Annotated in this window: 174 protein-coding genes, 35 tRNA genes, 8 rRNA genes, 5 pseudogenes, 1 riboswitch and 3 other annotated features (1 of these 226 running past the window's edge); of the genes and pseudogenes, 50 read left to right on the plus strand and 172 right to left on the minus strand. The window is 37.4% G+C overall.

Features of this window, described 5'->3' with window-relative positions; genetic code table 11:
* The 3 genes and pseudogenes from IGJ76_RS11755 to IGJ76_RS11765 form a co-directional block, all read right to left on the minus strand.
* Window positions 1-51: ribosomal RNA gene (locus tag IGJ76_RS11755) — 23S ribosomal RNA — on the minus strand (it extends 2,863 nt beyond the left edge of the window).
* A 229-nt stretch (window positions 52-280) separates the two neighbouring features.
* Window positions 281-1,841, minus strand: a 16S ribosomal RNA gene (locus IGJ76_RS11760).
* Together the 16S and 23S rRNA genes form the textbook arrangement of a ribosomal RNA operon.
* A gap of 512 nt (window positions 1,842-2,353) precedes the next feature.
* Window positions 2,354-3,768: pseudogene (locus IGJ76_RS11765) on the minus strand (MFS transporter).
* A gap of 245 nt (window positions 3,769-4,013) precedes the next feature.
* Here IGJ76_RS11765 and IGJ76_RS11770 point away from each other — a divergent pair.
* The 4 genes and pseudogenes from IGJ76_RS11770 (at window position 4,014) to IGJ76_RS11785 (ending at window position 5,133) form a co-directional block, all read left to right on the plus strand.
* Complete coding sequence (locus tag IGJ76_RS11770) at window positions 4,014-4,289, plus strand: helix-turn-helix domain-containing protein (protein WP_095803846.1); 276 nt, start codon at window positions 4,014-4,016, stop codon at window positions 4,287-4,289.
* Window positions 4,286-4,789 carry an IS3 family transposase gene (locus IGJ76_RS11775; RefSeq protein WP_157729248.1) on the plus strand — a complete coding sequence of 168 codons (504 nt, stop codon included), beginning with the start codon at window positions 4,286-4,288 and terminating at the stop codon, window positions 4,787-4,789. Before IGJ76_RS11770 ends, IGJ76_RS11775 begins: the two co-directional genes overlap by 4 nt.
* Window positions 4,690-4,923 (plus strand): annotated as a pseudogene (locus IGJ76_RS11780) (DDE-type integrase/transposase/recombinase); the annotation flags it as partial. The gene IGJ76_RS11775 and the pseudogene IGJ76_RS11780, both read left to right, overlap by 100 nt.
* Window positions 4,915-5,133 carry an IS3 family transposase gene (locus IGJ76_RS11785; RefSeq protein ID WP_370629932.1) on the plus strand — a complete coding sequence of 73 codons (219 nt, stop codon included), beginning with the start codon at window positions 4,915-4,917 and terminating at the stop codon, window positions 5,131-5,133. The pseudogene IGJ76_RS11780 and the gene IGJ76_RS11785, both read left to right, overlap by 9 nt.
* Before the next feature lie 73 nt (window positions 5,134-5,206).
* Here the strand turns inward: IGJ76_RS11785 and IGJ76_RS11790 are convergent, their stop codons facing one another.
* Together IGJ76_RS11790 and IGJ76_RS11795 are read right to left on the minus strand one after the other, a co-directional pair.
* Window positions 5,207-5,548 (minus strand): YlbF family regulator, encoded by a 342-nt coding sequence (locus tag IGJ76_RS11790; protein WP_067481657.1) that lies wholly within the window; start codon window positions 5,546-5,548, stop codon window positions 5,207-5,209.
* Window positions 5,549-5,613: 65 nt separating this feature from the next.
* Window positions 5,614-7,785, minus strand: coding sequence for a PBP1A family penicillin-binding protein (locus tag IGJ76_RS11795; RefSeq protein WP_430596638.1), 2,172 nt, complete (start codon window positions 7,783-7,785; stop codon window positions 5,614-5,616).
* A gap of 196 nt (window positions 7,786-7,981) precedes the next feature.
* Between IGJ76_RS11795 and IGJ76_RS11800 the strand changes: the two genes are divergently transcribed.
* Window positions 7,982-8,836: an RluA family pseudouridine synthase gene (locus IGJ76_RS11800; protein ID WP_270346782.1), complete on the plus strand. Its 855-nt coding sequence runs from the start codon at window positions 7,982-7,984 to the stop codon at window positions 8,834-8,836.
* 201 nt (window positions 8,837-9,037) lie between these two features.
* On the opposite strand, the gene IGJ76_RS11805 is transcribed toward IGJ76_RS11800, so the two are convergent.
* From IGJ76_RS11805 to IGJ76_RS11815, 3 genes are read right to left on the minus strand one after another with little or no spacing between them, the layout of a single operon-like run.
* Window positions 9,038-9,901: an ROK family protein gene (locus IGJ76_RS11805; protein WP_430596639.1), complete on the minus strand. Its 864-nt coding sequence runs from the start codon at window positions 9,899-9,901 to the stop codon at window positions 9,038-9,040.
* The gene (locus IGJ76_RS11810) at window positions 9,902-12,589 is read right to left on the minus strand and encodes an alpha-mannosidase (protein WP_430596640.1); all 2,688 of its coding nucleotides are present in this window, start codon (window positions 12,587-12,589) and stop codon (window positions 9,902-9,904) included.
* A 10-nt stretch (window positions 12,590-12,599) separates the two neighbouring features.
* Entirely contained in the window at window positions 12,600-13,889 is a 1,290-nt protein-coding gene (locus IGJ76_RS11815) for a glycoside hydrolase family 125 protein (protein ID WP_430596641.1), read from the minus strand.
* 151 nt (window positions 13,890-14,040) lie between these two features.
* On the opposite strand from IGJ76_RS11815, the gene IGJ76_RS11820 reads away from it, so the two are divergent.
* The gene (locus IGJ76_RS11820; protein WP_071869319.1) at window positions 14,041-15,108 is read left to right on the plus strand and encodes a GntR family transcriptional regulator; all 1,068 of its coding nucleotides are present in this window, start codon (window positions 14,041-14,043) and stop codon (window positions 15,106-15,108) included.
* The gene (locus tag IGJ76_RS11825) at window positions 15,089-17,230 is read left to right on the plus strand and encodes a GH92 family glycosyl hydrolase (protein WP_430596642.1); all 2,142 of its coding nucleotides are present in this window, start codon (window positions 15,089-15,091) and stop codon (window positions 17,228-17,230) included. Before IGJ76_RS11820 ends, IGJ76_RS11825 begins: the two co-directional genes overlap by 20 nt.
* Window positions 17,231-17,434: 204 nt before the next feature.
* Here the strand turns inward: IGJ76_RS11825 and IGJ76_RS11830 are convergent, their stop codons facing one another.
* From IGJ76_RS11830 to IGJ76_RS11865, 8 genes are all read right to left on the minus strand, one after another.
* Window positions 17,435-18,877: a response regulator transcription factor gene (locus IGJ76_RS11830; RefSeq protein WP_071869317.1), complete on the minus strand. Its 1,443-nt coding sequence runs from the start codon at window positions 18,875-18,877 to the stop codon at window positions 17,435-17,437.
* The gene (locus IGJ76_RS11835; protein WP_075491734.1) at window positions 18,870-20,612 is read right to left on the minus strand and encodes a sensor histidine kinase; all 1,743 of its coding nucleotides are present in this window, start codon (window positions 20,610-20,612) and stop codon (window positions 18,870-18,872) included. The genes IGJ76_RS11830 and IGJ76_RS11835 overlap by 8 nt, the downstream gene beginning before the upstream one ends.
* Window positions 20,605-21,219: a DUF624 domain-containing protein gene (locus IGJ76_RS11840; protein ID WP_067481672.1), complete on the minus strand. Its 615-nt coding sequence runs from the start codon at window positions 21,217-21,219 to the stop codon at window positions 20,605-20,607. The genes IGJ76_RS11835 and IGJ76_RS11840 overlap by 8 nt, the downstream gene beginning before the upstream one ends.
* An 85-nt stretch (window positions 21,220-21,304) precedes the next feature.
* A complete protein-coding gene (locus IGJ76_RS11845; RefSeq protein WP_067481673.1) occupies window positions 21,305-22,762 on the minus strand; it encodes an ABC transporter substrate-binding protein in 1,458 nt (485 codons plus the stop codon).
* Window positions 22,763-22,794: 32 nt separating this feature from the next.
* Window positions 22,795-23,715 (minus strand): carbohydrate ABC transporter permease, encoded by a 921-nt coding sequence (locus IGJ76_RS11850; RefSeq protein WP_067481675.1) that lies wholly within the window; start codon window positions 23,713-23,715, stop codon window positions 22,795-22,797.
* A 12-nt stretch (window positions 23,716-23,727) separates the two neighbouring features.
* Entirely contained in the window at window positions 23,728-24,675 is a 948-nt protein-coding gene (locus IGJ76_RS11855; RefSeq protein WP_067481676.1) for an ABC transporter permease, read from the minus strand.
* 254 nt (window positions 24,676-24,929) lie between these two features.
* A complete protein-coding gene (locus IGJ76_RS11860) occupies window positions 24,930-25,649 on the minus strand; it encodes a pseudouridine synthase (protein ID WP_067481678.1) in 720 nt (239 codons plus the stop codon).
* Window positions 25,650-25,729: 80 nt separating this feature from the next.
* Entirely contained in the window at window positions 25,730-27,376 is a 1,647-nt protein-coding gene (locus tag IGJ76_RS11865) for a putative polysaccharide biosynthesis protein (RefSeq protein ID WP_067481681.1), read from the minus strand.
* 289 nt (window positions 27,377-27,665) lie between these two features.
* Between IGJ76_RS11865 and IGJ76_RS11870 the strand changes: the two genes are divergently transcribed.
* Window positions 27,666-29,177: a UDP-N-acetylmuramoyl-L-alanyl-D-glutamate--L-lysine ligase gene (locus tag IGJ76_RS11870; protein ID WP_270346787.1), complete on the plus strand. Its 1,512-nt coding sequence runs from the start codon at window positions 27,666-27,668 to the stop codon at window positions 29,175-29,177.
* A 98-nt stretch (window positions 29,178-29,275) separates the two neighbouring features.
* Here the strand turns inward: IGJ76_RS11870 and IGJ76_RS11875 are convergent, their stop codons facing one another.
* The 3 genes from IGJ76_RS11875 to IGJ76_RS11885 form a co-directional block, all read right to left on the minus strand.
* Window positions 29,276-29,509, minus strand: coding sequence for a hypothetical protein (locus IGJ76_RS11875; RefSeq protein ID WP_218657980.1), 234 nt, complete (start codon window positions 29,507-29,509; stop codon window positions 29,276-29,278).
* A 175-nt stretch (window positions 29,510-29,684) separates the two neighbouring features.
* A complete protein-coding gene (leuS, locus tag IGJ76_RS11880; protein ID WP_071869313.1) occupies window positions 29,685-32,099 on the minus strand; it encodes a leucine--tRNA ligase in 2,415 nt (804 codons plus the stop codon).
* 106 nt (window positions 32,100-32,205) lie between these two features.
* Window positions 32,206-32,418: a binding site (T-box leader), on the minus strand.
* 69 nt (window positions 32,419-32,487) lie between these two features.
* Entirely contained in the window at window positions 32,488-34,521 is a 2,034-nt protein-coding gene (locus tag IGJ76_RS11885) for a LysM peptidoglycan-binding domain-containing protein (protein WP_071869312.1), read from the minus strand.
* A 344-nt stretch (window positions 34,522-34,865) separates the two neighbouring features.
* On the opposite strand from IGJ76_RS11885, the gene IGJ76_RS11890 reads away from it, so the two are divergent.
* From IGJ76_RS11890 to IGJ76_RS11900, 3 genes are read left to right on the plus strand one after another with little or no spacing between them, the layout of a single operon-like run.
* Window positions 34,866-35,498: a phosphatase PAP2 family protein gene (locus IGJ76_RS11890; RefSeq protein WP_376022359.1), complete on the plus strand. Its 633-nt coding sequence runs from the start codon at window positions 34,866-34,868 to the stop codon at window positions 35,496-35,498.
* A 26-nt stretch (window positions 35,499-35,524) separates the two neighbouring features.
* Entirely contained in the window at window positions 35,525-36,481 is a 957-nt protein-coding gene (locus tag IGJ76_RS11895; protein WP_086270653.1) for a TIGR01212 family radical SAM protein, read from the plus strand.
* Entirely contained in the window at window positions 36,482-37,066 is a 585-nt protein-coding gene (locus tag IGJ76_RS11900; RefSeq protein ID WP_270346789.1) for a class I SAM-dependent methyltransferase, read from the plus strand.
* 65 nt (window positions 37,067-37,131) lie between these two features.
* On the opposite strand, the gene IGJ76_RS11905 is transcribed toward IGJ76_RS11900, so the two are convergent.
* Together IGJ76_RS11905 and IGJ76_RS11910 are read right to left on the minus strand one after the other, a co-directional pair.
* A complete protein-coding gene (locus IGJ76_RS11905; protein ID WP_067481697.1) occupies window positions 37,132-38,901 on the minus strand; it encodes an ABC transporter ATP-binding protein in 1,770 nt (589 codons plus the stop codon).
* Between the two features lie 3 nt (window positions 38,902-38,904).
* The gene (locus IGJ76_RS11910) at window positions 38,905-40,617 is read right to left on the minus strand and encodes an ABC transporter ATP-binding protein (RefSeq protein WP_067481698.1); all 1,713 of its coding nucleotides are present in this window, start codon (window positions 40,615-40,617) and stop codon (window positions 38,905-38,907) included.
* 114 nt (window positions 40,618-40,731) lie between these two features.
* Here IGJ76_RS11910 and IGJ76_RS11915 point away from each other — a divergent pair, with 114 nt between their 5' ends.
* On the plus strand, window positions 40,732-41,388 hold the full coding sequence (locus tag IGJ76_RS11915; protein ID WP_095803855.1) for a TetR family transcriptional regulator: 657 nt from the start codon (window positions 40,732-40,734) through the stop codon (window positions 41,386-41,388).
* A gap of 50 nt (window positions 41,389-41,438) precedes the next feature.
* Here IGJ76_RS11915 and IGJ76_RS11920 read toward each other — a convergent pair whose 3' ends face one another.
* The 43 genes and pseudogenes from IGJ76_RS11920 to pth all read right to left on the minus strand — a co-directional run bounded on the left by IGJ76_RS11920 (window position 41,439) and on the right by pth (window position 68,292).
* A complete protein-coding gene (locus IGJ76_RS11920) occupies window positions 41,439-42,227 on the minus strand; it encodes an alpha/beta hydrolase (protein WP_067481702.1) in 789 nt (262 codons plus the stop codon).
* Between the two features lie 18 nt (window positions 42,228-42,245).
* Window positions 42,246-43,721, minus strand: coding sequence for an MDR family MFS transporter (locus tag IGJ76_RS11925; protein WP_067481704.1), 1,476 nt, complete (start codon window positions 43,719-43,721; stop codon window positions 42,246-42,248).
* A gap of 133 nt (window positions 43,722-43,854) precedes the next feature.
* Window positions 43,855-45,048: a methionine adenosyltransferase gene (gene metK / locus IGJ76_RS11930; RefSeq protein WP_075491740.1), complete on the minus strand. Its 1,194-nt coding sequence runs from the start codon at window positions 45,046-45,048 to the stop codon at window positions 43,855-43,857.
* Window positions 45,046-45,123: riboswitch (SMK box riboswitch) on the minus strand. Its footprint overlaps the gene before it by 3 nt.
* Before the next feature lie 218 nt (window positions 45,124-45,341).
* A tRNA-Glu gene (locus tag IGJ76_RS11935) sits at window positions 45,342-45,413 on the minus strand.
* Window positions 45,414-45,435: 22 nt separating this feature from the next.
* A tRNA-Ser gene (locus IGJ76_RS11940) sits at window positions 45,436-45,523 on the minus strand.
* Window positions 45,524-45,547: 24 nt separating this feature from the next.
* Window positions 45,548-45,621 (minus strand) — tRNA-Ile (locus tag IGJ76_RS11945).
* Between the two features lie 17 nt (window positions 45,622-45,638).
* Window positions 45,639-45,709: transfer RNA gene (locus IGJ76_RS11950), tRNA-Gly, on the minus strand.
* Between the two features lies 1 nt (window position 45,710).
* Window positions 45,711-45,786, minus strand: a tRNA-Asp gene (locus IGJ76_RS11955).
* A gap of 20 nt (window positions 45,787-45,806) precedes the next feature.
* A tRNA-Met gene (locus tag IGJ76_RS11960) sits at window positions 45,807-45,880 on the minus strand.
* Window positions 45,881-45,893: 13 nt separating this feature from the next.
* Window positions 45,894-45,983 (minus strand) — tRNA-Ser (locus IGJ76_RS11965).
* A 13-nt stretch (window positions 45,984-45,996) separates the two neighbouring features.
* Window positions 45,997-46,068: transfer RNA gene (locus IGJ76_RS11970), tRNA-Glu, on the minus strand.
* 12 nt (window positions 46,069-46,080) lie between these two features.
* A tRNA-Ile gene (locus tag IGJ76_RS11975) sits at window positions 46,081-46,154 on the minus strand.
* 17 nt (window positions 46,155-46,171) lie between these two features.
* Window positions 46,172-46,242 (minus strand) — tRNA-Gly (locus IGJ76_RS11980).
* A gap of 6 nt (window positions 46,243-46,248) precedes the next feature.
* Window positions 46,249-46,321 (minus strand) — tRNA-Phe (locus tag IGJ76_RS11985).
* A 3-nt stretch (window positions 46,322-46,324) separates the two neighbouring features.
* A tRNA-Asp gene (locus IGJ76_RS11990) sits at window positions 46,325-46,397 on the minus strand.
* 20 nt (window positions 46,398-46,417) lie between these two features.
* Window positions 46,418-46,491 (minus strand) — tRNA-Met (locus tag IGJ76_RS11995).
* Window positions 46,492-46,504: 13 nt separating this feature from the next.
* A tRNA-Ser gene (locus tag IGJ76_RS12000) sits at window positions 46,505-46,594 on the minus strand.
* Window positions 46,595-46,617: 23 nt separating this feature from the next.
* Window positions 46,618-46,691: transfer RNA gene (locus IGJ76_RS12005), tRNA-Ile, on the minus strand.
* Between the two features lie 14 nt (window positions 46,692-46,705).
* A tRNA-Met gene (locus tag IGJ76_RS12010) sits at window positions 46,706-46,779 on the minus strand.
* Between the two features lie 35 nt (window positions 46,780-46,814).
* A tRNA-Ala gene (locus tag IGJ76_RS12015) sits at window positions 46,815-46,887 on the minus strand.
* Between the two features lie 13 nt (window positions 46,888-46,900).
* Window positions 46,901-46,974: transfer RNA gene (locus IGJ76_RS12020), tRNA-Pro, on the minus strand.
* 5 nt (window positions 46,975-46,979) lie between these two features.
* A tRNA-Arg gene (locus tag IGJ76_RS12025) sits at window positions 46,980-47,053 on the minus strand.
* 11 nt (window positions 47,054-47,064) lie between these two features.
* A tRNA-Leu gene (locus IGJ76_RS12030) sits at window positions 47,065-47,150 on the minus strand.
* A gap of 16 nt (window positions 47,151-47,166) precedes the next feature.
* Window positions 47,167-47,238, minus strand: a tRNA-Gly gene (locus tag IGJ76_RS12035).
* 10 nt (window positions 47,239-47,248) lie between these two features.
* Window positions 47,249-47,321, minus strand: a tRNA-Thr gene (locus IGJ76_RS12040).
* Window positions 47,322-47,343: 22 nt separating this feature from the next.
* A tRNA-Leu gene (locus tag IGJ76_RS12045) sits at window positions 47,344-47,425 on the minus strand.
* A 7-nt stretch (window positions 47,426-47,432) separates the two neighbouring features.
* Window positions 47,433-47,505, minus strand: a tRNA-Lys gene (locus tag IGJ76_RS12050).
* Window positions 47,506-47,508: 3 nt separating this feature from the next.
* A tRNA-Val gene (locus tag IGJ76_RS12055) sits at window positions 47,509-47,581 on the minus strand.
* A gap of 13 nt (window positions 47,582-47,594) precedes the next feature.
* Window positions 47,595-47,710, minus strand: a 5S ribosomal RNA gene (rrf, locus tag IGJ76_RS12060).
* A 92-nt stretch (window positions 47,711-47,802) separates the two neighbouring features.
* Window positions 47,803-50,716: ribosomal RNA gene (locus IGJ76_RS12065) — 23S ribosomal RNA — on the minus strand.
* Between the two features lie 229 nt (window positions 50,717-50,945).
* Window positions 50,946-52,506, minus strand: a 16S ribosomal RNA gene (locus IGJ76_RS12070).
* A 687-nt stretch (window positions 52,507-53,193) separates the two neighbouring features.
* Complete coding sequence (gene lysS, locus IGJ76_RS12075; RefSeq protein WP_067484745.1) at window positions 53,194-54,690, minus strand: lysine--tRNA ligase; 1,497 nt, start codon at window positions 54,688-54,690, stop codon at window positions 53,194-53,196.
* A 116-nt stretch (window positions 54,691-54,806) separates the two neighbouring features.
* A complete protein-coding gene (gene dusB / locus IGJ76_RS12080) occupies window positions 54,807-55,805 on the minus strand; it encodes a tRNA dihydrouridine synthase DusB (protein WP_071869036.1) in 999 nt (332 codons plus the stop codon).
* Complete coding sequence (gene hslO / locus IGJ76_RS12085) at window positions 55,806-56,693, minus strand: Hsp33 family molecular chaperone HslO (RefSeq protein WP_071869035.1); 888 nt, start codon at window positions 56,691-56,693, stop codon at window positions 55,806-55,808.
* 234 nt (window positions 56,694-56,927) lie between these two features.
* Entirely contained in the window at window positions 56,928-59,093 is a 2,166-nt protein-coding gene (gene ftsH / locus IGJ76_RS12090; protein WP_270346719.1) for an ATP-dependent zinc metalloprotease FtsH, read from the minus strand.
* A gap of 87 nt (window positions 59,094-59,180) precedes the next feature.
* Window positions 59,181-59,726 (minus strand): hypoxanthine phosphoribosyltransferase, encoded by a 546-nt coding sequence (gene hpt / locus IGJ76_RS12095; protein WP_067484734.1) that lies wholly within the window; start codon window positions 59,724-59,726, stop codon window positions 59,181-59,183.
* Window positions 59,720-61,128: pseudogene (tilS, locus tag IGJ76_RS12100) on the minus strand (tRNA lysidine(34) synthetase TilS). The gene hpt and the pseudogene tilS overlap by 7 nt, the downstream one beginning before the upstream one ends.
* A gap of 153 nt (window positions 61,129-61,281) precedes the next feature.
* Window positions 61,282-61,764: a S1 domain-containing RNA-binding protein gene (locus tag IGJ76_RS12105; protein ID WP_067484728.1), complete on the minus strand. Its 483-nt coding sequence runs from the start codon at window positions 61,762-61,764 to the stop codon at window positions 61,282-61,284.
* Window positions 61,765-61,808: 44 nt separating this feature from the next.
* The gene (locus tag IGJ76_RS12110) at window positions 61,809-62,234 is read right to left on the minus strand and encodes an FtsB family cell division protein (RefSeq protein WP_067484725.1); all 426 of its coding nucleotides are present in this window, start codon (window positions 62,232-62,234) and stop codon (window positions 61,809-61,811) included.
* 71 nt (window positions 62,235-62,305) lie between these two features.
* Window positions 62,306-62,572, minus strand: a complete 267-nt coding sequence (locus tag IGJ76_RS12115; protein WP_067484722.1) for an RNA-binding S4 domain-containing protein — start codon at window positions 62,570-62,572, stop codon at window positions 62,306-62,308.
* A 9-nt stretch (window positions 62,573-62,581) separates the two neighbouring features.
* The gene (locus IGJ76_RS12120; protein ID WP_083571974.1) at window positions 62,582-64,180 is read right to left on the minus strand and encodes a putative polysaccharide biosynthesis protein; all 1,599 of its coding nucleotides are present in this window, start codon (window positions 64,178-64,180) and stop codon (window positions 62,582-62,584) included.
* 15 nt (window positions 64,181-64,195) lie between these two features.
* A complete protein-coding gene (mfd, locus tag IGJ76_RS12125; protein WP_430596643.1) occupies window positions 64,196-67,717 on the minus strand; it encodes a transcription-repair coupling factor in 3,522 nt (1,173 codons plus the stop codon).
* A gap of 14 nt (window positions 67,718-67,731) precedes the next feature.
* On the minus strand, window positions 67,732-68,292 hold the full coding sequence (gene pth, locus IGJ76_RS12130) for an aminoacyl-tRNA hydrolase (RefSeq protein WP_067484716.1): 561 nt from the start codon (window positions 68,290-68,292) through the stop codon (window positions 67,732-67,734).
* A 345-nt stretch (window positions 68,293-68,637) separates the two neighbouring features.
* Here pth and IGJ76_RS12135 point away from each other — a divergent pair, with 345 nt between their 5' ends.
* Together IGJ76_RS12135 and IGJ76_RS12140 are read left to right on the plus strand one after the other, a co-directional pair.
* Entirely contained in the window at window positions 68,638-69,609 is a 972-nt protein-coding gene (locus IGJ76_RS12135) for an L-lactate dehydrogenase (RefSeq protein WP_067484713.1), read from the plus strand.
* A gap of 200 nt (window positions 69,610-69,809) precedes the next feature.
* Window positions 69,810-71,210: a L,D-transpeptidase family protein gene (locus tag IGJ76_RS12140; protein ID WP_067484712.1), complete on the plus strand. Its 1,401-nt coding sequence runs from the start codon at window positions 69,810-69,812 to the stop codon at window positions 71,208-71,210.
* Window positions 71,211-71,260: 50 nt separating this feature from the next.
* Here the strand turns inward: IGJ76_RS12140 and IGJ76_RS12145 are convergent, their stop codons facing one another.
* The gene (locus IGJ76_RS12145; protein ID WP_430596644.1) at window positions 71,261-71,986 is read right to left on the minus strand and encodes a YebC/PmpR family DNA-binding transcriptional regulator; all 726 of its coding nucleotides are present in this window, start codon (window positions 71,984-71,986) and stop codon (window positions 71,261-71,263) included.
* A gap of 68 nt (window positions 71,987-72,054) precedes the next feature.
* Window positions 72,055-72,561, minus strand: a complete 507-nt coding sequence (locus IGJ76_RS12150) for a VanZ family protein (protein WP_071869029.1) — start codon at window positions 72,559-72,561, stop codon at window positions 72,055-72,057.
* Between the two features lie 119 nt (window positions 72,562-72,680).
* Between IGJ76_RS12150 and IGJ76_RS12155 the strand changes: the two genes are divergently transcribed.
* The gene (locus IGJ76_RS12155) at window positions 72,681-74,483 is read left to right on the plus strand and encodes a M3 family oligoendopeptidase (protein WP_430596645.1); all 1,803 of its coding nucleotides are present in this window, start codon (window positions 72,681-72,683) and stop codon (window positions 74,481-74,483) included.
* Window positions 74,484-74,607: 124 nt separating this feature from the next.
* On the opposite strand, the gene IGJ76_RS12160 is transcribed toward IGJ76_RS12155, so the two are convergent.
* The 18 genes from IGJ76_RS12160 to IGJ76_RS12245 all read right to left on the minus strand — a co-directional run bounded on the left by IGJ76_RS12160 (window position 74,608) and on the right by IGJ76_RS12245 (window position 92,694).
* Complete coding sequence (locus IGJ76_RS12160) at window positions 74,608-76,146, minus strand: NlpC/P60 family protein (RefSeq protein ID WP_270608426.1); 1,539 nt, start codon at window positions 76,144-76,146, stop codon at window positions 74,608-74,610.
* 184 nt (window positions 76,147-76,330) lie between these two features.
* Entirely contained in the window at window positions 76,331-76,840 is a 510-nt protein-coding gene (gene mreD, locus IGJ76_RS12165; RefSeq protein ID WP_067484702.1) for a rod shape-determining protein MreD, read from the minus strand.
* Window positions 76,841-76,843: 3 nt separating this feature from the next.
* Window positions 76,844-77,701 (minus strand): rod shape-determining protein MreC, encoded by an 858-nt coding sequence (gene mreC, locus IGJ76_RS12170; protein ID WP_067484700.1) that lies wholly within the window; start codon window positions 77,699-77,701, stop codon window positions 76,844-76,846.
* A gap of 167 nt (window positions 77,702-77,868) precedes the next feature.
* Window positions 77,869-78,507, minus strand: a complete 639-nt coding sequence (locus tag IGJ76_RS12175) for a thiamine diphosphokinase (RefSeq protein ID WP_218657987.1) — start codon at window positions 78,505-78,507, stop codon at window positions 77,869-77,871.
* 1 nt (window position 78,508) lies between these two features.
* A complete protein-coding gene (rpe, locus tag IGJ76_RS12180; protein ID WP_218657988.1) occupies window positions 78,509-79,159 on the minus strand; it encodes a ribulose-phosphate 3-epimerase in 651 nt (216 codons plus the stop codon).
* 11 nt (window positions 79,160-79,170) lie between these two features.
* Window positions 79,171-80,067, minus strand: a complete 897-nt coding sequence (rsgA, locus tag IGJ76_RS12185) for a ribosome small subunit-dependent GTPase A (RefSeq protein ID WP_067484694.1) — start codon at window positions 80,065-80,067, stop codon at window positions 79,171-79,173.
* A gap of 169 nt (window positions 80,068-80,236) precedes the next feature.
* The gene (gene pknB / locus IGJ76_RS12190) at window positions 80,237-82,273 is read right to left on the minus strand and encodes a Stk1 family PASTA domain-containing Ser/Thr kinase (protein WP_218657989.1); all 2,037 of its coding nucleotides are present in this window, start codon (window positions 82,271-82,273) and stop codon (window positions 80,237-80,239) included.
* Window positions 82,270-83,010, minus strand: coding sequence for a Stp1/IreP family PP2C-type Ser/Thr phosphatase (locus IGJ76_RS12195; RefSeq protein ID WP_086270507.1), 741 nt, complete (start codon window positions 83,008-83,010; stop codon window positions 82,270-82,272). Before IGJ76_RS12195 ends, pknB begins: the two co-directional genes overlap by 4 nt.
* A 12-nt stretch (window positions 83,011-83,022) precedes the next feature.
* On the minus strand, window positions 83,023-84,381 hold the full coding sequence (rsmB, locus tag IGJ76_RS12200) for a 16S rRNA (cytosine(967)-C(5))-methyltransferase RsmB (RefSeq protein WP_349702673.1): 1,359 nt from the start codon (window positions 84,379-84,381) through the stop codon (window positions 83,023-83,025).
* On the minus strand, window positions 84,381-85,322 hold the full coding sequence (gene fmt, locus IGJ76_RS12205; RefSeq protein ID WP_430596646.1) for a methionyl-tRNA formyltransferase: 942 nt from the start codon (window positions 85,320-85,322) through the stop codon (window positions 84,381-84,383). The genes rsmB and fmt overlap by 1 nt, the downstream gene beginning before the upstream one ends.
* Window positions 85,315-85,806, minus strand: coding sequence for a peptide deformylase (gene def / locus IGJ76_RS12210; RefSeq protein ID WP_067484760.1), 492 nt, complete (start codon window positions 85,804-85,806; stop codon window positions 85,315-85,317). Before def ends, fmt begins: the two co-directional genes overlap by 8 nt.
* Before the next feature lie 13 nt (window positions 85,807-85,819).
* Window positions 85,820-88,228, minus strand: a complete 2,409-nt coding sequence (gene priA, locus IGJ76_RS12215) for a primosomal protein N' (protein ID WP_285603252.1) — start codon at window positions 88,226-88,228, stop codon at window positions 85,820-85,822.
* 182 nt (window positions 88,229-88,410) lie between these two features.
* Window positions 88,411-88,716: a DNA-directed RNA polymerase subunit omega gene (rpoZ, locus tag IGJ76_RS12220; protein ID WP_067484679.1), complete on the minus strand. Its 306-nt coding sequence runs from the start codon at window positions 88,714-88,716 to the stop codon at window positions 88,411-88,413.
* Window positions 88,717-88,720: 4 nt separating this feature from the next.
* Window positions 88,721-89,335 carry a guanylate kinase gene (gmk, locus tag IGJ76_RS12225; RefSeq protein ID WP_067484676.1) on the minus strand — a complete coding sequence of 205 codons (615 nt, stop codon included), beginning with the start codon at window positions 89,333-89,335 and terminating at the stop codon, window positions 88,721-88,723.
* 234 nt (window positions 89,336-89,569) lie between these two features.
* Window positions 89,570-89,854 carry a hypothetical protein gene (locus tag IGJ76_RS12230; RefSeq protein WP_413124545.1) on the minus strand — a complete coding sequence of 95 codons (285 nt, stop codon included), beginning with the start codon at window positions 89,852-89,854 and terminating at the stop codon, window positions 89,570-89,572.
* 32 nt (window positions 89,855-89,886) lie between these two features.
* On the minus strand, window positions 89,887-90,777 hold the full coding sequence (locus tag IGJ76_RS12235; protein ID WP_430596647.1) for a YicC/YloC family endoribonuclease: 891 nt from the start codon (window positions 90,775-90,777) through the stop codon (window positions 89,887-89,889).
* Window positions 90,778-90,793: 16 nt separating this feature from the next.
* Window positions 90,794-91,012 (minus strand): YdbC family protein, encoded by a 219-nt coding sequence (locus tag IGJ76_RS12240; RefSeq protein WP_067484668.1) that lies wholly within the window; start codon window positions 91,010-91,012, stop codon window positions 90,794-90,796.
* A complete protein-coding gene (locus IGJ76_RS12245; RefSeq protein ID WP_071869019.1) occupies window positions 90,982-92,694 on the minus strand; it encodes a patatin-like phospholipase family protein in 1,713 nt (570 codons plus the stop codon). The genes IGJ76_RS12240 and IGJ76_RS12245 overlap by 31 nt, the downstream gene beginning before the upstream one ends.
* 265 nt (window positions 92,695-92,959) lie before the next feature.
* Here IGJ76_RS12245 and IGJ76_RS12250 point away from each other — a divergent pair, with 265 nt between their 5' ends.
* On the plus strand, window positions 92,960-93,736 hold the full coding sequence (locus tag IGJ76_RS12250; protein WP_095803862.1) for a hypothetical protein: 777 nt from the start codon (window positions 92,960-92,962) through the stop codon (window positions 93,734-93,736).
* Between the two features lie 111 nt (window positions 93,737-93,847).
* Here the strand turns inward: IGJ76_RS12250 and IGJ76_RS12255 are convergent, their stop codons facing one another.
* The 8 genes from IGJ76_RS12255 to mprF all read right to left on the minus strand — a co-directional run bounded on the left by IGJ76_RS12255 (window position 93,848) and on the right by mprF (window position 103,904).
* Window positions 93,848-94,816 (minus strand): ribose-phosphate diphosphokinase, encoded by a 969-nt coding sequence (locus tag IGJ76_RS12255; RefSeq protein WP_067484661.1) that lies wholly within the window; start codon window positions 94,814-94,816, stop codon window positions 93,848-93,850.
* Between the two features lie 92 nt (window positions 94,817-94,908).
* A complete protein-coding gene (glmU, locus tag IGJ76_RS12260) occupies window positions 94,909-96,282 on the minus strand; it encodes a bifunctional UDP-N-acetylglucosamine diphosphorylase/glucosamine-1-phosphate N-acetyltransferase GlmU (RefSeq protein ID WP_071869018.1) in 1,374 nt (457 codons plus the stop codon).
* A gap of 157 nt (window positions 96,283-96,439) precedes the next feature.
* Window positions 96,440-97,261, minus strand: a complete 822-nt coding sequence (gene purR, locus IGJ76_RS12265; protein WP_067484655.1) for a pur operon repressor — start codon at window positions 97,259-97,261, stop codon at window positions 96,440-96,442.
* A gap of 163 nt (window positions 97,262-97,424) precedes the next feature.
* Window positions 97,425-98,252, minus strand: a complete 828-nt coding sequence (locus IGJ76_RS12270; RefSeq protein WP_067484652.1) for a metal ABC transporter permease — start codon at window positions 98,250-98,252, stop codon at window positions 97,425-97,427.
* Entirely contained in the window at window positions 98,225-98,905 is a 681-nt protein-coding gene (locus IGJ76_RS12275) for a metal ABC transporter ATP-binding protein (protein WP_067484650.1), read from the minus strand. The genes IGJ76_RS12270 and IGJ76_RS12275 overlap by 28 nt, the downstream gene beginning before the upstream one ends.
* 32 nt (window positions 98,906-98,937) lie before the next feature.
* Window positions 98,938-99,894 (minus strand): metal ABC transporter substrate-binding protein, encoded by a 957-nt coding sequence (locus tag IGJ76_RS12280; protein WP_376016379.1) that lies wholly within the window; start codon window positions 99,892-99,894, stop codon window positions 98,938-98,940.
* A 403-nt stretch (window positions 99,895-100,297) separates the two neighbouring features.
* Window positions 100,298-101,149 carry a 4-(cytidine 5'-diphospho)-2-C-methyl-D-erythritol kinase gene (gene ispE, locus IGJ76_RS12285; RefSeq protein WP_071869017.1) on the minus strand — a complete coding sequence of 284 codons (852 nt, stop codon included), beginning with the start codon at window positions 101,147-101,149 and terminating at the stop codon, window positions 100,298-100,300.
* A 181-nt stretch (window positions 101,150-101,330) separates the two neighbouring features.
* Window positions 101,331-103,904: a bifunctional lysylphosphatidylglycerol flippase/synthetase MprF gene (mprF, locus tag IGJ76_RS12290; RefSeq protein ID WP_430596648.1), complete on the minus strand. Its 2,574-nt coding sequence runs from the start codon at window positions 103,902-103,904 to the stop codon at window positions 101,331-101,333.
* A 143-nt stretch (window positions 103,905-104,047) separates the two neighbouring features.
* Here mprF and proC point away from each other — a divergent pair, with 143 nt between their 5' ends.
* Window positions 104,048-104,863 carry a pyrroline-5-carboxylate reductase gene (proC, locus tag IGJ76_RS12295; protein WP_067484643.1) on the plus strand — a complete coding sequence of 272 codons (816 nt, stop codon included), beginning with the start codon at window positions 104,048-104,050 and terminating at the stop codon, window positions 104,861-104,863.
* 42 nt (window positions 104,864-104,905) lie between these two features.
* Here proC and rny read toward each other — a convergent pair whose 3' ends face one another.
* The 8 genes from rny to yfmF all read right to left on the minus strand — a co-directional run bounded on the left by rny (window position 104,906) and on the right by yfmF (window position 114,371).
* Window positions 104,906-106,462, minus strand: coding sequence for a ribonuclease Y (rny, locus tag IGJ76_RS12300; RefSeq protein WP_067484639.1), 1,557 nt, complete (start codon window positions 106,460-106,462; stop codon window positions 104,906-104,908).
* 495 nt (window positions 106,463-106,957) lie between these two features.
* On the minus strand, window positions 106,958-108,004 hold the full coding sequence (gene recA, locus IGJ76_RS12305) for a recombinase RecA (RefSeq protein ID WP_067484637.1): 1,047 nt from the start codon (window positions 108,002-108,004) through the stop codon (window positions 106,958-106,960).
* A 104-nt stretch (window positions 108,005-108,108) separates the two neighbouring features.
* On the minus strand, window positions 108,109-109,353 hold the full coding sequence (locus tag IGJ76_RS12310; RefSeq protein ID WP_075491445.1) for a competence/damage-inducible protein A: 1,245 nt from the start codon (window positions 109,351-109,353) through the stop codon (window positions 108,109-108,111).
* Window positions 109,354-109,450: 97 nt separating this feature from the next.
* Complete coding sequence (gene pgsA / locus IGJ76_RS12315; protein ID WP_067484631.1) at window positions 109,451-110,029, minus strand: CDP-diacylglycerol--glycerol-3-phosphate 3-phosphatidyltransferase; 579 nt, start codon at window positions 110,027-110,029, stop codon at window positions 109,451-109,453.
* Between the two features lie 154 nt (window positions 110,030-110,183).
* Window positions 110,184-111,068: a helix-turn-helix domain-containing protein gene (locus tag IGJ76_RS12320; RefSeq protein ID WP_071869015.1), complete on the minus strand. Its 885-nt coding sequence runs from the start codon at window positions 111,066-111,068 to the stop codon at window positions 110,184-110,186.
* A 22-nt stretch (window positions 111,069-111,090) separates the two neighbouring features.
* The gene (gene ymfI / locus IGJ76_RS12325) at window positions 111,091-111,816 is read right to left on the minus strand and encodes an elongation factor P 5-aminopentanone reductase (RefSeq protein ID WP_067484622.1); all 726 of its coding nucleotides are present in this window, start codon (window positions 111,814-111,816) and stop codon (window positions 111,091-111,093) included.
* 1 nt (window position 111,817) lies between these two features.
* Window positions 111,818-113,110, minus strand: coding sequence for an EF-P 5-aminopentanol modification-associated protein YfmH (yfmH, locus tag IGJ76_RS12330; RefSeq protein ID WP_067484618.1), 1,293 nt, complete (start codon window positions 113,108-113,110; stop codon window positions 111,818-111,820).
* Complete coding sequence (gene yfmF, locus IGJ76_RS12335) at window positions 113,103-114,371, minus strand: EF-P 5-aminopentanol modification-associated protein YfmF (RefSeq protein ID WP_067484616.1); 1,269 nt, start codon at window positions 114,369-114,371, stop codon at window positions 113,103-113,105. The genes yfmH and yfmF overlap by 8 nt, the downstream gene beginning before the upstream one ends.
* A gap of 151 nt (window positions 114,372-114,522) precedes the next feature.
* Here yfmF and mscL point away from each other — a divergent pair, with 151 nt between their 5' ends.
* Complete coding sequence (mscL, locus tag IGJ76_RS12340) at window positions 114,523-114,984, plus strand: large conductance mechanosensitive channel protein MscL (protein WP_430596649.1); 462 nt, start codon at window positions 114,523-114,525, stop codon at window positions 114,982-114,984.
* 39 nt (window positions 114,985-115,023) lie between these two features.
* On the opposite strand, the gene IGJ76_RS12345 is transcribed toward mscL, so the two are convergent.
* The 12 genes from IGJ76_RS12345 to IGJ76_RS12400 all read right to left on the minus strand — a co-directional run bounded on the left by IGJ76_RS12345 (window position 115,024) and on the right by IGJ76_RS12400 (window position 125,326).
* A complete protein-coding gene (locus IGJ76_RS12345; RefSeq protein WP_067484610.1) occupies window positions 115,024-115,455 on the minus strand; it encodes a GNAT family N-acetyltransferase in 432 nt (143 codons plus the stop codon).
* Between the two features lie 86 nt (window positions 115,456-115,541).
* On the minus strand, window positions 115,542-115,787 hold the full coding sequence (locus tag IGJ76_RS12350; protein ID WP_067484607.1) for a Veg family protein: 246 nt from the start codon (window positions 115,785-115,787) through the stop codon (window positions 115,542-115,544).
* A 107-nt stretch (window positions 115,788-115,894) separates the two neighbouring features.
* Entirely contained in the window at window positions 115,895-116,476 is a 582-nt protein-coding gene (locus tag IGJ76_RS12355) for a sigma-70 family RNA polymerase sigma factor (protein ID WP_067484603.1), read from the minus strand.
* Window positions 116,477-116,551: 75 nt separating this feature from the next.
* Window positions 116,552-117,082: an NYN domain-containing protein gene (locus IGJ76_RS12360; protein ID WP_067484601.1), complete on the minus strand. Its 531-nt coding sequence runs from the start codon at window positions 117,080-117,082 to the stop codon at window positions 116,552-116,554.
* A gap of 4 nt (window positions 117,083-117,086) precedes the next feature.
* Window positions 117,087-117,944 carry a 23S rRNA (guanosine(2251)-2'-O)-methyltransferase RlmB gene (rlmB, locus tag IGJ76_RS12365; protein ID WP_430596650.1) on the minus strand — a complete coding sequence of 286 codons (858 nt, stop codon included), beginning with the start codon at window positions 117,942-117,944 and terminating at the stop codon, window positions 117,087-117,089.
* Window positions 117,937-118,332 (minus strand): Mini-ribonuclease 3, encoded by a 396-nt coding sequence (locus IGJ76_RS12370; protein WP_067484597.1) that lies wholly within the window; start codon window positions 118,330-118,332, stop codon window positions 117,937-117,939. Before IGJ76_RS12370 ends, rlmB begins: the two co-directional genes overlap by 8 nt.
* Window positions 118,329-119,741: a cysteine--tRNA ligase gene (cysS, locus tag IGJ76_RS12375; RefSeq protein WP_430596651.1), complete on the minus strand. Its 1,413-nt coding sequence runs from the start codon at window positions 119,739-119,741 to the stop codon at window positions 118,329-118,331. Before cysS ends, IGJ76_RS12370 begins: the two co-directional genes overlap by 4 nt.
* Window positions 119,738-120,274 (minus strand): serine O-acetyltransferase EpsC, encoded by a 537-nt coding sequence (epsC, locus tag IGJ76_RS12380; RefSeq protein ID WP_067484593.1) that lies wholly within the window; start codon window positions 120,272-120,274, stop codon window positions 119,738-119,740. The genes cysS and epsC overlap by 4 nt, the downstream gene beginning before the upstream one ends.
* Before the next feature lie 79 nt (window positions 120,275-120,353).
* Window positions 120,354-120,565, minus strand: a binding site (T-box leader).
* Window positions 120,562-122,022, minus strand: a complete 1,461-nt coding sequence (gltX, locus tag IGJ76_RS12385; protein ID WP_067484591.1) for a glutamate--tRNA ligase — start codon at window positions 122,020-122,022, stop codon at window positions 120,562-120,564. (Overlaps the previous feature by 4 nt.)
* A gap of 175 nt (window positions 122,023-122,197) precedes the next feature.
* The gene (locus IGJ76_RS12390; protein WP_067484588.1) at window positions 122,198-123,349 is read right to left on the minus strand and encodes a PIN/TRAM domain-containing protein; all 1,152 of its coding nucleotides are present in this window, start codon (window positions 123,347-123,349) and stop codon (window positions 122,198-122,200) included.
* Window positions 123,350-123,378: 29 nt separating this feature from the next.
* Entirely contained in the window at window positions 123,379-124,752 is a 1,374-nt protein-coding gene (gene radA, locus IGJ76_RS12395; protein ID WP_067484585.1) for a DNA repair protein RadA, read from the minus strand.
* Window positions 124,753-124,792: 40 nt separating this feature from the next.
* Window positions 124,793-125,326, minus strand: a complete 534-nt coding sequence (locus IGJ76_RS12400) for a dUTP diphosphatase (protein ID WP_075491448.1) — start codon at window positions 125,324-125,326, stop codon at window positions 124,793-124,795.
* 239 nt (window positions 125,327-125,565) lie between these two features.
* Here IGJ76_RS12400 and proB point away from each other — a divergent pair, with 239 nt between their 5' ends.
* From proB to IGJ76_RS12415, 3 genes are all read left to right on the plus strand, one after another.
* Window positions 125,566-126,366 (plus strand): glutamate 5-kinase, encoded by an 801-nt coding sequence (gene proB, locus IGJ76_RS12405; protein WP_067484580.1) that lies wholly within the window; start codon window positions 125,566-125,568, stop codon window positions 126,364-126,366.
* Between the two features lie 57 nt (window positions 126,367-126,423).
* Window positions 126,424-127,671 carry a glutamate-5-semialdehyde dehydrogenase gene (locus IGJ76_RS12410; RefSeq protein ID WP_086270514.1) on the plus strand — a complete coding sequence of 416 codons (1,248 nt, stop codon included), beginning with the start codon at window positions 126,424-126,426 and terminating at the stop codon, window positions 127,669-127,671.
* A gap of 115 nt (window positions 127,672-127,786) precedes the next feature.
* Window positions 127,787-128,131, plus strand: coding sequence for a hypothetical protein (locus IGJ76_RS12415; RefSeq protein WP_067484577.1), 345 nt, complete (start codon window positions 127,787-127,789; stop codon window positions 128,129-128,131).
* A 290-nt stretch (window positions 128,132-128,421) separates the two neighbouring features.
* On the opposite strand, the gene IGJ76_RS12420 is transcribed toward IGJ76_RS12415, so the two are convergent.
* From IGJ76_RS12420 to IGJ76_RS12430, 3 genes are all read right to left on the minus strand, one after another.
* Complete coding sequence (locus tag IGJ76_RS12420) at window positions 128,422-128,703, minus strand: hypothetical protein (RefSeq protein WP_086270515.1); 282 nt, start codon at window positions 128,701-128,703, stop codon at window positions 128,422-128,424.
* A 63-nt stretch (window positions 128,704-128,766) separates the two neighbouring features.
* Complete coding sequence (locus IGJ76_RS12425) at window positions 128,767-128,895, minus strand: hypothetical protein (protein ID WP_256924719.1); 129 nt, start codon at window positions 128,893-128,895, stop codon at window positions 128,767-128,769.
* The gene (locus IGJ76_RS12430; protein WP_086270516.1) at window positions 128,892-129,341 is read right to left on the minus strand and encodes a hypothetical protein; all 450 of its coding nucleotides are present in this window, start codon (window positions 129,339-129,341) and stop codon (window positions 128,892-128,894) included. The genes IGJ76_RS12425 and IGJ76_RS12430 overlap by 4 nt, the downstream gene beginning before the upstream one ends.
* A 171-nt stretch (window positions 129,342-129,512) precedes the next feature.
* Between IGJ76_RS12430 and IGJ76_RS12435 the strand changes: the two genes are divergently transcribed.
* The 3 genes from IGJ76_RS12435 to IGJ76_RS12445 are packed head-to-tail and all read left to right on the plus strand — an operon-like array spanning window position 129,513 to window position 130,604.
* Window positions 129,513-129,821 (plus strand): hypothetical protein, encoded by a 309-nt coding sequence (locus IGJ76_RS12435; RefSeq protein ID WP_075491467.1) that lies wholly within the window; start codon window positions 129,513-129,515, stop codon window positions 129,819-129,821.
* Window positions 129,811-130,011 (plus strand): helix-turn-helix transcriptional regulator, encoded by a 201-nt coding sequence (locus IGJ76_RS12440; protein ID WP_075491466.1) that lies wholly within the window; start codon window positions 129,811-129,813, stop codon window positions 130,009-130,011. The genes IGJ76_RS12435 and IGJ76_RS12440 overlap by 11 nt, the downstream gene beginning before the upstream one ends.
* Before the next feature lie 2 nt (window positions 130,012-130,013).
* Entirely contained in the window at window positions 130,014-130,604 is a 591-nt protein-coding gene (locus IGJ76_RS12445) for a helix-turn-helix domain-containing protein (RefSeq protein WP_075491465.1), read from the plus strand.
* A 203-nt stretch (window positions 130,605-130,807) separates the two neighbouring features.
* On the opposite strand, the gene IGJ76_RS12450 is transcribed toward IGJ76_RS12445, so the two are convergent.
* A complete protein-coding gene (locus tag IGJ76_RS12450) occupies window positions 130,808-131,137 on the minus strand; it encodes a hypothetical protein (RefSeq protein ID WP_067484575.1) in 330 nt (109 codons plus the stop codon).
* Between the two features lie 490 nt (window positions 131,138-131,627).
* Entirely contained in the window at window positions 131,628-132,824 is a 1,197-nt protein-coding gene (locus IGJ76_RS12455; RefSeq protein WP_067484573.1) for an MFS transporter, read from the minus strand.
* A 112-nt stretch (window positions 132,825-132,936) separates the two neighbouring features.
* Here IGJ76_RS12455 and IGJ76_RS12460 point away from each other — a divergent pair, with 112 nt between their 5' ends.
* A complete protein-coding gene (locus IGJ76_RS12460) occupies window positions 132,937-133,452 on the plus strand; it encodes a PadR family transcriptional regulator (RefSeq protein WP_071869008.1) in 516 nt (171 codons plus the stop codon).
* A gap of 40 nt (window positions 133,453-133,492) precedes the next feature.
* On the opposite strand, the gene IGJ76_RS12465 is transcribed toward IGJ76_RS12460, so the two are convergent.
* From IGJ76_RS12465 to IGJ76_RS12485, 5 genes and pseudogenes are all read right to left on the minus strand, one after another.
* Entirely contained in the window at window positions 133,493-133,936 is a 444-nt protein-coding gene (locus IGJ76_RS12465; RefSeq protein WP_067484568.1) for a DUF2798 domain-containing protein, read from the minus strand.
* 124 nt (window positions 133,937-134,060) lie between these two features.
* The gene (locus IGJ76_RS12470) at window positions 134,061-134,690 is read right to left on the minus strand and encodes a nitroreductase family protein (protein WP_067484565.1); all 630 of its coding nucleotides are present in this window, start codon (window positions 134,688-134,690) and stop codon (window positions 134,061-134,063) included.
* A gap of 1 nt (window position 134,691) precedes the next feature.
* Window positions 134,692-135,132 carry a MarR family winged helix-turn-helix transcriptional regulator gene (locus tag IGJ76_RS12475; RefSeq protein WP_067484562.1) on the minus strand — a complete coding sequence of 147 codons (441 nt, stop codon included), beginning with the start codon at window positions 135,130-135,132 and terminating at the stop codon, window positions 134,692-134,694.
* A gap of 256 nt (window positions 135,133-135,388) precedes the next feature.
* Window positions 135,389-136,068 (minus strand): annotated as a pseudogene (locus IGJ76_RS12480) (type 1 glutamine amidotransferase domain-containing protein).
* Window position 136,069: 1 nt separating this feature from the next.
* Entirely contained in the window at window positions 136,070-136,399 is a 330-nt protein-coding gene (locus IGJ76_RS12485; protein ID WP_071869005.1) for an ArsR/SmtB family transcription factor, read from the minus strand.
* Between the two features lie 183 nt (window positions 136,400-136,582).
* Between IGJ76_RS12485 and IGJ76_RS12490 the strand changes: the two genes are divergently transcribed.
* Entirely contained in the window at window positions 136,583-139,135 is a 2,553-nt protein-coding gene (locus IGJ76_RS12490) for an HAD-IC family P-type ATPase (protein WP_067484552.1), read from the plus strand.
* Between the two features lie 12 nt (window positions 139,136-139,147).
* Here the strand turns inward: IGJ76_RS12490 and IGJ76_RS12495 are convergent, their stop codons facing one another.
* The gene (locus IGJ76_RS12495; RefSeq protein ID WP_067484550.1) at window positions 139,148-140,596 is read right to left on the minus strand and encodes a helix-turn-helix domain-containing protein; all 1,449 of its coding nucleotides are present in this window, start codon (window positions 140,594-140,596) and stop codon (window positions 139,148-139,150) included.
* A gap of 562 nt (window positions 140,597-141,158) precedes the next feature.
* On the opposite strand from IGJ76_RS12495, the gene IGJ76_RS12500 reads away from it, so the two are divergent.
* From IGJ76_RS12500 to IGJ76_RS12515, 4 genes are all read left to right on the plus strand, one after another.
* The gene (locus IGJ76_RS12500) at window positions 141,159-141,875 is read left to right on the plus strand and encodes a LytR/AlgR family response regulator transcription factor (RefSeq protein ID WP_218657998.1); all 717 of its coding nucleotides are present in this window, start codon (window positions 141,159-141,161) and stop codon (window positions 141,873-141,875) included.
* 93 nt (window positions 141,876-141,968) lie between these two features.
* Complete coding sequence (locus tag IGJ76_RS12505) at window positions 141,969-142,541, plus strand: accessory gene regulator B family protein (RefSeq protein ID WP_075491462.1); 573 nt, start codon at window positions 141,969-141,971, stop codon at window positions 142,539-142,541.
* Window positions 142,538-142,696 carry a hypothetical protein gene (locus IGJ76_RS12510; RefSeq protein WP_157495874.1) on the plus strand — a complete coding sequence of 53 codons (159 nt, stop codon included), beginning with the start codon at window positions 142,538-142,540 and terminating at the stop codon, window positions 142,694-142,696. Before IGJ76_RS12505 ends, IGJ76_RS12510 begins: the two co-directional genes overlap by 4 nt.
* Window positions 142,693-144,003, plus strand: a complete 1,311-nt coding sequence (locus IGJ76_RS12515) for a GHKL domain-containing protein (protein ID WP_231885453.1) — start codon at window positions 142,693-142,695, stop codon at window positions 144,001-144,003. Before IGJ76_RS12510 ends, IGJ76_RS12515 begins: the two co-directional genes overlap by 4 nt.
* Before the next feature lie 86 nt (window positions 144,004-144,089).
* Here the strand turns inward: IGJ76_RS12515 and IGJ76_RS12520 are convergent, their stop codons facing one another.
* The 9 genes from IGJ76_RS12520 to IGJ76_RS12560 form a co-directional block, all read right to left on the minus strand.
* Complete coding sequence (locus IGJ76_RS12520; RefSeq protein ID WP_067484544.1) at window positions 144,090-144,587, minus strand: hypothetical protein; 498 nt, start codon at window positions 144,585-144,587, stop codon at window positions 144,090-144,092.
* Complete coding sequence (locus IGJ76_RS12525) at window positions 144,584-145,174, minus strand: ATP-binding cassette domain-containing protein (protein ID WP_071869002.1); 591 nt, start codon at window positions 145,172-145,174, stop codon at window positions 144,584-144,586. The genes IGJ76_RS12520 and IGJ76_RS12525 overlap by 4 nt, the downstream gene beginning before the upstream one ends.
* Window positions 145,174-145,692, minus strand: coding sequence for a hypothetical protein (locus IGJ76_RS12530; protein ID WP_143353554.1), 519 nt, complete (start codon window positions 145,690-145,692; stop codon window positions 145,174-145,176). The genes IGJ76_RS12525 and IGJ76_RS12530 overlap by 1 nt, the downstream gene beginning before the upstream one ends.
* Before the next feature lies 1 nt (window position 145,693).
* Window positions 145,694-146,866 (minus strand): hypothetical protein, encoded by a 1,173-nt coding sequence (locus tag IGJ76_RS12535; RefSeq protein ID WP_176694881.1) that lies wholly within the window; start codon window positions 146,864-146,866, stop codon window positions 145,694-145,696.
* Window positions 146,850-147,113, minus strand: a complete 264-nt coding sequence (locus IGJ76_RS12540; protein WP_067484535.1) for an uberolysin/carnocyclin family circular bacteriocin — start codon at window positions 147,111-147,113, stop codon at window positions 146,850-146,852. Before IGJ76_RS12540 ends, IGJ76_RS12535 begins: the two co-directional genes overlap by 17 nt.
* Window positions 147,114-148,300: 1,187 nt before the next feature.
* Window positions 148,301-148,936: a hypothetical protein gene (locus IGJ76_RS12545; protein WP_071868165.1), complete on the minus strand. Its 636-nt coding sequence runs from the start codon at window positions 148,934-148,936 to the stop codon at window positions 148,301-148,303.
* A gap of 1,026 nt (window positions 148,937-149,962) precedes the next feature.
* Window positions 149,963-150,265 carry a hypothetical protein gene (locus IGJ76_RS12550; RefSeq protein WP_270344882.1) on the minus strand — a complete coding sequence of 101 codons (303 nt, stop codon included), beginning with the start codon at window positions 150,263-150,265 and terminating at the stop codon, window positions 149,963-149,965.
* A gap of 39 nt (window positions 150,266-150,304) precedes the next feature.
* On the minus strand, window positions 150,305-151,051 hold the full coding sequence (locus tag IGJ76_RS12555) for a hypothetical protein (RefSeq protein WP_270344883.1): 747 nt from the start codon (window positions 151,049-151,051) through the stop codon (window positions 150,305-150,307).
* A gap of 79 nt (window positions 151,052-151,130) precedes the next feature.
* Window positions 151,131-151,616 carry a hypothetical protein gene (locus IGJ76_RS12560; protein WP_270344884.1) on the minus strand — a complete coding sequence of 162 codons (486 nt, stop codon included), beginning with the start codon at window positions 151,614-151,616 and terminating at the stop codon, window positions 151,131-151,133.
* A gap of 124 nt (window positions 151,617-151,740) precedes the next feature.
* Here IGJ76_RS12560 and IGJ76_RS12565 point away from each other — a divergent pair, with 124 nt between their 5' ends.
* The 5 genes from IGJ76_RS12565 to IGJ76_RS12585 all read left to right on the plus strand — a co-directional run bounded on the left by IGJ76_RS12565 (window position 151,741) and on the right by IGJ76_RS12585 (window position 155,675).
* Window positions 151,741-152,205, plus strand: a complete 465-nt coding sequence (locus tag IGJ76_RS12565; protein WP_270344885.1) for a helix-turn-helix domain-containing protein — start codon at window positions 151,741-151,743, stop codon at window positions 152,203-152,205.
* Between the two features lie 393 nt (window positions 152,206-152,598).
* Window positions 152,599-152,949, plus strand: a complete 351-nt coding sequence (locus IGJ76_RS12570) for a hypothetical protein (protein ID WP_095803876.1) — start codon at window positions 152,599-152,601, stop codon at window positions 152,947-152,949.
* 204 nt (window positions 152,950-153,153) lie between these two features.
* Entirely contained in the window at window positions 153,154-153,999 is an 846-nt protein-coding gene (locus tag IGJ76_RS12575) for a rolling circle replication-associated protein (protein ID WP_095803877.1), read from the plus strand.
* A 39-nt stretch (window positions 154,000-154,038) separates the two neighbouring features.
* A complete protein-coding gene (locus IGJ76_RS12580) occupies window positions 154,039-154,314 on the plus strand; it encodes a helix-turn-helix transcriptional regulator (protein ID WP_002340127.1) in 276 nt (91 codons plus the stop codon).
* Window positions 154,315-154,379: 65 nt separating this feature from the next.
* The gene (locus IGJ76_RS12585) at window positions 154,380-155,675 is read left to right on the plus strand and encodes a site-specific integrase (protein WP_067395002.1); all 1,296 of its coding nucleotides are present in this window, start codon (window positions 154,380-154,382) and stop codon (window positions 155,673-155,675) included.
* A 22-nt stretch (window positions 155,676-155,697) separates the two neighbouring features.
* Here IGJ76_RS12585 and rpsI read toward each other — a convergent pair whose 3' ends face one another.
* Window positions 155,698-156,090 (minus strand): 30S ribosomal protein S9, encoded by a 393-nt coding sequence (gene rpsI, locus IGJ76_RS12590; RefSeq protein WP_067484493.1) that lies wholly within the window; start codon window positions 156,088-156,090, stop codon window positions 155,698-155,700.
* 15 nt (window positions 156,091-156,105) lie between these two features.
* Window positions 156,106-156,534 carry a 50S ribosomal protein L13 gene (rplM, locus tag IGJ76_RS12595; protein WP_306294856.1) on the minus strand — a complete coding sequence of 143 codons (429 nt, stop codon included), beginning with the start codon at window positions 156,532-156,534 and terminating at the stop codon, window positions 156,106-156,108.
* Between the two features lie 378 nt (window positions 156,535-156,912).
* On the opposite strand from rplM, the gene IGJ76_RS12600 reads away from it, so the two are divergent.
* The gene (locus IGJ76_RS12600; RefSeq protein WP_270344892.1) at window positions 156,913-158,127 is read left to right on the plus strand and encodes an argininosuccinate synthase; all 1,215 of its coding nucleotides are present in this window, start codon (window positions 156,913-156,915) and stop codon (window positions 158,125-158,127) included.
* Between the two features lie 86 nt (window positions 158,128-158,213).
* Window positions 158,214-159,608 (plus strand): argininosuccinate lyase, encoded by a 1,395-nt coding sequence (gene argH, locus IGJ76_RS12605; protein WP_067484484.1) that lies wholly within the window; start codon window positions 158,214-158,216, stop codon window positions 159,606-159,608.
* A gap of 116 nt (window positions 159,609-159,724) precedes the next feature.
* Here argH and IGJ76_RS12610 read toward each other — a convergent pair whose 3' ends face one another.
* The gene (locus IGJ76_RS12610; protein WP_067484481.1) at window positions 159,725-160,192 is read right to left on the minus strand and encodes a Dps family protein; all 468 of its coding nucleotides are present in this window, start codon (window positions 160,190-160,192) and stop codon (window positions 159,725-159,727) included.
* A gap of 234 nt (window positions 160,193-160,426) precedes the next feature.
* Here IGJ76_RS12610 and IGJ76_RS12615 point away from each other — a divergent pair.
* Window positions 160,427-160,675 (plus strand): annotated as a pseudogene (locus IGJ76_RS12615) (prepilin peptidase); the annotation flags it as partial.
* Between the two features lie 252 nt (window positions 160,676-160,927).
* Complete coding sequence (locus tag IGJ76_RS12620) at window positions 160,928-161,107, plus strand: hypothetical protein (protein WP_231885459.1); 180 nt, start codon at window positions 160,928-160,930, stop codon at window positions 161,105-161,107.
* A gap of 65 nt (window positions 161,108-161,172) precedes the next feature.
* On the opposite strand, the gene msrA is transcribed toward IGJ76_RS12620, so the two are convergent.
* The 3 genes from msrA to rpoB all read right to left on the minus strand — a co-directional run bounded on the left by msrA (window position 161,173) and on the right by rpoB (window position 169,388).
* Window positions 161,173-161,718: a peptide-methionine (S)-S-oxide reductase MsrA gene (gene msrA / locus IGJ76_RS12625; RefSeq protein ID WP_218658005.1), complete on the minus strand. Its 546-nt coding sequence runs from the start codon at window positions 161,716-161,718 to the stop codon at window positions 161,173-161,175.
* A 316-nt stretch (window positions 161,719-162,034) separates the two neighbouring features.
* Window positions 162,035-165,691: a DNA-directed RNA polymerase subunit beta' gene (gene rpoC, locus IGJ76_RS12630; RefSeq protein ID WP_067484475.1), complete on the minus strand. Its 3,657-nt coding sequence runs from the start codon at window positions 165,689-165,691 to the stop codon at window positions 162,035-162,037.
* 79 nt (window positions 165,692-165,770) lie between these two features.
* On the minus strand, window positions 165,771-169,388 hold the full coding sequence (rpoB, locus tag IGJ76_RS12635; protein WP_075491746.1) for a DNA-directed RNA polymerase subunit beta: 3,618 nt from the start codon (window positions 169,386-169,388) through the stop codon (window positions 165,771-165,773).
* Window positions 169,389-170,106: 718 nt separating this feature from the next.
* On the opposite strand from rpoB, the gene IGJ76_RS12640 reads away from it, so the two are divergent.
* The 4 genes from IGJ76_RS12640 to IGJ76_RS12655 all read left to right on the plus strand — a co-directional run bounded on the left by IGJ76_RS12640 (window position 170,107) and on the right by IGJ76_RS12655 (window position 173,873).
* Complete coding sequence (locus IGJ76_RS12640; RefSeq protein ID WP_430596652.1) at window positions 170,107-171,078, plus strand: ABC transporter substrate binding protein; 972 nt, start codon at window positions 170,107-170,109, stop codon at window positions 171,076-171,078.
* Window positions 171,079-171,100: 22 nt separating this feature from the next.
* Window positions 171,101-172,006, plus strand: a complete 906-nt coding sequence (locus tag IGJ76_RS12645) for an ABC transporter permease (RefSeq protein WP_067484466.1) — start codon at window positions 171,101-171,103, stop codon at window positions 172,004-172,006.
* A complete protein-coding gene (locus tag IGJ76_RS12650) occupies window positions 172,003-172,806 on the plus strand; it encodes an ABC transporter ATP-binding protein (RefSeq protein ID WP_430596653.1) in 804 nt (267 codons plus the stop codon). Before IGJ76_RS12645 ends, IGJ76_RS12650 begins: the two co-directional genes overlap by 4 nt.
* Before the next feature lie 98 nt (window positions 172,807-172,904).
* A complete protein-coding gene (locus IGJ76_RS12655; RefSeq protein WP_086270519.1) occupies window positions 172,905-173,873 on the plus strand; it encodes a biotin--[acetyl-CoA-carboxylase] ligase in 969 nt (322 codons plus the stop codon).
* 53 nt (window positions 173,874-173,926) lie between these two features.
* On the opposite strand, the gene menA is transcribed toward IGJ76_RS12655, so the two are convergent.
* From menA to pplA, 3 genes are all read right to left on the minus strand, one after another.
* Window positions 173,927-174,880, minus strand: coding sequence for a 1,4-dihydroxy-2-naphthoate polyprenyltransferase (menA, locus tag IGJ76_RS12660; RefSeq protein ID WP_086270520.1), 954 nt, complete (start codon window positions 174,878-174,880; stop codon window positions 173,927-173,929).
* Window positions 174,881-174,890: 10 nt separating this feature from the next.
* Window positions 174,891-175,988, minus strand: a complete 1,098-nt coding sequence (locus IGJ76_RS12665; protein ID WP_067484456.1) for an FAD:protein FMN transferase — start codon at window positions 175,986-175,988, stop codon at window positions 174,891-174,893.
* A gap of 126 nt (window positions 175,989-176,114) precedes the next feature.
* Window positions 176,115-177,047, minus strand: a complete 933-nt coding sequence (gene pplA, locus IGJ76_RS12670) for an extracellular electron transfer flavoprotein PplA (protein ID WP_067484454.1) — start codon at window positions 177,045-177,047, stop codon at window positions 176,115-176,117.
* 276 nt (window positions 177,048-177,323) lie between these two features.
* On the opposite strand from pplA, the gene IGJ76_RS12675 reads away from it, so the two are divergent.
* The 4 genes from IGJ76_RS12675 (at window position 177,324) to IGJ76_RS12690 (ending at window position 181,354) form a co-directional block, all read left to right on the plus strand.
* Window positions 177,324-179,258, plus strand: a complete 1,935-nt coding sequence (locus IGJ76_RS12675; RefSeq protein ID WP_067484452.1) for an NAD(P)/FAD-dependent oxidoreductase — start codon at window positions 177,324-177,326, stop codon at window positions 179,256-179,258.
* A gap of 99 nt (window positions 179,259-179,357) precedes the next feature.
* Window positions 179,358-179,768, plus strand: coding sequence for a NusG domain II-containing protein (locus IGJ76_RS12680; RefSeq protein ID WP_067484449.1), 411 nt, complete (start codon window positions 179,358-179,360; stop codon window positions 179,766-179,768).
* 11 nt (window positions 179,769-179,779) lie between these two features.
* Window positions 179,780-180,346 carry a Gx transporter family protein gene (locus IGJ76_RS12685; RefSeq protein WP_071869254.1) on the plus strand — a complete coding sequence of 189 codons (567 nt, stop codon included), beginning with the start codon at window positions 179,780-179,782 and terminating at the stop codon, window positions 180,344-180,346.
* A gap of 21 nt (window positions 180,347-180,367) precedes the next feature.
* Window positions 180,368-181,354, plus strand: coding sequence for a polyprenyl synthetase family protein (locus IGJ76_RS12690; RefSeq protein WP_218658008.1), 987 nt, complete (start codon window positions 180,368-180,370; stop codon window positions 181,352-181,354).
* Window positions 181,355-181,418: 64 nt separating this feature from the next.
* Here the strand turns inward: IGJ76_RS12690 and gor are convergent, their stop codons facing one another.
* From gor to IGJ76_RS12780, 18 genes are all read right to left on the minus strand, one after another.
* Window positions 181,419-182,765 (minus strand): glutathione-disulfide reductase, encoded by a 1,347-nt coding sequence (gene gor / locus IGJ76_RS12695; RefSeq protein ID WP_311817928.1) that lies wholly within the window; start codon window positions 182,763-182,765, stop codon window positions 181,419-181,421.
* Between the two features lie 36 nt (window positions 182,766-182,801).
* The gene (locus IGJ76_RS12700; protein ID WP_071869257.1) at window positions 182,802-184,046 is read right to left on the minus strand and encodes a peptidase U32 family protein; all 1,245 of its coding nucleotides are present in this window, start codon (window positions 184,044-184,046) and stop codon (window positions 182,802-182,804) included.
* Between the two features lie 19 nt (window positions 184,047-184,065).
* Entirely contained in the window at window positions 184,066-184,989 is a 924-nt protein-coding gene (locus IGJ76_RS12705) for a peptidase U32 family protein (RefSeq protein WP_067484434.1), read from the minus strand.
* A gap of 172 nt (window positions 184,990-185,161) precedes the next feature.
* Window positions 185,162-187,648, minus strand: coding sequence for an ATP-dependent Clp protease ATP-binding subunit (locus IGJ76_RS12710; protein ID WP_430596654.1), 2,487 nt, complete (start codon window positions 187,646-187,648; stop codon window positions 185,162-185,164).
* A gap of 6 nt (window positions 187,649-187,654) precedes the next feature.
* Window positions 187,655-188,122, minus strand: a complete 468-nt coding sequence (locus IGJ76_RS12715; RefSeq protein ID WP_067484428.1) for a CtsR family transcriptional regulator — start codon at window positions 188,120-188,122, stop codon at window positions 187,655-187,657.
* 146 nt (window positions 188,123-188,268) lie between these two features.
* Window positions 188,269-188,342 (minus strand) — tRNA-Arg (locus IGJ76_RS12720).
* A gap of 54 nt (window positions 188,343-188,396) precedes the next feature.
* Window positions 188,397-188,470: transfer RNA gene (locus tag IGJ76_RS12725), tRNA-Pro, on the minus strand.
* Between the two features lie 17 nt (window positions 188,471-188,487).
* Window positions 188,488-188,561: transfer RNA gene (locus IGJ76_RS12730), tRNA-Arg, on the minus strand.
* 11 nt (window positions 188,562-188,572) lie between these two features.
* Window positions 188,573-188,658, minus strand: a tRNA-Leu gene (locus tag IGJ76_RS12735).
* Window positions 188,659-188,674: 16 nt separating this feature from the next.
* Window positions 188,675-188,746, minus strand: a tRNA-Gly gene (locus IGJ76_RS12740).
* 10 nt (window positions 188,747-188,756) lie between these two features.
* Window positions 188,757-188,829 (minus strand) — tRNA-Thr (locus tag IGJ76_RS12745).
* Window positions 188,830-188,851: 22 nt separating this feature from the next.
* Window positions 188,852-188,933 (minus strand) — tRNA-Leu (locus tag IGJ76_RS12750).
* Between the two features lie 7 nt (window positions 188,934-188,940).
* Window positions 188,941-189,013: transfer RNA gene (locus tag IGJ76_RS12755), tRNA-Lys, on the minus strand.
* Between the two features lie 3 nt (window positions 189,014-189,016).
* Window positions 189,017-189,089, minus strand: a tRNA-Val gene (locus IGJ76_RS12760).
* Between the two features lie 13 nt (window positions 189,090-189,102).
* A 5S ribosomal RNA gene (gene rrf / locus IGJ76_RS12765) occupies window positions 189,103-189,218 on the minus strand.
* Window positions 189,219-189,310: 92 nt separating this feature from the next.
* A 23S ribosomal RNA gene (locus IGJ76_RS12770) occupies window positions 189,311-192,224 on the minus strand.
* A 173-nt stretch (window positions 192,225-192,397) separates the two neighbouring features.
* Window positions 192,398-192,470 (minus strand) — tRNA-Ala (locus tag IGJ76_RS12775).
* 83 nt (window positions 192,471-192,553) lie between these two features.
* A 16S ribosomal RNA gene (locus IGJ76_RS12780) occupies window positions 192,554-194,114 on the minus strand.
* Window positions 194,115-194,834: 720 nt separating this feature from the next.
* On the opposite strand from IGJ76_RS12780, the gene IGJ76_RS12785 reads away from it, so the two are divergent.
* The 3 genes from IGJ76_RS12785 (at window position 194,835) to serS (ending at window position 198,279) form a co-directional block, all read left to right on the plus strand.
* Window positions 194,835-195,524 carry a response regulator transcription factor gene (locus tag IGJ76_RS12785; protein WP_067483692.1) on the plus strand — a complete coding sequence of 230 codons (690 nt, stop codon included), beginning with the start codon at window positions 194,835-194,837 and terminating at the stop codon, window positions 195,522-195,524.
* Window positions 195,511-196,701 (plus strand): sensor histidine kinase, encoded by a 1,191-nt coding sequence (locus tag IGJ76_RS12790; protein WP_067483690.1) that lies wholly within the window; start codon window positions 195,511-195,513, stop codon window positions 196,699-196,701. Before IGJ76_RS12785 ends, IGJ76_RS12790 begins: the two co-directional genes overlap by 14 nt.
* 50 nt (window positions 196,702-196,751) lie before the next feature.
* Window positions 196,752-196,960: a binding site (T-box leader), on the plus strand.
* A 47-nt stretch (window positions 196,961-197,007) separates the two neighbouring features.
* Window positions 197,008-198,279 (plus strand): serine--tRNA ligase, encoded by a 1,272-nt coding sequence (serS, locus tag IGJ76_RS12795; RefSeq protein ID WP_067483688.1) that lies wholly within the window; start codon window positions 197,008-197,010, stop codon window positions 198,277-198,279.
* Window positions 198,280-198,347: 68 nt separating this feature from the next.
* On the opposite strand, the gene guaB is transcribed toward serS, so the two are convergent.
* From guaB to rpmH, 13 genes are all read right to left on the minus strand, one after another.
* The gene (gene guaB, locus IGJ76_RS12800; RefSeq protein ID WP_430596655.1) at window positions 198,348-199,832 is read right to left on the minus strand and encodes an IMP dehydrogenase; all 1,485 of its coding nucleotides are present in this window, start codon (window positions 199,830-199,832) and stop codon (window positions 198,348-198,350) included.
* 187 nt (window positions 199,833-200,019) lie between these two features.
* Window positions 200,020-200,715: a DUF1129 domain-containing protein gene (locus tag IGJ76_RS12805; RefSeq protein WP_218658012.1), complete on the minus strand. Its 696-nt coding sequence runs from the start codon at window positions 200,713-200,715 to the stop codon at window positions 200,020-200,022.
* 89 nt (window positions 200,716-200,804) lie between these two features.
* Entirely contained in the window at window positions 200,805-201,905 is a 1,101-nt protein-coding gene (ychF, locus tag IGJ76_RS12810; RefSeq protein WP_067483682.1) for a redox-regulated ATPase YchF, read from the minus strand.
* An 8-nt stretch (window positions 201,906-201,913) separates the two neighbouring features.
* Entirely contained in the window at window positions 201,914-202,105 is a 192-nt protein-coding gene (locus tag IGJ76_RS12815; protein ID WP_067483680.1) for a DUF951 domain-containing protein, read from the minus strand.
* A gap of 17 nt (window positions 202,106-202,122) precedes the next feature.
* Window positions 202,123-203,013, minus strand: coding sequence for a ParB/RepB/Spo0J family partition protein (locus tag IGJ76_RS12820; RefSeq protein WP_067483678.1), 891 nt, complete (start codon window positions 203,011-203,013; stop codon window positions 202,123-202,125).
* Entirely contained in the window at window positions 203,000-203,767 is a 768-nt protein-coding gene (locus IGJ76_RS12825; protein WP_067483676.1) for a ParA family protein, read from the minus strand. Before IGJ76_RS12825 ends, IGJ76_RS12820 begins: the two co-directional genes overlap by 14 nt.
* Window positions 203,768-203,778: 11 nt before the next feature.
* Window positions 203,779-204,492, minus strand: coding sequence for a 16S rRNA (guanine(527)-N(7))-methyltransferase RsmG (gene rsmG, locus IGJ76_RS12830; protein WP_075491813.1), 714 nt, complete (start codon window positions 204,490-204,492; stop codon window positions 203,779-203,781).
* Between the two features lie 187 nt (window positions 204,493-204,679).
* On the minus strand, window positions 204,680-206,584 hold the full coding sequence (mnmG, locus tag IGJ76_RS12835) for a tRNA uridine-5-carboxymethylaminomethyl(34) synthesis enzyme MnmG (RefSeq protein ID WP_430596656.1): 1,905 nt from the start codon (window positions 206,582-206,584) through the stop codon (window positions 204,680-204,682).
* Between the two features lie 14 nt (window positions 206,585-206,598).
* Complete coding sequence (gene mnmE / locus IGJ76_RS12840; RefSeq protein WP_067483672.1) at window positions 206,599-207,996, minus strand: tRNA uridine-5-carboxymethylaminomethyl(34) synthesis GTPase MnmE; 1,398 nt, start codon at window positions 207,994-207,996, stop codon at window positions 206,599-206,601.
* Between the two features lie 442 nt (window positions 207,997-208,438).
* Window positions 208,439-209,203, minus strand: a complete 765-nt coding sequence (gene jag / locus IGJ76_RS12845; protein WP_086270524.1) for an RNA-binding cell elongation regulator Jag/EloR — start codon at window positions 209,201-209,203, stop codon at window positions 208,439-208,441.
* A 14-nt stretch (window positions 209,204-209,217) separates the two neighbouring features.
* Window positions 209,218-210,039, minus strand: coding sequence for a YidC/Oxa1 family membrane protein insertase (locus tag IGJ76_RS12850; RefSeq protein ID WP_067483668.1), 822 nt, complete (start codon window positions 210,037-210,039; stop codon window positions 209,218-209,220).
* On the minus strand, window positions 210,036-210,392 hold the full coding sequence (gene rnpA / locus IGJ76_RS12855; protein ID WP_067483666.1) for a ribonuclease P protein component: 357 nt from the start codon (window positions 210,390-210,392) through the stop codon (window positions 210,036-210,038). The genes IGJ76_RS12850 and rnpA overlap by 4 nt, the downstream gene beginning before the upstream one ends.
* A gap of 117 nt (window positions 210,393-210,509) precedes the next feature.
* Complete coding sequence (gene rpmH, locus IGJ76_RS12860) at window positions 210,510-210,644, minus strand: 50S ribosomal protein L34 (RefSeq protein WP_002293121.1); 135 nt, start codon at window positions 210,642-210,644, stop codon at window positions 210,510-210,512.
* Window positions 210,645-211,162 lie beyond the last annotated feature (518 nt).

The raw sequence follows: 211,162 nt of genomic DNA on the forward strand, positions 1-211,162 counted from the left end.
CATCGGCTCCTAGTGCCAAGGCATCCACCGTGCGCCCTTATTCACTTAACCTTATCAACCTTACGGTTGGGTTTTGACATCATTTCTAGCGATAGAAACTAGTCAAGAAAAATAAGCAATTGAACTTATTAAAAAACTCATTCAACGCGGTGTTCTCGGTTTGTTTTGATCTTACTTCAAATATCCAGTTTTCAATGAACAAAGTGTTTTGAGAGTAAACCTCTCAAAACTGAACAAAGTAATGATGACAAACGTGTGTAGTCTCCGTAATATTCCTTAGAAAGGAGGTGATCCAGCCGCACCTTCCGATACGGCTACCTTGTTACGACTTCACCCCAATCATCTATCCCACCTTAGGCGGCTGGCTCCAAAAAGGTTACCTCACCGACTTCGGGTGTTACAAACTTTCGTGGTGTGACGGGCGGTGTGTACAAGGCCCGGGAACGTATTCACCGCGGCGTGCTGATCCGCGATTACTAGCGATTCCGGCTTCATGTAGGCGAGTTGCAGCCTACAATCCGAACTGAGAGAAGCTTTAAGAGATTAGCTTAGCCTCGCGACTTCGCGACTCGTTGTACTTCCCATTGTAGCACGTGTGTAGCCCAGGTCATAAGGGGCATGATGATTTGACGTCATCCCCACCTTCCTCCGGTTTGTCACCGGCAGTCTTGCTAGAGTGCCCAACTAAATGATGGCAACTAACAATAAGGGTTGCGCTCGTTGCGGGACTTAACCCAACATCTCACGACACGAGCTGACGACAACCATGCACCACCTGTCACTTTGCCCCCGAAGGGGAAGCTCTATCTCTAGAGTGGTCAAAGGATGTCAAGACCTGGTAAGGTTCTTCGCGTTGCTTCGAATTAAACCACATGCTCCACCGCTTGTGCGGGCCCCCGTCAATTCCTTTGAGTTTCAACCTTGCGGTCGTACTCCCCAGGCGGAGTGCTTAATGCGTTAGCTGCAGCACTGAAGGGCGGAAACCCTCCAACACTTAGCACTCATCGTTTACGGCGTGGACTACCAGGGTATCTAATCCTGTTTGCTCCCCACGCTTTCGAGCCTCAGCGTCAGTTACAGACCAGAGAGTCGCCTTCGCCACTGGTGTTCCTCCATATATCTACGCATTTCACCGCTACACATGGAATTCCACTCTCCTCTTCTGCACTCAAGTCTCCCAGTTTCCAATGACCCTCCCCGGTTGAGCCGGGGGCTTTCACATCAGACTTAAGAAACCGCCTGCGCTCGCTTTACGCCCAATAAATCCGGACAACGCTTGCCACCTACGTATTACCGCGGCTGCTGGCACGTAGTTAGCCGTGGCTTTCTGGTTAGATACCGTCAAGGGATGAACAGTTACTCTCATCCTTGTTCTTCTCTAACAACAGAGTTTTACGATCCGAAAACCTTCTTCACTCACGCGGCGTTGCTCGGTCAGACTTTCGTCCATTGCCGAAGATTCCCTACTGCTGCCTCCCGTAGGAGTTTGGGCCGTGTCTCAGTCCCAATGTGGCCGATCACCCTCTCAGGTCGGCTATGCATCGTGGCCTTGGTGAGCCGTTACCTCACCAACTAGCTAATGCACCGCGGGTCCATCCATCAGCGACACCCGAAAGCGCCTTTCAAATCAAAACCATGCGGTTTCGATTGTTATACGGTATTAGCACCTGTTTCCAAGTGTTATCCCCTTCTGATGGGCAGGTTACCCACGTGTTACTCACCCGTTCGCCACTCCTTTTCTTTCGGTGGAGCAAGCTCCGGTGAAAGAAAAAGCGTACGACTTGCATGTATTAGGCACGCCGCCAGCGTTCGTCCTGAGCCAGGATCAAACTCTCATAATAAAAGTTAGAACAATCTTGCGATTGTTAAGCTCAATTTGTTTGCTAGCATATTGCTTGCTGTTTAAAAATGTTTGTTGTCTTGAATTGAATCAAGACGCCCTACACATTTGGTTTGTCTTACTTTGTTCAGTTTTCAAAGGTCTACTTGAATTGCCGTAGCAACTTTTATATCATATCAGAGTGACGTTTGAATGTCAACTCTTTTTTTAAAAAGTTTTTTTGATTTCGTTTGAGAAATCTTTCAGCAACTCACTTATCATATCACATCGTTTGTTATTTGTCAAGAACTTTTTTGAAGTTTTTCTTGATGAAATCAAGCTTCATAAGCAGTCCTTTTCAAACGACTTAGTTATCTTATCATGTGATAATCCACATGTCAATAACTTTTTGAAATTATTTTTTACTTCTAGTTGTTTTTCAACAACTCATTTACTCTATCATTAAAAAAAAGAATGGTCAAGCAAAATTTTACATTTCGCTTGACCTAATTTTAAATTCTATCTCTTCACAACTTAATGATTGATTTGTTTTAATTTTTCACCCATTTTAATCGTTTCTTTCTTATTGAGTGGATAACCAACAAGTAAAATCACCGCAGATAATAGCAAACAAACTGCTGGCAATAAATTAGCAATCGTATAAATACGTTCTTGTACTAAAGCTGACTGAATTGTTCCGCCTACTGAAGACGATTGATAGCCAATCATCGTTAACATAAAACCACCAATTGCCCCTGCACATGCTTGTCCCAATTTTCTAGCAAAAGAATTGACACCGTAAACTGTTCCGTCTTCACGTAACCCCGTTGTATATTGATGATAATCAATTACATCTGTAATGAAAGCCCACACCATCAAATTGAATAATCCTGATCCCAATGTCGCAATAAATAGTAGGAACAAGTATACCCATGCATTTGTAATATGTAAAAAATACATCAATAAATACATAATAGAAGAAAACATTAGAGCGACAACGCTTGCTTCTTTCTTACCAAACCATCTTGTCAACGCCGTTGCAAAAGGAACCAATACAACGACCGTTCCATACGTGAATAATAAAGCAATCGACATTGCTTCTTTATTATGGAAGTAGTCATTAAATAAATAAGTCATATTTGTCCCAGCTAAAATTTGATTGATCACAATAAAAATGTCCACAACAACTAGTACTACTAGTGCACGATTCGAAATTAAGCCTTTAACCAGCCTGGTTGCTTGAATCTCTTCTTTTTTTCTACTCTTACTCTCTCCGTGGATAGCTTGCAAGTTAAGATATATGCTAGAAAAGCTATTGACGCACAGCTAATGGCAATCCAGAAAAATCGTTCACTTGAGACAATCTGTTGACCATTTTTGTTTTGCGTATACATTAATATTGGAATAAAGAAACCCGTAGTTGATCCACCGATTGCTGATCCAATACTTCTGAAAGTCGACAACGAAGACCGATCATCCGGATTTGAACTGATTGCTGCCGCCATTGCCCCATAAGGAATATTAATTGTTGAAAGAAAAATACCATACACAATGTATGAAACAAAAATATAAATCATCTTGGCCGACATTGGTAAATGCTGAATAATAGGCAAAAACATTAGAACTACTACGGTACAAAACGGATACTTCATTCGGCGAATCCACGGGATAAATCGTCCAACTTCTGTTAGCTTAGAAATATCACATAGCCGTCCAACGAAAACATCCGCAAATGCATCTAAAATTCTTGAAACTAGAAAAAGCGTACCTACTATTGCTCCAGAAACGCCAAGGACATTTGTGTAATAAATCATCAAAAAGCTATTAACCAATCCTAAAATAAAACAATTCCCTAAATCACCAAACATGTAACCAATTTTGTCCTTCAAACCAAACGCACTTGTTTTCTTATTGATTGTCTCCTCAGAAACTGCTTGTTGCGAAAGCATTCCAATCACTCCTTTTTCTTTTTAGTAATCGTTTTCAAAATTATACACTCCATTTTTTTATTTTTATATTCACAATATTGTTATTTTCTTGCATTATGTTGGTTGATAAAAAACTAGAGAAAGAATTTCACTTAGCTGGAAGCAAAAAAAGAGCAGGACTGCAATCGGGAACTGACACTATAATTAGATACAATTAAAAAAGAGCACCTCAAATTTAGTAAAATAAATTTGGAGGTGTTTTTCTAATGGCAAAGGATAACTATTATCCAGATACATTAAAAATTCAAATTGTTGAGCGTTTATTGGATGGAGAGTCACCTTCTTCTCTGCAAGAAGAATTCAATATCCTAGGAAAAGGAACAATATATACTTGGAAGAAGTGGTATTTGAATGGAGAAATTCATCGCTTAAAAGCTTCTTCAGGGCGTCCCATAGAACAAGAACTCTCTATCTCTAAAGTCCTAGAGGAAAAAAAAGAGTTAGAATTGGTAAAAAAATTCTTTTCGAAAGAAAGGTGGTGACAAAAGAAAATATTATTCATTTCATTGAAAAGCATAAAAAACAGTTGTCAATCTCTAAGTTGACACGGTTATTTGGATTATCAAGAAGTACTTTCTATAGAAACAGGAAGCTGAAACCTTTAAGTTTAACATCTGTCGAAGAACGAATTCATCAATTGGTTCAAGAAAATCATTTTTTATTTGGTTATCGAAAAATACATGCCCTTTTGAGTCGCGAACTCGTGATTGGTATTAACAAAGTAGCGCGTATTATGAAACACAGAGGCTGGAATTGTATAGCAAAAATCAAAAAATATCGTCATACAGGTCCTCAGCACAAAGCTTTTGACAATCTTATCCAAAAGAATTGGAATGCCAAACGCCCCTTACAAAAATTAACGACAGATATTACGTACCTTCCTTTCGGAGAAGTAGTATGCTTTATTCATCAACGATTATGGACATGTTTAACAGTGAAATCGTTGCGTACAAGATATCTTCACATCCTGATACCAATTTAGCGATTGATACATTTAATCAATTAGACGATCTACCAAAACAAGCTATTTTGCATAGTGATCAGGGATCTACGTATACAGCAAAAAAATTCTGTGATTTAGTCAAACAAAAAAACGTTATCCAAAGTATGTCCCGTAAGGGAACTCCTTCAGATAACGCACCAATAGAATCGTTTCATTCCTCACTAAAGTCTGAAACATTCTATATCACAAAAGAGCCAATAAGCTCTAATACTAGAGTAATCGATATCGTTGAAAAATACATCTATTTTTGGAATAATAATAGAATTTTAGCCAAATTGGGGTATCTTTCCCCCGTTGATTACCGATTATCAAGATCAAATTGAGTTGCTCTTTTTATTTTGTATCAAAAAGTAGTTGCACTTCCAATCAGCCCTGCTCTTTTTTGTTTACTATTAATTATTCGCTATATAGGTCACGTACTGGTGTCATGATGATTCGATTTAAATCATTGATAATTGTACTAAAACCTTGTTCTTTTTCCATTAAATCATTGATAACTGATTCTGATTGAATTTTCATAGCCATCTCTTGCGCTTTCATTGCATCTTCATCAGAGAATTCTTCGCCACGCATTTGTTTTTCCTGTAATTCAATTTGCATTGCTTGGAAGTTTTTAAATAGTTCATGTGCTTCTTTGTTTTCTTTTACTTTACCGTATGCTTCTTGTAAAGCTTTGAATTCAGGAAGTTCACGAATTTCGCGTTCGATTTGATTCGCGCTATCATAGATATTTGACATAATATTGCCTCTTTTCTTTCAGTAGTTGAGTTCATTGTAACATGCAGCTATCCGTTTTCAAAGAACTACTCACTTTGATATTTCCGCCACAAATCTTTGGCTGCATCGCCAATTCCTTGTACGCCGTCTTTTACAAAGTCACCAAAGTTCTTCAATCCTTCTTTTGCTTTCTCGCCATATTGATCTAAGTTTTCTTTCCATTTCCCAGCATTGTCCTCTGCTTCTGATGGATTGCCCACTTGATCTGCTGGGACGACCTCTCCGCCTGTTGCATACGCATCTGCGACACTAAAACTTGTATTTGAAGTATAAGGAAGGATTCCTTCTGCAGCAGACTTAAAGACTCGGCCCACAACATTCCCACTCGTCCCTTCTAAGTAGTGCAATTCGCTGGACTCTTCGTAACCCATCCAAGTTGAAATAACTACGTCTGGTGTATAGCCAACAATCCATTGATCATTTGCTTTAGTGGCATCAAAATTCGTTTCCGTAGTACCAGTCTTACCAGCAACCGTATAACCAGCTGGATTTGCAGCAACTGCTGTTCCATTAGAAAATGTGCCAAGCAGCATACTTGTCATTTGTTCTGCTGTTTCTTTTGAAATCACTTGTTTAGGTTTTTTGTCCGTATTATCTACAATAACTGCACCTGTAGAATCAACGATTTTCGTAATCAAATGTGGCGAATACATCTGCCCATCATTCGCAAAAGCACTATAGGCTCCGGCCATCGTTAACGGTGATACACCTTTTTCTAAGCCACCTAATGCTAAACCATAGTATTTATCGGATTTTGATAAGCTTAACCCGAATTCTTCTGCTTTATCATACCCTTTTTGAAGACCAATCTCATGGAGTAACCAAACAGCTGGCAAGTTCAAGCTTTGAGCTACTGCTTGATACATTGGTACTTCACCTTGATACGTACCATCATAATTTTGAGCAGCATAGTAACTTTGTGGTGCGTCTTGCAAAGTACTAGAAGGTAAGTAGCCAGACTCTAAAGCAGCTGAGTACACGCTCAATGGTTTAATTGTCGAACCTGGCGACCTTTTCATTTGTGTTGCAAAATTAAATCCACGGAAGACGTGTTCTCCACGCCGCCCCACCAAGGCTTGTACACCACCATTTTTCGGATTCAATGCAACAGACGCAGATTGAACCATTGCCCCGTCCGAAGCATCTGCCGGAAATAGCTGTCCATTTTGATAAGTCGCTTCTAGCTGCTTTTGATAATTTTGATCTAACGCAGTATATATTTTATACCCCTTGTTCATTACATCTGATTCATCCAGTCCATATGCTTCCACAGCCTCATCAATTACCGCATCAAAATAATAAGGATAGCGATAACCTGATTCCGAATCCGTATACGTGTCATTTAAATAATCCGTAATGTTCGTTTGGCTCTCCACACTGGCTTGTTCTGCTGTGATTTTTTCGTTTTCTTTCATCACACTCAACACAGTGTTTTTTCGATTATTAGCATTTTCTGGGTTATCAATTGGATTATAAATACCTGGTCCTTTAAGCATACCCGCAATTGTTGCCGCCTCTGACAATGTTACGTCACTCGCATTGACACCAAAATATCTCCTTGCAGCATCTTGAACACCCCAAACACCATTACCAAAATAAGCGTTATTCAAATACATAGTTAAAATTTCTTCTTTACTGTATTTCTTTTCTATTTCTATCGCTAGAAACAGCTCTTTTGCTTTTCTATCAAAGGTTTGATCGAGTGTTAAATACGCATTTTTTGCCAATTGTTGCGTAATCGTACTCCCTCCACCACCAGCGGTACTCCCTGAAGTAAGCATACGAACTGCTGCTCGAGCAATCCCCTTCACATCAAATCCATGATGATTATAAAAATTTCGATCTTCCGTAGAAATAACTGCATCCTGAATATACGGAGAAATTGCATCTAGTTCTACGTAAGTCCCTTTTTGAGCATAAAGTGTACCTGCTTCTTCATTATCTTTATCATAAATAACAGTAGATTGGCTTAATCCTGATTTTAAAGTCTCCACATTTGCTTGTTTTGCTAAAATAAACAAATAAACACTCGTTACCAAAATAAAAATCAGTCCCAACAAAAGAATAACTTTATTGATATGATATTTTTTCCAAATCCGCCTTCGCCATTTATGAAATCGGCTCAAATATGGCTTAATCCAGCGCCAAAAGCTAATCAAAGAAGCTTTTATTTTTTCCCAAACGCGTTGAAAATCCATTTGCATGTTCTCCTATCTTTTTATTCACACGGTCAGTTTACCACAACTAACTGCGCCTTTCTTCCTGCTTAAGATGTAAGTTTTGTAGTTAATGACGGTAGTTTAGCATAATAAGTAGTTGATTGATTTAATCTTTTTCTTAAATATATTTTAAAAATGGTAAAATAAAACTGACTTCGACGAAAGGAGCTCCTTTATGGAAATCACAATTACATTACCCGCTGATCACTCAGCAACAACTATCCAAGAATTATTAGAGCGAGAATGGCTAGTACCAAAAAAAGTTCGTCATTTTTTGCGTACCCGAAGAAATGTTTGGGTAAATGCGCAGCCCGCTCCTTTTCATTCAGAAATCCGCGGTGGCGACACAATTACTTTGCATTTTGAAGAAAGTGACTACAGTCATCAAGAAATCATCTTTGGTGATCCTCAAAAAATCCACACGCTCTATGAAGACGATCAATTAGTGATTGTAAATAAACCAGCTGGTCTAAAAACCCATCCCAATAACGCAAAAGAAACTGGAACCTTATTGAATGATTTAGCTGCTTATCTAGCTCCGAAAGATGAGAAACCATATGTTGTACATCGCTTAGATCAAGAAACCAGTGGTGCTATTTTATTCGCTAAAAACCCATTTATTCTGCCTATTTTAAGCCAATTAGTCGAACAAAAGAAGATTTATCGACGCTACCAAGCTATCGTTTGGGGAAAGTTAACCAAAGATATCACCATCACCAAGAAAATTGGACGCGATCGACACAACCGACGAAAACAAGTCATTGATGAACGTAACGGGAAAACAGCAACAACCCGCGTAACCGTTGCAAAAAATCTACCGACACAAACACAAATTTATTGTGTTTTATCTACTGGGAGGACACATCAAATTCGGGTTCATCTCGAAAGCCTAGGTCATCCAATTGTAGGCGATCCACTTTATCAGTCACGGCCAGCGCAACGAATGATGCTTCACGCAATTGAACTTCATTTGACACATCCATTCACACAAGAAACGATTATCGCTAGAGCAACTCCTGGACTATGGTAGGCCTTGAGAAAACAAAAAAGTGTCTGTGACATTAATCAAAATGATTATGCTCCAGACACTTTTTTACGAATAAATGGCTTTTCGAAAGCAAATCTCTCAAAAATGAGTAGAATAATCTCAAAAACAGATAAAGCTATTTCCAGATTATCCTTCTTATCTATCAGAGTTGACTGCTCTTATTTCAACCACTTTTTTGAAATTTTATTTTTGTCGATACTCTTTTTCGGCTAATAATAAACTACCAATAATCCCACTTTCATTCGGCAAGCCCCAGCGAACAATATATTCACTAGCTTCTGGAACTTCCATATATCCTGCCATTAATTCAACAAATTGTTGGCGAATTTTTTGTAGTAAATGATCTTGGTTCATTACGCCACCACCAAGGATAATTTTTTCTGGTGCTAAAGTTAATGTATAGTTGATTAAAGCTTGTGCAATATAGAATGCTTGGATATCCCACACAGGATGGTCTACCGGTAAATCTTGACCTTTGATTCCGGTTCTTGCTTCTAATGAAGGACCAGCCGCCAAACCTTCCAAACAGTCCCCATGATAAGGACAAGTACCAGCGTAAGTATCGTCTAGATGACGTTTCACCCAGATATGACCCATTTCCGGATGAGCAATCCCCGAAAAGATATCTTGATTCAAAACAACACCTGCACCAATCCCAGTACCAACGGTTAGATAGATACAGCTATTCTTTCCTTGTGCTGCACCTTTCTTCAATTCGCCATAGGCAGCAGCATTAACATCCGTTGTCCACGCAATTGGAATTTGATAACGTGCTTTAACACTCCCTAAAAAGTCAAAATCAGCCCAACCTTTTTTAGGTGTTGCTAAAACATATCCATAGTTATCTTTTGTTTGGTCAATGCCAATCGGGCCAAAAGACCCAATCCCCATAGCAGATAAGTCAAACTTGTCAAAAAAAGCAAACACTTGTTGCAACGTTTCTATTGGAGTCGTTGTAGGGATACTTACTTTCTCCATAATTTCATGTTGATCATTCGCCACTGCACAAACAAACTTTGTGCCACCTGCTTCTATTCCGCCGTACATTTACTTTTCCTCCTCGAATCCGATTGTCCGAATTTCATAAGGCATCAATGTCGGCTCAATCGTTTGCTTACTGTCTTTTTCTAAAAGATTCAACAATCTGCTAGTTGTCCCTGGTTTTTGAACAACCATTTCTTCTTCGTTTCCTGACAGATTGAATCCTCTCAGTACTACTTTATCATTAAACTTGCTTCGCTTCAAAGCAGTAATTGCAAACGTTTTAGCATCCACTTCTAAATAATTGTTTTTGCTGCTTAATTCACCTTGTTGATTAGCTAATTGTTGCGTCGTAAATGGAACTTGCGCAGCATACGCGTGTTGATAAGATGCAAATTTTTCATTTGGTTCATGAATTTCCATACTATACTGGAAATGGTGTTGTCCTAAACACTGTGCCTCGGGAGTTGGGAAATATCCCCAGTCCCCTAACTCACCAACACAACGCAATAAGGTCAATGCAATTTGACCTGCATCTACAATTTCGTATTCATTCAGGCCATAGTTTCCAATTGTGACACCATAATTTTCATCATGAAGATTAACAAATGCATGTTGATGTTGCGGATTCGTTGGATTTTCCCAGCTTGCGGAAACTTTATTTGGTCGCGTAACGACTTCAAATATACTATCTGCTTCATGGTGTTCCACATGTAACTTCGTTGGAAATAGCGCGCGTAATCGATGGTCTTTCATTTGATTGTCAATCGTCGTTTCAAAGTCGATTTTCCGACTATTTTTCCTTAAAGTAATTTTTGTTTCTATTAATAATGGTTTTAATTCTTTTGCTCGTTTCGCTTTACGATAACGGAATTCAACTACCATTTGTTGTTCCCTTTCTAGAAGTTCATCGGCAGAAACTGGAATCATCATGGTCTGAATGAGTTGGATTTGAGCAATCTCTGGTGTATCAACTAAAATTTCTACTTGAGAATCCCCTTGTTGGTTTGAAAGAATTGGGGCGGTGTCACTTGGTTGTTTATAGATATACTCATTTCCAACATCACCCGTATCTTCAAAAACAAGCATATCCTCAAATTGTCGATCCATTTTTTTGTCCAACACCGTTAATGAACCATTCTCTTCAATTTTGATTTTGAGCAATTCATTTTCGATTACTCGTCCTTGGTCACTGACCATCGAATCAGTAATAGCGATTGGGGCTTTTCCTTCAGCTAACGTAAATGTCTCCCATGAAAAAGCAGCCATTTCTTCTAGCGGAATAGTTACAGTCACTACTTTTTCCATATAAGGTATCCGGAACCGATCTTTCGGTAAGTCATAGTCAAAACGAACAGTTGCTTCAGATACAATTGCGGGAATGATTTCTCCTTGTGCATTCTCAACATGATAGCTCTTAACAGGCGCATCTTCCAATTCTTTAAACAATGTCTCTGGTAATCCTTCAGCAAACTTTTTACGTTCCAACTCGACTTCAATCACAGCTTCACCAGTTTTCGCTGTTCCAGCTGTATTGATTACAACAAAAGGATACGTATCCTCTGGGAATTCGCTTGTATCAATAACTTGCGACAACTGCCTCATTGCTTCTTCTGCCACAAATTTCCCAACTTCGTCTGCTTTTTCGAATCGTGTAATCATTTCTCGATGAACAGAATCCACTGAACAACCACAAATACTATCATGTGGGTGATTTTGCATTAATGTTTTCCAAGCATAATCTAATTGATCATGAGGATAGCTTCCCGAAACTTCATATGCCATTGTCGCTAACGGTTCAGCAATATTTTCTAATTGTCTTTGAACTTTCGTATTCCATTGTTTTAAATACACGCGCGCAGATGCAGTATTTGCCAAGGTATACCAGCCATCTGTTTCTTGACTCGTTAATTCGCCTTCTACGGTCCCCAAATCTTCAGGTAAATCATTTGTTACTGCTGCTAAATAGTCGGTAAAATTAGAATGAATAAATTCGTAATCTGGATATAAACGATTTGCTAATGCAATTGCCTTTGATATATCTTTTTGAACAGGTTGATGATCGACACCATTCATCATTAATAAATGTTCAGTTGAAGCATATTGTTCTGCATCAGCTAATTTTTGATCCCAAAATGCCTTGGCTTCTTGCTCTTCAGCTGGTATTTCATTTCCATTACTATACCAATTAGCAAATAATAAACCAAAAATTTCTGAGTTATCAGGCCCTTTCCATTTCATTTCAGAATATTGGGAGGAATAATTTTCTGCCTCAAGCACCTGATTATCAAAGCCAATCGGTTTTACTCCGCGGCCAAATGCTGCTGCTTCAATCCCAACTTGCTTCATCATTTGAGGTGTTTGCCCCATATTTCCAAATGTATCTGGGAAGTAGCCCAGCATTACTGGAACACCCCATTTTTGCGTTTCTTCCAACCCAATCAACATATTACGAACGTTGGATTCTGAGCTAATCAAAAAATCATCTTGCAAAATATAAAATGGTCCAATACGTAGCTTACCCGCATCAATCGCTTGTTGAACTAACGCTCTTTTCTCCGGTCTTACTTGTAAATAATCATCTAAAATAATTGTTTGTCCATCTAAGTGAAAACTATTGAATTCAGGGTCATTCTCAAAAAGTTCTAATAAATCATCCATTAATTCAACTAGACGCATATGGTGTTGTTCATAAGCCATGTACCATTCTCGATCCCAGTGACTGTGGGAAATAATATATACTTTCTTTTTCATCTAATCGCTCCTATTTTTCTACTCGAATATCAAAGTAATCCATTACTAATTCACAAAACATCATATTTGCCCAAGAAAACCATTCTCTTGTGTAATTGTTAGGGTTATCCACATCAAAACCTTCGTGCATCAAGTTTGTTCCAGCATCTGTAGCTACTAATAAATCTAAAATTCGCTCTTTTTCTTTTCGATCATCAGTGGTCATGCCTTCCATTGCTAAAGCAATTGGCCAAACATAATTTTCAGGCGTATGAGAAGAACCGATTCCTTTTGCGTACTTTCCTTCATAAAAATAAGGATTTTCTGGGCTAAGCAACGTTTTTCTTGTTTGTAAATACGTCTCGTCTTTCGAAGAACAATAGCCTACGTAAGGAGCAGCCATTAGGTTTGGTACATTGCTGTCATCCATGATTGAGGTATTTCCTTGACCATCCACTTCGTATGCGAAAATAATCTCTTGTGCTTGATTGTTAGTTTTACCATGCACTTCGATTCCTTGTTGAATCTCTTCTCGCAATGTGGTAGCTTTTGCTACGATTTGATTATTTGATAACACTGTTTGAAAAATTTCTTCAATATATCCTAAAACGACTACAGCAAACATGTTCGATGGGACTAAATACCCATATTGGCAAGTATCATCACTTGGTCGAAAACCTGACCAGGTCATTCCTGTAGGTACCACTTTTGCACCTTCCCCATCATTAACAAGCGTGTCTTCCAGACGAGTAGTATCACGTTCAAATCGATAAGGTGACTTAGTATGGTCTTGTTCTGTTTGAAAAACATTTAGAATTTTTTCGATTCCTGAAACAAATGAATCATCAAACTGATCTGTTTGCCCCGTATTTTTATATAAAAGATAGGCAAGTTGAACAGGATAACATAATGAGTCAATCTCATATTTTCTTTCCCAAATCCAATCATTCATTTCAGTATGGTCACTCTGATGTCCCGCCCCGTTCGCTTCTTCATTAAACGCATTCGCATACGGATCAATGTTGATATAAAAGAATTGTTTCTTTACCAACCCACTAATCATTGCTGCTAAGTCTTTATCTTCTTTGGCAATCACTAAGTAAGGGCGTACTTGTGCAGTGGAATCTCTTAACCACATAGCTGGTATATCACCGGTTAGCAAGAAAGTAGTTCCATCAGAATGTCGCTTTACTGTGGTTAACAATGTATTAGCAAACGCAGTAGAAAAATTTTTAGCCCAATCTGCATGCTCACTTCCACATTTCTGTTCAATTTTTCCCATGAATTCTTCAACTGATTTTGGTATATCTTTATATGGCATTTCTCAATATCCTCTTTTCTATTTGATATATCTTATTAGATTATACTTCTTGGTTTGTTTTTTGTCTACGCTTTCATAATATTTTTTATTGTTTACTTTTGCTTTATTTATGCTATCATTTATACATGATATATCATTAAGAGGTGTTATTATGGAGCAACCATTATATAAGAAAATATTTATCGATCTACACAACGCAATTCTTGATGGAACTTTAGCCATTGATAGCCAAGTTCCTACTGAAAAAGAACTTTCTCAAAAATATCAAGTAAGTCGAATCACATCCAAACGAGCATTAACAGAATTGGAACAACTTGGTTTGATTTATCGAATTCGTGGAAAAGGCAGCTTTGTCAAAGCAGACAATCCAGAGACCTCGGCTGTCCACATTCAAAAAACAAAGAGAATTCTCTTTTTATTTCCGTTCTTAACTGATTTATCCGTTGGTGATTTCACTGAAGGATTGAATCCAATTATGCAAGAAAATCAATTTGACGTATTGATGACCTCTCTTGATTTTCTCCAAACAAAAACGGCAAAAGAAGTGATGGATGAATTCGATGGATTGATTTACTACGCTATCGATACGGAGCAACACTTAGATTTATTGTTTGAACTTTCACTGAAAGATTTTCCAGTCATTATTTTGGATAAGAAAATTTATGAACTACCATTTCCAACCGTTCTTTCAGACAATTTCGCCGGCGGCTCGATAGCCACAAATCAATTGATTGCTGACGGTCATCAAAAAATTGGCTTCTTATTTGGCGAACCAACTCATCCACAATCAGTTCGTCAGCGCTATTTAGGCTATCTTGAAGCTCTTGATAAAGCTAATTTAGCTTTTCATACTGCGCTTGACGACCAAAAAGCAACGAATAAAGAGTTATTAAACTATATCAAAGAACATCAGCTTACTGCGTTTGTCTGTGAAAATGATCTTGTTGCCATTCAAACAATGAACCAATTGAAACAAGCTGGCTTTTCAGTTCCTGCTGATTTTTCAATTATCGGTTTTGATGATATTCAAGCTGCAGCTTTAGTTGATCCACCTTTGACAACTATCGCCCAAAATTTCAAAGAACTTGGAAAATCTGCTGGAGAAAAGTTGATTCATTGGCTTGAAACCAAAGAATCACCAGCAGATACCAAATACCCAGTTACATTAATAACAAGACACTCAACGAAGGAGCTTAACAATGAACATTCAACAAATTGATACTCGCCAAGGGACTGCCAACCAGTCCAATTATTCAAACGGAAATTGCCTGCCTTACACAGGCGTTCCGTTTGGAATGAATTATTTTGCCCCACAAACAACCGACCAAAAAGGAAGTTGGTGGTTCCACCCAGAAGACCGTATCTTTCAAGGTTATCGTTTAACACATCAACCTAGTCCTTGGATGGGTGATTTCAGTCATTTCCTAATGACACCAGTTAGTGGTACTCTACCTGAAAACAGTCTTTTTCATGCTCAGAGTTCTTATCGACCAGAAGAAAGCACGTTTTGCCCTACGCATCTGTCAATCAATCAACTGCGTTATGAAATTTCATCCACGTTGATTCCTAGTATGTATGGTGGTGTACTTACGATTGATTATCACAAAAATGATAGCGGTTTACTTTTGACTTTTCCTGAGCGATACCAGTTAAATGTTGTAGACTCGCATACAATTACTGGTTATCTCATCAACTTTTCTGGATGTGAGGATCCTGATTTTCGCTTTCACTTTATCCTTTCCTTTGAACAACCATTATTCGACACTGAGTTAGCAATTCCAGAGAATAGTTCTTCTATTTTGTTGTCGTTTGGCTCGATCGAACAGCAAACGATTCGCTTTGGTACTTCTTTTATTAGCGAAGAACAAGCACAGGTAAATTTATTGAGAGAGTCTGCACAGTCGCCTGATGAATACCTGGAAAAAAATCGCCAAATTTGGCAAGAATATTTCCATAAAATCAAAATCAGTCATCATGATAAAAAACAAGTAAGTACTTTTTATCATAACTTATATCGTGTATTTCTCTTTCCTCAAACATTCTATGAAGTAACTAAGGATGGCGAAAAAATTCACTATGATACATTCAGCAAAACTATTCGCTCTGGTGTTCTTTATACAAATAATGGATTTTGGGATACGTATAAAACGGTCTACCCACTCTATTCATTGATTGCCACTGAAAAATATGAGGAAATGCTTGAGGGCTTTCTTACAAGTTATCGAGAAACGGGCTTTTTGCCAAAATGGCTATCGCCTGATGAACGAGGTTTAATGCCCGGAACATTGATTGATGCGGTAATTGCTGACGCCGCAGTAAAAGGAATTCGTAGCGATTTGATGCCTGAATTTTTAATAGCAATGAAAAAAAGCGCTACTGTCCAAAGTGAGTTACCTAATTATGGTCGCCAAGGAACACTTGATTATTTAACATATGGCTATGTTCCTAGTACCTATCATGAATCAGTCAATCATACTTTAGATTATGCTTATAGCGATTTTTGTATCAGCCAAGTTGCTGCTATACTGGGGGATCATGCGACCAGTGCTTTTTATCAAAGACAGTCCTTAAACTATCGTAATATTTTTGACCCTACCGTTGGGTTCATGCGTGCAAAAGATACGAATCAACAATTTAGAGAAAACTTCTCAGCGACTCGCTGGGGTCAAGATTATGCAGAAGGAAGTGCATGGCAAAGTAGCTTTGCCGTCTACCAAGATTTTAATGGTTTGATTCGTGAACATGGTGGAGAAGCTGCTTTTCAAGAAAAATTAATCAAGCTTTGTAATCAATCTCCTTCCTTTGAAGTTGGTGGATACGGATTTGAAATCCATGAAATGAGTGAAATGGCCGCTATTGAATTTGGACAACTGGCTATCTCAAATCAACCTAGCTTCCACTACCCTTATCTATTCAGTTATCTTGGTAAACCAGAGATGGCTCAGCCGTTAATTAAACAATTGTTGACTCAAACCTTCAATGATTCACCGACAGGTTATCCCGGTGATGAAGATAATGGTAGCATGTCAGGTTGGTATATCTTTAGCAGTTTAGGTTTTTATCCAGTCACACCTGGTTCTGGAGAATATGTTATTGGTTTGCCACTGTTCGATCACGTTGAACTAAAACTTGCAAACGGTCAGACACTTACGATTGAAAGTTCACCAAATCAACCACAGCAACAGTTTGTTCATCAAGTTGACCGTAATGATCAAATGCATTCTAAGTTATTCTTTACACACGATGACTTACTCACAGGAGGAACAATTCGTTATCACTTAGGTACTGTTCCTCACCCCAAAAAATACGCGGCAGATGCTTTACCGTTTTCTTTAACCTAATAAGCCTTCACAATAAACTACGTGCAAAAATAAAATTTGATTTTTATTTTCATAAAAAAAGACTGAACCAAAACATATTTTCGTTTGGGCTCAGTCTTTTTGATTGTCTTTTTTACTCAGTCATTACCATTCCAAAATCAGCAATTCCAACCTATATAGAAGTTCCTACGTCTAAACACTGTACTCCCTACTTTTTTCTTTAAACTAAGTAAGGGGCTTTTCTCGGTACTCTTTTGGTGATTGTCCCACAATTTTCTTAAATAATTTAGAGAAATAAGTGGTGTTGTTGTAGCCAATCTCGTTTGAAATTTCATTGATATTTTGTTCACTGTGAAGTAGCAACCATTTTGCTTGCTCCATCCGTAAATGATTTAAGTAGGTAGAAAAGCTTTTTTTCGTTTCTTTTTTAAATAGTTGCCCGAGATACATCACATTTAGGTGCAAACTTTCGGATACTTCTTTTAATGTTAACGGCTCTCGGTAATTTTCGTGCAGTATTTGCAGCGCTTGCTTGATATTTTCACTATAGTTTTTTTGCTTTTGCTGCTTACGAACTAAGGAAAGTAACAATTCTTGAAGGTCATTCACATTTTTTGCCTGATTTATTTGATGAATACCTGTCAAGTACTCATCATCTTCTAGTGTAATCAGCTCTCGTTGAATATCCATAAATAATAAGAAAGTGAAGTGCCGAATGTCCTCGGGAGTCATGACTGCCGATTGGAATTGTTCAAAAAACTCACGAATCATTTGTTGAACTAAATCTAACTGATTACTTTGAAGCGCGCGACTAAAAGTAGAAAAATCAATTAACTGATCTTGATTTTCTGCAGGCAGGGACCTAATGATTTCACGTCTGGCTTCACCGTAAAACTGTTGAAGATGCAACTGGTCTTTTGCCCGACGAAAACTTTCAGGAATATCATCTATTTCCTTTATTTCGTCACCCACACTAATCAGCCAATCTTGTTGTGCATACTGCGTTTGAAAATAGTCACAAAAGTCCCCGACTTTCTGGGGACTAAGCAAAATGGTGAAGCAAGTCACATCCCCAAAACTTCGCTGATAATAAGTAGTTGCTTGTTGTTCTTTTAACCATTGAATAATAGCAGATTCATGTATTCTTTCTAGCTGAATCAATAAAATTTGTTGTGACTCTTGAGGTAATCCACTCAAAAACTCTTCTTCGCTGGTTTCATCTAACTCTTCATTTAACCATTGACTGAATAAAAGTTCCTGATAAATTTCTTGCTGATTTTTTTGCTCATTTTGCTGATCCAAACGTTCTTTTACTTTTTTTAAGCTTTCAATCAACTCTGTTTTATTCACCGGCTTCATCAAATAATTAACTGCCCCAAGTTGCATACCACCTTTAAGGTATTCAAATTCTTGGTAGCCAGAAAGAATCATAAACTCAAAGGTATATTGCTCTTTTTGAGCTGCTTCAATAAATTCTAGACCGTTCATCTCTGGCATTGTTACATCTGTAATAACTAAATCAATAACTTGTTTTTCTAAAACCAATAACCCTTGCATAGCATTTTCTGCCGTTGCTACGATTTCAAATCCAAAACTGGGCCAATCAACAATTTTTTTCAATCCATTCAAAATCATGTATTCATCATCAACCAGCAACACTTTATACATTTTCAGACTCCTTCTTCTTAAATGTAATTTTAATCGTTAAGCCACCTTCTTTATTCGCAAACAATCGCATCCGGTACGTGCTACCGAAATTTGCGCGTAAACGTTCATTTACGTTTTGCAAACCAATTGATTCATGTAACTCGACTTTTGGATGTACCAATCGATTTTCAATTGACACTAACTGCTCTGGAGTAACTCCTTTACCGTTATCTTTTACTTGAATTTGTACAAATGATCCTTGTTGAAAAACTTTTACGCTCAATGCGTTATCATAACGAGTAAAATCAATTCCATGTTTAAAATAGTTTTCAACTAGTGGTTGGATTACAAATTTCGGCACTTCAATTTGCTCTAGTGATTCCTCAATCGAAAAATGATAGGCTACACGATTAGGATAACGCATTTGATAGAGAAATACATACTTTTCGCAAAAATTCAGCTCTTCTTTAAGGCTAATTTTCGTTTCTTGATTCGTGTTATTTCTTAATAATGCAGAGAAAGCATAGACCACTTCTGCAAGTTCTTCGCTTCCCTCACTCAACGCATACATTCGAATGTACTCTAATGTGTTGTAAAGAAAATGAGGATTGATTTGTGCTTGTAATGCGCGCATATGTGCATCTTTTTGTTTGATTTCTAATTTATAGATATCTTCAACGTATTGGTTGATGCTATCCAACATAGTATTAATACCTTGCGCTAAATCTTTCAGCTCATACTCCGTTTGTTCCTGGGCAATTCGCGTGTCCAGATTACCATTTGCCGCTTCATTCATTGCACGCATCACTACGTCGATTTGCTGAGAATAACGTTTAAATGTTTTATATAAGAATACGAGTAGAATACTGTCTAAAAGAATCACGCCAATAATCAATGGTGCAAGACTTCTTGCAGTTTCTCGATAAACATTTCGTTGGTCTAGCGTTGCTAGTATACGGTACTCACCAGATAATTCCTGATAGGAAACAAAGTTATGTTCTTCCAATTTCGATAAAGGGAGTCCAGAATTCTTATCCAATTCTTGTGTAATCAGTGTTTCTTGTTTCTTTCGGCTTTCTGGTGCTAGTCCTGCGCTATGAAAAGTATACAGACGATTAGCAGAGCCAGAAATCATGTACAAAGATAAGCCATTAAAAGCATTCAGGCTTTCTAAACTGGATTCCAATTCTTTCTTTTGGAACCCAACAAAGATGCTTCCCAGCTCCGTGCCACCTTGAGTAATCGGCATTTTGATATAAAAAGCATTTTTTAATGTCGGGGTTCCCGTTTTAACAATTCCCGCTTTGTGTTCTCTGGTAGACTCAAAATATTCTGGCAGTTGACTAAAAACAATGTAGAGAGAACTTAGCTCTTCATAGTTGACGTAAAGATCCAACATTTCATTTGGAAAAGACAATAGTTCATTGGTTTTACTTTGTTGCGTATATGCGTACATCAAATACCGGTCAATTGGTTGTGTCAGATAAGTTGTCGCATTCTCGATTTTTTCTGGACTTCCCAGAAGTTGATCTTTGATAATTTTGCTTAATGTTGTTTTGTCATTTAGCATTCGATTTGTCGTTTGCAGTGCTTCATTGGTGACATTTTCTGCTTGATTTTGGTTTTGACTCCAAGTATGGATACTAAAAATAATTGTTGCGCCAATTGTGAGTACAGTCATCACTACTGCGTATTTACGCAACAAACGGTTGAGCAACGTCCCTTTTGAAAATAAAACTTTGAATGGATTATTCATAGTTTTCCATTCGAACCGCTAATTCTTCGCGCCATTTTTTTGTCGCCAACACATTCCATACGGTCAATAAACCTAGCAAACCAAATAACAATAGACCTTTGAAATGCCACGTCAACGCAAGGATAATCCCGCTACCAATAATCATCTTCAACAACGTAGAAAAGCTCGATAAACTTGAAATAAAACTTAACTTAATCACATTGCCGAATGTCATTTCATATTCACTATCTAAAATTAAACTCCATTGATACGTTGCAAACAAATAAAGTAAACCAAACAACAAAATAAAATCAATTCCCAAAAATAAAAGTCCTTGTATTTGAACTGAAAGATAAAGATTATAACTTAGAATAGCTAACCCTGCAAAAAAGAAGAAAAACAAATAATTTCCTCGCTTAAAATATTTCTTAAAACAGTACCAACCTTGCTTAAGTGTTATGTCTTTGTACTCAAACTCATAGTGATAAAATAATTCATTAATTGTTTTCAACGCTGGTCCAATTCCTAAAACAATCCCGCCTGCTAGACTAAACAACCAGAAAAAAAGTGTTAGTTTAACAACTACCCACACACGAATGAACAATGTCTCCAAAGCTTTTCCTAACATAATATCTCCTTTTTAAAACATAATCTTTTCTCTCTTATTATATAAAGAACAGCGAGCAGATGGAACCGCTCGCTGTCAGACTTATTTATTTTCGAAATTCATCGTATTGTTTTTGCATCTCAGTTAAAACTTTTTCGTAACCAGCTTTATCTAATGCCTCGAGCAATTTAGGCAAAGTTTCGTCTGGATCAACTGTTCCGGTATTTAATCCATCCATATACTGATTCATGACGTTTGAGATGTTACTGATTTCTGTTTTAACACTGTCTGTATTAAAGCTGAACCCTAAGATTGGTGAAGTTTCAGCTTCTTCAATTGATTTATCGCGTGTAGCGATCATTTCATCAGTGATTGATTCTTGTGTGTATAAAATTGCGTTATTTCCTGTGTTCCAAGCAGACATGTGTGTTTTTGGTTGGTAACCATCTAACAACTTGATCTTGTCGTCTGTTCCGTCTACTTTTTCCCACGCTTCGCCTTCAATTCCCCAAACTAATCCGTTCAATAATTCAGCATCGCTGTTAAGTAATCCTAAAAATTCAACTGCTTTTTCTTTGTTTTTTGAAGTATTTGAAACAACGAAGTTTGCCATTTGTGCTTGTCCTGTTGATTTCAAAGGAACAGTGATTGATTTAGAAACTAATTCTTGGTTTGCTGCATTACTTAAAATTGTGTCACCATAATCGAAAGGCCCTTGTGTTTCGCCACGTAGTAACCAAGTGTTCCCTTCTAAAGGATAATCTTTGCTACTTGTTGCCGCATCACTTGGAATCAAGCCTTGTTGGTACCAGCTATGCATCGTACGAAGCAAGTCAACATAAGTTTTGTTGTCGTATTGATTGATAATCTTTGCTTTGTCTCCATTTAAATCAATGGCAAATGGTAACGTATTTCCTAATGGATAATCGAAGTCACCTTGAACTTTGAAGCCTTGACCAATGGCGAAAGCAGCTGTATTTGGTTCTTTTTTGTGGAATTCTTGTAAAACTTTTTCGGCATCTGCATAAGATTCGATTCCATCAATTGAAAGATTGTATTTATCTAACAATGGTTTGTTAAAAGTTAACACTTGTTGAGCAAACACATTGCCATTTACTGGAAGCGCATATAATTTGTCATTGACTAAATTTCCTTTAATATAGGCTTCGTCTAACGCATCATAAGCATCTTTAGCGTATTTAGGTGCTAACTCAGTTAGGTCGGCAAACGCACCTTTTTGAGCATTAGAAACATAGTTATTTGCATAAGCGATATCGTAGTTTTCACCAGAAGAAATGATTACGTTCATTTTTTTCTCGTAGTCCCCAAAACCGATATAGTTGATATTGACCTTCGCGCCAATTTTGTCTTCGATTCGTTTATTCGCCACTTCCATCAATGCATCATAATTATCTGGCTTATCCCCGATTTGATACATCTGCAATGTGATACTGTCAGACCCTTCTGAATTACTGCTTGCATTTGAACCTCCACCACAAGCAGCTAACGTACCAACCATCAACGCTGAAACTCCTGTAAAGGCTAGTTTCTTCCATAACTTCATCTTACTTCCTCCTAAATAAAATAATTTATTATTTATTCCTTGACTCCACCAATCGTTAACCCTTTGACAAAATGTTTTTGGAAAAATGGGTAGCTAATCGCAATTGGCAATGTTGAGATAACAACGATTGCCATTCGTGCTGATTCTCCTGGTACAGCTGCTAAACCTCCAGCAAGCTGGCTTCCAGCTCCCGCATTTTGTGTGAGATATTGGATATTACTTTGAATCTTCATCAACAAGTATTGTAATGGGACTAAGTTATCATTTTGAATGTAAAGTAATGCGTTGAACCAATCATTCCAGTAACCTAATGCGGCAAATAAGCTAATTGTCGCAATTCCGGGAACAGCTAAAGGTAACACGATTTGAATAAAAATTCGCAACTCGCTTGCTCCATCAATTCTGGCAGACTCAATAATTGAATCTGAGACTGAGCGCTTAAAGAAAGTTCGCATCACAATAATATTGAATGGGCTAACTGCCATTGGCAAAATCAGTGCCCAAATCGTATCTTTTAATTGAAGCAAATTGGTCATCACCAAGTAATTGGCTACCATCCCTGGTGAAAATAACATGGTAATTAAACAAAAGACTGTAAAGAAACGACGGAACGGGAAATTAGAACGAGAGATTGCATAGGCATACAATGAAGTGGCTGTGCTATTAATCAAAGTTCCTAAAACCGTTACTAAAACTGTTACAAATAATGCTTGGAAAATTTTCTCTTGCATTTGTCCAAATAGATACGTATAACCAAATGTACTGAATTTTTCTGGCCAGAAACTATAACCATTAGTTGCTAACGCTGTTTCATCTGTCAAAGAAATCGCGATAACAAATAGAAACGGCAAGATACAGGAGAAGGCAAAAATCGCGATCAATAAATTAGAAAAGAGATTCATTGGTTTGCTGAAAGCTCGCACTTGAACCTGCTCTACTTTTTTCTTTTTCATCGAATCCCCCTCCTAAAACAATGCTGATTCGCTGTCGAAACGACGTGCGATCGCATTCGTAGTCATTAACAAAACAAATCCTACAACTGACTGATACAATCCGGCTGCTGCAGTCATTCCAAAGTCACCTGTAGAAGTCAACCCATTAAAGATATACGTATCTAATACTTGAGTCACGTCATACAGTGCGCCTGAATTTCTTGGAATATTATAGAACAATCCGAAATCAGCTCGGAATATATTCCCAACAGCTAAAATCGTTAAAATCGACATCAACGGTACTAATTGAGGAATTGTCACATGTTTGATTTGTTGCCATTTGCTTGCGCCATCAACCATAGCTGCTTCATAGTAAGTGGGGTCGATTCCCATTACTGAAGCAAAGTAAATGATACTATTATAGCCGATTCCTTTCCACGTCCCAATGAACAATAGAATAAATGGCCAATATTTTGGTTCATTGTACCAATTGATTGCTTCTCTTCCATGACCTAACAGCCATTGGTTGAAAATTCCTTTATCTGGGCTCAAAAATGCATAAACAAAGTAACTAATGATAACCCAAGACAAGAAATAAGGTAGTAATGACATTGTTTGATACACTTTTACTAATTTTTTATTTCTTAACTCACTCATGATAATGGCAAAAACAACCGAAATCAGTAAGTTTAGTGTAATAAATCCTACATTATACAAAATCGTGTTTTTCGTAATTAAAAATGCCTGATCTGAAGAAAATAAAAATTTGAAATTCTCCCAACCAACCCACGGGCTCTCTCTCAAACTTGCCAAAAATCCATCTGCAGAGATATGGAAATTTTTAAAGGCAACCACGTTTGCTAACACTGGAATATAGAAGAAGAAAATCATCCACAACATTCCAGGCACAGCCATTAAAATCAAAGCTTTAAAACGCCAAACCATCGAGAAAAAATGTTTTAACCCCTTTCTTTTTTTCATCAAAAAACTCCTTTCAACTTGTTCGCACCGTAATTATAGCGCTTTCAAAAACAAGATTGAATAAACAAATTATAGGTATAATGAAACAAACTATAGCTGATATTGAACTATTTTTAATTGGTCGCTGCCTATTTTTGAGTTTGATCAATAAAAAAAGGAAGGAATATAGCAGATTCCTCCCCTTTCATTTGTACTAAATGAGGTTGCCTATTTTTGCGTATTTACGCAGGAATAGCACCCAATTTTTTAATTGTTTACTTTTCTTGGATTTTTACTAATTCCTCTGCCGTCAACTCCCGATACTCACCTAATCCTAAGTCTGCAGGTAATACAACATTTCCCATTCGGATTCGTTTGAGGTAAGTCACTTCTTTGCCAACAGCTTTCACCATTCGTTTCACTTGATGAAATTTTCCTTCATGAAGAATCAAACGAATGTCTGACGTTTGTTCGGCTTCGTTCACTGCATCAATCGTTAACACAGCAGGAAGTGTTTCTTCCCCTTGACTGATGACCAATCCCTTTGAAAAAGCATCAATATCTTCTGCCGTCATCACCCCGGCTACTTTTGCAAAATATTCTTTTTCAACATGTTTCTTCGGCGACAATAGTCGATGTGCCAAAGCACCATCATTGGTTATGAGCAATAAGCCTTCCGTATCTTTATCCAATCTTCCTACTGGAAAAAGATCCTCACGATAATCAAAATCATTCAGCAAATCCAAAACAGTTTCATCATAGTTATCTTGCGTTGCAGAAACCACACCCGCAGGTTTATTTAAAAGATAATAAAAATTCTTTTGGTACATAAGTTTTTCATCTAAATAAGCAATTTCATCTAAGAGTTCTTTTACCTGAAACTTATCACTTTTGATTACTTTGCCATTAACAGTCACTTGGCCTTTTTTGATTAACCCTTTGACTTCCTTTCGACTGCCTAACCCCACATCGGCTAAAAATTTATCTAAACGCATGCGTTTTCCTACTTTCTAAAAAGAAAAGAACTTGCAACAACAGTCTATTGACGTTTGTCGCAACTTCCTCTTCTTTCTTTTTATTTGATTCGTAAGCGATAACGTAGTCGGACCATACTGCTACCCAATAATTTCTCCGCCAAGCGAATTTTCAATGCTAAATAACCATAAACTGCTACACCCACGCCAGCCACACTGACGACTAAAATCAATGATTCAAATTTACTATCTTGGCTTAAGAATAAACTTAAAAGTTGCTTTGTTAATCCTGTTGCTAACAACATCAATAGCGTCATGATAAAAATCAACAACGTTCTTCGCCAAACAAAGCCAACTCGAAAACGTACGACTTGGTGCATTTTACGAAGAATCAAGATACAAGAAACAGCGAAACCAATCATGGTTGCTAGTAACGGTCCGTAAACTTGAAATATTCTGATCGCAGGATACTGTAAAATTAATTTCACGACAAAGCCTATCAACAAGTAGCGAATAGCTGCACGATTTTCAAACATTCCTTGCAACATATTAGAAATCAACATATACAAACCTAAAAATAAGCCTACAAAACTTGCTTGGACCAATACTTTACTGCCCAATACATCTGGTGTGTAAAAGAGTGTATTCAATGGATAAGCTAACAACATCACACCTGCGGTAGCAGGAAACATGACAAACGAAAACAATTGTAGATTGCCACTAGTCAACTTAGCCAAACCAGGACGATCCTTCAATGTGATGGCTTCCGTAATCAATGGTAAGCCCGTCGCTGCAATCGATGTTGCTAAGGCAATGACCACCATCGTTAACTTATCTGGATTTGCGCTAAAAATAGAAAATAGATCAAGCAACTGTGCCTTTGAATATTCCGTCGTGGCAGACATGATTCGAATGAACGTAAACTGGTCAACCAATTTGAAAATCGTTACTCCTGATCCAACAATGATAAATGGAATAGCCTCTTTCATAGTATCCAGTAATAGTTTTCTAGTTGCTACATTTACTTGGTTATTGCTATGTTCAATATGCTGATTCATCAGTGGTTGTTGTTTTCTTAAATAATAAAGCAAAACCACAATACTAACTAACATTCCGATAAACGCGGCAAACGTTGATTGCGTGACTGCAGCCACGTAATCGCCTGTAGTCATCTTCATGATGATAAACGTCATCAACAACATGTAAAAAATTCGTGCAACTTGTTCAACAATTTGTGAAAGTGCATAAGGCATCATGTCTTGATTTCCTTGGAAATACCCACGAATTACACTCATACATGGGAATACCAATACCGCAATACTCAATGAACGCATTGTTGGAATCAATTCGTCTCCGCCACCAGAAGCATGCGCAAGCCAAGGTGAAGCAAGATACATGAACGCGGCAAAAACAATGCCTAAAATCCCCATCATTTGTAAAGCGCGGAAGAAAAGTCGGCGAGAAGTACCATATTCATTTAATGAATTATAACGAGCCGTTTGTTTGGCAATCGCCGCAGGAATCCCAGCTGTTGAAATCAATAAAAACAGCGCATAAATATTATAGCCCATGTTAAACAAACCATTTGCTGCTTTTGCATTTTCGCCCATCCAGGCATACCACGGAATAATATAAATCGCACCCAATAAACGCGAAAGGATATTACTTGTTGTCATCCAAGCAGAGCCTCGAGCCATTTTTTCTTGGGCAGTTAAAACTTTTTCTGTCGGTCCTCTTTGATTATTCATCTCAATTATTCCAACTTTCTTCAAAACATTACTATTATTTTAATTGTAAAACAGGAAACTAGCAATCTCTTTTCGATGGTTTTTCTGTGAAGATGTGCTTTTTTTGAATTCGGTTTCTTTTTCAACTGAATTTGCTAGTCTACAACACGCTCTTTTCTTAAAAAGTATCTACTCTGTTCAAGTAATCTGAACCTAAGCGATTTTCCTAAAAAGAACCTTGCATTAAAGAAAAACATTTCATGCTATGCTATAATTAGTTAGAAAATTCAACAAAGCGAGGGATCAATCAATGAGCTTCTCCTTAGAAGATGTCCGTGAATTGTTACTAAAAGAAAATCTATTAAAAGAATTTGTTTCCAATCAAGGCTGGCATTTAACTGCGCCAACTAATTTTTCATTTGAAACGATCAGTTATGATTCTCGTCAAGTCGATGAATCAACTTTATTTTTTTGTAAAGGTCTGAACTTTAAAGAGGCGTATTTACAGTCTGCTGTTTCGCAAGGACTAGCTTATTATGTCGCTGAACAGCCTTATGAAGTAGCTGCTGTGGGCGTTATCGTTACCGACATTCGTAAAGCGATGGCCATTTTAGCCATGGCATTTTATGATTATCCACAACAAAAACTACAGGTCATTGGTTACACTGGCACGAAAGGAAAAACAACAGCAGCTTATTTTACCAAGGCAATCCTAGACCACACAACGAATAAGAAAACTGCCTTGCTTTCGACAATGAATACAACACTAGATGGCCAAACTTATTTTAAATCTCATTTGACCACACCAGAATCTTTGGATTTGTATCGAATGATGGCTGAAGCAGTTACGAATGGGATGACTCATTTAGTCATGGAAGTTTCTTCTCAGGCTTATAAAACACAGCGCGTCTATGGACTAACATTAGATGTCGGTATCTTCTTAAACATTTCACCCGACCACATTAGCCCAATCGAGCATCCAACATTTGATGATTACTTTTATTGTAAACGTCAGTTGATTTTAAATTCTAAAATCGTTGTCTTGAATCATGAAAGTGATTATTTCGAGCTGTTGAAAGAAACTGCTGACCTTTATCACATACCTGCAATTGTGTATGGGCGCTCGCCTGAAACAACTTATCAAGTCACAAGTTTAGCCGGATTAGGTCATCCTTTTGCTTTGACAAGTCATCATGGACAGTTACCCATCGAAGCAGAATATGATATTTTACTGGCTGGCGGATTCAATCAAGAAAATGCGACTAGCGCAATCATTGCAGCTGCTTTGACTGGTGCTTCAATCGAAGATGCGCAAACTGGCTTAAAAGCAGCTCGCGTTCCCGGACGTATGGATCAGCTAATTCAACAGAATGGTGCACATGTTTATGTTGACTATGCACATAATTATTTAAGTTTAAAAACATTATTGGCATTTGCCAAAAGTGAACATCCCAAGGGGCGCGTCATTGTTGTCTTGGGCAGTCCCGGAAATAAAGCTATTTCTCGACGCCATGATTTTGGAAAAGTCTTGTCAGAAACAGCAGATGTTGTTTTCTTAACGGCTGATGATCCAGCCTTTGAAGATCCTCAAAAAATTGCCGATGAAATTGCTGAAGCAATCACGAATGAAGAGTTGCTTATTCATTATGAAATGGATCGTCCAGCTGCGATTGAACAGGCTTTGACTGAAAGTACAGCCGAAGATTCCGTAGTCATTGCCGGAAAAGGCGTGGATCCTTATCAAAAAATCAATGGCGAAGATGTTCTTTATGAAGGTGATTATGCTATCGTGAAGCGACTGATCGAGGAAAAACAACTTTAATTAGTAATTTATACCTGCATACACATTAATCCTATTATTACTAAATAATGCAAATGGACTGCGAAAAAAATCGCAGTCCATTTTTTATGTAAGCCAATTTATCTTTTAGGTTTTTTTACTCGCTCTTCTACATTTCGTTGCTCGGCGGCTAAAAAATCTTTTAAATCGATTTTATTTACCCTGTTCAACCCACCATATCCAGAATCTGCCATTTTTCCCCAGCCAGTTAGCTTCTTTCTTCTATTCGGTTCTTGATTTCTTTTTCGAATTGTTTCACTTCTTTCCGCTCGTTTCTTTTGTAAATACGTTTCAACGTTTTCTGTGAGCTTCATGTCATTTCCCCCTTTTTAATAAAGTATAGCATTCTTGATTGAGTAGCCAAAAAAATAGGTTGAAACGATTATAACCTACTTTGCTTTCCTCCCTCATTCCAAATGAAAAACAAAGAGAGGAAACTCAATGATGCTTGAGTTTCCTCTCTCGTTTTAATCCGTTTGCTGCTTGTTTTTAGTTTGCAACAATATTAACCAATTTATTTGGAACAGCAATCACTTTACGAACCGTTTTTCCAGCAATTTGTTCTTGAATTGCTTCATCTGCTAAAGCTACTTTTTCAAGCTCATCTTTGCCTAAGTCACGTGCAACATTTGCTTTAGAACGAACTTTTCCGTTGACTTGGAAAACAACTTCAATCTCATCTTCAACCAATGCAGCTTCATCATATGTTGGCCAAGGTACATAAGAAATTCCATCTTCGTTTCCTAAAATTGCCCAAAGTTCTTCGCCCAAATGTGGCGCAACAGGCGCTAACAATTGAACAAATCCTTCAACATACTCGTAAGGCAAGGCATCTGCTTTATACGCTTCGTTAACAAAGACCATTAATTGAGAAATAGCTGTGTTGAAGTGCATGCTTGCATAGTCTTCTGTTACCTTTTTCACTGTTTGATTGTAAACTTTTGCTAGTTTGCCATCATTGATGGTTGTGATACGATCACGCATTTTATTGTTTTCGTCCACAATCAGGCGCCATACACGATCCAAGAATTTACGGCTACCTTCTAGTCCGTTTTCGCTCCATGCAATCGAAGCATCTAAAGGTCCCATGAACATTTCATACATGCGTAATGTATCCGCACCATAAGCTTCAACTACGTCATCTGGATTTACAACATTTCCACGTGATTTTGACATTTTCTCATTGTTCTCGCCTAAGATCATTCCTTGGTTATACAATTTTTGGAATGGTTCTTTTGTTGGAACAACACCAATATCATACAGGAATTTATGCCAGAAGCGAACATATAATAAATGTAGCACTGCATGTTCAGCACCACCAACATAGATATCCACTGGCATCCAGCGTTCTAGTTTTTCATAGTTTGCTAATTCTTTTTTATTGTGTGGATCAATGTAGCGTAGGTAATACCAAGAACTCCCAGCCCATTGTGGCATCGTATTTGTTTCGCGACGACCTTTTTTACCTGTTTCTGGATCAACAACATTGACCCAATCAGTGATATTTGCTAATGGTGACTCACCAGTACCACTTGGTTTAATGTTATCTGTAATTGGCAAACGTAATGGTAATTCTTCTTCTGATAGTGCAGTTACTGTGCCGTCTTCCCAATGAATAATTGGAATTGGTTCTCCCCAATAACGTTGACGTGAGAACAACCAGTCGCGTAAACGGTAGCTAACTTCTTTTTTACCAAAACCATTTTCCTCAAGCCAGCTATTCATTTTAGCAATGGCTTCTTCTGTGTTCAAGCCATCTAAAAACTCAGAATTGATATGTGGGCCATCTTCTGTATGTGCTGCTTTTGAAAGATCGCCACCTTCAATAACTGGTTGGATTGGCAAATCAAACACTCTGGCAAATTCATAGTCACGCTCATCATGCGCAGGAACTGCCATGATCGCACCTGTTCCATAAGAAGCAAGTACATAATCAGCAATCCAAATTGGAATTTCTTTGCCATTGGCTGGATTAATTGCATACGCACCAGTAAAGACTCCTGTTTTTTCTTTGGCAAGATCTGTCCGCTTCAAATCAGATTTTTTCGCAGTTTCTTCAATATACGCTTCAACAGCTGCTTTTTGTTCTGGTGTCGTGATTTCACGAACCAAATCTAATTCTGGTGCTAAAACAGAATAAGTTGTTCCAAATAATGTATCGGGACGAGTTGTGAAGACTGTATAAGATTTATCTGTCCCAGCCACTTTGAATTCCACATTTGCCCCAACTGAGCGACCAATCCAGTTTCTTTGCATTTCTTTAATGCTTTCTGGCCAATCTACGGTTTCTAAATCGTCTAATAAGCGATCCGCATATGCAGTAATTTTCAACATCCATTGGCGCATCGGTTTACGCACGACGTCAAAGCCGCCACGTTCGCTCTTTCCATCAATAACTTCTTCATTTGAAATCACTGTTCCTAGTTCTGGAACCCAGTTCACAGCAACTTCTGCTTCATACGCTAACCCCTTTTCATATAATTTCGTAAAGATCCATTGTGTCCATTTGTAATACTCTGGATCTGTGGTATTCACTTCACGGTTCCAATCATAACTAAAGCCTAAAGAATTGATTTGACGGCGGAACGTTTCAATATTTTTCTTCGTGAATTCTGCAGGATCATTCCCAGTATCTAATGCGTACTGCTCTGCTGGAAGTCCAAATGCATCCCACCCCATTGGATGCAACACATTGAAACCTTGACTACGTTTCACACGTGAAAGAATATCTGTTGCAGTATATCCTTCTGGATGTCCCACATGTAATCCTTGACCAGATGGATACGGAAACATATCTAGTGCGTAAAATTTTGGTTTTTGTGGATCATCTTGGGTATTAAATGTGTGATTTTTCGCCCAATATTTTTGCCATTTTTTTTCAATTTCTTTATGGTTATAACTCATTTTCTGTCCCCCTGCATTTTTTTCGTTGAAAGTAAGTTACTTTCCTCATTGTTTTTTTCGTTCTACCGATAAAAAACAAAAAAGTCCTATAAAAAGATTGCTCTTTTTATAGGACGTAATCTACGTGGTACCACCTAATTTTTACCTTTTCCATTGGAAATAGGCCTCAAACGTTGTAACGGTCGTCACCGCCATTGCTTACTTTTATTTTCAGCAAAGGCAACTCAAAGGCGAGTTCAAAAGCGTCCGTACACATTTTCACCAACCATGTGCTCTCTAAAACTTCCAACTTTTTACTAATTCCTTTTCAAGTGTTGCTTATTTAAGTAGATTCATAGTAACAAATATCTTCAGTAAGTTCAAATAGTATTTGACAAAATTTTTAGATTTATTTTGCAACTATCACACTTTGACCTGGATAAATGAAATTGTCTTTAATATTATTCCACTCAATGAATTGCGCCATTGATAAATTGTGATCGTTGGCAACACTCCAAACAGACTCACCGGCTTTTACTGTGTACTTTTTAGTCCCAGAGTTAGTAGTAGGTGCTGTTGTTTGTGCTGATCCTTTTTTCACAATGACTTTTTGGCCTGGATAAATGAAATTGTTTTTTATGTTGTTCCACTCAATGAATTGTTCCATAGTAATGTTATTTTTATTTGCTACACCCCAGACAGATTCGCCTGCCTTCACCGTGTACAGTGTATCTCCACTGGTACTTGTGCTTGTCGTTGGTTTCGCATTATTTGAAGAAGTAGTTGTATTCGCTGCGTTATTTCCAGTCGTAGCTGTTGCATTCCCACTTGCTGAATTAGTCGATGCAGTAGAACCACCCTTGATAATCAATTTTTGCCCTGGATAAATGAAATTATTTTGAATATTATTCCATTCAATCAATTGTGCCATGGTAATGTTGTTTTTGTTTGCTACGCCCCAAACAGATTCGCCTGCCTTCACCGTGTAAGTGGAAGAAGTTGTTGTTTCTGCTGAAGAGCTGGTCGAATTACTATTATTCGTAGTAGCATTATTGTTGGTTGTCGCACTACTTGATGTCCCATTCTTCACAATCAGTTTTTGCCCTGGATAAATGAAGTTATTCGAGATTTTATTCCATTGGATAAGTTGTGCCATCGTGATTCCGTGGGCATTTGCCACGCCCCAGACAGAATCACCCGCTTTAACCGTATAAGAACCAGTCGATGCACTTGCATTACCTGATTGATTTGTATTCACATTTGAATTTGATGAACCTGGATTTGTCGTTGTGCCAGTTGTACCATTAGAAACAACTAATTGTTGACCAGGATAAACAAAATTATTTTTGATATTGTTCCATTGGATCAATTGATTCATTGTAATCCCATGTGCATTTGAGATACCCCAAACAGAATCACCTGATTTAACGGTATATTTCGAACCATTACTTGGTTGTGTATTCGTTGTATTACTGTTACCAGAAGAGTTCGTATTACTTCCAGAATTATTTGTTGATGAACCTGTTGATTGTTCCCCTTTGATTGTTAAACGTTGGCCTGGGTAAACAAAATTATTTTTGATATTGTTCCAATCAATCAATTGCGCCATGGTAATTCCATGCGCATTCGCAATACCCCAGACAGAATCACCTGATTTGACAGTATACGTTGATGTGGTAGTTGTAGAACCATTATCAGTTGGTGTCGTCACAGAATTATTTGAGCCTGTTCCTGTATTCACTCCACTGCCTGAACCAGTTGTAGCACCACCACCCGCATTACCAGTTGCAGGTGTATCGTATTTGGTTAATCCATAAGTTACGATAATATTATTTAATTTTGTTGAATACGTTGGATCTGTCGCATAGCGACCAGTTAATGCTGCAGTAGCTTCTGTGTAAGACTTGGTATTACTTTTCCAAGTACCAGCATAATAGTAGCCATTGCCAAAAGAAGTATTGCGCAATACATAAGCATTATCACTAAATGATTCTGCAAAAGTTGGGTAATGACGGAAAGGTTCTTTTTTCGTTACCCATTTATTATTTAAATATTCTAATGTATTCATATAAACAGTTTGACCTTGGTAACTGCCTTTGATTCCAAATAAATTGTGATAAGGTGATTGTGACAACGCACTACTTCCCCAGCCGCTCTCAACAACTGCTTGGGCAATCATAACCGAAGCGTATAAATCATTTGCTTGGGCAATAGGTTGCGCATAAGTTGAGATTTCCGCAATAAATGCTGAAGTATTGATTCTTGCACCAACTTGAGCAGGTAGCTCATTTGCGGCTACAGGAACTGGTTGAATCAACGGTGCCACAACAGAACAACCAACCATTGCAGTACCAACTGCTGCTACTCCACGTTTTGCATTTCTAAAACGTTTCTTTTCTTCTTGGCGTCTCCGCTCTTTTCTTCCGATCGTTGCCTTCTCCATTTTCTATCCTCCGCATCCATTTTTCAGTTACTATAAGTATAACTTTTCTTAAACTACATTAAAAGTTCTTTAAACTCTTTGTTATCCTTTGTAATCTGTATGTAATTTTATGTAATACCCAATCATTTGAGTTCATAAAAGTCTTGATAGCTCTACGTTGCAGAAACTAATGACTTTTTAAAATCATTAGTTTTTATTTCAGAAATATTACTAAATCTTTTCGTCAGCATTACGCCAGAGCCTATCATCAAAATTTCATCAGTTTTTCATTTCGTTTCTCCGAGCAAAAAATCTAGCGACTAAAAAAATGCTATAATGATTTCATTAGATTAAGGAGGCATTTTATGAAACAAAACACGACGTTTCGAGTTACAGCGAGTATTTTTCTTGTACTTTTCTTAACTCTTAGTTATTTTGTAAAATTTCATTTATCACAGCTTCATGGCTTCGATCAATTCTTCACTTCAATTATTCGAGCACCACTGCCACATTGGAATACGTATCAAATGATGGTTACAAAATTAGGAAACCCGTTAACCGTCATTTCTATTTTTGTTTGCTTGATTTTTTTCTTGTGGATCAAAAAGAAACATATCGAACTGATTTGGTTAACAACTAATTTTATTTTAATTGCTGGAATTACTAATCCATTGATTAAATTATTTTTTATGCGTGATCGCCCAACCTTACCACACTTAGTTAGTGAATCAAGCTATAGCTTCCCTAGTGGGCATTCGACAGGGAGCATGATTTTGTATGGCACCTTGATTTTCTTATTACCTCATTTAATAAACAATAAAACAGTGCGATTTTTGTTGCAATTTATCTTAGGATTGATTATTTTAAGTGTTGGTATTAGCCGAATTTATTTAGGCGTACACTTTCCAAGCGATGTTTTAGGTGGTTACTTATTAGGATTAACTTGGTTATGTTACACTTATCCAAGTTATTTGAAAAAGAAGGAATCAATTACCTAACAAGGGAAAAGAAAGAAGGAATTTAAATGGAATTTCCTTATGCAGAAGGAAATAAACGTTATCATTCATGGAATTATGCTTTGCGCAATGAATTTGGTGGCAAAATTTTCAAAGTGCCTATCGACGGTGGCTTCGATTGTCCTAACCGTGACGGTACGGTAGCTCATGGTGGTTGTACTTTTTGTAGTGTTTCTGGGTCGGGAGACATGATTGTTGCGCCTGAAGATCCGCTGCCTATTCAATTTCATAAAGAGATTGATATGATGCATCAAAAATGGCCACATGTACAACAATATATCGTTTATTTTCAAAATTTCACTAATACACATGCACCTGTTGAAGTGATTCGAGAACGTTTTGAACAAGTTATCAATCTTCCTGGCGTTGTTGGACTTTCGATTGGTACACGACCAGATTGTTTGCCAGATGAAGTGGTTGATTATCTAGCCGAATTAAATACTCGTCTCTATCTTTGGGTGGAACTCGGCCTACAAACGACTTTTGAGGAAACTTCGACTTCAATCAATCGTGCACACGATTATCAAACTTATCTAGACGGCGTAAGTAAACTACGCAAACACAACATTCGTGTATGTACGCACCTCATCAATGGCTTACCTGGAGAATCTTTAGACATGATGCGTGAAAACGTTCGCCGAACAATCTTAGATTCTGACATTCAAGGAATTAAGCTGCACCTCATGCACTTAATGCGTAAAACCCGCATGCTGCGTGATTATCATGAGGGTCGCCTTCAGCTAATGAGTCAACAAGACTATGTTCATGTAATCTGTGATCAGCTAGAGATGATTCCTCAAGAAATCATTATTCATCGTTTAACTGGTGATGCACCCTGGGATTCACTAATTGGACCAATGTGGAGCTTGAAAAAATGGGAAGTCTTGAATGCAATTGATGAAGAATTAATTCGTCGTGATAGCTACCAAGGAAAATTCAACGTTCGAACAAAGGAGCTCATATAAATGCTACAAACAGCGCTTCATTTTAGCCACACCTTATTAAAAGAAATTTTGCAACCCAGTGATCAAGTGGTTGATGCGACAATGGGAAATGGTTACGACACCGTTTTCATGGCTGAGTTGATTGGTAAAACAGGACATGTTTATAGTTTTGATATCCAACAACAAGCTCTTGATTCCACTCAGGAAAAATTGAAAGCAGCCAACTTAACAGAGCGCACTACTTTATTTTTACAAGGTCATGAAACCCTTGGCCAAGTAATTTCAATTAATCAGCCAATCAAAGCAGGTATTTTTAATTTGGGCTATCTTCCACAAAGTGACAAAGAAATTATCACTTTGCCACAAACAACTAAGCAAGCAATGGAAGAGATCTTAGCGCGTCTAGTTCCAAAAGGTCGATTGATTTTAGTTGTTTACTACGGACATGTGGGTGGAGAAAATGAACTTGATATGGTTCAAGAATTTTGCCAACAATTGTCACAGGAGCAATACAACGTTTTAACTTATCAATTTATCAATCAAAAAAATCAGCCCCCCATCCTTTATTGCATTGAGAAAAAGAAGAAAAAAAGAGAGTTCAGCTAAAAATAGCTGTACTCTCTTTTTGTATGGCCTCTAGCTGTCAAAAATAGTTATGCTTTCATTCCTTCTTACTCAAACACAAATTGATTGTGGTAAAGTTCAGCATAGAATCCGTCTTCTGCTAGCAATTCATGATGATTGCCCTCTTCAATTACTACTCCATCACGTAAAACAACAATGCGATCGGCATTCAAAATGGTTTTGAGACGATGCGCGATAACAAAGCTTGTACGCCCTTTGATTGCTTCATCCATTGCTTTTTGGATTCTTGCTTCTGTAACAGTATCAACATTACTTGTTGCTTCATCCAAAATCAACAAACTTGGTTCCGTAATAATTGTTCGTGCGATACTAATCAATTGTTTCTGTCCTGTACTAAATAAATTATTTTCTTCTGAGACTTCCGTTTCATATCCTTTTTCTAACGACATGATAAAGTCATGGATATTGGCTTGTTTCGCTGCATTGATGACCTCTTCATCCGTTGCCTCTGGTTTACCAAACGTAATATTGTCGCGAATCGTTCCAGAAAACAATACAGATTCCTGTAACACGATCCCCACATGTTTACGTAACATATCTAAATCAAATTCACGAATATCTGTACCATCAATCATAACAGAGCCATCATTGACATCGTAAAAACGATTCAATAAGTTCATAATCGTTGTCTTACCAGAACCAGTTGGACCAACTAAAGCGACCATTTCGCCTTTGTTTACCTTAATCGAAACATCCTTCAAAACTAAATTATCTGGTTTGTAACCAAAATCAACATGCTTTAATGCTAATTCTTGTTCAACACCATCAAATGCTTTCCCATCAACTGGTTTGACTTCTTCTGGTTCATCAAACATTTCATTTAATCTTCTAGCACCTGTAATGGCTAATTGGATCATGCTGTAGCCAGAAGAAATTTGCATCAATGGTTGATAATATTGTTGTGAATATTGAACAAAAGTTACTACTAATCCTAATGCAACTGAACGTTCTAAATCACCATTTAAAGCTAACCAACCACCAAAGAAAATGACGATTGCCGTGTTAACCAACGACATTCCTTGCATCATTGGAAACAGTAAACCTGAATACACTTGACCTTTATAAGTTGCTTTACGTACTGTTTGGTTATGTTCCAGAAAACCATCAATTGTTTCTTCTTGTAGCCCATTAGTGATGATTACACGTTGCCCACTGATTTTTTCATCCATATAACCATTCAATTTACCAACTTCATCTTGCTGTAAGTCAACATATTTTCGCGCTTTTTGAATGATAAATACAGCAATCAAGATGGCAACAGGAGTAGAAGCAATCGTTGCCCATGCCAACTCCACATTTTGACGAAACATCATAATTAAAATACCAATCATCAACACTGCATTCGTAATAACTTGAAGCAATGCTTGGTTCAAACTATTTTGGATATTATCCAAATCACTCGTAAAACGGCTTAAGATTTCACCATCTTGATGAGAATCAAAGAAGCGAATCGTCAATTTTTCAAGTTTATTAAACAAACCAATACGCATTCTATTCGTTGATTTTCCAACTACTTGCGTAAATAAAATACTATAAATAAAGTTTGCAGCACTAGCTAAAACATAAAAAATCAACAATTTCCAAATAATATCAATGAATTTGCTCTTATCATCAACGCCTTGCATTAATCCTGTGACATAATTTGCTAACTCCTGAAAAGCTTCCCCAACAAATTGAGGAGCCTTCACTTGTAAGTAAGTAGCAATAATCACTGTCACAAAGATAAAGAAAAAGGAGAATTTATAACGTTTCAAATAATGATAGAAAAATTTACTTGCTTTAATTAAATCAGTCATTGATTACTCCTCCATTCCTTTTTGTGTTTCAAAAATTTCTTGATACACTTGATTACTTGCAACTAATTCTTCATGTGTACCTTCACCCACTAAGCGACCTTCATCTAATACTAGAATTCGATTTGCTTTGACCACAGACGCGATTTTTTGTGCAATAACGATTGTCGTCGTCTCTTTTAATTCGTGATTCAATGCTTCACGAACTAATTTTTCTGAACGAGCATCCAAGGCACTAGTACTGTCATCCAAAATCAAAATTTTAGGATCACCAATTACGCCACGAGCAATAGATAAGCGTTGCTTTTGCCCACCAGAAAAATTACTACTTCTTTCTTCAACAGGAGCTTCATAGCTCTCTGCTAATTTACTGATAAATTCTTGTGCCTGAGCAATTTTAGATGCACGCTCCATGTCTTTTTCTGTTGCGTCTTCTTTTCCTTGACGCAAATTTTGTGCAATTGTTCCAGAAAAGAGAATTGCTTTTTGTAAAACAAAGGAAACTGTTTTACGCAGACTTTTTTCATTCACCTTTTTCAAATCAACACCGCCAACTTCAACTGTTCCTTCTGTTGGATCGAATAGTCGAGGAATCAATTGTGCCAAAGTTGACTTACCCGCACCCGTTGCACCTACAATCCCAATCATTTCTCCGGGTTCAATCACAAAGCTAATATCTTTTAATGTATCTTCGTCATCACCAGGGTAACGGAAAGACACATGGTCAAACGTTACAGAGCCTGTTAATTCTTGTTCAGGTACATCAAGATAAGTTAAATCTGGTTCTGTATCCAAGATTTCTTTGATTCGTTTAAGTGAAACAGCAGCCCTTGAAGTCATCATCATCATCATGCCGCCAATAATGATTGCCATCATGATTTGCATCAAATAGTTCATAAATGAAGCTATTCCACCAATTAGGGTAGGATCATCTTTCGCCAAATCACTCACAAAGAAAATCGCACCCACTACTGCTAGATTGGCTGCCAACATGAAGGAAGGAATCATCACTGAAAACAAAGTTCCTACAATGATATTGTGCTCAGTTAACTCATCGCTCACTTTGGTAAATGTTTTTAGCTGGTTCTTTTCTTGGACAAACGATTTGACCACGCGAATTCCCATGAGATTTTCTTTTGCAATACTATTCACTTTGTCAATCAACTCTTGAATGATCATAAAGTGCTTACCCATTCTTGTAAAAGAAAGTCCAGTAATGATAACTACTGCAACAATCAATGCAACAATGATCCACCATAATTGAGGCATTGTCATCATCGCTAAAATAAATGCACCAATAAATAAAAATGGAATTCTAAAAAGTGATTGTAAAGAAATCATTACTAAATTTTGAATTTGCGTGATGTCATTCGTCAAACGAACAACCAAGTTTCCTGCAGAAAACTGCTCAATATTTCCAAATGAAAATGTTTGAATTTTTCGAAATGCTTCTTCTCGAATATCCGCACTTACGCCCTGCGCTACTCTAGCGGAAAAAATCGTATTTGTCACGCCTGCAAGCAGTCCTAGGACAGCCAAGCCAATCAGATAGATACCAATTGTTTTCATTTCATCGTTATCTTCTGTAATAATAGCTTCAAGTACTTGTTGTAATAGTTTTGGTTGCCACAACGTAGCCGCAACCATAATCCCTACGGAAACCAATGAAATAAAGACAGCCATTTTATACTTCTTCGCATGTCTTAAAATTAGATTCATGTGTTATATACACCCCTTTAGTTAAATTGACAGCCTCTCTTTAACACTGTAAAATAAGACCGCATAACAATTTACCATGTTTAAAAAAATAATGCAATACAAGAGGTCGATTAAATGGAACCCAAGCTTTCCCAAAAAGTAATTATTCAAAATGCCTTTGCAATTTTAGCAGAAAAAAAGGAATTCTCCGCTCTGTCTATGCGTAATCTAGCAAAAAAACTAGACGTCCAGGCACCTGCACTTTATTGGTATTTCAAAAATAAACAACAGCTCTTGCAAAAAATGGCAGAAACAATTGAAGAGACGTTAGTCGTTCCCAACGAAACGTTGCCATGGAAACAACAACTTTTACAGTTTATGGAAAACTATTATGATCTTTATTCTCAGTTTCCTTGTGCTGCTGAAATCGAAATTCATACTGTTCCAGCATTTCCTAGTCGACTGGAACATTTAGAAACGATGATTCAATTACTCATCAAGCAAAACTTTTCATTACAACAAAGTCATCAAGCAATCTCGGCTTTGCATAATTTATTAATTGGTCAATTAATGGATTACCAACAGGAACAAAAACTACGGCATGAAGTAATGAATGGTAATGAGCTATTAAAAGAATCTGTTATATATATGCGTACTTATGTTCAAGAACATCAGTTAACTGGTTTGATTGAAGATATTCATGCCCATCGTACTTCCGATAATAAACAAGAGTTCCTTAATAATGTGGCCATTTACCTAGCTGGTCTTGAATATAGCAAAACTTTACAATAAAAAAGCAAGCCAGTAATGTAGTGGGCACCACATTACTGACTTGCTCTTTTTTATTGTCCTTCAAATAACCAAACAAACGCGCGTTGGATCCATTCATCCCAAAAAATCCAGTTATGCTCACCTGGTCCATGTTCAAACGTAACAGCTAACCCATTTTCTTTGATTACCTCAGCCATCTCCTGATTAGCAGTAAACAAAAAATCAGATTCCCCGCAAGCCAAAAAGATTCGTGGTACTTGTTTACCACTAGTCACTAACTTATCCAATAAAAATTTTGGATCATTTACCGACCCTTCAATTTGATCTAGTGGTCCAAAGATTCCTTCCCAGAAAGACTGCTTTCGAATCTTTAGTAAATCATCCATTCGGTTCCCCACAGAAACTGCTCCGGATAATGAAATCACTGCTGCAAAATTTTCAGGTTTAGCTAATCCCAATTTTAATGCGCCGTAGCCTCCCATCGATAACCCAGCAGCATATGTTTTCTCTCTTTTTGTTGTCAACTGTGGAAATAATTCATGACAAATAGCTGGCAGCTCTTCTGAAATGAACGTCCAATAATTCATGTCGTATGTCGTATCTGTGTACCAGCCTAAATCCGTTGACGGCATAATCACAGCCAAACCATAATCTGCAGCATAACGTTCAATAGATGATCGACGCTCCCAGACACTATGGTTACCACCCATCCCATGTAATAAATACAGCACCGGGATATCTGTGTTTTTTTGCTGCGTACTTGTGCCAATTATTTTCTTCGTTTGCTGTGGAAGAATAACATTTAGGTTAACTTCCATTTCTAATATATTGGAATAGATATTCGCTTGGATAAATGCCAATTTTTTCGCCTACCTTCTTTAACTTTCTATTATTCTACCACTTTTAATGCGTACAAAGAATGTTAAAGCTAAGGCAAGAACGACTAGAAGCAAACCAGCAAAATAAACGCTGTGTAATCCATCATATAAAATTTCTCTTAATGGAACTAATAATGTGGCATCAATTTGCTTAGCAGTCTGAGGATTCACTAATTTATTCATGATATCGGCATCATCAGTTAGTTGTTTCGCTGCTAATTCTCTCTGAGTAACTGCGTTCATCAATAAACCAAAAACTGCCACCATAACTGTTTGACCAATTGTTCGCACCAACGTATTAAATGAAGTTGCCACACCTAATTGTTCATGTGGAACACTATTTTGAGCGCTAACAGTTGAAGTCGTCATCGTAATTCCCAATCCGACACCAATAATCGTTGAAATTGCAAAGAACCATAAAAAGTTACTTTCAAAAGGCATCAAGTATAACCACGTGCCACCAACAGTCGTAATCAACAATCCAATTCTTAACACCCAATGAGTTGACATTTGCGACATCCATCGACTCGCCAAAAACGATCCTACCATCCAAACAAGGGAAAGTGGCGCTAAAACCAATCCACCTATCGCAGCGTTCAAACCAAGAACACCTTGCATCCACATTGGAATATATACATCGATCCCCATCAAAAATCCACTTGCTAAAGCAGCAGCTAAATTGACAATCACAAACAATGGATTCTTAAACAATTCCAACATGATAACAGGATCTTTTGCACGCTTTTCTGCCCAGATAAAAAAGAAAAATAGTAAAACACTAACAATCAACAAACTAATAACAAACGTTGTAAATCCTTGATCACCTAGTAATTGAAAACCAAGTAACAAGGTCACTAATGTTGCCATCAGACTCAAACTTCCCAAAACATCCATTGGTTTTGCTTCACGTTCAATCGCTGGTTCATTTAAATAAACCCAAATTAGTATCATCAATCCAATACCAATTGGCACATTAATAAAGAAAATCCAGTGCCAACTAATCGTATCAACAATAAAACCGCCAGCCAGAGGACCAAACACACTAGCGATTCCCCATGCAGAGCTGTTCAATCCTAATACTTTTGCACGCTTTTCTATTGAATATAAGTCACCAATAATTGTCAAAGCCACAGGCATCATTGCTCCCGCGCCCATCCCTTGCAATGCACGTGCTGCGATCAATCCAATCATTGTTTGAGATAACCCGCAGAACAGAGAACCAATAATAAAAAGTAATGTACCAAAAATAAAAATTGGCTTTCGACCAATTTTATCAGCTAGTTTCCCATAAATTGGTGTCAGCATGGCATTTGTTAATAAATAAATTGAAAATACCCAATTCATTATTTCCATTCCATGTAGTGAACCAACGATTGTTGGCATTGCTGTTGTTACAATTGTGCCTTCAATAGCCGTCATAAATGTAGCAATAAATACGCCTATTGTTACCAACGTTACATTTGTTTCTTTTTTCATTTTTTTCCTCCCCATATTCAATTGTCAAAAATAAAATCTATTTAAACAAGAATGATTTCAGATAATTCAACGAATAAAACCATAAAAAAAAGCAGAACGACTATCTTAAAGATAATCGTTCCAGCATTTTTTATTACTTACTTAAAGTTGCTTTCAATGCTTCTACTTTATCTGTACGTTCCCAAGGTAAATCAACATCCGTACGTCCAAAGTGCCCATAAGCAGCTGTTTGTCTATAAATTGGACGACGTAGGTCAAGCATTTCGATAATACCAGCTGGGCGAAGGTCAAAGTTTTCTCTTACTGCAGCAATCAAATCTTCTTCCGGTAGCGTTCCAGTGCCGAAAGTATTGATTGAAATCGATACAGGTTGTGCAACACCAATCGCATAAGCTAATTGAACTTCAACTTTTCTTGCAAGACCTGCAGCAACAATATTTTTTGCAATATAACGTGCAGCATAACTTGCAGAACGGTCAACTTTTGTTGCATCTTTCCCAGAAAACGCACCGCCACCGTGGCGAGCATAACCACCATAAGTATCAACGATGATCTTTCTTCCTGTTAAGCCAGCATCCCCTTGAGGACCTCCGATAACAAAGCGACCAGTAGGATTGATATAATATTTAGTCTTATCATCTAATAGCTCTGCCGGAATAACTTCCTTAATAACTTTTTCAATTACATCTTTATGAATTGTTTCATTATCCACTGCATCATCATGTTGTGTCGAAATAACGATTGTGTCAACACGTTCAGGCTGACCATCTTCTCCGTACTCTACAGTAACTTGTGATTTCGCATCTGGACGTAAATAAGTTAATTCGTTAGATTTACGTAATTCTGCAAGGCGTCGAACTAAGCGATGGCTTAAAGCAATTGGTAAAGGCATCAATTCTGGTGTCTCATCAACCGCAAATCCAAACATAAGTCCTTGGTCACCTGCACCAATCTCATCTAGTAAATCTTTTTGGTCTTCTTCGCGAATTTCTAACGCTTCATTTACACCTTGAGCAATATCTGGTGATTGTTCATCAATTGCTGCTAAAACGGCTACCGTATCTCCATCAAACCCAAATTTTGCACGAGTATAACCAATTTCTTTAATTGTTTCTCGTACAACTTTTTGAATATCTACATAAGCAGTAGTCGAAATTTCTCCAAATACTAAAACTAACCCGGTTGTTACGGATGTTTCGCAAGCAACACGTGCCATTGGATCTTGTGCTAAAATTGCATCTAAAATTGCATCACTGATTTGATCAGCAACTTTATCTGGATGCCCTTCAGAAACAGATTCTGAGGTAAATAAATGTCTTTCTGTCATGGTGATTCCCCCTAGTTAAATTCGGTTACAAGGCATCTCCGTTCGTACGGATCCTCTCGGGAACTTGCAACGAAATCAGTATAGCAGATAAAGCAACTTTTCGCTCGCTTTTTCAAACATTTTTCATTAAAAATGAGAATTTATTATGGAACAACTTAACAATGAACTGTTTTTCTGTCTATATAGATAAAGAACTTAGCGCAGTTATCTTATAAGATAACTATGCTAAGTTCTTTGAAATCATTCTTTCGAAAAAAGAAAAAAAAAGATACTTATATAAAGTATCTTTTAGATGACCCGTACGGGATTCGAACCCGTGTTACCGCCGTGAAAGGGCGGTGTCTTAACCGCTTGACCAACGGGCCAATAAAATAAAAAATATTGAAACGGAGAAGGAGGGATTTGAACCCTCGCGCCGGTTTCCCGACCTACACCCTTAGCAGGGGCGCCTCTTCAGCCACTTGAGTACTTCCCCAAAACCAATAAGATTTTGAACTAATGGGCCTAAATGGACTCGAACCATCGACCTCACGCTTATCAGGCGTGCGCTCTAACCAGCTGAGCTATAGGCCCATAAAAATTTAAAACAAAGCGGGTGACGAGAATCGAACTCGCGACAACAGCTTGGAAGGCTGTGGTTTTACCACTAAACTACACCCGCATGGCGGTTCCGACGGGAATCGAACCCGCGATCTCCTGCGTGACAGGCAGGCATGTTAACCCCTACACCACGGAACCAATAGTTTTTAAATTTTTAATTGCGGGAGCAGGATTTGAACCTACGACCTTCGGGTTATGAGCCCGACGAGCTACCAGACTGCTCCATCCCGCGATAATATTAAAAAAGGAGGATAAGGGATTCGAACCCTTGCACGGTTTTACCCGCCTGACGGTTTTCAAGACCGTTCCCTTCAGCCGGACTTGGGTAATCCTCCATATGTTGATTAATGACCCGTACGGGATTCGAACCCGTGTTACCGCCGTGAAAGGGCGGTGTCTTAACCGCTTGACCAACGGGCCAGTGAAAACTAATGGGCCTAAATGGACTCGAACCATCGACCTCACGCTTATCAGGCGTGCGCTCTAACCAGCTGAGCTATAGGCCCATAAAAATTTAAAACAAAGCGGGTGACGAGAATCGAACTCGCGACAACAGCTTGGAAGGCTGTGGTTTTACCACTAAACTACACCCGCAAACAATGGCGCGGGACAGAATCGAACTGCCGACACATGGAGCTTCAATCCATTGCTCTACCAACTGAGCTACCGAGCCAAACGGTTCCGACGGGAATCGAACCCGCGATCTCCTGCGTGACAGGCAGGCATGTTAACCCCTACACCACGGAACCAATAGTTTTTAAATTTTTAATTGCGGGAGCAGGATTTGAACCTACGACCTTCGGGTTATGAGCCCGACGAGCTACCAGACTGCTCCATCCCGCGATAATATTAAAAAAGGAGGATAAGGGATTCGAACCCTTGCACGGTTTTACCCGCCTGACGGTTTTCAAGACCGTTCCCTTCAGCCGGACTTGGGTAATCCTCCATATAATGCTTACAACGTCGCTATGGACCTTGTAGGACTCGAACCTACGACCGGACGGTTATGAGCCGTCTGCTCTAACCAACTGAGCTAAAGGTCCAGGCTCTATAAAAATCGCGGCGGAGGGGATCGAACCCCCGACCTCCCGGGTATGAACCGGACGCTCTAGCCAGCTGAGCTACACCGCGAAAAAGAAACTTTCATATTAAAATTTAAAATGAAATGGAGCCTAGCGGGATCGAACCGCTGACCTCCTGCGTGCAAAGCAGGCGCTCTCCCAGCTGAGCTAAGGCCCCTTTTTTATAACTATCGGGAAGACAGGATTCGAACCTGCGACCCCTTGGTCCCAAACCAAGTGCTCTACCAAGCTGAGCTACTTCCCGTTAAACGCGCCCAAGAGGAGTCGAACCCCTAACCTTTTGATCCGTAGTCAAACACTCTATCCAGTTGAGCTATGGGCGCATATGTGTTAATGCCGAGGACCGGAATCGAACCGGTACGGTGATCACTCACCGCAGGATTTTAAGTCCTGTGCGTCTGCCAGTTCCGCCACCCCGGCGTTTTGATAATGGCAAAGCGGAAAACGGGGTTCGAACCCGCGACCCCCACCTTGGCAAGGTGGTGCTCTACCACTGAGCTATTTCCGCATAAACTTGATGCCGGCTAAAGGATTTGAACCCTCGACCCTCTGATTACAAATCAGATGCTCTACCAACTGAGCTAAGCCGGCTTGAATAGTTATATTCATATAATGCGGGTGAAGGGACTTGAACCCCCACGCCGTAAGGCGCTAGATCCTAAATCTAGTGCGTCTGCCAATTCCGCCACACCCGCAAAAATATGAGCCGTACAGGGCTCGAACCTGTGACCCTCTGATTAAAAGTCAGATGCTCTACCAACTGAGCTAACGGCTCATATGGAGGTTAACGGGTTCGAACCGCTGACCCTCTGCTTGTAAGGCAGATGCTCTCCCAGCTGAGCTAAACCTCCATTGATAACTTAAGCGTGGCGACGTCCTACTCTCACAAGGGGCAACCCCTCACTACAATCGGCGCTAAGAAGCTTAACTTCTGTGTTCGGCATGGTTACAGGTGTATCCTTCTCGCTATCGCCACCACACTGTGGTGTTATCTTATTGAGTTTGCTTTTGCTCACTCAAAACTGGATTTGAAGTAATCTCAACTCTACCGAGTTTTTTTCTTTTACCATTCTTGGTTAAGTCCTCGATCGATTAGTATCAGTCCGCTCCATACATCACTGTACTTCCACTTCTGACCTATCTACCTGATCATCTCTCAGGGATCTTACTTTCTTAAAGAAATGGGAAATCTCATCTTGAGGTGGGCTTCACACTTAGATGCTTTCAGCGTTTATCCCTTCCCTACATAGCTACCCAGCAATGCCCTTGGCAGAACAACTGGTACACCAGCGGTAAGTCCATCCCGGTCCTCTCGTACTAAGGACAGCTCCTCTCAAATTTCCAACGCCCGCGACGGATAGGGACCGAACTGTCTCACGACGTTCTGAACCCAGCTCGCGTGCCGCTTTAATGGGCGAACAGCCCAACCCTTGGGACCGACTACAGCCCCAGGATGCGACGAGCCGACATCGAGGTGCCAAACCTCCCCGTCGATGTGGACTCTTGGGGGAGATAAGCCTGTTATCCCCAGGGTAGCTTTTATCCGTTGAGCGATGGCCCTTCCATGCGGAACCACCGGATCACTAAGCCCGACTTTCGTCCCTGCTCGACTTGTTGGTCTCGCAGTCAAGCTCCCTTCTGCCTTTACACTCTTCGAATGATTTCCAACCATTCTGAGGGAACCTTTGGGCGCCTCCGTTACCTTTTAGGAGGCGACCGCCCCAGTCAAACTGCCCATCTGACACTGTCTCCCACCACGATTAGTGGTGCGGGTTAGAGTGGCCATAACGCAGGGGTAGTATCCCACCAGCGCCTCCATCGAAACTAGCGTTCCGATTTCTACGGCTCCTACCTATCCTGTACATGCGGTACAGACACTCAATATCAAACTACAGTAAAGCTCCATGGGGTCTTTCCGTCCTGTCGCGGGTAACCTGCATCTTCACAGGTACTAAAATTTCACCGAGTCTCTCGTTGAGACAGTGCCCAAATCGTTACGCCTTTCGTGCGGGTCGGAACTTACCCGACAAGGAATTTCGCTACCTTAGGACCGTTATAGTTACGGCCGCCGTTTACTGGGGCTTCAATTCGTACCTTCGCTTACGCTAAGCACTCCTCTTAACCTTCCAGCACCGGGCAGGCGTCAGCCCCTATACTTCATCTTACGATTTTGCAGAGACCTGTGTTTTTGATAAACAGTCGCTTGGGCCTATTCACTGCGGCTGATCTGACGATCAGCACCCCTTCTCCCGAAGTTACGGGGTCATTTTGCCGAGTTCCTTAACGAGAGTTCTCTCGCTCACCTTAGGATTCTCTCCTCGACTACCTGTGTCGGTTTGCGGTACGGGCCGTTGTTTTCTCACTAGAAGCTTTTCTTGGCAGTGTGACATCAGGAACTTCGGTACTATTATTTCCCTCCCCATCACAGCTTGTCCTTAAAAGATTAAGCATTTGACTCAACCTAAGACTTACTGCTTGGACAGACATTTCCAATCGTCTGCATTCCTTAGCCTCCTGCGTCCCTCCATTGCTCAAACAAAAACAACGGGTACAGGAATATCAACCTGTTATCCATCGCCTACGCCTTTCGGCCTCGGCTTAGGTCCCGACTAACCCTGGGCGGACGAGCCTTCCCCAGGAAACCTTAGTCATTCGGTGGACAGGATTCTCACCTGTCTTTCGCTACTCATACCGGCATTCTCACTTCTAAGCGCTCCAGCAGTCCTCACGATCTACCTTCAACGCCCTTAGAACGCTCTCCTACCATAACACCATAGGCGTTATCCACAGCTTCGGTAATATGTTTAGCCCCGGTACATTTTCGGCGCAGGGTCACTCGACTAGTGAGCTATTACGCACTCTTTAAATGGTGGCTGCTTCTGAGCCAACATCCTAGTTGTCTGTGCAACCCCACATCCTTTTCCACTTAACATATATTTTGGGACCTTAGCTGGTGGTCTGGGCTGTTTCCCTTTCGACTATGGATCTTATCACTCACAGTCTGACTCCCGGATATGAATGAATGGCATTCGGAGTTTATCTGAATTCGGTAACCCGAGATGGGCCCCTAGTCCAAACAGTGCTCTACCTCCATCATTCTCAATTCCGAGGCTAGCCCTAAAGCTATTTCGGAGAGAACCAGCTATCTCCAAGTTCGTTTGGAATTTCTCCGCTACCCACACCTCATCCCCGCACTTTTCAACGTACGTGGGTTCGGTCCTCCAGTGCGTTTTACCGCACCTTCAACCTGGACATGGGTAGATCACATGGTTTCGGGTCTACGACTACATACTCAAACGCCCTATTCAGACTCGCTTTCGCTACGGCTCCGTCTCTTCGACTTAACCTCGCATGCAATCGTAACTCGCCGGTTCATTCTACAAAAGGCACGCCATCACCCATTAACGGGCTTTGACTTGTTGTAGGCACACGGTTTCAGGTTCTATTTCACTCCCCTTCCGGGGTGCTTTTCACCTTTCCCTCACGGTACTGGTTCACTATCGGTCACTAGGGAGTATTTAGCCTTGGGAGATGGTCCTCCCGGATTCCGACGGAATTCCTCGTGTTCCGCCGTACTCAGGATCCTCCTAGGTGTCTTCCAAATTTCATCTACGGGGTTTTTACCCTCTTTGACTGACTTTTCCAAGTCATTCGATTATCTGAAAAAACTACCATATCGGAGTCCTACAACCCCAACAAGCAAGCTTGTTGGTTTGGGCTTTTCCCGTTTCGCTCGCCGCTACTCAGGGAATCGAATTTTCTTTCTCTTCCTGCAGGTACTTAGATGTTTCAGTTCTCTGCGTCTACCTCAAATATGCTATGCATTCACATATTTGTAACATCCTATAAAAGATGCTGGGTTCCCCCATTCGGAAATCTCTGGATCATAGCTTACGTACAGCTCCCCAAAGCATATCGGTGTTAGTCCCGTCCTTCATCGGCTCCTAGTGCCAAGGCATCCACCGTGCGCCCTTATTCACTTAACCTTATCAACCTTACGGTTGGGTTTTGACATCATTTCTAGCGATAGAAACTAGTCAAGAAAAATAAGCAATTGAACTTATTAAAAAACTCATTCAACGCGGTGTTCTCGGTTTGTTTTGATCTTACTTCAAATATCCAGTTTTCAATGAACAAAGTGTTTTGAGAGTAAACCTCTCAAAACTGAACAAAGTAATGATGACAAACGTGTGTAGTCTCCGTAATATTCCTTAGAAAGGAGGTGATCCAGCCGCACCTTCCGATACGGCTACCTTGTTACGACTTCACCCCAATCATCTATCCCACCTTAGGCGGCTGGCTCCAAAAAGGTTACCTCACCGACTTCGGGTGTTACAAACTTTCGTGGTGTGACGGGCGGTGTGTACAAGGCCCGGGAACGTATTCACCGCGGCGTGCTGATCCGCGATTACTAGCGATTCCGGCTTCATGTAGGCGAGTTGCAGCCTACAATCCGAACTGAGAGAAGCTTTAAGAGATTAGCTTAGCCTCGCGACTTCGCGACTCGTTGTACTTCCCATTGTAGCACGTGTGTAGCCCAGGTCATAAGGGGCATGATGATTTGACGTCATCCCCACCTTCCTCCGGTTTGTCACCGGCAGTCTTGCTAGAGTGCCCAACTAAATGATGGCAACTAACAATAAGGGTTGCGCTCGTTGCGGGACTTAACCCAACATCTCACGACACGAGCTGACGACAACCATGCACCACCTGTCACTTTGCCCCCGAAGGGGAAGCTCTATCTCTAGAGTGGTCAAAGGATGTCAAGACCTGGTAAGGTTCTTCGCGTTGCTTCGAATTAAACCACATGCTCCACCGCTTGTGCGGGCCCCCGTCAATTCCTTTGAGTTTCAACCTTGCGGTCGTACTCCCCAGGCGGAGTGCTTAATGCGTTAGCTGCAGCACTGAAGGGCGGAAACCCTCCAACACTTAGCACTCATCGTTTACGGCGTGGACTACCAGGGTATCTAATCCTGTTTGCTCCCCACGCTTTCGAGCCTCAGCGTCAGTTACAGACCAGAGAGTCGCCTTCGCCACTGGTGTTCCTCCATATATCTACGCATTTCACCGCTACACATGGAATTCCACTCTCCTCTTCTGCACTCAAGTCTCCCAGTTTCCAATGACCCTCCCCGGTTGAGCCGGGGGCTTTCACATCAGACTTAAGAAACCGCCTGCGCTCGCTTTACGCCCAATAAATCCGGACAACGCTTGCCACCTACGTATTACCGCGGCTGCTGGCACGTAGTTAGCCGTGGCTTTCTGGTTAGATACCGTCAAGGGATGAACAGTTACTCTCATCCTTATTCTTCTCTAACAACAGAGTTTTACGATCCGAAAACCTTCTTCACTCACGCGGCGTTGCTCGGTCAGACTTTCGTCCATTGCCGAAGATTCCCTACTGCTGCCTCCCGTAGGAGTTTGGGCCGTGTCTCAGTCCCAATGTGGCCGATCACCCTCTCAGGTCGGCTATGCATCGTGGCCTTGGTGAGCCGTTACCTCACCAACTAGCTAATGCACCGCGGGTCCATCCATCAGCGACACCCGAAAGCGCCTTTCAAATCAAAACCATGCGGTTTCGATTGTTATACGGTATTAGCACCTGTTTCCAAGTGTTATCCCCTTCTGATGGGCAGGTTACCCACGTGTTACTCACCCGTTCGCCACTCCTTTTCTTTCGGTGGAGCAAGCTCCGGTGAAAGAAAAAGCGTACGACTTGCATGTATTAGGCACGCCGCCAGCGTTCGTCCTGAGCCAGGATCAAACTCTCATAATAAAAGTTAGAACAATCTTGCGATTGTTAAGCTCAATTTGTTTGCTAGCATATTGCTTGCTGTTTAAAAATGTTTGTTGTCTTGAATTGAATCAAGACGCCCTACACATTTGGTTTGTCTTACTTTGTTCAGTTTTCAAAGGTCTACTTGAATTGCCGTAGCAACTTTTATATCATATCAGAGTGACGTTTGAGTGTCAACTCTTTTTTTAAAAAAGTTTTTTTGATTTCGTTTGAGAAATCTTTCGGCAACTCATTTATCATATCGCATCGTTTGTTATTTGTCAAGAACTTTTTTGAAGTTTTTCTTGATGAAATCAAGCTTCATAAGCTGTCCTTTTTAAACGACTTAGTTATCTTATCATGTGATTACTCACACGTCAACAACTTTTTGAAATTTGTTTTCTGAAAGAATTTTCAACTTTCAGCAGTTGTCCGCCTTGCGAACAAATAATAATATACCAACTAAAACAAGGCAGGTCAATGAATTTTTTTCTTTTTTCTACTTTTTTTCACTTGTCCGATCATTGTTATTCAAAATATATTTTTTGTTCGTTTTTAAGGCGAATATTTAAGATGTTATTTCGAAAAAGCAGAAAGAATTTATTAAATCCCTTTTTGATTTTCTAGTAAAAAAAGAAGCTATCTGTTTAGCCAGATAGCTTTCTTCTATACCATACACTCTATTGTTTAACGCATTGTTGGGAACAACAAAACGTCACGAATTGACTGTGCATCTGTAAGTAACATTACTAAACGGTCAATTCCGATTCCTAATCCGCCAGTTGGTGGCATGCCATATTCTAAAGCTTCCAAGAAGTCTTCATCTACACCGTGTGCTTCATCATTACCCAGCTCACGCTCTTTTTCTTGCGCTTCAAAACGTTCTCTTTGATCAATTGGATCATTCAACTCAGTAAAGGCATTTGCAAATTCTCTACCAATAATAAACAATTCAAAGCGATCAGTAAAACGTGGATCTTCAGGATTTTTCTTCGCTAATGGTGAAACTTCCACTGGATGTCCATAAACAAAAGTTGGTTGTGTTAATGTTTCTTCAACAAATTCTTCAAAGAATTCATTAATTACATGTCCCACACCCATTGCATCTGTTACTTCCACGTTATGTTCTTTAGCAATTGCAAGAGCTTCATCTAACGTCATCTCTTTCCAGAAATCAACACCAGTTTGCTCTTTAATTGCATCGACCATATGAACACGTTTGAAATCACTCTCAAGGTCAACTGCTTGACCATCATAGGTAATGCGCGCTGTTCCTAAAACTTTTTCTGCTGCGTTACGAATAATTCCCTCAGTTAAATTCATTACATCGCGATAATCCGTATAAGCAGTATAAGCTTCTAGCATTGTGAACTCAGGGTTATGCGTTGTATCAATTCCCTCATTTCGGAAAACTCGACCAATTTCATAAACTTTTTCCATTCCGCCAACAATTAAACGTTTTAAGTGTAACTCTAGTGCAATACGTAAATATAAATCAATATCTAGAGCATTGTGGTGTGTAGTAAATGGACGAGCAGCTGCTCCACCAGCTTCATTGTGTAAAACAGGTGTTTCTACTTCAATGTAGCCATTTCCATCCAGATAACGACGAATTTCGCTAATGATTTGACTACGTTTCATAAAACGATCAAAGCTTTCGCGATTACTAATCAAATCTAAATAGCGTTGACGGTAACGTTGTTCAATATTTGTTAACCCATGATATTTATCAGGTAATGGACGCAAAGCTTTTGAAAGAATTGTAAATTCTGTTGCTTTGATTGTTACTTCACCTGTATCAGTTTTCATGATTTGACCCGTAACTCCGAAGAAATCTCCTAAGTCAGCATGTTTGAAAATCTCATAGGCATCATCACCTACTTGATCTTTACGTACATAAATTTGGATTTGACCTTCACGATCTTGAAGGTGTGCGAAGCCCGCTTTTCCTTTTCCGCGGCGAGTCATCATTCGTCCAGCTACACTAGCAGTCAAACCCATCTCAGCTAATTCTTCTTTTGTTCTTGAATTAAATAATTCATGCAACTCTTCTGAGTTATGTGTACGTTCAAATCGCTTACCGAACGGATCGATTCCAGTTTCTCTTAGTTCTTCCATCTTTTGGCGGCGAACAAGCATTTGATCATTTAAATCTTCTACTTGATGTTGTTGTTCCTCAGTCACAAAAGTTCCTCCATTCTCCTAGTTGTTCTCAGTTCTAATAATGCCAATGAAACACAAAAAAAGCAAGCCGAACTTAAATTTTCGGCTTGAAATTCACAAAAATCTTAGAAATCTGTTTAATGTTTTATAGCAACTTTTTCCGTTTTTTCTAAAAAAGCTTCAAGCAAATCATTGATTTCCTGTTGGTTTTCAGAATGGTTGATTGCTACTTTTACTTTAGCTGCGCGAGAAATCCCTTTTAAATAGTAGGAAGCATGTGTTCGAAATTCGCGACAGGCTACTTGTTCCCCTTTTAAGTCAGTTAAACGTTGCAAATGAAGTTTTGCTGTCGCAATTTTTTCAGCCGGCGTCGGTTCAGGGATTAGTTCACCTGTTTCTAAATAATGTTGCGTACGGTGAATCATCCAAGGGTTGCCTAATGCTGCTCGCCCAATCATCACACCATCTGCTCCGACATACTCCAACATACGTTTCGCATCTTCGGGTGTTTTGACATCTCCGTTCCCCATAAAAGGAATCGTTAAATGCTGTTTCACTTCTTTCAAAATTTCCCAATCAGCTTCGCCCTCATACATCTGCACTCTAGTACGACCATGCATAGCAATTGCTCCTGCTCCAGCCGACTCTGCTGCTAACGCGTTTTGCACGGCAAAAATGTGTTGATCATCCCAACCAATTCGCATCTTAACCGTGACAGGAATATCTACAGCAGAAGATACAGCATGAACCATTTCATAAACTTTGTCTGGATCAAGTAACCACTTTGCTCCCGCTTCTGCCTTAATAACTTTGTTTACAGGACACCCCATATTGATATCAATAATATCTGCTGTCGTATTTTCTTGTACAAACTGTGCAGCCTCAACCAAGCTATCTTTATTTCCACCAAAAATTTGGACACTTAGTGGATGTTCTGCCTCTTCAATATGAAGCATTTCTAACGTTTTTTTGTTTCGAAAATGAATACCTTGATCGCTAATCATCTCACAAACGACTAGTCCTGCACCAAATTCTTTAACTGTTACTCGAAAAGCAGAGTTACTAATTCCAGCCATTGGCGCAACAACTACGCGATTCGGAATTTCAACGTTTCCAATTTTCCATTGATGTTTCAACTAAATTCCTCCTACTGCTTCTTCTTTCAGCGCTAATAATTCTTGTTCAGAATACTCGTACTTATTATTACAAAATGAACAAACTGCTTCTGCACCATGGTCTTCATCAATCATTGCTTGAATTTCTTCTGTGCCCAGTGCAATGATAGCTTCTGCAAATTTTTCTTTTGAGCAGTCACAAGCAAATTGAACAGGCATTTTTTCTAAGATATTTAACTCTTCTGTTCCTAATAATCCTTTCAAAATTTCTTCAGGTGTGTGACCTTCATCAAGCAATGTTGATATTCTTGGTGTTGTTTTCAATTGGTCTTCAATTTTTGAAATTGTTTCTTCATCTGCACCTGGCATAATTTGGATCATAAATCCACCAGCTGTTTTGATGCTGTCATCTGTATTTACTAGGACACTTAGGCCAACTGCTGATGGAATTTGCTCAGAAATAGCTAAGTAGTAAGTAAAGTCTTCCGCAATTTCCCCCGAAACGATGGGTGTCTGTCCAGAAAAAGGTTCTTTTAATCCCAAATCCTTAGTTACAGTGAACATTCCTTGTGTACCTACTGCACCACGAACATCAATTTTCCCTTCAGCATTCAACGGCAAACTCAAATGTGGATTTTTAATATATCCTTTTACATCGCCTTTACCATTTGCGTCAACAACGATTCCAACAGCTGGACCGTCGCCTTGAATGCGAACCGTTAATTTATCTTCACCTTTTAGTGTCGCTCCTAATAATAAACTACCGACTAGTGTACGGCCTAACGCTGCCGACGATGTATGCCATGTATCGTGGCGACGTTGTGCTTCTGCCACTGTATTTGTTGCTTGTACTGCATAAGCACGAACAAAACCATCATGTGCTAGTGCTTTAACTAAATAATCTTCCATTATTGTATGTACCCCTTTTTTTGATTTTTCAGCTCCTAGTGAATCATACTAGCAACTTTCATTTTTTTCAACTTTTGAAATCAGAGCTTAATAATAAATAAAACTGAACAAAAAAGAAATCAATTTTGTTTGTGTACAAATTTCTAATTCAAACTACTCAATAGAAAAACTAAATTGAGTGAATCCAAAGAAAAAAGCTGGGACATTTAATTGTCCCAGCTTCAAAACATTTTACTATTTATAACGATCTTCAAAGTTGTTTTTGTCGTAATCAGACTCTGTGTCTTTGTCTTTGTCTTTTTCTTCTTCAGCAACTTCTGAACCAGTTTCTTCACTGGCCAATTTTACTTCTTCAGCTTCGTCTTTTAGTTCTTGTTTTGTTTCTTCAAAATCTTGTTTTTCTTCTGCTTGTTTCTCCGCATCTTTTTCTTCTAAAGCACGTTTTGCTTCTTCAAACGTTTGTGCTTCTTTCTCACTTGGATAATCCGCAGACTCTGTTCCTTCTGGCATCACGCCACGTTCGAACAATGATTTAATTGCTTTTGCATCTAGTGTTTCAAACTCAAGAAGTTTTTCTGCAATCAACTTATGTTGTTCACGGTGTGCTTCGATAATTTCATGCGCTTTTTGATGAGCATCCATCAAAATCTTGCGAACTTCTTGGTCAATTTCAAATGCAACTTGTTCAGAGTAAGCTTTTGTTTGACCATAATCACGGCCAACAAAGACTTGATGGTTTCCTTCGTATTGAACTGGACCAAGTCGATCACTCATTCCATATTCAGTAACCATGCTTCTAGCTAATGAAGTAGCTTGTTCAAAGTCATTTGAAGCACCTGTTGATTGAACGCCAAAAATAATTTCTTCAGCTGTACGACCACCAAGTAAGCCAACGATTTGTTCAAACATATCTTCTTTTGTCATCAAGAACTGATCTTCTTTTGGTAAAGCGATCATGTACCCGCCAGCACGCCCACGAGGGATGATTGTTACTTTATGAACGATACGTGCGCGGCTTAAGACTAAACCAACAATTGTATGCCCAGCTTCATGGTAAGCAACCATTTCGCGTTCTTTCTTGTTAATTACGCGATCTTTCTTAGCAGGACCAGCAATAACGCGATCTTCTGCTTCATCAATATCAGATGCATCAATTTTCTTTTTATTACGACGAGCGGCTACCAAAGCAGCTTCGTTTAAGACATTTTCTAAGTCTGCACCAGCAAATCCTGGTGTTTGTTGTGCAACCACTTTTAAATCAACGTCGTCTGCTAAAGGTTTATTTTTAGCATGAACACGTAAAATGGCTTCACGACCTTTGACATCTGGACGACCAACCAAAATTTGGCGGTCAAAACGACCTGGACGTAACAACGCTGGATCTAAGACATCTGAACGGTTCGTTGCGGCAATCACAATTACGCCTTCATTTCCGTCAAATCCATCCATTTCTACCAATAATTGGTTCAATGTTTGTTCACGTTCATCGTGTCCGCCACCCATACCAGCTCCACGTTGACGACCAACAGCATCAATTTCGTCAATGAAAATGATTGCTGGTGCATTTTTCTTCGCTGTTTCAAACAAATCACGTACACGACTTGCCCCAACACCGACGAACATTTCAACGAAATCAGAACCAGAAATGGAGTAGAAAGGTACGCCAGCTTCACCGGCAACAGCTTTCGCTAATAACGTTTTACCTGTTCCTGGAGGTCCTTCTAAAAGAACACCCGCTGGAATTCTTGCACCTAATTCAACAAATCGACGAGGATCTTTCAAAAACTCAACGACTTCAACAAGTTCTTGTTTTTCTTCTTCTGCACCAGCAACGTCAGAAAAACGAACACGGTTGGCTTTTTTGTCGGCTTCTTTGGCTTTTGATTTACCGAAGTTCATCACTCGGCCACCGCCGCCACCGCCACCACCTTGTTGACCCATCATCATATAGAAGAAGAAAATGATGATGACAATTGGCAAGAAGCTTAATAGTAGAGATACCCATATACCGCTACTTGACTCTTCTTTAATTGTTGTTCCTACATCATGTTGTCTTGCCAAGTCTGTTACCTGACTTAACGTTGTGTCGTTTGGCAAAATGATAGTTGTGAAGTGTGTTGTTGATACATCAGTTGAACCTAGGATCGCTAAACCGCCACTGTTGCTAACTGTTTGTTGTTCCTTGTATTCACCAGTGATTTTATACACACCGTTTGCAGGTTGAACACTAAATTCTTTGATTTTCCCTGACTCTAATTGTTCAGTAAATTTTGAGTACTCGATGTCTGACGACTGCTGGCTATTGTTACCAAAAATAAAATAGACCACCATGACCATCGCCAAAATTACGAGGACATAATATAAGGCATTTTTCATCATGCCGTTATTCTTTTTGTTCATAGTTACCCTCCTTAAACACTAATTGATTTAGAAATTTTTATCAATCCTGACCATTTCATTGTAACATAACTCATTTCAGAAAAGGCACTAATTTGACTGATAAACACTAGGTTTTAAGACCCCAACATAAGGAAGGTTTCGATAAGCTTCTGCATAGTCTAAACCGTAACCTACAACAAATTCATTAGGTACGTTAAAACCAACATAATCCGCTTCGATATCCACTACGCGTCCTTCTCGTTTATCTAATAAAGTAACAATTTTCACGGAATTTGCTTTACGATATTTAAAAAGATCAACTAAGTATGCAAGTGTTCGACCACTATCGATGATATCTTCAACGATCAACAAGTCACGACCTTCAACGTTTGTATCTAAGTCTTTTACGATTTTTACTTCACCAGAAGATACAGTAGCATTTCCGTAACTTGAAACATCCATGAAATCTAACTCTAAATAAGTGTCAATTGAACGCACGATGTCTGCCATAAAAGGAACAGCTCCTTTTAATACGCCGACTACTAGTGGATTTTTATCACGATAAGTTTCAGTTAATTCTTTGCCCAGTTCTTCACAACGAGCTTGTATTTCTTCTTTTGAAATCAAAACTTTCTCAATATCCTTTTCTAACATTGGGTTCTCCTTCCAGTTGCTTCTTTTGATATTTGTAAAGAAGTATGTAGTGTATTTTATCAGTTTCTTTGTCAATACTCAAATAAGAAAAGGTAAAAGGAACAACACTATACACGTTTCTTTGCTCATCTGTAATCAACCATGCTTGTTCCCTGTGTGAATCAGGGATTTTTTTGTCAATAAAGTAACGGGAAACTTTCTTCGTAAGCGTTTCAGTCAAACGAACCCGATCACCCGGATGTCGTTGATCCACCTGAAGTTTCGTACCGTCTTCGAGCCACAAATCATGTCTAAATTCCGACCAATCAGCAAGATTTTCTGGTACAGCTAGCTTGTCACTTGAAAACAAACCAATCCATTGTGAATCACTTAAATAAATCGGCTGGTTTGGAAGCAGCATCCGTGGCACGAAGCTTTGCACTGGTTGGAGCTGTTCAATTCTGACATTCGTATACTCTTTTTTAAACAGCCAACCTTTACCTAAATCAAACTGCCATTGGCTTTTATCACTTTTCCATTGATTCACTAGAAATAAAATTTGCTGCTCTTTTACTGCGACCGTTGTTTCGTTAAACAACTGTTCAAAAAGCGCATGAAGAAAAAAATAGCGTTCACTTTCAGCCATTTCGGAAATTTTCGCTACAGAAATTTGCCAGCCATTGGCTAATGGTTGGAGAAGTTCAGTTACTTTTTCATTCATCTGTTTTTGAATCAGTTCATCCGCCCATTGAATTTGCTTTGAAAATCGTTGGAAATGACTTAAAGTTTGCGAGTTTTCTTCTTTTAATCGTGGGATAACTAAGTGACGCAGCCGATTTCTTTGTACATCTAATTTCTGATTTGTTACATCTTCAAAATAAATCAACTGCCGTTCTTTAGCATATTCATATAATTGTTCCTTACTATAACTTAGTAATGGACGAATTAACCTTCCTGTTGCAAATGGTTGTATTTCTTTGATTCCAGCAAAGCTACTCAATTGTCCCCCTCTTAAAATTTTCATCAAAATCGTTTCAATTTGGTCATCTCCATGATGGGCAGTCATCAACGTATCATAGCCTTCCTCGTGCATGATTCGAGAAAAAGTTTGATAACGAAATTGACGCGCAGCTGTTTCAATTCCTGTTTCAGCAGGCCGTTCCCATGTAATGGAATAAAATGGAAGGTTCTTTGCTGCCGTATACGTTTGTAAATAATGTTCTTCCTCAGCAGATTCTACCCGTAACTGATGATTGATATGAACAACGCCCAAAGCAAAGAAATTTTTTTGTTGTGCAGCTAACAATAAATCCAATAAAACCATTGAATCTACTCCACCAGAAACTGCAACTAAAATTTTGGTTGTTTCCGACCAAAATTTTTTTTGCTGTCCTACTCTACTAAACCGTTCTTTCACGATAATCTACCTCCTCTCAAAAAAGAAAAGCCGAGACAAAACGAAGCCAATGTTTTGTCCCAGCTATATTTTTGTTTGGTACGAATAATGATGTGTTCAACAAACGTTCTCCTAAACTACGAATGGCAAGAAAAACGTTCGGATGATTCGTCATCTTTATTAGCTACGACGTCCGCCGCGACCTCCACGTTTTCCTTCAGTGTTACGTTTTAATGAAGTTAGTCGATCATCACTATCTTTCAAAAATGAACTCATCAATGAATCGAAGTCTTCTTTCGTATTTGAAGGCTGACTGCGAGAGAAAGATTTTTTAGGTGTTGAGCGAGTACGATTTTCTCGAGGTTCCTTATTTTGATGTTGAAATTTCTTTGCATTATGACTTGTTTCTTTACCAGCGCTTTCTGGTTGTTCTTGTGCTTTACGAATGGATAATCCAATTTTTCCGTCATCACCAACAGATGTAACTTTTACTGTCACCTCATCGCCAACACTTAATACATCATGAATATCTTTTACAAAACCGTTCGATACTTCACTGATATGGACTAAACCTGTTTTACCAGAACCTAAATCAATAAATGCACCAAAATTTGTAATACCTGATACTTTTCCTTGCAGTTTTGCTCCTACCTCGATTGACATAAAAAAAATGTTCCTCCTATTTATTACCCAATTTATATTCCTGCTTATTTTGCAGTTGTAGAACTCGTTGATTGGTTTGTTTCTTCTGTTGAACTGCTTGTATTAGATTCTAATACTGGATAGACTTGCTCGCCTTCTTTGGAATAAAAGAATTTGCTTCTGGCAAGCTTTGCGACATAGTCGTCATCCTTCAGCAGCGAGACATCTGATTTTAATTGCGAGACGTCTGCTTTGACTTCTTTCATTTCCGTGGTAGCTTCGACTTTTAGCTCAGCTAGTTTATCTAGACGTTGCATATCTCGGAAAATCTGCACACCAATGATTGAAAAAATGACCAAAGCGCCTAATAAGATGACCGCTAACCGACGTCTGCGAAAAACGAGCTGACGTTGTTGCTTTTGAAACTCAGCGTATTTTTTCTTTGTGTAATCTGTATCTAACGCAGCAATTTTATTGCTTTTTTTTGCCACTTGCTTTCGCTCCAATCTGTTTTGGCTTGTCTTTTCTATTATACCAATATCAATAAAGCTTGTCTAATCTATTAATTTACGTTTTCTGTTCTTGTTTCTGAAATAATTTCGTACATTTTTTGTGCATCTTCTTTTTTGGTTGACTCATGAAGTTCATTGACTTTGATTTCCATTGTCTTGTTCCCAAATTGGATTTTTAAGACATCGCCAACTTTTACATCACTTGAAGATTTTGCTAACTTGCCATTTACTTGAATTCTTCCTTTATCAGCCACTTCTTTTGCTACAGAACGTCGCTTGATAATTCGAGAAATTTTCATAAATTTATCTAATCGCATAAAATATCCTCACTTTTTCTTGAATTTTTGATTGAATCGTAGAATTTTTTTACCAAAAGGCAACAACAACCACTCACGAATGGTAAAAACTTTCAACGAGATGACCGCAAAGACAAATGTTAATCCGCCAATTGCGACACCGATAAGACTAATGAGTAATGCACCCGACCGATGCATGACCGGTCCAACAATCACTTGGATTACTCCATAATAAATAAATAGAACAAAAATCATCCAAGCTAAACTTTGTAACAATTTTTTGCCAAAAGCCCGCTCTTTCCAAAAGGCATTCACCTCAGTTGTTTCTATATGAATAAAATACCAAAGAGTCACTACTAAACCAAGTAAGGTTGATAGACTTGCCCCAATCGTTCCAAACCATTGTGTAAACAATGCTGTTGTTAATAATTTTACTAATAGTCCCCAGCCAGCACCTTTCAAGGATGGACGAAAAGAATTCTTACTTTGCGCAATACTTTGGTAAGCTTGGATCACGGCGGTTAAGACAATTGCAAACACAAACAGCACTAAAGTCGCATTTCCTGCGTAGTCTTTAAACAACGCATAGTTGATATAAGGTAGTAACATTGCTAACCCGACGGAAGCCGCCAAAGCTAGTGCCGTCGTTAACCGCAGATACATCTTAGCAGTCTTCACAAATTGTCCATAAACAGCATCTGCTAAATATCTAGTCAACGTCGGTAAAAAAGTGGCACTCAATGCCGTTGCAATAACTAGCCCTAATTGTACTAATGGCTGGCCACGATCGTAGACTCCTTTAGCTATTTTAGACGCATGTTCACTCAAACCATAGATTTGCAACGCATTCTTTACAAAAAATGAATCAATTAATTGAAAGAAAATCAATAATCCACTGTAAATCGAAACTAAACCACCCTCAACCAAGAAACGACGTATCAGCCACTTACTTGGTTGCGAGAAAATAGGGAAGCTTCGAAAGCGCATTGCCCCTCCATGAATTTTTTGTTCATAATAATAAAGAACAAGATACGCGCATAAGCCACCTACTACGGCACCACTCATTGCAGCAGTTCCCGTTTCGTAAACATCCCAACTATACTGTTTAAACGCAAATGCACTGAACACGATAATCGACACGCGAACAATTTGTTCCACAACTTGTGAGATAGCCGTTGGTTCCATCAAAAAATGCCCCTGAAAGTTTCCTCGATAAAAAGACAAACCAGGCATCAATAAAAAGGTGAAGGAAACAACTTCAATCAAAGGTTTCAGTTGATAATCACCCATCATTTGTGCTAAAACGCCACTAAATAACCAGACACCTAACCATAAACAAACACCTGTCCAAAAAACTAAGGGATATAGTTCTTTTAGTGCTTCCCGTTGTTTTAATGGTTCTTTTTTTTCTGCAACATATTTTGAAATAAATTGTGGTAACCCCGATAGTGCCAAGGCCATCGCAATGCCATAAATCGGATACACTTGTTGATAAACATAAAATCCTTCATCACCAACTAAGTTTTGAAGAGGAATTCGATAAAGTGCGCTTAAAACTTTAGCAATAAAAGAAGCTACGGTCAAAATCACCGCTCCTTGCATCACTTGACGCATTTCTTTGTGGTCCAAGGGAATCGCTCCTTCCTATACCGACAAATATTTTTGTTGTCGCAATGCTTTAACAAAACGTTGGATTTCTAATAACCAAACAGCTTCACTCATTGTTTTAGGAATGGTTAAGCGGATAACCATTTTTTCCTTTTCAACACCTAAACCTGCTTTCAACGTTGTTTCACTTAACGCCTCAAACAATTGTTCAACAGAATAGCGTTTCGTACCAACCTTACTTAGCGTGAAAATTACTGTTTCTTGTTGCTTACGCATCGTTTCTAATAAGGCACGATCACCATCCATTTTCAATTGTCCAACTGTTAATAGATGAGCAACTTCTTCAGGATACTCACCAAAACGATCCAATAGATCATCTTCAAGCTCGTCCAACATTTCTTGTGATTCCAGCTCCCGAATCCGCTTATAGATTTCAATTTTTTGACGTTGATCTGAAACATAAGTATCTGGTAAGTAAGCATCCACACCGAGGTCGATCTCCACAGTTGTTTTTTCAACTTGATTATTTTTTCCTTGTTTACGAGCGACAGCTTCACTTAACATTTGTGAATACATATCAAAACCGACTGCATCGATAAAGCCATGCTGTTGCGCACCTAATAGATTACCAGCACCACGAATAGACAAATCACGCATCGCAATTTTAAAGCCTGATCCTAGTTCTGTAAAATCCTTGATTGCTTGCAATCGTTTTTCACTAACTTCATTGAGAATCTTTTGTGGTTCATACATGAAGTAAGCATATGCCACTCGATTGCTTCGCCCCACTCGGCCACGTAGCTGATAAAGAGTTGATAAACCCATATAATCGGCATTTTCAACAAATAGCGTATTTGCATTTGGAATATCCACGCCTGTTTCAATAATTGTGGTCGTGACTAACACATCATATTGTCCTTCAACAAAATCAAACAACGTATTTTCTAATTGAACTTCCGTCATTTGACCATGAGCGTAACCAATTCTCGCTTCCGGAACTAACTCTTGGATTTCTTCAACTTTTTGCTCAATGGTTTCCACTCGATTATAGAGATAAAAAACTTGACCGCCGCGTCCCATTTCACGATGAATCGCTTCTCGAATTGCTCCAGGATTCTTCTCCATAACATAAGTTTGAATTGGGTAACGATTTGCCGGCGGTGTTTCAATCACCGATAAATCTCGTACACCCAACATCGACATATGCAACGTTCTCGGTATTGGTGTCGCTGTTAATGTCAATACATCTACTTGCGCCCGAAGTTGTTTCAACCGTTCTTTGTGCTTCACGCCAAATCGTTGTTCTTCATCAATAATCAATAAGCCTAAGTCACTAAATTCAATATCTTTTGATAAAATACGATGCGTTCCGACAACAATGTCTACTTGTCCCGTACGCAATTGTTCAATCGTTTCTTTTTGTTGCTTTTTCGTTCGAAAACGGCTCAGCAAGCCAATATTAATTGGAAAACCTTCAAAACGTTCTAGCATTGTTTCATAATGTTGTTGTGCAAGAATGGTCGTGGGAACTAAAAATGCCACTTGTTTGCTTTCCTTCACAGCTTTAAAAGCAGCTCGCAAAGCAACTTCCGTTTTACCATATCCTACATCACCTACCAGCAGACGATCCATTGGTTTTTCTTTTTCCATATCACGCTTGATTTCCGAAGAACTACGCAGTTGGTCATCTGTTTCAGAATAAGGAAATGCTTCTTCAAATTCTTTTTGATACCCATCATCTGGCCCAAAAGCATAGCCAATCTCGGACTCTCTGGCTGCGTATAATTTGATTAGATCATCCGCGATATCTTCGATTTTAGAAGATACTTTCCGCTTGGTTTTCGTCCACTCACTACCACCCAACTTATTGATTCGTGGAGCTTTTGATTCAGACGCAACATATTTTTGAATCAAATTCAACTGAGTGACAGGGATAAATAATTTGTCGTCATTTTGGTATAAAATCGTCATGTAATCTTGATGAACGCCATCGACTTCGAGCGTTTCCATCCCGATATATTTTCCGATCCCATGATTCGCATGAACAACATAATCGCCAGCTTTTAATTCGTTATAACTCTTTAAACGTTCTGCATTCGTAACCGTTTGGCGACGAGCTCGTTTTTTCGTTGTCTTTTGGAAAATTTCTTTTTCGGTAATGACCACGATTTTTCCTTGTGGCAATTCAAAACCATTTTGTAGTGCCCCTTCAACTAATTGCACTTGTCCGACGATTAGCTCATCATTTGCCGTTTCAATGGCTAAAATATCGTCATCGCGTAATAATTCTTCTACTTTACGAATTCGTTCCTTGGTTGGAATATAAATCATGACTGTCTGCTTTTGTTTGCGCCAACGATCAATTTCCGTTTTCAACAACGGCATTTGACCAAAAAATTGCTGCATCGTCCGATATTGAAACGAATAAATGGCGTGAAATTTCAAATTGCCCATTCCTTTTTGGAACAAAGCAAAAAAGGTTGTCGAAAACTGTTCTTTTTGAATCAATTTATGAACATCTGTAACAAAACTCTGTTCTGAAAAAACACGAAGTTCACTAATTTTTTGTGTCTGCCATTCAGCTGCTTCTCGTTCAATTTCTCGATTTGTTTCCATCATCCTTGGATAATCATCCACCATCAAGAAGCTATCAGAGTGAAAATAATCTAAAATCGTGGTTGACGTTGGATACAGCAAATCAGCGTAAAGCTTTGCCTCTTCCGTTGGTATTCCCGCTTGCCAGTTTGACAAAATTTGACCGAAATAGTCCTGTAAAAATACTTGATCGACTTTTTCAGCAGTCGTTGCTACTCTTTTTTCAAGTAATTTTTCTAACTCTTTCATTCCATGTTCCAGATCAGTTCCTGTGTAGATTTGCTCTGATGTTGGCGAAATCCAAATCTCTTCCGTTGGTCCAATAGAACGTTGTGTCTCTGCTTCAAAGTAACGCATCGAATCAATTTCAACATCAAACAACTCCACCCGTACAGGATGTTCCATCGTTAAAGGATAAATGTCAACAATACTTCCGCGAATACTAAATTCACCGGGTTTTGCAACCATTTCTTGACGTTCATATCCCATCAGGACTAATTGGAGCGGTAGATTTTCTACATTAATTTCATCGCCAATTTTCCAGTTGAGTTGTGCATCAACCCAAGCATTCTTACTCGGTAATCTTTTGTGTAATGCAGCAACTGGCAAAAGATAAATTCCTGCTTGCTTTTCCTGCAATGCATTTAATGTGGCTACTCGCTCTGCTCTTGCTTCTGGCGAAGAAAAAGCCATTTCCGCAGACAAGACTTCATCTACTGGAAATAGATGAATGTTGTCTTGATAAACGACGTGTTGCAAATCTTCCGCTAATTGATTTGCGTAATATAAATTTGGTAACAAAACGATTATATTTTTATTCGTTTTTTTGAAAACGTGGGCAATCAGTAATGTTTTAGCAGATCCTGCTAGCCCAGTAATCAATTGCCGTGGCGTATTTGCTTCTAACTGAGCCACCCATTCTTTTACTTGAGGTTCTTGACCCACTAATTGAACAATATCCATTTCGCTTCTCCTTCTTAGTTAAACTGATTCATTGTATCAATAAATGAATGCCCATCGAGAACAAAATTGATTGCTTGAACCGATTGATGAATACTTTCTTCTATTAAAGGTTGTGTTTCTTTACTAAAAGGACTAAGCACATGTGAAACCACCGTCTTTTTACCTTCGGGTCGACCAATCCCAACTTTTACACGATTAAAAATATTCGTATCCAAGTGAGAAATGATACTTTTCATTCCATTATGTCCGCCGGCACTTCCCTTTTGGCGTAAACGAATCTTTCCGACTGCCAAATCTAAATCATCATATACAACAATTAACTCCTCTGGATAAATACCAAAATAAGTCATTAACGGTCCGACCGAACGACCTGATTCATTCATGAAAGTTTGCGGTTTTACAAGTAAAATCTTTTCTCCCTTGTAAAAGAATTCTGCAACTTCCGCTTCAAAGGTATTTTTTTTAAATGTCGCTTGATGCTCTTTTGCAAGACGATCAACAACCATAAATCCAATGTTGTGTTTTGTTTGTTCATACTTCGTTCCAGGATTACCTAATCCTACGATCATTTTCATTTATTTATTCACCTAATTCTAAAGAACACAAAATGCTGGACAGCTAATCAGCAGTCCAGTTAAAAGGTTCATTCTTCTTTTTTATTTTTAAAAACAGTATAACACATAAACAGCTGTTTCGACTAAAACAGAATGTTTAATAAATGATAAAAATATTAAAAATTTCTTCAAAACTTAATGAAATCATTGGTTTCAAGAAATAGTGAAATAACGCACATGTAAGCTTTTACATATGATACAACCTTGTTATCTGTTATATTTCCTAGTCAAATAGCGTGACAGCAAGGCTGATCCGTGTTAGCATAGTCAAGGGAAAAACAAATCAATGGAAGGATTGATACACATATGACTGCAACTGCAGAAATTAAAGATCACAAAAAAGTTATTCTTGTTGGAGACGGTGCCGTAGGTTCTAGTTATGCTTTCGCTCTAGTGACTCAAAATATCGCTCAAGAAGTTGGAATCGTAGATATTAACACAGCTAAAACTGAAGGAGACGCATTAGACTTAACTGATGCTCTTGCTTGGACACAACCTAAAAAAATCTACTCAGCTACTTATGCAGATGCACATGATGCTGACCTTGTAGTTATCACTGCTGGTGCTCCACAAAAACCAGGTGAAACTCGTTTAGATTTAGTAAATAAAAACTTAAAAATTAACCGTGACGTTGTTACACAAATCGTTGAATCAGGTTTCAATGGTATTTTCTTAGTTGCTGCTAACCCAGTTGATATCTTGACTTACTCAACTTGGAAATTCTCTGGCTTCCCTAAAGAACGCGTTATCGGTTCAGGTACATCTCTTGACTCAGCTCGTTTCCGTCAAAAGATTGCTGAATTAGTTGACGTTGATGCTCGTAACGTCCATGCTTACATCCTTGGCGAACACGGTGACTCAGAATTCCCAGTTTGGTCACACGCAAACGTTGCTGGACTACAAATTTACGAATGGGTTAAAAATAACCCAGAAGTAGATGAAGAAGCATTAGTAAATATCTTCTTCGGCGTACGCGACGCAGCTTACACAATCATTGAGAAAAAAGGCGCTACTTTCTATGGTATCGCAGTTGCATTAGCTCGTATTACTCGTGCCATCCTTGATGACGAAAATGCTGTATTACCTTTATCTGTTTACATGGAAGATCAATATGGATTAAACGACATTTATATCGGCGCACCTGCTGTTATCAATGCTCAAGGTATCCAAAAAGTTATCGAAATTCCATTATCTGATGCAGAACAAGATCGTATGAATGCTTCAGCTAAACAATTAAAAGAAATTTTAGACCAAGCATTCGCAAACTTAGAAGACTAATTGAGTGCTTCTTCGTTAAAGTGAAACTTGTAGCCGGGACAATGTATGTCTCGGCTTTTTTATTATTTTGAAATAATTATCAAAAAAGATTTTGTTTAATTTTTTCCATAATGAATATTTAAACTTCGTCTTTTTAAATAAATTATGCTATGATGAACTCGATATGCACCCTATTCTATTATTCAAGGAGTTATCGTTCTATGACAAGATCTTCCCAACACAAAAAAAAGATACACATTGGCATTCTTTCAGCACTTGGTGTTCTGTTGATATTAGTCAGCTTTTATACCTTCCGCAGTACATATTACACAAGTCACTTCTTACCTCATACTGAGATCAACGAAATTGATGTAAGTAATATGACTGTTGATCAGGCAAACAAGAAATTAAAAGACACTTACTCTAATACAACTTTAGCAATTGAAGAAAATGGTAAAGTTTGGCAAGAAATCGCTAAATCAGAATTAGGTTATCGCGATGATTTTTCAGATGATTTAAGTAAACTCTTATCCAAGCAAAACGGTTGGACTTGGGGGATGACTTATGTTTCAGCAGCTGAAAAACAAGAAATTGATCCTGTTAGTCAAGATCATTCAAAACTAGACGCTACAATCGATACGCTGACAACAAAGCTAAATGATTTAAATAGTAATCGAAAGCAAACACAAGATGCTACCATCAAAAAAACAGATGACGGCTTCGCCATTACACCTGAAGTTAACGGTGATTCAATTGACGTAGACGCAACCGTAAAAGAAATCAAAGAAGTTGCTGCTACAAATGAAAAGCAAATCGACTTGAATGACTTTAAGCAAAAAGCTAAAGTTACTGCTGACGACAAAGAGCTAAATCAACAATTAACAGCTATGAACAATATTGCTAAAGTCAAAGCAACTTATAGCATTAATGGACAAACATTCCAAATTCCTACAAACGATTTAGCTAGCTGGCTGATTTATTCAGACGGCAAAATTGATTTAGATACTGACAAAATGACGCAATATGTGACTGAGCTAGGTCAAGAATATAATACAAGTACAAATGATACCGTGTTTAACAGCACAAAACGCGGCGAAGTAAATGTCCCAACAGGAACGTACAGTTGGACCATTCAAACAGAAGATGAAGTCGCAGCTCTAAAGAAACAAATTTTAGCTGGTCAAGATTTTACTCGCTCACCGATTGTTCAAGGAAGCACAACTGCTGATCATGCTTTAATTGAAGATACTTACATTGAAGTTGATTTACAAAACCAACACATGTGGTACTACAAAGATGGCAAAGTCGCACTTGAAACAGATATCGTTTCTGGTAAACCAACAACTCAAACCCCTGCTGGTGTCTTTTACGTTTGGAACAAAGAAACTAATTCCGTTCTAAAGGGAACCAACGATGATGGCACGCCATATGCAAGTCCTGTAGATTACTGGATGCCAATCGACTGGACCGGCGTCGGAATCCATGATTCTGACTGGCAGCCGGAGTATGGTGGCGAGTTATGGAAAACTCGTGGCTCACACGGTTGTATTAATACACCACCAAGTGTCATGAAAGAATTATTTGGAATGGTCGAAGTAGGTACGCCTGTTTTGGTATTCTAATACTCAAAAAGGAGTCAACGAACAAAATGTTCGTTGACTCCTTTTTATTTTTACATTTCAGCAGAAGTAAAGACCTCTGAGACATCATCGTCGTCTTCCAATTTATCGACTAGTTTATCTAATTGTTCGCGTTGCTCATCTGTTAATGAAATCATCGTTTGGGGAAACATTGTCAATTCAGCCTGGACAAAAGTAAATCCATCTTTTTCTAATTGATCACGAACAGCTACAAAATCTTCAGGTGCTGTGTAGATTTCAAATACTTCAGCTGAAGTTTGCAGATCTTCCGCTCCAGCTTCTAGCACATCTTCAAACATTGTCTCCTCATCTACTGCTAATCCTTCACGTTGAATGACCAAATAGCCCTTACGATCAAACAAATAATTAACGGACCCCGTTTCTCCCAAAGATCCTCCATTACGTGTAAAAGCTACGCGAACATTGGTTGCTGTTCGATTTCGATTATCTGTCAACGCATGTACCAAGATCGCTACGCCACCTGGACCGTACCCTTCGTACGTAATTTCATCATAATTTGCTTCATCTGCCGCAGTTGTCGCTTTTTTGATGGCACGTTCTACATTATCATTTGGCATATTAGCCGCTTTTGCTTTGTCTACCACTAAACGTAGTGCAGGATTCATTGTAGGATCAGACCCACCTGATTTTGCTGCCATATAGATTTCTCGTGAAAGTTTTTGAAAAATTTTACCACGTTTTGCATCTTGGGCATTTTTTCTTCCTTGAATATTGTGCCATTTACTGTGTCCTGACATTTCTACTCCTCCTTTATGTTCACACTAATCATTTTAGACCCTCTGACAAAAAAAGCAATCTTCCAAATTTACAATTTCTTTTTCCAGCCTTTCACCAAAATACACAATAAAACAGCCGTCAATGCACCCATTGAGTCAAGCATCACATCTTGAAACATTGGCGATCTACCACCGGTCATCATTTGATGAAACTCATCTAGACCAGCATATCCTGTCGCCGATAACCATGCTAAAATTCCTGTTAACCACCAAATTTTTAGCTTAGGAAACACACCTAAGAACAAACTACCCCCTAGAATAAAATATGTTCCAAAATGAGCTGCTTTTCGGATAAAAAACTCTACAAATTTGAAATAGCCTAAATGCTCAATACTCACTTCGCTTCCGCCATAATCAAAGCGAATCGTTGCGAATGTTTCTTTAAATGGCTGTGAAGAAAGCCAGCCTTCTAATCTAGAAACTTGTGACTGCTCTACATACGTTTGCGATGAACTATAAAATAATACAGCTACAATCAGCAAAGCAATGACCAAATAAAAGTTTCCATTTTTCATTTGTTTTTGGATTGAATTCATAAGTCACCTCTCCTACTTATCTTAGCTTTTTTTTTCGGAAACGACAATCTAAAAAAAGACTTCTTCTACTAGATAATGCTATACTAAATGTTGAACAAAAAATTGAAGGGAGATTTTTTATGAACTATTCATTAAACTGGGATCTTGACTCCATTTTTTCTGGGGGAAGCAATTCTTTAGCCTTAAATGAGCGTATGACTGAGCTTGAATCACAGATGGAAAACTATTATCAATTAGTTGGGAATTGGGAATTCACACCAGAAGACTTTGAACAACTACAAACCATTTTACAATTACAAGCAAAAATTTCTGATGGATTCACTCAATGTGACAGCTACATCACTGCACTATTATCTGCAAATGTAAACGATTCACAAGCGAAAATTTTATCTGGAAAACTTTATGCACTTCTTCCTCGACTACAGTCAGCAGAAACTGTCCTTTCGACAAAATTTGCAAAAATAAATGAAGAACACTGGCAAACACTAATCACAAATTCTAATTTTCAACTACTTGCGTTTCGTTTAAATGAACTTCGTCGTGATGGTGCGCAATTATTATCAGAATCCGAAGAAAATATTATCAATACATTATCACTTGATGGGTTAAACGCTTGGAGTAGTCACTACGATACCATCGTTGCCAGCATTAAGATTCCTTTTACTCAAAACGGTGAAACAGTTGAACTTTCCGCTGGACAAGCATTCAATAAAATGATGAGTGATCCTGATCAAGAAATTCGTAAAACATTATTTATTGCTTGGGAAACAGCATGGAAAGAAAAAGCACCCCTATTTGGCGATACACTAAATCATTTAGATGGTTTCCGTCTCTCTACTTATAAGCTTCACGGCATTACTGATTATCTGCAAAAACCGTTAGAATACAATCGTTTGAAAAAAGAAACGCTTGATGTTATGTGGTCAACGATTGAGAAAAACAAACAACCTTTAGCAGACTATTTGACCCGAAAAGCAAATCTTTTTGGCAAAGAAAAAATGGAATGGCAAGATCAAGATGCACCAATCATTTTAGGCGACCTAGAAGAAAAAACATTTACCTTTGATGAAGCTGCGGCGTTTATCGTCGAAAACTTTAAAAAATTCAGCCCTAAAATGGCTGACTTTGCTCAATCAGCATTTGAAAAAAGTTGGATTGAAGCGGAAGATCGCCCAGGAAAACGCCCAGGTGGTTACTGTACTGAATTACCTGAAACAAAAGAATCAAGAATTTTCATGACTTATAGCAACTCTGTAAATGAGGTTGCTACCTTAGCACATGAACTTGGTCATGCCTTCCATAGTAGTACGATGTGGGATCTTCCTTCATTAAATCGTGAATATGCTATGAATGTAGCGGAAACTGCTAGTACTTTTGCAGAACTGATTGTAGCGGATGCAACCTTGAAAGCTGCAAAATCCAAAGAAGAACAAATCAATTTACTAGATACTAAGTTACAAAATGCGCTGGCAATGTTTATGAACATTCATTCACGTTTCATTTTTGAAAACAGTTTTTATACTGCTCGTCAAAAAGGATTAGTCTCTGAAGAAGAAATAACTTCGATGATGATTGACGCGCAAAAAGAAGGTTATCAAGATGCCTTGGCTAGTTACCATCCATATTTCTGGTCAGCAAAATTACATTTCTTTATTGATGATGTACCATTTTATAATTTTCCGTATACATTTGGCTATCTATTCAGTATGGGAATTTATGCTTATGCTAATCAAAAAGGCACAAATTTTGAACAAGAATACATTGATTTACTAAGAGATACAGCTTCAATGACTACAGAAGAGCTAGCTAGAAAACATCTTGGTGTTGATCTAACAAAACCAGATTTCTGGCAAGCCGGAATTGACATGGTTTTAGAGGATATTCAACAATTCATGGAATTAACGGAAGAATTTGTTCAATAATTCTTTTAACACAAAAAACCTGAACGACTTTTCAATCCAAAAAGTTGTTCAGGCTTTTTATTTAAGTAAAAAAAACAAAAAAGAGTTAGGCATCAGCCCAACTCTTTTATTTTTTCAATTAAAATTACATGCTAACTGCAAAGTCAGGTGCAAACCATTGAACTGAGCCAACTTTTACACTTTCACCTGGTTGAGGTGCATGGATGTATTGTCCGCCACCTAAAGCAATTGCTACGTGGTAAGTTCCACCAGCTGAACCCCAGAATAATAGGTCTCCTGCTTTAGCTTGAGAAACTGAAATTTTTGTTCCAGCTTGTTCTTGAGGAACAGTATAGCCACCGATGTCACGACCAGTTACTTGTAAGTATACATAGCGTGTGAAACCTGAGCAGTCAAATCCTGATGGAGTTTTTCCACCCCAAACATATGGTGTACCAATATATTTGTAAGCTTCTGCTACGATAGCTGAACCATTAACAGATGATGAACCACCAGTTGATGGAGGTGTAACAGGTTTAGATGGTGTAGTTGAACCATCGTTACCAGTATTTGAGTTTCCATTACCAGTACTTGGTGTTGTTGGTTCTTGAACTACAGGAGCTTCTGAAGAAGAATCTTCTGTTACAGGAGCTTCCGGTGTTGTTGATTCTTCAGGTGCTGAAGTTTCAGGTACTGTAGACTCTTCAGGTGTTGAAGTTTCAGGTACAGTTGATTCTTCAGGCGTTGAAGTTTCAGGTGTTGTTGACTCTTCTGTTGCTGAAGATTCAGGCGTTGTTGATTCTTCTACTACTGAAGAATCAGATGTTGCTGCTTCTGAAGATTCAGATACTACAGTTGATTCAGTAGCTGTAGATTCAGAAACTGCTGTTTGTGCAGCAGCTTGAGCTTCTGCTTGTTCACGTGCTTCTTTTTCAGCTTTTTCTTGAGCTGCTTGTTGACGTGCTTGTTCTGCTAAACGTTCTTGTTCGCGAATACGAGCTTGTTCAGCTTCTGCTTCTGCTTTTTGGCGATTTAAATCAGCTTTCTTATCTTCAGCAGTTGCTTGTTCAGCAGCTAATGAAGTTTTCATTACGTTTAAGTCAGCTTGTGCAGATAAAAGATCACCTTTTTGAGCTTCTAAAGCTGCTTGGTTTTCAGCAAGTTCTTGTTGTTTTTGTTTGTTTTCAGCTTGTTTGTCTTCAACAGCTTTTTTATCTTCTTTTTGTTGTTCAATTAATTCATTGTTTGCTTTAACGATTGTTGTCATCGCATGAATACGACCAACAGCATCTGCAAATGAGTCTGCATCCATTACAGCATCAATGTAATTTGAGCTTGTATTTTTCACTTGTGCTTCACGCGCTTGATTTTGAATTGTATCTTGGCGTTTTTCAATACGTTCTTGTAAATCTGCAATTTCTTTTTCTAATTGTGCAGATTCATTACGTAAAGTTTCTTGTTTTGATAATAAATCTTGAGCTTGTGTGTTAATATCAGTAACTTGACTTTCCAAAGCATCAATTTGTGATTGTGCATCTAATTGTTGGTTTTGTAGGTCTGCAATTTTCTTATCTTGTTGTTGGATCTGTGAATCGAAATCATCTGCCGCGGCAGCGATCGGTGATGCTACGGCAGTTAAAGTCATTGAACAAACCATTACTGCTGATAATAAACTCTTTTTCACTCTTCATTCCTCCGACTGGCTTAATTTAATAAATATCTAAAAATATTTAAGTCTTTCTTAACGATAAGAAAATTGTACCATAGCTGTATGTCAGCGATATAATAGTTATGTTACAAAAATATTTCAAAATACATTTATAAAATGACAAAATTGTTAGAAAAGGAAATAGAAACAAAAAAAGAAATTATTCATCACTGAATAATTTCTTAAATGGAAATACAAAAATAGCAAAAATAATCATGTTCAACAGCAATGTTGGGCCTAAAAACTGGGTAATAAAATAATTCTTATTCACTATCGCAAGTTTAAAAATCAGCTGAATAATTAACGTAAATAGTTCATATCCAGTCACAAAAATAATCATACTAAAAAATTCGGTAAATATATTTGTATGAATGATTTGACTCATTGAGTACATGATAAAAACAATTAAGGGAAGTGCTACCGCATAAATACCAATTACACCAATATAATACATATCAAAAATGGCACCTAAGACGATTGTCGTAATTAACAGATATCTTTTTGAGAAGCTTAGGCTACAAAATAGTAATGCCAGAATCAAAAAATGCGCATTTGCCATGTAGACACCTTTTGTCCACTCACCTAAAACTCTAGTTACCTGCCCATCCAAAAGCATAAGAAAGAACAGAATAACAGGTAGGTAATACTTCATCGTTTCTTTTTTCAGCATAAGCTACTCATCCTCCACTAATCGTTGGATGATTGTGACAACTGATAAGTCATACATCTGTGCATAAGGTTTGATATAAACTTCTCGATCTAAACCGTTACTGTCAGGTTTAACTTTTGTAACTGTCCCGATTGATAAGTTAGCAGGTGAATTACCTCCTAAACCAGATGTCTGTACAACATCGCCTTCCTTGATGTCTGTATCACCAGTCAATTGTGTTGCAACCAACGCTTGGTTTGCTTCATCATATCCTTTGAGCAATCCAAAAGCATTCCCGTTGGCAGAATTAATTTTTACCGGAAAATGATCTGAGCTTTCATTAGCTGAAGTTAATAACTCAACTTTGGAAGAAGCTGCATTTACCTCAACTATACGTCCAACTAAACCTTTTTGTGACATAACAGCCATGTTTGGTTCGATACCATCTCTTGAACCTTTATCAACAGTCAACATGTCTTGCCAACTATCAGGTGAGCGAGTAATAACGTTGGCAGTGACTTTCTCATAACTGGTTAATGTTTGATTCAAATCAAGTTCTTTCTTCAATGATTCAATTTCTTTTTGATAATTTTTATTTTGCTGTGCTACTTCATCATAACTATCTAAACGCTCTTTTAGTCGCTCATTCTCAGAATAAGTAGAAAATAAATTATGCACAGAATTCACACCATTTCCGACCCATCTTGCTGGTGCGAAAACAGCTTTGTCAATAATAGCAACACTGTCATTGACAACAGATTGAAATATATTAGTTTTTCCTTCATTTGCTCGTTGAGCAGCCGTTACACTTAAAATCGTCACCACAATAATGACAATAATCAACGTAATAATAATATTTTTATTGGGATTGAACTTCTTCACAAAGACACCTCGAATTAATTAGACTCTTGTTTTTAATTTTAGCACTAAACACCTTGAAACAAAAGGCAAGTTACTTCTCTTAATCTTTTTTTAGCAAATCTTTTTCACTATGCTTGCTTTAGTTATTCAAGTGTCCACGTTTGTGAAATTCTAGCCAAAGAAGTTCCTTAATCTTTGCTTTGAATTACAGCTATTACACCCGTTTCAAATGAAAATTTAGCTGTATCAGAAACAAATTCATTACTTGCATACGAAGTTGGCTGAGTAATAGTTGCATTTTCTAACTCATATTTGCTTTCTTTGATATCCAGATGGCTGACGGGCGTCAAACAGCAATAAGCCAAGTATTTCATTTCTGGTATCTTTTTGATTGAGTAGCTGCCTGGCAAGTAATAACTCAAATTATTTTGACGATCTGCCAAAGTCAAATGCTGAATATATGGCTGAAACCTTGGCTCCAGTCCTAACCACAAATTAGATAATAAATGATCCAAACGTCCACCAGTCGCACCTACTAAGGTATAATCTGCATCGGGATAGCGCTCGAATGTAGACACTAATGCTAATTGCGTGTCAGTATCGTCTTTTTCTGCTGGCGATTGAATAACCAGCTCTGCTTGTGAGAAAACATAAGTACGTTCTTCCTCATTTAACGAATCAAAATCACCTACAGCTAGTTCCAAAGAGAATCCTTGTTGCAATAAATATAACGCTCCACGGTCAATGCCAACATGATAGTCATACTCAGAGCCTGTTATCTCTGGCCATTCTTGTGGTGCTCCGCCTGCTGCTAATAAAATTTTCATTTTAGCTCAAAGCCTCTTTGAGTTGATTAATTTGATGGATTGGATTTTCAGAGGCATAGATGTAAGATCCTGCTACAAAAACATCTGCTCCTGCCTCTTTACAAATTTTCGCTGTTTCCGGAACGATTCCACCATCAACTTCGATTGCGTAATGATAGCCATTTTCTTGGCGAAGCAAGTCTAATTCAGCAATTTTAACAACAGTTTCTTCAATAAAGCTTTGACCGCCAAAACCAGGATTTACCGTCATGACCAAGACCTGATCGACTATAGATAACACATGCTGAATTGCTGAAACTGGTGTACCAGGATTGATTACCACACCAGATTTCACTCCTAGATCATTAATCATTTGAGCAGCACGATGAATATGTGGTGTTGATTCAGCGTGAACAGTAATGATGTCGGAACCAGCTTTTGCGAAATCTGTAATATAATTTTCTGGATTTACGATCATCAAATGAACATCTAAAGGCAATTTAGTCACTGGACGGATTGCTTGGACAACATTTGGTCCTAATGTAATGTTTGGTACAAATTGACCATCCATAACATCGACGTGGATGTAATCTGCTCCACCTTTTTCTACTAACTCAATATCACGTTGTAAGTTGGCAAAGTCTGCACTTAAGATTGATGGTGCTAATTTCATTTCATTTCCCCCTATTTTCTTTTGCTCTCTTTTTTATAAACAGGTCTGCGCTTTTCAACTTCTTGTAGAAATTGCAAATAGTTATCATAACGCGTTTGTGCAATTTCGCCATTTTCTACTCGGCGTTTGACCTCACACCCCGGTTCTTTCGCATGCATGCATTCACGGAAACGACAATGTGCAGACGCCTCAACAAATTCCGGAAATTGTTTTGGTAGCTCCGTTGCTTCAATCGTCAGAAAGTCAATCGAGCTAAAGCCTGGTGTATCAGCAACCAATCCATCATACAACGGAATCAATTCAACATGACGCGTAGTATGCTTCCCTCGACCAAGAGAATCTGAAATTTCTGCTGTTGCTAACTGTAATTCTGGCGAGATTTGATTAAGTAAAGTCGACTTGCCTGCCCCCGATTGCCCCATAAAAACAGTTAGCTGCTCTGGAAAGTAACGAATTAATTCATCTGTATCTCCTGATTGCTTCGGTACTATAACTGGATAACCAATTTTTTCGTAGGTTTCTTTAATCTCTTTAATTTTGGGATCATTCGGTGCTAAATCTGTCTTTGTTAGAAAAATAATTGGTCGAATCATTTCATACTCAAGCATCACTAAAAAGCGATCAAGTAAATTCGCTGAGAAATTTGGTTCAACTAAACTGGTTACGATTACACCTAAATCAACATTCGTCACCGGCGGTCTTACTAATTGATTTTTTCGTGGCAAAATTTCCAGCAAATAACCATCTGTTTTATTTTCACTTTCAAAAATGACTTGGTCACCAACTAATGGACTAATTTTTCGATTACGAAAATTTCCTCTTCCTCGTGTTTGGTAGGTTTCCCCATCGGCATAAACATAATAAAAACCACTGATTGCTTTTCTAATTTGTCCTCTGATTTGTGCCACCTCCGTTTTTTATTTATTTTAACACAGGAAAAAGAATTCTTATGCCTTTACAAGTAAACTTATTAAACTCTAGAAAATTTATTTTTACATTTTTCTACAAAAAAAGAATTATGTCATTAGTTTTTCACTAACAACATAATTCTTTTGTGCTTAGTTAAGTCACATGTGGTTACTCTTGTGATTTATTTTCTTCCTTTGATTCTCCTGTTGTCTCTGTCGTTTCTTTTGTTGAACTACTTGATGAATCTTTTTCTGAAGAAGCTTTTGCTGGATCTGGTCCCTTGGAGTAAACAACACTCACGATATCACCTTTAGCAATACTTGCTCCGACACCTGGATTAGTACGAATAACTTTATCCTTGTCGACAGTATCTGAGTATTCAGAAGTTTCATGTCCAATGTATTCAGCGCCAATCCCAGATAAATAATTTTGTGCTTCACTCTTTGAATAGCCTGAAATATCATTTAGACGACTTGGTTTTTCCTCAGCTCCTTGGCTGACTACAAAACTAACAGCTGTTTCTGCTGCCGTGAATTCGCCTGACCCGGGATTTTGACTAATAATATTTCCCGCAGCTATCGTATCGCTATAATCATAGCTCACGCTAATATTCGATGCTAAAAAGCCTGCAGATATCAACGTACTATAAACTTCATCATAGTTTTCGCCTGTATGATTATACAAATAAACTGGTTCCGCTCCCTTGCTCACTTTGAAAGTAATTATATCAGAATCCGGATCAACTTCTCCGTCCGCAGGTGTTTGAGAAATAATTGCACCCTTCTCAACTTCAGAACTATATTCTTCTTCCGACTTAATTTGGTTTTCTGAAAAACCTAATTCAATTAAATTTGCTTTTGCTTCATCGTAGTTTACGCCAGCATAATCTTTTAATTTGATTTTTTTCGAGCCACTGCTTAAATATAATTTTACTTCGCGATTCCTTTTCACAGTTGTTTTTGCTGCAGGATCTGTTTTAACCACATTTCCTTCTTCAATTTTGTCATCAGCAATTTCTTCTGTCTCGCTCGCTACTTTTAGATTCGCGTTTTCTAACACCGTTCGAGCCGCTGCTTCCGTTAAATCTGATACATCTGGTACTTCCACTTCGCCTCGACCACCAGAAGCAAAAAATACGCCTGCGCCGATGCCTAAGCCCAGTAAGACCAGAATGAGTAAAATCCACCATTTTTTTCGTTTTTTCTTTGGTTTTTCTTCCTCTTCTTCTGGCTGATGATTTGGTTGTTCCCACACGTCATGCTCATCTGGTAAACGCATCGACTTGAACGAATCTGGCATTGGTGAGTCTGCATCAATCGGTGTCAGCACTTTGGTTTCATTCAGCATAGCTTGCGGTTCCCACTTTGGTTCATTCGCACGCGCAGGTGAAAGAACCGTTGCTAAGTCTTCATTCATTTCATCCGCAGTCAAATACCGATCCGTTGGTTCTTTGGCAGTTGCTTTCAATACAACATTTTCCAATGCCTGTGGCGCTCCCGGATCAATCGCTTTAATCGAAGGTAGCTCATCTTGAAAATGTTTCAAGGCGATCGTTACTGCTGACTCACCGTCAAATGGCACACTACCTGTCAGCATTTCATAAAGAATGATTCCAAGCGCATAAATATCGGACTGTTTCGTAGCCATACTTCCTCTTGCTTGTTCAGGTGACAAGTAATGCACGGAGCCTAACATTGTATTCGTTTGAGTAATTGATGTTTCAGATAATGCAATCGCAATTCCAAAATCAGTAATCTTCACGACACCTTCATGGTCAATCAAAATATTTTGAGGTTTTAAATCGCGATGGATGATTTGATGATTATGAGCCAAAGAAATCGCTGATAAAATTTGTTGCATAATATCAACAGCTGTCTGATATGGAATTGGATAATGAGTTTGGATGTATCGCTTGAGATCCATTCCCTTCACATATTCCATTACTAAATATTGCATACCAGCTTCTTCACCAACATCATACACACTCACGATGTTTGGATGAACCAATTCAGTTGCTGCTAAAGCTTCTCTTTGGAATCTGCGGATAGCAGTTTTGTCGTTTTGAAAGTCAAACCGTAAAACCTTGACAGCTACATCACGGTCTAAGATTAGGTCATGAGCCAAGAAAACATTTGCCATTCCGCCACTGCCAATATTGCCAGTGATTTGGTAACGTCCATTTAATTTCTTACCTAACTCGATCATGCACAGTCCTCCTTGTACTCAATAAGGAGTGCAGTAATGTTATCAGCGCCACCTGCCTCGTTTGCACGATCGATCAATTCTTTTACTTTATCCGTAAGCGAACCGGCACCATCAATAATTGACCCAATCATTTCTTCTGACAACATATTAGTAAGTCCATCTGAGCAAAGTAATAATCGATCACCCAATTGCCAAGAATAAGTTGCTACATCTACTTCAACTGTTCCCGGCATTCCTACCGATCGTGTCAAAATATTTTTTCTTGGATGGTTCACTGCCATTTCTTGACTGATTTCACCAGATTTGACCAGTTCATTCACTAATGAATGGTCTTCTGTTAACTGCTTTAATTGGTCTTCACGTACTAGATAAGCACGACTATCCCCAACATTTGCAATCGTAAATCTTGTTTCTGACAGAGCTGCAGCAACAATGGTTGTCCCCATACCATTATATTCTGGCTTTTCTTGCCCTCGCTGATAAATTTTACCATTTTCATTTTGGATTGTTTGAATAAACCACTGGGCAATTTTTTCACTATCTTTTAGTGCTTGTCCTTCCCAGTCAGCACCCAAATTGGTCACAGCCATTTGACTGGCAATATCACCAGCTCGGTGCCCACCCATTCCATCAGCTAAAACTGCCAGTTTGATTCCTTCTTGATTAGTAAATACACTCGCATAGTCTTGGTTGGTATTACGGCGTCTTCCTACATCTGATTGAAATTCAATTTGCATTTCTTCACCTCATTACTTTTTACGCAAACAACAGATAAAAAAGCCATCTGTATTAAATTGATGTGGATACAAAGTTAACATTTTATCTTCGATTGATGATTTTAGCACAGGACTCACTAAAACATCAATCCTTTCAAATTCAGGATGTCGTTTTAAAAAGGTCGAAATGACCCCTTGATTTTCATCAGCTAGAATGGTGCAAGTGCTATAAGTCAAGATTCCTGACGATTTTAACGTAGGAGCACAGCTTTCCAAAATTGCTAATTGAATTTTAGGTAAATTTTCTAAATCTTGTGGATTTTTTTTGTAGCGAATGTCTGGTTTCCGACGCAATAAGCCTAAACCAGAACATGGTGCATCAACCAAAATACGATCAAATTGTTCTGATTCAAAAGTTTGTTGTACTTCTCGTGCATCCATTTTTTGTGCAAAAACTGCTGACGACACATTTAAGCGAGCAGCATTTTCGTCAATTAGCTTTACTTTATGATCATGAACATCAAGAGCAATCACTTCGCCACCACATGTTGAATCTAAAAATGTTGCAATATGCGTTGTTTTACCGCCTGGCGCAGCACATGCATCCAGCACATGATGCTCTGGCTCAATTTGCATGGCTGGTGCAACTAGCATGGAGCTTTCATCTTGGACAGTTAGCAACCCATCATGAAATAGTGAACTCGAAGCTAAATGACCTTTTTCAGCAACAACACCATAAGGGCTAACTTGGCTTTCTTTCACAGAGATATCTTCTTCATTCAAAACAGTGATTGCTTGTTCACGTGACAAGCGACGAACATCCACTCGTCCACTTGCATGGCTTGATTCATAGAGTGAATAACCTAGTTTTTCTGTTTCTTCAAACCCAATTTGATCAATAAAACGTTGAGCCAGCCAAACAGGTAGACTGATTTTCACTGCCAATCGCTCTACGGGATCTTTGATTGTTTCTACGTCAGGTTTTCCTTGGCGTTGATAACTTCTCAATACGCCATTCACGAATTTTCCTGTTCCGGGGTTTCCTTTTATTTTCGCAATTTCCACAGCTTCGTTCAAAATCGCATGGTCTGGAACCTTGTCTAAAAATTCCAGCTGATAAACAGACAACAACAGCAATGTTTTGACCCATTCATCTACTTTTTTTGCTTTAGCAATAAAAGGAGTAATATAAAATTCAAGTAATAATTGATGACTAATCGTTCCATAAACAAGTTCTGTAAATAGTCCGATATCTTTTGGATTAAGCTTTCCTTTGTTAATCATTTCGTTTAATAAAAGATTGGAGTACGCACCACCTTTAGAAACTCGTTCTAAGGTCATTAAAGCCATGTAGCGTACAGATTTTTTCATACTGTTTGGGATTTTTGTCATTATTTCACCTGCTGTCCAACCATTACATGCTGGCCGCTACCATTTAGAAATGCTTGAATGGTTTGCTTCCCTTTACCTGCAGGTTGTAATTCTTTGATTGCTAATACCGTTTGATTGCCACACGCGATCCAAAGGTTCTTTTTATCTTTGCGAATGATTGTACCGGGAGCTTCGGTTGTTTCCTCTGCAAGTGGCTCCACATTTAGTAATTTCCAACGAACATCTTCATACGTTGTAAATGCGATTGGCCAAGGACGCATCCCGCGTACTTGATTATCAACTTCTTCAGCTGTTTTATTCCAATCGATTGCTTCTTGTTCTCTTGTAATGTTAGGAGAAAAGGTCACTTTTTCTTCATCTTGAGGAGTTGGTGTTAAGCTACCATCTAAAATACTTGGTAATGTTTTTAATAAGAGTTCTTTTCCTAATAAACTCAATTTATCAAACATTGTTCCAACATCATCTTGTTTGGTAATGGGCAAGCTTTCTTGCGCAAAAATGCCACCAGCATCCATTTTTTTAATCATTTCCATAATGGTGACACCTGTTTCTTTTTCACCATTGATAATCGAATAATGTACAGGTGCTCCTCCACGATATTTAGGTAATAAAGAAGCATGGACATTGATTGCTCCATGTTTAGGAACTTGAAGTAATTTTTCTGGTAAAAATTGACCGAAGGCAGCCGTAATCAAAATATCTGGTTGTAATTCAACGATTTTTTCCATTTCTTCTGAGCCAGAAATCTTTTCTGGTTGTAGTACGAGCAAATCGTGCTTCAATGCTGCTTCTTTGACGGGCGTTGGTGTAATCACTTTTTTTCTACCAACTGGTCGGTCAGGCTGTGTCACTACAGCTTGAACTGTATAGCCAGCTTCCAATAATCCCTCTAGTATTGGGACGGAAAAAGCTGGTGTTCCCATAAATACAATATTAGTCATTCATGTGCTCCTCCATATATTTTTCAAGTTCTTCTTCAGGAATTTGTTCAATCATTTTTTCAACAAACAAAACACCGTTTAAATGATCGATTTCATGTTGAAAGGCTCGTGCTAAATAGTCGAATGCCGTTACTTCCATTTCTTGACCTTCACGATCAAAATAGCGAACAGTCACCTCGTCTGCACGTTTCACAGTCCCATAAACATGCGGGATACTCAAACAACCTTCCACATCTAAGCTTTCTCCTTTTGCCTCAATAATTTCAGGATTGATCAATTCAAATTTGTCCCCTTCATCAACTTCAACGATTGCTAAACGAAGATTTTTTCCTACTTGCGGTGCTGCAATACCAATACCGTCCATCGCAACCATTGTTTCATACAGGTCATCTAGTAGGGCAACTGTTTCATCTGTGATGACATCGATAGGTTGAGCTGTTCGTTTTAATTTATCATTTGGGTGAATCAAGATTGGGTAGCGCATATAGTATCCTTTCTCAAATAAAATGTAATGGTTCATTATCAATTGCCACGAATAGTCCATGGCGTTGTTCTTTTTGGCTTTTATCTAAAATGTCATCCAACACATTGGCTAGTTGCGGTTCGTACTTGTATTTAATAATCAGCTGATAGTAATAACGATTCTTCACACGCAAAATCATACTTGGTGTTGGACCTAAAATCAAACTTTGGTCACTTAACGTCTGTTTGAGCAATTGCCCAATTTGGAAGATTTTTTTTGCAGCTACTTGTTCTTCTGGGTGGCTCGTGGTAATTTTCACTGTAAAATAATACGGTGGGTAGCCTCCGCGATGACGAACTTGCATTTCTTTTTGATAAAAGCGTTCATAATTTTGTTCTTTTACTAACTCAATTGCGTAATGTTCTGGGTTAAATGTTTGAATAACTACCTCTCCAGCTTTTTCAGCTCGGCCAGCTCGACCTGAAACTTGCGTTAACAGTTGGAAAGTATGCTCACTTGATCGGAAATCTGGTAAGTTGAGTGACGTGTCTGCATTTAAAACACCTACTAACGTTACATCTGGAAAATCTAGTCCTTTAGCAATCATCTGCGTACCTAAAAGAATATCTGCTTCCTTCGCACCAAATTTTTGCAAGATACGTTCATGTGCTCCTTTTTTTCGGGTAGTATCGACATCCATTCGTAAAATACGCGCTTCCGGATACAAAGTTTGCAATTCTTCTTCCACTTTTTGCGTACCTGTACCATAATACCGAATTTTATTCCCACCACAATTTGGGCAACGATGAGGGATTGGCTCTTCATGTCCACAGTAATGGCAACGCATTGACTTACTATCCATGTGTAACGTCAAGGAAATGTCACAGTTTGGACAAGGTAAAACAAACCCACAGTCACGACACATAACAAACGAAGAATAGCCACGACGATTTAATAACAGAACCGTCTGTTCCTTCTTTTCTAAACGATCTTGAATTTTTTCTTGTAATTGGCTAGAGAAAGTAGATGCCTGATGTTTTTGAAACTCTTCTCGCATGTCCACAATGTCAATCACAGGTAGCTGTGCACTACTTTTTGCTCGTTTGTTCAAGGTCAAAAGTTGATACACTCCCTTTTGTGCTCTCGCACGTGATTCAAGAGAAGGTGTCGCACTTCCTAATACGACTGGACAATGATGGTACTTCCCACGCCAAATAGCTAAATCTCTCGCATGATAGCGTGGTGTTTCATCTTGTTTATAACTTGATTCATGTTCCTCATCAATAATAATTAAGCCAATATTTTCTAACGGTGCAAAAATCGCCGAGCGAGCACCAACAACTACTTGTGCCTCGTTTCGTTCGATTTTACGCCACTCGTCATATTTTTCTCCCTGCGATAATCCACTATGTAATACCGCAACGGCTTCACCAAAACGTCCTTTGAATCGCTCAACCATTTGTGGTGTCAATGCAATTTCTGGGACTAACATGATTGCTGTCTTTTTCGCAGCTAAAACTTCTGCAATACTTTGCAGGTAGACTTCTGTTTTTCCACTTCCGGTAATGCCTTCTAATAAGAAAATCGGTTCTTGTTGTGTTTGACATGCTGTGGTAATTTGATCGACTGCAAATTGTTGTTCTTGGTTCAAATCTAACGCACTGGTTTGTTCAAATGAACGGTGTTGATATGGATCACGATAACGTTCGACTTCTTCAAAACGAAGCCAGCCCTTTTCTTTTCCTTGATTCAACACAGTGCTACTGATTCCTTTATCTTTAAAGTACGCAAGTGGCTCATCTTTAACTACTTCAGATAAGCAAAGCAACAATTCTTTTTGTTTTTTAGCATTTTGACGTAGCTTTCCCCACTCTTCCTCGATCTGTTCTTCTTTCAAAAGTGAGTGAACCATTCGAATTGTCTTCACTTTGTTTTTAGTATGAACTTCATAACGAATATCAACTAATTTCTTTTTTCGCCAACGCATCAACTGAGAAACCATGCCTAAAGACTCTGCCTCTTTCCAAGAAATCATTTCTCGTTCTTGAAAAAATGCTTGTGTTTCAACTGCAGGTTTCAACGGATAAATGATTTTGTCATACTCCGCTTTCATGACACTTGGCAACATCGTTTGAAGACAAGTAATTTTAAATGCGTAGGTAATTGTCTTCATATAATCAGCCAACGCTAAAAGCTCTTGATTAACAACTGGTGCTAAGTCAAGCACACGAATAATTGATTTAAGTTGAACTTCAGTCTGAACAGCTTCGTCGTTCAATCCAACAACAAATCCCTGAACATGTCGATCGCCTTTTCCAAAGGGAACTTCCACACGCATGCCCACTTGCAACTCCGCTTCTAATGTGAAGGGAACGAGATAAGTGAAAGGTTGATCTGTTTGCATCGTCGGCACGTCTACAATTACTTCTGCAATTACTCCCACAACTTTCCCCTCCTTTGATAACCATTTTTTGGTGAAAAAGATCCGTGCTTATTTTACTAGAAAACCCTTAGCTTGTCCTGATTTCTGCCATTTCGTAACAAAAAAATAAACTAGCTAACTCACGTCTTCTTTTATTTGAATAATTAAAAAGAGAGCCGTGACCCTGGTCACAGCCCCTGAAATTATAGTTTTTGTTCTTCGCGAATGCGTGATTCTAATTCTTGTTGTTCACGTTCTTTTTGTGCTTGGCGTTCTTCATTTTCCATACGTAGACGTTCACGTTTCAATTCAGGATGTGGATCATTGATCACATTTCCCGCATCAATTTCTTCAAGTGCTTGACCAACACTTTTTACAGATTCAAATGAATCCAACGTTGGTTGTGCTCCCGCATCTAATTCGTGGGCGCGTTTACTTGATAAAATTACTAATGAGTATTTTGAATTTACTCGGTCTAACAATGAGTCAATTGAAGGTTTCAACATCATAAGACTACATCTCCTTTAACATTTTAATATATTTTCCGATTACCCGATCTACTCGAAAGTGTTCGCTAGCAATAATATCTTTAATTCGATTAACAGCTAACGGAACTTCATCATTTACAACGGCATAATCATAAAGGGCCATCATTTCGATTTCTTCTTTAGCAACTCTCATACGTTCTTCAATTACTTCTTCTGCATCCGTTCCACGACCAACAATTCTTGATTTTAATTCTACTAGATCGGGCGGTGTCAAAAAGATAAATACACCATCTGGTACTTTATCTTTTACTTGCTGTGCTCCTTGAACTTCGATTTCTAAAAATACATCTTTTCCTTCGTCCAAGGTTTGATTCACATATGATAATGGTGTGCCATAATAATTTCCAACATACTCTGCGTATTCAAGCATCTCACCAGCTTCAATCATCGCTTCAAATTCTTCTTTGCTCCGAAAGAAATAGTCGACTCCTTCGACTTCTCCTTCTCGCATTTTACGAGTAGTCATTGAGATTGAATATTGAAAATCATTACCCTCACTCTCAAAAATTGCTTTACGTACGGTTCCTTTTCCTACACCGGATGGACCTGACAATACGATTAATAATCCACGCTCTGACATGACGACGTCCTTTCAACTAGTCTTTTCTTGCTTATCGTTTATTTTGCACTTTTTTTCTGCAACTTTCAAGGTTCTCTTTATTATAGACAGATTTTCCTAAAAAAGCCACCTTTGCTTGAAACTAGAAAAGAAAAGCTTGATTTCCTCGACAAAACAAAAAAACTGCAACCAAATTTCTGGTGCAGCTTTAGATAGTCTTTGATGTTTCAACATACTTGATTTTAGCCAAAAGAATTAAAATCCCATGTTAGACAAAGTATTCACGACGCCAATTATTTCGTCTTTTCGGCTAAGTACTTTTTCTGTTGGATCACTAACTTCTTGTGTATCTATACGCACAATAAATTTCCGATTAAGCGTTACATATGTCCCATCATTGATCAAAATATTTAGTTCTTGATCCGAAATTTTTACGCATGCGTCTTGCCAGGCATCAAATCCTTCTTTATCTGATGGAACATTTCTTTTAACCACACTTTTTCCGCTTAACTCATGAAAAGTAATATCATAATAGGTCATTACAAACTTCCTCCTGTTTCTATTTTATAAAATTATTCAATATTTTGAACTTGCTCACGAATTTTTTCCAAAATCGTTTTTAATTGGACTACTTGGTTTTTGATTTCAATTGCACTTGACTTGGATCCAATGGTGTTCACTTCTCGATTCATTTCTTGAATTAGAAAATCAAGTTCTCGACCAACTGGTGTAGACATCAAAATTAATTCATTTAGCTTTACGAGATGGATAAACAAACGATCTAGTTCCTCGTGAATATCTCCACGTTCTAACAAAATGGCCAACTCTGTCAACAATCGTTGCTCATCAACTTTGTCGCCTAAAAATTCTTCCAATTTTTTTTGATAGCGTACTTGGAATTCTTGTTCATATGTTTCAACAAACGCTACAAGGTTGTCTAACACTTGCGAAAACTTTTCTTTGTTTTGCAACAATACAGCAGCTAAAGCCTGACCTTCTGCTTCACGGCTACGTTCAATTGCTGCTAAGGCCTCAGACAACGTTTCTTGAACTAATAGACTGAGTTGCTCTTCATCTGTTTTTTCTGGTTCACTGACTGAAACAAACTTTTCCTGTAACGCTAGACGTTCAATTAATGACGCTACCGAAAGTTGGACTTCACCACCGAAGCGATCATGTACTCCTTGCGAAAGTTGCGTCACTAACGAATCAATCAGCGACCAGTCAATTTCAACTTGTTTCGTATTTTCCCCGATATGCGTTACATTCACAAAAACTTCAACTCGTCCGCGAGTGAGTTGTTGTTTAATCAACTGACGCATAGTACCTTCAAGAAAATTCAAAAGCTTCGGACTACGTAATTGAATATCCAAAAAACGTTGATTCACACTTTTGATTTCAATATCCAGTTGATACTCTTGTGTTTCACGGATTGCTTTGCCAAAACCGGTCATACTTTTCATTCGACAGGGTCCTTTCTTACATGTTTTCTATCGCTTTTTGCAATGCTTCAAACTCTTCGTTCGTCAATGTCAATCCTTTCCCCATTTTTTCGTGTTCCGGTGACCAGTCACGCAAATCAAATTTCGGCGGGCGACCATTCCAGCTAACTAAGTTTAATTCTTTACGCCAGCCCTTTGCGTTTTCAGATAAAATTGCGATTTCTTCTATGATTTCATAGGAAAATTCTTGTGCCATTCTTGTTCCTCCTTAAGATAATGTGCATATAAAACAAATAATGTGTTCAATGGTTGTTCCTTAAGCATCGTTTGAACCTTCTCTTTCGTACTAGCATAAAGTTCTTTTGCTAGTTCCGTCAACTTTTGTTCTAAACGTTGTTCTCTTGAAGAAGACCACCACTCTTCCATACTTAGTAACCCAATTTCATTCGTAACAATTTCTGTAAATGGACGTTGTTCTTTTTCACGAATCAACGTTATCATTTCTGGTACTTGATAAACTTTATTAGGCAGTAAATACATTTGTTTTGCCAATAGTTCTAGCATTGCTAATCCGCAAGTTTCAATGACGACCCTGTCTTTATATACATTACGCAAATTCTCCCAAAATTTTACGTCATAGAAAAAAGAAAGCTCTAAATTTTTTTCCTTGGCTAACGTGCGCAGAAATTTCTTCCAAATTTTTTCAGCCAACACGGTCGAATCAAAGGTATACCAATGGCCTTCATATTGATGCAACTGTTTTTTTGTTTCTAAATAACCTAATTGTAAATTCATTGAATTACGCTGTCCATCAAAAATCAAAAATGTACCTAGCGTCCAAAGTGAGCGACAACGCCATTCAACAAATCCTAATGGTTTTTTGACTCTTTTGGTAATTCCTGGCCCTTGAACATCTACCACAAAAGCTTCAGTTGCTCCTTGTCCAATCGCAACATCCACTGGCAGATTATTTTTATATCCGCCATCAATATAGCGATCTTTGTCAATTTTTTTATAGGCCATCGCTGGATAAAAAGAAGCGGAAGCAACAATCCACTCCGGAATCTGCTCTGGTGGCATTTTTTGAATAGGCACCACTTTCTCAATCATTTCAGGAATTTTAGTCGTAACTGTAAATAGTTGTGGCTTCGTTTTTTGAACTATGCTTTTCAAATCCAATGATTTTCTTAGCAGTTCTTCTAAAGGCTGTGAAGAAATACCGCGAGTTAAAACAGCCGTCTTGGTCATTCGACGAATATCAGTCAACAACTGTTGACGCAAATCAGTTAAAGGCACGTTCTCTGGTACAGCCAAAATCTGATTGGTGGATAAATTCGTCCATAAAAATTCAGCTTGATCCAAATCACCTTGCAACATCAAGACGCCATTGATTGCACCAACTGACGTGCCGGTAATAAGTTCAATCGAAAAGCCAGCTTCTTGTAATGCCTTCCACACACCAATTTGGTAGGCCCCATGTGCGCCGCCCCCGCCAAAAACCACAGCAGATTTTCCAGAAACATTTTTCACCCACTGAGTAGTCCTGGTATCAACTGTTTGGTACCCAAATTGAATAAATAATTCGGTCATTTGGGAAGAAAGTGGTTGTGAAAAGGAAAACTGACAAGCCGATTTCAAAAAGTAGCGCGCACAACTTTCCAGCAATGTAAATAATTGACGCCATTGCCGGAAAGATTCGTTGGCTAACACATTTGTTATCACCAAATGATCTGACTCACTTGCTTCTCCTGTTTTCTTCTCAAAGTAGAGCACTAGTTTACCAGCTTTGACTCGCCATGCATTTTTCTTTTTTGCCGTTTGCCAAAAAGAATCACGACTTTTTTGTTGTTCATTGAAAAACGGAAATGGTTGTTCCATTTTTCGACTTTCATTGTGTAGACGCTGCCTTTCTGACCAATAAATTGGTTGGATATCCATCGTTCTCTCCTTTTTCTCCAAGTATAGCAGTCTCTGAAAAAAATTTCTTGTCTGAACTAATTGCGCCTATCCTTTACAAAAACAAAAGAGTTCATTTATCTTTTCTAAAAAATAACTGATATCAAATTTAAAGCAATTTGAAAGCTACGATTATTTTCAATGAAAACGTGACTTTGTAATGGAATTTTAAAATAAAAGAAACAAGCTTTTTTCTTACAATTGTTGTAAAATAAAATAGTTGAGAAATCAAGTAAGGAGGAGCATGATGACTGATTCAGTTTATGTACATATCGACACAACTAGTAACGCTGTTTTAACCAAAGGATTAACTGCAAATGATTTTTCAAACAGCATCGTGCATTATCCTCAAAACTTGCTATTATTAGATCCTGCTGCTTCAGCAGGAGAATATGAACCTCACACTGGTTTGAAAATCATTCGTGGAACAGAAAATATTCAACATTTCTTCTCCTCACTTCGTAATCGTCATAATGCGGACGACTTAAAGTGGATCGATTTTACAGACCTAACTATGCTAAAAGAACTATCACCATTAGAAATTTCAGAATTATTGTATTTTGGGCATATGAAAACGCATCTGCACTCACCATTTTTCTATAAATTACAAAATAATTTTGTTTATTTTGATTTAAGCGATCAGTTGAACCGAATTTATTATCGTTACCTGGATGAATTTTACCGAATTTTTGCAGACAAGATGAGTCAAATTCTTGCAGATAAAATCAACGAAAAGAAATCATTCTTTCGCCGTGGTATCACTGTTGAAAAAATCAATGGTGATTTACTAAAAGAAATGCGTCCATTGATGCAAGAAGGCATTATTTTTTCATTTGAACAAGCTGGATTGATCAATGATGAGTATCGAATCCCCATCTATGTGATCGAAGACTACATTTGGAAATTAAAAGGGACTCGCTACCGTGAAGAACCTGTAATTGGTACACTCGTCTACAACACACTTGACCGACGTTGGCGTCTAATCAGTGATGTGGATGACTTTGCCTACGGTACACTAAATTAAAAAATTTTTTACCTGTGTAAAGGAACGTAACAGTTAGATGTTACGTTCCTTTTTTCGCAAAAAAAGATTGAACAAAAAGCCATAGTCTCTTTGTTCAATCTTTTTAAGTGCTTATTTTTTTGTTTCAAAAAGTGGGCTAACTGGTTTATTTTCATGGATACGTTTAATTGCGTCACCCATCAAACCACCAACGCTAACTTCGTCGATTTTATCAATTTTACGATCTTCTGGTAGATAAATTGAGTCCGTTACAACTAAGCGTTCAATTGCTGAATCTTCAATTCTTTGCAAAGCTGGACCAGATAAGACTGGATGTGTACAAGAAGCATAAACACTTGTTGCTCCTGCTTCTTTCAACGCATTAGCTGCTAAGGTGATCGTACCTGCAGTATCAATCATGTCATCGATCAAGACACATGTTTTTCCTTCAACTTTACCGATGATATTCATTACTTCTGCAACGTTTGCTTTAGGACGTCGTTTGTCGATGATTGCAATTGGTGCTTTTAGGAACTCAGCCAATTTACGCGCACGAGTTACGCCACCGTGGTCAGGTGAAACAACAACAACATCGTCGCCTTTGATTCCTTTTTCTAAGAAATAATTAGCAATTAATGGTGCACCCATTAAATGGTCAACAGGAATATCAAAGAAACCTTGAATTTGAACAGCGTGAAGGTCTAGGGTCAACATTCTTGTTGCTCCTGCTTTTTGAATCATGTTTGCAACTAATTTAGCAGTGATTGGTTCCCGCGCACGCGCTTTACGGTCTTGACGAGCATAACCATAGTACGGCATAACTACATTAATTGTTTTTGCACTAGCGCGTTTCAAAGCATCGATCATAATCAACAATTCCATTAAATTATCATTTACTGGACTACTTGTTGATTGGATAACATACACATGTGAACCACGAATACTTTCTTCAATGTTTACTTGAATCTCACCATCACTGAATTGAGTAACAGATGATTTACCTAATTCTACACCAACAGCTGCAGCGATTTTCTCAGCTAATGGGCGATTTGAGTTTAATGCAAAAATTTTTAATCTTGGATCAAAATAATGATTTGACATGGGGACCTCCACTTTCTTTTTCACAACTCTGGAATTCTTCCTAGTAAATAGTAGACATATTTTTTAAATAAATCAAGTTATTTTACAAAAAACTAATTGAGATAAGGGAGTTTTTTCGCATATCCTTCTTTGTTTACTTGTCGCGCACGTGCAATTGCAAGTGCATATTCAGGAACATCATTTGTAATGGTTGAGCCCGCTGCAATCGAACTATGATCTTCGATTGTCACCGGTGCAACGATGTTTGAGTTTGAACCAATGAAGCTGTGGGCACCGACTTTTGTATGATGTTTTTGTTTACCATCATAGTTAACGAAAACCACACCACAACCAACATTGATGTCCTCACCTAATGTTGCATCACCAACGTAAGTCAAATGACCAACTTTTGTATGACTGCCAATCTCAGCATTTTTCACTTCAACAAAGTTTCCAATGTGCGCCCCTTCACCAATTTCAGCGTTTGGACGTAAGTGAGCAAATGGGCCAACATCTGCTGCTTTTTTCACATGACTGCTTTCAATCACAGAATTAGTAATTACGACGTTATCTTCAATCACACTGTCCACAATTCGTGAATGTGCACCAATCATGCAATCCATCCCAATGACTGTTTCGCCTTGTAATTGTACGCCTGCTTCAATCACTGTATCTGAACCAATAACAACACCCGCATCAATATAAGTTGACGCTGGATCAACAAAAGTGACACCATTAGTCATGTGTGCTTCATTAATTCGTTTACGCATGATTTCATTTGCTTTTGCCAATGCGATACGATCATTTACACCCATTGATTCTTCAAAATTTTCTGTTTGATAGGCAGCAACCGTATTGCCATCTTCTTTTAGAATTTCAATAATATCAGTTAAGTAATATTCACCTTGGGCATTGTTCGTACCCACTTTATTCAAGGCAGTAAATAATGCTTCGTTGTCAAAACAGTAAGTACCTGTGTTGATTTCTTTTACGCGTGCTTCCTCTGGTGAAGCATCTTTTTGTTCGACAATTTTTTCTACGATTCCAACATGATCGCGGATGATTCGTCCGTAACCAGTAGGATTTTGTGCTTGTGCTGTTAAAATCGTTGCACTAGCATTTTTTCCTTGATGGTATTCAAATAAATTGTTTAGTGTTTCTGTTGTTAATAATGGTGTGTCACCACTGATGACTAACGTTGTTCCTTTTTTGCCTTCTAAGAAAGAGGCTGCTTGTAAAACTGCGTGCCCAGTGCCTAGTTGTTCTGCTTGTAAAGCATACTCACTACGTTCACCTAATTGTGCTTTTACTTGTTCAGCCCCATGACCAACGATGGTAATGATTTCGTCAGGATTAGTTTCACTTACTCGATTGATAATATGTTCGACCATTGGTTTTCCAGAAACTGGATGTAATACTTTATATAATTTTGACTTCATACGAGTTCCTTTTCCCGCTGCCAAAATAATTGCATAACGTGCTTCCACTTACTTCACTCCTAGTTATCATTTCCTGTGTTAAGTTTAGCCCAGTGCTCGCTTTTTTTCAACTAACGATTATTTTAAAAAATTGCGTTAAAAATAAAAAAGTTGGGACAGCTTTTTGTCCCAACCTCTTCTAACTTGATTCGTTTCGCTGATAAAGTTATTCTTCTGAGAAATAATTTCCAGGAACAACTGTGATGTTTTTCGTTTTTGTATCAACATCTTTCACATAAAGTAGTGAAGTATAATCATCGATTGCACGATGTCCATGGAATTTTGATTCTGCAAAAACAGTGATACCAACTAATTCAGATTCGAATTCTTCAATCAAACTCTTCATTCCGTTGACTGTTCCGCCGCCTTTCATAAAGTCGTCGACGACAAGAACTCTTGAACCACGTTTCAAACTTCTTTTTGAAAGTTCCATTTTTTCAATTCGCTCAGATGAGCCTGAAACATAATTTACACTCACAGTCGAGCCCTCAGTGATTTTTGAATCACGTCGAACAATGACAAACGGAGCGTTTAAATAATAAGAAACGGCTTGGGCAATTGGTACACCTTTTGTCGCAACTGTCATCACGGCATCAATTTTTTCACCTAAATATTTTGATGCGATGATTTTCCCAACTTGTCTTAATAACTCAGGTTCTCCTAATAAATCTGATAGATAAACATAGCCACCTGGCAACAAGCGATCTTGTTCTGATAAACGTTCGGCTAAAGATTCAATATATTTCTTTGCTTCTTCGTAAGGAATCTCGGGAATAAACAAGACACCACCCGCCGCACCAGGAATTGTCTCTAGTGTGCCGTAACCTCTTTCTTTAAATGTTTTCTTGATAATCGCTAAGTCCTCACTGATGGAAGATTTAGCAGATTCATAACGTTCGGCAAAACTTGTTAACGAAATCAATTCGTGTGGATGATCTAATAAGTATTGAGTCATATCAACAAGACGCTCACTGCGACGTACTTTCACATATTCCAGCTCCCTTTTTTAAAATTGTCGTTTTTCATTATATAAGTTTTTTTTCAAAAATTCGAGCATTTTATAAAAAAATAAGAAAATAGTTCGGTATTTCTGATTTATAAAAAAAGAAACGGCGGAAATATTTCGTTTCCGCCGTTTCTTTCAACACATTTTATGCTCGATTTTTTCGTTTTAACCCAATTGATAGTCGTTTCACTATATTAACGATTAAGAATAATGCAATAAAGACTAACGTGATTGTTGCTCCCGGCGGTGTGTCCAAGTAAAAGGAACTACCTAATCCAGAAAGCATCCCGACAAAGCCAACAAAAATACTAATTGCAATCACGACGTTGAAGCTCCGACCTAAGCGCATGCCGATTGCTGCTGGTAACACCATGATTGCAGAAATCAACAATGCCCCTGCAATTGGAATCATTACCGCAATCGCAACACCTGTGATCACGTTAAACATCATCGACATCGCATGGATAGGCAATCCGTCAACATGCGCCACATCTTCATCGAAAGTTAGGACATACATTGGACGTTTGAATAAAACAAATAAGATACCAATGACTACAAATAAAATACCTAAGAAAATGACTTGATCCCACGTGATGGTCACAATTGATCCAAATAAATAAGATTGAATGCTCGTTGCAGAATTCCCACCACTCAAATTCATCAAGACTAACGCTAACGCTAGTCCTCCGGCCATTAAAATTGCAATCGAAATCTCAGAGTACGTCCGATAAATCGTACGTAGATATTCTAAAACGATTGCTGCTAAGACCACAACAATCATTGTGGTAACTGTTGGGTTCAAATTGAGAAAGAACCCCAACGCCACACCTGCTAACGAAACATGAGAAAGTGTATCAGCCATCAACGACTGTCTTCTAATTACTAAGAAAACGCCCAGCATTGGGGCAATTCCCGCAATAAAAATCGCAGCAAGAAATGCTCTTCTCATGAATTCATATGAAAGCAACGCCATTGAGAATCCTCCTTCCTTACCAAACGAATTTGTCGATCTGCATACTGCTTGATGTCCTCATGATCGTGAGTAATCATCAAAACTGATTTTCCATGCACATGCGCACTATGTCGCAACAAACGATAAAATTCATTTCTAGATTCTTCATCCATCCCTGTCGTTGGTTCATCTAAAATAAATAAATCTGGATCAGTTGCAAACAAACGTGCCAAACTAATTCGTTGTTTTTGTCCGCCTGACAGCTCACCAATTCGACGATGCCGCATATCCCACATTCCAACAGACTCCAAGGCAAGCTTCACGTATTCGTGATCCTTTTTAGTCAGACGTTTGAACCACTTACCTCTAGGAAACCGTCCTGAACGAACTAATTCAATTACTGTGCTTGGAAATCCCGCGTTAAATGATGCTACTTGTTGGGGAATGTAGCCAATCTTCAATTTTTTTCCTTCTTGATTTTCCGTAGCAATCGTGACAGTTCCTTTAGTGGGCTTTAATAATCCCAAAGTTGCTTTAATCAACGTTGACTTTGCTGCTCCATTTTCTCCAGTTAAAATGACAAACTCCCCAGCATCAACATGATAAGATACATCTTCTAATACTGGTTCTTCTTCATAATAAAAGGTCAAATCAGATACTTCGATATAATGCATCACAAGACCTCCTTCTAAACTTACTCGATAACTTACTTAATGCTTTCTTTCAATGCCGCTAAATTTTCTTCCATTACAGAAATATAATTCTCACCAGCAGCCATTTGTTTTTCCGTTAAGCTTTCCAGTGGATTTAGCACTTCAAGCTTCACGCCTGTTTCAGCAGCTAGCGTCTCAGCCACTTTCGAAGAAGCATTTTCTTCAAAATAAATGACTTTTGTCTGATTTTCCTCAACAAATGATTTCAGTTCTGCCAAGCGACTTGGTGTCGGCTCTTGATCTGGTGAAATACCTGAAATTGATTTTTGCGTTAAGTTATATTGATTAGCTAAATAAGCAAATGCAGCATGTTGCGTAACAAATGTCCGATTTTTTGCATCTTTTAATTCTGTTGCGTATTTTTGATTTAACTCTTCTAACTTTTTGATATAAGCTTCCGCGTTTTTATCAAATGTCGCTTTCTTTTCAGGATATTTATCTCCCAATTCTTTCGCAATGGTTTGAACTTCTTGAATTGCTAATACTGGGTCTAACCATACATGAGGATCATATTCGTGCTCATGTCCGTCATGGCTCTCTTCATGGTCATCTTCAGCTTCGTGATCATGGTCTTCCGTTCCTTCTAAGCGTTCAATTCCCTTAGCTGCCTCAATCATCAATGTTTTTTCTTGATCAACTGATTTCTTTATTGAATCAACAAAAATTTCCATGTCTGAACTATTATACACGAAAACATCTGCATCTGAAATTTTTGCCATCTCTTTTGCACTTGGTTCAAAATCATGGGGTTCTGTTCCTGCAGGTATCAGTAACTCAACTTTGCCTTCGTCACCAACAACTTCCTTCGTAAAATCATACATTGGATAAAAAGAAGTAATAATGGTTAATTCGTCTGTCTTTGACTCACTTTTCTTTTCAGTTTGTCCACAAGCAGCAAATAACAACATTCCTGCAACAGCTATCGTTGCCCATACATATTTTTTAATCATTGTTTACCCCTTTCTAAAATAGCAAATCGGAATTTTACGATTTGTCAACGTGGACTAATGTATCAAAATAAAAAATCGCAGTCAATAGGATTCGGAAAATTTCTGATTTACAACGCATATTTAGAAGTAAACCGTAAAACACTTGAATACTTTTTCATAGAATAGGCTTTCTTTTCAGCAACTAGACCATCATTCTATTCTCAGATAAAATGGCGCAAACTTTACGAAAGGGGTGATCCCATGAATTGTTACAATTGGATAAAGGTCATGCTTCCACCATTTCCCTGGAATAGAAAAAAGCACATAAGTTTAGCCGCAAAAGAAAACTAAACTTATATGCTTTTTAATTACTTCTCAGTTATTAAATCGACTACAAAAATCTTTTCCGAAATTCACTTAAGCTTTAACGCAATGTGCGTACAAGATAAACTTCATCACAAAACCCTTTTAATCCATTATATACTCGCTGTGCTCTCGAATAGTGTTGGCACAAACCAAAAACTGTTGGTCCACTACCGCTCATCAAAGCCACGTCCGCTCCATATTTAATCATTCGTTCTTTGATCTGATGAATGACAGGATGCCTTTTCCCAGTCACATCTTCTAAACTGTTTCCCATTTTTTGAATCATTTGTTGATAGTCTTGTTGTTGGATTGCTTCCACCAATCCAGCGACGTCCTGATGCTGAATGGATTGCGTGTCAAGATCTCTAAACACTGTTCGTGTAGAAACACTCATTCTTGGTTTGACTAGAATAACCCAACACTGTGGCATAGATGGAATAAGTTTTACTTCCTCACCCTTACCACCAATAAATGCCGTATTCCCATATACACAGTAAGGAACATCTGTACCAACTTCTAAGCCGATTGCTGCTAATTCTTCTAAGGAACAGCCCAAATCCCATAATTGATTGATTCCGCGCAAGGCTGCGGCACAATCAGTACTGCCTCCACCTAGGCCAGCAGCCACTGGGATATTTTTTTGAACAACGATTTTAACGCCTTTTTTGATATTAAATTTATTTTTCAGTAATACGGCTGCTTGATAGACATTATTTCGTTGATCTACAGGCAAGAAAGCTTTATTTGTTTCCACCACGATTTGATCTTCAGGTAATTCTTCAAAAATCAAATGATCTGCTAAGTCCACACTCGACATAACCATCTCAAGTTCATGGTACCCATCTGGCCGTTTATATAATACATCCAATCCTAAATTTATTTTGGCTGGTGCTTTTTCAATTAGTTCCATACCTCTCACCCATTCGAAAAGTCTAAGTCGAAAGTATTCTATCATAGGGGAAAATAAAAGTATAGCTAACTTCCGCCTTAAATTCCTATTTCAACTGAAGCAAAAAGAAAAAAAGAGGATAAGACGTTATTCATTCTTATCCTCTCAATCTTTCAAATCGATTTTTATTCTCATTACCTATTTATAGTTCAGTCAAGACTTCTTGAGCTAAGCTTGGATTTTTCCCTTTCCCGCGACCAATCAGAATAAATAATTGAAGAGTTGCGAATACAAAATTGCTACCTTTCATATAAGCAAAGTAACGTCCTTCCCAACGACTGACATACCTTGATTTTCTTTCATAAGTCGTTTGGAAAGCATAGAAAAAGTTTCCATAATTATAAACGATGTTCATCATTTTTTCTTGAATAAATGAAAAATCTGTTTCTCCAACGTTCGCCAAAGGTGCTAGACCAAGATTTGCTTCCAAGTAACCTTGTTTTTGATACACAACAAACAAATTTGCTAACAGGTAGTCACTCAATGCGACAGGTTCTCCCGGCAACACTCGCAACAAATCATATCCTGCTTGTGTTTGCGTCATCGGTTGTGCCGTCACAAAACCAACTACTTGTTGGTCTTTTCGAACAACACCCACGCCACTGGTCTTCACGTACTCTTTGTCAAATCGGCCAACAGAAAAATGTTTCTCTGTTTCGCCATTCAACCAAGCATGTGACACCTCTCCCAGTGTTGCAAGCAGTTCCTCAGGAATTTCATCATACCAAGTAAAATGATAGCCTTCATTTGTTAATCGTTGATATTCTAATTGTTGATTCAGCCAAGGAACATCTGCCATCGTTAAGTCAGCAATCCCTGCTTCCCCTACTTTAACAAAACGGAACCCAACTTCATGCAGCATCACAACATATTTTTCTGACACCTTATAAAAAGCCAGCTGATAACCTAAGCAATCAGCTTTTTTCAGAAAGCTTTTGGTTGCCGTTCGCCACATAGCTGGATTACCAATTGGATCTCCAAGCACAAAGCATTTATTTCCCTTCACCTGATAGCCAAAAACTACTTGATCCTTACTACCTTCTTGATAATAAAAATATTTATATCCCGACAATTGCAAATAATGACTAGAAGCTGTTCCACCATATTGATCAATCAGCTGATCCAATCGCTCTGCCTCTAGCTCCGTTCCAAGCTCCTCCGTTGCCGTAGATAAATACTGATATAACGCCACCAGCGCTAACAACGAAATACCTAAACCAACCAGTCCAGAAAACCAGACCTCATCTGAAGGAAACAGAATAAAATTGTTCGCAGTCATTCGTCCTACCCAAAATTGACCACTATGATAACCTGCAATTGCATAAACAACAAACAAGAACCCGAATAAGCAAGCATCAAAAGTGATTGCTCCCCAAGAATAGACAAATTTTTCGCGATAAAACTCCTTGCGTGCCAGCCAAACTGCTAACAAAATAAGGACATAAACTAAAATCAATTCCCACGACAACGTTCGAGTAATCGTATTTAAAATACCAAAAATCAACAAGGTGATTGTTGGCAAATACGCTTTTTTCACCTTCATCGCTAAACCACGAGCCAAGCCTAACAGTAAAAATCCGACAAGTAGGTTGAGTGTCTGATCTAAGAAATTAAATGAAAAAGGCAACAAAATTTGAAATAGGCGACTAATCGCAGATAAATTTGTAATTGTTGATAGTAAAACCATCATGATTCCCGCAAAATAAACAGCACTAACTAAAATGATATGTGCCACTTTTTGGAAAAACAACCGTGGGATATTATCAAGAAACCTGTTCACTTTCACACCAGTATGCGTGATAAATAAAAGAATACCTGTTAAAAATGGCACTACATAATAAAATAGGCGATAATACAATAACCAAACAACTGCTACATCTTGACGAACAGCTAACTGACTCATACCAAGAATCATCAACACGTCAAACGTTCCCATACCACCCGGAACCATCGTTAACATACCTATCAGCGTTGCTACAATAAACATGGGATAAATCGAATGAAGGGATACGTTGATTCCCATCAGCTTGCCGATTAATAGAAATACGGTTAGCGCACCTGTCCACTGACCAAACGAGGCAAAAAATAAACCCACCAAGCCTTTTGGATAAAATTCTGAAAACAGGGTCCTTCTTTTAAGATACGCAAAAAAGAAAATGACCGGTGCAACAAAACTTCCACCTAGTAACCAAATCCAATAACTTCGAAAAATACTCTCTGTTTGAATGAAAAAGACATCCACAAAAGTGAACAGCGACCATACAGATAAACCTGTTATCATAAAGACTGCTACTTTTGAAACAGTTGCCAGTACCTTTTTTCGATCCGCCTGCTTACCATAAAAATTAGCGCGCAAGCTTGCACCCACGACACCACCAAATCCTGCCAAATTGTTGATTGTATTCGTAATCCAAGCCGCTAGAAAAAATTCTTGCCTTGGCATCTTAGGCTTTCCTTGCTTTTCCAATACTCTAAGTGTCACCCAATCATATAAAAGCATTGGTAACACACCCATTAATCCAAGCAACGTCATTAAAACAATTGTTAGGTGATTCTGCTTATCCATTGTTTCCAAAATATCTTGCCAACTCATACCATTTGCGATATTAGCAACCTGATTCGCGACAAAGACTAATACTGAACCAAAAAAAATCAATTTTAAAATCAAACTATGACTTTTCATCCATTGAAGAATCAATTGTATTTTATTTTTCACATTTTTACCTTCCAAACTCATGTACTTTCATTTCATAACACTAATGTTAGCTTATTTAATTATAATTTTCCACTTTTGCTTAGCACGTTGCTTGCGATTCCTAACAAACAAAGCTATTCTAAAATCAAAAGGGAGGAAATAAAATGAACATTGGATTTATTGGAACAGGAAATATGGCACAAGCAATTATTCGTGGGCTACTTGAAAAAGAAACTTTTTCAAAAGATGAAATTTTTGTTTCGAGTGGCCATTTTGAAAACGCACAAGCCTTTGCCAAGCAAACAGGAGTCACTGCTTGTCAAACAAATCAAGAAGTCGCTGAACAAGTAGACATTCTTCTACTCGCAGTAAAACCTAAAATTATTTCAACCGTACTTCATGAACTACAAGACTATAGTCAAAAAATTCTTTTTATTTCTATTGCATCTGGCACAACTTTAAATGATCTTGAAACAGCCTTAAATAGCTCGCAAGCTGCGATAATTCGCGTCATGCCAAATGTCAATGTCAGCGTTGGTGCCGGAGTTTCTGCCATTTGTAAAAATTCTGTTGCTACCGAAGAACAATTCGCACACGCAACACGAATCTTTGAAGCAATCGGGAGCGTCTATCCTTTAGCCGAAGCAGATTTTAGTGCTTTTATTGGCTTGGCTGGAAGTTCTCCTGCATTTGTTTACATGCTCATTGACGCTATGGGAAGAGCCGGGGTGTTCAATGGCTTACCAAAAAAATTAGCCACCGAAATCTCTGCCAAAGCAATTTTAGGTTCGTGCGAAAAATTCCTTGAGAGCAATGAAAATCCTTGGGAATTAGTTGACCAAGTTTCCTCTCCAGGAGGAACAACAGTTGCCGGGGTCGTTGCACTTGAAGAAGCTGGGTTTATTCCAGCAATCATCAAGGGAATCAATACTACCATTGAAAAAGATCAAGAAATGCTTGCACAAAAAAATCAACAATAATGAAAAAACGACCAATGACTAAAATAGTCATTGGTCGTTTTTTTATTTAGCGTAATCTGTTGCTCGTGTTTCGCGAATAACAGTTACTTTAATGTGTCCAGGATAATCTAATTCTTCTTCAATTCGCTTACGAATATCTCTAACCAAACGAACTGCTTCTAAGTCAGAAATTTCTTCAGGTTTTACCATTACACGTACTTCACGTCCTGCTTGTACAGCAAAACTTGAATCTACGCCGGCAAAACTATTAGAAATATTTTCTAAGTTTTGAAGACGACGAATATAGTTTTCTAAAGATTCGCTTCGTGCACCAGGTCGAGCGGCTGATAAAGCATCGGCTGCAGCAACAAGTACTGAAATAACCGATGTCGCTTCCACATCACCATGGTGAGAAGCAATCGCATTGATAACCACTGGATTTTCTTTGTATTTGGCAGCTAATTCTGCACCAATCTCAACATGAGAACCTTCAATTTCATGGTCAAGTGCTTTCCCAATATCATGTAGCAAGCCTGCTCGTTTAGCTAATTGGATATCTTCGCCTAATTCTGCAGCTAAAATTCCAGATAGTTTAGCAACTTCCACTGAATGTTTCAACACATTTTGACCATAACTTGTTCTAAAACGTAACCGTCCCAAAATCTTAATTAAATCTGGATGGAGTGTATGTGCACCAACTTCAAACGCAGCCTCTTCTCCATATTCGCGAATACGTTCATCCATTTCTTTACGTGATTTTTCAACCATTTCTTCAATACGAGCTGGATGGATACGCCCATCTTGAATTAATTTTTCCAACGTCATTCTTGCGATTTCTCTCCGAATTGGATCAAAACCAGAAAGAACAACTGCTTCAGGAGTGTCATCGATAATCAAATCAATTCCTGTTAGTGTTTCTAATGTGCGAATGTTACGACCTTCTCTACCAATAATGCGACCTTTCATCTCATCATTTGGCAAAGTAACAACTGATACTGTGGTTTCAGAAACTTGATCTGCCGCGCAACGTTGAATAGCTAATGAAAGCAAGTTCTTCGCTTTACGATCAGCCTCTTCTTTTGCACGCTGTTCAGATTCTTTCACCATAACAGTTAACTCATGATTCAACTCTTCCTCGGTTGACTTCATGATAACATCCTTTGCATCTTCTTTAGATAAACCAGCAATTTTCTCTAACTCTTTTTGTTGATCTTCAATCAATTTTTCAACGTCTTGTTCTCGCTCTTCAATTAATTGCTGTTTTGAACTAAGTATTTCTTCTTTGCTTTCAAGTGAGTTCTCACGTTTTTCCAATGAGTCATCTTTACGATTCAATGTTTGTTCACGTTGAATCAATCGATTTTCTTGAGATTTTAATTCTAATTTGCTTTCTCTCAGCTCACTTTCAACTTCAGAACGATATTTCTGATTTTCTTCCTTAGCTTCCAACAATGCTTCTTTTTTTAGAGTCTCTGCTTCTTTCTTTGCACTGTCGATAATACCCACAGCTGATGTTTTTGCACCAGCTATCTCTTTTTCGTGACGTGACTTCGCAACGACCAACCCTAAACCAAGACCGACAATTAAACCGATGATAGCGAGGAGAATGTTGAATACCATAAAATCCACCTCCATACTATCTTTTTCATTTTATCAATCACGTAGTTTTTCTGATAAACTATTTTAATCTTATCAATATGCCTACTTGCATATGTGCACAAAAAGTACACAAGTTTATTCTAATGTTTGTACCCCTTAGTGTCAACTTTAAATAAACAAAGAAACTGCTTTCTAAATTTATATTAAACGGTGGTTTTTTATCATTGCCAACAGAAAGAGGTCTTGATAGCACTTGGTTTATTCGCTAGACTTAATCCTTTTTTCTTTTCACAGATAAAAGTCAAGTTTTCGATTATTTCCGTTGAACTAGATAACCGCAACTGTTATATCCGAATGCAAATTGTCCTATAAATATAAATTAACGATTACAAATGTTCTTTTATTTTTGAGAAAACCTCTTACTCTTGATACTCTTGATGAAGACTCTAACTTCTAGTTTCACCCTCGACAAAAAAGGTCGAGACAGTTTGTCCCGACCTTTGAAAATCAAATTCATTATTCTTCTGTTAAAGGTAATTCTTCCTGTTCAGGTTTTTCCTCTGTTTCAATACCTTCACCAATTCCATAAGCTTCGCGAACCAAGCCAGAAATTTCATTCATCATTTCTGGGTGAGTAGACATATAAATTTTTGCATTTTCGCGCCCTTGGCCGATACGATCTTCTTTATATGAATACCAAGCACCACTTTTATCAACGATATCTTTTTCTACCGCCATATCAAGTAGTTCTCCCTCTTGTGAGATTCCTAGTCCATACATTACATCAACTTCTGCTACTTTAAATGGTGGTGCAACTTTGTTTTTAACTACCTTAATTTTCGTACGGTTTCCGACAATATCTGTCCCTTGTTTCAATTGTTCTGCACGACGTACTTCTAAACGAATCGTTGCATAGAACTTCAATGCACGTCCCCCAGGTGTTACTTCTGGGTTACCAAACATTACGCCTACTTTTTCACGAATTTGGTTGATAAAAATCGCAATTGTTTTTGTTTTATTAATTGAACCTGATAATTTACGCAAAGCTTGGGACATCAAACGAGCTTGTAATCCAACGTGAGCATCACCCATTTCACCATCAATTTCTGCTCGTGGAACTAACGCTGCTACTGAATCGACAACAACGATATCTACTGCACCACTTGAAACCAATGCATCAGCAATCTCTAATCCTTGTTCACCTGTATCTGGTTGTGATAACAACAATTCATCGATATTAACGCCTAATTTTTGGGCATATTGAGGATCCAATGCGTGTTCAGCATCAATAAAGGCTGCTGTCCCACCATTTTTTTGTACTTCGGCAATTGCATGAAGTGCAACCGTTGTTTTACCAGAACTTTCTGGCCCGTAAACTTCGATGATTCTTCCTCGTGGATAACCACCTACTCCCAATGCTACATCTAAAGCAAGTGAACCACTTGGAATTGTTGAGATTTGTTGGTCGATTTTCTCGCCCAATTTCATAATAGAACCTTTACCATAACTTTTTTCAATTTTCTTTAACGCAGCATCTAAGGCCGCTTTACGATCATCTGCCAATACGATAATCCTCCTTATATTCACATTAACAACGTCATTTCAATACAATTATCATAGCGGTTTTAGAATTAAAAAGCAAGAAAAACCGAACAAATATTCGCATTTTATTTTTTTCTTAAAATCCGCTTACGTAACATATTCAGACCTTCCATTACCGAGTTGCGACGAATTGCTTCACGTCCGCGCGTAAATTGAAACTTAGTTGCACTTACTTCCTCAGCTGAAGCTACAGCAATCCAAACTGTTCCGACCGCTTGGTTTTCAAGCATACCTGGTCCTGCAACGCCTGTAAACGATACCGCATAGTCCGTTTTCGCTAACTTTCTTGCTTGCTCAGCCATTTTTTCGGCACACTCTTGACTCACAGTTCCATATTTTTCCAGAAATTGCGGATCGATGTTTAAAAAATCGGCTTTTGTTCCTTCTGAGTATGTCACGAATCCTCCAGGAAAAACTTCAGAAACACCGGAAAGTTTTCCTAATGTTGCTTGAAACTCTCCTGCAGTTAAACTTTCAGCAGCAGTTACTGTTTTCCCTCTTTCTTTTAGCAAATCGACCACAACTTTTTCTAACGAATTATCATCTCCATAGCCATAAAAATATTCGCCCACCCGTTCCTGAATTTTTTCTTCCAGTGCAAGCAATGCTTGATTACCGGCATGAATATCATTGGTTTTAACCGTTAAACGTAAGGTAACTTCATTTGGTTTCGCATAAGGTGCAATCGTCGGATTAATTTGTGTTGAGATTAGTTCGGCTAGTTCTGTAACTAATCGTGATTCACCAATGCCATAAAAACGTAAGACGCGTGAAATTAATTTTTCTTTTGAAGGAAATTTTTCGATCAATAATGGACGCACTTGCTCAATGAACATTGGTTTCAGTTCACTTGGTGGCCCAGGGAGCAGGATATACGCATGAGATTCTTCTTGGATAAATGTCCCAACAGCTAGCCCTGTACGATTTGGTAAAACAATACCTCCTTCAATAGTTTGTGACTGTTGCAAATTATTCGCAGTCATTTTACGCTTGGTTGTTTCAAAAAACTCTAATAATTTTTGATAGGCTTCTCTGTCTTGAACCAACCCTTTACCCAAATGGTCAGCGGTTACTTCTTTGGTTAAGTCATCCTCTGTAGGACCTAACCCACCACACAAAATAATTAACTCGCTTCGTGACTCTGCTAAGCCTATCAACTCATCTAGTCTTTGTTTGTTATCCCCAACAACTGTCTGATAGTAAACTTCAATACCAAGATCTGCTAACTGCTCAGCCAAAAAAGTTGCGTTTGTATTGACCACTTGACCAAGAAGTAGCTCTGTTCCTACTGCAATAATCTCTGCTTTCATAAATTTTCCTCTCCCTAATAATTAATACGCTATAACGAAAATATTTTTTTATTTAAAAAAAGCTTGGGACAAAATTGTCACCAAGCTTTTATCGAAATTACATTGAGCCTTTAAACACAGCACTATTTTTGGCAAAGTAATCAACACCAGAATAGATTGTGAATACTAAACAGGCATAAAGCATAATTTGATCTAATGGAAGACCAATCAAGTTAAATGGAATGTTATTGATAAGCAACAAAATGATTGCAACCATTTGAGTAGCAGTTTTCACTTTTCCAGGCCATGCAGCTGCCATTACTTCACCATGTTCAACTAATAATAGGCGTAAACCTGTTACCGCTAATTCTCGGCAAACAATAATCGCAACAACCCATGCTGGTGCTTTATCTTGACCAACTAACATAATAAATGCTGTCATAACTAACATTTTGTCTGCTAAAGGATCGGCAAATTTCCCGAAGTTTGTTACTAAACCTTGAGAACGAGCAATTTTCCCGTCAAGCCAGTCCGTAATACTTGCAATTGCAAAAATGATTGCTCCAACTATCTGTGTTACAGCAACAGTTGTTGTTCCCACCGTCAATTGTCCCCAATCCAAAGGTACTCCTACAACAAGGATAAAGATTGGAATCATACAAATTCTTAATACAGTTAATTTATTTGGTAAATTCACACTATTGCACTCCTTTCTTGTTCATTTTACGTGAGTCTCACTAAAGTTTCCACAGAAATAACTTACTTTTTTCACTCACGAAAAAAATTATTCATTTTACTATTGAAAAACTGCAATAAAAATCGAGTGGATTTTTATTGCAGTTTTGTTTGAATTATTCTGCGTATTGGATAGCAAGGTTAACGTTTTTGGGACTTAAATTATTTTCTCCAGCATTCACTGGAACATCTTCCCCATTTGCTTTAATTGAAATATTGCTTGCTGCACCAATTGTCACAACTGCATTAGGCACATTAGCAGCAATCTGTGTACTCTGTGATTCACCAGTTGCAAGTGTTCCTTGGTAAACATACGCACCATTAACCATCACACCTACCCACACACGATCTTTCGCTGTGAATTCCAGTGTTAAAGGCTCCGTTGCATCAATAATGTTCACATCAATTGCATTCGTTGTATCTGTACCAGCAGTAATCGTCATCTTCTTTTCTTCAGTCGTGGATTCAACTGTCGAAGATTGTGCTGACGTTGATTCACTTGATTGTGAGGATTGCTTTGTTTCCTCAATTGATCCATCGACTGTCATTGATGAGCTCGCTTCACTAATAATTGGTGCCGCTTGGCGATCTTGCCACGTCATATAACCAACAACAATCACGATTGCAACTGCAACCAATCCTAACAAAACAACAGGCAGACTTGTCCAAAATTTACTTGGTTTAAATTCTTCTTGGTGCATTGCTTTTCGTGAACCACTCACAGTTTCTGGCTCTGGTCTTTTAATTTCTGAGCCATCAGATAATTTTCTTTTTCCATCGAAAACATCCACAAGTTTATCGCCATCTTCTCCAACAGCTTGCGCATACTGACGAATAAATGCACGTACATAAAACTTACCAGGAAGTTGATCGAATTCGTCGTTATCGATTGCTTCAAGGTAACGTTTTTGAATTTTTGTAATTTGTTGTAATTCGTCTAAAGATATTTTTTTATTTAGACGAGCTTGCCGTAATTTTTCCCCAATGGTTTCAAAAGCCACTCGTTCATCTTCTCCAGTCTTTTTATTCTAGCCAACCACCCGTTACTGGTAGTGTAATTCCGGTGACATAGGCCGCTTCTTTTTGTAATAAAAATGTGACAGCAGCAGCAACTTCTTTTGGCTGAGCTAGTCTTCCTAGCGGGATTGCCTCTTTTAATTCCGTTAATTCTGTCTTAGACCAGTCCTGATTCATCGCTGTTGCGACAGCTCCTGGCGCTATGACATTGGCCGTTATTCCTAATGTTGCAACTTCTTTTGCATATGCTTTAACAAATGCTTGTTGGGCACCTTTAACAGCACTGTAAACTGTTTCCATACTGCTTCCTTGCATCCCGTAAACAGAACCAATAAACACAATTCTGCCATAATCAGACCGAGCAAGTTTTGTTTCTAGCCTTTGCAAAAGCAATAGCGGAGATTTCACATGAATTTGCCAAAGCTGATCCATGTCTAATTCCGTATACTCCTTAAACAAAGCATATTTCGTAAATCCTGATGCAAAAATGACACTGTCAACTTGAAATAATCCTTGTGTAAATTTCGGTATTTCTTCCATGCTTAACATGTCTAAGGATACCATAAAAAAATCTTGCAGCGGATAACATTTTTGCAAGTCTAAAACGAAATTTAATACTTTTTTTTCATTGCGATGATAGTGACAATACAATGACCAGCCCTCTTGCGCCAACTGACGACAAATCGCTTCACCAATATCCCCACTAGCTCCCATAACTAACGCCGTTGGCATCTCACTCACCCTGTGGTTCCATATAAAACTCACTAAACGTCTCTGCCACTAAAAATGCCGAACCAACAGCTAATACATCAGCTAATTGGATTGATTCGATCACTTCTGGCAAATCAAATAAAGTATACGCACCATAAAGACTTTGGGTAAATTGGTTAGCAATATACTCAATGGAGTTAAGTGATTGGAAGTATTTCCCTAACATTTTTTTCTTCAATAATTCAAGATTTTTTTCATTTACTTCTGGATCTTTCTCAAAACCAAGAATGATTTTCCGTACTTGCTGCGCAGCAAGTTTTGGTTCATCCGTATCACCACTAAAATCAGCAAAATGAAATTCACGATCTAAACTAAATTCAAAACCAAAACTGTCATCAATGATTCCTTCATTGTAAAGTTTCAAATAGTTTTGGGAAGTATTTCCTAGCAGTAATTGGAATAAGAGATTCAATGCTGTTTTATAGCGCATCAATTGATAGCCATCTGCTGGCAACTCGTCAACACCTTTAATTCCCAATACGAATTTTTTACGTGTCACAGCTGCTCTCAGACGACTTTCCTCGATAATTTCATCATTATTTTCAGGGAAGTATCGCTTGATTTCTTGTGCTGGTGGAAATTCTTTACTCATTTGATTTTCTTTAATAACTTCCATTAGTTTCTCTGGATCTAAATTTCCAACTAAAAACAAAACCATATTACTTGGCTGATAAAACGTGTGATAACAAGTATACAAATCATCGGCAGTAATTTTGTCGATGCTATCAACCGTCCCTGCAATATCAATGTGTAAAGGATGGTTTGGATATAAGTTATTCAAAATACCAAAAAATAGACGCCAGTTAGGATCATCTTCATACATTTGAATTTCTTGTCCAATGATTCCTTTTTCTTTGTTGACTGTTTCCTCAGTAAAATAGGGTGCTTGTACAAAGTCCAATAGTGTCAATAAATTTTTTTCCACTTGATCCGTCGTTGAAAACAAATAACTTGTTTTGGTAAAACTAGTAAATGCATTTGCAGACGCACCTTGTTGTCCAAACAATTGGAAAACATCTCCGTCTTCTTTTTCAAATAATTTGTGTTCTAAGAAATGGGCAATTCCATCAGGTACCTTTATCTTTTCAGTTGCTCCATAAGGAATAAATTCATTATCGATTGAGCCATAATTAGTGCTAAATAAGCCATAAGTTTTGTGGTACTCATTTTTTGGCAACAAGTAAACGGTCAATCCATTTGGTAGCACTTCATGATAAAGCGTTTCATTAATTTGTGAATACTCGGTTTTATTCATTCATGCTTCCTCCATCTAAAAAGAAAATTGCTTGAAGCTCTACTTGATCTGCAATTTTTTGAACATCTTTGATTGTGATACTTTCCAGTCGAGCTAGCCACTCGTCATCTGTTAATTTGGTTTCTGGTAGCCAGTTATCTAAATAAGTCGATTCAATCGCTGCTTGAGGTGCATCAAGTGATAGCAAGTATTGATTTTTCAACATTGCTTTTGTTTGAGCTAAATCAAGGTCAGTGATTTCTCCATTTCGTAAACTTTCTAATTGTTTATGAATCAAATGTAAAACTTTTTCGCGATTTTTCCCATCAATGCCTGTTTGAACAGTCATAAATCCACGGAACGTGTCCACACTGCTAGAAGCATAGTAAGCCAAGCTTTCTTTTTCGCGCACATTCATAAATAATTTTGAATGCGGAAACCCACCAAACAAACCATTGAACACCATTAATGAAAAACGCTCAGGTTGGTTGTAATAAACATTGGTTTGATAAGCTAAGTTTAACTTTGCTTGTACAACAGATTCATGCATTTGGCGTTCTTTGATTACATTTGATTGTGGTTGCGCATAAAAAATTTCTGGGTGTACAAATTCGCGGTCAGTAAATGGTAATGTTTGAATTGCTTCAGTAACTTCCGTCTCATTCACATCTCCAATTACAAAAATGTCGACTTGATCTTCCGCTAAGACTTTCTGGTAATACGTAGCAAGTGACTCTGCTGTAATTTCTTTTAAGTCTTTTACTGTTCCAAAACTAGGGATTCTTTGAGCATCTGTTTGCTCAAAGTAAAGACGTTGTAGTGCTAATGAAGCTAAGGTTTGCTTATCTTCGTCCAAACTTTCTAAATAAGTTTTCAAATTATTTTTTTCTAAATCAAACGTTTGATTATCGAACTGCCCCGCCACAATATTTGGTGCAAAGATAACCTCTTTCAAAAAGTCAACAACTTGGAGCAGAATCTTTGAGTCATTTACATAATCACCATTAACAAAACTGATGCCTGCGTTCAGCCAATGCAAATTTCCTTTTTTGCTTACATTCCAGCCAAAACTTGCACCATATAATTCAGCTAATTTCGCGCTAAGCTGTGTTTGATCTGGATAGTTTAAGCTATTTGTTTCTAACAAACTGCTCAGTAATGACCGTTGCGTAATGACTGCTCGATCAAGACGTGTTGTGAATCGAATAAAGATTCGAATCGTTTTATATTTTTTTGTTTGCAGGACATGTAAATTCACGCCCTCCGCCAATTTATTCGTCATAAGTCGTTGTGCTCCTTTTATCGTTACAGTTGTTTCTAGTATAGCATAGAAGGTTAATATTCAAGCATTTCGCGAACAAAAGCGTTTATTGTTTTTATATTTTTTTATTCTTAGATATACTAAGGGTAAGGAAAAAGAAAGTAGGGGTTTTATGATTAAAGAATTTAAAGAGTTTATTATGCGTGGCGACGTGCTCGACCTAGCTGTTGGGGTTGTTATTGGGAGTGCATTCACGGGAATCGTTAATCAAATCGTAGAAGGATTGATTACACCATTAATTGGTTGGATAGTTGCTCTTGTCACTGGTACTTCTGATTTGGACGGAGCATTGTCTGTATTAGATGTCACACCTGTCAAAGGCGTAACTTTTTCATTTGGTAATGTTGTTAGTGCTATTATTACATTTTTAATTACAGGTTTTGTTTTGTTCTTAGTGGTCAAAGCAGCCAACAGTGCAAAAGATTTACGTAAAACAGAAGAAGAGGTTCTTGATGAGCCAACTGCTGAACAATACTTAAGTGACATTCGTGATTTACTGGCACAACAAGTAGCTGAAGATAATGGTCGTTCAACACTTCAAGCAAAAGTAGAAGACGAATCAACCATAAAATAAAAAAACTTGAAACAACAAGATTTGTTGTTTCAAGTTTTTTTATTTTTTCATATCAATATGAGGAATGTCATCTTCCAAATAAACATCGGAAATGGCATTAAAACCAAATGATTCGTAAAACGAACGTAGATAATCTTGTGCACCAATAATAATTGGCGTATTTGGATACTTTTGTTCAATAACTTCCAACGTCCGTTGAACAATTTGCTTACCTAATCCCGATTGACGATGTTCCTTGGCTACCAAGACTCGACCAAAATGAACAGCATCTTCTTCTTTGTAAATTCGTGTGTAAGCTGCTACATTTCCTTGCTCATCTGTCAGAAACGTATGCAATGCCTCAGGATCGATTTCATCCACTTCTTGATATGGACAATTTTGTTCGACCACAAAAACGGCAATTCTTTCTTTTACTAGCATATAAAATTCTTTTGTCGTTAATTCATCAAATGTTTTCACTTGGTAATTCATTCAGTAGCCTCCTAACAAGTTTTCTTTTTATAGATTACTTGTTCAAAAATAAAAAAGCAAACGAACCACACAAGGCCCGTCAGCTTTTAAACTGCTTCTGTTAAAAATTCAATCTCTACTGTACGAGTTAATACATCAGAGTAGCTGTAAGACACTCGTTCAAAAGAGTTTTCTTCAGGATCTAAGTCAACGACAAATACTGAAGGATAGGTTTCTGTTAAAACGCCGCGGCGTTCTGTTTGACGCTTTCTTCCTGTCTGAGCAACCAACATGATTTGGCTGCCGATACGACCTTCTAAATCTTTCTTGATTGTAGCTAAAGTTGTTGGCATACAGTTCACCTCGTTATCGATTATAACAGATAGTCCAAAACTTTTCAAGTCTACCATATAAAAAAAAGAAATGCAATAAAAAAAAACAGTTGAAACAAGAATGTTAACTAGCATTCTTCACTGTACGCTTTCAAATGCTTCTTGATTTTCTGTTTTACACGACTGTATCCACTCATTACTTGCTGAATATCCATTGATAAATCTTTTGCGATGTAGGAAAAATCACTTCCTTGCATGTAATGATGAAAAATTTGCGCTTCTCTTTTTGAAAAATGGATTTCACATGTTTCAATTGCTTCATTCAACAGCAGTTGTTGGACTGCTACAGGTTCTTGAGTTGTCACTTCTGCTAAGAAATCTGGTCCTTCAGATTCCATTTTCTGTTCCATAGAAACTTCGTCTTTTTGATCTCTGCGTTTTAATGCGTTTTGTTTCCTTAATAACGAATAAATTTGGTTAGTAATAACGCTTTTGTAATAACTACCGAAACTAACTCCTTTGTTATTTTCATAGGTTTTTAATGCTTGATATAACGCAACACGTGCTTCTTGCTCCCAATCTTCATTCATAAAATTCCGCACATAATAACTATTTTTTAAGCGTAATAAAAGTGGATAATATTTCTGATAAAGGGTAGAAAATGCTTCTTCATCACCATTGCGTGCAGCACGTAATAACTCCTCAGGCATAAATAAATCCTCCATAATCTCTATTATGGAGGAATATTAGCATCAAAAATCGTGTTATTTAATCTGATAACGTGGTTATCTGTCCTTTTTCATTAAATCGTCTAACTTTTTAGACAATTTATGCAATTGTTCATCATTCCAAGGAGAATTACGTCGAAAATCAATAAAACGCATATTTATATTCTCTTGGGCTATTGTTTCTTCTGTTTTTTTGATTGTTTTATACAACTCATACGCAGAAGTTCGTAAGGCTCCTTGTGAAAACACTACCCATTGTTCAGCCAAATCACTTGTAGCAACTGTTACTTGTGTCAATCGATCATTCAACGTACCCGCTACTCGCTCAATATAACTATCTGCTGTTTCATCTTCTTTGGTGAATACAACTTCTAGCTGATATTTTTTATAGTTTTGTTGAATTCCAGGAACCAGCTGCGCATCGAAAACCACAATTACTTCAATTCCTTCAAATTTTGCATAATTAGACAACCGATGAAGCAAGGCTTCACGTGCATCAGCCATTTTGTCTTGCTTCTTTAACAAAACAAGCTCTGGCCAAGAACCAATCATATTGTAACCATCGACAATCAATAACTGTTTCTTCATCAGCTTACTCCCCCTGTCGTTGGGAAAACGCCTGATACATCAACAGACCTGCTGCAACACTTGCATTCAGGCTTTGAACATGCCCTACCATCGGGATTGTCAATAATTCATCCATTTCTTTTTTCAATCCTTGACTCATACCGCGCCCTTCATTACCAATTACTAATGCAATTGAACCTTTTGCATTCCAATTCTGAAAATTCGTTCCAGACATGTCTGTTCCAAAAATCCAAAAACCAGCTTCTTTTAGTTGCTGAGCTGCTTGAATCAAATTAGTTACTCTTGCTACCGGCACATGCTCAACTGCTCCAGTAGACGTTTTGGTAACGATTGGTGTGATTCCTACTGCGCGATGCTTAGGGATAATTACGCCGTCCACACCACTTGCATCAGCTGTTCGCAAAATCGAGCCAAAATTGTGAGGATCTTCTAGACTATCTAAAATCAAAAAGAAAGGATTTTCTTTTTTTGTTTTTGTTTGTTCAAGCAACTGTTCTAACGATAAGTATTCGTAAGGTGTGATAGCCAACACCACACCTTGGTGTACACCTCGATCACTTAATGTATCCAATTTTGGTTTAGGAACCCATTTCACGGGAACTGCTTGGTCACGAGCAATTATTTTTAACTCATCTACCTTCTCGCCATGAGCGTCTTCTTGGAGAAACAATTTATTTCCTCGTCCTTGTTGAAGTGCTTCCACAGCAGCATGATGACCAAAGACAAAATTATCTTCAATTGATTCGTCTTTTTCTTGCGTATGATTTGATTCTTGCTTTGTTCTTTTTTGAGATGTTTTTGATTGCTTGCTCCAGTCGTTAGTATGTCGTTTTTTATTTTTAAAATTATTTTTTCTATCCATTTTTTTCACCTATTTTCTGAATACACCATTCAATCAATTCTTCCATTCGTTCGGTTTGCTTTGTTAGATGTAAATACCCCATCAACGCTTCGAAGCCTGTAGCAATTCGATAAGTCGTGATGTCTGCATTTTTAGCACCTGTATGACTTTTGGCATTTCTACCGCGACGATAATAAATATCTTCTGTTTCTGTTAAAATATTTTCTTCTAACATTTTTTGAATCAAATAAGCTTGTGCTTTAGCAGATACATAATTTGTTGCCGTATGGTGTAATTTATTTGGTTTGGTTTGTCCTTGATCAATCAAGTAGTCTCGAATATAAATCTCATAAATTGCATCACCAACGTATGCAAGAGCTAAACCATTTAGCTGCGTGTAATCTCTCATACTTCTCTTCTCCAACGGGTTCCTTGCGGTGTATCTTCCAGGATGATCCCTTTTTCTTTAAATAAGTCCCGAATCTCATCACTACGCGCGAAATTTTTCGCTTGGCGTGCTTGGTTTCTTTCCTCAATCAATTGTTCAATGTCTTCATCTAGTAACGCTTCGGAAGTAAAGAAAATTCCAAAAATCGCTAACCATTGCGCATATAAAGTTATTGCTTGGTCTAAAACTGGTAGGGAAACTTGTTCTTGTTCCAAATAAGTATTTAACCATTTTGCAAGCTCATAAACAACTGTGATTCCATTTGCTGCGTTGAAATCATCATCCATTTCTTGAATGAAGCGCGTTTCTAACTCAGTTAATTCTGCCATTTTGTCACTATCATCTGCCAATGAACTAGCAGCACTATCTTTACGAAATTGAACGTTATCATACGTATTTTTTAAGCGTTGTAGATTTGTTGCAGCTTCCTTTATCGTTGCCTCACTATAACGAATTGGTCGGCGATATTGCGTTGTTGCCATGAAGAAACGTAAAACTTGTGGATCCACTGTTTGAATCATTTCATGGACAGTAATGAAATTACCAAGAGACTTACTCATTTTTTGATCTTCTTCGCCAATCGTTACATAACCATTGTGCATCCAATAATTTGCAAATTTTTGTCCCGTTTTGGCCTCACTTTGGGCAATTTCATTCTCATGATGAGGAAACTCTAAATCCTGTCCACCACCATGAATATCAATTGTTTCACCCAAGTGTTTTGTAGCCATAACAGAGCATTCAATATGCCAGCCTGGACGACCATTTCCCCATGGCGACTCCCAAAAAATTTCTCCCGGTTTGGCATTTTTCCATAAAGCAAAATCCAATGGATCTTCTTTCAGCTGTTGTTCTTCACCCGTTCGTTGACTCGCACCAATTTCAAGCTCATCAATTGACTGATCGCTCAACTGACCATATTCCTTGAAACGACGTGTCCGATAATAAACATCACCTTGCGCTTCATACGCATAGCCTTTTTCAATCAGTACTTGGATAAACGATAAAATGTCTGGCATATGATCCATTACTCTTGGATGTAAGGTTGCTGGTTCCACGTTTAACGCCTTAGTATCTTCCTCAAATGCTTGGATAAAACGATCCGCAACTTCTGGTGCTGTGATCCCTAAATCTTTTGCTGCGCGGATGATTTTATCATCCACATCCGTAAAGTTCGAAACATATTTCACTTGATAGCCGCGATATTCAAAATAACGACGAATTGTATCAAATGCAATGGTACTCCGCGCATTTCCAATATGGATATAGTTATAAACGGTTGGCCCACAAACATACATTCCAACCTGACCTTCTACAATAGGAACAAATTTTTCTTTCTCTCGAGTAAGCGTATTATATATTTTTATCATTCTGTTCTCCTTATCTTTTCACCTTTAATCCGAACAACTTTTGCCGGAATACCAACTGCTGTAGCATCATCTGGTATATCATTAAGTACCACTGCTCCTGCTCCGACTTTTGCATGCCGCCCAATTGTCACTGGACCTAAAATCTGTACATTTGCAGAGAGCAACGCGCCCTGTTTAACTGTAGGATGTCGTTTACCTGTTTGTTTGCCTGTCCCGCCTAAAGTCACACCATGGAACAAGACCACATCATCTTCAATTTCTGCCGTTTCTCCAATCACTACGCCCATTCCATGATCAATAAAGACGCCTTTACCAATTTGTGCACCAGGATGTATTTCAATCCCAGTTAAAAAGCGCCAGAATTGGGCAATGATTTTAGCTAATAAATACAAACGATGCTGGTATAAGAAATGAGAAAGACGATGCCAAAGTAACGCATGGAATCCTGGATATGTTAGAACAATTTCTAAAGTCGAACGTACAGCAGGATCATTTTTTTTCGTAGCAGTAATTATTCGCGTAAACCAATTCATTCACCTTCACTCCTTTCCATAACAGATTTATGTAACCAAAACTATAAATAAAAAGCGTCTTTTAAATAAGTTTCCTTAAATAAAAGACGCTAATGGCGTGGTTCCACTTTTTTTCATAATCAAAACAGATTACCTCGAAGCAAAATAACGTCTGCTACCCGTTTTTAGCTACTTGTGTTCGCTAAAACCACTCCCAGAGGCATTTCAACACCTACTTTGTAACGACTTTCACCTTCCGTCGCCTCTCTAAAAACAAACTAGTTGTTTACTTCTTCTGTTCTTCGTGTTTATTTTATTACTTGGTTTAAATGAGCAAGTGCTTTTTCACGGCCTAATAATTCAACTGTGTCTGGTAATTCAGGACCATGCATTTGTCCTGAAACAGCAACACGAATTGGCATGAATAAGTTTTTGCCCTTAACACCAGTTTCTTTTTGTACAGCTTTGATAGCTGCTTTAACTGTTGGAGCATCAACAACTTCCATTTCTTCTAGCTGTGCTTTAAATGCTGTCAAAACAGCTGGAACTGTTTCACCAGCTAATACTTCTTTTGCCGCATCATTTAAAACTGGATGTTCATTAAAGAATAACTCTGACACTTCAACGATTTCCGCAGCATAGCTCATTTGTGGTTGATATAATTGAACAATTTTTTTCACCCATTCAATTGTTTTTTCATCAGGATTTTCTTCAACTCGGCCATCTGCAATCAAATATGGTAAACACATATCTGTTAATTCAGCTAAATCCATTTCTTTCATGTAATGGTTGTTTACCCATTGTAATTTTTTCGCATCAAATGCTGCAGGTGATTTGCTCAAACGTTCTGGATCAAACATTTTCACTAATTCTTCTTGACTGAAGACTTCTTCTTCGCCTACTGGTGACCAACCAAGCAATGCAATAAAGTTGAACATTGCATCAGGTAAATAACCTAATTCACGATATTGTTCGATAAATTGAAGGATTGATTCATCACGTTTACTTAATTTTTTACCAGTTTCGCTGTTAATAATCAGTGTCATGTGCCCAAATGTTGGTGGTGTCCAACCAAATGCTTCATAGATCATTAATTGTTTTGGTGTGTTTGCAATATGGTCATCTCCACGCAAAACATGAGTAATTTTCATCAAGTGATCATCCACTGCTACAGCAAAGTTATAGGTTGGCATGCCATCACGTTTTTGAATGACGAAGTCTCCGCCGATATTATCTGATTCAAATGAAATTTCACCTTTGACCATATCGTTGAACTTATATTCTGTGTTTCGTGGCACACGGAAACGAACAACTGACTCTAGCCCTTGAGCTTCTTTTTCAGCTTGTTCTTCTGGCGTTAAGTTTGCACATTTCCCACCATAGTGAGGCATTTCACCACGAGCGCGTTGTGCTTCACGTTCCGCTTCTAATTCTTCTTCTGTACAGTAACATTTGTAAGCTCGATTGCTTGCAAGTAATTGATCAATCAGTGGTTGATAAATTTCTTTACGTTCAGATTGACGATAAGGACCATATTCTCCAGGATTTTCAGGAGACTCGTCCCAATCCATTCCTAACCAAGCTAAATTTTCTAACTGACTTTTTTCTCCATCTTCAATGTTACGTTTTTGGTCAGTGTCTTCAATACGGATGATGAATTCTCCATCATTGTGGCGAGCAAATAAATAATTGAATAATGCAGTTCGTGCATTTCCAATATGTAAATGCCCTGTTGGACTTGGTGCATAGCGTACGCGTACTTTCGTCATTTTCTTCCTCTTCTTTCAAACTAGACTTATGTGACTAACAGCAAAAATCCGTCAGCTTTGACCTTAAAAACATTATTTATTTAAAGTCACTCAGCAAAATTTTACCTTTTCTAGTGCAAATAGTAAAGCCAACCGATTGAATTTCCTCATCAGTTGGCTCATTTTATTTATGAAATTAAGATTTTGTCTTCGTTTCAGAATTTTTTTTGTTATCAATACCCCGACCTGCATGCGCTGGTTTAGCAAAAATCATTCGACCAGCTGCTGTTTGCAACGCACTAGTTACGACAACTTCAAGATGCTCATTCATATAATGCTGGCCATCTTCAACGACAACCATTGTTCCATCATCTAAGTAAGCAACACCTTGCTGACGTTCTGTTCCGACTTTTACGACTAAAACATTCATTGTCTCACCAGGAATCACAACTGGCTTAACTGCATTTGCTAACGCATTGATGTTTAAGACTGGCACATTTTGAAACTCAGAGACCTTATTCAAGTTATAATCATTAGTAACAATCACGCCATCTAACAGTTTAGCTAATTTAATTAGTTTACTATCAACCTCACTGATTTCTTCAAAGTCTCCATCATACATTTCAACAGAGATACCTTCTTCTTTTTGTAAAGCATTTAAAATATCTAGCCCGCGGCGTCCACGAACTCGTTTTAAACTATCACCAGAATCTGCGATGTATTGCAATTCATATAAAACAAAATTTGGAATCATTAACGTTCCTTCTAAGAAACCTGTTTTAGCAATATCATAAATTCGACCGTCAATGATAACACTCGTATCTAAAATTTTATATTTGTGGAAATTATCGCCTGATTTACGTTCTAATAACTGGCTTTCAAACTGATTTGGTAATTCTTGTTCCACTTTCTTGTTTCGTGGCGCAAATATTTTCTTCCATTCATCAATTCGAGTTGTGCCCATTCTCATACCAAAATAACCTAAAAAGATCATCAATAGAATGGGTAAAACACTATTTACAAATGGAATTTCCATATTGTAAAGAGGAGTTGAAATAATTACCCCTAAAGTTAACCCAATAATTGTACCAATTGCTCCAAACAATAAATAAGTTAAACTAATCTCACTCAATTTTTCTTCTACTTGTTTCAGCACAGCAGCAATATGTTTTGCTAATAGCAGAGATAAAATAAAGAAAATAAGTGCACCTAACAGGCTATTAGTAAACGTATTGTTCAGCCAGCCATTGGTTTGTTGGCCGATTGCTTGCCAAGCAGCTGGTAAAAAAGAAATACCTAGACTTGCTCCCGCAATGATCATCAACAATGTAATGACGCGTTTTTGCATAGTTGTTCCTCCATTTCATTTTTTTATTTTTATGCTTGAAATACTTTTTTAAGCGTTTCGCTTAATGTTGCGACTCCAATAACTTCAATACCCACAGGAGCCTTCCACCCACCTAGATTATTTTTTGGCAAATAGACTTTCGTAAATCCTAATTTTTGAACCTCTTTGACACGTTGTTCAATATGACTCACACGTCGGATCTCACCAGTAAGCCCAATTTCGCCAATAAAACATTCCGTTGGTTGTGTTCCTTTTTCTTTATAACTTGATGCAATACTTACCGCAATCGCTAAATCAATTGCTGGTTCATTTAATTTTACTCCACCAGCCGCTTTTAAGTAAGCATCTTGATTTTGTAACAGCAATCCTGCTCGTTTTTCCAAAACTGCCATAATCAAAGAAACACGATTAAAATCTAGACCTGTAGTCGTGCGTTTCGCATTTCCAAACATAGTTGGTGTAACTAAAGCTTGGATTTCTACTAAAATTGGACGAGTACCTTCCATTGCAACAACAATTGCTGAGCCAGTTGCGCCATCTAAACGTTCTTCCAAAAAGATTTGAGAAGGATTAGATACTTCTTCTAGTCCATGTTCACGCATTTCAAAAATACCAATCTCATTCGTTGAACCAAAACGATTTTTCACCGCACGTAAAATTCGGAAACTGTGATGCTTTTCTCCTTCAAAATACAAAACAGTATCCACCATATGCTCCAACATTCTTGGCCCCGCAATCGAGCCTTCTTTAGTAACATGTCCAACAATAAAAATAGCAATACCATTAGTCTTCGCAATTTTCAACAATTCAGCAGTTGTTTCCCTTACCTGGCTAACACTACCAGCCGCACTTGTAATATCTGGTTGAGTCATTGTTTGAATCGAGTCGATAATAACATAGTCTGGTTTCAGCTGTTCAATTGCATGACTAATTTCATTCATATCTGTTTCAGCATATAAATAAAACTCGGTATCGATGTTTCCTAATCGTTCCGCACGAAGCTTAATTTGTTCCGCACTTTCTTCACCAGAAACATATAAAACTTTTCCCCCAATAGCTGCTAATTGCTGAGATACCTGTAAAAGCAACGTTGACTTCCCAATCCCCGGATCTCCACCAATCAATACCATTGAGCCTGGAACTACCCCACCCCCAAGTACACGGTTTAACTCTGTTAACTTTGTTTGTACACGAGGCTCTTTTTTAGGGACTACTTCGTCGATTTTGGTAGGCTTTGCTCGTTCACCAGTTAAACTGGTGCGTACTCGACGATCACTTGTATCTTGTTCAATCTCTTCGACCATCGTATTCCATTTTCCACAATTTGGGCAACGTCCCAAAAATTTAGGCGACACATAACCACAATTTTGACAAACAAATTGTGTCTTTGATTTTTTTGCCATTGTCTCGCCTCCTTTAAATAGCTAATAAATTCTGGCCAATTTAGTTTTTATTCGAAGAACCAAACCCGCCTTCTCGACTTGTTGTTGTTTCATCTTGATCTGCCTTTAAAAACGGCAAGAAAATGCCTTGACCAATTCGTTCACCTTTTTTAATCATCACATCTTTAAAACCAAAATTAGTAAACTGGAACATAATATGTCCCTCATTATCTGGATTATTGTAGTAATCACTATCAATGACCCCAACACCATTTGTTAAAACCAAAAACCGTTTTAAAGGATTACTTGAACGATTAGCTAATTGTAAAAATTCATCTTCTCCCATATAGGATTTGATACCTGTTGGCACCAAAGTAGGTTTTAATTGTTTTTCATCAATTGCTGTTGCTTTTTCTCCCATTGATTCTATCAATGTAGTAAGTCCATTTTTTATACCTGACTTCCAAATACTTGGAATAATAATATCTGCCGCAGCTTCAAAATCATATCCTGCAGCGTGGTGTGTTGCTCTTTTTGGTAAATTGATTTCTTGACTCGCATAGTTAGAAACAACTTCAAAACCTCTTTTTTTCACGAATCTTCCCCCTAGAATAAACTATGTTTTATTTTACCATATTCACACTACCAAAGGCCTTTCTTTGCAAAATCTTCAAGAAATTCTGTTATCCTGTAGAAAAGTTTTCAAAGATAGACCTTTTTTTCTTCTTAATTGAAAAAAACTTCTTCTTTTAAACATGACTTTAGACACTAAAACAAGTAGAATAGAAAAAAATTACATACAAAATTTATTCAAATAATTATTAGAGGTGTCTCATGCGCAAAGAACTAACTCAAGCAAAACGAATTATCATCAAGGTAGGAACAAGCACATTGATTTATCCGAATGGAAAAGTAAATCTCGCTGCGATTGATCAACTTGCTTTTGTTTTAACCGATTTACGTAATCGCGGAAAAGAAATTATTTTGGTTTCCTCCGGTGCTGTCGGGGTCGGAATGACAAAAATGAATCTGAATCAAAGACCACAAACGATTCCTGAACAACAAGCAATCGCCGCGATTGGTCAAGGTGAGTTGATAAATATTTATAATCAACGGTTTGCAACTTACGGTCAGCAAACTGCACAAGTTTTAGTAACACGTGACGTAATCGATTTTCCAGAAAGCAGAAAAAACGTAACCAATACTTTAGAGCAGCTTCTCGCTCTTGGTGCAATCCCCATTGTAAATGAAAATGACACCGTTGCAGTCGATGAGTTAGATCATTCGACAAAATTTGGAGACAATGACCAACTTTCTGCAATCGTAACTCAGTTAGTTACGGCGGATTTATTGATTGTCTTATCTGATATTGATGGCTTTTATTCTGACAATCCCTCAACTAACGCTCAAGCTGAACTGTACTCATTGGTCACAGAAATCAATGACGATTTAATGGCAAAAGCTGGTGGTGCGGGAAGTACATTTGGAACAGGTGGTATGCACAGCAAATTACAAGCTGCAAAACGGATTTTTGATGCAAACCGCTCTATGGTCCTTGCAAACGGGAAAAATCCAGCAATCATTTTTGATATTTTAGCCGGTAAAGAAATCGGTACTTTTTTCAAGCACAACTAAAAGACCTTTTGATGAGAGAACTCGACCCACTTTTATAAAAACAAAGGAGGATTTATGATGATCGATTTAAGACAGCTCGGAGAAAATGCTAAAAGCAGTGCTACTACTTTAGCTTTAATGAGTACAACGGATAAAAATGACTTGTTACTTAAAATGGCGGATGCGATTGAAGAAAATCAAGTGGCTATTCTCGAAGCAAACAAAGAAGACTTGACTCATGCAACACAAAATAAAATTAGCGAGACGATGCAAGACCGATTAAGACTCACATCTGAACGAATTCATTCAATGGCAGAGGAAATGAGAAAGGTTGCCCAACTGGACGATCCAATCGGAAAAGTTGATCATATGTGGAAAAATGAGGACGGCTTGCTGATTGGAAAAAAACGCGTGCCTCTTGGTGTTATTGGAATTATTTATGAATCACGACCAAATGTCACAACAGATGCTGCCAGCTTAGCTTTCAAATCTGGAAATGCAGTTATCTTACGTGGTGGAAAAGAAGCCTTTGTTTCCAATCAAAAACTGGTAGAAATCCTACAACAAGTTTTGGTGGACAATGGACATTCTCCTTACGCAATTCAATTTGTGACAGACACTTCTCACGAGGTTGCTGATCAACTGATGAAACTGACTGATTATTTAGATGTTTTAATTCCTCGTGGGGGAGCAAGTTTAATCCAACGAGTCAAAGCTCATGCAACTGTTCCAATTATCGAAACTGGTACAGGAAACAATCATATTTATATTGATAAAGACGCACAATTAGAAATGGCAAAAAAAATTATCGTCAATGCAAAAGCTTCTCGTCCTTCTGTTTGTAATGCTGCTGAAACGTTATTGATTCATGCAGAAGTCGCTCCTTTTTTCTTGCCAGTAATTGAAAAAGCATTGGTCGACAGTGGCGTTGTATTACGCGCAGATCAACGCTCTCTAGAATATTTAGAAACGGCATCTTTAGCAACAGACGAAGATTGGGATACAGAATATCTTGATTATGTTTTAGCAGTAAAAATCGTCGACTCAATCGACGAAGCCATCACCCATATCAACCGCCACAACACAAAACATTCGGAAGCAATCGTTACAGACAGCTATGCTGCTAGTCAAATGTTTTTAAATCAAGTAGATGCCGCAGCAGTCTATGTTAATGCGTCTACCCGATTTACTGATGGTGCTGTTTTTGGATTTGGTGCTGAGATTGGTATCTCCACGCAAAAATTACACGCAAGAGGACCAATGGGACTTAATGAACTAACTACAACAAAATATATCATTTATGGCGAAGGCCAAGTCCGTGAGTAACAGCTAATTTGTTTCACAAGAAACATTTGTTATCATATGTTGTTTCCTCTCACTATAAGTTATGCAAAAAAGTTAAATTATTTTTTAATGATTCAACTAATAGAAAGGTATTCTCATGTTTGAAATTTTAACCGTCTTTTTAGTCTATTTATTTTCCCTAAACATTGCCGCTTTTTTTGGTGTAGCTTTACTAACACTTTTCTTTCAGATAAAAAAAAGAAGTCAAGGCATGCAGCGAGAAAAATGGACAAAGTATTTTGAAAAAATCGGCCCAAAAGGATTACTAATCCGGCTTTATGTAAGCTATATGTTAGCCTTGAGTTTATTAGCAGCGATTAATTACGTATCATTTTTTAATTATTCGCTACCATATACATTCACACTTTTAATTGCAGGTTTTTTCCATTTAACTTACAAATATCAATTGAATAAAGATCATTTGAAACACACATTTCATTAATTTAGGGAGTGTGTAACTGATGAGCCACTCTTTAGAAATTAAACCTCCAACCTAATCTCTGAACGTTAGATTTTCATTACACTATTAATTTAAGGATTAAGCTGTTACCCCCTGTTCAATTTAAAAAAGCTGAACAAAATAATATTGAATTTGAACATAAAAAAAGCTAGTAGATTTTTCAATATACTAGCTTTTTTCTTTCAGTAATAATAGTTGCTTCCAACATTTTATTTATTCATTACTTAAAAACAAAAATAATAATTGAGTTACTCAAAATAATATTTTTTAAATTAATCAATAACCTCACAAACATATTTTGTAATAGAATTATAGTTTTTATATGAACTACAGAATTTATGTGCTCCCCAGTTTAATAATTTAGTTGCTAGCCAACCACCTAGTACTCCCGCTGCCCAAATTATAATAGGAGCAACACGAGCGGTATTGTTTTTACTAAAATCCTTCATCAAGTCTTTTTGCTCCTCACTAGATAGAGAATTAAATTCAGTTGCTAATTTACTCGCTTCTGTAGAAGTAAGTTCAGTTGTATTTATTAACTTCTCTTCATCCATAAATAGTTTATTGGTATTTTTATCAAAGGTGATACTTTTAAGTAAAGAATTTGTTAATTCAACTTATTCTTTACTGCTAACTTCAGAAGCATATACACTAGCTGTGGTAAATCCAATATTCAAAAGTAACGCCGATACGACTGCAATAATCATAATTTTTAAAATTGGCATTTTCTCAATGATTGATTTCATAAATAAATATCTCCCTTAAGTATACTTTTTAGTTTATTTTTATTTAAATCTGGATAACTATAAATCTTAATAATCTTATTTCTCTTGATATAAATTAATGTAGGAACTGTACTTATCTTCTCTTTTTTTATGAATTTTTTAAATTGCGGATTATTACTTTGTTTTTTTGTGTCTATGTAATAAATTTTTTGTCTATCTGATGAATTTACCTTTTTTACTTGTGAAACAAATTCACGACAAGTTGGACACGTCTCTCGACCTAAGTAAATAATACTATTCTGTTTTGTATTGCTAATCTCTGAAATAGATGTGATCGAAATAAAATCACTTGATTGATAACGATATTTCATTAAACTCAAAAAAGTTTCACCTTTATTTACAACTAAAAAACACAGAACAAACACAAAGCAAAAAATAAATAATTTTCTCCTGCTACTCCTTTTCATAATTATTTTCCTCCTATTCAAAATAGTAATACATAATTGAACTTAACGAATGTAATTTTCCTATTTGAAGAAAAAGTGAATATGTTCAAGCCTAAAAAAGTAAAACGTTCTTTACTTTTTGTCTAGTGGATGTTTTAATTTTTATAAGGAAACTGAGAGGAGAATTAATACATGGTATACCTACTATCTGTAATTTTAATAATCACTACTGCATTACTTATTGGTGCAACACTTTCTAAAATTGGTAAGAAAAAAGATGAACTAGGAAAGATGATATTAAAAAATGCTTTAAGTAAATCAATGCTCCTGACGCTCGGATTAATAATTATTTCTTTGATAGCAGATTTAATTGGGAATTTATTGAACATTTCATTTTTAACCTCTTATAATCAATTATGGTCAATCTTAGTTGTAATTTTAATTATAATTTTTATTAATTTAAAAGTGGAAAGCAGAAAGTATTTTGAAGATGAAAAATAATGTAAAGGAATTGCGGAAAGCTAAAAAAATGACACAATCCGAGTTAGCAAAAATGACAAACGTAACTCGACAAACTATTATCGCAATTGAAAATGATAAATATGACCCTAGTTTGAAATTAGCCTTTTCATTAGCTAAATCATTAAATACTAGCGTAGATGAACTATTTATTTTTTTCGTGGGAGACTAGCTATGTTAGTTGGGAAAGCATTAAAATTCATACGTACTAGAAAAGGAATTAGTCAAACAGAATTAGCAAATACTATAATCTCTTCTTCATTTCTTTCAAAGTTAGAAAATGAGCAGACAAATGTATCATTTGATTTAGTTCTAGCGCTTATTGACAAGATGGGAGTTAGTATGGAAGAATTTACAGAATTAGCAAAATTTTTAGATAGAGAATACACAAAAACCTCACTGATGTCCATTGTAGAAGAACTAAACTTATGTGTAAAAAATAATGGGGATATTCAACCCATTCAACAAAAATTGTTGTATCATGATTGCACTTTATCCAAAATAGCCTTTAGTATTTCTAACTTGATTAGCCTACCAGAAAAATCATTGATCACACAAAAAGAGATAGAATCTTTGATATTTGAGTGGGAGTATATTGGTCATATTGAAGTCTTACTGATTAGCTTATACTATCCCTATTCAAGTGAATTGTTCAAAAAAAATATTTTTGATCGATTTTGTCATTTACATTTATCAACTCCGAAAACAAAAGAATTTTCTAAAGATCACTTCACTCTCCTATCAGTGAAAAATGCACTACTATAAAATCGTCTTCAACTAAAATAACCGCACAAAAATCAACTCATTGACCTAATTTCTGTGCGGTTATTTTTATTACTAAAAAGATAGATTAACCTAGAAAACTTCCATTAAATTTTTAAAAAGAGTAATCTGAAGAGAAAACTCCAAAAACGATAATTTTTTTAGATTACTATAGTCATCCCCACGCTATTCACTCCCTAATTTGATTAACTCCAATGATTTTCTGAATCTGTCTCAGAACTTCCTTCATTAATTGAAAAACCATCAAATGTCTCTCCGTCGTAATATCGAAGCAACTCATCAACAGATAAGTTCATCGTCTTTTCTTTTTCTTCTTCCAATTCTTCAAGCATCTCTGTACGATACGCTTGATAAATCGTTGCTAATTTTTGTTGCATGACTTTTCTAGACTCACCTTGTGCATTGATTGTCGGTAATTCTTTAAGATAGCCTCGATACACTGGTCGTCCATCAATCAATTCAATGGGTAATTCAACTAGCGTTAGCCCCACTTCACGAAAATCTTCTTCAAACATTTTTTCTTCACTCCTCGCTATTTCCCCACTAAACCTGATACATTAATAGATAACACTAATTTAGGAGGATAACTATGACTCCTATCTTATTTCTTTTATTGCTACCTGTTAGCTACTGGTTCAATAAGAGAAAAAATATTTACATTAGATTTAATTTCCATCTTATATTTTTATTTAACCTTTTAGAGTTGGCATTTGTTCTGCCTTTAATGAATTAGCGCATGTGGTTGCTATTATCTTCTCTCACTTCTCTTTTAAATACTATCCTCGCTAGCTTTTATCCTTTGATTTTAGCGGATATTATTCTTTTTTACTAGTGGCTCAAACGAGTTGGCTATAGTATTTGAGTAAGAATACTCAATTTGCGTAGCTGGATGTATCTAGGTATTGCTTCGTTATTTACTTTGATTCAAGGTACAGATCAGCGCAGCAAGAAAATAAAAAAAATCCTAGAAACTTTATAACGAAGCATCTAGAATCTTTTTTATTTTTATTTCTGATTTCCTTCTTCTGTTACAAAATATTGTCGATGATAAACAATAAATCCTAAACTTAACAAAACAATAATTGCTGCAAAATAAAACGAATATTTTTCATCAAAGATTTCTCCTATTTTCCCCGCAATGAATGGTGCCAAAGCTCCCCCAAAAAAGCGGACAAAACTATAACTAGAAGAAGCCACATTTCTCTCCAAACCTGGAATTTCCATCGCAATAGTTGTTAACAATGTATTGATGATTCCTTGGAAAAATCCTGCTAACACAATACTGATTGGTACAAGTATCGGAATTGATGTTCCCAAACCAAGTAGGATCAAACAAAATGTAAAGAAAACAAAAGCAGTCATGATTGTACGGTACGTTGTATACTTTCTTTCTAAAAATGGTGCTACAAAAATGGAAGAAATTGCCAACAACACACCCCAACCAAAAAAGACAAATCCCACTTGCATCTCAGTATAACCAGTTAACAGAAAGGGCGCATATGCCAGCAAAGTAAAAAAGCCAAAATTGTATAGTAATGCAATTAAACCAACTGAACGTAATTTATGATTAGCTAAAGCTTTCACTCCTTCTAAAAATTGAACCTTACGTTTCGGTTTTTCAATTTCAGGTAATAAAATAGCCAATGCAACAAAAGCACACAACATTAAAAAGGCGACACCAAAGAATGGGTATCTCCATGATCCACTTCCTAGTACGCCACCTAACAACGGACCAATTGCCATTCCGCAGCCAATCGCAGCTTCATACATCATGATTGCTTTCTCTGTGTTTCCTACCAAAATACTAACAATTGTTGCTAACGCTGTTGAAACAAACAGTGCATTACCGATCCCCCAACCAGCACGTAAGCCAATCAATAAACCAATATTATTCGATAATCCACCTAGTCCGGCAAATAACACAATAATCAACAAGCCCATCATCAATGTTTTTTTCAAACCAATTCTGCTAGATAAAAATCCCGTAAATAACATGACTACACCTGTTACTAACATATAACTCGTAAATAAAAGCGTGGTTTCTGCAGGCGTCGCATTTAATTGTAAAGCAATTGTTTTTAAAATGGGATCAACTAATCCTACTCCCATAAAAGCAATCATACAGGTTGCAGCCACAACCAATGCTGAATTTTTCTCGGAAGTTTGTTCTTCCAGTTCAATTTTATTCTCCAAATTTATCATTCCCCTCTACCTAGCATCATACATGACTCAAATTACATGTCAATATGCACATGTAATTTGAGTATATTTTTTATGATATAATAAAAAAAAACGGAGAAAGGAGTATTACTCAGTGAATACTTTATCTTATATTCTATTGTGTGTTCTTTTAACAAAGCCACGATCTGGCTATGAGTTAAAACAATTGATTAATATTTTCTGGGAGGCACACCATAGTCAAATTTACACAACTTTAGCGAAACTCGAGCAACAAGGTTACTTGTCTATCTTAGATAACGAGCAACATTCACAGAAAAAAATTTATGAGCTAACGAATGAAGGACGTTTACTCGTTGAAGAATGGATTAAGGAAGAGACACCCTCACCAACACAAAAAGACGAATTTTTAGCAAAAATCTATGCCTTTTCTACATTAGATAAAAACACAGCAAATGGTTTGCTATTTACACGTGAACAACAATTGAATAAAATACTTCAAAAAAACCAAGCCAAATTAGATGGCCTTACCTCAACAAAAAAAGAAGACTTTGGACGCTATGTCGTCATCAAACGAAAAGTTCTTCTTTGCCAACAAGAAATTTTATGGTGCCAACAGGTAAGAGATCAAATGCAAGCTTTCTTTGAATAAAAATAGAGTGTGTCACCTGTTGAGATGACACACTCTATTTTTATTTTGTTTGGATGATGTTCAATACTTTTCGAGAAAAAGGTCCTACGAAAAGGAGTTGTAAAGGTAAAGCTACAATGACATTCATTTTCCAAGCGTTCAGATACGCCGGTAATAAATTATCCGAGATCCCTTGTTCCATTATTACACCAAAAAGTGACATACAAGTAACCATGCCAGTGACCATTAAACAAGAAATTGTTAAGATAATAGGTACTTTTTTTTCTGGATTCAGTGGCAGTTTAAATGCAATTTTTTTTGCTAAAACACCGATGACAAAAACATCTAATATGAAGGCAACAATAAATCCTGGAAGTAGCCCTATCATAAATTTTGTCAAGTAAAGCTCCTGATGTAACCATAAATTATAGATGCTCATTCCAAAAACCATTGAAAAGCACATCATCGTAGTAAAAATAATTCCTTCTTTTTTATTTGTAGGCACTCAAATCATTCCTTTCATTTTGTCACGAGGATTATCGTAGCACAGACAAAAAATTCTCGTAAGCATTTATTTTATTTATCATAAAATAAATAAATCTTGACTTGAGTACTTAAAAAATGGGAATTTATTTGAAAGTAGTTAGTTTGTCAGCAGCTAAGCGAACAGACTCATACCCTTCTTCTACTGCTTTTCCGATGGATAAAATGATTACTGGTACGTATCTTTCTTTCTCCAAATCAAAAGCTTCTGCTAGTTGGTCTGCTTCAAATCCACCAATTGGATTCGTTTCGTACCCGTGTTCACGTGCGACCAACATGAATTGCATTGCAGCAAGACTAGAATCAACTTTGACTATATCGTTCATTTCTGACTTAGAAAATGATTTGTAGTAAGGAATGATTGCTGCCAATTGATGATCACGAACTTCTTTTGGCATCTTGCCAGCTTCATATGCTTGATTGTAAATTTCTTCACCATATTCATAACATTCTAGATCACCAAAAATCATCACCATAGCTGAAGATGTATCATTTTGTTTTGTATTGAAACGAATCAGTGGACGCAATTTTTCTTTTGCTTCGTCACTTTCTGCAACAACAAAACGCCATGGTTGCATGTTCACTGAAGAAGGAGCTGTTGTTGCTTTCTGAATCATGGTTAACATTTCTTCATGGGGGATTTTATAAGTTTCATCGTACACTCGGACGGATTTTCTACCATACATAATTGTTGAAAAATCTTTTGCTTTTTCCATTTTATTCCACTTCTTTCGTTTTGATTGCTGATAATTGCGTATTTAATTTATTAAGCAACACTAATAGCTGTGACATTTCTTCTGGTTCAAATGCCGGCGATAAAATGCTAGCCATATCCGTGTGCTCTCTTTCGCAGTTTGAAAGTTTCTCTTCTGCTTTAGCGGTGAGGGTAACAACTACCTCACGATTATTTAAAGGATTTCGTTGTCGTGTAACGTAACCCTTTGTTTCTAATAATTTTAGGTGCCTGGTTACCGCTCCTTGATCGATTTGTAAGAATGATTGTAGCGTATTTTGTGAACAAGGATTCTTTTCTCTTAAAAGCGTTAATAATTCATAACGCGTCAAGCTCAATCCAATATTCTCTTCAAAAATTTGAATAATCTTTTGATCTGCTACTTTAATTTGATATAAAACATGACTAATTTCTTCTAAAGACATCTGTTCCTCCTCACACCAACCATTGACTTGTCAATCATTGACTCGTCAATAATAAAGCGATTTGTTGAGAAACGCAAGAATTTTTGCTTGTTAAATAATTTTTTTATTGGCGATTCAAGATGTAACCACTAATATTTTTTAATAATGTATATGAACAAGTTAATAACTTAGTGATATTTTTGACAAGAGGGTATTAGCTTACTGCACAAAAAAAACTAGCCAACAACGTAAGAAAGTTAGTTAGCTAGTTCGTTAATTAAATTAATTCAGCAATCAATAATTTGGCAACCGCTCGCACAGAAAACGGATTTTGTCCTGTTATCATTCGATCATCTTTGATTGCATATTCACGATAAAATCTTTTCTTCTTGAAATGGCCGCCACGTTTTTCGACCGCCACTTGGTTCAAAAATGGGACAACAGATTTTTTCCCTGCGATGATTTCTTCAGTCGTAGTAAATCCAGTAATATTTTTACCTTCAATCAAATAGTTACCACTCTTTTATCTTTAATATTCAATAGTCCTGCTACCCCATGACACACAGAAACCAGATACCCATTGTTATCATAAATAGTAGACGCAAGATTTTGAATTGACAAATCATCCGGAAAATCCCACATCACACCATGTCCTCCAGTATAATAAATCGCAGCATAGTCAGCCGGATTCACTTGGTCTGGACGCAAAGTGTCCGTCAATCCGCTATGAATAAAATCAGGATCTTCATAAATTTCAAGAATTGATTCATCTATGTATTTCATACTGCGTGGATCAAGCGGGACAAATCCACCTTTTGGGCTAACAAAATCGACTTCAATCCCAGCATTTTTCATTTCAGCCACAAATTCAGCCGCTTCGCCTAACCACAATCCAGTTGGCTCCGTTGTCCCCTGATAATGAGTAACATTTGTTTCAACAATCAAGACTTTTTTCACGTTAATCAACCTCTGCGATAATTTGGCTCACGTCAACTAATAATTTTTGTAGTTTATTGATTTCAGCGGTTTCGTGTGTTAGATAATAGAAGTTTTTCGTTCCTTCACTACGATAATCAATAATTTTTGCCTCTTTTAAAATTTTTAAATGATGCGATACTGCTGGACGGGATAAATTCGTTATTTCAGTTAACTCATTCACTCTTACACCTTGGCAAGCACGATCTTCTAGCAATCTAATGATAATTGCCTGGCGTTTTTCATCACCCAAAGCGATTAAAAAATCACTCACTTCTGAGAATTCTTGTTTTAAATTCGTAAAATCAGGCATCTCGTATTCTCCGTTCATATTTTTAAACCATTAAACCATCAAAGTAGTCTTCTTGTCAAATTAGTTATCCTTTTTCCAGTGATGACGCATCTTTTTCACCCTCCCCTGAAATTATCGACCAGAAATCAGAAAATTTCTCTATATACTTAAGGTATCAAGTAAATAATTACAGGAGGAAACAAGATGAAATGGTATAAACTTTCAACTGAACAAGTGAAGCAAAAAACGCGTGCTGAAACAGCTGGACTGACACAACAGGAACGTCAAGCTCGTTTAGAAACTGATGGATTAAATAAAATTGAAAAGCAAGAACAATTGAAACCATGGCAAAAGTTTGCGAAACATTTTACGGATTTATTGATGATTGTCTTGATGATTGCCGCATTACTCAAGTTTTTCACCGGAGATATCATTGGCGGGAGTATTATTTTGTTAGTAGTCGTTATCAATGGGTTGATTAGTTACTGGCAAGAAAGAAAAGCTGAAGACTCTTTAGATGGGCTCAGAAATATGATGGGACAAGAATCAGTCGTCCTTAGCGCTGGTATTCAAGAAACGATTGATGCGGAACAACTCGTCCGAGGAGATATTGTTATCCTAAAGGCAGGAGATGTTGTCCCGGCAGATCTACGTTTGATTGACACACACGATTTAACCATTGAAGAAGCTATTTTGACCGGGGAATCTTTAGCCGTTGAAAAGCAAAGTGCCACGATTGAAGAAACATCACCAACAGGAGATCAAGTGAATATGGCATTTTCTGGCACATTAGTTCAAACAGGCTCTGCCCAAGGTATCGTTGTCGAAATTGGAAATCAAACTGAGATTGGGAAAATCAACAAGGCACTTCAGTCTGTACAAGTGCAGACAACCCCTCTTATTAAAAAAATGCACCAATTAAATAAATACATTTTTCAAGGCATTTTGGCCCTGATCGTATTCTTACTTTTCTTCTCTAGTTTAAGATACGGACTGGAATTGAATCTGATGTTCTCTGCTTCAGTTGCACTGATTGTTTCAATGATTCCAGAAGGATTACCCGCTGTCTTAACAATGATCCTTTCAATGGGCGTCAAAGAAATGGCAAAAGAAAATGCTATCATCAAAGGCATGCCAACAATTGAAACACTAGGTTCGATGACTGTCATTTGCTCCGATAAAACAGGAACATTGACCAAAAACGAAATGACCGTGATGGACGTCTTAACTGATGAACCACAAATGATGAAAGAGATCATGAACAACTGTCAAGAATTAAAGACTAAAGACGATCAACCAATCGAGCAATTAAAAGGGAACCCAACAGAATTAGCCTTACTAAACTACGTCAAAAATGATGAGTTAACTTTAAAACCAGTTCTAGGCAAGATTCCTTTTAGCTCAAGTTACAAATACATGGCCACTGCACATTCTATCGACAAGCAATTTCTTGTTTTTATCAAAGGCGCACCAGAAGTTTTGATGAAAAAATCACAATTAACTGAACAAGAAAAATTAAATTGGGAAAAACAATCTACACAATTAGCAGAAAAAGGCCAACGAGTTCTTGGTTTCGCCTACAAGACCTTCACAGAGCCTACAGAATTAACCCATGAGCTTTTAACCAATCTGAACTTCGTTGGTTTATCTGGTATCATTGATCCTCCAAAAGAGAGTGCGATCCAAGCCGTCAAAGAAGCTCAGCAAGCTGGAATTTCAGTCAAAATGATCACAGGAGATCACAAAGAAACAGCTAAAGCCATTGGCATTCAAATTGGATTGAAGCACACAGAAAATGTGTTAGAAGGTGTCGACATCGATTTGTTATCAGATGAAGAACTTGCTAAACAAGTCCAAAAAGTTGATGTTTTTGCTCGAACAACGCCTGAACATAAGTTACGAATCGTCACAACTTTACAAAAAAATGACGAAATTGTTGGGATGACTGGTGATGGTGTCAATGATGCGCCAGCACTAAAGAAAGCAGATGTTGGAATCGCTATGGGAATCAAAGGTAGTGAGGTCAGCAAACAAGCCGCAGACATGGTTTTAGCTGATGATGACTTCCATACGATTGCTAAAGCAGTCAAAGAAGGACGCAGACTCTTTGATAATTTGCAAAAAACAATCAATTTCTTCTTACCCACCGCATTAGCACAAGGGCTAATCGTGATTGTTGCTTTATTGTTGAACCGTCCACTTCCCCTAACTACTGTTCAAATTTTGTGGGTCAATATGGCTACGACCATTACACTTTCCTACGCTTTAGGATTTGAAAAAGCAAGTCCAAACGTGATGAAGCGCCCTCCTAGAGAAACAAATGCTGGCATCTTGTCACTGTATAATGTCTTTCGGATATTCTACGTATCCTTGTTAATCATGGTGCCTGCCTACCTCTTATCCATTCAGTTCGATGGCGCTGCATTACAACAAACTGTCTTGTTACAAAGCATCGTTTTAGGTCAAGCAGTCTACATGATTAATTGTCGCGAATTACTTGATCCTTCACTCAACCAAGGCATCTGGAAAAACAAAGCCCTGTTTATTTCACTAGGCATCTTGTTCATCCTTCAAGCAATCGTGATTTTCTTACCAGCTGCTCAACAATTGATTGGCACAACTAGCTTATCCCTTAACCAACAATTATTGATTTTTGGCAACGCATTGGCTCTGTTTTTCATCGTTGAGCTTGAGAAAAAAATCAGTAAAAATTTTTTAAGCAAAAAAAAAGCACCTAACCATGAGTCTGTCTCCTAAGAGAAGACCTGGCTAGATGTAAGAATGATTCGTGAGTTCAGTCAACCGACTGAGCTCATTTTTTGTAGGTATCAATGAAAGATAAAAAACCGGTAACGGAGAACTATCAATTGGGATATTTGAAACAATCAAATCACCGGCTTGATACGTGAGCTCATTTAATTGAGTCAATTCAATTGGTTCAATGCGAATCCGTTTGCCTAAATAATCAGACAACTCTTGTTGTAAAAATAATTTCCAAGCAGGTTCACTTTGAAAAATAAGATAAATAGTTATGGTGTGTGTTTTGATTGAGAAAATTGCTTGCTGGCACAACAAAAGAAAAATATTCACAAAATATGCTTGCTCTTTAATCGATGCGACTTTCAATAATTCTTGAAATAGTTCTTCCCCTATCATTTGGACGATGGGATATGCTTCATTTTGTTGAATCAACAGTTCTTGATACTCTAATTGAAACTGCTCTGAAAGACTGGGTGACTCAGCGTATTTCAATAATAGGATCAATAAATTACACTTCAAGTGTGTCTCGTGTAATTTGGGAAGATTGAGTTTTTCAGCCAATTTTTGAACCGTTTCTTGTGCTTTCTCAAGTAAGTTAGGATAGTCAGTATTTAAAACAGTCTTCACTTCTTCACCAAATTCATTGTTATAATTCCAGCTTTCAAAAAAACAGAAGAAAGCAAAAAACAGTTCTGATTCTTCAAGATAAATGCCTTCTTTTTTATACAATTTTTTTAATGATGGGACATATAAACATAACAGTGGATCCTTCTGATTAAATGAAAATTGGTTGATCTGGCAACCCGCCTTGATTCTGATCGTATTGATAAAGAACCAGCAAATGCCAAATATCTGTTCTGTTTCAACTTTCAGTTTAGTTGAGATATCTTTCGCTAAAAAGTATTGATAATGATCTTCGTGAATAAAATAGTCTTCAAAAAAATAATTATTATGGGTAAATGGCAAAAGTAATCTATGATAAAAAATCCGAATTGAGCTTTCTTCTCCAACTAGCTGTGCTGTTCCGCCTTTTAAACGAATGCGAATATGATAATTTTTTAGTTTCTGATTGACCTTTGTGGTGTGGCGTTTGAGTGTTTCCATTGAGATTCCTGTGTTATACAAAAAATCGGATAAATTTAATTCCTTTGTAAAGAGTAGCTCCTTGACTAATTGAAGAGTAATCGAGTGTGGCAAGAAGACTTCCCAAATATCATTTGTTGCAACTGTAATTTCACTAATCAATTTGATGCCATTATTGTCTGTAGCTATTTCCCAACCAGAAGGTAAATAACTACGAACGGAATTCAAATCTGAAAAAACGGTTCGTTCCGTCGTTTCGATTTTTTCGGCTAACTCTTTGACTGTAACTTGTGAATTATTAAGAAGTTGTTCCAACAATAACACCTGTCGATATAAATCTTTTTCTGTTATAAATTGTTTCACTAATGAGTACATACGGAGCCCCCTTTCCAAAAAATAATCAGCTCGTAAAAATTGGTGTGACAAATTTTTTATGTGTAAACCAACTGAAAAAATAGTTATTTCATCTTTTTGATCTATATCCATACTTTAATTAAATGATTGAATTTTGATTCGATATTCCCTGATTTGTAGCAGTTTCATGGTTTCCGACATCGTTTTCATTACTTTACTAAGTATAATTTTAAATAAATAAAATGAAAAGACTTAACTTGGTAAGGGATAAACTAAATTTGAATTTTGGTAGTTAATTAGTACTTACTTTCCAGAATAACTTTCATTACAAGCAACATTCATAAAAAATAATCCTTCCAAAAACTTGGAAAGTGCCTTGAAAAAATAGAATGGAATGGTACTCGATTGCCTTAAAAGTCTCTGTCCCATACTATATTCGTAAGCGAATGAATTCGCAACGACTCTAGCAGTTAAAGACGGGTTCTATTAAAATCCATGAGATGATATACTATTTATATTTAATACGTACGATAATTAAGCATGAAACGTTTTTAATGATAATAATGAATTTAGGGGTGATCATTTGGCTATATATATCTTAGAAGACAATATTGTTCAGGGTATCTATTTAAAGCAAATTCTTGAAAAAAAGATACTTGATCCTCATGAACAAATTCATCTTCATTCAGACATCGAAAGCATATATGAAAAAATATATTTAAACAGTGAAATGAACCTGTATTTCATTGACATTGATCTACACAAAGAAATCGAAGGCGGTTTTAATGGTGCGAAAAAAATTAGAGAAATTGATAAAGATGGGCTAATCGTTTTTGTTTCAAGTCACTATGAACTTGCCTTGAAATCATACAAATATCTCGTAAATGCTTATACATTCATCAATAAAAATGATGATTTAGAGACATTTACAACTGAGATTGCTAACTGTGTTTCAGCATATAATAACTCAAAAGCATTAACTAATACCTCTGATTTCATCTCAATAGAAACCAAATCAAATATATTTAGACTCGATCCTTCTCTTATATGCTATTTTGAAAGTATCGGAATGCACAAAATTGCTATCTACGGTATATCTTTCTATAAGGAGTTTTATGGTTCGTTAAGTGAGATATTACCGTTACATCAAAGTTTTAAAAGAGTACATCATTCTTATATTGTTAACATAAATAATATTACTGATATCGATCGTAAAAATAAACTTATTAAAACCAAAAGTAGGAACCAAATTCCTATTTCTAGAAAATATTATAAAGAGATCACACAGTTAATACTGTGATGTTAGGAGTGTTTAATGGTCAAATAGGACGATCATCTTAAAATGGGGAAAATTTGGGTTATTATATTTTTTATATGGAGGGATTAAGTTTTAATGGTAAACTACATCGCACAAAAAATTTTCCTTATTTCAGTAGATGATAACGACGAAAGATCAATTTACACTCGATATTATATTGAATGCTATTTAGTAGGGTTACAGAAGCTTTGCGAAATAATCATATTGGCTGCTTTATTTAAGACTTTCAAAGAAACCATTATTGTAGGCTTTTTAATGACAGTAACACGCAAATATTCAAAAGGTTGGCATTCAAAATCTAAACTGGGTTGCTCCGTTTTAAATGCACTTTTTTATGTAGTTATTCCCTATTTTATTGGAAAAATGAATTTCCAAATTTCTTATTTTGCTTTAGCAATAATAGGGATTGTAGTCTTACTGCTAACTGCTATTTATGCCCCACAGTTTAACGCTGCAGAAATGAAAACGACAAAAGAAAAAAATTTGAATACAAAAGTTAAAGCGATCAGTGTAAATTTAGGCATTTTCATCATTTCCATCTTTTGTCCTAATGAAATTCAAAATCTTCTTGTTTACACATTAGTATTACAATCGTTAATGATTTATCCTCCATTAAAAAAATTTATTACAGGAGATGCTTACAAATGAAAAGTTTAAAATCTTACTTCAAAGAAAAAATTGAAAAGAAAGTGGATGCAGCTGTGTTAGCTGAAAAGGGAGCGATTGATGTTACTGCTATTACATCACCTAAATTTATGGGGCAATGGTTTTATGAAGTAGAAAAACCTAAAATAAAAAAATGATTATTTTCTACTTAATTGGGGCATTTTTATCCAGTTACTTTGTTACCTCTTTATACTTTTTTCTGTTAGGAAGTTCTCAAACTAAATTTAAACATAAGGCAATTTCAGCTATACTAATCTTTATTTTTCTTTTTGTAATTGGTTCCTCCTCTTTCCCTCAATTTCAGTATATTTTTGTTATTGCAATTTTAGTTCTGATTGGTTTTTATTTAAAAAAACAGGAAAAGAAAACTTTAGTCATATTTTTAAGTATATTTACTGTATTGATTTCGGCCTTTTTGAATTTTACCGAACAATCTATCAACACAATCATCTTTAGGAATTATTCAAAAGAAGAACTAATAGTCTCTGTTTTAAACATCATTTTTCTTACCTTTAATATATTTATAATCAGGGTAGCAAAGCCAGACAAAGTCGCTTCAATGCGAGATTATTTACGACCCAATAAGTATCTTATCCCAATGATACTTATAAATATATTCTTGCTCGTATTGTTTTCTGAATTGACAACAAGTTATGCTCCAATAGAATTTATCCAAGATTTATTTTTGAATGACAAGGGACTAATGTACTTGTTCTTTTCACTTGGATTATTTACACTTTTGGTACTTATCCAATTTGGAAAACATCACACAGAGAACGAACAGAATATCTTACTTTTGAGAAATCTAAGTGACTACAATAACGAGATTGAGCGTTTAAATGATGATTTAGCAATGTTTCGGCATGATTATTTAAATATACTCCACACACTTAGAATAGCTATTGCTAATGAGGATCTGGCGCAAATTAAGGATACTTATGAGCATGTGCTGGCACCTACAGAAAAGTTCCTTTTAAATATAAGTAAACAAAATACAGCTCTTTCAAAAATTAAAAATATTGAAATAAAAAGCTTAGTTAGTTATAAATATGAGTATGCAAAAAGAAGGAACCTATCCGTTTTTCTCTCAATCAATCAGCCAATATTTTTTGATCAAACAGTTGACTTAGTCATGTTAGTACGTATTTTATCTATTCTATTAGATAATGCGATTGAAAATACGATACCTACTGAAGATAAATCACTTTGGATATCTATCAATAAAGATATCAATAGCACTAATTTTATTATTGAAAACTCTTTTGAAGGAACCTTCCCTGAAATGAACAAAAAGAAAGAACGATATACTACAAAAAGCGATAAAAACAATCATGGACTAGGACTACTTTATGTAAATCAAATAACTAAAGAAAACGATAACTACGATTTAGAAACAACCATTGAAAACCAAATTTTCTCTCAAAAATTAACCATAAAAATATAAAAAAAGAGATTGTGAATGCAACGCCCCTAAAAGTTAGACTAAAACCTAACTTTTTTGAAGGATGCAGAATATTCACAGCCTCTTTTTTATATTCTATTTACTAAACCATTCATAGCATACATTACCATTGAGATAACCAATATGATTAAAAATCCTTTTCTATCTTTTGAAAGAATGTAATAAATAATACTATTTAAAAGTAAAACGATTGCTGGGGTACTCAATAAAACTAGTGAGTTAGTAACGTCAATAAACATTGAAACAAATAAAAATATCACTCCAACAATGCTCATCGAAAGCGTCACTGAAGGAAAGATTTTAGTTAGATTCTCTTTTGAAGTGTTAAAAAGTTTAAGTCCCATAAAATAAATTCCAGTTTGAAAAAAAAGTAAAACAAAACCAAACAAAAAGATTGCAATTCCACAAATTATTAGCAATTTACTAGCAGGTATTCCCGTTTCGTGAACAGCTATATCAAATACAGGTTTGAATATCGGTTTCGTAATTAGCTCTATTAACATCAACATCAATACAATTGAGTAGAAAACTGACATAATCACTTTAAAAAATATATTGTCTTTCATTGATTTACTATTCCTTCTTTCGTTAGCTCAATTTTTTTGTAAGAATTTATATTATCAAAGTTATGAGATACTATAATTACTGGACATTTTTTAGTTTTTAGTTGCTCAAGTATAACTTTCTTAGATTGTGGATCAATTCCAGATAATGTTTCATCAAGTACGATCAATCCCCACTCTTTGGCTGCATATAGTAGTGATAAACCAACCTTTAATTTCATTCCTAAAGAAGCTAAAGCATACTCAGTATCAAGCTGTTCTTTACTATATAAAGTTTCTGAAAGCAATTCAAGAATTTCATCTGTGCATCGCTCCCCATATAACCAGTAAAGCAATTTAATGTTATCTCTGATTGACATATCAGACATTCCTATTCCTACCGCTTCTAAATATAAGGAAGATAATCCTGACTCGTTTTTTATTTCTCCTGAATCTGGGGATTCTATCCCTGTTAATAAATTCATTAACGTAGTTTTTCCTACTCCGTTTTTTCCGTATAGCACGTAAATTTCATCCTTTAAAGTATAATTCAGCTCATTGAGAATTTGATTATTTGTATATTTTTTTTTCAAGCTTTTTATTTCTATCATTAGAATACCCCTTCTACTATTGCAGCAATTAAAATAACTAATAATGAAGCTAAATATACTTTTCGAAGCTTCATAAAAGTTGGTACTAAAGTTTTCCAGCCTTTAAAAAATAATTGATAAAACATGGTTATAGACAAAAATTGAAAACAAAGAATATTTGGTATCTCCAAAAATCCATGAGGAAATAAATTTTTTAATGTTTGAATCACCCCAAAATTGATTGCAGATTGCGCAATAGGTACAGAAAGAAGGATATCGTCTTTAATAATTAATACCGGAGCAACTGGAAAAAATAAATACTGTAAGTAATTTAGTAGATTGTTGACAAAGATGGCCTCAACATATTCTAGCCCTTTTACAGGAGGGGTTGAGACTAACTCTTCAGTTTGTAAAATTCCACTATATTGGTAAAACAAGAATAGAATTAGAAAAATAAAAATTGAAACCACAAAAAATAGTATTACCCGTTTCTTTATATTAATGTTTACATCTAAAGTATCTATAAGAATTCCTCCCATCCTAAAAAATAAAGAAAGTGAAGATAATCGTAATCGGCAAAAATTCACGCAAAACTGAATTTATATGAGATCTTGTCATCAATTCTCTTTCCAAAAAGAACAAATAATACATGGACATTAACGGTATGTAGATAGTCTCAACGATACTCGGAATAATAAACTCAATAAAATTTCGAGAGTAAAAATAATTTGCAATCAAAATAATAAAAATAGTGAACATTGACAGTTTAAAATATAGAGTTGAAACAAATCTTTTAAAAAATGAAATTTTTGCAGATTTTAGAGCTTTAATTTTTGCTAATGGTACTTCGAAATCTTCTAGCTGATTATCAATTACAATTTCGTATTGGACAAGTAACATTAAAATAAAAGTAATTGCAGGGGAAAACGAAGCACCTAATTTATGAGCGATTAATGGCGCAATCACCCCTGGCACCAGCATGAATATCTTTTGCTTCTTATCACTGAATATTACGTTGTATAACATCGTTTTTAAGACAGAACGACTAGTACTATTTTTAGATTTAGTTACTTTTTGAAAATAAAAATCGTTAGGATTCCTAAAAAACAAATAACCAATTATTGACAATAAAAGATAAAGCACATATTTAATAATAAGATTCATCTGCAAAATAGTTGTAGCTAAAAAAAAGACTAATTGAAGTGTTGTGACTGCCTTTCCTCTTCTTGACATAACTATTTCTGCAATCAACACTTGAATTGATAAAATGAATAGAAAAAATAGATCAATCGAATGAATAAAATTACCTTGAATAAAACTAGCACATACAGAAGAAGCAAAAAACAGAACGCCTACTAAAATAAAAGGATTATAATAAAGGATTAACCATAAAAGAAATCTCTTTTTTCCATGATTATTCGCTAATACTACCCTGAATTTTTTCATGTTGAAGACATCACTAGTCAAAGGCAAATTATAATTTAGTAGCAAGACGAAAACACTGAATGAAAATATGACATTAGAAAAAACGGAATCAAAAAATCCCAATAGTAGTGCTGAAATAAGGTAAACACTCGAAGCGACAAAAAATAATGATTTTGTTGACCATGGCCAATTTATTCGTTTCCGATATTGCGCTAAAAGAAGTTTTTTTGGGAAAATTAAAGGCGACTTGATAGTCGCCTTTAATACGTTTTTACCAAGCTGCTGCATATTTAGCTCCATATTTTTTAATCAATGATTTCGCTGTAGCAACAATCCCAGCTGTAATCAAGCCGCCTCCAACAACAGCAGTGACAAGAGCAATGATTGTAGCGACTGCGCTACCAGTATTAATTATGTCAATAACTTTTTTTGCTGCATAAGAAGAGATCCCAAGGTTAGCAGTTAGCATTGGTGCACCCACAAATAATCCTACGATACCTACAATTGGTAAAACTAATAATAAATTCTTTTTCATAATACTTCCTCCATGTTTTATTGTTTAAAAACTGTTACTACCACCACTGAATAAATCACCTAGCTATCCATAAATAGGTGAGAAAGCAGGTTCATCATCTCCTTGAAGCTATTTTCTTATATTGATCAATTAATAAGATATTTTTAGTTTATTCGTTGAAAAGTTCCATGTTTTAGAAATTACCTAAATAACAGTTTAAAGTGCCTAATTGGTAAAGTATCCTAATTTCTAGCAATCTACAGCTGTACTAAAAAACACGATAGCCTATTAGCACGTACTAGGTGCTTTTAGACTCAATCTCATCCTTTCTCATTGGATGATCTCATGCTTAATTGTGTACTTATCCATAAACTATTATTTGTTTTCTTTAAAAAAAGACTTTTTTATGAAAAACAGATCACGCTTGGCTCAACAAGACTTTACAAAATTCTAAAGATGGAAAATTTCTCAAGTTAGTTCAAAAATGTACAAAAACCGTGTAGTGAGAATTGCACAGTTCAGTCTACGAAGATGAAAGTTTTTGGAAAGAGGCTCACTGTTCTACAATTTTCGTGAAATAACGTATCTCATTTGTTAGATCCTCAATTTTTGTTGGACGAGCAGAACTAGTTTTTCACTGATTAGACGAAAAAGGTGATAATTAGAAGCAAGTTGCCTCTAACCTATAGATTCGAAGTCGTAATAAATAAAAAAAAGACACCTTCCAAAAATTGGAAAGTGTCTGAAATGTTGATATATAAGATATATTAACGTTTTGAAAATTGAGAAGCTTTACGAGCTTTTTTAAGACCTGGTTAGCCCAACCATTTTTTAAAACAGCTTCATGATGCTTTAATAGCAACGATTTAGAGAGATTAAAACACGAAAAATTTTATTGACTTTCAAATTATTTGAAAGCAATGGTGTCAATTACTTGCGAGCCGATTCAAAACTATCAATCATATATATGCATTTTATTAAATTGTAGATATTTCATATCAATCTATTAATCAACCTTACTTTATTTAGTTCTACTACTTTTTTTTGCAAATAAGTATCCTGTTAGGATAGCTGGAATACCAATAAATAGTAACATCATTAATCCGGAAAGATTAAAAAAATAAGATACAAAAAAACATACAAGAGTTAACATTAGCATTAAAACATGCAATTTACTTAGTAAAAAATCCCCCATCATCTTCATGCCATCACGGAACACTAACTGTATAACTCATTGAAATTCCAGTAATATTCAATCCAACATCAACTTGTTTTAGGTGATTGTTAACTGCCCATCCCACAGTTCCTCCAATAGCAGCGCTAATTGCGCCTACTAGACCAGCTGTTATTGGATTGACAGCAAATTTTTTCAGATAAAACCCACAATATCCAGCTGCAAATCCCCCAGCAACTACTGCCGACATTCCTCTTACTGTTGATCCTAGCTTAATATGAAGTCCAACAAATCCTCTTAAATTTGATTGATCCATAGATTTTGTTTTTTCGTTTAAAACTGATAAATCTCGCAAGTCTTTATCTGATAAGTTTAACTTAGTTCGTAATTCTGGATTGCTTAAGTCTAATTGAATATTTCCTTGAGAATCCTCATAGAAATAAGGCTCCAAATCAATTGATGTACTTAAATTATTATTTGATGCGAATGTAGTTAGGCTATCTACATCTTTAAAGTAAATCGAATCATCTGTTTTTAAAACACCTTCATACTGAACGCTATTAACAACCATATTCTTTTCTTCTGATGCAGAAACATTGCTTCCTCCAAAAAACAACCCTGTCATACAACTTGCAAGTAGCATTGCTGGTACTAATTTTTTAAAAAACATTAAAATCCCTCACTTTCATATACATTCTTTATTTTTTTGTTGTTTTCCTTTCAAATTACCATTTTTATTTTTTTTTACTTATTGTGCATCTTTTGAAAAAGATAAAAAAATGTAGATGTAACTCCAAAACTAACTGCAAGAATATAGCTCTTTTCTAGCAATGAAATAATCATCAGTAACAGAAAAAACACCTGAAACACTCGAAGCCTTAATTTTATATTTCACTTAAATCCCATAAAATAGTCGTCAAATCCAACCGCAGCTGGAATCCCAGCCTCAGCAGAAATTCCGGCTCTCCACCATCATCTGACAAGGTTCTATTTTTTCATTTCTTACTACTTCAGGAACTTTTTCAAAATTACAATTCAAAAAATTTATTAGCTACAAGTAAAGCTCGATTAAAAAAAGCACTATTGATATTAAAACTAAGATATAGAGATCAGAATATACTAGTACAGCAGATACAGCTAGCCAACTAAGAAGAAAAAAAACTTGTTTATTTTGAGTCCAAGATAACCATCTTTTTCTATCAATACCTACAAACATGTATGCTAAAATTGGAAAGATAGTCATTATTATATTAGTAGTTGTCTCTAACATTTATACCCCTTAGCTTTCTCTTAAACTCAATTACTAAATATCTTTGTAAGTTTTCTGGAAAAGATAAAAAATTGTAGAACTAATTCCAAAGCTGAAGGTCAAAATATAGTGTCTATTTAAAAGTGAAAATAGCATCAACAATAAGAAAACAATTTGCAATAGTCTGAGTCTCAATTTGACGTTTCTTCTAGAACCCATAGAAATTCCTCCTCAAATTTGTCCAACTATGAAACTGAAGTGTAAACTCGAACCGTTTAACCCCCTTTTCCATTTATCAACAGTTTCCTCTTAATAAAAAATAGATACTTTCGATAAAACATACTGAACCAGCTACGGAGTGGGGTGGAGTAACATAAAAGTTAGTGAATTTCTATTTATATCTTACTTATTCTAAACTATTTTTACTACTTTTGTTCCAAAGTAACTTTACTTTCTAGTACTTAAAAGTTGAAAAGTATATCCAACAACATTTCTACCAAAATAAATTGTTAGTAGAATAAATAAAGCTAGTAGAAGCAGATCCCAATTAATTTGGAAATCTCCAATTAGTACTTTTAGCATAGATAAAGTTATAAGAAAAAATATCAAAAATATTATTATATTCAACATGTAGATTCCTACAGCAATGAATACTTTGAAGTAACTCTTTCTTTCATTTTTAGTAGTAAAATCAAATAAATCATCAGAGAAGACAAATATCCAGTAAAGTATTTCTATAATAATATCCATATACTTTCTCCCCATAAAGAATCATTTCTATTCATAACTTTACCACAATTCAATCCATCCATTACCTCTAATTTTATCAAATCTACTATTATCAATTTGTTCTGCAATAAATGTTCCGGGATCCAAAATTTTCATAATAGTTCCACTCAAGCCTCCAATAATTTTACCCAATTGTTTAAATCTCAAAGTAGCCATGAGTCTGCTTTGAAGAGCATTTACTAACGCATTCCATCCCTTTTTCTTCACATAAGCAGAAATAGATCCACCAGTAATTACGCTTAGTCCTGTATTAATGATTGCACCTAAAACGCCAACAGAAAGCAGCCCATGTGATTTGCCCATAGAATTTAGATTAGGTAATATTTGAATCCCAAATTCTTCTTTTAATCTATTTTGCATCTCGGATTGAGCCTTCAAAGGATTTTGATAATAATCAGAGTTTGAATCAAACACTCCAAGAATATACTCTGCTGCTACTGCCTGCTGCTCTACAGTCTCAATCCCATCAATTTGCTCTGCTGACTTTGCTGCCACTTGTAATAGAAAGTTCTTTTTATTCTGAGATAGATTTTGAATATCAATATCTTCCGACTCATTGGAGTCTATCAGACTATTCTGTTCACTTACATCTAACTTTAACCCCATGATGGTAGTAGGATTATCAGGTTCAGAACTATCGATTGAGGTCATATTCTCTGCTGCTTGTACAGTAGAAGTAGTTGTTACTGCTATAGACAGTACCGTCAGCATAGCAATTGTCAGTGAACCTATCTTTAAAAATTTCATTATTTTTCCTTCTCTCTTAAAATCAATTATTAGCAATCTTTCTTATCTTTTTAAGCATCATAAAAACATTTCTAACTATTTAAATACCATAGAAATAATCATCAAAGCCCACTGCCGTTGGAATGCCCGCTGCTGCTGAAATCCCAGCTCTCCACCACCATCTGTTTTTTTTATAGCTTGCTACAGAAAGACCAAATCGTTTATGTGCCTCTTTCGCTGCCCAATGCCCTGCTCCATATCCTACTCCAGCTATTGCGATTAATGCTAATACATCATCAACACCAAAGAAACGTACCTTATCATGTTGAAAAATCAGTTTATCTAATTTATCCTGTTGCTCAGGATTCAATTCAAAAGATTGGGTTTTATCAATTGAATCTAGATAACATTCAGATAAGTTAAATTGTTTTTTTATATCACTTTTTTCTTTTTGAGATTCTGAATAGTCAATTTTTTGATTATCCGTTATTTCTGCTGCGAAGGTAGTTAGTGGTGTCAAAGTAGATCCTAAGATTAATGATAAAACTAATACTACCCCTCCTTTAGTTGCAAAATTTTTTTTCATTGTACATCCTCCTAATATGATAAAATTGGTTTTGAAGTTACAAGGAAATTATCGATGATATCACTACAATTTACTGTCAAAATCCTTTGACATTTATTTGGAATTGCATTTTGGAGGATAAAAAATGGAAAATAGATTACGTAATTTACGAAAAAAAAATAATTTGACTCAAGAAGAACTTTCGCTACAACTAAAAGTTTCTAGGCAGACAATCTCGAATTGGGAACGAGGATTTTCTCAACCAGATATGGAAAATTTACATCTATTAGCAAGTTTTTTTAAGGTTACGGTTAGTTATTTAATTGATGGAGATACTATCCCAGATGCGTCTCCTATCTATGAAGCTAAGGAACCACAACCAGTATCTTTGGACAATCAAAAACTTTCACTTCTCAAATTATTGACGTTAGCATCCTGTTTAACTCCACTTGCCGCATTTGGGTTATTATATTTGGTAAATGAATATAAATTTGGATTGAGCGAGAAACAATATAGATTCTATTCAAAATTTGGAATTTTCCTCTCCGCTATTAACCTAGTAATAATTGTATTAGTAATATCTGATTTAACTATTTTCTCTTATCTGTAAATTGAATAATTTTCTCCCGCTGTCATCGTAATTTCTAAAAATCACTAAAATAAATTCCGAAGACGTGTAAACAGACCGGCTAGCAACGCAAAGCCCGGTTCGTCTACACGTCTTTTTTAAGTTTTATAAAAAATGTCCTTCACCATTGAGGATATAAAAGCTTAAGAAACTCTTACAATCAAAATGTCTACCCCCTTTTTTTCGAAAAATGTCCCCCTCCCAAATTGTAGTAATAATGAAGGGTAATCAGATACCTATCTAAGTTTTTGATGAAAAATGAATAGATTAGTATCAAAAATCAAATTTAAATTGTTGTTATTAACGAAGGAAAAAAAGAAAGGTAGCTACCAACATTCTATGAAAACCTTCAACATATAACTAAGGAGGGCTATTATGCCAATTAAAATCAACGATCTTACCTTACCAAAAGAAAAACTCGAAAAAGAATACCAAGTCGTCAATGTTACTCGCTGGCAAAAAGATGGGGAAATTCTAGGCTGGAGTTACGAATGTATCCTACCTAAACTCCGCTACGAAAAAATCAGTGTCAAAGTCAAATCTGAAAATCCCGTGATTACTCCGGAAGAACTTACCCAACAAGGTTTAGCCATGGTTACATTTGCCAATTTAGTGATTGCACCTTGGGGTCGCTCTAACGCTCAATTTGTCAGCTATGGTTTATCAGCCACGGCAGATGCGGCAACTTTGATTCCAAAAAAACAAGGTAACACTACGCAAAACTAATTTTCCTATGGGTTTGTTGGGTGGTTAGGACGAAACGGCGGGGCAGCGCCATAGAGCCGTTTCTGTCCGTTAAGACCGCCCAATAAATCCATAGGCTGGAAGGACTGCTTTGCAGGACTTCCCCTTAACTTGATTTATAGAACAACATCAGGCGAAAAATGATGGTTCTTTGACAACTGAATACACATCAAGGAGTGATGATTTTTGAAAGCTTATAATCAGAAAATCATTGAAACTCCCACGTACCTTGAAATTTATGATTATGAAGCAATCATTACTCCTAAACAAAAAGCAGACAAAAATGAAACCAACCCAAAACGAAAGAAAGAATTAGCTTGGCTTTATGAAGAAGAAAATCCAACTAGAGATAAAAGAAAAAACTATGATGAATTATCTGCTCAAGGGCAATACGACAGCTTAAAACGAAAACAAAAATACTATCAAAATATGCGCTTTGAAATCGCCAGACTCGTGGATATGAACTTTGACAATCAGACAAAATTTTTAACCCTCACTTTCAGAGAAAACATTCAAGACATTGCCTATGCGAATAATGAATTTAAAAAATTTATCAAACGACTAAACTATGAACTCTATCATACAAAAAAAGCACATCTAAAATACCTTGCCACGTGGGAAAAACAAGAACGAGGTGCGATCCATTACCACATCATCCTATTTGACTTTCCTTTTATCTCTATCAATCGCCTTACTACCATCTGGGGACATGGATTTGTCAAAATCAACAAGATTGATGTGAATAGTATCGAAAACCGTGGACGCTATATCAGTAAATATTTCGATAAAGACTTGGATTTGAAAGAGCATAAGAAAAAAGCCTTCTTCAAATCGCGCAATCTCAAAGTGCCCAGAGTCACAAAGCAACTCGTGGATCAACCTTTTGATTCCACAAATCAAGAGGTACTTTATACCAATGAGTATCTCGTAAGACGTCCGATATTTTATAGTGCGATAAATGAAGGTGGAAATCCAGAACAAGTGATGGATTTTCAAGAAAGTACTGTTCGCTATACCAAGATAAAAAAATAATTCATTATTCCCTACGCAAAATTCAAAGGAAGTGAGAACATGACCGAAATGAAAATTTTACTCAGTGATGATCAGATGGGCATCATTTCTACTCAACTATCTGATTTAATCACAACTGAAATCGAAAAAATTAAGACACAGGAAAACCTGCAACACCGCTATATGAATAAAAAACAAACTTGTAACTATCTACAAGTTTCCAATAATACGTTAGATGGCTGGATTAAAGAGGGCTTGCCCCTTATTCAAATCCACGGTTCAAATAGATTTGACCGTATCGCCATTGATCAATGGCTAGCAAGCCTAGCAAAATAATTCCGACATCGTTATACTCCATATATAGTATTTGATTTCGGCTCGCAAATTCGGAGGGAAATACTATGGCAATTAGCAAAACAGAAAATGAGACTTACCGTTTACGGCTTTACTATCCACAAGATATCCAAGAGATGATAGGTGTAAACAAACTTTATTCCAAAACTTTCAAAACTAGAAAGGAGGCAAAAGAAGCAGAAATTGATTTTTATGCCAAAATTAAAGAGCTACGGGAAAACAAAGAAAAGAATGCTTTTGAACTAGGTGGCGAAGCACTGTTCAAAGATTTCTATGAAGATATCTGGATTGATGCTTATACAGCTGGCTTAACTTCTCGAAACACAAAGTCTCCTACTCCTGTCACAATCGCGAATACAAAAGATATTTTTCGACTTCACATCTTACCAATGTTTGGAAAATACACATTGAACTATCTGAATCAAAACAAAGCCTTTGTTCTAAAAATTATGACTCAAAAGGCTGCCGAATACGCAAACTTCAAAATACTACGTAGCTACGTTAATTCTATTTTTGATTGGGCAGAAGAGCTTGAATACATCGAACGGAATAAACTAGAAAAATCGCTCAAACGGATCAACGCTACTAAGAAAAACCAACTGCAAGAAGCTAAAAAAGAAGAAGACTTGTACCTTTCCTTTGAACAACTTCAAGAATGGCTAACTGCCGTCCAAAGTGATTATGAAAGTGGGCAATTGACTTTACAGGACTATGTATTATTTCTGACTACCTTCTTTTTATCTGATCGAAAATCAGAAACTTACGCTATCAAATGGAAGAACGTGAATTTCACTACTTCCCAGATTACGATTGGTAAAGCCTTGGATAAATTTGGCAATGAAAAAAGCACAAAAGGGAATAAAACGACAATTTTTCATATTCCAAATGAACTAAAGCAATTACTTCAACAGTGGAAAGTCCAGCAAAAAGCAGAACTAGCTCAGTTTGAAATCGAACAAACTGAAGAACAGCTTCTCTTTACCTTCTTTGATGATAAAGGGAATATCAATCAACGGCTTCATACAGATTATTTAAATTACCGTATGAAATCCATTGAGCGACGACATAAACACCTTACCCATGCGACCCCACATAAGTTACGACATACTGGGGCAACTTTAGCCAAACAAGCTGGTGTCGCTCTGGAACAAATTTCTGAAGCCTTGACTCACAGCGATACCAATATCACAAGAACTTATGTAAATACACCAAACGTCATTCAAATGCCCATTGGTGAAATTGCCTATCGTAAATTGTCTCAAAAAGAGTCAGACCGGAATGGTGTCAACAATGGTGTCAACTCAAAAAAAGACGCTTCGCAAAATGAATTGCGAAACGCCTGAAAGTACTGATATGAAGCTGTTTTTAACGTTTTGAAAATTGAGATGCTTTACGAGCTTTCTTAAGACCTGGTTTTTTACGTTCGACCATACGTGCGTCACGAGTAAGTAAGCCAGCACGTTTAAGAGCTGCACGGAAGTCAGGATCAACTTCTAGCAATGCACGAGCGATACCATGACGGATAGCTCCTGATTGTCCAGCATAGCCTCCACCGTTTACGTTAACAAAAACGTCATATGCGCCTTTTGTTTCAGTAACAGCGAAAGGTTGATTGATAACTTCACGCAAGTCAGCATGTGGGATGTATTCTTCAACATCTTTTTTGTTTACAATAACTTTACCAGTTCCTGGTACTAAACGTACGCGAGCAACTGCATTTTTACGACGGCCTGTGCCGATATATTGAACTTGTGCCAATGAAATTCCCTCCTATTAGATTAAGTTTGTGATATCTAAAACTTCTGGTTGTTGAGCAGTATGTGGATGTTCTGAACCACCATATACGTTCAATTTAGTAAATTGTTTGCGGCCTAAAGTGTTTTTAGGAAGCATTCCTTTTACTGAAGTTTCGATTAAACGACGAGAATTTTTAGCACGCAATTCGCCAGCTGTGACTGATTTCAATCCACCTGGGTAGTTGCTGTGACGGTAATAAATTTTGTCAGTCGCTTTTTTACCTGTTAATTTCACTTTATCTGCATTGATAACAATGACGAAATCGCCAGTATCCACATGAGGTGTGAAAGTTGGTTTATTTTTACCACGTAGTACAGATGCAACAACTGTTGAAAGACGTCCCAATGGAACATCAGTTGCGTCTACTACATACCATTTACGTTCTACTTCGCCTGGTTTGGCCATATATGTTGTACGCACGTTAGTTTCCTCCAATTTAAGTTCTGATGTTTGACATACACTTCGAGTTTCCGGGGCTCTTTGTGGGGCAAACAATACCATTTAACATATTACCTGCTACTTTGCATAATGTCAACGTTTTTCTGCTCGCATGAAAAATTTTCCAAAAGTTTACACCTCTTAGCTATTTTCATTTCCCTGTTACATTTAAAATTCTATTTTTTGTATAAAAAAGAAAGAAACTACATTGTTTTTTGTATATTAAATAATTTATTTATAATATAATGCATATTTATTAAATAAAAGTATTGCTTTTTTATTTTTATAATGCTATTATTTGAAGCATCAATTTTCAAAAAGAATGCAAAGTAAGGGGAGTTTTTTATGAAAGAGAAAATTATTTTAGCTTATTCCGGTGGATTAGATACATCTGTTGCAATTAAATGGCTGACAGATGAAGGGTATGACGTGATTGCTTGTTGTTTAGATATTGGTGAAGGAAAAGATACTGCCTTTATCAAAGAAAAAGCCTTACAAGTTGGCGCTAGTGCTTCTTATGCAATTGATGCTAAAGAGGAATTTGCACAAGAATTTGCTTTGGTCGCGCTTCAAGGACATACCTTCTATGAACAATCATATCCATTAGTTTCTGCTCTTTCACGCCCCTTAATTGCGAAGAAACTAGTCGAGCTTGCTCGAACAACAGGAGCTACAACCATTGCTCATGGCTGTACCGGAAAAGGAAATGACCAAGTTCGATTTGAAGTTGCAATCAATGCGTTAGCACCTGACTTAAAAATCATTGCGCCCGTTCGTCAATGGCAGTGGTCTCGTGAAGAAGAAATTGCTTATGCAAAAGAAAATGGTATTCCGATTCCTGCAAATTTAGATAACCCCTATTCAATTGATCAAAACCTTTGGGGTCGCGCATGTGAATGCGGAATTCTAGAAGATCCTTGGGCAACACCACCAGCAGGAGCTTATGAGTTAACGACTGCTTTGGAATACACACCAGACCAACCAGATGTAATTGAGCTAACGTTTGAACAAGGTATCCCAATTGCATTAAATAAAGAAAAGATGTCTTTATCACAACTAATCTTGACATTAAATCAGCTCGCTGGTAAACACGGAATCGGTCGGATTGATCATGTTGAAAACCGGTTAGTTGGTATCAAGTCTCGTGAAGTTTATGAATGTCCAGGTGCGGTAACATTGATGCAAGCGCACAAAGAATTGGAAGATTTGACTTTTGTTCGTGAACTAGCGCACTTTAAACCACTGATTGAGCAACAACTTGGTCAAATGATTTATGATGGTTTATGGTTCAATCCTTTAACGGAAGCTTTATTACAATTTCTAAAATCAACTCAAATTTATGTAAATGGTACCGTTCGGGTCAAGCTCTTTAAAGGAAATATAATTGTGGAGGGGCGGAAGTCATCCAATAGCCTTTACAGTGAAGAACTTGCTACTTATACATCGGCAGATACATTTGATCAACAAGCTGCTATTGGATTCATCAAACTTTGGGGACTACCTTCTAAGGTTCATGCAGAGGTACAATCGCAGCAAGAAAACTTGTCACAAATAATTTAAATATATTAGCCAATGAAGATTTCTTTACGTTATAACAGGAAAAAGAAGTCTTCATTGTTTTACATAATTTTTTGGGAGGAATAGACATGGAAAAACTTTGGGGTGGTCGTTTTCAAGGAAAAAGTGAACAGTGGATTGATGAATTTGGAGCATCGATTTCTTTTGATCAGAAGTTAGCAGAGCAAGATATTCTTGGTAGCTTAGCTCATGTCAAAATGTTAGGACATACAGGAATTTTAACTAAAGATGAAACTTCAGCAATTATTTCTGGTTTAGAAACTTTGCAGCAAAAATTAGCAGAAAATGAGTTACAGTTTACCATTGAAAACGAAGATATCCACTTAAATATTGAAACGTTGCTTCATCAAGAAATCGGTGCGGTTGCAGGAAAGTTACATACCGCTCGCAGTCGAAATGATCAAGTTGCGACAGATATGCATCTTTTTCTCAAGGAAACTGTTTTGGAATTAATCACCAAACTTCAGCAATTACGAACAACTTTGGTCAAGACAGCAGAAGAACATGTTGAAACAATTGCCCCTGGATATACGCACCTTCAACATGCACAACCAATCTCCTTTGGCCATCATCTGCTCGCCTATTATCAAATGTTGACCAGAGATACGGAACGTTTTACAGAAAGTTTAAAAAGGATTGATTTATCGCCACTGGGCAGCGCTGCACTGGCTGGAACTACCTTTCCAATCGACCGTCAATTTTCTGCAAAAGAATTAGGTTTTTCTGGTATTTATCAAAACAGCTTAGATGCTGTAAGTGATCGTGATTTTATCTTAGAATTCCTAAGTAACTGTTCCCTTTTAATGATGCACCTTTCGCGCTTTTGCGAGGAATTGATTTTATGGTGCAGTCATGAGTTTCAATTTGTTGAATTGACAGATACTTTCTCTACGGGAAGTTCTATTATGCCCCAAAAGAAAAATCCAGATATGGCTGAGCTCATTCGAGGGAAAACCGGGAGAGTTTACGGAAATCTTTTTGGTCTTCTAACATTGATGAAAGGTCTGCCTCTTGCATATAATAAAGATTTTCAAGAAGATAAAGAAGGTATGTTTGACTCAAGTGAAACAGTCCTAGCTAGTTTAACGATTATGGATGGCATGATTGCGACAATGAAAGTCAACCAATCACGTATGTACACCTCCACGCAAAAAGATTTTTCTAATGCAACAGAATTAGCCGATTATTTAGCTACCAAGGGAATCCCTTTCCGACAAGCGCATGAGATTGTCGGAAAACTTGTACTCCACTGCACACAAAAGGGCTGTTTTTTGCAGGATATTCCGCTAACTGAATACCAAGCAATCAGTTCATTAATTGAAGATGATATTTATGATACATTGCGCTCAGAAGTAGCCGTTAAAAGACGAACTTCTGAAGGTGGCACTGGCTTTGACCAAGTAAGAGCACAAATCAACCACGCATTTGCTCAATTAGCATCTGAATCCATTCACTTACCTTAAATTGTTCTGTTGAAAAGTTGTTATTATACATGGACGACCCACCTCATTCGCACAAAAAGACACGCGACTTATTCAAGCTGCGTGTCTTTTTTCTTCTATATTATAGAAATAAAAATTTAAGCATCGATTTCTGGTGCTTTTCCAAGGTGTGCTTGGATCATCCAGATGCGTTTTTCAGTTGCTGTTTTAAATTCGATAAAGATATCTTGTGTAGGATCGTCGCCTTCTTCACCAGAAACTTCAATTCCTTTTTGGTAAAGATCAGCTAAATAACGATAATTTTTCACTAACGTTTCTAAACGTTCTGGAATAGTACGATCCCAGCGTCCCACTTCGTCAGAAATTTTTGTATTGTCTGCAAACTCACGTAATGTTGAGTAAGGTGCGCCATCAAGCGTGATCAAACGTTCTGAGATTTCATCTAATTGATCATTCAGATCATCCATGAATTCGTCCATCATTGGGTGCAAAGTAAGAAAACCTGGACCTCTCATGTACCAATGTGTTTGATGCACCACAACAGACATTTGGCTTAAATCTGCAACTAATTGGTTCAATACTTCTTTTGTTTTTGGAAATTTCATTTTGTTACCTCCCTACATTTATTTACATATAAAATCATAGTCAATTTTCAATTAAATGTACACTAAAACCAATTACCTGAGAATGATTTTCATCCCAATCAATGTTCAACTAAAAATTTTTCTGTGTAACTGCCGAAAAAACAAATGATATATCATTTGTTTTTTCGATAATTTTAATTAAATAATTTTCTGCGTTTCATTTTACGTATTTCATTTTAGAAAGGGGCAAATCAGATGATACTTCATTTTATTATCGGTAGTTGTTTCGGATCATTTTTTTGTTTAATTGCACAGCGGCTTCCCGTTAACGAATCCATTCTATCACCTGGCTCACATTGTAATCACTGTCAAACACGCTTGGTCTGGTATGAACTGATTCCTTTATTCTCAATACTTTGGCAAAAGTTTCGTTGCCGCTATTGCCATTGTAAATTGTCAATCAGTTATTTTTCAGCTGAGACACTTTGCGGAGCTTTATTTAGCTGGCACTTTTACTTTTATCCGTGGGAGTTTCTTCCTTTATTTTGGATTAGCACAGCTTTTCTGTTAAGCCTAATGGATGTCTTTTATCTACTGATTGATTCGTTACTTCTTTATCTTTTTTGGGGAGTCCTGTGGTTTTCATGGCTTTTGACTGCCAGTTTTCACTGGGAGAGTGTCATCCTCGTCGTTTTTGTTATGTGCTTGCTTTTAGCATTTGTACCTAGGTCGTTAGGAATAGGTGATTGCTTACTGTTGATCTGTTGGAGCGGCGGATTATCAGTTGCCTCTTTGGCTCAACTATTATTTATTGCGAGCTTACTAGGCGTGACGTTCTTCATTTTCTATTATTTACGTTACCAGAAACAACTCGTTCAACTTCCCTTCATTCCTTTTTTAACTATGGGATTAATAATTGTTTTAAGCAGTCCATAAATAAAAAACGATGCCCAGAGCCATCGCTTTTTACTTACAGCTATACAAAACAGAAATTCTTTTCATTATTTTTTAGAAATCTTATCTGTCCAATTTTTTCGGATAAAACCCGCACGGCCTGAACCTTCACGATATAAATTATAATGTACACGATTTTTTTTATAATAATCTTGATGATATTCTTCTGCTGGGTAAAAGGGAGCTCTTGGTTCAATTTTAGTTACAATTAGTTGCTCAAATCGACCACTCGCTTCCAATTGCTGCTTAGACTCCTCTGCTAGTTTTTGTTCTTCCTCATTCCCATAATAAATAACTGGTCGATAGGAGTCTCCTCGATCAGCAAATTGACCTAAAGCATCCGTTGGGTCTGTCTGTTGCCAATAAGTGTCCAGTAATCGTTCATAACTGATTACTTCAGGATCGTATTCAATTTCTACAGCTTCCGTATGTCCTGTTGTACCCGTTGTTACTTGTCCATAAGTTGGATTTGGAACGTGTCCGCCAGTATAACCAGAAGTGACCGAAATAATTCCTGGTTGCGTATCAAAAGGTTTTACCATGCACCAAAAACATCCGCCAGCAAAAATTGCTGTTTTCGTTTTACTTGTCATTTTAAGTCATCTCCTTTTCTTTATCATACTCATTTCTCAGAAAAGGGACATTATTTTGCTTGAAACAATGGCGCACAAAGTCTTATTTGGTTTACCCTCTAGGGGTATATTCCAAAAGATGTATGCTACTCTTCTTTACAAATAATAGAAACCAAGTTTTCCACATGTGGAAATTCTATTTCTATTTTTATTTATTGTTCTTGTGGATATTTCTGTCTGTTTCTAGCTCCTTTTTTATCCACAAAGTACAAAAGAGGTCGAACGTCAAGACGTTCGACCTCTTTTTATTTCAATCCAAAATTCTCAAGTGAATGATTTATTTTGTTTGATTATTGTTCATTGCATCTTCAGCAGCCATTTGTGCTTCAATATCAGAGATACTGTACACATTTTCGCTAGCCACACCAACTTCTTTTGGTTCCATATCACGGTAACGTTGCATACCAGTACCAGCTGGGATGATTTTACCGATGATAACATTTTCTTTCAAACCAAGAAGTGGATCTTTCTTACCGCGAATTGCAGCATCCGTCAAGACACGAGTTGTTTCTTGGAATGACGCAGCAGATAAGAAGCTGTTTGTTTCCAATGAAGCTTTTGTAATACCTAGCAAGACTGGACGAGATGTCGCAGGGACACCACCAGCAACTAAAGTATTGTAGTTTTGATCTTTGAAGTCTGCAATATCCATTAAAGTACCTGGTAAAATTTCTGTGTCACCTGGGTCCATTACGCGAACTTTACGTAACATTTGACGTACCATTACTTCAATATGTTTATCGCCGATTTCTACCCCTTGCATACGGTACACGCGTTGTACTTCACGCAATAGATAATTTTCAACAGATAAAACATCACGAACTTGCAACAATTGTTTAGGATCGATTGAACCTTCTGTTAATGGAGCACCACGATGGATCATATCGCCTTCAGCGACTTTCATACGTGCTGTATAAGGTACAGTGTACGTACGAGTATCTGTTTTACCTTTAATTGTTACTTCTTTTGTACGTGTTGCAGGATCTTCTGAGATATCAATAACATCACCAGTTACTTCAGTAATCACAGCTTGTCCTTTTGGATTACGTGCTTCAAAAATTTCTTGGACACGAGGAAGACCTTGAGTAATATCATCTCCGGCAACCCCACCTGTATGGAACGTACGCATTGTTAACTGTGTACCTGGTTCACCGATTGATTGAGCAGCGATTGTACCAACTGCTTCACCTACTTCAACATCAGAACCAGTTGCAAGGTTACGTCCATAACAATGTTTACATACACCATGTTTTGTATTACATGTGAATACTGAGCGAATCGTTACAGTTTCAACGCCAGCATCAACGATTTGTTTTGCGATATCTTCAGAAATTAATTCATTTCCTTCAATAATTAGTTCGTCTGTTTCAGGGTTACGGATTTCTTTACGAGTATAACGTCCAATTAAACGATCTTCTAATGATTCAATGATTTCATTTCCTTCACGAATTGCACGAATTTCAAGACCACGATCAGTACCACAATCTTCTTCACGGATGATGACATCTTGCGCTACGTCAACTAAACGACGAGTCAAGTAACCTGAATCGGCTGTCTTCAAGGCAGTATCGGTCATCCCTTTACGAGCCCCATGGGTTGAGATAAACATTTCTAAGACAGATAGTCCTTCACGGAAGTTTGAAATGATTGGCAATTCCATGATTCGACCATTCGGAGCGGCCATCAATCCACGCATACCGGCAAGCTGAGTAAAGTTGGAGATGTTACCACGAGCTCCAGAATCAGACATCATGAAGATTGGATTTTTTGCTTCCAAACCTTCCATCAGTTTTTGTTGGATTTCATCTTTGGCAGCATTCCAAACAGCGATTACGCGTTCATAACGTTCGTCATCTGTAATTAGACCACGACGGAATTGTTTTGTAATTGTTTCAACTTGTTTGTGTGCATTTTGGATAATTCCTTGTTTTTCTTCAAGAACACTGATATCCGCAATCCCTACAGTAATACCTGCATGAGTTGAATGTTTGTACCCTAAGTCTTTCATACGGTCAAGCATCTTAGATGTTTCAGTGACTTTAAAACGTTTGAAGACTTCAGCAATGATATTTCCTAAGTTTTTCTTCTTGAATGGCAAGATCAATTCTTGTTCTTTGATGTGTGCAGGAATATCTGTACCCGCTTCAACAAAGTATTTATCTGGCGTTTGAACAGTTAAGTTAAAGTCAGTTGGTTCATTCAAGTAAGGGAACTCTTGTGGCATGATTTCATTAAAGATAATCTTACCAACAGTAGTAATCATTGTGCGTTCTTTTTGCCAATCAGTAAATGGTTTGTCACCTAATGTGTTAGGGTTCACACCAATACGTGAGTGTAAATGAACGTAGCCGTTACGCCATGCAATCACAGCTTCATTTTGATCTCTGAAGACCATTCCTTCGCCTTCACGACCTTCTTCTTCCATAGTTAGGTAATAGTTACCTAAAACCATATCTTGAGAAGGTGTTACAACTGGTTTACCGTCTTTTGGATTCAAAATATTTTGTGCAGCAAGCATTAACATACGTGCTTCAGCTTGCGCTTCTTCATTCAATGGAACATGGACAGCCATTTGGTCTCCATCGAAATCGGCATTGTAGGCTTCACAAACAAGTGGATGCAAACGAATTGCACGTCCTTGGACCAATACTGGTTCAAACGCTTGAATACCAAGTCTGTGAAGTGTAGGCGCTCGGTTAAGTAATACTGGGTGTTCTTTGATTACGTCTTCTAAAACATCCCAAACTTCATCTTCTTGACGTTCGATTTTACGTTTTGCATTTTTGATGTTTGATGCAAGTTCACGTTGGACTAATTCACGCATTACAAATGGTTTGAACAATTCGATAGCCATTTCTTTTGGAAGACCACATTGATACATCTTCAAGAAAGGACCAACAACGATAACTGAACGACCTGAATAGTCAACACGTTTACCTAGTAAGTTTTGGCGGAAACGACCTTGTTTCCCTTTTAGCATATGAGAAAGAGATTTCAATGGGCGGTTACCTGGTCCAGTAACTGGACGGCCGCGACGACCATTGTCAATCAATGCATCAACTGCTTCTTGCAACATACGTTTTTCATTTTGAACAATGATTCCTGGTGCGTTCAAATCTAATAAACGTTTCAAACGATTGTTACGGTTGATTACTCGACGATACAAATCGTTTAAATCACTTGTTGCAAAACGTCCACCTTCTAATTGAACCATTGGACGTAAATCTGGAGGAATAACAGGAATAACATCCATAACCATCCAGCTTGGTTCATTTCCAGAGGCACGGAATGCTTCTAAAATATCTAAGCGGCGAATAGCACGTGTACGTTTTTGTCCTTGTGCTGATTTTAATTCTTCTTTTAATTCTGCAACTTCTGCATCCAAATCAACATTATCTAGTAATTGTTTGATTGCTTCCGCACCCATTGCAGCTTGGAATTCTTGACCATACTGTTCACGTTTTTCACGATATTCACGTTCAGTCAATAATTGTTTCTTCTCTAAATTAGTATTACCTGGTTCGATAACTACATAAGAGGCAAAGTAAATGATTTCTTCTAATGCGCGTGGACTCATGTCTAAAACAAGACCCATACGTGAAGGAATACCTTTAAAGTACCAGATATGTGAAACAGGAGCAGCTAATTCAATGTGACCCATACGTTCACGACGAACTTTCGAGCGAGTAACTTCTACTCCACAACGGTCACAAACAATTCCTTTATAACGGATACGTTTGTATTTTCCGCAGGCACATTCCCAGTCTTTTGTAGGACCAAAAATCCGCTCACAGAACAACCCTTCGCGTTCAGGTTTTAAGGTACGATAGTTAATCGTCTCAGGCTTTTTAACTTCGCCGTAAGACCAGCTTCTGATTTTTTCGGGAGAAGCCAAACCTATTTGCATACTTTCGAATTTATTTACATCGATCAAAAGGGGTTCCCTCCATTTCGTTTAATGGCAAAACCACAAGGCGGCTGATCATCGACCGCCTCGCAGCCCATAGACCGGATTAGTCTAATTTATCTTCTGCAGTTTCAAAGTTTTGAATCGCATCTTCATGCACTTCTTCAACTTGTTCTGCAGCTTGTTTTTCTAATTCTTTTGCAGATTGTTGTTCAGCAAATTTTGTTAAAGCATCTACTGTAATCAAATCATCATCTTCGTCATCCATGTCGCGTAATTCGATTTCTTCGTCTTGGATATCTAAGACACGCATGTCTAAACCTAATGATTGTAATTCTTTAACTAATACACGGAATGATTCTGGTACACCAGGTTTTGGAATTGGTTCGCCCTTAACGATTGCCTCGTATGTTTTCACACGACCAACAACATCATCTGATTTGTATGTCAAGATTTCTTGTAGGGTATAAGCAGCACCATAAGCTTCCAGTGCCCAAACTTCCATTTCCCCAAAACGTTGTCCACCAAATTGAGCTTTACCACCCAATGGTTGTTGTGTAACCAATGAGTAAGGTCCAATTGAACGAGCATGTAATTTATCATCGACCATGTGGGCAAGTTTAATCATATACATAACCCCAACAGACACACGTCCATCAAAAGGTTCCCCAGTACGTCCATCATAAAGAACTGTTTTAGCATCGCTAGCCATACCAGCTTCACGAACTGTTGCCCAAACATCTTCATCAGTCGCGCCATCAAATACAGGAGTCGCTACGTGGATTCCTAATTGACGTGCAGCCATACCTAAGTGTAATTCTAATACTTGTCCGATGTTCATCCGAGATGGTACCCCTAATGGATTCAACATGATATCGATTGGTGTTCCATCAGGTAAGAATGGCATATCTTCTTCTGGCATAATACGGGATACAACCCCTTTATTACCATGACGACCGGCCATTTTATCCCCTTCATGAATTTTACGTTTTTGAACGATATAAACACGAACGAGCATGTTAACACCTGGTGACAATTCATCGCCAGCTTCACGAGTAAAGATTTTTACGTCGTGAACGATTCCGCCACCACCATGTGGTACACGTAATGAAGTATCGCGAACTTCACGAGCTTTTTCGCCAAAGATTGCATGTAGCAAGCGTTCTTCTGCTGATAATTCAGTTACACCTTTTGGAGTGACTTTACCAACAAGTAAATCGCCATCTTGAACTTCCGCACCAATGCGGATAATGCCCATTTCATCTAAGTCTTTCAAAGCGTCTTCCCCAACGTTAGGGATTTCGCGAGTAATTTCTTCAGGTCCTAATTTTGTATCACGAGCTTCTGATTCGTACTCTTCAATATGAATTGAAGTATAAACATCATCTTTTACAAGACGACGGCTCATGATAATCGCATCTTCATAGTTGTAACCTTCCCAAGTCATGAAACCAACTAAAACGTTTTGTCCTAGCGCCATTTCACCTTGTTCCATAGAAGGTCCATCTGCTAAAGTATCACCTTTTTCAACGCGTTCACCTAAAAGGGCGATTGGGCGTTGGTTATAACTTGTTCCAGAGTTTGAACGACGGAATTTTGTTACAACATATTTATCTAATGCTCCGTTATCACGACGAACACGGATTTCTGAAGCATCTACATACTCAACGACACCGTCATGTTTACACAATAATGCAGCACCTGAGTCATGCGCAGATTTATATTCCATACCAGTACCAACCCATGGTGATTGCGGATTGATCAATGGAACAGCTTGACGCTGCATGTTGGCACCCATCAAGGCACGGTTGGAGTCATCGTTTTCCAAGAAAGGAATACATGCTGTCGCAACAGCAACTACTTGCTTAGGAGAAACGTCCATGTAGTCAACTTTATCAATAGAAACTTCTAAGTTTTCACTTTGTGCACGAGCCATTACAACGTCTTCAGCAAATGTACCATCTTCATTTAGAAGGCTGTTTGCTTGGGCAACGATATAGTGGTCTTCAATGTCAGCAGTTAGGTAATCAATTTGATCAGTAACACGCCCTGTCGCGCGATCAACTCGGCGATATGGTGTTTCAATAAAACCAAACTTATTAACTTTTGCATAACTTGACAAACTGTTAATTAATCCGATATTCGGACCTTCAGGGGTTTCAATCGGACACATACGACCATAGTGAGAATAGTGAACGTCACGAACTTCATAACCAGCACGGTCACGAGTCAAACCACCAGGCCCTAAGGCTGATAGACGACGTTTGTGTGTTAACTCACCCAATGGATTTGTTTGGTCCATGAACTGTGATAGCTGTGAAGAACCAAAGAATTCTTTGATACTTGCTACAACTGGACGAATATTAATCAATTGTTGTGGTGTTAAAGTCTCTGTGTCTTGAATAGACATTCTTTCACGTACCACACGTTCCATACGAGCTAAACCAATACGGAATTGATTTTGTAATAATTCACCAACTGAACGGATACGACGATTACCTAAGTGGTCGATATCATCAACATTCCCGATATCTTCCATTAAGTTCAAGAAGTAACTCATTGAAGCAATAATATCTGCAGGACGAATTGTCTTAACAGCTGCTTCTGGGTAACCATTACCGATTACGTTAACTTCACGTTCTGGATCTTTTGGTGAAAAGACTTTGATCACTTGAACAGTCATTGGATCAGTTACTACACCGTCTTCAGATGGGTAATAAGTAACTGAGTTTAAGCCATTGTCAATAAATGGAGCTAATGTTTCCATCACTTGGTGAGTCAACACAGTTCCTTTTTCAACGATGATTTCACCAGTTTCTGGATCAACTAATGTTTCAGCTAATGTTAAGTTTAATAGACGTGTTTTTAAGTCTAATTTCTTATTTACTTTGTAACGACCAACATTTGCTAAGTCGTAACGTTTTGGATCGAAGAAACGAGCATTTAATAAGTTACGAGAACTATCTGCTGTTTTTGGTTCTCCTGGACGTAAACGTTCGTAAACATCTTTCAAACCTTCTTCTGTACGTGAATCACTTGCATTTTTGTGCAAGTCTTTTTCAATAGTGTTACGCAATGTTTCGCTATCGCCGAAGATTTCAAAAATCGTATCATCAGAACCAAATCCTAATGCACGAACCAAAACAGTCAAAGGAATTTTACGTGTACGGTCGATACGTACATAAGAAATATCTTTTGCATCAGTTTCCATTTCCAACCAAGCACCACGGTTAGGAATAACTGTTGAGCCAAAGCCTTCTTTTCCGTTTTTATCTATTTTCCCATGGAAGTAAACACCTGGTGAACGAACTAATTGAGAAACAATTACACGTTCAGCACCATTGATAATAAATGTACCTTGTTCAGTCATTAGTGGGAAATCGCCAAAGAATACTTCTTGTGCTTTGATTTCACCTGTTTCACGATTTGTTAAACGCAAAGTAACATGTAATGGTGCAGAATAGTTAGCGTCATGTGCGCGAGCTTCTGCTACTGTATACTTAGGTTCCTTAAGTTCATAATCCACAAATTCCAAAGATAAATTGCCATTAAAATCATCGATTGGCAAAATGTCTTCAAACATTTCTCTAAGTCCTTCATCTAAGAACCATTGGTAAGAGTCTGTTTGAATTTCAATCAAATTTGGTAATTCCAACACTTCACTGATGCGTGCGAAACTTCTACGTTCGCGATGTTTTCCGTATTTTACTACGTGTCCAGCCAAGCTCTTCACCCCTCTAAAATGTCATTCAAAAAGACTACCCGACTAATTGTTACAAAAATATTTCAAATATTTTTTTTAGGTAACAACAGACATTTTTTGCGGCTTTTAGGCAAAAAAAAACCAAAAATAGAACAATCTCTTGAAAACTTACTTTCGTGAGCTCCTACTTTTGTTTCTCTTATAAAGCCGAAACGGACAATATTTCGTTTCTGCCTTTCATTCATCAGATAGTTTTTGCAACTTCATATAATACACGTATTTCGTACAAAAGTCAACCTCTCATCGCTTACCTCACTTGCTTTCGCAACCTTTTCTTAATTTTTCATCTACTACCAATTTTTTTCATTGTTCACTTTTGTGTTGACAGACCAAACCTCCCTTGCTAAGATTGAGAAAATTCATTTTGTGGAGGAACTACTATGATTACTAATCGAATAACACCAACACAACTGAATAACTTTTACTTTAGCTACTTTAGATAGGTTTGTATTCATCATGATGGATACAAACGTTAAACAACTTGTTTGTATCTATGATGGCTAAAGAACTTTGTATTACGCAAAAAGCCACGTAGACATTACGCTAAGTGGCTAAGCAAAGAAAATACAAAGTATTTCTGGTACCATACTTTTCTATTTATTTTCTCGCTTTTTCGAATCCATTTAGACGTCATGTCTGAATGGATTTTTTTGTTTCTTAAAACTAAGGAGGAAATCAAATGAAAAAGAATGTATTAATTGGACTTGGACTAACAGTATTACTTGCACTAGGCGGCTGTGCTCAAAAAAGCGAAGCAAAAAATGGCGATGAAGAAATGAAAACCGTCGGCGTACTTCAACTTGTACAACATAATTCACTCGACGATTCCTATAAAGGATTCAAAGAAGGCTTATCAGAAGGTGGCTACGTTGAAGGCAAAAATTTAACGATTGACTATCAAAACGCTCAAAACAATCAGGATAACTTGAAAAGCATGAGCGAAAAATTAGTCAAAGAAAAACCTGATTTACTATTGGGGATTGCAACACCTGCTGCCCAATCATTACTAAATGAAACGACAACTATTCCAATTACTGTTACTGCGGTGACTGATTTAAAAGAAGCAAAACTAGTTTCTTCCAACAAAGAACCTGGCGGGAACGTCACTGGAACTTCTGATATGGTTCCAATCAAAAAACAAATTGATTTATTACTAAGCATCGTTCCTGGCGCTAAAAAAATCGGAATCATGTACAACAACGGTGAAGCAAACTCTAAGCTTCAAGGCGATCTTGCTCAAAAAGAATTAGAAAAAGCGGGAATCAAAGTAAAAGTCTTAACTGCTAACTCCACCAACGATGTTCAACAAGTAACGAAAAGTTTAGCCAAAGATGTTGATGGTATTTATATTCCAACAGACAATACATTTGCTAGTGCCGCAAGTGTCGTCGGTGAAGTCGCAAAAGAAACGCAGACCCCTGTCGTCGCTGGTTCAGCTGCACAAGTAAAAGAAGGCGGAATTGCAACTGTCGGCATTGATTATGAAAAACTTGGAAAACAAACTGGAATCATGGCTGCAAAAATTCTTGATGGAAAAGCAACACCCGACTCACTTCCTGTCGAATCTGCAGACGATTTAGAACTAGTTGTGAATGAAAAAATGGCAGATGCTTTAGGGATTGATCCTTCCAGCATCAAAGTAGCCGAATAGCAGACAATAGGAGGAACAAAACATGTTAAATCTACTTTCAATTTTCTTATCATCTGCCTCACAAGGTGTTCTTTGGGCATTATTAGCAATTGGTGTTTATATTACGTTTCGTATTTTAGATATTGCTGATTTAACTGCTGAAGGAAGTTTTCCTTTAGGTGCTGGAATTGCAGCAATGAGTATTACACAAGGAATTCATCCTTTGCTTGCCTGCCTGCTAGGTTTTTTAGGCGGTGCGTTAGCTGGGTTAGTTTCTGGCTTGCTTCATACCAAACTAAAAATCCCTGCATTGCTTGCAGGGATCATTACCATGACAGGTTTGTATTCTGTGACCTCACGAGTGATGGGCGCACCTAATATCTCATTGCTTGGACAGCCCACTATTTTTGAATGGGTCGAATCATTGGGTGTTTCAAAAACAACTGCCGTTTTAATTGTCGGTTTATGTATCGCTTTACTGATTGTTTTTCTACTAGTGTTTTTCTTAAGAACAGAAACAGGGCTTGCAATTCGAGCAACGGGAGACAACCTAGCGATGAGTGAAGCAAATGGAATCAACACGGATAACATGAAAATCATTGGCTATATGATCTCCAATGGTTGTATTGCTTTAGCTGGCTCATTGCTTGCACAAAACAATGGCTTTGCTGACTTGAATTCTGGAATTGGCACAATTGTTATTGGCTTAGCTTCGATTATTATTGCGGAAGTTTTATTCCGTAACCAACCTCTACTTTCACGTTTCTTAACAGTCATTCTTGGTGCAGTGATTTATCGCTTCATTTTGGCACTCGTTTTCGAATTGAATGTCGAACCTAGTGACTCTAAATTAGCTTCTGCATTAGTTTTAGTTATCTGTTTATCTTTCCCACAAATTCAAGAAAAATTGCGCATTCCTAAATTCAATCGAGGAGGGAACAACAAATGAGTCCTGTATTGACAATTAAAGATTTACATCATACTTTTGAAAAAGGAACAACAAACGAAAATCATGTACTAAAAGGAATCAACCTCGCACTCCAACCAGAAGATTTTGTAACAATTATTGGAGGAAATGGTGCTGGAAAATCTACCTTACTTAATAGCATTGCGGGAACTTTTACTGTCGATCAAGGGCAAATTCTCTTACGTGAACAAGACATTACCAAAAAATCTGTAGTAGAACGTTCCAAAAATATCAGCCGTGTATTCCAAGATCCCAAGCTAGGGACAGCTGTTCGCTTAACTGTTGAAGAGAATTTAGCTCTTGCAATGAAACGAGGCAAAAAACGTGGTTTCTTTCGTGGCGTAAAGCCTCAGGACCGCCAATTTTTTAAAGAACAACTAGCAAGCCTAAATTTAGGATTAGAAAATCGTCTGACTACAGAAATTGGTTTATTATCTGGCGGGCAACGACAAGCAATCACATTATTAATGGCGACGTTACAACGCCCCAAATTGATTTTATTAGATGAACATACTGCTGCACTGGATCCGGCAACTTCTGCTACTGTAATGGAATTGACTCAGAAATTAATTCAGGAACAAAAATTAACAGCTTTCATGGTTACACATGATATGGAAGATGCCATTCGTTATGGCAATCGCTTAATCATGTTGCATCAAGGGCAAATCGTTGTTGATATTGCAAATGAAGAAAAACAACAATTAACTGTTACTAAATTACTTGATCTTTTCAAAAAGAATAGCGGTACAACACTGAAAGAAGATACTGTTCTTTTAGCTTAATTCAATAAAAAGAAAAGCAGCTGAAATTAACTTTTTACTATTGTATACGAAGAAAGCCAGAATTTGATACAATAGCAAAAAAGGAGTTGGATAATCAGATGGCTACAAAAGATACTGTACTTCGTTTACTAAAAAATTCAACGACATTTCTTTCTGGAGAAAAAATTGCCCAAGAACTACAACTTTCTCGTACCAGTGTTTGGAAAGCAATCAAAGAATTAGAAAAAGCTGGCTATCAATTTGAACATGGGCCAACCGGCTATCGGTACTTACCCTCTGATGTACTAGACGCAACAGAAATCAAACAGGAACTTCAGAACGACCAGCCACATTTGCACGTGCAGACAATGGCTACTTCTGAATCAACGATGCAAGATGCAAAACTAGTTGCCGCAAAAGGAGCAGACTACCCTGCATTATTTGTGGCAGACATGCAGGAAAATGCACGTGGTCGTTTCGGCCGACCATTTTTTGCCGAACCAGAACGCGGCATTTACATGAGTTTACTTTTGCATCCCAACCAAGAGTTTGATGAATTACCTCAATACACTTTAGTTGCAGCCAGCGCTTGTGCTAAAGCAATCGAAAAACTTACGGGGGCATCAACTCAAATCAAATGGGTCAATGATATTTATATCAATGGTAAAAAAGTTTGTGGTATTTTATCAGAAGCGATTAGCGATATGGAATCTGGCAGAATCAGCCATGTAATTATTGGGATGGGTATTAATTTTTCATTACCACAAAATGAATTTCCCCAAGAAATACAGCAAAAAGCAACTTCTATATTTCCTGATGGTCATGCAACGATTACTCGTAATCAATTAATCATTGAAATTTGGAAAGAATTATTTGCTTACTTACGTGAGCCAGCAAATAAAGAATACTTATCCTTCTATCGAAAAAAATCATTTGTTTTAGGTAAACAAGTTTCTTTTACTCAAAAAGGTATCACGTATCATGGCGTTGCTAAATCAATTACGGATACAGGTGAATTAGTAGTTCAAACCCCTCAAGAACTTAAAATATTATCTTCTGGGGAAATCAGTCTTTCATCAATCAATTAAAAATACGCATACCTTATGACAAATTTTCTATCATAAGATATGCGTATTTTTTATTAGATGTTTTGAAAAAGAATAGTTAACAATAATCCTAAAACATAGCTACCATTAAACAAAATCATGTTTTTGATGGAATAACTAAAACTAATTGGTTGTGGCAAACTTTTTTTGAATGCTTGCAAGTTCCCGTGAATTTTCGGAAAAGTTGCTAAGATAATCAAGATTGGCCATTCAAATACGCCCGTCAACAATCCTAATAATATCGCTACATAACTAGCATACATCAAGCTTTGAAAAAGAACTGTTCCCACTGGGCGACCAATATAAAACACTAACGTATAACGATGATTTTCAATGTCTCGATCAAGATCTCTTAAATTATTGGCTAGCATGATATTGGCAATTGTAAAAACTAATGGTAAAGAAGCAAGAACAATAGCCGCAACTGCCCAAAAATTTCCTTCCAACGCAAAATTACCAGTTTGGAAATCAATCATCAAATCATAGACATTCGTATTATGAGTATTGACATAAACAACCATTGCAAAAATCCCCAGACCCATCGTAAATCCACTAAAAATTTCTCCTAATGGCATACGTGATAAAGGAATGGGGCCAAAAGTATAAAACACACCAATAAAACAGCAAACAGCGCCCATCACTAACAGTAACCAGCCTGTTTGGATTGTCAAAATGATACCAATAATAAAAACAAATGCAATCATTCCCAAAATCATATTTCGAATAATTTTTGGTGAAGTATTTGTTCGACCAATTACGTTTTCTTGATATTTATAGACTTCCGAATGCGCTTTTTGATAATCCATATAATTATTGATTGCTGTCGTTGCTAAATCAAAAACTAACATTCCTATAAAAAATAAAAGTGTACTTAACCAGTGTACTTCATGAAAAAAAGCGATAGAGAATAAGACCCCTATCGCAAAAGGAAATACACTTGCCACTTTTGTTCGAATCTCAACGACTTCTAAAAAAATTTTCAGTGACATCTGCTTACTCCTATTCTAGCTTCGAACGATCACCCATTGAGTAATCTGAGTCTTCCGCTAATTTGAATTCATCTTTGATTGGATCAGTCACATAGACTTTTCCTTCTTTGGTAACAAAAATAGCATTTGTTCCATTGTCTAATTCTTCAACATAAGATAACCCTTTTTTCACACCCATTGAGAAAACTGCTGTTGAAAGGCCGTCACCATCAATTGATTTATTTGTGATGATTGTCACACTAGCAATATCATTGTCAAAAGGATATCCTGTTTGAGGATCAAATAAATGATGGTATTTCACACCATCTACTTCCAAATAGCGTTCATAAATTCCAGAGGTTACGAGCGTTTTATTTTTTTCTTTGATTGTCCCTAAAACCGAACCACGAGCAAGATTAGGATCCTGAATGCCGACATTCCAATCTTGATTTTCTCCACGAGGACTGTGTCCTAAAACATACACATTTCCGCCTAAATCAACAATTGCTGTTGTTACGCCGTTATCTTTTAGTACCTTGACAACTTCATCCGTAATGTATCCTTTAGCAATTGCCCCTAAGTCAATAATCATTCCTTTTTCTTTTAAGTAAACAGTTTTTTCTTCATCATTCAATTCAATTTTATGATAGTCAACTAATTTTAAAGCTTGATCAATTTCTTCTTGTGATGGTTTTCTGGCATCATCAAAACCAATGCGCCACAGTTGTGTTACTGAACCAATTGCCATGTCAAAACCGCCACGAGAATCTTCACTATATTCATACGCTTTCTTCACAAGTGAATAAACATCATCAGAAACTTTAACAGGTTTAATACCTGCTTGTGCATTGACCTCATCAATCTCGGAACCTGATTGATTGATTGTAATTTTGTCGCCTAATTCTTTTACTCGATCAAAGGCTGGTGTTAATACAGATTTTTTTCCTTCATCATACACTCGTATTCGTACATAAGTTCCTAACAAGAATTTTTCTTGTGCATATGGTTCACTCAAAATTCCTTTGGCTGGTTTATCGCTATCAGCTGTCTTTTCAGATGATGAACCACAACCAACCAGTGCAACTAAGGTACATACGGCTATTAAGGAAAGTAGTAATTTTTTACGCATAATTTTCCCCTTTTTACTTATTCTCAAGTTATCATACCTTCTTTTTTTCTAAATGAAAAGGTCGACACCAAAAAGAAAGAGGCTGATCCCAATTAAGTGATCAGCCCGTCATCATTTCTTGTTTAATTATTTAGTTACGATGTTGTCAACTTCAATTGTCGTTGTATCGCCTTTTTCAGCAGCATTGATCAATTGTTGACCATACATAATAAATGAATGTGAGCTATGTGTAGCACCTGTTACTACTTCTACATCAGCTGGTGAACCGTCTTCTTCACTCATCACTTTAACTAATTCTTCGTTTAGTTCTGGGATGTATGTTTCTGGAGCAGTTCCGCTTTTTTCTTTCATTGATTTGTTGTATTCAGCGTCATCTTGTTTTGATTTTCCATCTGCATTGATGTAATCAAAGTTTGATTTTGTAACTTTACCATCAGCTACAGTTAATTCAAATGTTGTACGGTAACCATTTTTTTCATTTTTTTCTTCTAAAGTATAAGTACCATCTTTCAAGTCAGCACCATTATCAATTTCAATTGTTTCTGTGTTTCCAGCTTGAGCAGCTTGGACTAATTGTTGAGCGTAATTTTGGAAGCTTTCTGATGAATGAGTTGCTCCTGTTACTACTTCTACATCACCTGGGTTTTGTGCTTCAACAAATTTTTCATTTAATTCAGGAATAAATGCTTCTGGATTTGTACCAGATTTTGCTTTCATATTTTTATTGTAATCAGCATCTTCTTGTTTTGATTTTCCATCTTCATTTACATTGTCATAGTTTGACTCAGTGATCTTTCCATCTTTAACAACGATTGTGAACACGGTACGATAACCATTTGAATAGTTTTTTTCTTCTAATTTATATGTGCCATCTTGTAATTCTCCACCTGCGATTACAGTTGCAGTTGATTCAGTTGTTGAACTTTGTGAAGATTGTGCAACTGAAGATTCTGAAGTTGAACTTTCTGAACTACTGTTGTTGTCTGCTCCACAAGCTCCTAATACCAAGGCTGAAAACGCTAAAACAGCAAATCCAGTTACAAAACGATTCTTTTTCATTATTAACCCACCAATCCCTTTTTATAATTCTTATAAATAATTTGTGATTCATTATACATTCTAATGAATCACACCAATAAGTCAACCGTTTTCTTAAAAAAATAACATGAATATGTAAATCGTTTTCTTTCAGTAACTTTCGTTAAAAAAGCGCTTAATAATCTTTTGATTAAAAAATGGAAAAGGAGTTAGACAAATTTACATAACGTATATATAATGTAAAATGATTGTGTAATAATTATCAAACTGAAATGTTTACTAAGGAGCGGATTATCAATGACAAAGCAAAACATTGTCGTTGTAGGTGCAGGGTATGCCGGTGTGTCAGCAACAAAATTACTGGCAAAAAAACTTAAAAAAGAAGACGTAACGATCACTTTGATTGATCGCCATTCTTATCACACTATGATGACAGAACTACATGAAGTTGCCGGAGGACGTGTTGAACCAGAAGCCATTCAATATGACTTACAACACTTATTCTCTCGCCAAAAAAATGTGCAATTAGTTACCGATACAGTAATTGGTATCGACAAAGAAAAGAAAATTGTTAAAACAAAACTAGGTACTTATCCATTTGATCAATTGATTTTAGGTATGGGTGGTGAACCAAATGATTTCGGAACTCCTGGAGTGAAGGAACATGGATTCACACTTTGGTCATTTGAAGACTCAGTAAAAATTCGTGAACACATTGAAACAACTGTTGCTAAAGCAGCAATTGAACCAGATGATGCCTTACGAAAAGCAATGCTAACATTCGTTGTCTGTGGTTCTGGATTCACTGGGATTGAAATGATTGGTGAGTTAATCGATTGGAAAGCTCGTTTAGCAAAAGACTATAAATTAGATCCAAACGAAATTACTTTAATGGTTGTTGAAGCAATGCCAACAATTTTAAATATGCTTGATCGTAACGACGCTGCTAAAGCAGAACGTTACTTACAAAAGCACAACGTTGAACTATTGTTAAATTCACCAATCGTTGAAGTGGATGCGGATCACATTAAATTAAAAGACGGACGTCAAATTCCAACACACACATTAATTTGGACTGCTGGTGTCAAAGGTACAACGGATGCTGCTGACTTTGGTCTTGAAACAGCACGTGGCCAACGTCTAGTTGCTAATGAATACATGCAAGCTAAAGGATATGAAGATAAAAACATTTATATCATTGGTGATTTAGTATTCTACGAAGAATTTCCAAATACACCAACTCCTCAAATCGTTCAAGCGGCTGAACAAACAGGTCATACTGCTGCTGCAAACATCGTCGCTTCTATTAAAGGCGGCGAGAAACATAAATTCAAAGGAAATTATCAAGGATTTATGGTTTCAATTGGCGCCAAATGGGGCGTTGCAAACTTATTTGATAAAATTCATTTAAGCGGATTTTTAGCTATCATTATGAAACATATCGTTAACTTAAAATATTTCTTCGATATTCGTTCTGGTTACTATATGTTCCAATACTTGATGCATGAGTTCTTCCACATTAAAGATGATCGTAATGTTGCCCGCGGACATTCTTCACGTTACGGAAATGTTTTGTGGAGTGTTCCTCTTCGTGTTTTCTACGGACTGGTATGGTTTATAGAAGCTGGTAAGAAAATTGTTGGTGATGGTGAAGTACTAAAACCTAGCACTTGGTTTGGTGAAGGTTCATGGTTCCAAGGAAATAGCGTATTCCCTTGGACATGGGAATACAACGTTGCAGATGTTGCAAGTGGCGCATCAGCAGCCGGTGATGCAACAACAGCTGCGAGTGGTGCTGGTGAAGCAACAGCAGAAACAGCTACACAAGCTGCACACTTTGGTTTAAGTTACGCTTATGGCGAACAACCAATGGCAGTTATCGAAAAATCACCAAATTGGTTTACAAAAATCATGCAATTTATTATGCCAAATAATGACGTTGCAATGTTCTTCCAAAAATTCATGGTCTTCTTCGAAATTGCTTTAGCATTAGCATTGATTGCAGGATTATTTACATGGTTATGTAGTGCAACAACAATCGTTCTTGTCATTACTTTCTGTCTATCAGGTATGTTCTATTGGGTAAACATTTGGTTTATCTTTGTAGCATTCGCACTTATGAATGGTTCTGGTCGTGCAATTGGTTTAGATCGTTGGGTTATCCCATGGTTACAACGTACACTAGGTAGTTGGTGGTATGGTAGACCAAAAGCTCGCTACGGCGAAAAATAAAATGATTTTAGAAGAAAGTTCTAGGGGAACCTAGGACTTTCTTTTGTTCCTATGCTAAAATTGGAGCAGTTATTCTGGAACAAGGGGGTCAATTACAGAATGAAAGATTTTATCAAGAAAAGTTTACTCAAACCATGGGATATTTTCATCATTATGCTTTTGATTGTCCTTTCTTTTCTACCAATTATTATTTTTGGGAGTCAACAAAGTCAGTCTGTTGCAGAAAAAGAAGCTGTTTTACGCGTAGATGGAACAGAAATCAAAACGTTTCCTTTAATCAGTGGAAATAAGAGCTATACTTACACATATACAGATGCAGATGGCGACTACAATATTATTGAGATTGCCGGTGATAAAATACGAATGAAAGAAGCAGATTGTGGGGATCAAATTTGTGTTCGTCGTGGATGGGTAACGAAAAACGGCGAGACAATTGTTTGTTTACCTCATAAATTAGTGATTGAAGTTCGATCAACAGACGGGAGTGAGGCAGACAGCTTGATTTACTAGCTGGAAAAATTATGAGCAAACTACAAAAATTAATTTATATCTCCTTACTCGTGGCTCAAGGAGTCATTATTGGTTTATTAGAGAATATGATTCCTTACCCGTTTGCTTTTGCTCCTGGTGCAAAATTAGGATTAGCAAATTTAATTACCATTGTAGCCATTTTTACAATGAAAAAAAGAGATAGTTTCCTCTTGATTTGGTTGCGTTTATTTTTAACAACTTTACTTGGCGGAACGATTTCAACTTTTCTTTATAGTATGAGCGGTGCTTTATTGAGTTACTTTGGAATGCTTTTGATAAAACAATTAGGGCCAAAACGCGTCAGCATTATTGGAATCAGTGCTACAGGTGGTTTTATGCATAATGTAGGTCAATTAGTCACTGCGTCCTTTATTGCTCAATCTTGGACAGTTATGCTGTACCTACCTGTCCTTTCAATTTTTGGCATTTTATCTGGAATCGCAATTGGTATTGCCGCAAATTATTTATTACAGCATGTCCAAACACTTCAACGATTCCAACTGGATTATGAACGGGAAACCAAACAAAAATGGAGCCCAGTGTTTTTAAAAAAATAATCGTTATACGAGGAGTTTTTTATGAATCTACATCCAATGTGGAAAAATTACCCAACTTTAGCTTTAGAACTAGAAGCTACGTTAACCAAAATGGATCAAATCATCAATCTTAAAAATAAACCTGTCGAGCAAGCAATTCGTGAAACAATTCATGCTGGTGGGAAGTTATTACGACCAGCTTATCAATTACTTTTTTCACAATTTGGATCAGAACGTGATCGTGACAAAGCAATTTCGCTTGCTGCGTCAATTGAAATGTTACACACAGCAACACTCATCCACGATGATATCGTTGATGAGTCAGATTTACGCCGTGGAAAGCCCACTTTACGTAATCAATTTGGGAACACCGTTGCCGTATACGCGGGCGATTATTTATTTGTTTGTTGTTTCAAGTTATTATCAGACTACTCAACATCACTTAAAAGTTTACAACTAAACTCAAGAAGTATGGAAAAAGTACTCGATGGTGAACTTGGACAAATGGATGACCGTTATCAATACAATTTATCTGTAAAAGAATATTTAGAAAATATCTCAGGAAAAACCGCTGAACTCTTCCAATTGAGTTGTTTTATTGGTGCCTATGAAAGTGGTACATCTGAATATTTTGCTAAAAAAGCAGGTGAAATTGGCAAAAATATCGGACTTGCTTTTCAAATCATTGATGATATCTTAGATTACACACAAGACAGTGAGGAAATTGGTAAACCGGTTTTGGAAGACATGCGTCAAGGTGTCTACTCACTACCATTGATTTATTCTTTGCAAAAGGAACAGGCTGCCTTACTTCCTTATTTAGAAAAAAGAGGAGATATGACTCTTGAAGACGTCAACACAGTCCGACAATTAGTTCATGAATTTGGTGGTGTTAAACACGCACAACGATTAGCTGCTAAATATACCGATGCTGCTTTGAAAGATATTCAAAAATTACCTCAAACAACTGAACAAACCAAAGAAAATTTATTAACTTTAACACAAACAATTTTGACTAGAACAAATTAAAAACGTTCAAGCAAAAAAATCAATAGTGATTTTTTGCTTGAACGTTTTTTATTTTATGAATTTTCTAGCGCATAGTTACGAATTCTTCTGCACCAGTTGGATGAATAGCCACTGTGTCATCAAAATCTGCTTTTGTTGCACCCATTTTGATGGCAACAGCAAAACCTTGTAACATTTCATCTACACCTACACCAATAGCATGTAGCCCAACGATTTTTTCTTCTTTTCCAACACAAATCAGTTTCATTTCACATTTTTGACGATAGTCACTCAGTGCAAAGTACATTGGAGTAAAACGTGAGCGATAAACTTTGATTTCTTTTTCACCATATTTTTTCAATGCCTCTTCTTCTGTCAAACCAATCGTAGCAATTGGTGGATGTGTAAAGATCACAGTCGGAACTAAGTTATAATCCAAATGTTCATCTTTCTTGTCATTAAATAAACGCTCTGATAACCGGCGTCCAGCAGCAATTGCCACTGGTGTTAGATCGATTTTCCCAATGACGTCACCCACAGCAAAAATATGTTCATCTGTTGTATTTTGATACTTATCAACTTGAACAAAACCTTTTTTTGTAAGGGTTACATTTGTATTTTCTAGTCCAAGATTTTCAGTATTAGGTACACGACCACCTGCAAAAAGCACACAGTCACCCGTTAACGTATTACCGTTCTCAAAAACAACTGTATAGTCTTCTTCATTTTTGATAATCTCAACCGCTGTATGATTAGCAAAAGTCTTCATTCCTGCTGATTGGTATATTTCAATCAGGTTATCTGATAGCATCTTATCAAATGTGCGTAAGGGTCTTTCTTTTCGATATGCCCACATCACTTCACTACCAAACCCTTGCAACACGCCAGAAAGTTCTGCAGCAATATATCCTGCACCTAGTACAACTGTTCGAGCTGGTAACTCAGTTAATTCAAAGAAACCGTTAGAATCAATTGCGTATTCACCACCAGGGATTTTCATTTGACTTGCACGACCACCTGTCGCAATTAAAATTTTAGGTGCTTGGTATTGTTCACCATTTACTTCAACTGTTTGACTATCAATAAATGTTGCATATCCCTTAATTGCATCTACTTGATTACTGTCTAATCCTCGCTGATAAGCTCCATGTAAAAAGTCGATATATTTTTGACGTTTTTCTACTAATTCGGAAAAGTCAACCTTCGTTACATCTGCTTGAATTCCATAGCTTGATGCATCTCGCTCAATTGTTTCTAAAATCGTGCTTGCTTGCCACATCACTTTTTTAGGTACACAACCGACATTTACGCAAGTTCCGCCAAGTTCATTACTTTCAATCAATAAAACTTTCGCGCCATACATACCCGCACGGTTCGCAGAAGCAATCCCGCCGGATCCTCCACCAACCACGATATAATCATAGGTTTTCATTTCGTTCCTCCTAGAAAAGACGAGTTGCCTCGGTCATTATTCTTTCTTTTTACGAATCATATCACCTGGTTTAACTGGTTGCTCAACCGGCATTGTTAAAATCATCATTGGATTTGGTGCACGGTCAATTGATTCGCCGTCCTCATTATACATAACTTCTACCGTTTGATAAAAATGATTGAACCCAGGACCATAAAACTCAATTTCATCCCCAATAGAAAATAAGTTTCTTTGACGAATTGTCGCCATTTTCGTTTCAGTATCATAAGCTAAAACTTCTCCAACGAATTTATAAACAGGGATTTTACGTCGCGCACCAAATAATTGCTCGTTCTCACTCGGCGTATCATAATAAAATCCAGTTGCCAGTTCTCTTTGTGCAACTTTCCACAATTCATCAACCCACTCTTGTTTACATACATAATTTTCTGGATCAGCCATATAACTATCTACCGCAGCTTTATAAACATTTGAAACCGTAGAAACATAATGAATTGATTTCATTCTACCTTCGATTTTAAAGCTGTCTACGCCGTTTTCGATTAGTTCAGGAATATGTTCGATCATTGACATATCTACAGCACTCATTGAAAATTCTTCTTCGATTTCTCCAGAATCTGTTAAACTATTACGTTCTTGACCAAACGGCATATCAAACAAGCCATATTTCCAACGACATGATTGTGAACATCCACCACGGTTTGCATCACGCATCGACATGTGATTAGATAGCGTACAACGACCAGAATACGAAATACACATAGCTCCATGGATGAATGCTTCTATCTCAATGTCCGTATTTTCACGAATAGCTGCAACTTCTTCCATTGATACTTCACGAGCCAAAACAACTCGTTCCAAGCCTTCCTCTTTCCAAAATTCCAAAGTTTCAAAATTGGTAGCAGAAGCTTGTGTTGACAAATGAATTGGTAACCCGGGTGCTTCTGTTGCACAAATTTCAATTAATGCTGGATCAGAGACAATCACAGCAGAAATACCAACATCACGTAAACTACGGAAAAATTCTCCCGCTCCTTCTTCGTTTCCTTCATGCGTAACCATATTTGCAGCTACATAAACTTTTGCTTGATGTTCTTTTGCAAAAGCAACACCTTCAGCCATTTCTTCATAAGTAAAATTACCCGCGCGGCTTCGTAAACCATAAGCATTTCCACCGATATAAACAGCATCAGCACCATAATGAATAGCCGTTTTTAATTTTTCTAATGTTCCAGCCGGAGCTAAGACTTCCGGACGTTTTAATTTCTTTTTGGTTGTCATTTTTCTTTCGTCATACTCCTTATTTGATTGAAGTAGGATCAATATAAAAGAATCCTGTATCCAATTCTCGATTTTCTGGATGTAACTTGCGAACTTTCTCTGTTAATTCGTTTGCTATTCCTTCGTTCCAATTTCCTGCTAAAATATTATTTTTTGCTTCGACAAATAACTTAGCAATTTCAACAAAAGCTTCTCCTGAAGTGAATAAACCATCTAGTTTCCAAGTTTGATAATGATAAGTATTTAATTGTTCCAACTCGTTCATTAAATTCAAATCATTACTTGCAAAAATATGTGTGCCATGACTATCTTCGTAAATCGAATAGTGAGTTTCTTCTTTCTTAGGTTCAGAAATAAAAAGACCTCTTTCACGTCCAACTTCTTCTGTTTGTTGTGTATAGTTATAATAATTTTGTAATAGTGGTCGTTTTGATTGATGGATACAAGTAGCACCGTATACTAAAATTTCTGTTGGAACTGCTAGTGATTCTGCCATTGCTTTCATCTCATCAAAAGGAACTTCTCTCGATAAAACAGCACCAACAGCTCCTTTTTTACTCCAAAAATTAATTTGGCGTGAGCTCGTTACCAGTGTTTCACCATCATAAATAAACGGCAAACGTAATTCTGGATTTTTCTTCATTGTATAAATAATTCCAGTGTCGCCTACCGTAATGACATCTGTTCCAATTTCTTTTAAAAATTGAAGATATTCTGGTACCTTTTTCATTTTTTCTGGATGAATAATACCGTTAACAGCGATATTCGCTTTTTTTCCATATTTATGTGCTAATTCAACTAATTCGCGCTGTTCTTTTCTAGTAAATGAAGCCGGCAAACGTAACCCGAATTGTTCTTCACCAAAATATAAAGTATCAACACCTGCTTTTAGTAATTCTTCTGCTTGGTTAAATGATTCAACAGTAGTTATGATTTCGATCATAGTTACCTCCTTCTACAACCTCATAATAGTAGCATAGGTCTAAAAACTTTCCAATAGTCCGTTATATTTAAAGTTGGATTTTCGAAAATATATTTTGGTTTTCTTAGTTAGAAAGTAAAAAAAATGACACAAAAATCAAAATTGATTTTTGTGTCATTTATCCAATGTAAATTCAGACAGAAACGATTTCCTTTTTAACTTTCGGTTCTCTAACATTCAAAGTGATTTTCCCTTTCGAACCACCAATAGTTACTCGATCACCTAGATGAATCTCCCCACTAAGCAAAGCTTCACTCAATCGATCTTCGACTTCTTTTTGAAGAGCACGACGGATTGGACGAGCGCCATACTCTGGATCAAATCCAGCTTTACCAATGATATCAATTGCAGCTTGGGTAATTTTCACTTCAATATCTTGGTCTGCTAAACGTTTTACAATCGCTTTACTCATAATTTGAACAATTTCACGAATTTCTTCTTTGTTCAGAGAATGGAAGACTACTGTTTCATCAATTCTGTTCAAGAATTCGGGACGAAAGGCTTTCTTTAATTCTTCCAAAATTCTTTTTTGCATTGCTTTATGATCTTTTGTTAAATCTTGAACGTTAAATCCAACATTTTTTTCTTCTCGAATTTGTGTCGCTCCAATGTTCGATGTCATAATTAGAATTGTATTTCTAAAATCAACTTTTCTACCCTTTGAATCCGTCAAATGACCATCATCAAGTACTTGTAATAATAAGTTAAAAACATCTGGATGTGCTTTTTCAACTTCATCTAACAAGATAACTGAATACGGTTTTTGGCGAATTTTTTCTGTTAATTGTCCACCTTCATCATAACCAACATAGCCTGGAGGCGAACCAATCAATCGACTAGTACTATATTTTTCCATAAATTCAGACATATCTACACGAATTAATGATTCTTCACTACCAAACATTACTTCGGATAAAGCTTTTGCAAGTTCTGTTTTTCCAACACCTGTTGGGCCAAGAAACATGAATGAACCAATTGGACGCTGTGGATCTTTCAACCCACTCCTTGCTCGACGAATTGCTCTAGATACTGCTTTAACCGCTTCGTCTTGTCCTACTACTCGTTCATGTAATAATGTTTCTAACTCTAACAAACGGTCGCTTTCTTTTTTCTCCAGTTGTTGTAATGGGACACCTGTCCATTCAGACACAACTGTTGCAACATCTTCATCCGTTACTCGATTAGCGTAACCACTTGTATTTTTTTCTTCTATCAACAAAAGTTTTTCAAGCTTTTGTGTAGCTTTCTTTTCTTGGTTGCGCAAATGAGCTGCAGTTTCAAAATCCTGTTTTTGAATTGCTCTTTCTTTCTCACTAATTAAACGGTCAATCTCAGCTTTAACTACAACTGACTCGCTTACATCACTCGTTTGATCTAATCGAACTTTTGCTGCCGATTCATCAATCAAATCAATTGCTTTATCTGGAAGCTGTCTAGAATTGATGTAGCGAACAGAAAGGGTAACTGCAGCGCGTAAAGCTTCATCAGTAATTGCTACACCATGATGTTCTTCATAACGTGAACGTAACCCACGCAAGATTTCTTCTGCTTCTTCAGCTGAAGGTTCCTCTACCTGAATACGTGCGAAACGTCTTTCTAAAGCAGAATCCTTTTCGATGTACTTTTGGTATTCATCTAAGGTTGTCGCACCAATTGTTTGAAGTTCACCGCGCGCCAATGCCGGTTTTAGAATATTTGATGCATCAATCGCGCCTTCAGCACCACCAGCGCCAATCAATGTATGTAGCTCATCAATAAACAAAATAACTTGGCCATCATTATAAATTTCGTCAATTACTTTCTTCATACGATCTTCAAATTCGCCACGATATTTTGTTCCTGCCACTAAAGAACCCATATCTAGCATCATCAAGCGTTTTGAACGCATTTCTTCAGGTACTTCACCTAAAATAATTTTCTGAGCCAATCCTTCAGCAATGGCTGTTTTACCAACGCCTGGTTCTCCAACAAGAACAGGATTGTTTTTTGTTCGTCGACTTAACACTTGGATTACTCTTTTCACTTCTTTTGAACGACCTACAACAGGGTCTAATTTATTTTCTTTCGCTAATTTAGTTAAATCACGTGCTAACGAATCTAAGGTCGGTGTTCCTTTAACGATCTGACGTTTGTCTTGCGGACTTCTCCGACGACTAGCATTATTTTTAGGTCCTTCATTCATACCCATTTTTCGTTTAAGCATTTGGCGAACAGTAGAAACATCGACCCCTAGATTAATAAGAATGCGTGTAGCCATAATACTCTCATCTTTTAGTAAGCTAGCTAAAATCTGTTCTGTTCCGATTTTTTGAATATTCATTTTTTTTGCTTCGCTATTAGCTAATGCAAAAATTTGTTTCATTCGTGGTGAGTATGGGAGATAAATTCCTTCTGTATACTTATTTACGCCACCATAACCAATTAAATGTTCAATTTCTTCATAAATATCTGTTTCATTTACACCTAATTCACGTAAAACTTTTCCAGCAATTCCATTAGGTTCTAAAACTAAAGCTAACAAAATATGTTCAGAACTAACAGATTGGTGTTTTAATCTTTTTGCTTCATCTTGCGCAATTTCTAAAACTACTTGGGCCCGTTCATTAAAAAGTTCTTCCATCAATCTTCACTTCCCATCTTCATAACTTAACCGTTCTAAAAAAGATCGTAGAATTCTAGCACGAATATGACCTTCTAAGTCACTGTAATTTAGAGTACTTTTTGCAATAGCACTAAGCATTAAGTTTCCTTCTTTTTTTGTAATCATCTTATCTTCATATAGTTTTTGGATAATTGAAAATGAATCTTTTTCACTAATCGTTTCATCGAATAGCTGATTAATTTGGTCCAACATATGTCTCTTATCAGAAATTCGAACTTTTGCAATTCTAATATAGCCTCCACCGCCGCGTTTACTTTCTACTAAATAACCGCGTTGGATAGTAAAACGAGTATTTATAACATAATTTATTTGCGAAGGAACGCAGTTAAAGAGGTCTGCCATTTCAATCCTTCGAATCTCAATCATTTCATTTTCTTCTAGAATTTTTTTTATATATGACTCAATTAAATCCGAGGTATTTTGATGTGCCATCTTCTTCATTCCCTTTGACTAATATTGACCTTAATTATAGCTAATTTAAACTAAGAATGAAAGGAGAATGCCTTTAGTTAATAAAAGTTTCAATAAAATACTATTTTAGAACAAAAAAAAATACGGAATAGATTATTCCGTATTAACGCGCCCAAGAGGAGTCGAACCCCTAACCTTTTGATCCGTAGTCAAACACTCTATCCAGTTGAGCTATGGGCGCATATTCAATTCACAAAAATTATAAAACAAATTTAATAAAAAATCAATAAAAAAATCGGGAAGACAGGATTCGAACCTGCGACCCCTTGGTCCCAAACCAAGTGCTCTACCAAGCTGAGCTACTTCCCGAAAAAATAAAAAGACTACGCGCCCAAGAGGAGTCGAACCCCTAACCTTTTGATCCGTAGTCAAACACTCTATCCAGTTGAGCTATGGGCGCATATGTGTTAATGCCGAGGACCGGAATCGAACCGGTACGGTGATCACTCACCGCAGGATTTTAAGTCCTGTGCGTCTGCCAGTTCCGCCACCCCGGCGTTTTGATAATGGCAAAGCGGAAAACGGGGTTCGAACCCGCGACCCCCACCTTGGCAAGGTGGTGCTCTACCACTGAGCTATTTCCGCATAAACTTGATGCCGGCTAAAGGATTTGAACCCTCGACCCTCTGATTACAAATCAGATGCTCTACCAACTGAGCTAAGCCGGCTTGAATAGTTATATTCATATAATGCGGGTGAAGGGACTTGAACCCCCACGCCGTAAGGCGCTAGATCCTAAATCTAGTGCGTCTGCCAATTCCGCCACACCCGCAAAAATATGAGCCGTACAGGGCTCGAACCTGTGACCCTCTGATTAAAAGTCAGATGCTCTACCAACTGAGCTAACGGCTCATATGGAGGTTAACGGGTTCGAACCGCTGACCCTCTGCTTGTAAGGCAGATGCTCTCCCAGCTGAGCTAAACCTCCATTGATAACTTAAGCGTGGCGACGTCCTACTCTCACAAGGGGCAACCCCTCACTACAATCGGCGCTAAGAAGCTTAACTTCTGTGTTCGGCATGGTTACAGGTGTATCCTTCTCGCTATCGCCACCACACTGTGGTGTTATCTTATTGAGTTTGCTTTTGCTCACTCAAAACTGGATTTGAAGTAATCTCAACTCTACCGAGTTTTTTTCTTTTACCATTCTTGGTTAAGTCCTCGATCGATTAGTATCAGTCCGCTCCATACATCACTGTACTTCCACTTCTGACCTATCTACCTGATCATCTCTCAGGGATCTTACTTTCTTAAAGAAATGGGAAATCTCATCTTGAGGTGGGCTTCACACTTAGATGCTTTCAGCGTTTATCCCTTCCCTACATAGCTACCCAGCAATGCCCTTGGCAGAACAACTGGTACACCAGCGGTAAGTCCATCCCGGTCCTCTCGTACTAAGGACAGCTCCTCTCAAATTTCCAACGCCCGCGACGGATAGGGACCGAACTGTCTCACGACGTTCTGAACCCAGCTCGCGTGCCGCTTTAATGGGCGAACAGCCCAACCCTTGGGACCGACTACAGCCCCAGGATGCGACGAGCCGACATCGAGGTGCCAAACCTCCCCGTCGATGTGGACTCTTGGGGGAGATAAGCCTGTTATCCCCAGGGTAGCTTTTATCCGTTGAGCGATGGCCCTTCCATGCGGAACCACCGGATCACTAAGCCCGACTTTCGTCCCTGCTCGACTTGTTGGTCTCGCAGTCAAGCTCCCTTCTGCCTTTACACTCTTCGAATGATTTCCAACCATTCTGAGGGAACCTTTGGGCGCCTCCGTTACCTTTTAGGAGGCGACCGCCCCAGTCAAACTGCCCATCTGACACTGTCTCCCACCACGATTAGTGGTGCGGGTTAGAGTGGCCATAACGCAGGGGTAGTATCCCACCAGCGCCTCCATCGAAACTAGCGTTCCGATTTCTACGGCTCCTACCTATCCTGTACATGCGGTACAGACACTCAATATCAAACTACAGTAAAGCTCCATGGGGTCTTTCCGTCCTGTCGCGGGTAACCTGCATCTTCACAGGTACTAAAATTTCACCGAGTCTCTCGTTGAGACAGTGCCCAAATCGTTACGCCTTTCGTGCGGGTCGGAACTTACCCGACAAGGAATTTCGCTACCTTAGGACCGTTATAGTTACGGCCGCCGTTTACTGGGGCTTCAATTCGTACCTTCGCTTACGCTAAGCACTCCTCTTAACCTTCCAGCACCGGGCAGGCGTCAGCCCCTATACTTCATCTTACGATTTTGCAGAGACCTGTGTTTTTGATAAACAGTCGCTTGGGCCTATTCACTGCGGCTGATCTGACGATCAGCACCCCTTCTCCCGAAGTTACGGGGTCATTTTGCCGAGTTCCTTAACGAGAGTTCTCTCGCTCACCTTAGGATTCTCTCCTCGACTACCTGTGTCGGTTTGCGGTACGGGCCGTTGTTTTCTCACTAGAAGCTTTTCTTGGCAGTGTGACATCAGGAACTTCGGTACTATTATTTCCCTCCCCATCACAGCTTGTCCTTAAAAGATTAAGCATTTGACTCAACCTAAGACTTACTGCTTGGACAGACATTTCCAATCGTCTGCATTCCTTAGCCTCCTGCGTCCCTCCATTGCTCAAACAAAAACAACGGGTACAGGAATATCAACCTGTTATCCATCGCCTACGCCTTTCGGCCTCGGCTTAGGTCCCGACTAACCCTGGGCGGACGAGCCTTCCCCAGGAAACCTTAGTCATTCGGTGGACAGGATTCTCACCTGTCTTTCGCTACTCATACCGGCATTCTCACTTCTAAGCGCTCCAGCAGTCCTCACGATCTACCTTCAACGCCCTTAGAACGCTCTCCTACCATAACACCATAGGTGTTATCCACAGCTTCGGTAATATGTTTAGCCCCGGTACATTTTCGGCGCAGGGTCACTCGACTAGTGAGCTATTACGCACTCTTTAAATGGTGGCTGCTTCTGAGCCAACATCCTAGTTGTCTGTGCAACCCCACATCCTTTTCCACTTAACATATATTTTGGGACCTTAGCTGGTGGTCTGGGCTGTTTCCCTTTCGACTATGGATCTTATCACTCACAGTCTGACTCCCGGATATGAATGAATGGCATTCGGAGTTTATCTGAATTCGGTAACCCGAGATGGGCCCCTAGTCCAAACAGTGCTCTACCTCCATCATTCTCAATTCCGAGGCTAGCCCTAAAGCTATTTCGGAGAGAACCAGCTATCTCCAAGTTCGTTTGGAATTTCTCCGCTACCCACACCTCATCCCCGCACTTTTCAACGTACGTGGGTTCGGTCCTCCAGTGCGTTTTACCGCACCTTCAACCTGGACATGGGTAGATCACATGGTTTCGGGTCTACGACTACATACTCAAACGCCCTATTCAGACTCGCTTTCGCTACGGCTCCGTCTCTTCGACTTAACCTCGCATGCAATCGTAACTCGCCGGTTCATTCTACAAAAGGCACGCCATCACCCATTAACGGGCTTTGACTTGTTGTAGGCACACGGTTTCAGGTTCTATTTCACTCCCCTTCCGGGGTGCTTTTCACCTTTCCCTCACGGTACTGGTTCACTATCGGTCACTAGGGAGTATTTAGCCTTGGGAGATGGTCCTCCCGGATTCCGACGGAATTCCTCGTGTTCCGCCGTACTCAGGATCCTCCTAGGTGTCTTCCAAATTTCATCTACGGGGTTTTTACCCTCTTTGACTGACTTTTCCAAGTCATTCGATTATCTGAAAAAACTACCATATCGGAGTCCTACAACCCCAACAAGCAAGCTTGTTGGTTTGGGCTTTTCCCGTTTCGCTCGCCGCTACTCAGGGAATCGAATTTTCTTTCTCTTCCTGCAGGTACTTAGATGTTTCAGTTCTCTGCGTCTACCTCAAATATGCTATGTATTCACATATTTGTAACATCCTATAAAAGATGCTGGGTTCCCCCATTCGGAAATCTCTGGATCATAGCTTACGTACAGCTCCCCAAAGCATATCGGTGTTAGTCCCGTCCTTCATCGGCTCCTAGTGCCAAGGCATCCACCGTGCGCCCTTATTCACTTAACCTTATCAACCTTACGGTTGGGTTTTGACATCATTTCTAGCGATAGAAACTAGTCAAGAAAAATAAGCAATTGAACTTATTAAAAAACTCATTCAACGCGGTGTTCTCGGTTTGTTTTGATCTTACTTCAAATATCCAGTTTTCAATGAACAAAGTTAACAACAAATGTTGTTAATGGAGCCTAGCGGGATCGAACCGCTGACCTCCTGCGTGCAAAGCAGGCGCTCTCCCAGCTGAGCTAAGGCCCCGTATTTAAATGAAGAGAGTAAACCTCTCAAAACTGAACAAAGTAATGATGACAAACGTGTGTAGTCTCCGTAATATTCCTTAGAAAGGAGGTGATCCAGCCGCACCTTCCGATACGGCTACCTTGTTACGACTTCACCCCAATCATCTATCCCACCTTAGGCGGCTGGCTCCAAAAAGGTTACCTCACCGACTTCGGGTGTTACAAACTTTCGTGGTGTGACGGGCGGTGTGTACAAGGCCCGGGAACGTATTCACCGCGGCGTGCTGATCCGCGATTACTAGCGATTCCGGCTTCATGTAGGCGAGTTGCAGCCTACAATCCGAACTGAGAGAAGCTTTAAGAGATTAGCTTAGCCTCGCGACTTCGCGACTCGTTGTACTTCCCATTGTAGCACGTGTGTAGCCCAGGTCATAAGGGGCATGATGATTTGACGTCATCCCCACCTTCCTCCGGTTTGTCACCGGCAGTCTTGCTAGAGTGCCCAACTAAATGATGGCAACTAACAATAAGGGTTGCGCTCGTTGCGGGACTTAACCCAACATCTCACGACACGAGCTGACGACAACCATGCACCACCTGTCACTTTGCCCCCGAAGGGGAAGCTCTATCTCTAGAGTGGTCAAAGGATGTCAAGACCTGGTAAGGTTCTTCGCGTTGCTTCGAATTAAACCACATGCTCCACCGCTTGTGCGGGCCCCCGTCAATTCCTTTGAGTTTCAACCTTGCGGTCGTACTCCCCAGGCGGAGTGCTTAATGCGTTAGCTGCAGCACTGAAGGGCGGAAACCCTCCAACACTTAGCACTCATCGTTTACGGCGTGGACTACCAGGGTATCTAATCCTGTTTGCTCCCCACGCTTTCGAGCCTCAGCGTCAGTTACAGACCAGAGAGTCGCCTTCGCCACTGGTGTTCCTCCATATATCTACGCATTTCACCGCTACACATGGAATTCCACTCTCCTCTTCTGCACTCAAGTCTCCCAGTTTCCAATGACCCTCCCCGGTTGAGCCGGGGGCTTTCACATCAGACTTAAGAAACCGCCTGCGCTCGCTTTACGCCCAATAAATCCGGACAACGCTTGCCACCTACGTATTACCGCGGCTGCTGGCACGTAGTTAGCCGTGGCTTTCTGGTTAGATACCGTCAAGGGATGAACAGTTACTCTCACCCTTGTTCTTCTCTAACAACAGAGTTTTACGATCCGAAAACCTTCTTCACTCACGCGGCGTTGCTCGGTCAGACTTTCGTCCATTGCCGAAGATTCCCTACTGCTGCCTCCCGTAGGAGTTTGGGCCGTGTCTCAGTCCCAATGTGGCCGATCACCCTCTCAGGTCGGCTATGCATCGTGGCCTTGGTGAGCCGTTACCTCACCAACTAGCTAATGCACCGCGGGTCCATCCATCAGCGACACCCGAAAGCGCCTTTCAAATCAAAACCATGCGGTTTCGATTGTTATACGGTATTAGCACCTGTTTCCAAGTGTTATCCCCTTCTGATGGGCAGGTTACCCACGTGTTACTCACCCGTTCGCCACTCCTTTTCTTTCGGTGGAGCAAGCTCCGGTGAAAGAAAAAGCGTACGACTTGCATGTATTAGGCACGCCGCCAGCGTTCGTCCTGAGCCAGGATCAAACTCTCATAATAAAAGTTAGAACAATCTTGCGATTGTTAAGCTCAATTTGTTTGCTAGCATATTGCTTGCTGTTTAAAAATGTTTGTTGTCTTGAATTGAATCAAGACGCCCTACACATTTGGTTTGTCTTACTTTGTTCAGTTTTCAAAGGTCTACTTGAATCGCCGTAGCAACTTTTATATTATATCAGAGTGACGTTTGAGTGTCAACTCTTTTTAAAAAAAGTTTTTTTGATTTCGTTCGAGAAATCTTTCAGCAACCCATTTATCATATCGCATCGTTTGTTATTTGTCAAGAACTTTTTCGAAGTTTTTCTTGATGAAATCAAGCTTCATAAGCAGTTCTTTTTAAACGACTCAGTTATCTTATCATGCCATAATGGACATGTCAACAACTTATTTAACGACTAATCAACAAAATTTTAATTGCTCTTGTTGAACAAATAATAATATACCAACTTAAAATTCTAAAGTCAATAATAAAAATGCTGTTTTAACAACATTTATAACAAGTTCGATCATTATTTAATTCTGCTTTAAAATCATTCGCTTTTTACACTATTTTCGCTTAATTTTATATTACATCTGTAATAATTGTTCAGTTTTTTTCTATTATGTTTGATTTACAGTGATTTCTTCTAAATTTTTTGTTAACAAAGTGTTGCTTTTATCTATTTCTGCTTTTTTTTGCTAAAATAATGGTAAACACACTTATTCTGGAGGATTCATTATATGAAAATTTTAATTGCAGATGACGACAAAGAAATTGTAGAGTTATTAAGTATCTATGTACACAATGAAGGTTACGAGGCAGTAAAAGCTTATGACGGAAAAGAGGCACTATCAAAAATTAGAACTATTCCCGATATTGAATTGCTTATTTTAGATATCATGATGCCTGAAATGGATGGTATGCAAGTTGTAAAAGAATTACGAAAAGAATCTCAAATTCCAATTATTATGTTAACAGCAAAAACAACTGATATGGATAAAATCAAAGGGTTAGTTGCTGGTGCAGATGACTACGTAACCAAACCATTTAATCCATTGGAAGTTATGGCGCGTGTAAAATCTTTATTACGTCGTACAAAAATGCAAATAACTGCTGAACAACCGGATGTATTAGAAGTAAATTCATTAATAATCAACAAAGACTCCCATGAAGTAAAAACAATTGACGGGAAAGAAATCCAATTAACTGCTTTAGAATTTGGCATTTTATATCTTTTAGCTAGTCACCCAAATCGTGTCTTTAGTGCGGATGAAATTTTTGAACGTGTTTGGAAACAAGAAAGTATTGTCTCTGCAAAAACAGTTATGGTTCACGTGAGCCATTTACGAGATAAGATTGAAGAAGCTACAGGTGGAGAAAAAGTAATTCAAACTGTTTGGGGGGTTGGATATAAAATTGACGCAAGATAAGAGCGTGGGAAAAGAGAAACGACGGCGTATCATTTTAACTTCCAAAGAAATCAGTGAACTTTTAGCAGAAGGAATTATCACAGTTATTCTTTTACTTCTATTAAATGTCGCTATTTTAGTAGTAATTAGTTCTGTCATCAACAGCTCTCCTTCTCTCACAAATGCAATTTGGGATTCAAAAAATATTTTTGCCCAGCGACTTGGCTCTGATCTTTTTTGGAATGGTAGGAATTTTATTATTCCGCTTTTCTTACTATTAGATGTAGCAGTTTTATATTGGCGCTTGATTCGGCGTTATCGACAAATGCAATTACGTCACATTATCAGTGAGCTACATTTCATTGCTAATGGTAATTATGATCATCGAATCCCTTTTGAACTTAGTGGCGATCTTAGTAGAGTTGTTACTAGTATCAATGGCTTAGTAGATAGTACGGTTGCTGCTATTGAGGATGAGAGAAAAATTGAAAAATCAAAAGACGAACTGATTACAAACGTGAGCCATGACATTCGTACACCCTTAACATCCATTATTGGTTACTTAGGTCTGATTGAAGATGGACAATATCATTCTCAAGAAGATCTTTTGAAGTACACACATACTGCTTATGTAAAGGCAAAACAAATGAAATCCTTAGTTGAAGACCTTTTTGAATATACAAAAGTGCGACAGCCAGCAGTGCCTGTTAACTTTTCAGCATTTGATTTGATTCAATTAATCGAGCAGCTTGCTGCTGACTTTGAGTTGGAAGCTGCCAAAAAAAATATTCAAATACTTGTTCAATCTAAAGAGTCTTCACTGATTATGGATGGGGATACAGAAAAATTGGTCCGCGTCTTTAATAATTTAATTACAAATGCCCTGAAGTACGGTAAAGGAGCTACAAATATTATCATTGAAGTCGAACGTGTCGGAACAGAAGTTGTAGCAGTCGTTAAAAATAATGGGGCAATGATTCCAAAACAATCTCTTGATAATTTATTTGATCGTTTTTATCGTGTGGAAGAATCTCGATCACAAGCAACTGGCGGAACAGGACTTGGGCTAGCAATTGCTCAAAGTATTGTTGCATTACACGGTGGGTACATTTATGCAAAATCAGATCAAAGTTGGACTTCATTTATTATGCACCTACCTTTGAAAAAAAATAGTAAACTTCCTCAAGATGAAAAATAATCAGTTGACGAATATCTCATTTTTCGATATTCTTAAGTCAATTAGTGAATACTAAACACAGAACCCAGTACATTTTATTTTTTAACAGAGAGCTGATGGTCGCTGCAAATCAGCAAAAAATAATTTGGAAGTTCCAGTTCTATGATGTGTGCTTTTTGAAATAAGAAAAGCCGGTTAACAGCCGTTATCTGTAAACAAGAGCAGCAATTAAAGCTGAACTCGGGTGGTACCGCGAATACAAAACTATTTCGTCCCAAGATTTTTGGGAAGGAATAGTTTTTTTATTTATAAAGGAGGAATTAATTAATGTTAGATGTAAAAATGATGCGTCAGAACTTTGACTCAGTCCAAGAAAAATTAATGACACGTGGCGTAAAAAAAGAAACTTTGGCTGAATTTATGGAATTAGATGAAAGTCGTCGTAATTTGCTTGTAAAAAGTGAGGAATTAAAAAAATATCGAAATGATGTTTCTGCAGAAATTGCACAACTAAAACGTAATAAAGAAGATGCTTCTGCAAAAATTTCAGAAATGAAAGAAGTTGGTGGCAACATCAAAGCCTTAGATACAGAAATTGCTGATGTTGATGAAAAACTTACTCAGATTGCTACTACTTTACCAAACTTGCCTAATGACTCAGTACCAATTGGAAAAGATGAAGACGATAACGTAGAAGTTCGTCGTTGGAGCAATCCCCGAAACTTTTCTTTTGAACCTAAACCACACTGGGAAATCGCAGAAAATCTTGATATTTTAGATTTTGAACGTGGCGCAAAAGTTTCAGGAAGCCGTTTTGTTTATTATAAAGGATTAGGTGCACGCCTAGAACGCGCCGTGTATAATTTTATGCTTGATCAACATATTTATGAACATGGTTATACTGAAATGATTACTCCTTACATTGTTAACAGTCGTGCAATGTTCGGGACAGGTCAATTTCCAAAATTTAAAGAAGATGTGTTCCAATTAGAAAATACCGATTTAACATTGATTCCTACTGCAGAGGTTCCTTTAACCAACTATTATAATGACGAAATTTTAGATGGAAAAGATTTACCAATTCGCTTTACCGCTCTTAGCCCTGCTTTCCGTTCAGAAGCTGGTAGTGCTGGTAGAGATACTCGTGGTCTGATTCGTTTGCACCAATTTAACAAAGTTGAAATGGTTAAATTTTCTGATGCTGAACATTCTTATGAAGAACTAGAAAAAATGACTAATGATGCTGAAGATATTTTGCAAAAATTAAACTTACCTTATCGTGTCGTTGCTTTGTCAACAGGTGACATGGGCTTCTCTGCTGCTAAAACGTATGATTTAGAGGTTTGGATTCCCGCGCAAGATACTTTCCGTGAAATTAGTTCATGTTCAAACTGTGAAGATTTCCAAGCACGTCGAGCAATGATTCGCTACCGTGATGAAGATGGAAAAATTCATTACACTCATACATTGAATGGATCTGGTTTAGCTGTTGGCCGTACAGTTGCAGCTATCTTAGAAAACTACCAAAATGAAGATGGCTCAGTAACTATTCCTGAAGCTTTAGTGCCATATATGGGTAATTTAAGAGTAATCAACTAAATTTACTTTCTAAAACAAAAAACTTCCACCAAAATCAATTATGATTTTGGTGGAAGTTTTTCTTTTATTTATGATTCAACTGAGTAGTTTGGTGCTTCTTTAGTGATTTGAACATCATGTGGATGTGATTCTTTTAGTCCACTGCCACTCATTTGGATGAATTGTGCATCATCTCGTAGTTGTTGTAAGTTTGCAGCTCCGACATAGCCCATTCCAGATTTTAATCCACCAATCATTTGGAAGATAATATCTGCTACGCTTCCTTTATAAGCTACACGTCCTTCAATACCTTCGGGAACTAATTTATTTGCTTCATTGATACTTCCTTGGAAATAACGATCTTTTGATCCTTTTTCCATCGCACCTAATGAGCCCATTCCACGATATGTTTTGAAACGACGACCTTGGAAAATTTCGAATTCACCTGGTGATTCATCTGTTCCGGCTAGCATACTACCTAACATAACTGCATGTCCTCCAGCAGCTAGTGCTTTAACAATGTCACCTGAATATTTGATTCCGCCATCGGCAATAATTGTTTTACCATACTGACGCGCAACAGAAGCTGCATCATAAATTGCTGTCAATTGAGGAACACCGACACCTGCAACAACACGGGTTGTACAAATCGAACCAGGTCCAATACCAACTTTAACAACATCAACACCAACATCATAAAGTGCTTTCGTTGCTTCAGCAGTTGCTACATTTCCAGCAATCAGTGTTGCTGCTGGGAAAGTTTCACGAATTTCTTTAATCTTGCGAATTACACCTGCACTGTGTCCATGAGCTGTATCAATAATGATTGCATCTACACCAGCAGTTAACAATGCATCAGCACGTTCAAAAGTATCGCTTGTTACGCCTACAGCAGCAGCAACTAATAAACGACCATGTTCATCTTTCGCAGCATTAGGAAATTCGATGACTTTTTCAATATCTTTGATAGTAATCAAGCCACTTAAACGACCATCTTCATCGACGATTGGTAATTTCTCAATTTTGTATTTTTGTAAAATTTTCTCTGCATCTTTTAGAGAAGTTCCTTCTGGGGCAACAACTAAGTTATCCTTTGTCATCACATCGTCAATCGGAATATGATAATCTGTTACGAAACGCATATCACGGTTAGTAATGATTCCTACTAATTTTCTATTTTCCAAAGTTTCAACAATTGGAACACCACTAATTCGATATTTACTCATTAATTCTTCAGCATCAGCAACTAGATGTTGTGGTGTTAAAAAGAATGGGTCAATGATGACGCCACTTTCTGAACGTTTTACTTTGCGAACTTCTTCTGCTTGTTGGTCAATTGTCATGTTCTTATGAATAACACCTAGACCACCCTGACGAGCCATCGCAATTGCCATCTTACTATCAGTTACTGTATCCATGCTTGCGCTCATAATTGGAATATTTAACTTAATGTTTTTTGCTAGTTGTATGCTCATATCCACTTCGTTTGGTAACACGTGACTTTCTGCTGGTATCAATAAGACATCATCAAAAGTAAAACCTTTTTTCGTGAACTTTGTTTCCCAGTTGGACATTGTTAGTACCACTCCTCTAATTTAGTTTATCTATTAAAATAAGCGATTTTATCCTTTAAGTCAATAACTAAGAAGCAACTGCTGCTTTATTTCTCATAAAACAAAGATTTTATTTTGATTATTCTCATTGTTAAGAAAGAAAATAAAAAAAAACAACGCACGAATAATTTCGTACGTTGCTTGCTAATTATCTTCTTGGAACAGATAGACTGCCCACGATTTCATATTTTTTCTTCAAGTAGTAACGTAGTGCTAATGCTGCTGCACCAATCACAATTACTACAATTGGATTTAACACTGGGTTAAGAACTGGTGGAAGTAACGTTGTCGCTGAGAATGCGATTACCCACACAAGTGTTGAACCACCTAAAATCAATAATGTTTTTAACATTCCTGGTTTCTTGCTTCTATCTGCACCTGGATATTCATATTGATAAATATATTTATACATCATATAAAATACCCAACCACCGATAGCTGATCCAAACAGAAGTGTTGAGATTCCATAAGCTGGAGCTGTTTCACGTGAAAAGAAACCTGTAATTGCAATCATGATACTCAATAAACCTAATAACAATAATGTATTATCTAACCACATCAAAACTGGTGTAGAAGATTTTTTAGGTGCTACTGGCTTACTAATAATTGATTCTGTTCGCTCAGAAACTGTTCCAAAAAGCTGACGTGCAGTTTTGCCGCCTTTTTGTTCTTTCACCAAGACAGGTAACATATCATGAAGCGCATTAACTTTCTCTGCCTCAGATAAGTTTGCTGCTTCTAAAGATTTTTTCAAATCAAAAATATACTGTTGGTTTCGCTTCGTTAATTGTGTTTCTAAATTATTATTTTCTTTCACCATTTCACGTAATTGCTCTGGTTCCATGATCTAGTAGTCCTCCTTAGCCGTTAGTTTGCTTAACGGTCGTCACAAAAAATATTTTAACATATTTTTAGCAAACTATGATAGCCCTTTTATACATTAAAACGGAACAACATAACGTCTCCATCTTGTACAATGTACTCTTTACCTTCTAAACGAACACGTCCAGCTTCTTTAGCTGCATGCATATTTCCATATTTATTCAAATCATCGAATGAAACTGTTTCTGCACGAATAAAGCCACGTTCAAAGTCCGTATGGATAATTCCAGCTGCTTGTGGTGCCTTGATTCCTTTTCTGAAAGTCCAAGCACGCACTTCTTGCTCACCTGCTGTGAAATAAGTTGCTAATCCAAGTAATCCGTAGGCTGCACGAATCAATTGATCTAAACCAGATTCTTCAATTCCTAAAGCTTCTAAGAATTCTGCTTTGTCTTCTTCATCTAGTTCAGCAATTTCTTCTTCTGCTCGGGCACAAACTACGATAACTTCAGCATTTTCTTCTGCTGCAAAATTGCGCACTTCTTGAACATAATGATTTGATTCTGCATCAGCAACATCATCTTCTGATACGTTCGCCACATATAAAATAGGTTTAGTTGTCAGTAAAAATAGACTCTTAACGATTTTTTGTTCTTCTTCCGTAAATTCGATTGAACGGGCAGAACGGCCTTCTTCTAAAACTGGTTTGATTTTATCCAACACAGCTAACTCTGCCACAGCTTCTTTGTCTTTTGTTTTTGCTACTTTAGCCACACGTGTATAACGTTTAGTAATTGATTCTAAATCAGCTAAAACCAACTCTAAGTTGATTGTATCAATGTCGCCTAAAGGATCTACACGACCTTCAACATGGGTGATGTTATCGTCATCAAAACAACGAACAACATGACAAATTGCATCTACTTGGCGAATATGGCTTAAAAATTTATTTCCTAATCCTTCACCTTTACTTGCGCCCTTAACGATACCGGCAATATCAGTAAATTCAAATGTCGTTGGTACAGTTTTTTTCGGTTGTACAAGTTCTGTTAAGCGTTGTAAACGCCAGTCTGGTACTTCAACCATTCCAATGTTTGGATCAATTGTTGCAAAAGGATAGTTCGCTGCTTCTGCTCCAGCTTTTGTAATTGCATTAAATAAAGTTGATTTTCCTACGTTGGGTAAGCCAACGATTCCAGCAGTCAATGCCATAAATTAATTCACTCTTTCTTTGCCTTTTTTTCAAGTATTTTTTTTAGTTTTTTTTCAAAATCGCGACGTGTCATCATCACGATATGGCCACAGTTCACACATTTAATTTTGATGTCTGCTCCCATACGAATGATTTCCCAACGATTTGTTTGACAAGCATGAGGTTTTTTCATTTCAACAATATCGCCTAAATCATACATAAAATAGCCTCCTGTTTCTACTCTTCATCAAATTGAATGTTAAGAATATCAAGAATTCTTGTTAAATCGTTTTGTGAAAGATACTCAATTTCAATTTTTCCTTTGCCATCTTTTTCTTGAATCGCAACACTCGTACCAAATTTATCCATCAAACGATCTTCGCTTTCACGAATGTAATAAGGTTTTTCTTTTGCCAAACGTGGGATTTTTTTCTTTTCTTTCCCATCATTTTGATTTAATTCAGACACTGTTTGTTCTAATTGACGAACAGTTAAGTTTTCAGATACTACACGATTAGCTAATTTCAAAATAAGATCTTTATTTTTTAGACCTAATAAGGTTCTAGCTTGTCCCATTGATAAACGGTGATCTTGAACCATTTCCTTCACTAGATCTGGTAAAGACAACAATCGTAAGTAGTTCGCAATGTAAGGACGACTTTTCCCTAAACGGCTGGCTACTTCTGCTTGTGTCAAATTCAAATTCTTCATCAGCATTTCGTAAGCTTCTGCTTCTTCTAAAGGATTTAAATCTTCTCGTTGCAAGTTTTCTAAAACAGCAACCTGCATCATTGCTTCTTCATTGAATTCTCGTACAATTGCTGGAATTGTTTCTTTTTCAGCTAATTTTGAAGCACGAAAACGTCGCTCACCAGCGATAATTTCATACCCTTTTACCGTAGATCTTCTAACAATAATTGGTTGAAACACACCCGATTGTTCAATTGAATTAGCTAGCTCCTGTAGAGATACTTCTTCAAACGTTTTTCGTGGTTGATAAGGATTAGGACGTAGCTCGTTCAAAGGTAATTGAATAACTGCTTCGTCTTTTACATCAACACTTTCTAAATTTTCTAAATCCTGAAATAGCGCGTTGATTCCTCGACCTAGGCCTTTATTTTTCTTCACGATCAACCACTTCCTTTGCCAATGCTTGGTAAACTTCTGCTCCTCGAGAACGTGGATCGTAGTCAATAATTGGTAGACCATGACTTGGTGCTTCTGATAAACGAACATTTCTTGGAATAATCGTATCATAGACTTTTTCACGGAAATACTTACGAACTTCTTCCACAACTTCTGTCCCAAGGTTCGTTCTTGCATCATACATCGTTAATAAAACGCCAGCAATTTCTAAGTCGGGGTTAAAATGTTTTTGTACTAAACGAACGGTATTAAGTAATTGGCTTAAGCCTTCTAAAGCATAATACTCACACTGGACAGGTATTAAAATTGCATCACTAGCAGTAAAAGAATTGATTGTTAAGTGACCTAAAGAAGGCGGGCAATCAATCAAAATATAATCATATTGATTCTTTACTTCTGCTAAAGAACCTTTTAATCGAGATTCTCTAGCCATCATAGAAGTTAATTCAATTTCTGCTCCAGCTAATTGGAGAGTAGCAGGCACGATATTTAAATTTTCATGTTCTGTTACAATCGTTGCTTCTGCAATTGGCAATTCATTCACCAATACATCGTAAATGTCTTGCTTAACATCCGGTTTTCGGACACCCACACCGCTAGTAGCATTTCCTTGCGCATCCATATCAACTAAGAGTACTTTTTTTCCTAGGCTAGCAAGACAAGCACCTAGATTAACTGTAGTTGTCGTTTTACCAACTCCACCTTTTTGGTTTGCAACAGATATAATTTGTGCCATCTCTTCTCCTCCTACTTAATGGGTTGCTTATTAGGCAATCCAGGTTTTCTTGGATATTTTTTTGGTGTGACTTTTTTCTTTTCTATAGTAAGAATATGACGTTGATCCGAAATTTTTGGCAGATCAACTGCTGTCTCCTTGATAAATTTACCACCCAAGATAGCAATTGCATGTTTTGCTTCAGTCAATTCTTCTTCACTTTTAGCAGCTTTTAATGCATAAAAATGACCACCTAACTTGACTAGTGGCATACATAATTCTGCCAATACGTTTAATCTAGCAACAGCTCTTGCAGTAACTAAGTCAAAAGATTCACGAAATTCTATGTTTTGCCCAAATGTTTCTGCGCGATCATGGTATAAAGAAGCACTAATACCTAATAAGTTAGTTAATTCTGTTAAGAAAGTAATTCGTTTATTTAATGAGTCAACAATTGTAATTTGTAGCTCTGGAAAAACAATTTTTAATGGAATACTTGGAAAGCCTGCGCCTGATCCAACATCACACAAAGAAAGCTTCTCGGTAAAGTCAACTTCAAAAGCCAGTGTCAGTGAATCATAAAAATGTTTCAAATACACTTCATTTTCATCTGTAATAGCTGTTAAATTCATTTTTTCATTCCACTCAACTAGTGTTTTAAAATACGTGGCAAATTGCTCCATCTGATGATCTGATAAATGAATTTGTTTTTCTGCTAATGCTTGGCGAAATTCTTCTGGTGTCATAATTAGTCCTTTCATTGTGAAACAGAAATTGTTTCACAGAATCTTCTCCTACTTTAACGCAATTTTCTTTTTCTTGCAATGCTTCCTTGGACAATCTTAAAAAAATTCGCACTAAAAAACGAACAAAAAAGAACTCGAGCAAGTATATAAATTATTACAGCTCAAGTTCTCTTTTTATTTTAAAAATTTATTGGGCAGATGCGTTAACTTTCGCAATCTTCCCCTGTTCGATATAGACCATCAGAATACTCAAATCGGCAGGATTTACACCACTAATTCGACTTGCTTGCGCAATTGTTTCAGGTTGAATTTTTTGTAATTTTTGTTTTGCTTCTGTAGCTAAACCATTGATTGCTGCGTAGTCGATATTTTTTGGAATTTTTTTAGCTTCCATACGTTTTAATTTTTCAACTTTTTCCATGGCTTTTTTGATGTAACCTTCATATTTAATTTGAATTTCAACTTGTTCAATTTCTTTATGTGTCAGTGCATCATTTTCTGGAATAAATTTTAACAAATCTGCGTAAGAAATCTCTGGACGTTTCAAGAAATCACTTGCCAAGACACCATCTTTTAATGGTGCTGCTTCAATGCTACTCAAGAAAGCTTGGACTTCCTCTGTTGGCTTGATTCGAATGCTCATTAATCGTTTAATTTCTTGCTCAACCGCTGCTTTCTTCGATAGGTAAGAATCATATTGTTCTTCTTTTACTAATCCAATTTGATGACCCATTTCAGTCAAACGTAAATCTGCATTGTCATGTCGTAAAATCAAACGATACTCGGCACGAGAAGTAAGTAAACGATAAGGTTCATTTGTTCCTTTTGTCACCAAATCATCAATCATCACACCAATATAGCCATCACTACGTTTAATTACGAAAGGATCTTTTTCTTGGACTTTTAATGATGCATTGATTCCAGCAATCAGACCTTGACCTGCCGCTTCCTCATACCCACTTGTTCCGTTTGTTTGACCAGCTGTATACAAGTTTTCAATTACTTTTGTTTCAAGTGTTGGACGTAATTGATGTGGCTCAATGACATCATACTCAATGGCATATCCCGTACGCATCATTTCCACTTTTTCCAAACCAGCAATTGAATGCAATACATCTACTTGAACATCTTCTGGTAACGATGTGGATAGCCCTTGGACGTATACTTCTTCTGTATTTAATCCTTCTGGCTCTAAAAACAATTGGTGACGTGGTTTATCAGCAAAGCGAACAATTTTATCTTCAATTGAAGGGCAGTAACGTGCGCCCACACCTTCAACAATTCCAGTAAACATCGGTGCACGATGTAAATTGTCACGAATAATTTGATGCGTTGATTCACCAGTGTAAGTTAACCAACAAGGCTCTTGATCAATTTTATATGCACTATCAGGTGTGCTAAAACTAAAATGATTAGGTTTTTCATCACCAGGTTGTTCTTCTGTGACTGAATAATCAATTGTACTTGATTTTACACGTGGTGGTGTTCCTGTTTTAAATCGTTCAATCTTAAACCCTAATTCCTTTAGATTATTGGCTAAGCCTACTGATGGCTGTGAGTTATTTGGACCTGATGAATATTTTAATTCACCAATAATAATTTCACCACGAAGAGCTGTTCCAGCTGTGATAACAACAGCTTTCGCGCTATAACGTGCGCCTGTAGAGGTAACGACGCCACGACAAACACCCTCTTCAACAATTATTTCTTCAACAATTCCTTGTCGTAGCGTCAAATTAGGTTCTTTTTCAATGGTATGTTTCATTTCTGAGGCATAGGCATGCTTGTCAGCTTGTGCGCGCAAAGCACGAACTGCAGGTCCTTTTCCGGTATTCAACATTCTCATTTGAATGTACGTTTTGTCAATATTTTTTCCCATTTCTCCGCCTAAAGCATCAATCTCACGAACAACCACTCCTTTAGCTGGTCCGCCTACTGATGGATTACAAGGCATAAATGCAACCATATCCAAATTAATTGTTAATAGCAATGTTTTCGATCCTAGTCTAGCCGAGGCTAACGCTGCTTCAGATCCAGCATGCCCTGCTCCAACAACGATGACATCATACGACTCTGCTTGATATTGATTCAAAAGATGTTCCTCCTCTATTTTCCTAAACAAAATTGACTAAATAACTGTGTTATCAATTCATCTTGGACACTATCTCCAACTACTTCTCCAAGATAGTCCCAACAACGTGTCATATCGATTTGAACTAAATCAACAGGCATACCAGCCTCTATTCCTGTGACCACTTCATCTAATGAAATAGCTGCTTTTTCTAATAATGCGATATGTCGCGTATTTGAAACATAAGTTGCATCTTTCTCGCCTGTTTTCCCACCGAAAAACAGTTCAGTAATAGCGAGTTCTAATTGATCCAAACCATCATTGTTTGTGACTGAAACTGGAAAAACAGGTTCATGATTAATAAATGTTGCTAGTTTATCTAGTTCAATTTTTGCGGGTAGATCAGTTTTATTTAAAAGAATGATTCTCTTTAATCCACTGGTTGCTTCTAATAATTGTTCATCTTCTGCTGTTAGAGCTTCACTTTGATTTAAAACTAATAAAATCAAATCAGATTCAGACAAAGCTTTTCTACTTCTTTCTACACCAATTCGTTCTACAACATCATCCGTCTCACGAATTCCAGCTGTATCAATCAATTTCAAAGGTACCCCCCGAACATTGACATATTCTTCAATCACATCACGTGTCGTTCCGGCAATATCAGTTACAATTGCTTTTTCTTCTCGCAATAAATGATTTAGCAAACTTGATTTCCCTACGTTAGGGCGTCCAATAATTGCTGTGCTTAGCCCTTCTCGTAAAACTTTTCCTTGTTTTGAAGTTGCCAATAGCTCTTCAATTTTTTGATGAACCATTTGCGCTTTTTCAAGTAATAATTTAGTTGTCATTTCTTCAACATCATCATATTCTGGATAATCAATATTGACTTCAACTTGTGCTAACGTTTCTAAAATTTCTTGGCGCAATGCACGAATTAATGAAGAAAGATTTCCATCTAATTGATTAATTGCTAGGTCCATTGCCTTATCTGTTTTTGCACGAATTAAATCCATGACAGCTTCTGCTTGTGACAAATCCACCCGTCCATTTAAAAATGCACGCTTTGTAAATTCTCCTGGCTCCGCTAGACGCGCACCCTCTCTAAGTAAAAGCTGAAGTACCTGATTGACTACAACAATCCCACCATGACAATTAATTTCAACCACATCTTCACGAGTAAAAGTTTTCGGTGCTAACATTACTGAGACCATCACTTCATCCACTAGATGATTATCTTTTGGATCAGCTATATGACCATAATGAATCGTGTGGCTAGGTACTTCGAGTAAAGTTTTTGTTCCACTACGATAAACTTTATTGGCAATTTGAACTGCATGATCACCACTCAAGCGTACAATACTAATTGCACCTTCACCTGGTGGCGTTGAGATTGCTGCGATTGTGTCAAACTCCAAAGTAATTTCAGCCATTTTTTCACTTCTCCTTTAATTTTACGCACAAAAAAAGCGCCCACTCCACCCTTTACATAAAAAGGTGAACTTAGCACTTTGACTGCTTGTTCTTGATTAAATTCTTGTCATAGACTATCACATTTCTAAAAATGAATCAAGTTCTTTTGATTGACTAGTCTCTAACCTTATTTTTAAGCAAAAAAGTACAAAGCAAATGCCTTGTACTTCTTTTTATCAAAGTTAGACTACTACGATCGTATACTTCGATAAGAATGATTTCTAGTAAAATATACTTGGTTTAAAAAATTTTGTCAATCTGATTTTATTTCTTCACACCATTTAGCCATAAAAAAATTATTTTAGTGTTCTTTTTTTTATTATCTTCTATATATAGAAACAAAAAAGGAAATGTCACAAGTCAACTGACTTCTGACATTTCCTTTTTGATTTTTATTTCACTTTAATAGAATCTTTTTGCTGGCTCAACAACTAAATATCGATAAGGCTCTTCACCTTCAGAGTGTGTTTTTACTCCGTCATTTTTACTTAGTGCTGCATGAATCTGTTTTCGTTCAAAAGCCGGCATTGGTTCTAAAAATACTGGCTGACCTGTACGAATGACTTTATCAGCTGTTCGCTCAGCTAAACGCTGAATAATTTCTTGGCGCTTTTCACGGTAGTTTCCTACATTAACAACAATTGATAATTTGTTTGTAGCCACCCGATGGATAAATACTTGTGCTAAATACTGCAAAGCATTCAGTGTCTTCCCATGTTTACCAATTAAAATTCCTTGTTTTTGTGTTTCTAAGTGAAAAACAACTAAGTTTGCTTCTCTCTCCATTTTTACCAGAGCAGGCGCGTCCAAATGTTTAGAAATTTCAGTAAGATAAAGTGCCAATTCCGTTAAAGCTGCTTCATCATCCAAGTCACTTAATTCTTGTTCTACTGAACTTTCTTCTGACTCTACTTCAAATTCATCAATCACTGTGATTTCTACAGGAGTTTCTTCTAGAACGTCTTCAACTGTTTCTTCCACTACTTCTGAAATAGTTTCACTAACAGATGGCTCAATAGACACTTGAGCATCTTTACGGCCCATTCCAAGGAAACCTTTTTTTCCTTCGTCAAGTATCTCAAGTTCAACTTGATCTTTAGTCAAACCTAACTGATTCAAACCATTTTGAATGGCTTCATCTACTGTTGCAGCTTTATAAATCGGCATTAGCATTACCTCCCTTATTTTTTACGTTTTTTCTTAGGACTTGTGGCTTTTTTCAACGCTTTTTCTTTTTCACGAATCTTCATTGCTACTTCTTCACGTTCTTTACGGATCTTAAACGGATTATTAATCAACAATGTCTGAACAACTTGAAAGGCATTTGAAACTACCCAGTATAATGAAAGACCACTTGCTAAGTTAACACCCATAACTAAAATCATCACTGGCATAGCAAAACTCATAATTTTTGTTGTTGGGTTTGACTCAATTTGACTCATACTAGATAAGTAAGTACTTGCAAAAGTAAAAATTGCAGCTAAAATTGGCAAAATAAATGTTGGATCTGCTTCACCTAAATTAAGCCAAAGAAAATGTCCCTGTTTTAATTCTGGTACACGAGAAATTGATTGCCATAATGCCATCAAGATTGGCATTTGTACCAACAAAGGAAGACATCCAGCGTATGGATTTACACCATTTTCAGCGTAAAGCCGTTGTTGTTCTTCTCTCAATTTGCTTTGAGTCTCAGGATCTTTAGAAGAATATTTCTGTTGTAGCTCTTTTAATTTCGGTTGAACTTCTTGTGTTTTGCGCATACTTTTTGTTTGAAAATGCATTAATGGTAATAAAATTACCCGAATCACTAATGTAAATAGAATAATCCCGATTCCAGCATTCCCAAATGATAAGCCTTTAATCGCTTGAGCAAAATTATAAACAATGTAGCGATCCCAAATTCCTGTACTTTGTGCACTCACTTCTCCAGTTCCACAACCAGACAAGATGACAACTAAACTAATTATGCCAGCCATCAAAAGTAAACGTTTGTATTTCTTCACGTACTCGTTACCTCTCTATCGATTATTTTTGCAAGCTTTAAGACATGGACTAAATTTGAGCGAATCTCATCGTAAGTCAGTCCTTTAACACTTGGTCTTGCAATTACAATAAAGTCTAATTCTGGATCGATTTCATCTTTAAAAGAATAAATCGCTGCACGAATCTTTCTTTTTACATCATTGCGGGAGACTGCATTTCCAACTTTTTTACCTACTGAAAGTCCTACTCTAAAATGAGGTTGGTCTTTTTTATCTAATCGGTAAACAACAAACTTACGGTTAGCAAAGGAAGCCCCTGTTTTAAAGACGGCTTGAAACTCTCGTTCTTTTTTTACTCGATACGCTTTTTTCATTAGTTTTCTTTCCTTTTCTATCTCTCACTTACGTGAACCATCATACCATATTTACTGTTATCAGTTCATCATTTCCCTAAAAAAGGGCATAAAAAAAACCACTGAAACCCCAGTGGCCTAAGCTGAAAGAACTTTTCTTCCTTTACGACGACGGCTTGCTAAAACACGACGTCCATTTTTAGTACTCATACGTTTACGGAATCCGTGAACTTTTTGACGTTTACGTTTATTTGGTTGGTATGTTCTTTTCATGTATTCCACCTCCAAAATTTCTTATCTAATTATAAACACAGACATACTTTGATAGTATACCGACTAGAATGCTGTTTTGTCAATATAAAATAATATTAACTCTCTTAAAACTTATCCACAACATTATTTTTTGCTGTGTGATTTTTTTGTGGAAAAAGTTATCAACAACAATTATCCACAATTTTTTTAGCCCATTTTTTACACAGAATAAACACATGTAAAAAAAGAAATCCACAGACTCTCTCTTTTCTGTGAATTGTTTATTCAATCACTTATAAATATTACCTTTTTTATCCACACTTGCTTGTTAAAAACTTTTTTATTAGCTGACTTATCCACCTGTTGATTACTCCTGTGGATAAACTTTTTCCTCTCTTGTGATTTTCTTTTTTTTTCTGACGTGGATTTTGTGGATAATACAAATAAATTTATTTTTTTCTTTTCTTTCTGTGGAAAACTATCTGAAAAAATGCTAAATTAGTACTAGTTATTCACTTTTTAATGAAGGAGGAAGCCTT

The sequence above is a fragment of the Enterococcus sp. DIV0175 genome (assembly GCF_050529075.1).
Lineage (GTDB): Bacteria > Bacillota > Bacilli > Lactobacillales > Enterococcaceae > Enterococcus_B > Enterococcus_B thailandicus.

What these genes read in the sequence shown, in the direction of transcription:
- proC (WP_067484643.1), top strand. Translation starts at nt 104,048, where the DNA reads ATGAACATTGGATTTATTGGAACAGGAAATATGGCACAAGCAATTATT.
- IGJ76_RS12390 (WP_067484588.1), bottom strand. Translation starts at nt 123,349, where the DNA reads ATGCAAAAACGCGTCATTACATTGTTGATGATCATTGCGGGAGCAAGT.
- IGJ76_RS11860 (WP_067481678.1), bottom strand. Translation starts at nt 25,649, where the DNA reads ATGCGTTTAGATAAATTTTTAGCCGATGTGGGGTTAGGCAGTCGAAAG.
- IGJ76_RS12585 (WP_067395002.1), top strand. Translation starts at nt 154,380, where the DNA reads ATGGCAATTAGCAAAACAGAAAATGAGACTTACCGTTTACGGCTTTAC.
- IGJ76_RS12235 (WP_430596647.1), bottom strand. Translation starts at nt 90,777, where the DNA reads ATGAAAAGTATGACCGGTTTTGGCAAAGCAATCCGTGAAACACAAGAG.
- IGJ76_RS11890 (WP_376022359.1), top strand. Translation starts at nt 34,866, where the DNA reads ATGAAACAAAACACGACGTTTCGAGTTACAGCGAGTATTTTTCTTGTA.
- IGJ76_RS12815 (WP_067483680.1), bottom strand. Translation starts at nt 202,105, where the DNA reads ATGTATGATTTAGGCGATATTGTTGAAATGAAAAAACCTCATGCTTGT.
- IGJ76_RS12355 (WP_067484603.1), bottom strand. Translation starts at nt 116,476, where the DNA reads ATGCCTGAGGAGTTATTACGTGCTGCACGCAATGGTGATGAAGAAGCA.
- def (WP_067484760.1), bottom strand. Translation starts at nt 85,806, where the DNA reads ATGCGCTACCCAATCTTGATTCACCCAAATGATAAATTAAAACGAACA.
- IGJ76_RS12455 (WP_067484573.1), bottom strand. Translation starts at nt 132,824, where the DNA reads ATGATAAATTTGGAGAATAAAATTGAACTGGAAGAACAAACTTCCGAG.
- guaB (WP_430596655.1), bottom strand. Translation starts at nt 199,832, where the DNA reads ATGTCCAACTGGGAAACAAAGTTCACGAAAAAAGGTTTTACTTTTGAT.
- IGJ76_RS12275 (WP_067484650.1), bottom strand. Translation starts at nt 98,905, where the DNA reads ATGCATTATATCGAAGTATCTGATTTGACCTTTTATTATGAAGAAGAA.
- proB (WP_067484580.1), top strand. Translation starts at nt 125,566, where the DNA reads ATGCGCAAAGAACTAACTCAAGCAAAACGAATTATCATCAAGGTAGGA.
- IGJ76_RS12350 (WP_067484607.1), bottom strand. Translation starts at nt 115,787, where the DNA reads ATGCCAACAACTTTAGCTACAATCAAGAAAGATTTAGAAGGTCGTATC.
- IGJ76_RS12565 (WP_270344885.1), top strand. Translation starts at nt 151,741, where the DNA reads ATGGAAAATAGATTACGTAATTTACGAAAAAAAAATAATTTGACTCAA.
- IGJ76_RS12560 (WP_270344884.1), bottom strand. Translation starts at nt 151,616, where the DNA reads ATGAAAAAAAATTTTGCAACTAAAGGAGGGGTAGTATTAGTTTTATCA.
- IGJ76_RS12105 (WP_067484728.1), bottom strand. Translation starts at nt 61,764, where the DNA reads ATGTCAATCGAGGTAGGAGCAAAACTGCAAGGAAAAGTATCAGGTATT.
- IGJ76_RS11865 (WP_067481681.1), bottom strand. Translation starts at nt 27,376, where the DNA reads ATGAATAATCAAAGAGGACCGACAGAAAAAGTTTTAACTGCCCAAGAA.
- IGJ76_RS12515 (WP_231885453.1), top strand. Translation starts at nt 142,693, where the DNA reads ATGATTATTTTCTACTTAATTGGGGCATTTTTATCCAGTTACTTTGTT.
- IGJ76_RS12425 (WP_256924719.1), bottom strand. Translation starts at nt 128,895, where the DNA reads ATGAAATCAATCATTGAGAAAATGCCAATTTTAAAAATTATGATTATT.
- IGJ76_RS11785 (WP_370629932.1), top strand. Translation starts at nt 4,915, where the DNA reads ATGTCCCGTAAGGGAACTCCTTCAGATAACGCACCAATAGAATCGTTT.
- IGJ76_RS12680 (WP_067484449.1), top strand. Translation starts at nt 179,358, where the DNA reads ATGAAAGATTTTATCAAGAAAAGTTTACTCAAACCATGGGATATTTTC.
- IGJ76_RS12705 (WP_067484434.1), bottom strand. Translation starts at nt 184,989, where the DNA reads ATGATCGAAATCATAACTACTGTTGAATCATTTAACCAAGCAGAAGAA.
- IGJ76_RS12445 (WP_075491465.1), top strand. Translation starts at nt 130,014, where the DNA reads ATGTTAGTTGGGAAAGCATTAAAATTCATACGTACTAGAAAAGGAATT.
- IGJ76_RS11795 (WP_430596638.1), bottom strand. Translation starts at nt 7,785, where the DNA reads ATGGATTTTCAACGCGTTTGGGAAAAAATAAAAGCTTCTTTGATTAGC.
- IGJ76_RS12640 (WP_430596652.1), top strand. Translation starts at nt 170,107, where the DNA reads ATGAAAAAGAATGTATTAATTGGACTTGGACTAACAGTATTACTTGCA.
- rplM (WP_306294856.1), bottom strand. Translation starts at nt 156,534, where the DNA reads ATGGCCAAACCAGGCGAAGTAGAACGTAAATGGTATGTAGTAGACGCA.
- IGJ76_RS12345 (WP_067484610.1), bottom strand. Translation starts at nt 115,455, where the DNA reads ATGAATTACCAAGTGAAAACATTTGATGAATTAACGACAAAAGAATTT.
- ispE (WP_071869017.1), bottom strand. Translation starts at nt 101,149, where the DNA reads ATGGAACTAATTGAAAAAGCACCAGCCAAAATAAATTTAGGATTGGAT.
- IGJ76_RS12785 (WP_067483692.1), top strand. Translation starts at nt 194,835, where the DNA reads ATGAAAATTTTAATTGCAGATGACGACAAAGAAATTGTAGAGTTATTA.
- IGJ76_RS12270 (WP_067484652.1), bottom strand. Translation starts at nt 98,252, where the DNA reads ATGGCGTTGCTTTCATATGAATTCATGAGAAGAGCATTTCTTGCTGCG.
- cysS (WP_430596651.1), bottom strand. Translation starts at nt 119,741, where the DNA reads ATGATAAAAATATATAATACGCTTACTCGAGAGAAAGAAAAATTTGTT.
- IGJ76_RS11820 (WP_071869319.1), top strand. Translation starts at nt 14,041, where the DNA reads ATGGAGCAACCATTATATAAGAAAATATTTATCGATCTACACAACGCA.
- IGJ76_RS12525 (WP_071869002.1), bottom strand. Translation starts at nt 145,174, where the DNA reads ATGATAGAAATAAAAAGCTTGAAAAAAAAATATACAAATAATCAAATT.
- IGJ76_RS12665 (WP_067484456.1), bottom strand. Translation starts at nt 175,988, where the DNA reads ATGCGTAAAAAATTACTACTTTCCTTAATAGCCGTATGTACCTTAGTT.
- IGJ76_RS12175 (WP_218657987.1), bottom strand. Translation starts at nt 78,507, where the DNA reads ATGAAAATTTTATTAGCAGCAGGCGGAGCACCACAAGAATGGCCAGAG.
- mnmE (WP_067483672.1), bottom strand. Translation starts at nt 207,996, where the DNA reads ATGGCTGAAATTACTTTGGAGTTTGACACAATCGCAGCAATCTCAACG.
- IGJ76_RS12370 (WP_067484597.1), bottom strand. Translation starts at nt 118,332, where the DNA reads ATGAGAGATTACACGCAGCTAAATGGTTTAGCTCTTGCATACGTTGGT.
- yfmF (WP_067484616.1), bottom strand. Translation starts at nt 114,371, where the DNA reads ATGACGAATAAATTGGCGGAGGGCGTGAATTTACATGTCCTGCAAACA.
- IGJ76_RS11800 (WP_270346782.1), top strand. Translation starts at nt 7,982, where the DNA reads ATGGAAATCACAATTACATTACCCGCTGATCACTCAGCAACAACTATC.
- IGJ76_RS11905 (WP_067481697.1), bottom strand. Translation starts at nt 38,901, where the DNA reads ATGACTGATTTAATTAAAGCAAGTAAATTTTTCTATCATTATTTGAAA.
- IGJ76_RS12230 (WP_413124545.1), bottom strand. Translation starts at nt 89,854, where the DNA reads ATGACCTATTATGATATTACTTTTCATGAGTTAAGCGGAAAAAGTGTG.
- mscL (WP_430596649.1), top strand. Translation starts at nt 114,523, where the DNA reads ATGATTAAAGAATTTAAAGAGTTTATTATGCGTGGCGACGTGCTCGAC.
- hpt (WP_067484734.1), bottom strand. Translation starts at nt 59,726, where the DNA reads ATGTTAGAAAAGGATATTGAGAAAGTTTTGATTTCAAAAGAAGAAATA.
- argH (WP_067484484.1), top strand. Translation starts at nt 158,214, where the DNA reads ATGGAAAAACTTTGGGGTGGTCGTTTTCAAGGAAAAAGTGAACAGTGG.
- radA (WP_067484585.1), bottom strand. Translation starts at nt 124,752, where the DNA reads ATGGCAAAAAAATCAAAGACACAATTTGTTTGTCAAAATTGTGGTTAT.
- IGJ76_RS12715 (WP_067484428.1), bottom strand. Translation starts at nt 188,122, where the DNA reads ATGGCACATCAAAATACCTCGGATTTAATTGAGTCATATATAAAAAAA.
- rsmG (WP_075491813.1), bottom strand. Translation starts at nt 204,492, where the DNA reads ATGACACCAGAAGAATTTCGCCAAGCATTAGCAGAAAAACAAATTCAT.
- IGJ76_RS12475 (WP_067484562.1), bottom strand. Translation starts at nt 135,132, where the DNA reads ATGTCTTTAGAAGAAATTAGTCATGTTTTATATCAAATTAAAGTAGCA.
- IGJ76_RS12135 (WP_067484713.1), top strand. Translation starts at nt 68,638, where the DNA reads ATGACTGCAACTGCAGAAATTAAAGATCACAAAAAAGTTATTCTTGTT.
- IGJ76_RS11835 (WP_075491734.1), bottom strand. Translation starts at nt 20,612, where the DNA reads ATGAATAATCCATTCAAAGTTTTATTTTCAAAAGGGACGTTGCTCAAC.
- IGJ76_RS12360 (WP_067484601.1), bottom strand. Translation starts at nt 117,082, where the DNA reads ATGAAGAAACAGTTATTGATTGTCGATGGTTACAATATGATTGGTTCT.
- serS (WP_067483688.1), top strand. Translation starts at nt 197,008, where the DNA reads ATGTTAGATGTAAAAATGATGCGTCAGAACTTTGACTCAGTCCAAGAA.
- ftsH (WP_270346719.1), bottom strand. Translation starts at nt 59,093, where the DNA reads ATGAACAAAAAGAATAACGGCATGATGAAAAATGCCTTATATTATGTC.
- IGJ76_RS12700 (WP_071869257.1), bottom strand. Translation starts at nt 184,046, where the DNA reads ATGACAACCAAAAAGAAATTAAAACGTCCGGAAGTCTTAGCTCCGGCT.
- rsmB (WP_349702673.1), bottom strand. Translation starts at nt 84,381, where the DNA reads ATGACAAAAATCCCAAACAGTATGAAAAAATCTGTACGCTACATGGCT.
- rlmB (WP_430596650.1), bottom strand. Translation starts at nt 117,944, where the DNA reads ATGGATAGAAAAAATAATTTTAAAAATAAAAAACGACATACTAACGAC.
- IGJ76_RS12570 (WP_095803876.1), top strand. Translation starts at nt 152,599, where the DNA reads ATGCCAATTAAAATCAACGATCTTACCTTACCAAAAGAAAAACTCGAA.
- IGJ76_RS12655 (WP_086270519.1), top strand. Translation starts at nt 172,905, where the DNA reads ATGGCTACAAAAGATACTGTACTTCGTTTACTAAAAAATTCAACGACA.
- IGJ76_RS12240 (WP_067484668.1), bottom strand. Translation starts at nt 91,012, where the DNA reads ATGGCACAAGAATTTTCCTATGAAATCATAGAAGAAATCGCAATTTTA.
- IGJ76_RS11885 (WP_071869312.1), bottom strand. Translation starts at nt 34,521, where the DNA reads ATGGAGAAGGCAACGATCGGAAGAAAAGAGCGGAGACGCCAAGAAGAA.
- IGJ76_RS12710 (WP_430596654.1), bottom strand. Translation starts at nt 187,648, where the DNA reads ATGGAAGAACTTTTTAATGAACGGGCCCAAGTAGTTTTAGAAATTGCG.
- IGJ76_RS11815 (WP_430596641.1), bottom strand. Translation starts at nt 13,889, where the DNA reads ATGCCATATAAAGATATACCAAAATCAGTTGAAGAATTCATGGGAAAA.
- rpmH (WP_002293121.1), bottom strand. Translation starts at nt 210,644, where the DNA reads ATGAAAAGAACATACCAACCAAATAAACGTAAACGTCAAAAAGTTCAC.
- IGJ76_RS12690 (WP_218658008.1), top strand. Translation starts at nt 180,368, where the DNA reads ATGAATCTACATCCAATGTGGAAAAATTACCCAACTTTAGCTTTAGAA.
- IGJ76_RS11805 (WP_430596639.1), bottom strand. Translation starts at nt 9,901, where the DNA reads ATGTACGGCGGAATAGAAGCAGGTGGCACAAAGTTTGTTTGTGCAGTG.
- fmt (WP_430596646.1), bottom strand. Translation starts at nt 85,322, where the DNA reads ATGACTAATATTGTATTTATGGGAACACCAGCTTTTTCCGTCCCAATA.
- IGJ76_RS11915 (WP_095803855.1), top strand. Translation starts at nt 40,732, where the DNA reads ATGGAACCCAAGCTTTCCCAAAAAGTAATTATTCAAAATGCCTTTGCA.
- menA (WP_086270520.1), bottom strand. Translation starts at nt 174,880, where the DNA reads ATGTCACTGAAAATTTTTTTAGAAGTCGTTGAGATTCGAACAAAAGTG.
- jag (WP_086270524.1), bottom strand. Translation starts at nt 209,203, where the DNA reads ATGCCGATTTATAAAGCTGCAACAGTAGATGAAGCCATTCAAAATGGT.
- IGJ76_RS12645 (WP_067484466.1), top strand. Translation starts at nt 171,101, where the DNA reads ATGTTAAATCTACTTTCAATTTTCTTATCATCTGCCTCACAAGGTGTT.
- IGJ76_RS12430 (WP_086270516.1), bottom strand. Translation starts at nt 129,341, where the DNA reads ATGAAAAGGAGTAGCAGGAGAAAATTATTTATTTTTTGCTTTGTGTTT.
- IGJ76_RS12535 (WP_176694881.1), bottom strand. Translation starts at nt 146,866, where the DNA reads ATGCAGCAGCTTGGTAAAAACGTATTAAAGGCGACTATCAAGTCGCCT.
- IGJ76_RS12555 (WP_270344883.1), bottom strand. Translation starts at nt 151,051, where the DNA reads ATGAAATTTTTAAAGATAGGTTCACTGACAATTGCTATGCTGACGGTA.
- IGJ76_RS12195 (WP_086270507.1), bottom strand. Translation starts at nt 83,010, where the DNA reads ATGCAAATTGAATTTCAATCAGATGTAGGAAGACGCCGTAATACCAAC.
- hslO (WP_071869035.1), bottom strand. Translation starts at nt 56,693, where the DNA reads ATGGAAGATTATTTAGTTAAAGCACTAGCACATGATGGTTTTGTTCGT.
- pth (WP_067484716.1), bottom strand. Translation starts at nt 68,292, where the DNA reads ATGAAAATGATCGTAGGATTAGGTAATCCTGGAACGAAGTATGAACAA.
- IGJ76_RS12410 (WP_086270514.1), top strand. Translation starts at nt 126,424, where the DNA reads ATGATCGATTTAAGACAGCTCGGAGAAAATGCTAAAAGCAGTGCTACT.
- IGJ76_RS11855 (WP_067481676.1), bottom strand. Translation starts at nt 24,675, where the DNA reads ATGAAAAAAAGAAAGGGGTTAAAACATTTTTTCTCGATGGTTTGGCGT.
- IGJ76_RS11830 (WP_071869317.1), bottom strand. Translation starts at nt 18,877, where the DNA reads ATGTATAAAGTGTTGCTGGTTGATGATGAATACATGATTTTGAATGGA.
- IGJ76_RS12450 (WP_067484575.1), bottom strand. Translation starts at nt 131,137, where the DNA reads ATGTTTGAAGAAGATTTTCGTGAAGTGGGGCTAACGCTAGTTGAATTA.
- IGJ76_RS12675 (WP_067484452.1), top strand. Translation starts at nt 177,324, where the DNA reads ATGACAAAGCAAAACATTGTCGTTGTAGGTGCAGGGTATGCCGGTGTG.
- IGJ76_RS12805 (WP_218658012.1), bottom strand. Translation starts at nt 200,715, where the DNA reads ATGGAACCAGAGCAATTACGTGAAATGGTGAAAGAAAATAATAATTTA.
- IGJ76_RS12685 (WP_071869254.1), top strand. Translation starts at nt 179,780, where the DNA reads ATGAGCAAACTACAAAAATTAATTTATATCTCCTTACTCGTGGCTCAA.
- IGJ76_RS12310 (WP_075491445.1), bottom strand. Translation starts at nt 109,353, where the DNA reads ATGAAAGCAGAGATTATTGCAGTAGGAACAGAGCTACTTCTTGGTCAA.
- IGJ76_RS12280 (WP_376016379.1), bottom strand. Translation starts at nt 99,894, where the DNA reads ATGATTAAAAAATATGTATGGGCAACGATAGCTGTTGCAGGAATGTTG.
- epsC (WP_067484593.1), bottom strand. Translation starts at nt 120,274, where the DNA reads ATGAATTGGTTTACGCGAATAATTACTGCTACGAAAAAAAATGATCCT.
- IGJ76_RS12510 (WP_157495874.1), top strand. Translation starts at nt 142,538, where the DNA reads ATGAAAAGTTTAAAATCTTACTTCAAAGAAAAAATTGAAAAGAAAGTG.
- gltX (WP_067484591.1), bottom strand. Translation starts at nt 122,022, where the DNA reads ATGACGAAAGTACGCGTACGCTATGCACCAAGTCCAACAGGGCATTTA.
- rnpA (WP_067483666.1), bottom strand. Translation starts at nt 210,392, where the DNA reads ATGAAAAAAGCGTATCGAGTAAAAAAAGAACGAGAGTTTCAAGCCGTC.
- gmk (WP_067484676.1), bottom strand. Translation starts at nt 89,335, where the DNA reads ATGTCAGAGCGTGGATTATTAATCGTATTGTCAGGTCCATCCGGTGTA.
- IGJ76_RS12245 (WP_071869019.1), bottom strand. Translation starts at nt 92,694, where the DNA reads ATGGATATCCAACCAATTTATTGGTCAGAAAGGCAGCGTCTACACAAT.
- IGJ76_RS11870 (WP_270346787.1), top strand. Translation starts at nt 27,666, where the DNA reads ATGAGCTTCTCCTTAGAAGATGTCCGTGAATTGTTACTAAAAGAAAAT.
- IGJ76_RS12145 (WP_430596644.1), bottom strand. Translation starts at nt 71,986, where the DNA reads ATGTCAGGACACAGTAAATGGCACAATATTCAAGGAAGAAAAAATGCC.
- metK (WP_075491740.1), bottom strand. Translation starts at nt 45,048, where the DNA reads ATGACAGAAAGACATTTATTTACCTCAGAATCTGTTTCTGAAGGGCAT.
- IGJ76_RS12440 (WP_075491466.1), top strand. Translation starts at nt 129,811, where the DNA reads ATGAAAAATAATGTAAAGGAATTGCGGAAAGCTAAAAAAATGACACAA.
- IGJ76_RS12600 (WP_270344892.1), top strand. Translation starts at nt 156,913, where the DNA reads ATGAAAGAGAAAATTATTTTAGCTTATTCCGGTGGATTAGATACATCT.
- IGJ76_RS11900 (WP_270346789.1), top strand. Translation starts at nt 36,482, where the DNA reads ATGCTACAAACAGCGCTTCATTTTAGCCACACCTTATTAAAAGAAATT.
- rpe (WP_218657988.1), bottom strand. Translation starts at nt 79,159, where the DNA reads ATGAAATTAGCACCATCAATCTTAAGTGCAGACTTTGCCAACTTACAA.
- IGJ76_RS11840 (WP_067481672.1), bottom strand. Translation starts at nt 21,219, where the DNA reads ATGTTAGGAAAAGCTTTGGAGACATTGTTCATTCGTGTGTGGGTAGTT.
- IGJ76_RS11770 (WP_095803846.1), top strand. Translation starts at nt 4,014, where the DNA reads ATGGCAAAGGATAACTATTATCCAGATACATTAAAAATTCAAATTGTT.
- IGJ76_RS12415 (WP_067484577.1), top strand. Translation starts at nt 127,787, where the DNA reads ATGTTTGAAATTTTAACCGTCTTTTTAGTCTATTTATTTTCCCTAAAC.
- IGJ76_RS12115 (WP_067484722.1), bottom strand. Translation starts at nt 62,572, where the DNA reads ATGCGATTAGATAAATTTATGAAAATTTCTCGAATTATCAAGCGACGT.
- IGJ76_RS12520 (WP_067484544.1), bottom strand. Translation starts at nt 144,587, where the DNA reads ATGAAAGACAATATATTTTTTAAAGTGATTATGTCAGTTTTCTACTCA.
- pplA (WP_067484454.1), bottom strand. Translation starts at nt 177,047, where the DNA reads ATGAAAAAGAATCGTTTTGTAACTGGATTTGCTGTTTTAGCGTTTTCA.
- ychF (WP_067483682.1), bottom strand. Translation starts at nt 201,905, where the DNA reads ATGGCATTGACTGCTGGAATCGTTGGCTTACCCAACGTAGGAAAATCA.
- mreD (WP_067484702.1), bottom strand. Translation starts at nt 76,840, where the DNA reads ATGCTGAAAAAAGAAACGATGAAGTATTACCTACCTGTTATTCTGTTC.
- IGJ76_RS12420 (WP_086270515.1), bottom strand. Translation starts at nt 128,703, where the DNA reads ATGGATGAAGAGAAGTTAATAAATACAACTGAACTTACTTCTACAGAA.
- msrA (WP_218658005.1), bottom strand. Translation starts at nt 161,718, where the DNA reads ATGACAAGTAAAACGAAAACAGCAATTTTTGCTGGCGGATGTTTTTGG.
- IGJ76_RS11845 (WP_067481673.1), bottom strand. Translation starts at nt 22,762, where the DNA reads ATGAAGTTATGGAAGAAACTAGCCTTTACAGGAGTTTCAGCGTTGATG.
- IGJ76_RS12550 (WP_270344882.1), bottom strand. Translation starts at nt 150,265, where the DNA reads ATGGATATTATTATAGAAATACTTTACTGGATATTTGTCTTCTCTGAT.
- IGJ76_RS12435 (WP_075491467.1), top strand. Translation starts at nt 129,513, where the DNA reads ATGGTATACCTACTATCTGTAATTTTAATAATCACTACTGCATTACTT.
- IGJ76_RS12140 (WP_067484712.1), top strand. Translation starts at nt 69,810, where the DNA reads ATGACAAGATCTTCCCAACACAAAAAAAAGATACACATTGGCATTCTT.
- IGJ76_RS12505 (WP_075491462.1), top strand. Translation starts at nt 141,969, where the DNA reads ATGGTAAACTACATCGCACAAAAAATTTTCCTTATTTCAGTAGATGAT.
- IGJ76_RS12580 (WP_002340127.1), top strand. Translation starts at nt 154,039, where the DNA reads ATGACCGAAATGAAAATTTTACTCAGTGATGATCAGATGGGCATCATT.
- IGJ76_RS11910 (WP_067481698.1), bottom strand. Translation starts at nt 40,617, where the DNA reads ATGAATCTAATTTTAAGACATGCGAAGAAGTATAAAATGGCTGTCTTT.
- IGJ76_RS12250 (WP_095803862.1), top strand. Translation starts at nt 92,960, where the DNA reads ATGACTGATTCAGTTTATGTACATATCGACACAACTAGTAACGCTGTT.
- IGJ76_RS11925 (WP_067481704.1), bottom strand. Translation starts at nt 43,721, where the DNA reads ATGAAAAAAGAAACAAATGTAACGTTGGTAACAATAGGCGTATTTATT.
- IGJ76_RS12150 (WP_071869029.1), bottom strand. Translation starts at nt 72,561, where the DNA reads ATGAATTCAATCCAAAAACAAATGAAAAATGGAAACTTTTATTTGGTC.
- ymfI (WP_067484622.1), bottom strand. Translation starts at nt 111,816, where the DNA reads ATGCCAACGGCGTTAGTTATGGGAGCTAGTGGGGATATTGGTGAAGCG.
- IGJ76_RS12545 (WP_071868165.1), bottom strand. Translation starts at nt 148,936, where the DNA reads ATGTTTTTTAAAAAATTAGTACCAGCAATGCTACTTGCAAGTTGTATG.
- IGJ76_RS11875 (WP_218657980.1), bottom strand. Translation starts at nt 29,509, where the DNA reads ATGAAGCTCACAGAAAACGTTGAAACGTATTTACAAAAGAAACGAGCG.
- yfmH (WP_067484618.1), bottom strand. Translation starts at nt 113,110, where the DNA reads ATGAATAAAACCGAGTATTCACAAATTAATGAAACGCTTTATCATGAA.
- IGJ76_RS12485 (WP_071869005.1), bottom strand. Translation starts at nt 136,399, where the DNA reads ATGCCTGATTTTACGAATTTAAAACAAGAATTCTCAGAAGTGAGTGAT.
- IGJ76_RS12155 (WP_430596645.1), top strand. Translation starts at nt 72,681, where the DNA reads ATGAACTATTCATTAAACTGGGATCTTGACTCCATTTTTTCTGGGGGA.
- IGJ76_RS12650 (WP_430596653.1), top strand. Translation starts at nt 172,003, where the DNA reads ATGAGTCCTGTATTGACAATTAAAGATTTACATCATACTTTTGAAAAA.
- gor (WP_311817928.1), bottom strand. Translation starts at nt 182,765, where the DNA reads ATGAAAACCTATGATTATATCGTGGTTGGTGGAGGATCCGGCGGGATT.
- IGJ76_RS12540 (WP_067484535.1), bottom strand. Translation starts at nt 147,113, where the DNA reads ATGAAAAAGAATTTATTATTAGTTTTACCAATTGTAGGTATCGTAGGA.
- IGJ76_RS11825 (WP_430596642.1), top strand. Translation starts at nt 15,089, where the DNA reads ATGAACATTCAACAAATTGATACTCGCCAAGGGACTGCCAACCAGTCC.
- IGJ76_RS12470 (WP_067484565.1), bottom strand. Translation starts at nt 134,690, where the DNA reads ATGGAAAAAGCAAAAGATTTTTCAACAATTATGTATGGTAGAAAATCC.
- IGJ76_RS12495 (WP_067484550.1), bottom strand. Translation starts at nt 140,596, where the DNA reads ATGTACTCATTAGTGAAACAATTTATAACAGAAAAAGATTTATATCGA.
- IGJ76_RS12530 (WP_143353554.1), bottom strand. Translation starts at nt 145,692, where the DNA reads ATGGGAGGAATTCTTATAGATACTTTAGATGTAAACATTAATATAAAG.
- IGJ76_RS12490 (WP_067484552.1), top strand. Translation starts at nt 136,583, where the DNA reads ATGAAATGGTATAAACTTTCAACTGAACAAGTGAAGCAAAAAACGCGT.
- IGJ76_RS12255 (WP_067484661.1), bottom strand. Translation starts at nt 94,816, where the DNA reads ATGTCAAATCATTATTTTGATCCAAGATTAAAAATTTTTGCATTAAAC.
- IGJ76_RS11790 (WP_067481657.1), bottom strand. Translation starts at nt 5,548, where the DNA reads ATGTCAAATATCTATGATAGCGCGAATCAAATCGAACGCGAAATTCGT.
- IGJ76_RS11895 (WP_086270653.1), top strand. Translation starts at nt 35,525, where the DNA reads ATGGAATTTCCTTATGCAGAAGGAAATAAACGTTATCATTCATGGAAT.
- rny (WP_067484639.1), bottom strand. Translation starts at nt 106,462, where the DNA reads ATGGTATTCAACATTCTCCTCGCTATCATCGGTTTAATTGTCGGTCTT.
- pknB (WP_218657989.1), bottom strand. Translation starts at nt 82,273, where the DNA reads ATGATCGAGTTAGGTAAGAAATTAAATGGACGTTACCAAATCACTGGC.
- mfd (WP_430596643.1), bottom strand. Translation starts at nt 67,717, where the DNA reads ATGGATATTGTTCAATTAGTGGGTCAAGAACCTCAAGTAAAAGAATGG.
- rpoZ (WP_067484679.1), bottom strand. Translation starts at nt 88,716, where the DNA reads ATGATGTTGAAACCTTCAATTGACTCATTGTTAGACCGAGTAAATTCA.
- IGJ76_RS11850 (WP_067481675.1), bottom strand. Translation starts at nt 23,715, where the DNA reads ATGAAAAAGAAAAAAGTAGAGCAGGTTCAAGTGCGAGCTTTCAGCAAA.
- IGJ76_RS12610 (WP_067484481.1), bottom strand. Translation starts at nt 160,192, where the DNA reads ATGAAATTTCCAAAAACAAAAGAAGTATTGAACCAATTAGTTGCAGAT.
- IGJ76_RS11810 (WP_430596640.1), bottom strand. Translation starts at nt 12,589, where the DNA reads ATGAAAAAGAAAGTATATATTATTTCCCACAGTCACTGGGATCGAGAA.
- leuS (WP_071869313.1), bottom strand. Translation starts at nt 32,099, where the DNA reads ATGAGTTATAACCATAAAGAAATTGAAAAAAAATGGCAAAAATATTGG.
- IGJ76_RS12825 (WP_067483676.1), bottom strand. Translation starts at nt 203,767, where the DNA reads ATGGCACAAATTATATCTGTTGCAAACCAAAAAGGTGGAGTTGGTAAA.